This is a genomic window from Nonomuraea sp. CA-141351, from assembly GCF_050944675.1.
Taxonomy (GTDB): domain Bacteria; phylum Actinomycetota; class Actinomycetes; order Streptosporangiales; family Streptosporangiaceae; genus Nonomuraea.
Genome location: NZ_CP191982.1, coordinates 1,842,905 through 2,068,021, shown reverse-complemented (window position 1 = coordinate 2,068,021; position 225,117 = coordinate 1,842,905). Strand labels below are relative to the sequence as shown.

Here is a 225,117-nt window from a genome sequence, read left to right as displayed (position 1 = left end):
GCTGCTGGGCATCTGGGTGGTCTACCCGATCGTCTACTCCATCTTCCGAAGCCTGTTCGACTCGGCGGGCACCGGATTCGTGGGACTGGGCAACTACGCCACGATCTTCTCCGACTCCGGCACGCTCACGACGATCCGCAACAACCTCATCTGGGTCGTCGTCGCGCCGATCGTGGTCACCACGCTGGGCCTGATCTTCGCGGTACTGACCGAGCGGATCAGATGGTCGACGGCGTTCAAGCTGATCGTGTTCATGCCCATGGCCGTCTCGCTGATGGCGGCCGGCGTGATCTTCCGTCTCGTCTACGAGCAGGACCCTGCCAAGGGCCTTGCCAACGCCGTGCTCACCACGGTGCACGACACGTTCTCCTCCTCGCAGGGCTACCCGGAGGCGCGCCCGCGTGAGGGCGACCAGTCGTCGGTCGCCGCCGACGGCGGCGCGGTCGTCACCAAGCAACCCGTCCAGGCGGGCCAGCCGGTGCTGATCCCGATCGTGGGCGTCAAGCCGAACGTGCTGCCGGGCAACGCCCAGCCCGCCAAGGCCCCCGCGGCCGCCGGCGACCTTTCGGGGACCGTCTGGTTCGACTTCACGCCGGGAGGCGGCGGCAAGAACGGCGAGGTCGACGGCTCTGAGAAGGGCCTGCCGGGCATGACCGTCGAGGCCGTTCAGAACGGCAAGGTCGCCGGAACCGCCACGACGGCCGAAGACGGCTCGTTCCGCTTCCAGGGCCTGCCCGCGGGCTCCTATGTCGTACGGCTCCCGCGGTCGAACTTCCAGGCCTCCTACGGCGGCCTGAGCTGGCTGGGCCCGGCGCTCATCACCCCGGCGATCATCGGCGCGTTCGTCTGGGTGTGGGCAGGGTTCGCCATGGTGCTGATCGCGGCCGGGCTCGCGGCGATCCCGCGTGACGCGCTGGAGGCGGCCCGCATCGACGGCGCCACGGAATGGCAGGTGTTCCGCAAGATCACCGTACCGCTGCTGTCGCCGGTGCTGCTCGTCGTGTTCGTGACGATGATCATCAATACGCTGAAGGTGTTCGACCTGGTCTTCATCATCGCGCCAGGCTCGGTCCAGCCGCAGGCGAACGTGATCGCGCTGGAGATGTGGCGCGTGTCGTTCGGCGGCGGGAACAACCAGGGCCTGGGCAGCGCGCTGGCCGTCTTCCTGCTGATTCTGGTCCTTCCCTTCATGATCATGAACATCCGCCGGTTCAGGAGGGGAGACTCGTGACGACCGCGACCGCTACCGCGCCGACAGGGCTGGAGACGGGGGCGCCGCGCAGGGGCGTGCTGGGCAAGATCGTGGACCGGATCGGCGGCGGCGCCGTCCAGGTCGTGATGGTGTTCCTCGGCCTGTTCTGGCTGGTGCCGACGCTGGGCCTGCTGGTCGTCTCGATGCGTACGACACAGGTCAACACCGCGGAGGGCTGGTGGACGGTCTTCACCAAGCCGGCCGAGCTGACCCTCGCGAACTACAAGAACCTGCTGGCCAGCGGCTTCACCTCGTCCTTCTGGAACACCGTGGCGATCACGGTGCCGACCACGATCCTGGTGATCGGCATCGCCGCCATGGCCGCCTACGCGTTCGCCTGGATGGAGTTCCCCGGGCGGGACCTGGGGTTCCTCATCGTGGTCGGGCTGCTGATCGTGCCCATCCAGATCGCGCTGATCCCCGTCGCCTCTTTCTACGGAGGCGTCGGGATCTTCGGCTCGATCCCGGGCGTGGTGCTGTTCCACACGGCATTCGGGTTGCCATTCGCGATCTTCCTGCTCCGCAACTTCTTCGTCGGCATCCCTTCCTCTCTGCTGGAGGCGGCGCGGATGGACGGAGCGCCCGAGTGGAAGATCTTCGTGTCGGTGGTCTTCCCGCTGGGCAAGCCCGCCATCGCATCGCTGGGCATCTTCCAGTTCCTGTGGGTGTGGAACGACATGCTCATCGCGCTGGTCTTCGCCAACACCGACAACCAGCCGATGACCAAGGCCCTGCAGTCTCAGATGCGGCAGTTCGGGTCGAACGTCGACATCCTGTCGTCCGGTGCCTTCCTGTCGCTGATCATTCCGCTGGTCCTGTTCTTCGCGTTCCAGCGGTACTTCGTCCAGGGCATGATGGCCGGATCCGTGAAGTGACACGCTTGCGGGCGCCCGCCGGTTCCGGTGGGCGCCCGCACCGCGGCTCTATGATCCTTCAATGAAGCGTCTTCTCGCTCTCGCCGCAGCAGCCTTCATCTCCCTACCCCTCACCCCCGCCATCGCGCAGGAGGCCCAGCCCGGCGCACCGGGCGCGGGCGACCCGTACTTCCCCGACCAGGGGAACGGCGGTTACGACGCCGGCCACTACGACCTCACGCTGGACTACGACCCGGGCCCTGACCGTCTGGCAGGGGTGGCGCGCATCTCCGCCCGGGCCACGCAGGCGCTGAGCCGCTTCGACCTCGACCTGGTCAGCACACTCTCGGTGCGCTCCGTGACGTTGGACGGCCGGCCCGCCACGTTCTCCCAGAGCGGCTCCGAACTGGTGATCACACCCCCTTCCACGCTGCCCGCCGGGCGGGGCTTCTCCGTCCTCGTCCAGTACGACGGCAAGCCCGAGCACGTCGTCGACCCGGACGGCTCCGTGGACGGCTGGATCAGGACGAACGACGGCGTGTTCAACGCCAACGAGCCCCAGGGCGCGATGACCTGGTATCCCGGCAACCACCACATGACCGACAAGGCCACCTACCGCTTCACGGTGACCGTGCCCAGGAGCCGGGTGGCGGTGGCCAACGGCGACCTGGTGTCGAAGGTGACGAAGGGCGAGCGCACGACGTACGTCTGGAACTCGCGCGAGCCGATGGCGAGCTACCTGGCCACCGTGTCGATCGGGAAGTTCCAGCTCACCGACACCCGGGTCGGCGGCTACCACGTGATCACCGCCGTGGACTCCAAGCTCGCCGACAGCGCGACGAACTTCGCCGAGCGGCACGCTCCCGTGCTCGACTACTTCAGCTCGCTCTTCGGCCCGTACCCGTTCTCCTCCACCGGCGGGATCGCCGACGACGCACCCGAGGTCGGCTACGCCCTGGAGAGCCAGAGCCGGCCCGTCTACCCTCATGTGCCGAGCGAGTCGCTGCTGGCCCACGAGCTGGCACATCAGTGGTTCGGCGACTCGGTGACGCCGACGCTCTGGCGCGACATCTGGCTCAACGAGGGCTTCGCCACGTACGCGCAGTGGCTCTGGGCGGACAAACAGGGCACCCGCACCGTGCAGAGCTCGTTCGACGCGGCCTACGCGCGGGCGGCCGACGACGAGTTCTGGCAGACGCCCCCTGCCGACCCGGGCGGCCCGGCCAACCTCTTCCACGACCCGGTCTACGACCGCGGCGCGATGACGCTGCACGCCCTGCGCAGCACGGTGGGCGACGAGTCGTTCTTCAAGATCCTTCGCACGTGGGCTTCTGAGCACAAGTACGGCAACGCCGACACCGCCGCCTTCATCGCTCTTTCGGAGCGGGTGTCCGGTAAGCAACTCGACGCCCTCTTCGACGCCTGGCTCTTCAAGCCGGGCAAACCGTCGTTGTGATCATTCTGGTACGGCTCGAGCCGACGTTTCGGCAGCAAGCCGTACCAGACCTAGATAAGCTCAACGGCCATGGCCGGTCGTCCACTGAACGAAGTCGTCGAAGCCGGATGGGCCCGTGCGCTCGAGCCCGTCGCCGAGCGGATCTCCGACATGGGTGAGTTCCTGCGTAAGGAAATCGCCGAAGGCAGGCAGTACCTGCCCGCGGGCGCGCACGTGCTGCGTGCTTTCAACCAGCCCTTCGACGAGATCAAGGTCCTGATCGTGGGCCAGGACCCCTACCCCACGCCCGGCCACCCGGTCGGCCTGTCGTTCTCGGTGGCGCCCGACGTGCGGCCGCTGCCCGGCAGCCTGGTCAACATCTACAAGGAGATGGAGACCGACCTCGGCCTCCCCCGCCCCTCCAACGGCGACCTGACGCCATGGGCCGAGCAGGGCGTCCTGCTGCTCAACAGGGTCCTCACCGTGATGCCCGGCAAGCCCGCCTCCCACCGGGGCAAGGGCTGGGAGCAGGTCACCGAGCAGGCCATCCACGCGCTCGTGGCCCGCAACAAGCCGATGGTCGCCATCCTCTGGGGCCGCGACGCGCGCAACCTCGCGCCCATGCTGGGCGACATCCCGCGCATCGAGTCGGCTCACCCCTCCCCGCTCTCGGCCCGCAGCGGCTTCTTCGGCTCGCGTCCGTTCAGCCGGGCCAATGAACTGCTCGTCCAGCAGGGCGCCACCCCTGTCGAGTGGAAGCTGCCCTAAGAGCTCGGGGTAGTCCGGTCGGCGGGTACGTCTGTCCGGCGTGGTCCCTCGGCAAGGGGCTCATCCGGGGTCGGCGCATCGCCGGTTTCGGCACTTCGCCGAGCAGAGCCCAAGGTGGCTGCCGCCGGGCCCGGATCCACGATGGTGGCGGTCGACTCGGGCAGGGCTTCTGGCAGTCCTCGGATCGTGTACGTCTGGATCACGCGTGAAGCTCTTGGGGTCGGCCAGGGTGACGTAGGGGGCCGCCATGGCGCCACCGAGAAGCCACAAGTGCGTGTGCCCCTGCGTCTGGGTGTTTCCCGGCATGCCCCCTACGCAAGCTACGGCAGGTGACGTTCCAGGGACTCGACCTTGGAGGTCATGGCATCCGTGACCCCGGGTCGGATGTCAGCCTTCAACACCAGGCTCACTCGCGGCGCGACCTCGCCCACCGCTTCCGCGGCACGCTTGATCACGTCCATGACCTCGTCCCACTCGCCCTCGATCGTGGTGAACATCGCGTCCGTCCGGTTGGGCAGCCCGCTGTCGCGGACCACCTTGACGGCGCGGGCGACGGGCTCAGCGACCCCTTCGCCGACGCCCAGCGGGGTGATGGAAAATGCGACGATCACTGCCTGCTCCCTTGCGACCTGCCCGTGGAATTCGATCTTAGCGAGCTCCGGAGGCAGCCCCAAAGTGCGAAAAGCCACGACGTCTCAGAACGCCGTGGCCGCCGCCGCACGTCACACGTGGTCGTGCTCTTCTTCCTCGTCCTCGCTCGGCCCTTCCGACGGCTCCACCCCGAGCACCGCCTCGCGCGGTTCGATCTCGGTGATGTGGTCGACGAGCTGCAGCACGTGGTCGGGCTCGATCAGCCACTGCAGCGCCGAGGCGCCGGTCTCGTCGGAGGCGACGAGCTCGGCCTGCTCGGTGCGCTCCTCTTCGGTCAGGTCGGCGTCGGGATGCCTGATCTCGGCCAGCGCCGCCGCCTGTAGCGCGTCCACGTCGAGCACCTCGACAGTCAACTCGACCGTGAGTCGCAGGTATTTCGGTTCATCACTCATGGCGACGATGTTATGGGTTGTCGCCGCCGGAGGCGGCGCCTCGGGGCTCAATCAAGGCAGCAACCTGGATGTCAGGTTGTGCGGCTCGGTGCCGGTTGGGACTGCCGGCCAGTCCTTCATGCCGACGTGGACCGGGGAGAGGCGTGCGCCCTCCAAGTTCGAGATATGTCTTGACTGTTTCTCCAGACGCGACATATCGTGTCGCCTGACCGCAAACGCGATACTACGCGTTCCCGGAGGTGGAGAAGCATGGAACAAGAGCGGGTTCCCGTCCTGGTCGTGGGCGGTGGGTACGCGGGCCTGAGCACGGCGGCACTCCTGGCATGGCGCGACGTACCGGTCATGCTGGTGGAGAAGCATCCGAGCACCTCGGTCCAGCCGAAGGCGTTCGGCGTCGGCCCGCGAGCCGTCGAGCTGCTGCGTCCCGTACCCGGCATAGAGCAGGAACTCAGCGACGTCTGGGCCGGCATCGGCGAGAGCATGCGCATCGCGATCGCCAAGAGCCTCGCCGACCCGAACCCTCACATGATCATGAACGACGAGCGCGAGGACTTTGCCTTCCTGGCCGACATCACGCCCGTCGCGCAGGTGGGGGCACCACAGGCGGAGATCGAGCGGATACTGCGGTTCAAGGCCGAGGAGCTGGGCGCCGACCTGCGGTTCTCGACCGAGCTGATCTCGCTGGAACAGGACGAGGACGACGTGACGGCGCTCATCCGTGACGCGAGCGGGGAGCACCTCGTGCGGGCCGACTACGTGGTGGCCGCCGACGGGTACCGGAGCCCGCTTCGGAACCTCCTGAACGTGCCCACCTCAGGCAAGGGCGAGCTGGGCCGGATGTGCTCGATCATGTTCGACGCCGACCTGACCGGGCTGGTGCGCGAGCGGGAGGTCACGCTCTGGTACCTGCAGAACGACGCCTTCACCGGCGTGATCGTGACCGGCACCGGGGTGGGGGCGCACGTGCTGGGCGTCAACTACGCCGAGGGCGAGAGCGAGGCCGACTTCACCGAGGAGCGCTGCGTAGACCTGGTACGGACAGCGGCCGACCGGCCCGATCTGGACGTCCGAGTGCTGGACAAGGCGTCCTTCGCCATGGCGCATGTGCTGGCTGACACGTACCGCGTGGGCCGGGTCTTCTTCGCCGGGGACGCGGCCCACACCATGCCGCCCACCGGCGGGCAGGGCGGCAGCACGGCGCTCCAGGACGGCTGCGACCTCGCCTGGCGACTCTGGCTGGTCGTCACGGGCCAGGCCGGACCCGCGTTCCTCGACACGTACGACGCCGAACGCCGCCCGATCAGCGTCCTGACGGCCGACGCCCAGCTCGCCAACCTCGGCGTACGCATGCCTCCCGCGGCCCGCGTCGGCTACCCGGAACCCCTCGACGATCCCGTCGGCGCCATCATCGGGTTCCGCTATCACTCCACGGCCATCCTGGACGAACCCGGCGACGACGGCTCGATCCTGGAGGACCCACGCCTACCGAACGGACGTCCCGGCAGCCGCGCCCCTCACGTGACCCTCGACTGGGAGGGGCAGCGCATCTCGACCATCGACCTGTTCGGCTCGGGTTTCGTGCTGCTGGCCGACAAGGAGGCGGGCCAGGTGTGGATGGACGCCGGGCGGGTGGTCAAGGAACGGCTCGGGATCCAGCTCACGCGGGTGATGGTGGATGAGGAACTGATGGACGTGGAGAGGCGCTTCCGGGAGCGGTACGGGGTCGGCGGGGGCGGCGCCGTACTGGTCCGGCCGGACGGCTACGTGGCCTGGCGCTCCACCGGCCTCGCCCCGAACCCGGCAGCGACCCTGGAGCACGTCCTGAGGCAGGTCCTCAGCCGCTGACCCACCGCCCGCCCGCCACGGGACGGTTCCGGCACCGCTTCCGCCTCCGGTGCCGGGGCCCATTACCGCTCGTCCCGCCGTTCTCCGCCGCCGGGCCCAACCCCGGACTCGCCGGCCCGGCCTCCGATGCCAGGCCGACTGGTCCGTCCGCCCTGCTCCGACCGGATTTGAGCGTGACCCTCAGATCAGCAGCCGGATCAGCCGAGGAGCACTTCCTCCCGACGAGTCCGCAGCCGGTGACGCAGTCCCTCCAGCTCGCGGCAGCGCTCCCCCAGCTGATTCACCAGGTCATGGACGGCGCCCACCCCCTCAACGCCGGCCATCATCATGCCGAGGGCCTCCACCTTCCGGACGAACTCGTCCACCACCCCCTCACCACGCAGGACCGCGAACCCGGCCGCCCTGGCACATTCCCAAGCAGGCAGCTCGACGTTCAGCTCGGCCAGCAACCGCCCGATCTCCAGCAGCTCAGCGCCCCGAGGATCGGCAGACGCGGCCAGCCGCCGCTCCTCACGTGCCAGCAGTTCCTCGTAGAGGGCACGCGCCGGACCCACTTCGGCCAGCTCCTGATCCACCTCTGCGAGCACGACCCCGTAAGCCCGCAGCTTCGCCTCCTCGACGGCTGCCTGCTCCTGATCCCACACCTCGATCGCATCCAGCTGCTGCTGGGCCTCGCGCACCAGGGCGGCGATGACCGCGCGGCGCTCGTGCAGCTTCTCCCACCTGTGGGCTCGCTGGCGGGCCGTGCGTAGATCTTCGTCGATCATCTCAAACGGGATCACGTCACTTGGACGGGCAGACGTCCCATTTTGGTTCAGGACAATCAGGACTTTTATTAACAAATCACACCACATTCATCACATCTGCCCCATCCGTTACAGCCCGCCGGCGTCTCAGGACTTGGGTGCGGACAGGCCTCCGATGGGACATCGCCCCCAGTTCAGTGCTCATTGCGCTGTCCGCACTGGCTTGTCGGTGGCTCGGAGGACACCGCCCCACGGGGGTGTCAGGCCGCGATGGCCGGTGGCGACACTCGGGCTGGGGTATGCGGACGGATCGGGTCTGAGGTCTGAGGTTGGGTTGGGCGGTGGGGGGTGATCAGCGTCAGTGGAGAGTGCACGGCTGTCTGGGTGGCGCATAGCCAGTCGTTCAGGGAGCCGGGGAAGCCTGAAGGCGGGCCGACCTTGAGGCAGGTGATCTGGCCTGTGCCGCGAGCCGGGCCGATCTTCAAACGGCGGATCGTGCCTGTGCGGCCCAGTTCGCCCAGCTCCGCGTCGTACGGCGTCAGCTGGACGCCGAAGGGGAGGCCGCCGTCCGGCTGGTCCGAGGCGTGGATTTGGAGGAAGTCGTCGATCTCGCGCTCGGTGGCTCCCGGGTGGGCGGCGACGTGGGCCAGGTGGTCCGCCGCCAGGCGATGGGCCACCGTGCGCAGGAGGTTGGTCGCGCACAGGTTGTGGGCGCAGGCGGCGCCGTCGAGGGTGATCTCCGGGAGGGCGAAGCGGCGGAGGCCCCGGGAGGTGACGCGGAGGCAGTCGCACACGCCCGTGTCCGCCGGGTCCCAGGGCGGGCAGGTCGCGGCGTCGTGGACCTGGACGTCCCAGGACAGCCAGTCGTCGTCGAGGCGGAAGTCCGTGGGCTCGCCCGCGCATCTGCCGCAGGTGAGGACGGTCGAACCCGTCAGTGGGTCGAGCAGCAGGCCGTCGCATTCGCGGGCCAGCGCGCGGGCGGCGGCTCTCGCGGCCTGGACGCTGGCAGGGAGCTTGTGCGCGGGCGCGGTCGCGGAGACCACCACATGTTGTCTGGTACGTCGTAGGCGGCGTCTTTCGTCGTCGGTGAGGTCGGCCGCTGTCGGTTTCCACGGGGTCCGATGATGGGCCACCGTCAGGACTCCGCTGCCCATGGCGCCGATCACGGCTCTCCGGTAGGGGCCGCTGATGCGCCAGGGCAGGAACGACTCGACGTCGAACAGCAACTGCTCCATGGCCACGATGAAGAGGGACGTGAGCGTGCCGGGCAAGGGGAGGACGATCTTCATGGGTGAGTGCTCCAAGGAGGGGAGTCGGTGAGGCACTCAGGATCATCGGTGAACGGGGACCGCTTGGGTGGAGTGGAGCGGGGTTCTGTGGATGGGGCCCGGAGTTGCGATCGTCCCTGTGGACAACGGGATCAGGGGAGGGTGGGCCTGCTGATGGCCATGGACTGAGCCGGGAGGCGCATGTTCTTCCCGTCCGCCACCACCGGCTCGTCCGACGCCAGCAGCACCGTCCCCGGCGGCACCGGCACCGTGACCGACTCCTGTGCGAAGTTCACCGCCACGGCCAGCGACCCCCGCCACATCAGCAGCCACTTCTCCAGCGGATCCACCTCCACCCGAACCCGATCCAGCCGCGGATCCGACAGCTCCGGCAGCGCCTTGCGCAGCGCGATCAGGTCGCGATACCAGCACAGCAGCGACCAGTGCTCCTCTTCCTTGGCCTCGCTCCAGTCCAGCTTCGACCGCAGGAACGTCTCCTCGTCCGAGGGATCGGGCGCGTCCCACACGTACCCGAACCCCTCGAACTCGCGCTCCCTCCGCGCGCCCTCGCTCTCGCGAAGCGCGGGCTCGACGTGATCGGAGAAGAACAGGAACGGCGTGCGCGCCCCCCACTCCTCCCCCATGAACAACATCGGCGTGAACGGGGAGGTCAGCAGCAGACCCGCTCCCAGCTTGAGCGCGGGGACAGGCAGCCGATCGCCCTTGGGGCGGTTGCCGATCTGGTCGTGGTTCTGGACGCAGGCCACCAGCCGGTGCCCGGGCACGCCCGCGAAAGAGCCGCCGTGGGAGCGGCCGCGGAAGGTCGAATAGCCGCCGTCGTGCAGCACGCCCGAGGTCAGCACCTTCGCCAGCGCCGGCAGCGAGGCGAAGTCCGAGTAGTAGGCGTGCGACTCCCCGCTCACCGCGCAGTGCAGGGCATGGTGTACGTCGTCGTCCCACTGAGCGGTCATGCCCAGGCCGCCGGCGTCCAGCGAGCGCACCATGCGCGGGTCGTTCAGGTCGGACTCGGCGATCAGCGACAGAGGGCGGCCGACCGAGCAGACCAGCGCGTCGACCTCCTCCGACAGCTCCGCCAGCAGGTGCCGGGCGCGGCGGTCGTGCAACGCGTGAACGGCGTCCAGCCGCAGCCCGTCGATGTGGTAGTCACGTAGCCACTGAACGGCGTTGCCGACGAAGTACCGCCGCACCTCGTCGGAGTCCGGCCCGTCCAGATTGACGGCATCGCCCCAGTAACTGCCCTTAAATCCGGAAAAATAGGGTCCGAACGGGTGCAGGAAGTTCCCCGACGGCCCGAGGTGGTTGTAGACGACGTCCAGGATGACCCCGATCCCGGCCCGATGACACGCGTCCACGAACGACTTGAGCCCGTCAGGCCCCCCGTACGTCTCGTTGACCGCGTACAGATCCACCCCGTCGTACCCCCAGTTACGCCCTCCGGGCACGGGCGCGACCGGCATGACCTCCACGAAGTCGACGCAGAGCTCCACGAGGTGCGGCAGCTTCTCGACGGCCGCCGAGAACGTCCCCTCCTGCGTGAACGTTCCCACGTGCAGCTCGTAGATCACGCCTCCCCGCAGGTCACGACCCTTCCAGTCGTAGTCGGACCAGGTGAAGCGAGCGTGGTCGTACACCGCGCTGGGCCCGAAGATCCCCTCCGGCTGCCGCCGCGACCTGGGATCCGGGTACGGCCCTTCGCCGTCCACCATGTACGCGTACCGTGTGCCGTGCGAGGCCCCCGCCACCTCGACCGACCACCAGCCCCCCTCCCCGCGCGACATCGCGTGGCGGACATCCCCGACGGACAGTTCGACAGTCGTGGCCTTGGGCGCCCAGACCTCAAAGATCATGTCTCTCCAGAAGTGAGACCGGATACTGACCGAGCAGGTGCGCGAGCGGGATCCGCCCCGTGTGGAGGGCGCCGGTGAGCAGGTCGCGCCAGGTGCCGGCGGGGAGCGTCAGGGACGTGGAGCCCCACCCCGAACGGGCAAGCCGCACAGGTAGCCGGGTGGCGACCGCGACGGCCTGAGGACGATCGCCCCGGGCGAAGGCGATCACGTGTTCCGCGGAGGGCCCCTCCGCCTCCAGCGGCCGGTACGGCGCCGCTCCCCCGAGACGGCGGCGCAGCCGCAGCGCCTGCGTCGTCACCAGCAGCTTGGCGGCGTCCCAGGAGGTCTCCGGTTTGCGGGGGTACGTCACGGGCCGCCGGTTGTCGGGATCGACCAGCGAGAAGTCGGTCGTCTCGTTGCCTTGGTACACATCGGGCACCCCCGGCATCATGAGCTGCACGAGCTTGGCTCCGAGTGAGTTCGACATCGCGAAGGGCTCGATGCGTGCGGTGAACTCGCCCACGGGCAGCCGCACGGCCGCCGCCGCGAACTCCCGCAAGCCTCGCTCATAGGACGGATCAGGATTTATCCAGGAAATGGCGGTCTTGGCCTCCCGCGCCGCCTTGAGCAGGTAGTCCGTGAGCCGCTCGGCCGAGATCGGCCAGGCCGCCATGAGGTTCTGCCAGGCCAGGTAGTCAAGATGGGGATCGAAGCGCACCGAGGACGACCACGACGACACCGCGGCGGCCCACTCCCCGGGCATCTCCGACAGCACCGACAGCCGGGCACGTACGTCCTCGGACCGCTTCGTGTCGTGCGTGGACAGCGTGGTCATCGTGTACGGCCACATCTCGGCGCAGAAGTCGTGGAACTCCTCCACCGGCACCCCGAACGCGTCCGGCTCCCCTCCCACTTCGTTCAGGCACGCCAGCGGATACCACCGGTAGAGCGCCGTGTCCTCCACGCCCTTGGCCATGACCGGGCCGCACGACTGCTGGAAGCGCACGATCGCCTCGGCGGAGCCGTACAGGACCTCGCGGGCGAGCGGCAGCACGGCGGGCGAGCATGCCTCGGCGGCCAGCTCGACGATCTCGACGGACTCGGGCGGCGGCGGCTCGCCCGGCACCACGTACGCGCGATAGACCGGCATCGCGGCGAGCAGTTCGCGCACGGCGGCGGGGTCCTGACCGGCGGCGGCGGCGAGGCGTGCGACCTCGGCGCCGAAGAACAGGTCGAGCACCTCCCGTTTGGCCTGCGCCATCACGGGCCGGTACTCGGAAGGTTGCCCGGTCATGTCCGCAAAAAGCTGGACAAGGGGAGCTTTGCCGGCGGGATCCACGAAGAGGCCGTTGACACGATTGAGCACGTCGTAACCTGTGGTGCCGTCGCAGGCCCAGTCGCCCGGCAGCCGCTCGGGCCCGATGAGGATCTTCTCGACCACGGTCCAGGTCTCGCCCGCCCTGGCGCGCAGCCGTTCGAGGTAGCCCCGCGGGTCGGCCAGCCCGTCGGGGTGATCGACCCGCAGCCCGTCCACCAGCCCCTCGTCGAGGAGCCAGAAGATCACCTCATGGGTGGCGAACAGCACGGACGGATCCTCGACCCGCAGCCCGATTAACGACGACACGTCGAAGAAGCGCCGGTAGCCGGGCCCCTCGCGCCAGTCGACCAGCCGGTAGTGGCCGGGATGGGGATAGGCGTGGTCGTGGTAACGCAGCACGTCGCCGTCCACGTGAGGCTCCGTGTCGTCCCCCAGGACGGGCAGGGCGACCTTCCCCTCGGACCAGTCGATGTCGAACCAGTTCGCGTACGGCGAGGCAGGCCCGTACTTGAGGACCGACCAGAACTGCGCGTTGACCGTGTTCATGTGGTTGGGCACGATGTCCACCACGATGCCCAGGTCATGGGCGGCGAGCTGCTGCGCCATCTCCCTGAACCCCGCCGCCCCGCCGAACTCCTCCCTGATCCTGGAGTGGTCGGTGACGTCGTAGCCGTGCCGCGACTCGGGTGTCGCCTGCAGGACCGGCGACAGGTAGACGTGGCTGACGCCGAGGTCGCGCAGGTAGCCGGCGATCTCGGCTACCTCGGCGAAGCCGAAGTCGGGGGTCAGCTGCACCCGGTAGGTGGAGGAGGGCCTAGACACGGCGCAGCACCCGCACACTACGCCCCGGCACCTCGATGGCCTCGCCGCCGCGGCACATCCGCGCGTCGAGCTTGATCGGCATGGCGGTGTCGATCTCGGTCTGCCACATCTCTCCGTAATCCTTGGGGATCGTGAATTTGATGGTGTCGTGGTGGGCGTTGAACAGCAGCAGGAACGAGTCGTCCCTGATCGGGCGGCCGCGACGGTCCGGCTCGGTGATGGCCTCACCGTTGAGGAACACGGCCAGTGACTTGGCGTATCCGACGTTCCAGTCGCTGTCGGTCATCTCCTCTCCTGTGGGGGTGAGCCACGCGATGTCGTTCTGGCCGCGTACCGGCTTGCCGTAGAAGAAGCGCCTGCGGCGGAAGACCGGATGTCTCTTGCGCAGCGCGGCCAGGCTCTGGGTGAACTCCAGCAGCAGCCAGTTCTCCCGCACGTCCGACCAGTCGACCCAGGTCAGCTCGTTGTCCTGGCAGTAGCCGTTGTTGTTGCCCTTCTGCGTGCGGCCCAGCTCGTCGCCGTGGGAGAGCATCGGCACGCCCTGCGACAGGAAGAGCGTGGTGAGGAAGTTGCGTTTCTGCTGCTCGCGCAGCGACTCCACGGCGTCGCCCGCCGGGCCCTCCTCACCGCAGTTCCAGGACCTGTTGTCGTCGGTGCCGTCGCGGTTGCCCTCCTTGTTCGCCTCGTTGTGCTTGAAGTTGTACGAGACGAGGTCCTGCAAGGTGAAGCCGTCGTGGCAGGTGACGAAGTTGATCGAGGCGGCGGGACGGCGGCTGTCATCCTGGTAGAGGTCGCTCGACCCGGTGAACCTGGAGCCGAACTCGGGCAACGTGGCCGCCTGCCCGCGCCACAGGTCGCGGATCGTGTCGCGGTAGCGCCCGTTCCACTCCGTCCACCGAGACGGGAAGTTTCCGACCTGGTATCCGCCCGGCCCGACGTCCCACGGCTCGGCGATCAGCTTGACCTGCGACAGCACCGGGTCCTGCTGCACCAGGTCGAAGAACGAGCTCAGCCGGTCGACCTCGTGCAGCTCCCTGGCCAGCGTCGAGGCCAGGTCGAAGCGGAACCCGTCGACGTGCATCTCGATGACCCAGTAACGCAAGGAATCCATGATCATCTGCAGGACGTGCGGCGAGCGCATCAGCAGGCTGTTGCCCGTGCCCGTGGTGTCCACGTAATACCGCTTGTCGTTCTCGACCAGCCGGTAGTAGTTGAGGTTGTCGATCCCCCTGAGCCCCAGCGTCGGCCCCAGGTGGTTGCCCTCGGCGGTGTGGTTGTAGACGACGTCGAGGATGACCTCGATGCCGGCCTCGTGCAGCGCCCTGACCATGGCCTTGAACTCCAGCACCTGCCCGCCGCGCTGCCCCTGGCTGGAGTAGCGGTTGTGCGGCGCGAAGAAGCCGATCGAGTTGTAGCCCCAGTAGTTGGACAGGCCGCGCTGCTCCAGGATGTGGTCGGTGACGAACTGGTGCACCGGCATGAGCTCCAGCGCCGTCACGCCGAGCTTGGTGAGGTGGTCGAGGATCTCGGGGTGTCCGAGCGCCGCGTACGTGCCGCGGAGGTGATCGGGGATCTTCGGGTGGCTGATCGTCAGGCCCCGCACGTGGGCCTCGTAGATCACCGTGTCGTGGTACGGCGTCGCGGGCGGCCGGTCGTGCCCCCAGCCGAAGAACGGGTTGATCACGATGGAGCGCGGCACGTACGGGGCCGAGTCCATGTCATTGCGCGTGTCGGGCTGGCCGAACCGGTAGCCGTAGACCGCCTCGTTCCAGTCCACGCCCCCCTCGATGGCCATGGCGTACGGGTCGAGCAGCAGCTTGCCCGCGTTGCACCGCAGGCCGTGGGCCGGGTCGTAGGGCCCGTGGACGCGGTAGCCGTACCGCTGGCCCGGCCCGATCCCCGGCAGGTAGCCGTGCCAGATGAAGCCGTCGACCTCGGTGAGCGGCACCCTCGACTCGACGTTGTCCTCGTCGAACAGGCACAGCTCAACCGCGTCCGCGACCTCGGTGTAGAGCGAGAAGTTCGTGCCCGCGCCGTCATAGGTCGCCCCGAGAGGATAGGGGTCACCCGGCCAGATCTCGATCATCGAGGCTCCCTTGCGGTCTCTCCCATGTTCCGTTCCCTCGCTCTACCCGACAAGCCGCTTTGTTCCTTCCACTGTCGCCACGTCATTACTCCAGCTGAAAAAGGGTGAGCCGTCCCCGACGGCGCGGTATCGGAGGCGGCCCACGCATCCAGCATGGTTTGCCACAGCCGATCCTGGCTACGTGCTGGCCCATGGGCGGCTTCAGAAGGTTCTTACTCCGGGGCAACATCGTCGAGCTCGCGGTGGCGGTGATCGTCGGCGCCACGTTCAGCGGTCTGGTTCAGGCCCTCGTCACCGATCTGATCACCCCGCTGATCGGCGCCATCACGGGCGGCAGGCAGCCGAACTTCTCCGACTACTCCTTCACGATCAACGGCAGCCAGTTCAAGTACGGCGACTTCCTCAACCACCTGCTCAGCTTCCTGGTCGTCTCCGTGGTCATCTACTGGCTGATCGTGGCCCCGATGACCCGGTTGATCAGCCTGTTCGACCGGGACAAGAAGGCCACGACCAAGCAGTGCCCCGAATGCCTCACCGACATCCCGGCAGAGGCCCGCCGGTGCGCCGCCTGCACGGTCGAGCTGGTGCCGGATTCGGAGAAGCCCACGTAGGTTTGCCCAAAGATGGCCCGCGCGGCTTTCCGGCACTTGGGCGCAGTGGTGCGCGGGCAGGGTGCCGGTCCGACAAGATGGACCGATGAGCGTTGAGTTGATGGTGTGGGACGAGCCGGTGCCGATCAGCAGGGACCAGGCCCGCGCCACCTATCTGGCGGTGAAGCGCACTTCCCCCGTGGCCGGAGGAGAGGTGCCCGACGTCGCCAAGGAGCTGCCCGGAGAGGTCACGCTCTATCCGGGCCACGTGCTCGTGTCGATGGACCTGGACACGATGGACGAGACGTCCGCGCAGGTCTTCACGGTCGCCCAGGCACACGGGCTGGTCTGCTACGACCCGCAGCGCGACCTGGTGCACAACGTGGCGCCGCTCGGCGTGTACGAGGGCATGCAGCTCCACACGGGCGACGGCATGATCGTCCACGACCCGGACCTCGGCCTCGTCCACGACGTCCTGGCCACACTGTCAGCGCAGAATCCGTTCGTGGCCCTGGTCAACTTCGGCCGCCACTTCCTACAGGTCTCCCCCGGCTACGAGCTGGAGTACAAGGAGGGCACGCTGATCCGGACCATGGTGCCCGAGCTGGCGGAGGTGCAGGCGGCCTTCAACGAGTACGCCACGGGCGACCGCTCATTCCTGAGCCGCCACGAGTGGACCTAGATCACCTGCCTGAGCAGGGCGGGATCGACGTTCCCCCCGGACAGCACGACCACCGTGCGCCCGGCCGGGACCCTGCCGGACAGGAGCGCCGCCGTGGTGACCGCCCCGCTGGGCTCGGCCACGAGCCGCGCCGACCGCGCCAGGTGGCCCATGGCGGCCCTGATCTCGTCCTCAGACACGGTGACGATCCCGTCGAGCCGCCGGCTGAGGTGCGCGAACGTCAGCTCGGACAGCCCCGTACGCAGCCCGTCGGCCATCGTCTTGAACGTCCGGGCCGCCCCCCACTGCACCAGGTGCCCGGCGGCCAGGCTCTCCGCGGCGTCGGCGGCCAGCTCGGGCTCGACCCCGATCACCTTGGCGTCGGGCCGCAGCGCCTTGACGGCCGTGCTGACCCCGGAGGCCAGCCCGCCGCCGCCCACCGGCACGAGCACCACCTCGACCTCGGGCGAGTCCTCGACGATCTCCAGTCCGACGGTCCCCTGCCCCGCGATCACCAACGGATGGTCGTAGGGCGGCACCAGCGTCAGCCCCCGCTCCTGCGCCAGCTTCTCGGCGACGACCTCCCGCTGATCGGGCGGCACGATGACGGTCTCGGCGCCCCATCCTTCGATGGCGGCCAGCTTCACCTGGGGCGCCCCCTCGGGCACGACCACCACGCACGGCACCCCGAACTCCTTGGCCGCATAGGCCAGGGCCTGCCCGTGATTGCCGGACGAGTGGGTGACGACGCCGTCGGGCCGCAACGAGGCCACGGCGTTGTAGGCTCCCCGGATCTTGAACGCTCCAACGGGTTGCAGGCTCTCCGGCTTCACCAACGCCTCGCCCATCCGCACGAGCGGCGTCCGCACCGCCACTCCCTTGATTCGGCCGGCCGCGGCGCGGATGTCATCAATGGTCACGAGCTCCATGCGATCATCCTACGGACCGGCAATCGAGGCAGGATCGGGGACCATGAGAACGCTGTACCCACCCATCGAACCGTACGAGTCGGGCCTGCTGGATGTGGGCGACGGCAACCAGATCTACTGGGAGGTCTGCGGCAACCCCGGCGGCAAGCCCGCCGTCATGCTGCACGGCGGCCCCGGCGGCGGGTGCACGGCCAAGCACCGGAGCCAGTGGGACCCGGAGCTCTACCGGATCGTCCTGTTCGACCAGCGAAACTGCGGTCGCAGCCTGCCCCACGCCAGCGACCCGGCCACCGACCTCACTGCCAACACCACCTGGAACCTGGTGGCCGACATGGAGAAACTGCGCGAGCACCTCGGCATCGACAGGTGGCAGGTGTTCGGCGGCTCCTGGGGAAGCGCGCTGGCGCTCGCGTACGCGCAGGCGCATCCTGGGCGTACGACCGAGCTGGTCCTGCGGGGGATCTTCATGCTGCGGCCCCACGAGCTGCGCTGGTTCTACCAGGAGGGCGCCTCCTACCTGTTCCCCGACCTGTGGGAGTCGTACGTGGCGCCCATTCCGCCCGAGGAGCGCGGCGATCTCATGGCCGCGTTCCGCAGACGGCTCGAGGGAGACGACGCGGCCGCCAGGCTGGCCGCGGCCAAGGCGTGGACCCAGTGGGAGGGGGGCACGATCTCGCTGCTGCCCGACCCGGACCGGGTCGAGGAGTACGGCGAGGACAAGCATGCCGTCTGCTTCGCCCGCATCGAGAACCACTACTTCCATCACGGCGGCTGGTTCGAGCCCGACCAGCTCATCAGGGACGTGGACAAGATCCGGCACATCCCCGCCGTGATCGTGCAGGGCCGTTACGACGCCTGCACGCCCATGGCCACCGCCTGGGACCTGCACAAGGCCTGGCCGGAGGCCGCCTTCCAGGTCGTCCACGACGCCGGGCACGCCTTCACCGAGCCTGGCATCACGGACCGGCTCATCGCGGCGACAGACGGCTTCTCGCGAGCCGTACCGCCGGAGTGACGGCCCCCACCACCAGCAGCGCGAACAGCGGCGCCAGCGTCAGCCCGACGAGGTAGCCCGCGACCACGTCGTGCGGATAGTGCACGCCCACGAAGACGCGTGAGAACGCCATGACCGCCGCCAGCGGCAGCACCACCCACGCGAGGGCGCGCCAGGCCAAAACGAGCGTGGCCGCGGCGCCGGCCGCGATCACCGAGTGGTTGCTGGGGAAGGACCAGTCGGCGGAGGGCGGGCACGCGGCGATCGTGGTGATCCCGCCCCGGCATGGCCGGTCCTCCCTGACGATGGTCTTGACGACCTCGCTCACGACGTATGCGAACACCACCCCGGCCGGACCCGCGATCACCAGCGCCAGGTCACGGGCCGGACCCCGCCACGCCCGGTGGGCGGCGACAGCGAACAGCGCCACGAACAGGAATAACCCGGCGTCCGTCCCGACTTCGGCGAGCGTGTGCAGCCATCCAGGCGTGGTCATGGCGAAGTCGACGATGTCGCGGTACACGGGTGTCCAATCCGTTAATCAGCAGTGGACACGACCTTACGAACTATCGCCGTCAAATATCTCGACCATTCGGCCAAATACCTCGACCATTTGGTCGAAATATCGGGAGAGGCCTAGAAGAGGAACTGCCGGGTGAGGGCTGCCTGCTGGCTCTCCAGCTCGCCTCTGGTGATGAGTCCCCGGTCGAACGCCTCGGCGGTGGCGTCGCGGGAGGCGACGTAGTAGGCGGCCATGATCTCGCTGCGGAGCGGCGTGAACCCGCGCTCAACGCAGTCGGAGAAGATGGTGACCTTCTGGTCCACGGTGTCCGCGGCCACCGTGCAGGCCAAATCATGCTCCCTGAGCTGCTGAACCGCTTCACGGAGCGTGACCATGACGGACCCGTTGAAGTTGAAGCGGGTATCAAGGGTGATCTTCACTTTTTTACGCCTCCACAGGTTTACAACGTTCCGATCAAGGCCGCGTATTCCCAGCTCAGAGCGGGTAGGAGGGCAGTCGTGATCGGAGAGCACGTGATCGTCGGCTACACCACCGACCAGGGCGGGCGGGATGCGCTGGCCCTCGGCGCGGCGATCACACGCGTCACGGGCGGCGAGCTGACGGTGGCCACGATCTACCCGCCGGGCAGCCCGGGGCTGGCGGTGGAGGCGCAGGCCAACCTGGCGCACGCGGCCGAGGAGCTGGGGCCCACCCCGGCCGAGTACATCACGTACGAGAGCAGGGGCACGGGTCGCGGGCTTTCGGTGCTGGCCAGCCGGATCAGGGCCGACCTGATCGTGGTCGGCTCGGCGGACGGCGGCCAGCGCGGCCGCATCGCGATCGGCTCCACCTCCGACCACCTGCTCCACCTGTCGTCCGAGGCGGTCATGCTGACGCCCGCCCAGTACGTCCCCGTCAACGGGCCGGAGCGCCTCACACTCGCCTACGTGCACCGGCCGCAGTGCGACGAGGCGGTCGAACGCATCGCGCAGGCGGCGCTGCGGCTCGGCATCCCGCTCCGGCTGATCACCCTCGACCTGCGCACGGAGGACCAGGGCAAGCTCAGGGACGACCTCGCGCTGGCGGTGCGGCTGGCGTGGGAGTCCACGGGGATCGAGGCGGAGTCGGAGGTGGCCGAGGGGCACGACGTGGCCGCCGCGCTCGCGGACGTCGAGTGGGCCCCTGGCGAGTTGCTGGTGTGCGCGGCGAGCGAGGACGCGCAACCGCACCGGGTGTTCCTGGGCGAGCTGGCCATGAAGGCGCTGCGGGCCTCGCCCTGCCCGGTCATCGTGCTACCCCGCGGCTTCGCCTGACCCCCTTCGGGAGGGCACGGCACGCCCGATGGAGGTGCGGACGAGGGACCGTTCGAGAGCGGGCAAGGTCAACGGGCTATGACTCGCTCGTACAGCTCCAGGTAGCGCTCCGCCATGACGGACGGCGAGAAGCGGCGCCGGGCCTCCCTGCGGCACTCCTCGGGATCGATCTCGTCCACCCGCAGCACCCACTCCGCCAGCTCCTCCTCGGAGTCGGCCAGGAACCCGGTGCGGCCGTGGTCGATGATCTCGGGCAGGCAGCCGCGGCGCAGGCCGACCGGGGGCACTCCGAGCGCGAGCGCCTCAACGACCGCCGTGCCGCCGGGCTCGTCCCACTGGATCGGGAAGAGCGCGGCCCTGGCCGAGGCGTAGAGGTCGTCTCTGGCCGCGCCGCCCACCGCTCCGACCCACCTGACCAGCTTCCCGTCAAGGTAGCGGGACACCTGGTCGAGGTGGTAGCGGACGTCAGGGTGGCTGTGCAGCGGGTGGTACGGGTTCTGGACGACGACGTCCAGCTCGGCGGCGGTGTCCCGGCCGCTGACCGGCCCCGCGAGCACCAGGGGGAGGCCGAGCTTCTGGCAGATCCTGGCCGCCACGTGCTGGCCCTTGAGCGCGCAGATCCGGCCCATGACCACCAGGTGCTCGCCCTGATCGACCCGCAGGTCGCGGTCGGCGAGCGGGCTGGCCAGGTAGACGGCGCCGAGCGAGGCCGCGCGCAGGGCGCCGGGGGCGCGGGCGAGCTGCGACTGCGAGACGCCGTTCACCGCGATCCCCGGCGGGAAGGCGCCGTAGAAGGCCGGATGCTTGTGCAGGTCCCAGTGAAGGGTGTGCAGGACAGGCGGTCCGGCGAGCGCCGACAGCACCGTGGGCCCGACGACCTCTACGTGGTCGTGGACGAGGTCGATGTCGTCGCGGGCGCGCAGCTCGGCCGCCACCCTGGCCTGGTGTGCGTGCGCGATCCCCATGACCAGGTTGTACGGCTTCTGCAGCTCCGTGAACTGACCGTCGTCGAAGACGCTGATCAGCTCGTCCACTTCGAGCGTGCTGGACCCGACGGAGGCCAGGACGACCTGCACGCCGCGCTCGCGCAGCGCGGGCACCAGCGTGGCCACCACGTTCTCGATCCCCCCGTAGCCGGGGGGCGGGACCGCGAGCCACGGCCCCGCGTTCACCAGGACTTTCATGCCACATCCTCCTCAAGCACGAGGGAGGCGAGCGGGGGTCGCTCCGCCACGGCCATGTCCACCAGGTCAACCCCTTCGAGCCCGAACTGCAGCATCGTGTGCGCTGGAGGTTCGGCCGGCAGTATCCGGCCCTGCCGCTCCAGGCGGGACCAGGCGGTGAGCATGATCTGCCCGGCCATCCGGCCGAGCGCGGCCATCGACTGGTGCGAGTGCGTACGCGTGCCCAGGTCCACCTGGGCCATCGCGTCCAGCCCGATGAGCTGGAAAAGGTCGACGAGGAGCCCGAACTCCACGCCGTACTCGGTGACGAACGGCACCTGTTCCAGCACCTCGCGCCTGGCGGCGTACTCGCCGCCGAGAGGCTGGGCGAACCCGGCCAGCTCCGGCCAGAACATGTTGAGCAGGGGCCTGGCCACCAGCTCGGTCACGCGCCCGCCCGCGCCGCGGCGCACGACCCCGTCGTCGCCCGTGAACGGCCGCTCGTACATCCCCTTGACGAAGTGGATGTCGCTGTTCACCAGCAGCGGCCCCACCAGGCCGGACACGAAGTGCGCCGGGAAGTTGCGCAGGTCCGCGTCCACGAACACGACGATGTCGCCGCTGGAGGCGGCCAGCCCCTTCCACAGCGCCTCGCCCTTGCCTGTCAGCGGCGGCAGGTGCGAGAGCACCTGGTCCTGTGCCACCACGCGGGCGCCCGCTTCGCGCGCCCGTTCGGCGGTGGCGTCGGTGGAGTTGGAGTCGACGACCAGGATCTCGTCGACGAGCGGCAGGCGCTCGACGAGGTCACGGCGGATCACACGGACGATGTCGCCCACCGTGAGTTCTTCGTCACGCGCCGGAAGTACGACGCTTACCGTCGTGGATCCCTTGGCCAGCATTAAGGCACCGACCGGCCACTCGGCTGCTGTGCTCGAGTGCGGACCGTACCACTCCTGGACCCTGGCCAAGGCTAGAAGATCTGTCTCCATGCAGTCAGCCCCGATCTCATGAGGTCACGACTTCTGCCCGATCTATGCGCCTTTGAACCTCATTGTTTGGCCGCGAGTAGACGTGGCATATGCCGGATTGTGTCCCCAATGACTCGCGTCGGCATCATAGGTGCCGGAAATGTCGCAGCTCGCCACGCAGATGTACTATCCGGCTTCCCCGATGTCACGATCGCTGGGATCGCCGACACAGATCCCCACAAGGCCGAGGCTCTGGCCTCAAGGCATGGAACCGCCGCCTTTGGCGGCCATGCCGACCTCCTCAGTGCCGGCGGTCTTGACGCCGTCTACGTATGTGTGCCTCCTTTTGCGCACGGTAACCCGGAACAAGATGTTCTGTCGTGTAATCTGCCGATTTTTGTGGAAAAACCCCTTTCTCTCGACCTCCAAACCGCAGAAATCATCGCGTCCGAAATCGAGCGGAGATCTCTGCCGTCCGCGGTCGGCCACCACTGGCGCTATCTCGACATCCTCCAGCAGGCCCGCGACCTTCTCGCCGAGCGTCCGGTACGGCTCGCCCTGGGCCACTGGCTCGACAAGGTGCCCCCGGTCGCCTGGTGGCTGGACCGGAGCATGTCCGGGGGCCAGATCGTGGAGCAGGCGGTCCACGTACTGGACCTGGCGCGGGTCCTGGTGGGCGAGGTGACGATGGTGCACGCCGTACCCGCGGACAACAAGAGCGACGGCGAGGTGGACCGGGCGACGGCGGCGGTGCTGCGCTTCGCCGACGGCGCGGCCGGGCTGCTGGCGACCTCCTGCCTGCTCGCCCAGAAGCACCGGGTGGGCCTGGAGGTGTGCGCCGAGGGCCTCGCGCTGGAGCTCAGCGAAACGCGGCTGCTCGTGGACGGCGAACGGGTGATCGAGGACGACGGCCTGGCGAAGACGCGGGTGGACCGGGAGTTCATCAACGCCGTGCAGGGTAAGGACGCCGACGTACGCGTGCCGTACGGTGAGGCCCTGCGGACCCATCGCCTGGCGCTGGCGCTCGCACGGTCCGCTGCCGAACGGAGGCCGGTGATGCTCAATGACGGCGCCCCAGCGACCGAGCCGCCTCACGGAGTGAGGCCATGAACGCAGTGCTCAGCATCGAGGGGCCCGGCGAGGTCTGCCTGGTGCAGGAGAAGCTGCCCGAGATCCCCGAGGGCGGGTTCATGGTGGCGACCACCCACAGTGGCGTCTCGGCCGGCACCGAGCTGACCTACGTCAAGGGCACCAACCCCTACCTGTCCTCGAGCTGGGATCCGGCGCTCGGGCTGTTCACGGAGGGCGCGCCGTCGGTGAGCTATCCCGTGCGCGGCATCGGCTACATGCAGGTCGGCCTGGTGGTGGAGACGCGCACGCGGGCGGTGAGCGAAGGCGCGCTGGTCGCGATGTGCTACGGGCACCGCACGGCGTACGTGGCGGACCCGATGAACGACCGGTTCGTGGCGCTGCCGGACGACCTCGACCCGATACTCGGCGTCTACGTCGCCCACATGGGCCCGATCTGCGCCAACGGCCTCCTGCACGCCGCCCATGACCTGCACGGCCCGGCCGTGCAGCAGCTCGGCGACGGCGTGCGCGGGCGGCGGGTCGCGGTCGTGGGCGCCGGCGTGGTCGGGCTGCTGACGGCCTGCTTCGCCATGTCCTGCGACGCGGCCGAGGTCGTGGTCGTGGACGAGACCCCGGCCAGGCTCGCGGTCGCCGAAGCGCTCGGCGCGAACGTCCTGGCGGCCGACAACGATCCGGCGATGGACCTGAAGCGCCGCTGGCGGCACGGCCGCGACGACCGGGGCGCCGACGTGGTGTTCCAGTGCCGCGGCCAGACCAGGGCGCTGGCGCTCGGCCTCAGGATGCTCCGCCCCCAGGGCACGCTGGTGGATCTCGCCTTCTACACCAAGGGCGCGGATGAGGTGCGGCTGGGCGAGGAGTTCCACCACAACGGGCTGACGGTGCGCTGCGCCCAGATCGGCCGGGTGCCGCGCGGCCTGGCACACGCCTGGGACAGGGAGCGGCTCTCGCACGAGACGATCTCCCTGCTCAGGCGGCACGGCACGCGGCTACGCGAGCACGTGATCACTGACCTCGTCGGCTTCGCCGAGGCCCCCCAGTTCCTTTCCGAGCTCGCGTCCAGACGCCGGCAGACCCTTCAGGCCGTGCTCTGCGACCACCTCGAGGATGAGAGCGGCTGACCAGCTGAAGTCGCGGCAGCCGTGGCCGCGCAGCGTGAACGGGTCGAAGTACTCGCGGAACCCGGCGTGCGAGAGCGCGTTGATCATCCCGTCGGCGACCAGACCGGCCAGGTCGGGACGGCGTTCGTTGAGTCCTTGCCACACGAGCCAGGTGAGGTTGATCCAGCTCGGGCCGCGCCAGTAGCGGGCCGGGTCGAACTCGGGCGCCGCCGGGGAGTAGCTGGGCAGCGCCCCGTCCTTGAGCGAGAAGCGGTCGAGCGCGGTCGCGATCAGTGCGTCGGCGACCTCGGCGGGCAGGCCGGGGAGCATGAGCGGGGTCAGCCCCGCGGTGCTGTTCGAGCGGATCAGCTCGCCGGTGCGCACGTCGCGGGCCTGGAAGAGGCCGCCGTCGAAGAGGTGCTCGACCATGGCGGCGGTCATCGCGGCCGCCTCGCGCTCGTGCGGCTCGGGGTCGAGGCCGAGCACGTCCGCGATCTTGGCCAGCGTCGCTTCCGCGACCCCGTACGCGGCGTTGAACAGCGGGCACTCGACGTGGAACTCCCCCGGCCTGCGGTATCCGGAGTCGCGGTAGGCGCGGGCGAGCGAGACGTACCGCTCGTAGTCGCGGTCGGTGGGCCGCTCGTCGGCGCTGACCGTGGCGAGGTCCCTGCGGACGAAGCCCGCGGTGGCGGGCCGCACGGCCTGCAGCGGCAGGTCCCAGGCCGGGCTGTTGTCCATGCCCGACTCCCAGGGGTGCACGATCGAGATCAGCCCTTCAGGCGAGCGCCTGGCCGCGCGCAGGAACTCCTGCTGCGCCACGAGCCGAGGGTAGATCCGGCGCAGGAACGCGGTGTCGGGCTCGGCCAGGTGCGTCTTCCACGCGGCCAGCGCGTGGACCGGCGGCTGGATGATGCCGGAGGTCGCGGACCCGGAGGGAGCGCGGGACTCCCAGAACTCCGGCCCCGGGAAGTAGGCGCCCTCCGGGACCGTGGGGTTGAACACGATGTGCGGCACCCTGCCGTCGCGCCACTGCGCGCCGAACAGGGAGAGCAGCTCCACCCTGGCCCTTCGTGGCGACCACCGGGCGTTCCCGATCGCGATGAAGGCCGAGTCCCAGCTCCACTGATGCGGGTACAGACGGCGGGAGGGAACCGTGTAGCTGCCGTCCCAGTTCGCCACCAGGACACGCACGGCGTCGCGAAGGATCATAGGTATTTCCTGACGAAGGCTGCGGTTTGGGGAAGGACGATCTCGGGCTCACCCCGCAGGCGGCATTCCAGGGCGAGGTAGCCGTCGTAGCCGACGGAGTCCAGCGTGGCCAGCTGCGCGCCCCAGTCGAGGTGGCCGGTGCCCGGCTGGTTCCTGTTGGACTCGCTGATCTGCATGTGGGCGATGTAGGGGGCGGCCTCGGCCAGGGAGCGGCAGGGGTCGTCCTCCTCGATGTTCATGTGGTACGTGTCGCCGACGACCCTGATCGCGTCCATGGAGCAGTAGGAGACGGCCTCGGCCAGGGTGTTGACCATGTGGTTCTCGTACCGGTTGAGCGGCTCCAGCATGATCAGCACGCCGTTGCGCTGCGCGTGCTCGCCCAGGATGCCCAGCGCCTCGGTCAGCACCTCGCGGTCCTCCTCGGGACTGCGCGGCGGCTCGAACGGCGGCAGCCGGCGCGAGAACTGCCCCCAGGAGGCGGGAGTCATGACGCCGATGCCGCCCAGCTCGCCGATCACCGTGAGCTGCGACCTGAGCTGCTGGATGGCGTCCATGCGCTTGGCCGGGTCGAAGTCGCCGATGAAGTGCGGCATGTCCACGCAGACCGTCGGCATGACCACGCCGTCGGCCTTGGCCCGCTTGAGCTCGGTCAGGCGACCCGCGAAGTGGAAGTCTCCCTTGCCGCGCAGTTCGATGGCGTCGAACCCGGCATCGACCGCGAACGCGAACTTCTCCTGCAGCGTGCGGCCGGGCAGAAGCTGCTCCTGTACGGCGAGCTTCACTGTCACTCCTCGAAGGTGAAGACGAGCTGGAGCACCTCGGACTGGTGCTTGTCGATCAGGTCGAAGGCCTCCGCGGCCCTCTCGACGGGGACGACGTGGCTGATCAGATCGCCGACCTCGACCTGGCCCTCGTGCACGAGAGCCATGAACGTGCGCTGCAGGCGCTCGACGTCCCACCGGTGCGCCAGCCACGAGGCGACGCCGCCGATCTGGGAGGAGACGAGCTGCACCTGGTTGTGGTGGAACTCCTCGCCCAGCCGCAGCCCGACGGCGTCGCCCTGGTAGAACCCGGCGGCCACGACCCTGCCGCCCTTGCGGACGGTCCTGATGGCCTCGTGCAGGCCCTGATGGGTGCCGCTCAGCTCGATCACGCTGTCGGCGCCCTCGATGCGCTTGCGCATGTACTCGGCCACGGAGCCCGCGCGCACGTCGATCACCTCTGCCGCGCCGAACTTCCTGGCCAGCTCCAGCCGGTCGGGGATGGCGTCGGCCGCGAGCACCCTGGCGCCGCTCAGCACGGCCAGGCGCGTGGCGAGCAGCCCGATGACGCCCTGCCCGAAGATCGCGATCTGGTCGCCGAGGTGCACGTCGGCCGCGTGCACGGCGTTGAGCGCGATGGCGCCCACGCGCGCGAACACCCCGGTCAGCGGGTCGGCGCCGGGCGGCATCACATGGCCGACGAGCTTCTCGGCCGGGACGACGGCCTCGGCACGATGACCCCAGATGCCCCACACGATGCTGCCGACGGGAGGATCCGCGACGTCGGACGCCGCCTCGACCACCTCGCCGACCTCCTGATAGCCCCAGCCGGTCAGCGGATAGGCGTGCGTCTGACCGTCGACGAAGAGCCGGCGCTCGGTGTCCCAGTGGCGATTGAGATATGGATTTGTGCCGCGATAGGCGGTGAGCTCGGTGCCTGCCGAGACGCCGGAATAGATCGTACGGACTCGTACTGAGCCCGGCACCAGGTCGGCGGGTGACTCCAGGCTGACGCGGACACGGCCTGGCTCTTCAAAGGTGGTGACGCGCATTCCCCATCACTTACGCTTATTGATCAAACAAAAGTCAAAGATTTAGTACTTGTTTGCACACGATAGTTGCGCTCGGAACACTCTTAAGTCTACGACTTCAGCCGGTAAGCGCTGCTGCAATTGGGGTTTCTGCCAGCGTGTCTTCCGGAAAGCGACCTTATCGGCAAAGCTCACCTAGCCTCACACCTGGGGTTTCTAGGGCGTGAGCCGACCTCCGGATGACCGAAATCACATAAAGTAGATCTTTTTGCGGCGAAGATCCCGATCTGTGCGCGTAGGCACGGAGTGAGTACAGACCGGTCTCGTATCGACTACCGCACGTTGCCGGGATCACGGCGAGGGTAAGGGCGGCATATCCCCTACCGGAGGAGCGTGCCATGCCGAAGAAGGTAACCGCCGTCCTCTCCCTCGCGCTGCTGGCAGCCGCTTCGCTGGCGGCGTGCGGCGACGGCGGTGGCGAGTCGTCCGCGAGCAACCAGATCACCGTCTGGACCGAGGAGAACCTCAACGACCGGATGGCCGTACAGAACCAGATCGTCGCCGAGTTCACCAAGAAGACCGGGATCAAGGTCAAGCTGGTCGGCGTGGCCGAGGACCAGTTCAGCCAGACCATGACGGCAGCCGCGGCGGCCGGAGACCTGCCGGACGCGATCGGCGCCCTGCCGCTGTCGGCCGTGCGCGAACTCGAGGCCAACGACCTGCTGGACACCGAGACGCCGGGCAAGGTCGTCGATCAGCTCGGCAGGGACTCGTTCTCGCCGCGGGCCCTGGAGCTCGACAGCTCGGGGGGCAAGCTGCTCGCGGTGCCCAGTGACGGGTGGGCGCAGCTCATCCTGTACCGCAAGGACCTGTTCGAGAAGGCCGGGCTGCAGCCGCCCGACACGTACGAACGGCTGGAGGCGGCCGCCGCCAAGCTCAACACAGGAGGGGCCGCGGGCATCACGCTGGCGATCGCGCCCAAGGACTCGTTCACCGCGCAGAGCTTCGAGCACGTCGCGCTGGCGAACGGCTGCCAGCTGGTCGACAATTCCGGAAATATCACCCTTGACTCGCCGCAGTGCGTGAGGGCCTTCGAGTTCTACGCGAAGCTGGCGAAGGACTACTCCGTCAAGGGCAAGCAGGACGTCGATTCCACCAGGGCCACCTACTTCTCGGGCAAGGCGGCCATGACCATCTGGTCGTCCTTCATCCTGGACGAGCTGGCGGGCCTGCGTAAGGACGCGCTGCCGAGCTGCCAGGAGTGCCGCGCCGACCCGCAGTGGCTGGCCAAGAACACCGGGGTGGTCACGGCGCTGAAGGGGCCCGACGGGAGCGCGCCCGCGCAGTACGGCGAGATCGTCTCGTGGGCGATCACCCGTGACGCCGCCAAGGACTCCGCGGCCAAGTTCGTCGCGTACATGATGAACGAGGGTTACGAGGGCTGGATCGGCATGGCGCCGGAGGGCAAGTTCCCGATCCGCAAGGGCTTCGAGGACAAGTGGAACAAGCTGCCCGCCGGGGTCGACTCCAAGAAGCCGCTGGCCGACATCTACCCGGCCGACGTGCTCGACGCCCTCCGCAAGAGCCCCGACACGTTCGCCCGTTGGGGCATCCCGCAGGGTCAGGGCAAGCTGGTCGGCGCCATCATGGGCGAACTGCCCGTACCCAAGGCGCTGAGCGGGGTCGTGGACGGGTCGCTGACCCCGCAGGCCGCCGCCACGCAGGCCAAGACGGACGTGGAGACGATCAAGCGCGGGATCCGGCAGTGACCCGCACGCTTCGGCAGCAGGAAGGGCGGGCCGGACTCGCACTCATTTCGCCCACGCTCATCATCACGCTGGTCGTGGTGGTGCTGCCGTTGCTGTGGGCGATCATGCTGGCGTTCCAGGACGCGCGGCTGATCAACATCAGGCGGGCGGGCCTCTTCGGGCACTACACGCTGGAGAACTTCTCGTACGTCGTCTCCGAGCCCGGCTTCTGGTCGTCCCTGGTCAACACGCTCGTCTACACCGTCGCCGGGACGGCGTTGTCGATCGCGATCGGGCTGGTGACGGCGCTGGCCCTCCGGGACAGGTTCAAGGGGCGGACCCTGGTCAGGGCCTCGATCCTGATCCCGTACGTGGCGCCCGTCGTGGCCGTGGCGTTCCTGTGGGAGACGATGCTCAACCCCCAGTACGGCATCGTCAACACCTGGCTCCACGAGCCGATCGCGTTCCTCACCCAGGCGAAGGGCGAGTTCCTCGGCGTGCAGGTGCCGGTGGCGCTGTTCACGGTGATCGCCTTCGAGGCGTGGCGGTATTTCCCGTTCGCGTTCCTGTTCATCCTGGCCAGGCTGCAGGCGCTGCCCGCCGAGCTGGACGAGGCGGCGGTGGTGGACGGGGCCACGCCGACCCAGCGGTTCCGTTACGTGATCATGCCGCAGCTCTGGCGGATCATCGCGCTGCTGTCGGTGCTGCGGTTCGTGTTCACGTTCACCAAGTTCGACGACGTCTACCTGCTGACCGGCGGCGGGGCCGGGACCGAGGTGGTCAGCGTGCGGGTCTACAACTTCCTGACCGCACGCGACGACATCGGCGCCTCGGCCGCGCAGGCGATCGTGCTGGCGGTCTTCCTGGTCGTGTTCCTGACCATCTACTTGCGGTTCTTCGGCGGGGGGAACGGTGAGCAGAGATAGATTCGAGCGCTCGCTCTTCCGGGTGCTGAAGCCCCTCGTGATTCTGGCCCTCTTCGTGGCCACCGCGTTCCCGTTCTTCTACATGGTGATGTTGTCCGTACGCGACATCCAGGAGCTCATCCTGGACCCCGGCTCGCTCTGGCCGCGCAGCTTCACCCTCGACACGTACGTGGACGTGCTGACCAAGCAGGGTTTCCTGACCTTCCTCAGGAACAGCGCGATCGTGGCGGTCGCCTCGGTGGCGTTCACGCTGCTGATCTCGATCCCGGGCGCGTACGCGGTCGCGCGGCTGCGTTTCTTCGGGCGGCGGCAGGTGCACTTCCTCTTCCTGGCGGTGTACCTGTTCCCGGCGATCGTGCTGGCCATCCCGCTGTTCGTGCTGTTCACGATGGTGGGACTGAGGGGGTCGCTTTTCGGGCTGATCGCCGTGTATATCGCGCAAACCGTCCCAGTCACGGTATACATGCTCCGCAACTACTTCGAGACCGTGCCACAGAGCGTGGAGGAAGCGGCCGCGATCGACGGGTGCACGAGGCTGTCGACCATCTGGCGCGTGGTGCTGCCGCTGTCCAAGCCCGCGCTGATGGCCACCGGCCTCTATGCGTTCATGATCGCGTGGAACGAGTTCCTGTTCGCCCTGCTCTTCCTCGTGGAGAAGCGGGAGAGCTGGACCGTTTCCCTGGGGCTCTCTCAGCTGGCGGGCAGCATAGAGATCCCCACAACGGTCCTGATGGCAGGATCGGTGGTGCTGACGCTGCCCATCGTGATCGTGTTCTTCGCCAGCGAGCGACTGCTGACGGAGGGCCTCACGGCGGGAGCAGAGAAGGGATAGATCATGCTGACGGCAGGGCAGATCCTCCAGCTCATCCGCAATGGCACCTGCCGTACACGCAAGGAACTCATCGAGTACACCGGGCTGTCCCGATCGACGATCACCGATCGGGTCGACCGGCTCATCGACGCCGGATACATCCATGAGTCCGGCGTCGGCACCTCCGGGGGCGGGCGACCGCCCTCGGTGCTCGACGTGGACGCCACCAGGCGCCTGATGCTGGTGGCCGACCTGGGCGCCACCCATGCCAGGGTGGCGCTCACCGACCTGGCCGCCAGGCCCATGGCCGAGGAGAGCACCGAGATGCGCATCGAGCTCGGGCCCGAGGCCGTCCTGTCGTGGGTGCGGCAGGCGTTCCAGCGGATGCTCGACAGGACCGGACGGCCGGCGAGCGAGGTGTGCGGCATCGGGCTCGACGTGCCCGGCTCCGTGGACCACACCAGCGGGCGGGTGATCAGGTCGTTCCTCATGCCGGGGTGGGACGACTACCCGGTGGGCGGGGCGATCGGGGAGACGTACGACGTGCCCATCCTGGTCGAGAACGACGCCAACGCGATGGCGCTGGGCGAGTGGTGGTCGTCGTGGCGGGACACGGACTCGCTGATCCTCATCAAGGTGTCGACCGGCATCGGCACCGGCATCGTTCTCGATGGGCAGATTTATCGGGGAGTCGAGGACGCCGCCGGAAACATCGGGCATGTACGGTTGCGCGAGACCGACGACCGGGTGTGCACGTGCGGTTCCCGCGGTTGCGTGGCCTCGCTGGCCAGCGGCCACGCCCTCGCCGTCGACCTGGGTCAGGAGTCCAGCCGCGACGTGGTGCGCCTCGTACAGGCGGGCGACCCCGAGGCCATCGCGCGCACTCAGGAGGCGGGCCGCACGCTGGGCATCGTGCTGGCCACCGCGGTCAGCCTGCTCAACCCGGGCGTGCTGGTGCTGGCCGGGGACATGGCGGAGACCAGGGAGCACTACCTGACGGGCATCCGGGAGATCGTCTACCGCCGCAGCCTGCCGTACACGACCAGGAATCTGGAGATCGTCCCCACCTCGTTGGGAGGCCAGGCGGGGATCGTGGGCATGGCAGTGATCGTCATGGAGCACGTGCTCTCCCCCGCCTCCGTGGACGCGGCCCTGGCCGCCCGTACGGACGCGGCGAGCTGACCGGTCAGCCGAGTGCGCGCCGCAGAGCTTCGGCCGCTTGCACGAGCGAGGGGCCGTACCAGGTGAGCAGCCGTCCGCTGACCAGCGCACAGCTGAGCCCGGGGAAGCTCTCCGGGCCGTCCGTGTCCGAGAACGCGTAGGGCTCGTCGGGCAGCACCACCAGGTCTGGCCGGCGCTCGACCAGCTCGGGCAGCGGGATCTTGGGGTAGCGCTCCTCATGGCCCGCGTAGAGGTTGTCCACGCCGAGGTGCCTGAGCACGTCGCCGGTGAACGTGTCGCGCCCCACCACCATCCACGGCCGCCGCCAGATCGGGACGACGGCCGTCCGCCTCGGCCCTTCCACGGGCGCCCGCCACGCCTCCTCCGCCGCCTCCAGCCACGCGGGGCGTCCGGTACGGCACGCCTCCCTGAACATGCGATCCAGCGAGGCGAAGGCCTCCTCGAGGGTCTCGATCCTCGTCACCCAGACCGCGATGCCCGATTCGCGCAGGGCCTCGATGTCGGGCGCGCGGTTCTCCTCGGCGTTGGCCAGGACCACGTCGGGCCTGAGCCGCCTGATCGCGTCGAGGTCCGGGTTCTTGGTGCCCCTCACCCTGGCCACATCGAGTTCGGCGGGGTGCGAGCACCAGTCGGTCGCCCCCACCAGCGCCTCCGGCACGGTCGCGGCCACCGACTCGGTCAGCGAGGGCACCAGGGACACGATCCGCCGCACGGTATCGGGAATCTTCACGGGCACACCGGTGTCGTCCACACCTAGATTCAACCGAATGTCGGTCTGTAACCGTAGAATCCAAGGCGAAGATCGTTAACTCTTGATCGGGGGAATGACGGTTGGAGAGAGAGTCACCAGCCTTCGATCCGCACACGCCCAACGTCGCCCGGCTCTACGACTACTTCCTCGGTGGCAAGGATCATTTCCCGGCCGATCGGGCGGCGGCGGCGAAGATCCTCGAGGTGGCTCCGGAGTTACGCGCGGCGGTCAGGGCCAACCGGGCGTTCATGAGGCGGGCGGTGCGCTTCCTCGCCGAGTCCGGCATCACTCAGTTCCTCGACGTCGGCACGGGGCTGCCGGGCCAGGACAACGTGCACGAGGTGGCCAGGGAGATCACCCCTGGGGCCAAGGTGGTCTACGTCGATCGTGATCCCGTGGTGCTGGTGCACGCCAGGGCGCTGCTGGCAGGCCAGGGCGGGACGACCGCGGTGAGCGGCGACCTCCGCAAGCCCGACGAGATCCTGAAAAATCCTGACGTGACGGAGGCCATCGACTTCAGCCGCCCCGTCGGCGTGCTGCTGACGGCGATCATGCATTACATCAGCGACTCCGACCGGCCGCATGAGATCGTCGCGAGCCTGCGCCACGCCATGGCCCCGGGCAGCTACCTCGTCATGTCCCACGCCACCAGCGACGCCCGCGCTGCGGCAGTGGACACGATCACCGAGGTCTACGAGAGCACCGACGCCCCGCTCACGCTCAGGAGCCGAGAGCGGATCGCGGAGTTGTTCGAGGGGTTCGAGCTGGTCGACCCGGGCCTCGTCTGGCTGCCGCAATGGCGTCCCGACCAGGCCGACACGATCGACTTCGCCGACGGCCCCGAGTCTTCACTGATCTTCGGCGGCGTCGGCAGAAGGGGCTGAGCTGATGGACATCGGGCTGGCCGTTCCCCAGTTCGGCAGGTTCGCCGCGCTGTCCAGCGTGTCGCGGGTGGCGCGGGAGTCCGACTCGATGGGGTTCGCCGGTCTGTGGGCGGGCGACCGGCTGATGACACCGCTGCGGCCGAAAGACCGCTATCCGGAGGGCGACATGCCGGAGGCGCACCGGGTGTTCCTGGATCCGTTCGCGGTGCTGTCGGTGGCCGCCTCGGCGACGTCCTCCGTACGGCTGGGCACGAGCGCGCTGAACGCCTGCTGGTATCCCCCCGTGGTCCTGGCCCGCTCGCTCACCACGATCGACCACCTCAGTGGCGGGCGACTCGTCGCCGGCCTCGGTCTGGGCTGGTCGTCCGACGAGTACGCCGCCGCGGGGGTGCCGTGGCAGGGGCGGGCGGCCCGCTACGACGCCACCCTGGACGCGCTGGAGGTGATCTGGGGCACCGACCCGGTGTCGTTCGAGCACGAGCTGTGGACGATCGCGCCCAGCCACATCGAGCCCAAGCCCGCCCGCCGGCCGCCGCTCTACCTGGCCGGGTTCGCCGAGCCCGCGCTGCGCCGCATCGGCCGCCGGGGCGACGGCTGGCTGACGGCGGCGCTCCCGATCCCCATGCTCACAGCGATGTGGCGGACGGTGTGCCGGAGCGCCGAGGAGGCCGGGCGCGATCCCGCCGCGCTACGCATGGTGCTGCGCGCCAACCCGGTCATCACCGATCAGGGCGCTCCGCCCAGGAGCGGCACGGTCGCCCAGATCTCCGCGTACCTCGCCACCGCGGCGGAGGCCGGGGTCCACGAGATCATCCTGGACCTCCAGCACACCGCCACGAGCGACGAGCATCTGCTGGACCTGGCCGGTGACTTCCAGGCTCGTCTGAGCAGCGGGGCGCGCGGCTTACTCGAGCGCGGTCTACTTTGACGCGGCTTACTTGAGCGCGGACAGCGCGGCCTCGTAGTCGGGCTCCTGCGTGATCTCCGGCACCAGCTCGGAGTAGACCACGTTGTTGTCGCCGTCGAGCACGACCACGGCACGCGCGGCCAGCCCGGCCAGCGGCCCCGACTCCTGCGCCACGCCGTAGTCGGCCAGGAACTCGCGGCCCCGCATGAGCGAGAGCATGGTCACGTTGTCGAGCCCCTCGGCGCCGCAGAACCGCTTCTGCGCGAAGGGCAGGTCGGCGGAGACGCAGAGCACGGCCACGTCGGGGTGGTCGGCGGCCACCTGGTTGAAGCGGCGCACGGAGGCGGCGCAGACACCGGTGTCGACGCTCGGGAAGATGTTGAGCACCTTGGTCTTCTGGCCGAAGTCCTCCAGCGACTGCTCGGCGAGGTCGCCGGCCACCAGCTTGAACGCGGGCGCGCTGTCGCCGGGCTTCGGGAAGGTGCCGCCTACGGCGATGGGGTTGCCCTTGAAAGTGACGTCGGACATGAAAGCCTCCTGGTTAGCGATGTTCCCGCCCTGTGATCCTATCCGCGCCGCCCGCTCGCCCCACTCCCCCGCCCGCGGGTCCCACCGGCACTTCCCACCCGCGTGCCCTCGTCCCCCCGGTTCCTGCGTTCCCCACGTTCCCATGCGCGCACGGTCGCACACCACCAGTACCGGCGCACCCAGGCACACCTTGGTGCGCCCAGTGCTCGAGCACGCCACTCGGCGCAAGGGGTACCCATGCGCGCGCGTTATGTGCGAGGCGCCGTCCAGCGTGGCGTGTGCCAGCGCGCGTCCTGGAAGCGGATGGTGCGTTGAGGGGACACGCGTGGGAAGCGGTGCCTGGAGGCGCGCCGTGCGCTGGTCAGGCCCAGTTGTTGCGGGCGGCGTGCCAGCCGAGCTGTGCGCGGGTGCGCACCCCCGCCAGGTCCATCAGCGCCCGCAGCCGCCGCTGGAGCGTGCGCAGCGACAGGTCGAGCTGCCCGGCCACCGCCTCGTCGGTCAGCCCCGACAGCAGCAGTCCGAGGATCTTCCTGTCCAGCTCCGTGACCGGGGACTCCGGCTGCTCGCCGATCGCCTCCGCGGCGTCCAGGCGCACGGGGTACGCCCGCCGCCACACCGCGTCGAACAAGGCTTCCACGGCGGCCAGCAGCCCGCTGCGGTGCAGGAGCACGGCGGCGGGCTCCCCGCCGGGCTCGGTGGTCAGCGGCACCAGGGCCAGTTCCCCGTCGGCCATCACCAGCTTGATGGGCAGCTTGTCCGCCACCCTGACCTGCACGCCCCTGCGGAGGGAGTCGATCGTCTCGGCCACCGCGCCGGGCCCGGCGAGCAGGTCGCGCTCCACCACCACGAGATACTCCACCCCGCGATCCACGGCCTGGTTCTCGGCGGTGTTGGAGCCCGGGGGCACCGCCACGAAGGGCGCCGTGGAGAACGAGCGCACCTGCTTCCTCGCCGCCGCCTGGATCTGCAGGAAACGCTGCCGTACCGCCTCCACGCCGGTCACCACCTCGATGAGGTCGCCGACGGCGCGGTCGGTCGCGGCCATCCTGTGCTGCTCGGCCAGCGCCACGATGGCCAGCTCCGCCGTGTGGAGCTCTTCCCTGCGCGCGGTGAGCAGGCCGCCGAGCGCGACCGAGGGCGGCGCGGCGACGTACCGGGCGGGCGGGCCCGATAAGCGCGAGACGAGGCCGCGGCCGGCCAGCGCGACGAGGTCCTCATCCACCGAGGCGGGTGGCCGGTCGAGAGCGGCGGCGAGGTCCGGCAGGGCGCGGGGGCCGTCGATGAGGAAGCGGTAGACGGCCTCCTCGCCCACGGTGAGACCCAGCGCCTCAAGCACGGTCTCCGTCTCCCTCTGCTCGCCCGGAACGCCGACCAGTATGGGAGAGAAGGCAGGGCCGAAGGCGACAAAGCCCCCTTCGGCCCCGAATCGTGACGGCACGGTTATTTAGCTCACAACCGCCCGGATGATCTCCTGGCTCACCGTGTTGCCCTTGGCGTCCGCGGCCGTGGCCTTCAGCGACAGCGAGCCGCCACGCACGACGGTGGTCCACCCGCCCTTGCGGTCCGGCACGAGCACGGCGGGCGTCCAGGACTTCCCGTCGTCGTAGGAGACCGACAGCGTGGCCCGCGTGGCCTTGCTCGCCCCGTCCAGCCACTCCTGCGTGGTCCCCGACAGACCGATCTTGACGATCGGCCCGGCCACCTTGACGTCGTAGTCGAGCTGCAGCATCGGGATGTCCGTACGGTACGTGTTGCCGGCCGGGGGCTTCGCCGACGTGAAGCCCCACTCGGTGTGGGTGCGCGTGGACGTGCGCCAGCGCTGGGCGTCCCTGTTCACGTCGAGCGTGACCCGGTAGGGGGACGCCTCGTCGGGCAGTCCGCCGTAGGCGGCCAGGGCACGCCCCTTGGACTGCTTGACCAGCTTGTCTCCCTGGTAGAGGGCGATCGACATGGTGCCGTACTCGTCACCGCCGCCACCGGAGTGCCCCGGCGTGCCGTCACTCAGCGGCGGGATGTTGACCTGAATGCCGCCGGTCTCCCGGAACGGCCCCCAGTACCCGGTGCCCAGCCGGGGCCGCACCACCGGCGCGAACCACTCGTGCGTGACGCGCTGTCCGGCCCGGTAGGTCTGGGGCGTCTGGCGCATCTCCCAGTCGTCGTCCCCGCCGATGGAGTGGTTCTCGTACCAGCTGTAGCCGCTGCCGGTCGTCACCCACTCGGTGCGCTCGGAGGGGAAGTACTCGCGCTCCCTGAACCCGATGGCCGGACCCCAGCCGTCCTGCAGGTTGTAGCGGAAGCCGCCGCCCTCCTGGCCGGTGGTGGCGCCGTGGTAGACGCCGTGCACCTCGGCCAGGTCACGCGGGCGGTAGGTCAGGTCGCGGTCGGGGACGCCGCCCTTGTGCAGGTCGACCAGGTCGTAGAGGTAGGAGGCGTAGCGCTTCTGCGTGACCACGACCGTCTTCGCGATGGCGCTGTCGCGTGGCACGAGCACGACCGGGATGGGCAGCGCGTCGCCGTACGACTCGTAGAGGCGTCCCGGCTCGTCGTTGACCACCACCAGCAGCTTCGCGCCCGCCGCGATGGCCTGCGCGGCCCGCTCCTGCGCGGGCACCTCGGCGCTGCGCGTCACGATGACGGCCTTGCCCTTGGCGTCGATGCCCGCGTAGTCCTGCGCCGCGCCCTTTCCGGCGGCGACCGTTCTGAGCTGGGTACGGCCGTCGGTGAGCGTGCTGCCGCCCTGCACGGTCGTGATCAGCGAGCCGACGGTCAGGCTGGGCTCCCCCATCCGCCACCGGGTGACGTAGTCGAACGAGCCCTTGGTCACCTTCTTGGTCGGGGAGACGTACACGCTGTCGTACCAGATGGGCATGAGATAGCCGAGCCTGATGGAGGCCTTGTCCGGGACCGTCCTGAGGAAGTCGAGCTGCATCTGGCGGCGTTCGCCGGGCTTGGGGGTGGTGGTGCTCACCTGCCTGGCCTTGCCCGCGTCGAGCACGATCTCCGTGTTCCGGTCGAGCGTGATCTCCGGGTTGGTGAGCAGCGCCATGCCGCGCGCGTCGGCCTGCTCGCCCGCCACCTCGAGCAGCGAGAACGCCGTGTAGGTGGAGGGCGGCAGGCGCAGCGTGCGCTCGCCGTCCACCGCGTACGGCATCATGCTGCCGTCGAAGCCGGCCAGCACGACCTGTCCCGAGGCGGGCTCGCCGTCCCTGCCGCGCAGCTTGAGCGTCAGGTCGTACAGCTCGCGCTCCTTGACCGCGCCGAACGCCGTGCGTACCACGGTCTCCCCCGAGGTGGCGGTCACCAGGCCGGATACCGTCGTGCCCGGGGTCAGCTTCGCCGGGTCGATGGTGAGCGTGGCCTCGGCGGCGCCGTGCGCGGGGACGGTGAGCTTCGCCGTGGACAGGGTGGCCGCGTCGGAGCCGTTGACGGCCAGGTCGAGCGCGATCTCGGCGTCGCCGTCGTTGCGGTAGGCGATGGTCCTCGCCGTCTTGGGGTCGTCGGCGGCGTGCGGCCAGTCGTAGAAGGCCGTGGGCAGCGAGCCCGTGGCGGTGACCGTCGTCTTGAGCGCCGCGGCGACGTCGAGCCGCCCGGTCCCCTGCTCGAACGGCGTGTACGGCAGCGCCTTGGCCGAGCCCATCAGAGCGTCCTTGACCTGCTGCCCCGTCCAGTCGGGGTGCCGCTGGACCAGGATGGCCGCCGCGCCCGCGACGTGCGGGGTGGCCATGGACGTGCCGTTCAGCTTCCAGTACGGCCCGCTCGCGTCGTCGTTGTACGACGAGTGCGCCGCGTTGATCCCCACCCCAGGTGCGGAGATGTCCGGCTTGAGCCCGTACGTCCTGTCGAGCGGCCCCATGCTGGAGAAGGCGGCCCGATTGTCGGCCTTGTCCACCGCGCCCACGGTGAGCGCCGAGGCGGCGGAGCCGGGTGCGCCGATCGTGCCCTCGCCGTAGCTGTTGCCCGCCGCGATCACGAACAGCGTGCCGTACTGCTTCGACAGGTTGTCCACCGCCTGGGCCATCGGGTCGGCGCCGCCGTCGGGCACGTTGCTGCCCAGGCTCATGCTGACGACCTTGGCCTTGGCCGCGGCCCACTCCATGCCCGCGATGATCCACGAGTCCTGGCCGAAGCCGTTGTCGGCGAGCACCTTGCCGATGAGCAGGTCCGCGCCGGGGGCGACGCCCTTGTTCGCGCCGTCCGAGGCGGCGCCGGAGCCCGCGACCGTGGAGGCCACGTGGGTGCCGTGGCCGTTGACGTCCTTGACCTCCTCGCCGGGCACGAAGCTCGTGGACTCGGCGATGTGGCCCTGGAGGTCGGGATGGGTGTCGTCGACGCCGGTGTCGAGGACGGCGACCTTGACGCCCTTGCCGTCGTACCCGGCGGCCCACGCCTGCGGGGCGCCGACCTGCGGCACGCTCTCCTTCAGCGAGACCCTGGCCTTGCCGTCGAGCCAGACCTTGGCGATGCCGCCCGACCTGGCCGCGGGGGCGGCGATGGTGTTCCAGAACGGGCGCGGATCCGCGCCCACCTGGAGCGCCGCGCCCTTGACGCTGGGCAGCGGCCTGACGACCTGGGCGCCGGTCAGCGAGCGCGGCGTCGGGCCCGCGTAGGTGACGATCACCGGGGGCGTGCCCCGGTAGCCCATCGCGGCCAGGTCGGTGATGTCGAACAGCCGCCGGTCCAGCCGATCCGCCGCGATCAGCGGCACGGCCTCGTCGGGTAACACGTAGATCTTCCCGTCGGCCTGCAGGACCTGGACGCCGCCCTGGGCGCCGTCCGGCCGGTCCACGGTGACGACCTTCTGATCGACATAGTGGACCCGGTCGCCGGTGATCAGGGTGATCTCCGTCTCTTGGGGTGCGGGCTCCCGCGAGTCCGCGTGCGCGCCCGTGGGTACGGTCAGCGCCGTCGCCGCGAGCGCGGCTGCGGTCAGCGCTCTGGCGGGGAAATTGAGGGGCATGAGGTGGATTTCACCCTTGCGGCCATGCCCCCGGGAAGGTCATCGGCGTGGCGAAAACCCGCCCTGGCGGAAGCCCGTCACCCTCGACGGGATGCCCGGTGCGGATCAGACGTTGCGGCGGTACTGCCCGCCCGCCTCGAACAGCGCCTCCGTGATCTGGCCGAGCGAGCAGTGGCGGGCCGCCTCCATCAGGACCTCGAACGCGTTCCCGTCCGACATCGCCACCTCGCGCAGCCGGGCGAGCTGGACGGGGCCCTCGGAGCGGTTGCGCTCGTGGAAGGCGCGCAGCCGGTCGAGCTGGGAGCCCTTCTCCTCCTCGGTGCCCCTGGCCAGCTCCAGCTTGTGCTTCGGCGGCTGCTCGTCCCCGTTGCGGAACGTGTTCACCCCGATGATGGGCAGCGAGCCGTCGTGCTTGCGCATCTCGTACAGCATGGACTCGTCCTGGATCTTGCCGCGCTGGTAGCCGGTCTCCATGGCTCCCAGCACGCCGCCCCGGTCGGACAGCCGCTCGAACTCACCGAGCACCGCCTCCTCCACCAGATCCGTCAGCTCCTCGATGATGAACGAGCCCTGCAGCGGGTTCTCGTTCTTCGCCAGGCCCCACTCGCGGTTGATGATGAGCTGGATCGCCATGGCCCTGCGCACCGAATCGGCCGACGGGGTGGTCACGGCTTCGTCGAAGGCGTTGGTGTGCAGGCTGTTGCAGTTGTCGTAGATGGCGATCAGGGCCTGGAGGGTGGTGCGGATGTCGTTGAAGTTCATCTCCTGGGCGTGCAGAGATCGGCCTGAGGTCTGGACGTGGTACTTCAGCTTCTGCGAGCGCTCGGCGGCGCCGTACCGCTCCCTCATGGCCACCGCCCAGATGCGGCGGGCCACGCGCCCGAGCACGCTGTACTCGGGGTCCATGCCGTTGGAGAAGAAGAACGACAGGTTCGGGGCGAAGTCGTCGATCTTCATGCCCCTGGCCAGGTAAGCCTCCACGTACGTGAAGCCGTTGGCCAGGGTGAAGGCGAGCTGGCTGATCGGGTTGGCCCCCGCCTCGGCGATGTGGTAGCCGGAGATCGAGACCGAGTAGAAGTTGCGCACGCCGTTCTTGATGAACCACTCCTGGATGTCGGCCATCATCCTGAGCGAGAACTCGGTGGAGAAGATGCAGGTGTTCTGGCCCTGGTCCTCCTTGAGGATGTCGGCCTGGACCGTGCCCCTGACCGTGGCCAGCGTCCTGGCGCGCAGTTCGGCGGCCTCCTCGGCCGAGGGCGCGTGCCCGTGCTCCGCCTGGAAGCGATCGAGGGCCTGGTCGACGGCGGTGTTGAGGTAGAAGGCCAGGATCGTGGGCGCGGGGCCGTTGATCGTCATGGACACGGACGTGTTGGGCGCCGACAGGTCGAACCCGTCGTAGAGCACCTTCATGTCGTCGAGCGTCGCGATGGAGACCCCTGAGGTGCCGACCTTTCCGTAGATGTCGGGCCGGAGGTCCGGGTCGTGGCCGTACAACGTCACCGAGTCGAACGCCGTGGACAGCCTGGTCGCGGGCTGGCCCTCGGACAGCAGCTTGAAGCGCCTGTTGGTGCGGAACGGGTCACCCTCCCCCGCGAACATCCTGGTCGGGTCCTCGTCGTCGCGCTTGAACGGGAACACCCCGGCGGTGAACGGGAACGTCCCCGGGAGGTTCTCACTGCGCAGGAACCTCAGCAGGTCGCCGTGGTCGCTGTAGCGGGGCAGGGCCACGCGCGGGATGCGGTTTCCCGAGAGGGTCTCGCGCCAGAGCGGGGTGTGGATCTCGCGGTCGCGGACCTTCACCACCAGCTCGTCGGCGGTGTAGCGCTCCTTGACGGCCGGCCAGGTGTCGAGCAGGGCCCGGCTCTCGTCGGTGAGCTCCCGGTCCGCCTGAGCCTGCAGTTCCTCGAGCCGCGCGTCGTCCAGGAGGGCGCGCACGGCGGCGAGCTGCTGGCGGCGGCGGGCGACCTCGGCCTGGGCGAGCGTCTCCGCGTGGTACGCGCGCACGGTCTCGGCGATGTCGGCCAGGTAGCGGACCCGGGCGGGCGGGACGATGGCGGCCGACGCCTGCGAGGTGCGCCCGGACACCTGGGGCAGCAGCCCGGGCCCCGAGTCGGCCAGCAGGAGAGGCTTGAGGTGCTGGTAGAGGGCGGTGACCCCGGCGTCGTTGTAGCGGGCGGCGATGGTGCCGAAGACCGGCATGTCCTCAGGCCTTGCGCTGAATGCCTCGCGGTTGCGTACGAGCTGGCGGCGCACGTCACGCAGGGCGTCCTCCGCGCCACGCCGCTCGTACTTGTTGATCACCACGGCCTCGGCGAAGTCCAGCATGTCGATCTTCTCGAGCTGTGAGGCCGCCCCGAACTCGGGCGTCATCACGTAAACAGGCACGTCCACGTGCGGCACGATCCCGGCGTCGCCCTGGCCGATGCCGGGCGTCTCCACGATCACCAGGTCGTAGCCCGCGGCACGGCAGGCGATGATCACCTCGTCGATGCAGGCCGGCACCTCGTTGGCCGCGCCCCTGGTGGCCAGGGAGCGGAAGTAGGTCTGGGGGCTCAGGCTGTTCATCCTGATGCGGTCGCCCAGCAGCGCGCCGCCGCCGCGCCTGCGGGTGGGATCGATGGCGACGACCGCGATGCGCAGCTTGTCGTCGTTGTCGACGCGGAACCTGCGTACGAGCTCGTCAGTCAGTGAGGACTTGCCCGAGCCGCCCGTGCCCGTGATGCCGAGCACGGGGGCGCGCTTCTCCGTACCGGCGGCTTTGAGGCCCTCGACCAGCTCAGCGGGGGCGCGGCCCGACTCGATGAGCGTGATCGCCCGGGACAGCGCCGCCTGGTCGCCCGAGACCACGGCCTCCACCGACGGCGGATCGCCCAGCTCGACGTCACAGTCCTCGATCAGTTTGTTGATCATGCCGGGGAGCCCGTACTTCTGGCCGTCCTCGGGCGAGAAGATGCGGGTGACGCCGCGCGAGTGCAGCAGCTCGATCTCCTCGGGGACGATCACGCCCCCGCCGCCGCCGTACACCTTGACGTGCCCTGCCCCGCGCTCGCGCAGCAACTCCACGAGGTAGGTGAAGAACTCCACGTGCCCGCCCTGATAGGAGCTGATCGCCACCCCCTGGACGTCCTCCTGGATGGCGGCGGTGACGATCTCGTCGACCGAGCGGTTGTGCCCGAGATGGATGACCTCGGCGCCCTGTGACTGGAGGATGCGCCGCATGATGTTGATCGCCGCGTCGTGGCCGTCGAACAGGGCCGCGGCGGTCACGAAGCGCACTGGGTGTTCCGGGACGTGCACGCCTATTCACTCCTTCGTGAGGGCTCTCCTTCGAAAGATACTAGGACGTCCTACTATTTCGATACTAGGACGTCCTACTATTTGCCGTTGCCGGCTGGGGTAGAAGGCTCCAGGGGGTGAGGCCGGATGCGTGCGCTGACATTCGCGCCGGGCAAGAAGGGGACGCTCGCCGTCGAGGAGGTGCCGGATCCCACGCCAGGCAAGGGCGAACTGCTCGTGCAGGGGCTGGCGCTGGGCGTCTGCGGGACCGACAGGGAGCTGACGACGGCCGAGTACGGCTGGCCGCCGCCAGGCAGGGAGCGGATGGTCATCGGGCACGAGTCTCTCGGCCGGGTGCTGGAGGTGCCCGAGGGGTCCGCGTACTCGCCGGGCGACCTGGTGGTGGGCGTGGTGCGAAGGCCTGACCCCGTGCCGTGCGGGGCGTGCGTACGGGGCGAGTTCGACATGTGCCGCAACGACCGCTACACCGAGCGGGGCATCAAGCAGCTCGACGGGTACGGCTCCGAGCGCTGGACGGTCGAGGCCGGTTACGCCGTGCGGCTGGATCGTGCACTGGAGAGCGTCGGCATGCTGGTCGAGCCCGCCTCGGTGGTCGCCAAGGCATGGGAGCAGATCGAGCGGATCGGGTCGCGAACCTGGTTCGAACCCCGGACGCTGCTGGTCACCGGAGCCGGCCCGGTCGGGCTGCTGGCGGCCCTGATGGGGCGTCAGCGAGGGCTGGAGGTGCACGTGCTCAACCGCGCTCCAGCCGGGCTCAAGTCGCGGCTGGTGGAGGAGCTTGGGGCGACCTACCATTCGGGTACGTCGCTGAAGGAGTTCGCCTCCGACAAGCCCGACATCATCATCGAGTGCACAGGGGCTGGGGCGCTCGTCATCGAAGCCATGATCAGCACGGCCGCCGCGGGCATCGTCTGCCTGGCCGGCCTCTCCCCCGGGGGGCGTACGCACCAGGTGGACGCGGGGGTGATCAACCGGGACATCGTGCTGGAGAACGACGTGGTCTTCGGCACCGTGAACGCGAACCTGCGGCACTACAGGGACGCCGCCGTCGCCCTGACCAAGGCCGACATCGGGTGGCTGGAGCAGCTCATCACGCGGCGGGTCCCGCTGTCACACGCCCTGGAGGCCTTCCAGCCGGGCGACGACGTCAAGGTGGTCATCGACCTCACGGGCTGACGGCCTTCGCGGCTTTTCGCGTGCTTGGGGGGCTCGCGTCAGCCGGGCTCGTAGGGCTTGCGTCTCGTGTGCGCGGGATGCCTGTTCGCCGCGCCCGCTGGGACGCGTGTCCTGGTGGGGCGGGCCGAGGGCGTCTGGGTGGGATGCGGCTTGGGTTCCGCGTTTTCGGGGGACGGCGCCTTGCCACGGTCGGGCACCCGTTCGCGAGCGGGCGCCTTCTCACGGGCCTGCCTACGGGCTGAGGCCTTCTGACGCGCCGGGGCCTTCGCTTGGGCTGAGGCAGGCTCGCGGGGCTGCCCCCGTTCTGCTGAGGCGGCTGTGCCGGAGGGTGCTTGGGGGTTGGTTGGTGCGTTCCAGGGCCAGAGAAGGCGGCGGTGGGTGCCGCGGCGGCGGCCGGAGACGCGGAGGGAGAGGAGGACGGTCATCAGCACCATCGCGGTCAACAGCGCGGGCGGCGTGCCTAAGACGTCCAAAGGGGACCCGTGTCCCGGCTGCGAGCGCGGCGCCTGCACGAAGGGCCGTTCGGTCGAGCGGATCTCGCCCAGCTTGTCGGCCCCGGCCTTGACCAGGCGCGGTATGCCGTACCCCACGACCTTGTCGGTCTCCCTGGTCTTGCGCTTGAGCCAGACCCCGTCCACATTCGCCTCGATGGTGTGGATCTTCGAGCCGCTGACACTCTCCACGACTCCCACGTGGTCGATGCCCTTGTAGTTCTTGCCGCCCCGCCAGTCGAAGAAGACCAGCGCTCCCGGTTCGGGCTTCTGGCTCCACGCCCCCTGCCTCATGAACCAGGCGGCATGGGAGGGCGTCCAGGCGAACTCGCCCACATATTGGCTCAGGCCGGCCTTGTCCGCGGCCCAGGCGATGAACATGTCGCACCACGGCGCGTCGCGGTACTGGGTGTCTTGGACGCGATCCGCGTACCACTGGCCGAACTTGGTGAACTGGCCGCTCTTCTCCTTGTAGCCGAGTTCCTGCCGCACCGTCTTCAGCAGCTCGTCCGCGATCGGGTCCAGGGTGACTCCTCGAGAAAACCGACAAATCACGATGGACTGTAGTAGCGCCATCGCGAAATTGCGCGGACCACCCGGAAAGTGTCGTGCTATGAGCCGAAATTTCGGCTTTGTGGCTGGTGAGACAGCTGAGACTGCCTACTATTTTCGCTAGGAGCCGGCGCCCACCCGGAAGACGGCCGCGTCACCCGCGCCCGGCGCGACGACGTCGGCCACGATCACGGTCACGTTGTCCGGCGAGCCACCCTCGTTGGCCAGATCGATCAACCGCTGGACGGCCGCGCCCGGGTCTGCCACCGTGGTCAGCACCTCGTGCAGCACCTCGGGACCGAGCACGGTCGTGAGTCCGTCGGAGCAGAGGAGGTAGCGGTCATCAGACTCGGCTTCGCGCAGCGCCATGTCAGGCTCGGCCCTGCCCTCGCTGCCCAGCACGCGCAGCACCATCGAACGCCGGGGGTGCACGGCGGCCTGATCCTCCGTTATCCGCCCTTCGTCCACCATCGACTGCACAAGTGTGTGATCCTTGGTCATCTGGTAGAGAGCGCCGTCGCGAAGCAGATATCCGCGGGAGTCACCGAGATGAGCCAGGGCGAACCGGTAGCCGTCCCACAGCATGGCGGTCACCGTGGTCCCCATCCCCCTGCGCGCGGGGTCGATGTCGGCCAGCTCGACCAGCCGGCGCGCCGCCTCGTGCACGGCGCCCTCCAGCGCCGCCTCGAGGTCCGCGCCAGTCTCGGGAAGCGTGGCATCCAGCTCTCGCATGACGGCGATCGCCGCCGAGCTCGCCAGCTCGCCCGCGGCGTGTCCACCCATCCCGTCAGCCACCACGAGCAACCGGCCACTCGCATAGCCGGAATCCTCGTTCTGCTCCCTGCGGCGGCCCACGTCTGATCCGGCGGCATAGCGGATGTTGTGCTTCATACCCTGCAGTAAATCATTGGTTGAAAGACTTCACAAGCAGATGCGCTGAAGACTCTTGTGAACTACTGTGGGCTCCATGAGCCACGACCCGACCGTCAACGCCGGTGACATCGCCCGGCTCGCCGGCGTCGGGCGTGCCGCGGTGAGCAACTGGCGCCGTCGCCACGACGACTTTCCTGATCCCATCGGCGGCACGGCCAACCAGCCGCTCTTCTCGCTGCGACAGGTCGAGTCCTGGCTGCGCCGCTATGGGAAGTCCTACCAGGTCTCCCTAGGAGATCGGGTGTGGCAACGCCTGAAAGCCGCGGGCGATTTGCGCCTGGGCGAGCTGGTGGCGCGGGCAGGCGCCCTGCTGACCAGCAGGGCGAACGCTCTGAGCAGCGGTCCGGCCGGCGCCGATCAGCGGGCGGGCGATGGAGTCGTCCCGGGCGTGGCGCGGGCCGGCGCCGAGGGCGAGCCGGGTGAAGGCGCGGAGGCGGCCGGGCAGGACCTCGAACCGGAGGGGCTGGAGCCGGAGCTGGCGGAGCTCGTGCTGGAGCTGGCCGAGCAGCATGGCGCGCTGACCGCGTACGAGTTCCTTTGTGAGCGCTATCTCGAGGCCCACTCCCGGCAACTCTCCGTGACCCGGGAGGACGTGGCCGGGCTCATGATCAGGCTCGTACGCCCGGGCGGCACCACGATCCTCGACCCGGCCTGCGGCGTCGGCACGCTGCTCCTCGCCCCCACTCAGACGCTCGCCCAGGCGGAGCCGGGCGGGTCAGGCGCGGTCAAGGTGCTCGGGCAGGAGCTCAGCGAGACCTCGGCGGCCATCACCGCCTCCAGGCTCCGGCTGCGCGGCATCGAGGCCGAGGTCGTGGCCGGCGACTCGATGCGCCACGACGCGTTCCCCGGCGAGAAGGCCGACGCCGTGGTGTGCGACCCGCCGTTCAACGAGCGGGCCTGGGGTTATGAGGAGCTGACCGGCGACCCGCGCTGGGAGTACGGCCTGCCGCCGCGCGGCGAGCCGGAGCTGGCCTGGGTCCAGCACTGCCTCACCCACGTCAAGCCGCGCGGCCTGGTCGCCATCCTCATGCCGCCGGCCGCCGCCAGCCGCAAGGCGGGCCGCCGCATCCGCGCCAACCTCCTGCGCGCGGGCGCCCTGCGTGCCGTCATCGCGCTGCCAGGGTCGGACCTGTGGCTGCTGCGCCGCCCGGCGGCAGGCGAGCGCCCCCCGTCCGACGTGCTCATCCTCGACGCCACGACCGACCTGGAGAGCGTCGAGCCGGCCTGGCTGGCTTACCTGGAGGACCGTTCCGACCAGACCGTCCGCATCATCGACCTGCTGGCCGACGAGGTCGACATGACGCCGGCCCGCCACCAGCGGCGCGACGACGTCGGCAAGGCGTACGCCGAGGCCCGCGACCGCTTCCTGGCCGCCGCCGCGGCGCCGCCCGACCTGAAGATCCTTGAGCAGCCGCTCGACCAGCCCGCCACCACGCTGGGCGACCTCATCAAGGAGGGCCTGGTGACCACGTCGCAGGCCCCGCCCAAGATGGCCGCGGACGGCGGCGACGTGCCGGTGCTCACCTCCGACGACGTGCTCAACGGCACCCCGCCGTCCGGCTTCACCACCATGCAGCAGGGCCTGATCGCGATCCGCCCGGGTGACGTGGTGGCTTCCTACTCCAGCGTGCGGGTGATGGCCGACGGAGGCGCGATGCTCGGCCCTCATCTGACCCTCTACCGGGTGGACGCGCGCAGGCTGGACCCCGACTTTCTGGCCGGCTTCCTGCGGGCCGCGGGCGGCCGGGTGACCACCGGCTCCAGCAGGTTCGACGTGCGCCGCACCCGGCTGCCGCGTCTGTCGCTGAAGGAGCAGAAGGCGTACGGCGAGGCCTTCCGGCAGCTCGCCGTGCTGGAGGACGCCATCCGCGAGACCTCGACGCTGGGGCAGACGCTGATCAGGCTGGGCCTCGACGGGCTCGCCGACGGCCACCTGCACCCGCCTGCTCATGGCCTCACTCCATGAGGCGGCTCGGTCGCCGGGGAGCCGCCGCCTTCCCTCGTCGCTCCGGTCGCTACGCTCCCGACGCTCCTCAGTCCAGGCGACGGCGCTCTCTCGCCTGACGGTGTAGTTTTTTCCCGAAGGCTGCTGGGAGGGGCGGAATGGTCATCGGTGACCGCTATGAGCTCGACGACCTCCCTCTCGGGCAAGGCGGCATGGGCGCCGTCTACGCGGGCCATGACCGCCACCTCGACCGCCGGGTCGCGGTGAAGCTGCTCAGGCTGCCCAGCGGGCCGGATCACGAGCTGGAGCGCAGGTTCATCCGCGAGGCCCGCATCCTGGCCAGGCTGGAGCATCCGGGCGCCCCGGTCCTCTACGACTTCGGCACGCACGAGCAGCGGCTCTACCAGGTGATGCAGTTCATCGAGGGCGTCACGGTGGCCGACGTGGTCAGCGAGCACGGCCCGCTGCCCGTGTCGTGGGCCGCCGCGATCGCCGCCCAGGCGTGCGCCGTGCTGTCGGCGGCCCACGCACTGGCCATCTGCCACCGCGACCTCAAGCCCACCAACCTCATGCTCTGCCCGGACGGCAGCGTGAAGGTGCTCGACTTCGGGCTGGCCATGCTCCGTGACGCGGACGTCACCACGTTCACGAGGATCGGGCAGATCCTGGGCACTCCGGCGTACATGGCTCCGGAGCAGATCCAGCACGGCGTCGCGGAGCCGCGCAGCGACCTGTACTCGCTGGGCTGCGTCCTGCACGAGATGCTGACCGGCCGCCAGCTCTTCACCGGCCCCACCGACTACGTGGTCTTCGAGCAGCAGGTCAAGGAGCGCCCGCCGGCCATCCCGGGGCTGCCGCGCGAGCTGGACGTGCTGCTGTCGCAGCTGCTGGAGAAGCGGCCGGAAGACCGGCCCGCCGACGCGAACGAGCTGTACGAACGGCTCGACCCGTTCGCAGTGGAGCTGCCCGTGCTGCCCGGCTTCCTCACGAAGGCCCCGAGCCCCGGCCGCATGTACGCCCGCATGGCGGGCCGCGCGCTCAACGCCTGAACACGCTCTCTCGGGTCTCCGGATCGTTATTTAGCCACCGTTGACAGGCTGGCGTGATGGCCGCGACTCTCTGAGAGAGCGCTCTCTCAACCATCCCCCTAGCCCTGATCCAGGAGGGTTTTGCGATGATCCCTCGCATCCGGCGGCTCGGCCTGCCCTTGATCACCGCGTCCGTGCTGGCCCTCGCCACGGCGTGCGGCGGTGGCGGCGGGAGCACCGCGACAGAGGCCGGCCCGAAGCCGGGAGAGAAGATCAAGCTCACCGTCGACCTCTTCGGCGATTTCGGCTTCAAGCCGCTCTACGAGGAGTACAAGAAGACCCACCCCCAAATCGAGGTCGTCGAGAACGTCACGCAGTTCAACGACCACCACAGCAATCTGGTCAAGCGGCTGGCCACGAACGCCGGCGCGGGGGACATCGCCGCGGTCGAGGTCGGCTACATCAGCACGTTCACCGCGCAGCCCGGCAAGTTCGTGGACCTCAAGCAGTACGGGCTGGACAAGCGGCAGTCCGACTACCTCGACTGGAAGTGGCAGCAGGGCCTGAGCAAGGACGGCACGCAACTACTCGGGCTCGGCACCGACGTGGGCGGGCTGGCCATGTGCTACCGCAAGGACCTGTTCAAGAAGGCCGGGCTGCCGACTGACAGAACCGAGGTGGCGGCCCTCTGGCCGACCTGGGAGCAGTACATCGCGACCGGCAAGAAGTTCGCCGCGGCGAACGTGGCGGGGGCCAAGTTCGTGGACTCCCCCGGTGAGATCTTCCGCGCCATGGTCAACCAGGCGCCCGTCGGCCTGTACGACGCCCAGGACAACATCATCGTGGACTCGAACCCGGCCGTGAAGCAGGCCTGGGACCTGTCCAACCAGCTCACGCAGGACGGCCTGACCGCCAAGCTGGCGGCCTTCTCGCCGCCGTGGAACACCGGCTTCGCCAAGGGCTCGTTCGCCACGATCATCTGCCCGGCCTGGATGACCGGCTTCATCCAGGAGCAGGCCAAGAACGCGGCCGGCAAGTGGGACATCGCGACCGTGCCCGGCGGCTCGGGCAACAGCGGCGGCTCACACCTGATGGTGCCCAAGCAGAGCAAGCACCCGAAGGAGGCGGCCGAGCTGATCGACTTCCTGACCTCGAAGGACAACCAGGCCAAGGTGTTCAAGGAGGAGGGAACGTTCCCGTCGATCCCGGCCCTGTACGACGACCCGTCGATCCAGAACTTCACCAAGCCGTTCTTCGGCGACGCCCCCATCGGCAAGATCTACTCCGACGCCGCCAAGGCGCTCAAGCCGCAGCACCTCGGCCCCAAGGAGGCCGACGTCCGGACCGCCGTCGGCAACGGGCTCGGCCGCGTCGAACAGGGCAAGCAGACGCCTGACGAGGCGTGGGCCCAGGTGCTCGAGGACGTCAAGAAGATCAAATGAGCACCCTTCCCCTCGCGGTCTCGCGGCGGCGTAGGCGCGGTGTGCGGCACACCCTCGACATGAGGGTGTCGCCGTACGCCTACGTGGCCCCGTTCTTCCTGCTCTTCTGCGCCTTCGGGCTGTTCCCGCTCATCTACACGGCCTGGGTGAGCCTGCACGAGTGGACGCTGCTGTCCGAGACCCAGACGTTCATCGGCCTGGACAACTACACGACACTGCTCGGCGACGGGTACTTCTGGAACGCCACCTTCAACACCCTGTCCATCGGCGTGCTCTCCACCGTGCCGCAGCTCCTGCTGGCCATCTGGCTGGCGCACCTGCTCAACCGGCGGCTGCGCTTCCAGACGCTGTTCAGGATCGCGCTGCTGCTGCCGAACGTCACGAGCGTGGTGGCGGTCGTGGTCATCTTCAGCCAGCTCTTCGGCCGGGACTTCGGCCTGATCAACTGGGTTCTCTCGTGGTTCGGCGCAGGCGACATCGACTGGGCCGCGGGCACCGCGACCTCGCACATCGCCCTGTCCGTGATGATCATGTGGCGCTGGACCGGCTACAACGCGCTGATCTTCCTGGCCGCCATGCAGGCCGTGCCGCGCGAGCTGTACGAGGCCGCCACCATCGACGGCGCGAGCGGCTTCAGGCAGCTCCGCAAGATCACGATCCCGATGATCCGGCCCACGATCATCTTCGTGGTCATCGTCTCGACGATCGGCGCCATGCAGATCATCGCCGAGCCCCTGCTGTTCGGGCAGAGCAGCGGCGGCGGGGGCGGCATCGCCACCGGCGGGCCAGACCGGCAGTTCCAGACCCTGGCGCTGTTCGTCTACGAGCAGGGCTTCGCGAACTCGACGTTCGACTTCGGCTACGCCTCGGCGGCGTCCTGGCTGATGTTCCTGGCCGTGGTGATCGTCGCGGGGATCAACTTCCTGATCAGCCGCAGGGTGAAGGGCGGGCTGGTATGAGGCTGCGTTACCTGACCCTGATCGCGGTGGCCTTCTTCTCGGCGTTCCCGCTCTACTACAGCGTCGTGGTGGCCTCCAGGCACAACTCGGCGCTGGCCGAGGTGCCACCGCCGCTGATCCCCGGCGGGAACTTCTTCGCCAACGTCTCCCGGGTCTTCGACACCGTCCCCTTCGGGCTCGCGCTGGTCAACTCCGTCATCGTGGCCGGATCCATCTCCATCGCGGTGATGTTCTTCTCGACGCTGGCCGGGTTCGCCTTCGCCAAGCTGAAGTTCAGGGGCAGGAACATCATGCTCGTGATCACCGTGGCCACCATGATGGTCCCGGCGCAGCTCGGCATCATCCCGCTCTACATGCTCATGGTGAAGCTGGAGTGGACCGGCACCACCTACGCGCTGATCGTGCCCGCGCTGGTCAACGCGTTCGGCGTGTTCTTCATGACCCAGTACCTGACGCGCGCCCTGCCCACGGAGCTGCTGGAGGCGGGCCGGGTGGACGGGTGCTCGACGTGGGGGCTGTTCTGGCACGTCGTGCTGCCCGCCGCCCGCCCGGCGGCGGCGGTGCTCGGCATGCTGACGTTCATGTCGGCATGGAACGACTACTTCTGGCCGCTGGTCGTGCTGAACCCCGACAACCCGACGGTCCAGGTGGCCCTCTCGACGCTGGCCAGCGGGTACGTCAACGACTACGTGCTGGGGCTCGCGGGCACGGCGATCGGCACCCTGCCGCTCGTGGCCGTCTTCGCACTGTTCGGCAGGCAGATCATCGGCGGAATCATGCAAGGAGCTGTTAAAGGATGATCTTTCCCGAGGACTTCGTCTGGGGCGCCGCGACGGCCTCCTATCAGATCGAGGGGGCGGTCAAGGAGGACGGGCGAGGCCAGTCGATCTGGGACACCTTCTCCCACACCCCCGGGAACGTGGCGAACGGCGACACCGGAGACGTGGCCTGCGACCACTACCACCGCTACCGCGCCGACGTCGGGCTGATGCGCGAGCTGCGGCTGGCGGCCTACCGCTTCTCGGTCGCGTGGCCACGCATCCAGCCGGACGGCGCGGGCTCGATCAACCCACGCGGGCTGGCGTTCTACGACAAGCTCGTCGATGAGCTGCTCGCCGCCGAAATTTCGCCATTTATCACGCTCTATCACTGGGATCTTCCTCAAGCACTCGAAGACCGTGGTGGTTGGACAAATCGAGATACGGCGTACCGGTTCGCCGACTACGCCCAGGTCGTCCACGACAAGCTCGGGGACCGGGTGGGCAACTGGGCCACGTTGAACGAGCCGTGGGTGGCGGCCTTCCTCGGCTACGGCAACGGCGTGCACGCGCCGGGCCGCCGCGCCCCGGCCGACGCCCTGCGCTCGGCGCACCACCTGCTGCTCGGCCACGGGCTGGCCGCGCGCCGGCTGCGCTCGTCCGGCGCACGGAGCATCATGCTGGTGGTCAACTCCTCTCCGGTGCTCACCCCCGCCCAGGTCAACGACCCCTCGGCGGTGCCCGGCGAGGCGGACGCGGCCGTCGCGGACCGCATCCACGCGCTGCTGACCAGGCAGTTCCTCGATCCGGCCATGCTCGGGACGTACCCGGACGAGGTTCTCGATGCGGCGGCGCGCAACGGCGGTACGGACCACATCCAGGACGGCGACCTCACGCTGATCAACGCGCCGATCGACCTGGTGGGCGTGAACTACTACAACCCGTGCGTGGTGGAGGCGGGTCCCGGGCTGCCCGCCGACGCCGCGTGGCCGGGCTCGGAGGGCGTCAGGTTCGCCACGGCGGACGCGCCGACGACCGCGATGGGCTGGCCGATCGTGCCGGACGGCCTGTCCAGGCTCCTCGTACGGCTGTCGCGGGACTATCCGCAGGTCGGCCTCATGGTCACGGAGAACGGCGCGGCCTTCGAGGACGTCGTGGAGAACGGGCGCGTACACGATGCCGAGCGGGTCGCGTACCTCGACGGCCACCTGCGCGAGGTCCACCGGGCCATCGAGGCGGGCGCGGACCTGCGCGGATATCTGGTCTGGTCGCTGCTCGACAACTTCGAGTGGGCCGAGGGCTACCGGCGCAGGTTCGGCATCGTCCATGTCGACTACGCGACACAAACCAGGGTGCTCAAAGACAGTGCTCTCTGGTACAGAGACGTCATCGGCAGGAACGCCCTGTAGATTTTTTCCGTGCTCTCACACTTGGTGCTGTCATGAGACGCCCGACCCTCGAGGCAGTCGCCGCCCGGGCGGGGGTCTCGCGCGCCACCGCATCCCGGGTCGTCAACGGCCAGACGACGGTGGCGCCTCACATCCGCGACGCCGTGCTGCGCGCGATCGACGAGTTGCGCTACGTGCCCAACCCGGCCGCGCGCAGCCTCGTCACCCAGCGCACCGACTCGATCGCCCTGGTCGTCAGCGAGCCGGGCACCCGGGTCTTCTCCGAGGACCCGATGTTCTCCACGGCGATCAGGTCGGCGTCGATGGAGCTCGAGGCGGTGAACAAACAGGTCGTGCTGCTGCTGGCCTCCTCCGCCAAGAGCCACGCCCGCGTGGAGCGTTACATCGCGGGCGGGCACGTCGACGGCGTCATGCTGATCTCCATGCACGGCGCCGACCCGCTGCCGTCCGCGCTCTCGCGCCTGCGTGTCCCCGTGGTCTCCTACGGGCGGCCCGCCGTCCCGGTGGACATCCCGTACGTCGACAACGACAACGTGGGCGGGGCGGAGACCGGGGTCCGTTACCTGGTGGAGTCGGGGCGGCGGAGGATCGCCACGATCGCGGGCCCGCAGGACATGATCGGCGGCCAGGACCGGCTGGCCGGCTACCGCAACGTGCTGCGCGACTCCGACCTCCGCTCGATCGTCGCGATCGGCGACTTCACGCGGGAGTCGGGCGCGGTCGCGATGCGGCAGCTCCTGCGCGACGATCCCGACCTGGACGCCGTCTTCGTGGCCAACGACCTGATGGCGGTCGGGGCCCTGCAGTCGCTCCGTCAGTCCGGGCGCCGGGTACCCGACGATGTGGCCGTGGTGGGCTTCGACGACATCGAGGCGGCGAAATACACCGAGCCGCCGCTGACGACGCTCAGGCACCCGGTGGCCGAGCAGGCGGCGGCCATGGTGGGGCTCCTGCTCAATCTGTTCGAGGGCGGGCCGACGGATCCGGTGATCATGCCCACGGAGCTCGTGATCCGGGAGTCGGCCTAGATGGTCTCCACCAGCGCCGCACTGGCCGTCGCCGTCTCGCTGGCCGAGGAGCACGGCGTCCAGGTGCGGGACCCGGTGGTACTCAACGACTCGTTCAACCTCCGGATCCATCTGCGGCCTGCGCCGGTCGTGGCGCGGGTGCCGACCGTGACCGCGCTGGGGCGGGCGCGGCCCGCCGACGCGTTGCGGCGGGAGGTCGCCGTCGTGTCCTACCTGCACGGGCAGGGCGTGCCGGTGGTGCCGCCGAGCGACCTGCTGCCCGCCGGGCCGCATCTGCGTGACGGGGTCGCGGTCTCCTTCTGGACGCACGTCGAGCACGATCCCGGCCATCAGATGAGCCCGGAGGTGGCCGGGCGGGCGCTCGCCGCGCTGCACGAGGCGCTCCGGGGTTTCCCCGGCGGGATGCCCTATCTCGGGCCGGTGCTCGACGAGCCGCTGCGGCTGCTGGAGCTGCTCGATGGGGAGGTCCCGCCCGACGTGCTGGCGCGGCTGCGGGACGCGCACGCGGGCCTGGCCGAACGGCTGACGGGCCGGCCGGCGCAGGCGGTCCACGGGGACGCGCATCCCGGCAACCTCCTCGCCACCCCCGCCGGGCTGCTATGGAACGACTTCGAAGAGAGCATGGCCGGGCCCGTCGAATGGGATCTGGCCTGCCTGCTGCGTACGAGGCGGCTCGACGGGCGGGCGGCCGTCCGGGCCTACGGGCATGATCCCGACGATCCAGGGCTGCGGGATCTCCTGGCGGCGCGCGGGCTGCAGGGGACGCTGTGGATGCTCGTCAGGGCGCTGCGGCTGCCCGCCGGGGCCGCCGACGCCCGCGCGGCGCTGGAGGCGTGGCTCCGGGACCCCAGCGGCGCCACCCGCTGAACCGGGACCGCTGCGACCTCTCCCGCCGCCGGGCGCTGGACCGAGCCACGAGGTCCCCAGGCGTTAGACCGGGACCACACCGCCGCGCGGGCCGAGGAAGTAGCCGCCGGTGACGTCCAGGACGTGACCGGTGATCCACCGGGACTCCTCGCTCGCGATCAGCGCCACGGCGTCCGCGATGTCCTCGGGGCGGCCGATGCGGCCCAGCGCGGTGACCTCCGTGACCTGCCGCTCGCCGGTGCCGTCGTCCTCGTGGAGCCAGGCGTTCATGTCCGTCTCCGTGACGCCCGGGGAGACGGTGTTCACGGTGATGCTCCGGTCGCCGAGGATGGGCGCCAGGCTGAAGCTCAGCGTGTCGAGCGCTCCCTTGGTCATCGAGTAGACGAGGTCAGGGAGGGCGATGCGGACGACGGCCGAGGAGATGTTGATGATCCGGCCTCCGTCGTTCAGGAGCGGCAGGGCGCGTTCGATGATGAAGTACGGCGCCCGCACGTTCACGGCGAAGACCCGGTCGAACTGCTCCTCGCTCACCGTGCCCAGCACGCCGGCCAGGATGGCGGCGTTGTTGACCACTATGTCCAGCCGCTCCCCCTGAATGCCTTCGAACAACGCGTCCACGCCGTCCTCGAACGCCGCCTTGACCGCGTACGCCTGCCCGCCCGCGCCCTCGATCGCGGCCACCGTCTCCTTGGCCAGGTCGTCGTTCCTGGCGTAGTGGACGATCACGCGGGCTCCGTCCGCGGCCAGGCGCTCGGCGATGGCCCGTCCGATGCCGCGCGACGCTCCGGTTACCAATGCGGTCTTTCCCGATAGATCTCTCATGCGTTCCATCGTGGGTGGCGGCTCTCCCGCCCGTCCAAGACCGGCTGTTATAGCTTTTTGCTATGGATGCCCATATTCGGGATCTGCGATATTTCGTGGCGGTCGCCGAAGAGCTGAGCTTCACCCGGGCGGCGGCCGAACGGCTGTTCATCTCGCAGCCCTCGTTGAGCAGGCAGATCAGACAACTGGAGCTGTCCCTGCGGGCCAGGCTGTTCGAACGCGACCGCCGTACCGTGACGTTGACGGCGGCGGGGGCGGCGCTGCTGCCTGAGGCCCGGCGGATCGTCGAGCAGTGGGAGGGCGCGCAGCGGGCGGTGGCGGCGGCGCGTGAGGACCGGACGCTGGTCGTCGGGTTCCAGACGCGGATCGGGCGCGGGCTCGTGCCGTCCATCTCGTGTGCGCTGCCCGGCTGGGACCTGCGTTTCCGCCAGGTCGCGTGGAGCGACCCCACCGTCGGGCTGGGCGACGGGCAGGTGGACGTGGCCGTCGCGTGGTTGCCCATGCCCGACCACGGCGAGTACGAGTGGACGGTGGTGAGCACGGAGGAGCGCTGGGTGGCGCTGCCCACGGTCCATCCGCTGGCAACCCGCTCCGAGGTCACGCTCGCCGACCTGGCCGGGGAGCCGTTCGTGGCGCTGCCGGTCTCGGCCGGACCCATGCGGGACTTCTGGCTGGCCAACGACCAGCGCTCGAAGCCGGCAGTCGTGGGGGCGGAGGCGGAGACGGCCGAGGAGGCGTTCGAGCTGGTCGCGTCCGGGCGGGCCGTGGTGCTGGTCTCGGCCGGGAACGCCGAGCTCTACCGCCGGGACGACGTGGTCGGCAGGCCCGTCGCGGGGTTGCCGCCGAGCAGGCTCGCCGTCGTCTGGCGGAGGAGTGATCGGCGGCAGGCCGTGCGGACGCTGGTGGACGCGTTCGTCACGTGCATGTGCGCCGCCTGATCGTCGTATGTTGACACCGTATACCACGGCGCCGCTGCCGGTGCTGCTGCTGCTCGCCGCCCGCCCTGTGGGTGTCGTTCATGTAACTGACCGCGCTGACCAACCCGACCGGCATCATCTGGCCGTTCGCCACATCCGTGGCCGACGTGCCCGTCGTGACCCAGATCGCGCTGGCCGCCGCCGGGCTGGTCGCGCTGCTGTCAGTCCCGCGTGAGCCAGGCCGTGGTGTCGGTGGGCAGGATGCCTTCCTCCAGCGGGCCGCTGGCGAGGAGGAGCCGGCCCGCCGGTAGCGGCACCGGATCAGGGCTCAGGTTGGTGACACAGGTCAGGCCCGAGTCGCGGGTGAAGGCCAGGACCTCGTCGCCCAGCGGGAGCCAGGTCATAGTGCCGTCCCCCAGCAGGTCTCGGCGCAGACCCAGGGCGGTGCGGTAGAGGTTGAGCATCGAGCCCAGGTCCGTGCGCTGTGCTTCGGCCGTCAGCTTGCGCCAGCTCTCCGGCTGCGGCAGCCACGGCGTGCCGGCGCCGAAGCCGAACGGGGGCTCGTCGCCGGACCAGGGCAACGGGATGCGGCAGCCGTCCCTGCCCGGGTTCGTCCCGCCTGACCGGACGTACATCGGGTCCTGGCGGAGCTCGTCCGGGAGGTCTTCCACCTCTGGGAGGCCCAGTTCCTCGCCCTGGTAGACGTACACGGAGCCGGGGAGCGCCATGGCCAGCAGGGCCGCGGCCCTCGCGCGGCGGTAGCCCAGCTCCAGGTCGGACGGGGTGCCGTGGAGGCGGCCTCCGTGTTCGAACGAGGTGTCCTCGCGGCCGTACCGGGTGACCGGGCGGGTCACGTCGTGGTTCGACAGGACCCACGTCGGCGGGGCGCCGATGGGCGTGTGGGTGGCGAGGGTCAGGTCGATGACCCTGCGCAGCTCCGCCGGGTCCCACGGGCAGGACAGGAAGTCGAAGTTGAAGGCCGTGTGGAGCTCGTCGGGGCGGAGGTAACGCGCGAAACGCTCCTGATCGGGGAGCCAGACCTCCCCGATCAGAATGCGCTCGCCGTACTCGTCGGCCACCTCGCGCCACCGACGGTAGACGTCGTGGACCTCGTCGAGGTCTTCGTAACTTGTATCCGACTTGATCAGCAGGGCCGCGGAGTCGATGCGCACGCCGTCCACGCCCCGGTCGAACCAGAAGCGCAGCACGTCCTCGAACTCCTGGTGGACCTCCGGATTGCCCCAGTTGAAATCTGGTTGCCCCGGAGCGAACAGGTGCAGATACCACTGGCCGTCGGGAACCTGGGTCCAGGCCGAGCCACCGAAGATCGACTGCCAGTCGTTGAGCGGCTCGTCGCTGAACCAGAAGCGGTCCCTGGCGGCAGGGTTCTCCAGCGCCTCCTTGAACCAGGCGCTCTCCGTGGAGCTGTGGTTCGGCACCACATCGATGATGACCTTGATGCCGAGCTCGTGCGCCTCCTCGATGAACCGCTCCGCCTCGGACAGCGTGCCGAAGACCGGCTCGATGTCGCGGTAGTCGGCCACGTCGTAGCCGCCGTCGGCCATCGGCGACGGATACCACGGGTTCAGCCAGATGGCGTCGATCCCGAGATCCTTCAGATACGGCAGGCGGGAGCGCAGGCCGGCGAGGTCGCCCACCCCGTCACCGTTCCCGTCGGCGAAGCTACGCAGGTAGACCTGGTAGATCGCGGCCCCCCGCCACCACGTTTGCGACATGCGCTTATCCCTTGATGCTTCCGGCGGTGAGGCCCGCCATGATGTGCCGTTGGAAGATGAAGAAAACGATGATCATCGGGATGCCGGCGATGACCAGACCACCCATGACCTGGTTCTGGGTCACCGCTCCCGCCGTCTGCGACAGGCCCACGCTGATCGTCATCTTGTCGCTGTCGGTCATGACCAGCAGCGGCAGGACGAAGTCCTTGAACGCGGTGACGATCGTGAAGATGGAGACCACGCCCAGGATCGGCCTGGAGACCGGCAGCACGACCGACCACAGCACCCTCAGCGGGCCCGCGCCGTCGATCTGCGCCGCCTCGATCAGCTCCCGTGGGATGGAGTCGAAGAACCGCTTGAGCAGGAAGATGTTGAAGCCGTTCGCCGCCGCGGGGAACCACAGGCCCCAGGCGTTGTTGAGCAGCCCCAGGTCCACGATCGTGACGTAGAGCGGGATGAGGATGACCATCGGCGGGATCATCAGCGTGGCCAGCATCGCGCCGAGGATCATGTTGCCGAACATCGGGCGCAGCTTCGACAGCGCGTACGCCGCCGTGACGTCCACCGCCATGGAGAACAGCCAGGCGCCCAGCGCGTAGTACGCGGTGTTCGCCAGCAGCGTGCCGATGTCGAACAGGTCCCACGCCTCGAAGAACGCGCCCAGCGACGGGTCGGCCGGGACGAGCGTCGGCGGCATCTCGGCGATCTCCTCCGGCGTCTTCATGGCGCCGGTGACCATCCAGTAGAGCGGGAAGACGAAGGCCAGCGTGAAGATGACGATGACGGCGACGAGCACGAGCCAGTAGATCCGCCTGCCCCACCTGCTGTTGAGCTGGTGCGGCGAGATGATCGTGCGGAACTGCACCTGGATCGGCTTCGGCGACCTCCGCCGGTTCCTCGGCCTCGCCCTCCGAGCCGGCTCGGAGACCGGCGCCCGTTTGTGCTGAGTCGCTGTCATGCCTTGTCCTCACGGGTCGTCCTGAGCTGGAGGGCCGCGAAGAGGAGGAGCGCGAGCATGAGCATCATGCCGAGCGCGCCCGCCTGGCCGTAGTTCATCTGCGAGAAGGCGAACTGGTACATCAGGTACGCGACGGAGACCGTGGCGTTCTCCGGGCCGCCGCCGGTCAGCATGTACGGCTCGATGAACACCTGCATGGTCGCCACGATCTGCAGCATCAGCATGAGCAGCAGGATCAGCCGGGTCTGCGGGATCGTGACGTGCCTGATCCGCTTGAAGATCCCGGCCCCGTCGAGCTCGGCGGCCTCGTACAGCTCGGGCGCGATGTTCTGCAGCGCCGCCAGGTAGATGAGCGTCGCGCTGCCCATGTTCATCCAGGTCGAGACGAGGACCAGGGAGATCAGGGCGGTCGACGACGAGTCCAGCCAGGCCAGCGGCGGCAGGTGGAGGAGGTCCAGGATCTGGTTGAACAGCCCGGGCCCCGGATCGTAGAACCACCTGAACAGCAGCACCGCGACGATCGGCGGCAGCATGACCGGCAGGTAGACCACGAACCGCAGGTAGGCCCGGGCGTGACGCAGCTCGTTGAGCACGAGCGCGACGACGAACGGCACGGCATAGCCGCACAGCAGCGCGAGCAGCGTGAACTCCACGGTGTTCAGCCAGGCCTCGCCGAAGGCCGGGTCCTGAACGGCTGCCTTGAAGTTGTCCAGCCCCACCCAGGTGGGCGGGTTGATCAGGTCGGTCTTCTGGAAGCTCAGAATGAACTCCCTGACCATCGGATACCAGGCGAACACCGTGAAGCAGAACAGCGCCGCGCAGAGGAACCCGTAGGCCGTCAGATTGCGCCTCAAGATCCCCATAAGGTCAGCCCTTGGCCGCCAGCATGGAGTTGGCCTTGGTCTCGGCGTCCGCCAGAAGCTGGTCGATGTTGGCGTCCTTGCGGCTCAGCACGCCCGACATGACCACGTCGAGGATGGCGTACAGCTCCTGCGCGTGGACCGGCTCGGCCTTCGGCGGGATGGTCGCGGCGGCCTGGACGTACGGCTCGTAGTTCTGGACCGGCAGCGAGGCGTTCTTCACGCGGTCGGCCTGGATGGCCTTGCCGGTGGCCGAGTCGCCGTAGACGTCGTTGTCGGGCACGCCGACCGGGTTGCCGTTGGCCTTGCCCCGGGCGAAGTCGAAGCGGCCCTTGCCGACGGTGTTGAAGCGGAAGTCGACCCACTCCAGGCCCGCCTTGGCCTCCTCGGGGGTGGCCTTCGGGTTGATCATGAACGCTTCGCCGCCGCTCAGCGACGCCTTGGCCTCGGGGAAGCCGGTGATGCCGTAGTCGGCGACGTTGCCCTTGAACTTGTTGACCACGTCGGTGACCACGTCGGGCGCGCCCAGCATCATGCCGACCTTGCCGCTGCCCATCGCCACCATCAGCGGCTCCCAGCCGACCAGGAGCTTGTTGCCCATGCTGTTGTCGGTCCAGCGCATGTCGTGCAGGTTCTGCAGCACGGCCTTGCCCTCGGGGGAGTTGAACGCGGCCTTCTTGTTGTCGGGGGTCAGGATGTTGCCGCCGCGACCGTAGATGGCCTGGGTGAAGTGCCAGCCGCCGGTGTTGCCGCCGGAGTACTCGCCGTAGCCGACGTAGCCGGCGCCGAGCGCGGCGATCTTCTTGGCCGCGTCACGGACCTCGGCCCACGTCTTGGGCGGGTTGCCGGGGTCGAGCCCGGCCTTGGTGAACAGGGCGCGGTTGTAGACCAGGCCGACGCTGTAGTGGACGTTCGGCACGCCGTACACCTTGCCGTCCTTGGTGACCAGCTCGCGGACGTCGGAGCGCAGGTCGTTCCAGTTCTTGATGCTGCTGGTGTACTGCGAGATGTCGAGTGCCTGGCCCTGGCCGATGACGTCGTTGTAGTTGGTCACGGGCACCACGAAGACGGTCTCCATCTGACCGCCGGCCAGCTTGGGGCCGAACGTCTTGGGGTCGAAGCACGGCTGCTGGTCCGTGCTCTTGACCGTCACGCCGGGGTGCGCCTTCATGAACGTGGCCACGTCGTCGTCCCAGGACTGCCGCTCCTTCGGCGCGGACCTGGCGGGCTGGCACGCCACCGTGATCGTCACGGCCTTGGCGCCGCCCGCCGACGGGGTGGCGGGCTCGCTGGAGCCACAGGCTGTGGCCGAGATGCCGAGCACGGATACGAGCAAGAGTCCGGTGGATCTCCGCATTGATCTGACCCTTCTGATGCGAGGTGCCCACACCATAGGATCGCGGACCGAAGTGCGCAATATTTCGACTTCATATTGCAAGATAACGACTGCATCACACTGGCCCACGTGACGGCCCCGCCCCTCCGTACGGGGCTGGTGTCCCTTTGGGAAAGGGCCGTTGGCCTGGAGGCCCTTACCCAGCGCACAGGCGGGGTCCTGTCGCAAGGGAGGGGCGCGGGGCCAGGGTCGATCGGGGCCGGGAACGGCCGTGGGAGGGGGCGCGGGCCGGTGGCGTCAGGCGTGCGCGCGGGCGACAGGAGGGGACGTGCCCGCGTCGAATGCGCGCGGGCGGTGAGACGGGCGTGGCCGCGGGATCAGGTGCGGGCTCGGGCCGTGGAGGCGCGGACGACCAGTTCCGGCTCGAAGAGGAGCTCGTCCGCCGGCACCACCGCCTTGTCGATCTGCGCGACCAGCAGGTCCACGGCGGCCCGGCCCATGGCGTCGATGGGCTGGCGGACGGTCGTCAGCGGGGGCTCGGTGCAGTTCATGAGCGCGGAGTCGTCGAAGCCGATGACCGAGATGTCCCCGGGCACGGCGAGTCCCGCGCGGCGGGCCGCCCTGACGGTGCCGAGCGCGAGCAGGTCGCTGGCGCAGATCACGCCGGTCACGCCGCGCCTGACCAGCCGGGCGGCGGCCGCGTGGCCGCCCTCCAGCGAGAACATCGTGTGCTCGACCAGCTCGGGGTCACCGCCCTCCGCCTGGAACGTCTCCAGCTTGCGCCGCGACGGCATGTGGTCCTTGGGCCCGAGCACCATGCCGACCCGCTCATGACCGAGCGCGCGCAGGTGGGCCAGGGCCATCTCGGCGGCCACCACGTCGTCACACGAGACCTGCGGGAAGTCGAGGTGCTGGACGGCCGCGTTCACCAGCACGGTGGGCAGCTTGCGCTCGTGCAGCAGCTCGTAGTGCCCGTGCGAGGCGTCGGCCTGGGCATAGAGGCCGCCGGCGAAGACGACGCCGCTGACCTGCTGCTGGAGCAGCAGGTCCACGTAGTCGGCCTCGGAGACGCCGCCGACCGTGCGGGTGCACAGCACAGAGGTGAACCCTTGCTGGGCCAGCGCCCCGCCGACCACTTCCGCGAAGGCGGGGAAGATCGGGTTCTGCAGCTCGGGGAGCACGAGGCCGACCAGCCGGGCCCGATCGCCGCGCAGCTGGGTGGGGCGTTCGTAGCCGAGCACGTCGAGAGCGGTCAGCACGGCCTCGCGGGTCGCGTCGGACACCCCGGGCTTGCCGTTGAGCACACGGCTCACGGTCGCCTCGCTCACCCCGACCTTCTTGGCCACCTCTGCGAGTCGTCGCGTCATGCGCAAACTATACGGCCTTCGACGCAAGCGCTTGCAATGGCTTACGTGGATAAGACGTCCGGCCTTGCACAGCGTCCACGGCGGACTTCCCACGTCCGGGCGCTTCCTGACCAGCGGGGAGTCGCCGCTTCACGCGTCTCTTGTCAGTCAAGTGCTTGCGAAATATCGTCGAAATATTGCGGCTATCTGCTCGGCATCTTATGGTTCGGCCATCCGCCTTACCCGAAGGGCCACCCCCATGAGAGCTCTGTTAGCCGCCCTTTCGTTAGTCATCGGACTCCTGGCCGCACCCGCGTACGCGGCGGCCGACACCAACCTCGCGGCCGGCAAGACCGCCACCGCCAGCAGCTCCACCGACGTCTACGCCGCCGCCAACGTCACCGACGGCAACCAGGCCACCTACTGGGAGTCGGCCAACAACGCCTTCCCGCAATGGGTCCAGGTCGATCTGGGCGTCGGCGCGAGCGTCAACAAGCTCGTGCTCAAGCTGCCCTCCGGCTGGCCGAGCCGTACCCAGACGCTGACCGTCCAGGGCAGCACGAACGGCTCCGGCTTCAGCACGATCGTCGCCTCGGCGACGTACACGTTCAACCCGACCGCGACGATCACCTTCACGGCCACGACCGCCCGCTACGTCCGGCTGCAGATCACCGCGAACACCGGCTGGCCGGCGGGCCAGGTCTCGGAGTTCGAGGTGTGGGGCAGCCCGCCGGACAACCCGCCGCCGGGCGACGGCACCAACCTCGCGCTCGGCAAGCCGATCATCGAGTCCTCGCACACCCACACGTACGTGGCCGCCAACGCCAACGACAACAACCTCCAGACGTACTGGGAAGGCGCCACTTACCCCAACACCCTCACCGTGCAGCTCGGCGCCAACGCCGACCTGACCTCGATCACACTCAAGCTCAACCCCGACCCCGTCTGGGCCAGGCGCACCCAGACCATCCAGGTCCTCGGCCGCGAGCAGAGCGCCACCGGCTTCACCAACCTCGTCTCCTCGGCCACGTACACCTTCGACCCGGCCACGGGGAACTCGGTGACCATCCCGGTGACCGCCAAGGTCGCCGACGTCCGGCTGCAGATCACCGCCAACTCCGGCGCGCCGGGCGGACAGGTGGCCGAGTTCCAGATCTTCGGCGCCGCGTCGGCCAACCCCGACCTGACCGCGAGCAATCTCACGTCGAGCCCGGCAGCGCCGGTCGAGACCGACGCGGTCACGCTGTCCGCCACGGTCAAGAACGCGGGCACCGCGGGCTCCGCCGCCACCTCCGTGAACTTCTACGCGGGCAGCACCAAGGTCGGCAGCGCCAGTGTGGGCGCGCTGGCCGCAGGGGCGTCGACCACCGTGTCCGCGAACATCGGGGCCAGGGACGCCGGGACCTACCAGCTCTCCGCCAAGGTGGACGAGGACGACAAGGTCATCGAGCTGAACGAGGGCAACAACACCGCCACCGGCACACTGACCGTGAAGCCGGTCGACACGGCCGACCTGATCGCCTCCCCCGTCGCCTGGACGCCCGGCAACCCCGCCGCGGGCAACACGGTGACGTTCTCGGTGGCGATCAAGAACCAGGGCACGGTCGCCTCCAGCGGCGGCTCCCACGGCGTCACGCTGACCGTCACGAACGACTCGGGCACGGTCGTCAAGACCCTGACCGGCTCCGCCGGCGGCGCCATCGCCCCGGGCGCCACCACGAGCCCGGTGAACCTGGGGACGTGGACCGCGGCCAACGGCAAGTACACGATCAAGACCGTACTCGCCGACGACCCCAACGAGCTGCCGGTCAAGCGCGCCAACAACACCAGCGAGTTGCCGCTCTTCGTCGGCCGCGGCGCGAACATGCCGTACGACACGTACGAGGCCGAGGACGCCGTGATCGGCGGCGGCGCGGCCCGCGTCGGCCCGAGCAGGGACATCGGCACGATCGCCGGCGAGGCCTCCGGGCGGCGCGCGGTGACGCTCAACCAGACCGGCGCGTACGTCGAGTTCACCACACGGGCGGACACGAACACCCTGGTCACCCGCTTCTCGATGCCCGACGCCGCGGGCGGCGGCGGCCTCAACTCGACCCTGAACGTCTACGTCGACGGCACGTTCCTCAAGGCCGTCAACCTGACCTCCCGCTACGCCTGGCTCTACGGCGCCGAGGCCAGCCCGAACAACTCGCCCGGCTCGGGACCGCCCAGGCACATCTACGACGAGGCGAACCTGCTCCTCGGCACCACCGTGCCCAAGGGCAGCAAGATCAGGCTGCAGAAGGACGCGGCCAACGGCCAGACGTACGCGATCGACTTCGTGGACTTCGAGCAGGCGACCCCGATCGCCAACCCGGACCCGGCGAAGTACGCCGTACCGACGGGATTCGGGCAGCAGGACGTGCAGAACGCTTTGGACAAGGCCCGCATGGACGCCAACCTGGTCGGCGTCTACCTCCCCCAGGGCGACTACCAGACGTCCGGCAAGTTCCAGGTCTACGGCAAGTCCGTCAAGATCGTCGGCGCCGGCCCCTGGTTCACCAGGTTCTACTCCCCGAGCGGGCAGGAGAACACCGACGTGGGCTTCCGCACGGAGGCCTCGGCCAACGGCTCGACGTTCGCGAACTTCGCCTACTTCGGCAACTACACCTCGCGCATCGACGGCCCCGGCAAGGTGTTCGACCTCTCGAACGTGGCCAACATGACGATCGACAACGTCTGGGCCGAGCACCAGATATGCCTGTACTGGGGCTCGAACACGGACAACATCACGATCAAGAACTCGCGGATCCGTAACCTGTTCGCCGACGGCCTCAACATGACCAACGGCAGCACCGGCAACCACGTCACCAACGTCGAGGCCAGGGCCACCGGCGACGACAGCTTCGCGCTGTTCTCGGCGACCGACAACAACCCGGGCGAGCAGACCGGCAACGTCTTCGAGAACCTCACCTCGATGCTCACCTGGCGGGCCGCGGGCGTCGCCGTGTACGGCGGGTACGACAACACGTTCAGGAACATCTACGTCGCGGACACGCTGACGTACCCGGGCGTCACGATCAGCTCGCTGGACTTCGGGATCCCGATGAACGGGTTCGGCGCCAGCCCGCCGACCACCTTCGACAACATCTCGCTGGTCAGAGCCGGCGGGCACTTCTGGGGGCAGCAGACGTTCCCGGCGATGTGGCTGTTCTCCTCGTCGAAGGTGTTCCAGGGCATCCGCGTCAACAACCTGGACATCGTGGACCCGACCTACAGCGGGATCATGTTCCAGACCGGCTACTCCGGCGGCACACCGCTGAACCCGGTCAAGGACACGATCCTGACCAACGTGTCGATCAGCGGGGCGCAGAAGAGCGGCGACGCCTTCGACGCCAAGTCAGGGTTCGGCATCTGGGTCAACGAGATGCCCGAGCCGGGACAGGGCCCGGCCGTCGGGTCGGCCACGATCAACAACCTGAAGTTCGGCAACAACTACCAGAACATCAAGAACACGACCTCGACCTTCACCCTGACCACAAATTAGAGCTCTGACCTGGTGGGCAACCCCTGCCAGTCACTGACGCTGGTCACCGCGGCGGCGCTCAACAGCGCCCCGCGGTGCAGGCGTTCCTGGGGGATGAGGCCGTCGAGGGCGGCGCTGATGTAGCCGGCCGCGAACGCCTCCCCCGCGCCCGCCGTGTCCACGATGGGGACCTGCCAGCCCTGTACGTCGTACCGCATCCTGTCGGCGCGCACGCTCGCGCCCTTCGCGCCGCGGTCCACCACGACCTCGCGCTCGGGCGTGAGCGCGGGCTTGACCAGGTCGAGCTCGTCCTGGCGGAGGAAGAGCAGGTGCGAGGCGCAGGCCAGCTCACCGAGCACCTCCTCGGCCTCGCGTACCGACGGCCACAGCTCGGGGACGTACTCGACCGAGAAGGAGATCATCACCTCGGCGTTCCTCGCGGCGCTCACGGCGGTGCGCACCGCCTCGAGCGCGTCCCTGCCGAGGCCGGCCGTGAGGCCGGTGACGTGGAGCATCTTCGACGCGGCGATCCGGTCGATGGGCACGTTGCCCGGCGTGAGCCGCGAGCCCGCCGAGCCGGTGCGGTACTGCGTCACTCTGAGTTCGCGGCCGACGCGGGTCTCCCTGAGGATGAGCCCGGTACGCAGCCCTTCGGACACACGCATGTCCGCGACGTCCACACCCTCGCCCTTGAGCGCGGTGAGCACCCTGGCGCCCACTTCGTCGTCGCCCACCTTGCCCAGGTATGCACTCCGGTGCCCGAGTCTGGCCAGTGCGATGGCCAGCGTGAACTCGGGTCCGCACACGTCCAGCCGGGCCTCGCTCTCGTGGCGAACCCTTCCGCTGGTGACGACGCCCAGGGGCTCGCCGAGCGTGTAGACGTCGGTCATGGGCCAGACTGTACTGGGTCACGTGGGTACAGGTGGATTTAAAGCCATAACCCCTGGCTAACGCCTTGATCAAATATTTTCTCTAACTTTTGCCAACTTTTCCTCCCTCACATGGCTCAAAGTAGTAAAGGGAGTCGGCCGCCCCGAGCCGGCTCCGAGTCAATACGGGGAGAGGAATCAGCACCCTCATGAGAAAGATCGCACTGGGTATCGCCTCCGCCATTGTGGGCGGAGCCATGCTGCTGTCGGGCGCGGGGGCGGCCGCGGCTGCCACCAAGACCGACACGCAGCTCAAGATCCGGGACATCACGCCCAACCCGGTCGTGGTCAAGGCCGGAGCCGAGACGACCGCCTACTTCGACATCGGGGCCAGCTCCGACGTCAAGAAGGTCGAGCTCAGCGTGGCGCCCGAGGGCGTCCGCACGCTGCGCGCCAAGGACGTCAAGGACCTCGAGGGCTGGCGCTTCGCCGTCGGCTTCACCGAGGGCGACGCCACCGGCAAGTGGAGCGCCACCGCCGTGGCCTTCGACAGCGCCGGCAAGGAGATCGCCAAGGACACGGCGTTCTTCTCGGTCGAGCTCCAGAAGAGCAAGTCCGAGACGCGCATCTCGCGCTTCAGCGCCGACCCTTACAAGATCCGCAAGGGCAAGAAGATCGAGTTCTCCGGCCGTCTTCAGGTGAATGACGAGGGCTGGGAGGGCGTCCGCGGCGAGAAGGTGAACGTCTACTTCCGCGCGAACGGCTCCAGCGGCTGGAAGTGGGTCGCCTCCGCCAAGACCAGGTGGGGCGGCAAGTTCTACGCCGAGACGCGCGCCTACAAGAGCGGCACGTTCAGGGCCGTGTTCAGCGGTGACGACGAGCTCCAGGGCGCCACGAGCCGCACGGACTACGTGCGGGTCTACGGCTCCTGGTGGCGTCGCTAGTCCAACACACCGAGGCCCGGCCCCTCTCGGGGGCCGGGCCTTCGGCTTTCTCCGCCTGGGAACGGCTCCTTCACCACCCCCAGGTTTAGCGATCACCCATCCCGCGCATGGACAGTCGCATTGCGTTGAACGACCCCCGAAGGAGACCTCGCATGCCGCATCCCCTCATGGCCCTCGTCCTGAGCATGACGAGCACGCTGGGAGCGGCCCCCTCATCCGAGCTGTCCGTACGCTACGAGCAGCCGGGCTCACCCCGCGCTGAGCAGGCCAGGAAGCTCCTCAAGGACAGCGACGCGCTGGAGACCGGGATCCGGCTGCCCGCGCCGATCAAGGTGGTCGCACGTGACTGCGACTCGGCGGAGGCCACCTGGGACCAGGATGAGCGCCGGATCACCATCTGCTACCAGCTGGTCGACCAGGCGCGCCGCGTATTGGACGGCATCTCGGAGACCGAGGAGACCGACGCCGGCACCGAGTCCGCCCGCATGGAGGCCACGCTGTCCGTGCTCTTCCACCAGCAGCTCGGCCACGCTCTGACCACGCTCAACGGCCTGCCTGACAGCGACGCGCAGGCCGACCAGTTCGCGGCGCTGACGCTCCCCGCCGACGCGCCCAAGCGCGTGGTGCCGGCGGCCGAGGCCCGCCACCTGCTCGCCGGTCACAGCGGCATCGACGAGCTGTCGGCGACAGCCGAATCCGCCACGTTCTCCTGCCTGCTGTACGGCGCCGACCCCGCCAAATACCACCGCATCGCCCAGGGCGGCTGGGTTGCGCCCGAGCGGGCGCCTTCGTGCGCCGACGAGTACAACCGGGTCAGGTCCGCCATCGGTTCCATGGCCGTGAAAGCAGGCACATAGCGGGTAGCGTCCGGGTATGGCCGAGGATCTGCTCAAAGACTTCAACCCGTTCGACATCTTCGACGCAGAGGCCGCCCGGCTCGACCGGTTCTTCAGCGGGCTCGACGAGCCCGGCTGGCAGCGGCCGTCCCGCTGCGAGGGCTGGTCGGTACGCGACGTGCTGGGTCACCTGGCGGGTGAGGAGCTCTACAACCACGCCTGCCTGGACGGGGACGTGGAGAACCTGCTGACCCGGCTTTCGAAGGCCGGCGTGTCGGGGTTCAACGACTTCAACGAGTGGTCGGTGCGGCAGCGGCGCGGCATGCCCGTGGAGGACGTGCTGGAGGAGTGGCGCACCAAGAACGGCGAGACGCGGCGGCGCATGCGGGAGCTCGGACCGGACGGGCTGCTCGACACGATGGCCGGGCCCTATCCGTGCGGATTGCAGGGCTTCCACTACGACTCCGAGTACGCCACCCACGCCGACGACGTCGGCGCGCCCGTGGCCGAGTCCGAGGCCGACGACAGGACGTTGTGGCGGGTGGCCGTGGGGCGGTTCGTGCTGAAGGAGCAGGAGGCCAAGGTGCAGGTGGAGCAGACGGCCGACGAGATCTGGGCCGCCGTGAACGGAGTCACCGCCTCGCTGTCGTACCCCGAGTTCGTGGAGGCCACGATCGGGCGTCTGCCCGCCTCCCACGGGATCGACCCGCGCGTCGTAGCGGCCCTGAGATGCCTCGCGTGAGCGCCTGTCGCGTGGAAAGGAGATCGATCATGTGGCTGCGTAACCGGGCGGGCACGGAGCCACTGACCGCACGTAGCCCACTGGGCGCCCGGCGGATCCTGTCGCTGGTGGCGCTGGTGCTCGGCGTCGCGGCGGCGGTGTTCTTCGCCCTGCGCGCCGCGAGCACGGGAGCGGAGGTCTGGCGCTGGGAGGCCGCGATCGCCGCCGTGGTGGCCGTCGTCGCCGCCATCGACCTGGCGGTGCTGCGACGACGACCCCGCGGCTCAGGTGGTCAGCACGGCCAGCAGTAGCAGCACGATCATCAGGGCGCCGACCGTGAAGATCATCCACACATGGGCAAGCGCCCACATACGCAGCCGGTCGGTGTACGACTGCGGGAAGATGTTCCCGTCGGACTCGATCCTGTTGATCGCCGCAACGCGCTTGGCCAGCTCGGGGTCGTCTCGCTCAAGAGCCTGCTCGATCTCAGCGAGAATGCGGCGTTCCTTTCCAGAGAGACTCATCTCCATCACCACTGCTCCACGCCGGTGACCACCTTTTACCCACCGGTAGCGAAGGCATGCCCGCCTGGCGCGTCACTTGCTCCCGTAGCGCTGCTTGAAGCGCTCGACGCGCCCGGCGGTGTCGAGGATGCGGCCGCGGCCGGTGTAGAAGGGGTGGCTGGCGGACGACACGTCCACGTCGACGACGGGGTACGTCCTGCCGTCCTCCCACTCGATCGTCCTGTCACTGGTCAGGGTCGAGCGGGTGAGGAAGGCGAACCCGACGCTGGGGTCACGGAAGACGACGGGGCGGTACGCGGGGTGCAGGTTCTTCTTCATGGCCGCTTCAACCGCATGACAACGGTTTTCATTCCCGGGCTTCCGGGTCGAGCCCGAGCACCGTACGACCGCCGTCCACGGGGATGCTGGCGCCGTTGACGAACGCCGCCTCCTCCGAGAGGAGATGCGACACGACGGAGGCCACCTCGGCGGGGGTGGCGACCCGGCCCAGGGGGTGCAGCCTGGCCAGTTGCTCTTCGACGGCCTGCCGCCCTTCAGGGGTTCGTGAGGCCAGGAACGCCTCGTACCGCTCCGTGGCCACCGAACCGGGGGCCACCGCGTTGACCCTGATGCCGTACCTGCCGTACTCCACGGCCAGCGACCTCGTCAGGCCCTCCGTGGCGGCCTTGGCGGTCGCGTACGGGAGGCTGCCGGGCACCGCCCTGGTGGCCTGGTGCGAGGTGATGTTGACGATGGCGCCCGGCGTACCGGCCGCGAGGAAGTGGCGCACGGCGGTGGCGCAGCCCACGACGGCGAGGTCGAGGTTCGCCGCGATCAGGGCCCTGACCTCGGAGATCGGGGAGGAATGCACGGAGGCGTCCCGGAAGACGGCCGCGTTGTTGACCCAGCCGCGCAGCGTGCCCGACTCCTGGGCCAGGTCGGCGGCCCAGGCGGCGACCTCCTCGTCGGCCGCGTCGCCGATCACGGGGACGACCCTCGGGCCGGCCCAGGAGAGGGCGTCGGGGTCGCGTTCGACGGCCACCACGGTGCCCTTCGCGCCGAGTAGCCGTTCGACCACGGCCTTTCCAATTCCACGTCCACCGCCGGTAACCACGTAGGAAAAGCTCATGACACGACGTTATTCCTATTTCACAATCTGTCGTTCTTGGCGCGGTGAAGTGACATTTATCACCGTATTTCCGTTCGGTGAACGGGAATGATGTTGAAGTGATCGACAGCGCCGGATCGAAGTCCCATGTATGGATGATCGGCGCGCTCTCCGTCACGCAGACCGCCGGATACGGCGTGCTTTATTACGCGTTCTCGGTGTTCATCCCGCCGATGTCCCGCGAGCTGCACGCCGGGGTCGCGCAACTCACCGGGGCGATCACGCTGGCCGTGCTGGTGTCGGCGATGGTGGCTCCGGCCATCGGACGCTGGCTGGACCGGCACGGCGGGCGCGGGCTCATGACCGTGGGTTCCGTGCTGGGCGGGCTGGCGGTGCTGGCGTGGTCACAGGTGCGCTCGGTGGCGCAGTTGTACGTGGTGTGCGGGGTGCTCGGCGTGGCGTCGGCGATGGTGCTGTACGAGGCGGCGTTCGCGGTGATCGTGGCCTGGTTCGACGCGACCAGGCGGGCGCGCGCGTTACTGGCGGTGACGGTCGTGGCGGGGTTCGCGTCCAGCATCTTCCTGCCGCTGACGGGCTTCCTCGTCGATCTGTACGGGTGGCGGCAGGCGCTGGTCATCCTGGCCGTGGGATACGCGTTGACCTCCGTGCCGCTGCACGCGCTGGCCGTACGGAGCCGGGCTGCGCCACCGCATGTCGATCGGCGCGAGATCGTCGGGGCGGCGCTGCGCGAGCGGCCCTTCTGGCTGCTGGCGGCGGCCTTCCTGACCCAGACGGGCGCGGTGGGGGTCATGGGGGTGCTGCTGGTCACGTACCTGATCGCCCTCGGGCATCCGCCCGTGTTCGCGGCCGGCGTGGCGGGGCTGCTCGGAGTGCTGTCCGTCACGGGACGGCTCGTCACCACGGGGCTGCAGGGGCGGTGGTCGGTGGCGTTGATCACAGCGGTCATGTTCGGGTTGCAGGGGCTGGCGGCGATGCTGCTGCCGCTGGTGGGCAGGAGCGTGGCCGGGGCCGTGGCTTCTGTCGTGCTGTTCGGGCTGGGGTTCGGGGTGGGGACCATCGCGCGGCCCGCGCTGCTGGCCGACCGGTACGGCACGGGGGCGTACGCGTCCCTGAGCGGGGCGCTCGCGCTGCCCATCACGGTGGCCAAGGCCGTCGCGCCACTGCTGGCGGCGGGGATCGCCCAGTTCGCCGGGTATCCGGCCGTCATGGGGGCGGTGGCGGCGGCGTGCGCGCTCGGCGCCCTCTCCCTGGTGGCCTACGACCGCGGCATCCGCCCCGACACCGCCCCCGCCTGACCCAGCGACACCGCCCCTGTCCGACCCTCTCCGCCCCGACCCCGCTCCCGCCTGACCCCCTCCCCCAGCGAGCATCTGCGGGTGCCCGGCAAGCGTCCGCTTCCTCTCCCACACGGCAGCCGGCCGACCCCCGCACTCATCCACGGGGCACCTTGCGCGCGCCCACGCCCTCGTCCGAGGTGGACGAGCCCCGGCCCCAAGGGACCTCAGCCCCTCGCTCCCCCAAGGCCTCGGTCGCCTTCGCCGAAGCGCGGCGGGGAATGCCTTGGTGTCGTGGTCACCGATCGCGGTCGGGCAGACTGGTGGGACGCCGTCCGGACGCCGAAGGCTGGCCTGATCGCCGTTGGCGGAACTCACGAAACGTTCGCCCCCGAACACGTAAGGTAGCCGCATGGATACCCCCACCCAGGTTCTGCACCGCGTGTTCGGCTACGACTCGTTCAGGGCGGGACAGCAGGAGATCATCGACCATGTCGTGGCCGGCGGCGACGCGCTCGTCCTCATGCCCACCGGCGGCGGCAAATCGCTCTGCTACCAGATCCCCGCGCTGGTGCGCCCTGGCGTGGGGGTGGTCATCTCGCCCCTGATCGCGCTGATGCAGGACCAGGTCGACGCGTTGCGCGCGCTCGGCGTGCGGGCGGGGTTCCTCAACTCGACGCAGGACTTCGACGAGCGGCAGCTGGTCGAGTCCGAGTTCCTGGCCGGTGAGCTCGACCTGCTCTACCTCGCCCCCGAGCGGCTGCGGGTCGATGCCACACTGCGGCTGCTGGCCAAGGGCGAGATCTCGATGTTCGCCATCGACGAGGCCCACTGCGTGGCGCAGTGGGGTCACGACTTCCGCCCCGACTACCTCGAGCTGTCCACGCTGCGCGAGCGCTGGCCGGAGGTGCCGCGCATCGCGCTGACCGCCACCGCCACCCCGGCCACCCACGCCGAGATCTCCTCCAGGCTCGGCCTCGACCAGGCCCGCCACTTCGTCGCGGGCTTCGACCGGCCCAACATCCACTACCGCATCACGCCCAAGAGCGAGCCCAAGCGGCAGCTGCTGGAGTTCCTGCGCACCGAGCATCCCGGCGAGTCCGGCATCGTCTACTGCCTGTCGCGCTCCTCGGTCGAGAAGATCGCCGAGTTCCTGACGGACAACGGCATCGCCGCGGTGCCGTACCACGCGGGTCTCGACGCCCGCACCCGCGCCACCCACCAGGCCCGCTTCCTGCGGGAAGACGGGCTGATCGTGGTGGCCACGATCGCGTTCGGCATGGGCATCGACAAGCCCGACGTGCGCTTCGTCGCCCACCTCGACCTGCCGAAGTCGGTGGAGGGCTACTACCAGGAGACCGGGCGCGCGGGCCGCGACGGTCTGCCCGCCACCGCGTGGATGGCGTACGGGCTCCAGGACGTCGTCCAGCACCGGCGGATGGCCATGGAGGGCGACGAGGCGCACCGACGCCGCCAGGTGCTGCATCTCGACGCCATGCTGGCGCTGTGCGAGACCGTGGGCTGCCGCCGGGTGATGCTGCTCGACTACTTCGGTCAGAAGGGCGCCGAGCCGTGCGGAAACTGCGACACCTGCCAGACGCCGCCGGAGTCGTGGGACGGCACGGTCCCCGCCCAGAAGGTGCTGTCGGCCGTGCTGCGGCTGGCACGGGAGAGACGGCAGAAGTTCGGGGTGGGGCAGGTGGTCGACATCCTGCTCGGCAAGAAGACGGCCAAGGTGCTGCAGCACGGCCACGAGACGCTGTCCGTGTTCGGGGTGGGCACAGACCTGGGCAACGCGGAGTGGCACGGCGTGGTGCGGCAGCTGCTGGCACAGGGACTGCTCGCGGTGGAGTCCGACTACGGCGCGCTGGTGCTGACGGACGACAGCGCGGCGGTGCTGCGGGGACAGCGCGAGGTGCTGCTGCGCCGCGACACCCTGCGCCCCGTCCGGGCCAAGGTGGCCGCCTCGTCCAAGGCCCAGGCGGTGGTCGAGCTGTCCGCCGAGGCCGCCCCGGTCTTCGAACGGCTCCGGTCCTGGCGGGCGGCCACCGCGAAGGAGCAGGGGGTGCCCGCCTATGTCATCTTCCACGACGCGACGTTGAGGGAGATCGCCACCGCCCGTCCGTCCTCTACGGCGGAGCTGAGCGGCGTCAACGGGGTCGGGGAGAACAAGCTGGCGAAATACGGGGAGCAACTGCTGGAGGTCCTCCGCGAGGACACCTGACAGGGCGGCGTGTGGTGGCGACGGCCGCACGAAGAACGGTCGTCGCCACCACGTTGGTCGGCCTGGTCGCGGCGATCAGCTTCGCCGCCCCGCTGACGACCGGCCGGACGCTTGTCGTGCTCGTGAATACGAGTGCCTCTGACTTGCCGTACAGGATGATCGTACGGCGTGTGAGCGGGAAATGTTGCCCGGGGCTGGGTGTTCTGTCCTTGAGGTTGGGGTGGTTGGGCTGGTCAGGGGCTTGCTGGACAGTTCGGATCGCGGCCCAGGTAGGCCAGCAGGCGGTCCTGGGCGGGAGCGTGCGGGGGGACGGTCACCCGGGGGGCAAACCTGTGCGGCCGGTCGCTCCCTGTGACGAACAGCTGGGCGAGGTCCAGCAGTTCCTCGGCCATCAGGGACGGGATCGGGCGCTGCTCGCCGCAGGCTCTGGCCACGTCCCAGCCGTGCACGGCGATCTCGATCGCGCCCGCCGCGGCCACCATCGGGCTCGTCAGATGACGGTCGGCTATGGCGATCATCCCGTTGCCGGTGAGGGTGCCCGACCACAGGCCCAGCACCTCGGTGGCTCCGTCCCGGACGAGGAGTGCCGGGTTACGGCCGGCGCCCCTTGAGACCCCGCCGACCGGTGGAGGGGAGATGCGACCGCCGGCGGTGTCGCAAGCACCCCCTGAAACCCTGTTCTCCCGTGGAGGGGAGATGCGGCCGGTGGCGGCGTCGTTCAGGGTTTGGAGCGAGTCGGCCATGTGGTCGAGCAGGTGCTGGAGGTTCCAGCCCGCGCAGGGCGTCGCCCGGCAGAGGGTCGCCGGTGTGACGATGCGCAGGCTGCCCAGCGCGTAGTCGATCGCCCGTTCCAGCAGCGCCACCCCCGCGAACGTCGCCAATGTCTGCTCGCTCATATCGCCTCCTCCTCAATTCAGACCCGGCTACTCGGGAAAACTCATCGGGGGCGGCCATACGGGTTGGATCTTCCTGGCCGGTGCTCGGCGCTCCATAGCCGGAACCTCTTGCCTTGATCTCGAGTAGAGAGGTCAAGGAGGTTCGATGAAGCGGTTGATGGTGGCGATGCTCTTGCTGGTCGCCGGGTGTTCGGCCGGGGCTCGCGCCCCTGCCCCTGTGGCGAGTGCCCCCGTGGTGAGGTCCGCCGTCCCACCAAGTCCCGGCATCTCGGTCATCACCCCGAGTCCGACGGCTACCAAGGCGGTGTGCAACGGGACGTCGGTGATTCTCGGTGAAGGGTTCCCCGAGGTGCGCGGGACGGCTCAGGACGCGGAGCTGTGGGGGCTGCTGTTCGCGCCCGGCCCGCCCCTGGCCAGTCACAAAGAGATCAAGATCGTGTGGCGGATGACCGGCGAGGGGCCACTGCGGGTCACGGCGACGCTTCCCGACGGCACCTCGGCCAAGCTCGCCTGGGGTCCGGAGCAGCACGACGGGTCGAGCTGGCACCGGCCGGGCGAGGAGTGGGGTACGGGGTTCGTGTTCCCGAAGGGCGGCTGCTGGAAGATCCAGCTCACCCGCACGCGGGGCTCGGGGTACGTGTGGCTTTCCGTCAAATAGCCCGCTCGATGAAGGCCGTCACGTCGTCCAGGACCTCGTCCTTGTTGGACTCGTTGAAGACCTCGTGCCTGGCGCCCTCGTAGATCCGCTCGGTCAGGTCCGTACCCTTGATCGCCTCGATCCCAGGGCGGCTGCCGCTCAGCGGGACGAGCTCGTCGTCGGCCCCGTGCACCCAGAGCGTGGGCAGCGACCCCAGCGTGCCGCCCTTGGCGATCGTGGCCAGCGTCGTGGCGAACGCCTCCAGGGTGGGGCGCTTGAACGGGCCGTGCCAAACCAGCGGGTCGGCGGCGTACGCTTCGCCCACCGAGAGGTCGCGGGAGAGAGCGGCCGGGTCGATGGGGGTGTCCGGCGGCTCCTCGTAGGCCAGCAGGGTCGGGACGATCTCCCATTCGCCGATCACCGGCCCTGACAGCACGAGCGCGGCCAGGCCGTCGCCGTAGCGCTGGGCGTAGCGGGCGGCGATCATGCCGCCCATCGAGTGGCCGATCACCACGACAGGGACGCCCGGGTGGTCGGCCCTGGCGCGCTCCTCTACGGTGTGCACATCCGTGACCACGTCCTCGAAGTCCGCGACGAGCACTCTGTCGCCCGCTGACTTGCCGTGGCCCATGTGGTCGAGGCCGTAGACGGCGGCGCCGTGCCGGACGAGCCGGTCCGCGACGTACTCGTAGCGGCCGATGTGCTCGCCGTATCCGTGGATCAGGACGGCTACGTATCGCGGGCTGTCGTTGGGCCATTCGCGGATGGTGTTGAGGCCCTTGGTGCCGGTGAAGGTGTGCTCTCGCGATTCGGCCATGGTCATTGAGGCTACGCGGATCATCGCCGCGCCGTCCACCGGTGCCGCGGGCACTCCGCGAGCCTCGCCGCACTTCGGCTGGGCCCCTTGGAGAGGCGGGAAGCCGAGCCGGGCGCCGCACCTCGCCTCCCGCCGTACGTCGGCTGAGGTCTTTCGGAGAGAAGGGGAGGGGTGAGGTCCATCCGTGGGAGGAAGGCGGGCAGGGAAAAGGAGGGGTGAGGTCTTCCGGCGGGAAAGAGGCGTGCGATGCAGCCGCGCCGTCGGTCCCGTTCGCGCTTGAGGCGTCTGCGCCTTGGGCTTCGGGGTGGTGCTGCGAGGTCCGAAAACCGCCGACTTTCGCGGGCCCGCCGGTGTTGTAGAAGGTATGGACATCTACACCACGATCGACAGCCCGCTGGGCGAGATCCTGCTCGAAGGCGACGGCTCGGCGTTGACGCGCGTGTCGTTCGACGTGGGCGCGCGAACGGGCCTGAAGCGGGACCCGGCCGCGTTCGCTGAGGTCGAGCGGCAGTTCGCCGAGTACTTCGCGGGCGAGCGGACCTCGTTCGACCTGCCGCTCGCCTCCCACGGGACCCCGTTCCAGGAGCGGGTGTGGGCCGAAGTGGCGGCGCTGACGTACGGGACCACGACGACCTACGGTGCGCTCGCCGCTCGCGTCGGCGCGCCACGTGACCGGATCCGCGCGGTCGGGGCGGCCGTGGGCGCGAACCCGCTGCTCATCGTCCGCCCCTGCCACCGCGTCATCGGCGCGGACGGCATGCTGACCGGGTACGCGGGCGGTGTCGAGCGCAAGCACGAGCTGCTCACGCTCGAAGGCGCCCTCCAGCCGCGGCTCTGGAGCGTGGTGTCATGAACTGGGCGAAGCTGACGGAGGAGGTCAACGCGTACGGGTGCGCGCTCATGCCGCCGCTCCTCACCCCGGAGGAGTGCAAGGAGATCTCCAGCCTGTACGACGACGTGGGGCTGTTCCGGTCCACCATCGACATGGAGCGGTACCGGTTCGGGGCCGGGCAGTACCGGTACTTCGACCGCCCGTTCCCGCCGCTGGTGGAGAAGCTGCGGGCGGAGCTCTACCCGCGGCTGCTGCCGATCGCCCGCGACTGGGCGACCAAGCTGGGATGGCCCGCGCCGTGGCCGGACGACTTCGGCGAGTGGCTCGACATGTGCCACAGAGTCGGGCAGACCAAGCCGACGCCCATCCTGCTGCGGTACGAGCGGGACGACTGGAACGCGCTGCACCGCGACCTCTACGGCGACCTGGTGTTCCCGTTGCAGGTCGTGATCGGGCTCGACCGGCCGGGCGAGGATTACACCGGAGGCGAGTTCCTGCTGGTGGAGCAGCGGCCACGGGCCCAGTCGCGGGGCACGGTGACCTTGTTGCCGCAGGGGCACGGGCTGATCTTCACCACGCGCGACCGGCCCGTACGGTCATCGCGGGGCTGGTCGGCCTCCCCTGTGCGGCACGGAGTGAGCACCGTGCGGTCTGGGCTGCGGCATACGCTGGGGCTCGTCTTCCACGACGCCCGCTGACCAGGAGGGGGTGGCCGAGATGCGGGAGATAGCGCCCGGCGCGGTGCACGTGCCCGGGTGGCTCACGCTGGACGAGCAGCACCACCTCGTCCAGGCGTGCCGCGAGTGGGCCATGGGCCCGGTGCCGATCCGGCACACCGTGCTGCCCAGGGGCGGCGTCATGTCGGTGCAGACCGTGTGCGTGGGCTGGCACTGGCAGCCGTACAGGTACACGCGCATCGCCCACGATGTGAACGGCCGCCAGGTGGCCGATTTCCCCGGCTGGCTCGGCGAGCTGGGCCGCCGCGCGCTGGCCGACGCGTACGGAGAGCCCAGCGACACGTACGAGCCCGACACCGCTTTGATCAACTTCTACGACGGTCAGGCGAAGATGGGCATGCACCAGGACAAGGACGAGAAGTCGGACGCCCCGGTGGTGTCACTTAGCATCGGCGACCGATGCCTGTTCCGCTTCGGCAACACGGAGACGCGCGGCCGGCCGTACACGGACGTCGAGCTCGCCTCGGGCGACCTGTTCGTCTTCGGAGGGCCGTCGCGCTTCGCCTACCACGGCGTGCCGAAGGTCTATCCGGGCACCGGCGATCCCGCCGCCGGGCTGGCCTCCGGCCGTCTCAACATCACGATGCGGGTCACGGGTCTACGATGAGGTAGTCGAAGTCCTCGTCGGTGAGCTTGCGTCGCAAGATCTGCAGGATCCGCTGCGCCTTGTCGTCCGGCCCCTGCACATAGAACGGCTTGCCGTTGCGGCCGAACGTGATCGCCGAGTCGCCTTCCCACTTGCCCAGCAGGTCGGCCAGGGGCGCGAAGTCCTCGTGCGCCTCGAACCCGAGCATGCGGGCGTAGTCGATGGACCCGAACACGATGTCCTTGGCCAGCTCGATCGGCGCCTCCTGCCAGCCGGCGTACTCGCCGAAGAAGTACTGGCGGAAGCGCAGCAGTTCGCGCTCATCGAACACCTCCGGCCCGATGGCGTTCTTCAACCCGAGGCAGTAGACGTCGGCGAGGTAGCCGCAGACCGTCATCTTGTCCCAAGTGTGCCGTCGGGCGACCAGCACGCACACCATGCCGCCCGTGCCCGACTCCGGAGCCTCGTCCACCCACCCGCGGGCGGGATCGACGATGAGCCCCTCGCTCCAGCCGACGTTGACCCAGCACCCGACCACCTCGGGGTCGGCGGCGGGACTCTCCGTGGCAATGGCCCGCACCAGCGGCGCCACCACCGACGGCGACACCTTCAGCGCCCTGGCGATCTCCTTCGGGGAGCGGCCCTGAGATCGCAGCTCACGCACCTGATCCTTCAGTTCCATTGGGGCAGCCTAACCGGGCTGACCACACGCATCGAGCCACCACCAGCCGTCGGCGAGCTCAAATCTCGGACATATCATCATCCCGAATCCGTCGTACGGGCCGCCGGGTGCTCCCGTGAAGTGCGCATAGCCCACGGCGTCGTCCGGAATCCCACCCAGCCCGGTCACCGCGGTGCAGGTCGCGGAGATGAAGCAGGGCTCGCCAGGCAGCCGCGCGCCCTAGGACGTACAGCAGGTAGCCGGCGCTCCGGTAACCGCGCGGCGTGATTGTTCCGCCTGAAAGCGGAACCTCGGCGGTTCGACCCCTCCCCTGACCACCGGCTCTGGACAGCCCGAACGCCCCCGAGCGATCATGCTCCGGGGCGTTCTTCGTCGGGTCTGACGACGGTGGCGGTTGAACCGCCTTACGGCAGCGTGACGAATTGGCCGAGGAATTCCCGGGCGGCGGGAGCGTCGAGCCGGTAGTCGACGTTGGTCGAGCGGCACGCGGTGTCGCCGGTGATCGTCGTCGCGACGAGCAGGTGGGAGGTGGTGTCGCCCAGGAAGTTGGGCCCGCCCGAGTCTCCGTAACAGGTCCCGCCGTCCCCCGTCGAGGGATTCTGGGACAGCCGGAGCCAGGCCTTGGTGAGACTGTTCAAGGAGCCGGACGCACGGTTGCGGGTGTCCGTGTAGGTGTAGGTCTTCCCGCCCGGGCCGTTCACGGGCGCGAGCGAGCCGAACCCCACGGAGGTGAAGGTCGCCGTGGACAGCGTTCTGTCGTCCTTCATCCGATCGAGCAGACCCGCGGCGGGCAACCGTGCCGGCGTGATGCCGGAGATCGCCTTCGGGAAGACCACCACGGCGATGTCGTGCGGGTCGGACTGGCTGGCGTCGTAGCGGGGGTCGGGCACGTAGCGGCCGGTGTAGACCGTGTCTCCGGGCTTGTACTGGCTTGAGAACGACACGCGGGCGGTGGTCTGGCCCGGGTCGCCGCAGTGGGCGGCGGTGACGAAGACGGTCGGCGAGACGAGTGTGCCGCTGCAGTAGGCCCAGGTGCCGTCGGAGTACGCCTGGTCGGCGATCAGGGCTCCGACTTCGGGGTGGGTGTTCCCGTCCGGCGCTCCGTAGGTCACCGCGAGGGCGGGTGAGGCGACGGCGACGGCCAGTGCGGCGACGGTTGCCGCGAGGAGGGTGGTACGCATTCGCATGGGCGCACATTAGTCTCCGTCGATCCGGACAAGAAGAGGCAGCGGCCGGATTACCCCCGCGAGGGACCCGTCCGTCCTCTCGGCGCCCTGCCGCGGCCACGCCCACTTCGGTGAGGGCTTTCGGCATGTCCGGGACGGGACGGACAGGCCCGCCGCCCGGGTCTGGCAGGATACGGCGGGCCGGTGGGGAGAGGGTGATCAGAAGCCGGCGACGTTCAGCAGCTTCTCCTTGATGCCGTCGGGGTCGCCCGCCGCGTTCCAGTCCGTGGTGCCCGCCGCCTGCAGCGCAGACTTGACGGCCGCCGGGCCCGCGCTCGGGTGGGTGGCCTTGTAGAGCGCCGCGCCACCGGTTACGTGCGGAGTCGCCATCGAGGTGCCCGAGATGGTGTTGTAGCCGCCGCCCTTCCAACTCGACAGGATGCACACGCCGGGTGCGATGATGTCGACGTCGGGGCCGAAGTTGGAGAAGTCCGCCAGGGTGTCGTCGACGTCGCTCCTGCAGGTGGAAGCGGCGCCACCGCCGGGAGAGCCGTTGAAGTCGGCCAGCGCGCTGACCGTGATGACCTCGTCGTAAGCGGCCGGCACGTGGTTGGCCGCGTTGTCCGTCTCGTTGCCCGCCGCGACCGCGTACGTGACGCCGGCGGCGACCGACGCGCAGATCGCCCGATGCATCGCGTCGTTGTTCGTGTTGCCGCAGTTGCCGTCGTCGGTGCCCAAACCGCCCAGGCTCATGTTCGCCACCTCGATCTGGGCGGCGTGCGCCGTGACATAGTCGATGCCGCAGATGATCGAGGAGAAGGAGCCGCTGCCGGCGTTGTTGAGTACCCGCACGGGCCATACGCGCGCGCCGGGCGCCATGCCGACGACCCCTGTGGCGTTGTCGAGGGCGCCGATCGTCCCCGCCACGTGGGTACCGTGGCCGTTGCCGTCGTCGGCGCTGTTGCCGGTCGAGCAGTTCTTGGCGCCGGCCGTGTAGACGTTCAGATCGGGATGGTCGAGGTCGATGCCGGTGTCGATGACAGCGACGTCCACGTCCACGCGCTCGTCCGCGCCGTTGATCTTCGCTGTGGTGCTGAGCTCGGCGTCGGCCCGGTTGATCCCGGTCGGCAGGGTCTGGGCGTCGATGTGTACCTCGCCGTCCGGCTGCACAAAGAGAACGCGGGAGTCCTGGGCGACCGCTGCGGCGGCGCCGGGAGTCATCCTCGCGGAGTAACCGCGAAGCGCGTGGCTGTAAACGCGTCCGAGTGCGGCACTGTGGAGGCGGGCCTGCTCGTTCGCGACGGACGTGGGTTCTGCGCCGTCCCGGAGCACCACGATGTAGTCGCGGGCTGGTTCGGCGGTGGCGCTCGCGGCGGGGGTGGATGCCGCGGCGACGGCGCCGGCGAACAGGACGGTGAGGAGGGTCTTAAGCAAGGGGGGTTCCTCCGCTCTACACGGACAGCTGTGCGAAACATGACACGTCCGGTGGCGCTCGCCTAGCCTCGACGAAAATCGTTACATTTAGTTGATTTTTTGGGCAAAGGCGGCCGTAGAGGAGTGAAACGGTGCTCGCCGAATGTGGAGATCCCGTCAAGCTCGTGCACTGTCAGCCCTCCAGTGGAAGTAGGGCCTGCGCGGCTCCTGGCCGGTGAGGCTGCCGATGCAGCGGTAGAAGCGCACGCCCTGCTCGAACTGCGCCTGGGACGGCGGCATGACGTCGGCCTGCCATCTGGCGGCTCCGATGGTCCTGGCCGTGCCGACCCTGCTGGCCAGGAGCATCGTCCGGCTGCAGACCCGCTTCACCGTCGGGTGCCTGGCCGGGTCCTGCTGCACGTACGTGTCGGCGTCGGACGGGATCGGGGCCACCGCGAACGTCTCCCATGAGTGCTTCTCCTCGCACCCGAGCCGTCTGGCCTTCGTGTCGCCCGTGATGATGACCGGGCCGCCCCAGCACTCCTGCTCCCGCACGCAGGCCGCCCCCGCGCCGCGCACCTTGGATGCCGGGCAGTCCTCCGTGTACGTGTCCAGTTTTCCGAACGCGGTCTCGATAATTCGGACACGCGCGGAAGCGTACAGGTTCGGGAGAGGGGGCAAGGTGATCAGCCGACGGCCTGGAGCACCTCGCGGAGGCGGGCCGCGTACGCGCGTGGATGGCTCGTGTTGCCATTGTGGCCGCCCGGGAACTCCACCAGCTCGGTGCCGAGCAGCTTGGCCAGCTCGACCGCGCACCGGTGGTCGAAGACGTGGTGCGGGGTCGTGCGCCCGGCCGCGGGCACGATCCTGGTACGGCAGCCGCTCAGGTCCAGTTCGTCCTCCACGACGGCCGTGAAGTCGTGGAGGATGAAGAAGTCGAAGTTCGCCTGCCGCTGGGCCGTCATGGGCTGCGGGGTCAGGCCGGTCTCGGCGTCCTCGGTGATGCCGAGCACCCGCTTCACCTGGCCGATCGCGGCAGGCAGGCCGCCTTCGGCGTAGAGCGCCTGGAGCTCGGCCAGCTCCGCCCGGTGGCCGGCGCGTTCGGCCTCGGGCAGCAGCCAGGGCGAGACGGGCTCGTGCGCGATGAGCAGGCTGAGCTGGTCGGGGTGTTCGACGGCCAGGTGGAGCCCGATGGAGGCGCCCAGGCTCTGGCCCAGCATGATCACGGGGTGGTCGGTGAGGTGGGTCAGGAGCCGGTGCACGTCATCGGCGTGCTGCCGGACACTCACGCCGGGGCTGTGAATCGTGCTGCGGCTGAGCCCGCGCCGGTCGTACGTGATCACCGTGTACTCGTCCACCAGCCGATCGACCAGGTCGACGCTGCGGCCCGCGTCACCCTCGCCGCTCTGGGAGATCAGGAGCAGTGGGCCTGCGCCGCGCGTCTCGTAGTAGAGATCGGCGTCCGGCACGCGCAAGATGTCTGCGGTCATGCGTGCCACGATAATCCATCAGATTTGATGTATCAAGTTCGATGCATTGTGCCCGGGATCAGTCGCGCGGCCAGCTCCTCGAGAGCCGCCACGGTCTCGTTGACGCGCTGGGCATCGTCCGTGCCCAGCGCGGCGGCCAGTGCGGCGTCGATCGGGGTGTCCCTGACCCTGGTCACCCGATCGGACACCCCGGGGGCCTCGCGGATGATCGTCCGCCGCCGGTCCGCGGGGTCCGTCTCGGCGATCACCGCGCCAGCGGTACGCAGCCGCGCGATGGCCGCCGACACGGCGCTCTGCGGCAGCCCGGTACGGGTGGCGATCTCGCCCACGGTGGTGTCGGGGTGCCCGCGAAGGTCGCTCACCACGATCAGGACCGTACGCACGCTCGTGGAGTGCTCGCCGATGCCCTCGGTCGGCATCGCCTCCTCGCCGATCTTCATCAGCGTCCGGCCCAACAGGAACAGCTCGACCCCATTCACGACCAGCACCATACCGGCGGAGGTCGGTAAGGTCGTTCGACGTGACGACGGAGTTGGAGCGCCTTGCCGTACGCCTGCGCGAGTTCGCCAGGGTCAGGGACTGGGAGCAGTTCCACACGCCGAAGAACCTGGCGATGGCGCTGGCGGGCGAGGTCGGGGAGCTGGTGGCGGAGTTCCAGTGGCTGACGGCCGACGAGTCCAAGAACCCCGATCCCGGCGCGCTCGCCAGGATGCGCACTGAGCTGGGCGACGTGACCCTCTACCTGATCCGGCTGGCCGACGTGCTCGGCGTGGACCTGGTGGAGGCGGCGCAGGCCAAGCTGGAGGACAACGACCGTCGCTACGCCGCCGACCGCTACCGCGGCTCGGCCGAGAAGGCGCCGCCGTCATCGCACGACGCCTGACCCGAACAGCGGACCCACCGCGCCCCGCTCCCCCCACTTACTTCGACGAGGGCCTTTGCGGGAAGCAGGCTGAGGTCCCATTGGGGTGGGCGCCTCCGCGGAGAGGCGTCACCCTCGCGCGGCGGCGGAGGCGCGAGGGCCCGTCGTCGCACGGCGGCCGAGGCGGAGACGCGCGTCGTTGAATCGCGGCGGGTGCGGAGGGCGCACTTCGGAGGTGGTGATCAGGAGCGTCCTGCCGGACCGGGGTCGGCGGTCAGGAGGCGGGCCATGTCGGTGGCCAGCGTTTCGGCGAGGTCGGGCAACCGGGTGCGGTCCTCGAGGAGCAGGAACAGCCAGGCGAAGATCGGCCCCAGCAGCATGGCGTGCACCCGAGCCGGATCCGGCCGGTACGCCAGCTCCCCCCGCCCCACCGCCCGATCCAGCACCTCGGTCACGCAGTCACGCTCGGCCTGGACGAACGTCCCCGCGAACACCGCCGCCATCCCCTCATCCGCATGAACGTCGGCCAGCAGCCCCGGCACCACGCCCGGCGGCGGCCCGGCCAGGCTCGTGACGATGACGCGGGTGACCGCGGCCAGGTCGGCGGCCAGTGAGCCGGCGTCGGGCGGCGTCTCCAGCTCCAGGTCGTGCATGACCGCCGCGAAGATCATCGCCTGCTTGGTGGCGTAGCGGCGGTAGATCGCCGCCTTCCCGACCCCCGCCCTGGACGCCACGGCGTCCACGGTGAGCTGCGCGTACCCCTGCTCGGCCAGCAGCTCGCGGGCCGCCGCGGCGATGGCCCCGTCCACCCGCCCATCCCTGGGACGGCCCACCGGTTGCTTCATGCGGGCGAGTCTATTACGGAACCATCAGATCCGTAATGTGACGTGGCCGACGTTGCACCACAGCCGGTCCAGGGGCATTATTCGGAACCATGAGTTCCGATACTTCCGTTTCCGTAAAGTGGGCGGGCGGAATCCTGGTGTTCCTGGCCTGCGCGCATCTGGTCCTCACCGGGGTGCTGAGCGCCGAGCACATCCCGAGCTGGTTCGACGGCGGAATGTGGTTCTTCCCGCCGGGGCCGGACGACCTGGCGCGGCTCGCGCCGGACGTGGGCGCGTTCTGGCTGGTCTGGGGGAGCTTCGCGGTGCCGCTGGGGCTGATCGGGGCGCTGGTCGTGGGGTTCGGGCGGCGCGGGGAGGTGCCGCCGCCGTACCTCGGGATCGGCGTGGCGCTCTGGGCGCTGGCCGGGGCCGCCGTGTTCGAGCCCTCGCCCTTCGTCCTCGCCGTGGTGCCGGCCGCGATGCTGCTGGCCGCCCGGCGCCGGGCGGCGGCCACGTGAGCGTGACGCCGACGACGGCCCGCCGGGACGCCGTGTCAGGCGTGTGGCGCAAAGACCGGGTCGCCGTGACGCCGTGAACGAGAACGCCGCCGGACCGACTTCGGGGCCGGTCCGGCGATGGCGTCTGGTGGGTCACGTCGTCGGGTTGTGCCGCCTGAGGGCCACGAGTGTGACGGCGGCCAGGCCGAGGAAGGTGATCGCGCTGATCGCCGCCACCGTGTTGAGCCCCGTGGTGAACGCGGCACGCACCAGGTCCAGCAGGTCGGGCAGGTCCTTGGCGGCCGTCACCGCGGCGGTGATGCTCTCGCGTGCCGCCTCCACTGGCAGGTGCTGGGGAAGCTGCCCGCGGTAGATGGCGGTGCCGAGGCTGCCCAGCGCGGCCACGCCCACCGCGACGCCGAACTCACCGCTGGTCTCCGACAGCGACGCCGCGGAGCCGGCCTTCTCCGCGGGCGCGGCCGTCATGATGACGCCGTTGCCCACGCCCATCGGCAGCGCGACGCCCGCGGAGGCGAGCACGAGCCCGGTCACGACCAGCCCGGTGCCCCCGACGCTCGGGACCTGCGTGTGCAGGAACAGCCCGACCGCGCCCACCGCGAACCCGCCGGCCATCACGTACGCGGTGCCGAGGCGCCGGGCGAGGGCCGGGGCGAACGTCAGGGCGACGATCATGGCGAGGTTCTGCGGCACGAGCCAGAGGCCGGCCTCCAGCGGGGACATCGCCTGGACGGTCTGCAGGTACTGGGTGGTCATCAGCGTCGTCCCGGCCATGACGATCCCGGCGAGCAGCATGGTCCCGAGCGTGGTCGCGAAGGCGCGGTTGGCGAACAGCCGCAGGTCCAGCAGCGGGTCGGCGAGACGGCGCTGCCGCCGGACGAACACCAGGCCGAACGCCGCCCCCACCACGATCGCCGCCACTGGCACCGGGTGCCAGCCGCTCCTGGCGATCTCCTTGAGCCCGTACACGACCGGCAGGATGGTCGCCAGCGACAGCGCCACGCTGGCCAGGTCGAGCCGGCCCGCGCCGGGGTCGCGGTACTCGGGCAGCAGCACCGGCGCGGCCACCAGCACCAGCACCATGAACGGCACCCCCATCAGGAACGCCGACCCCCACCAGAAGTGCTCGAGCAGCACCCCGCCGACCAGCGGCCCGGCCGCCATGCCCAGCATGAAGCAGCCGTACCAGAGCCCGATCGCGGTCCCCATCTGCTTGCCGTCCCGGAACATGTTCCTGATCAGCGCCATCGACGACGGCATCAGCGTCGCCCCCGCGATGCCGAGCAGCGCCCGCGCCGCGATCAGCATCTCGGCGCTCACCGAGTACGCGGCCACTATGGAGGCGGCCCCGAACGCGGCCGCCCCGATCATCAGCAGCCTGCGCCGCCCGATCCTGTCGCCCAGCGTCCCCATGGTGACCAGGAACCCGGCCAGCATGAACGAGTACACGTCCATGATCCAGAGCTGCTGCGTCGCGCCGGCGCCGAGGCCGGCGCTGAGGTGCGGAAGCGCCAGGAAGAGCACGCTCACGTCGACGGAGAGCAGCAGGGCCACGGAGGCCAGGACGGCCAGCCCGGTCCATTCCCGGCGGCCCGCGAGTGTGCCAGTGGGTGAGCCAGTGAGTGAGCTGGTGTTCATCTCGTTCCCCTTTCAGTTGGCTCCACAGTCCTGTAAGGGGCTTCCGGTGTTCTTTCCGCGGGCTTAAGGCCGCGCATAAGGTGACGAGCATGCGTTTTGGGGTGCTGGGTCCGCTGGCCGTGTGGACGGACTCCGGGGAGAGCGTCACGATTCCCGGGCTCAAGGTACGCGCGCTCCTCGTGGACCTGCTCGTCCACGAGGGCCATCCGGTGTCCGTGGACCGGCTGGTCGACGACCTGTGGGGTGAGGAACCGCCGGGCAATCCGGCCGGGGCGCTGCAGGTGCGGGTGTCACAGCTGCGCAAGGCGTTCGAGGACGCCGAGCCCGGCGGCAAGAACCTCGTCGTGTCCCGCGCTCCGGGCTACCTGCTCCGTCACGAGGACGGCGCCGTGGACGCGGCCCGCTTCGCCGGGCTGCTGGCCCGGGCCGAGGCCGCCGACAGCCCCCGGACCAGGGCGGGGCTGCTGGCTGACGCGCTGGCGCTGTGGCGGGGGCCCGCGTACGCCGACTTCGCCGACGAGGAGTACACCAGGTCGGCCGTACTCCGCCTGGAGGAGCAGCGGCTGTCGGCGCTGGAGCAGCACGCCGAGGCGCGGCTGGAGCTGGGCGAGCACGGGCTGCTCGTGGGCGAGCTGGGCGACCTGGTGGCCAGGCATCCGCTCAGAGAGCGGCTGCGCGCCGTCCACATGCGTGCCCTCTACCGTGCCGGACGCCAGAGCGAGGCGCTGGCCTCCTACGCCGAGCTGCGGGAACGGCTGGCCGACGAGCTCGGCCTCGACCCCGGGCCCGAGCTGGTCGCGCTCCACCAGGCGATACTCGGGCAGGACCCGGCGCTGAGCGTGCCCGCCGAGCGCCCCGTCACGAACCTGCCAGCCTCCGTCAGCAAGCTCATCGGCAGGGACGAGGCGCTGGCCGAGGTGTGCGCGCTGGTGGGTGACGAACGGCTGGTGACGCTGACCGGCAGCGGCGGGGTGGGCAAGACCCGGCTGGCGCTGGAGGCCGCGAACCGGCTGGTGGACGGGTTCGCGGACGGGGCCTGGCTGGTCGCGCTCGACCAGGCGTCCCGCTCCCCCGCGGAGGCCGTCATGGCCGCCCTGGACATCCGGGAGGACGCCACCGGGACGGCGACGGCCTCCCCCGGCGACGCCGGCCGCGCCCTGGCGGGGCGGCTCGCGACGGCGCTCAGGGCCAGGCGGATGCTCCTGGTGCTGGACAACTGCGAGCACGTGGTGGAGCAGGTCGCCGAGCTGGCCGAGGTGCTCCTGCGGGCCTGCCCTGAGCTGCGGATCCTGGCCACGAGCAGGGAGCCGCTGGCCGTGGCCGGCGAGGTGCTGTGGAGTGTCCCCCCGCTCGACGTGCCCGGCAGCGCCGACCTGGCGGTGATGGCGCGTTCGGACGCGGTCAGGTTGTTCGTGACGAGGGCCGCGGCCTCCGCCCGCGGCTTCGCGCTCGACGCGGGCAACGCGCAGGCCGTCGCGCAGCTCTGCAGGCGGCTGGACGGCATCCCGCTGGCGCTGGAGCTGGCCGCGACCCGGGTGCGGGCGCTGGGCGTCCAGGGCGTGGTGGCCCGGCTGGACGACCGGTTCCGGCTGCTGGCCTCGGGGCAGCGCGGTGCCCCTGCCCGTCAGCAGACGCTCACCGCGGTGATCGACTGGAGCTGGGATCTGCTGTCCGACGAGGAGCGCCGCGTCCTGCGCCGCCTCGCCGTACACGCCGACGGCTGCACCCTGGAGGCTGCCGAGTCCGTCTGCGACGCGCCCGAGCTCGACGTGCTCGACCTGCTGGCCCGCCTGGTCGACCGCTCCCTCGTGGTGGTCGTCGACGCCTCCGCGGGCGTCAGGTACCGGCTGCTCGAATCGGTCTCCGAGTACTGCCTGGAGCGGCTGTCCGACGCGGGCGAGCTCGATCGGGTACGCCTCGCTCACCTGCGCCACTACCTGGCGCTGGCCGTACGGGCCGAGCCGGAGCTGTACGGGCACGAGCAGCGGGACTGGCTGCTGCACTTGGACGCGGAGGCCGCGAACATGCGGGCCGCGCTCGACACGGCGGTCGCCCACGAGGACGCCGGCAGCGCGGCCCGGCTGGTCAACGCGCTGGCCTGGTACTGGTTCCTGCGCGGCAGGCTGGCCGAGGGCAGGCGGTCGATGGCGACCGCGCTGTCCGTCACGGGCGACCCGTCCCCCGTCAGGGCCAGGGCGACTGCATGGGAGGCCGGGTTCGCGCTCATGGTGGGCGAGCAGGTCGAGTGGGAGCCCGTGCTGAAGGCGGTCGAGGACCCGGGCGAAAGGGCCAGGGCCGAGCTGTTCGTGAGCATGCACGTCCAGGACATGCCGACGGCTCAGGAGCTGACGCGCCGGGCGCTGGTGACGTTCAGGGAGATCGGCGATCGGTGGGGCGTCGCGGCGGCGCTCGCCAGACAGGCCAGGGACGCGTTCACGACACGTGACATCGAGGCGCTGGAGCGGATCGGCGAGGAGAGCGCGCGGCTGTTCACCGAGCTGGGCGACCGCTGGGGGCTGCTGCAGGCCACGGCGTGGCTGGCGTCGCTGGCCGAGATGGCGACCGACGCGGAGCGGGCCAACCGGCTGTTCGGCGAGGGGCTGCGGATGGCCGAGGACCTGGGGCTGTGGCCGGAGGTCTCCACGCGCATCGCCTGGCTGGGCTGGATCGCGTTGCAGAGCGGCGAGTACGAGCGCGGCATGGAGTTCTGCGAGCGGGCCATGAAGCTGGCGGAGAGCCAGGGCTACATGGAGGGCACGATCATGGGCCAGATGGGCCTCGCCTTCGCCGCGCGCCGGGCCGGTCGGCTGGACCTGGCCGAGACGCACCTGCGCCGGCTGGTCGAAGGCGTGCCGCGCGGCCCGGACGTGGAGCCCGCCCTGCACCTGCCGGACACGCTCATCGAGCTGGGCTTCCTGCTGGAGCTGCGCGGCGACCCGGAGGCGGCCATGGACCTGCACGTCGAGGCGCTGGCCGCGGCCCACAGGATCGGCGACCCCAGGACGATGGCGTGGGCCGTCGAGGGCGCGGCCTCGGCCGTGGGGCCGACCGAGAAGGCGGCCAGGCTGCTGGGGCTGGCGGCCGCGGCGAGGGAGCGCAACCAGACCCCCGCGGGGGCGGCCGAGCGGGCCGACAACGAGCGGGTGGCGGCGAGGGTACGCGACGCGCTCGGGGAGGATGCCTTCGCGGCCGCGTACCGGGAAGGCACCGCCCTCAAGCTCGAACAGGCCGCGGACCTGCTCTGAGAGCTACGCGAGGTGCTCGGCCAGCCGGTCGAAGAACTCGACCCAGCCCGCTTTGGCCTGCTCGGCGTGCTGGGGGTCGGTGTTGACGCCGTACTGGTGGAAGCGCATCTCCGTCTTGCCGTCCGCCTCGGTGAAGTCGATCGTGACCACCGACTCCGGCCCCTCGCCCGGATTGTCCGGGTCGCCCGTGGTGAACACCAGCCGCTCCGGCTCCGCGACCTCGCGGTAGGTGCCGTCCAGCGTCGCCTCGAACCCCTCATCTCCGACCAGCGTGGCCTGCCAGACGCCGCCGGGCCGGGTGTCCAGGGTGATCCGGCCGACCGGAGTGGTCAGCATCCGGGGGCCGAACCACTGCGAGAAGCGCTCGGGCTCGGTCCAGGCGGCCCACACCAGCTCGCGGGGGGCGTTGAAGAGGCGGATGATCTCGTACTCTGCGGTCTGTGGCGTCATGTCCTCAGAGTGCGGGGACGGGCTTTAGATCCTCTTCTCATGGTCTTAAGGTCGGTGCATGAGGATCATTCGCGCCGCGAAGGTGCTCACCGGACATCCCGGGGAGGTGATCGCGGACGGCGAGATCCTCATCGACGGCTCCAAGATCGTCTCCGTGGGGCCGCGCGGCAGCGGGGGCGACGCCGCCGAGGTCCTTGACCTGCCGGGCCACACGGTGCTGCCGGGGCTGATCGACGCGCACGTGCACCTGGGGTTCGACGCCAAGGTCGATCCGGTGACGCGGCGAAGCCCCGAGAGCGATCACCACCTGCTGTTACGCATGGCCGAGAACGCGCGCAAGCTCGTCTCCGCGGGCGTCACGACCTGCCGTGACCTCGGCTCGCGCGGCTTCCTCGACCTGGCGCTGCGCGACGCCATCGAGGAGGGCCTGGCCGTCGGGCCGCACATCGTGGCCGCCACCAGGCCCATCACGATCACCGGCGGCCACTGCTGGTACATGGGCGGCGAGGCCGACGACGAGCCCGCCATCCGCCGCGTCGCCAGGGAGAACCTCCGGGCGGGCGCCGACTGCCTGAAGGTGATGGCCTCCGGCGGGCTGATGACGCCGGGCGCGCCGCCGAGCTGGGCGCAGCAGTACGGCACCGAACTGCTCAGGGTCGTCGTGGAGGAGGCCGCGTCACGCGGCAAGGGCGTCGCGGCGCACGCCCACGCGCACGCGGCCATCCGCAGCGCCGTCGAGGCGGGCGTCAGGACCGTCGAGCACTGCACGTTCTTCACCCCGTCGGGCCACCAGTACGACGCCGAGCTGGCCGATTTCGTCGCGGACAGCGGCACGTACGTGTGCCCCACCGTGCACGGCGTGCTCTGGCGGATGCGCGAGAGCCATGGGCCCGAGATGCTCGACGCCTGGCTGAACACCGTGGCCGCCATGCGGGAAGCCGGCATCCGGCTCGTCGCGGGGACCGACGCCGGGTTCGCCACGGCCGGCATAGCCAACCGTACCGACGGGTACATCGGCGGCCTGGAGGTGTTCGCGCAGGCCGGTTACGGCAACGCGGAGATCGTCGAGCTGGCCACCGTGCGGGCGGCCGACGCCTGCGGGGTGGGCGAGGTGACCGGCAGCCTGGAGGCGGGCAAGCGGGCCGATCTGATCGCGGTGGCGGGCGACCCGCTCTCCCGCCTGGCCGACCTACGCAACCTCGCACTGGTCCTGGTCTCCGGACGCTCCGTCACGCAGGCGGGCGTGGACACGGTGACCTCATCCGTCGACTGAAAGGATCTCCATGCTGCCCTGGTCCGCCGAGCTGGCCGGTCGCCTCGACCACGAGGTCATCGACAGCGCCCTGCTGCGCGGCAACCCCCTGGGGGACCCGCATGAGCGCCCCGTGCTGGTGTACGTCCCGCCGGGGTACGACGACGAGCCCGGCCGCCGCTACCCCTCGATCTACGTGCTGCTCGGTTACACCGGCCACGTCGCCATGTGGCTGAACCGGGCGTCGTTCCGTCAGCCGTACCCGGAGCTCGCCGACGCCGTGTTCGCGTCCGGAGAGGCGCCGCCCGCGATCGTCGTCTACGTGGACGCCTGGACCGCGCTCGGCGGCAGCCAGTACCTCGACTCGCCCGCCACCGGCCGCTACCACTCCTACCTGCGTGACGAGGTCGTGCCGTGGGTGGACGCCCGCTACCGCACGATCGCCGACCGCGACCACCGGGCGGTGACCGGCAAGTCCAGCGGCGGCTACGGGGCCATGGTGACGGCGATGCTGGCGCCCGACGTCTTCGGGGCGCTTGCCACGCATGCCGGTGACGCGTTGTTCGAGGTCAGCAACCGCAGCTCGTTCCCCGAGCTGGCGCGCAGGCTGCGCGACATGTACGGCGGCTCGTACGACAAGTTCCTCGCCGACTTCCGCGGCCGCCTGGCCGGGACGAAGGAGGGGGATCTGGAGCTGCTGGAGATGTACGCGTACTCGGCGGCCTATTCCGCGGACCCGGACGGGACCGTGCACCTGCCCTTCGACGACACGGGCGCGGTGGTGCCCGAGGTGTGGTCGCGCTGGCTGGCGCGCGATCCCGTGGTGATGGCCCAGGAGCCCCACTACGCGGAGGCGCTCCGCTCGATGCGCGCGATCTGGGTGGACGCCGGGAACAGGGACGAGTACTTCCTGGACTTCGGGGCGGTGGCGTTCCGGCGGGCGCTGGAGGCGGCGGGCGTACCGGACGAGAAGATCTATTTCGAGCTCTTCGACGCCGGCCATGGCGGCATCGAGTACCGCTACCCCCTCGCCCTGGCCTGGCTCTCCCACCGCCTTACTCAATCATTCGGATGACGGTTGTCAATCGAATGGTTGATGGCTTACCGTCTCCTCCATGGCGGTACGGAGAGCGCCGCGCCCTGAGGAGCGCGGCAAGGCTGCGGAGGAGACTCGGGAGCGGATCTTGCGGGCCGCCGTGAGCGAGTTCGGCGAGAAGGGCTACTCCGGCGCGCGCACGGCCGGGATCGCCGCCCGCGCCGGCGTCAACCAGCAGCTGATCTCCTACTACTTCGGCGGCAAGCAGGGCCTGCTGGAGGAGCTGCGGCGTCGTCGGCAGGAGAACGAGGCGTCGATGCCGGCGCGCGACGTCTCCTTCGAGGAATCGATCGGCGCCCAGCTGGCCCGCACGCTGGACGACCCGGACTGGGCGCGGCTGGTGGTGTGGCAGGCGCTGGGCGACTGCCCGTTCGCCGACGCCGACGAGGGGCAGCGGCATGTGGAGGCGCAGCGGTCGAGGATGGTCGCGGCGCTGGAGCGGATGCGCAGCCGGCAGGAGGCCGGGGAGGTCACCGGCCGGGTGGATCCGGCCTTCGCGCTGCTCGTCGCCTACGCGGTGGTGTTCGCGCCGATCACGATGCCGCAGTTCGTACGGGACGTCTTCTGCGACGATCCGCTCTCGCCCGAGGTGCGGCGGCGGCTGCACGGTGAGCTGGTCAGACTGCTCGGCGAGGCCGAGGATCAGGGGAGGTTGTTGTCGCGATGGTGATGGTGGTCTTCGGGGCGCGGGGCAATGTGGGGCGCCATGTCGCCGCGGGCCTGCTGGCGGCCGGTGAGCGGGTCCGGGTGACGAGCAGGGATCCGGGGAAGGGCGGTTTCCCGCCGGGCGTGGAGAGCGTGGCGGCCGACCTGGAGCGTCCCGAGACGTTGCCGGCCGCGATGGAGGGGGCCGACAAGGTGTTCGTGTACGCCAAGCCGGCCGGTGTCGCGGGCTTCGTCGAGGCGGCCAGGTCCGCCGGGGTGCGGCAGGTGGTGCTGCTGTCGTCGGCGGCCGTCGTGGCCGAGGGCGCCGACCGCAATCCGATCGCCCTGCAGCACCGTGCCGTCGAGACGGCTCTGGAGGATTCGGGGCTGGACTGGACATTCATCCGGCCGGGGATGTTCGCGACGAACACGCTGTGGTGGTGGCGGGAGCCGATCCGGGACAAGCGTGCGGTACGCCTGCCGTACCCGGAGTCGCAGACCGCTCCCGTGCACGAGAAGGACCTGGCGGCGCTCGCGGTGACCGCGCTGCTGGAGCCGGGGCACGAGCGGCAGGCCTACACCGTGTACGGACCGGAGTCGCTCACGTTGCGGCGCCAGGTCGAGCTCATCGGGGAGGCGATCGGCCGCGCGGTCACGGTCGAGGTGATCTCGGCCGAGGAAGCGCGCGAGGAGCTGGGCCGTACGATGCCGCCGATCGGCGTCGAGGTGATCATGAAGCAGTGGGCGGACCGCGACGGCATGCCCGCGCAGACATCGGCGGTGGTGGAGAAGGTGACGGGCCGCGCTGCGCGCACGTTCGCCGAGTGGGCGGTCGATCACGCGGGTGACTTTCTGGGGTCCCGTTAGTCGTCCAGGGGGTTTGCCTCTGCGTCAGCGGTTTTCGGGGCTGAGATGCCCAACAGGTGGGTTGCTCGTTCCGTGCGCAGGTGGAGTGCCGTGCGGCCCCTGCGTTGTGTCGACACCAGATCCGCCCCGCGCAATGCGCCCAGGTGTTGCGAAACCGCGCTCGGGGTGATACCCAGGCGGGTGGCCAGGGCGGCGGTCGTCAGAGGTTCGGCCAGGGCGGCGAGGATCTCCGTCCTCGCGTGGCCCAGCACCGGGGCCAGGCCCGTCAGCGCCGACGGAGGCGGCTCCCAGAGCAGGCCGACGCCCAGCGCTGGATAGCGGATCGACGCGGCGGCGACCGGGGACTTGTCGACACCCACGTTCGGCCAGTTGAAGACGCTGGGCAGCAGGACCAGGCCATGCCCGCCGGTGTCCACCGTGTAGACGGAGTGCGGGGTGCGCCGGCCGTGCACCACCAACTGACCGCCGTCCCAGGCGATATCCCGGTGCAGCTCGGCGAACAGCGCCTGCACCCCGCCGTCCACGAGGGTCAGCGCCCGCCGGCCGATGTCGGCCTCCAGCACCGCGCACATCCGGCCCCATTGCGGAGCGATCAGCAGCTCGTAGCAGCGCTGTAGGGCTTCCGCCAGCCGTGGCAGTACCGCCGCCGGCTCGGGGACCTGCTCTTCCGGCATGCTCAGGACGGCGCCGTACTCATGCCGGAAGAAGTCCTCTTTCGTGGCCCGCAGCAGGTCCAGCTCCGTCGCCATCGAAGGCAGCCGCTGCCTCGGCACCGGGAACAGGAACGACGGCAGCGCTCCGGCGATCAGCCCTCGCAGCAGCGGCAGCTCGCGCTCGGCCGCCAGCAGCGGGCGTGCCTGGCGCACCCACGGCTGGTGCACCGCATGCCCGCTCGTGCCCAGCAGGATCCGCAGCGCCAGCACCGTCTCGCCCAGCGGTGAGACGGCGAATCGCACTTTCGCGACCGACGCCGCGGTGAACCTGATCTCGACCGCCATCCGCGCCCTCATCATGTAGCTGTGGCTAAACGATAGCTGAGGTGCGCCATCTCCCCTCAGGCTGCCGGACATGGACTTCTTCACCGCGTACGACGGCACCAAGCTCGCCTGCCACGTGTTCGGCGACGGCCCGCCTGTGGTCTGCCTGCCCGGCGGGCCGATGCAGGCTTCCGCCTACCTTGGCGACCTCGGCGGCCTCTCCACGCACCGGCAGCTGATCATGCTGGATCTGCGGGGCACCGGCCAGTCCGCCGTGCCGAAGGACGCCGCTTCGTACCGCTGCGACCGACTTGTCGATGACGTCGAAGCCCTGCGCGAGCACCTTGGACTCGACCGGATGGACCTGCTCGCCCATTCCGCGGGTACAAATCTGGCCACGCTGTACGCGACCCGCCATCCGGAACACGTCAGCAAACTCGCGCTGATCACTCCGAGCGTCATGGCCGCCGGCATCACGATCACCGAAGACGTCCGGCGGGAGACCGCCCGGCTACGTGAGGACGAGCCATGGTTCTCGACAGCGTTCGCGGCCCTGGAGGCGGTCATGGCCGGCCAGGCCACCGGCGACGCCTTCCAGGCCATTGCGCCGTTCTGGTACGGCCGTTGGGACGAGACGGCTCAGGCCCACAAGGCCGCCGAGGACGAGCAGAGGAACAGCGAGGCCGCGGCCGCCTTCGGCTCCGAAGGTGCTTTCGATCCGGAGGCCACCCGCGCCGCGCTCACCCGCTTCACGTCACCGGTGCTGCTACTCGCCGGTGAGGTCGACCTGAACTCCCCTCCTCCCGCGATGACCGAGCTCACCAGGCTGTTTCCGAACGCCGACCTCGTCGTTCAGGCCCGGGCCGGACACTTCCCGTGGCTCGACGACGCCGGCCAGTTCGTGGCCACCACCGCGGCGTTCTTGCGATAGGCGACACCCCTCGCTCGGCCCCGCCCATCCCCGAGACGGACGAAAGTAGTCGGGGGCTCGCGGCTTCATCTCCCGTCTGACCGGCTTCGCCCGCGACAAGGGCTTCTCCGGCTACATCGTCGGCAGCGGCGAAGCCGGCACCCGGCTCGTCCAGCGGATGCTCGAGATCCGACGGACCGAGCGGGCGACCGGCTCCTCCGCCGGCACATCACCGCCCGGCGCTGGGCCCGCCAGCACGGGCCCCGATAGGAGGGTTCCTTGGGGCTGCGGTCAGACCGATGGCACGGCAAGCGCGGTGAGGCGGTTGCTGAAGCGGGCGAGCATGGCGGTCTGGGACGTTTCGGGGAACAGGCGGCCGATCAGCGGTGGGATGCGCAAGTTGGCGGGATTGCGCTTGGCCAGCCGGGAAACCAGAGAGATGTGCGGGTAGCGGGCCTTTTCGTAGGCGCGCAGCCGTACCGCAGGATCGTCGCCGTCCTTGGCGAGCTCGCGCCCGAGCACCCAAGCGTCCTCGAGCGTCTGGTTGGCGCCCTGCCCCAGGGTGGGTGGCATGGTGTGGGCGGCGTCGCCGACCAGGCTGATGCGGCCTTCTCCCACCACCTGGCGAACCTTGTTCCAGTGGTGGCCGAAGAACTCGAGGTCGTCCTCGGAGGCGGCGGCGAGCACCTCGGGGACGGGCGACGCCCAGTGCCCGAACCGGCGCCTCAGCTCGGCCAGCGGTGCGGCGGGCCGCGGGTCCGCGGGTGACCAGCGCATGTCGAACCACCACTGCAGCAGGCCCTCGCCGGCGGGCATGAGCCCGCACGCGCCCTCTCGCCCCGTGATCATGAGATGGCGGTGCGTGCCGGCGAGATCGATGTCGATCGGGCTGAGGCCCTGCCAGGTGCCGAAGGTCGCCGGCTGGACGGCGCCCTCGCCCCACAGATGGCGCCGTACCACCGAGTGGTGGCCGTCGGCTCCGATGAGCATGTCTCCCGTGTCCGTCGACCCGTCGCTGAAGGTCGCCGTCACCTGGCCATTGTCCTGTGTCACGCTCCGGCAGCCCATGCCGTGGCGGACGAGGTCGTCGGGCAGGCCGTCGGCCAGGCGTTCCAGCAGGTGGCGGCGGGAGATCGCCTTGGTCACGAAGCCGAAACGATCGGCCGCGTGGGCGATGTTCATGCTGGTACGCAGCCGGCCGTCGGAGGTCAGCGCGTCGATCCGGTCGATGCGGGCGCCGGCGCCGTCCAGGCCGACGCCGAGATCGTTCAGTACGGCGTTGCCGTTGCTCCAGATGAGCAGCGCCTTACCGCCATTGCGCCGGCCCGGAGCCTGCTCGTAAACCCGCACCCGGTGCCCGGCGGCCAGTAACCCGCGCGCGACAGCCAGGCCGCCGACCCCGGCGCCGATGACAAGAATGTCCATATCCCCTCCATCTCGGAGTATCTCCAATTCGAAGATACTCCGAGGTGGAGTAGGTTAGGAAAGTGGCCCACAAGCATCCAGAAGAGGCTGTCTTCCGCGAGTTCCTGATCGCGGTCCTCCTGCACAACGAGGCGGTGGCCGACCGGCTCGGCCTGCAACCGGTCGACGTCGCCGCCGCCATCCTGCTGGAGACGCGGGGACCACTCCCCGTAGGGACGATCTCCGAGGAGCTTGGGCTGCCATCCGCCTCGACCACCCGGTTGATCGACCGGCTGGAGAAGGCGGGATACGTGCGACGGGTGCGCGGGGAACGTGATCGGCGTACGGTCACCGTTGAGCTGGTCGAGGGCGGCCTGGACGATTACGACGCCGCCTGTGAGTCGTCCAGGCGGCACCTGGATGCGATCGCCCTGCACTACGGGCCGGAACAGGTGCCGTTGCTGCTGGACATGTTCACCCGAGTGGCCGGGGCCTATCGATCGGCCACCAAGGAACTACGCCAGGACGAGACCTGAACCGCCCGGCGATGACGCCGTCATAGCCGCGTCCGTCCCGGCAGTCATCGGCAGGAGAGTGGCGCATAGGCCCGGGCTCGTTCCTAAGTGGAGCAACTGTGCATGATCCGCCGCACCTGGTTACCGCTTGGCCGATGTCCAGACGGGAAAACCTGGCAGTTTCGACAGAGCCGCCGAGACTGGGTTCCAGCACAGCGACCTGCCCGGCCACCGCTCGTCGCGATAGCCGCAGGTGAATGCCATCAGAACAGGACCACGCGGGTGAGGACGACTTGCTGGTTCTTCCTGTCAATCCAGTACTCGGCGATGCCGTACCCCTCAGGGATCAGGATCTCCCGCCAGTCTGGATCGGCACCAACTTGATCGCTTCGGGCAAGCCATGGATCCTCGCAGATCGCCACCGTAAGTGCGGCTACCGTGGAAACACTTCAGCTGACACTGACGGATCAGCAAGCGTGTCAGCCACTATCTCCGAAGGTATGACTGGCCATAGATCGTCGTCATCACTCACTGGGCAGCGCGCTCCTGCCGACGGCGAAGGATCTCATCCATGCTCGTGGTCGGCAGTCTGCCGGCCTCCGCCGCAGTACGCACGCGGTCGCGGTCAGGGTCGGTGTCGAGCATTGTGCGGCCCCACCAGGCGTTCAGCACGCCATCCAGTTCGGGCCCCTGCTCCGCTTCCAAGAGCTCGGCGAAGAATTGGGCACGGCGGCTCCCACGAAGTGCATGCGAGATACCGCCGATCGTCCTCGGCACTCTTTGATGGTCCGTCATCTCGTCGTGAACGAGCTGAGCGCTCATGACACCGCCTTTGATGCTCTTCAGGGTACGACGAGAACCCAGCTACTCGCAGGATTCCCATGGCACGTGCGAAGTCATCGCGCGCCGCCAGGCTCGGTGAGTAGCCGATACCTGGTTCTCGCTCGGGGCGGGGCTCCAGCAGGCCCACCACCCACATGGGCAACGGGTGGGTGAGCCTTGGCCCACCTACCCGAACCCCTACTCGTAGCGGGCTGTGCTGTCTCGGACGATCAGCTCCGTGGCGAGCTCCACGCGCTTGGTCTCCGGCGCCTCTCCCCGGCCCATCGCCAGCACCGTGCGCGTGGCCAGCGCCGCCATCTCCTGCAGCGGCTGCCGTACCGTCGTCAAAGGCGGCCAGGCCGACTTCGACAGGGGCAGGTCGTCGAAGCCCACCACGCTCAAATCCTCCGGCACACGAAGCCCCCGCTGACGAGCGGCCTCGAACACGCCGAACGCCATCAGGTCGCTGCCCGCGAAAATGGCCGTCGGCGGCTCGTCGAGCGAGAGGAGCGCGTGGCCCTCGTCGTGGCCGGACTCCACCAGGAACGTGCCGCGCCGGATCAGCTCGGGCGCGATCGGCACGCCCGCCGTCTCCAGGGCCGCCCGGTATCCGTCCACCCTGGCCTGGCTGCAGAGCATGTCGCTCGGGCCGCTGATCGTGCCGATCCTGCGGTGGCCGAGCTCCAGCAGGTGGCGGGTCGCGGCCAGGCCGCCGTTCCAGTTGGTGGCCCCGACCGAGACGACGCCAGGGGCGGGCTCGCCCTCCGGGTCCACCACCGCGAACGGCAGGGAGCGCGCGCTGAGCTGGGCCTGGATGCCGGTGGACAGGCGTGAGGCGACGATGACCACGCCGTCTGTCCTGCGGGCGGCCAGGCGCTCGAGCCAGTCACGGCCCGGGCCCGCATGGGTGTGCAGGACGGAGATGACCACGCTGGCCCCGGCCTCGTGGGCCGCGCCCTCCGCGCCGCGCACGATCTCCATGGCCCACGGCGACTCGATCTCGGCGAACACCACGTCGACCAGGCCGGTCGGGGTGTCGTCCTGACTGATGCGCCGCTGGTAACCGTGCTCCTGCAGGAGCCGTTCGACTCGATGGCGGGTCGCCGGAGCGACCTCTGGACGTCCGTTGATGACCTTGGACACCGTCGGGATGGAGACTCCGGCCTCCTCCGCGATCAGTGCGATCGTCACCCGCCGCTTCACTGACACGTTCGGGAGTTTAGCCGAAAGTTTCGGTTTGGGATCGCTCCCACTCGAGGTGTTGACGCTTTACATGCTGTTTACCTACGATCCAGGCAGCGAAATTATCGGGGATATAGCGAAACTTTCTTCCGGTACGACTCACAGTGCCCCATGCGTCACGTAGAGGGTTCTGCGGAGGAGCACCGGGCCACTCTGAGGAAGGGACCCCGGAATGAAACGCAGTCTGGTGTTGATCGCAACCGCAGTGCTCATAGCCGGCTGCGGCAGCGGCGGCGGTGGAGGAAGCAGCACGGCTCCTCAGCAGGGCGGCTCCCCCGGCAAGGTCACGCTCGAATGGTGGCACCTGTCGACCGCCGAGCCGCTCAAGTCGCTCTGGGCGCAGCGGGCCAAGGATTACATGGCCAAGCATCCCAACGTCACCATCAAGGCCACGGTCCTGGAGAACGACGCGTACAAGGCCAAACTCACCACGATCACGCAGTCGGGCAAGGCGCCCGACATCTTCGCGACGTGGGGCGGCGGCGTGCTCAAGCAGCAGATCGACGCGGGGCTGGTCAAGGACATCTCCGCCGACGTCGCCGGCGTCCTGCCCAACTTCACGCCGGCGGCGCTGAGCGCGTACCAGCTCGACGGCAAGACGTACGGTCTGCCGACCGACATCGGCATGGTCGGCTTCTGGTACAACAAGAAACTTTTCGCCAAGGCAGGCGTCACGGAGCCGCCGGCCACGTGGTCGGCGTTCCTCGAGGACGTCAAGAAGATCAAGGCGGCGGGCGTCACCCCGATCGCCCTGGCCGGCAAGGAGAAGTGGCCCGGCCACTACTACTGGGCCTACCTGGCCATGCGCATCGCCGGCCTGGACGCGCTCAAGCAGGCGGCCACCGACCACGACTTCACCAAGCCCGACTTCGTCGCCGCCGGACAGCAGGTCAAGGCGCTGGCGGACCTGCAGCCGTTCCAGAAGGGCTTCCTCGGCGCGGCGTACTCCACCCCCGACGGCCAGGCGGCCACGGTCTCGAACGGCAAGGCCGCCATGGAGCTGATGGGCCAGTGGGCACCCGCCGTGCAGAAGGACTCCGGCAAGGGGCTCGGCGACGATCTGGGCTTCTTCCCCTTCCCCGCGGTGGAGGGCGGCAAGGGCTCGGCCGGTGACGCGTTCGGCGGTGGCGGCGGCCTGGCCGTGGGCGCGGACGCCCCGGCGGAGGCCGTGGACTTCGTGAAGTTCATGACCGAGATGGGCAACCACTCCAAGGCCGTGGAGGCCGGCGGCGTGCTGCCGGTGCTCAAGGGCGAGGAGAGCGCGGTGAAGGACCCCAACCTCAAGCAGGTGGCGACCATGCTGGCCTCGGCCAGCGGTTACCAGCTCTACCTCGACCAGGCCTACCCCCCGGCCGTCGGCCAGCAGGTCAACGACAGCGTGGCCGAGCTCATCGCCGGCACGAAGACGCCGGAGGAAGTGGGCAAGGCGATCACCGAAGTGGCCAAGAGCGAAGGATGACGACTCTCACCAGAGGGCCGGAGGCGGTCAAGCTTCCGGCCCCTGCCCCTGCCGCCAGGCGGCGCGGCCGCTGGGTGACCATCGCCCTGTTCCTGCTGCCCGCTCTGGTCCTCTTCCTGCTCCTGGTCGTCGCGCCCATCGTGGTGGCGTTCTACTCCAGCGTGTTCAAGTGGAACGGGTTCGGCGGCCTGCCGACCAACTTCGTCGGGCTGGACAACTTCACCCGGCTCTTCGGCACCGAGATCTTCGGGCAGGACCTGTGGCACCTGGTGGTCCTCGTGCTGCTGTCGATCTGCATCCAGCTGCCGTTCTCGCTGGCCGTCGCGATGCTGCTGAACCAGCGCATCCGCGGGCGGGCACTCTACCGGGTGGTGTTCTTCGCGCCGTACGTGCTCTCCGAGGTCATCACCGGCGTGCTGTTCTCGCTGATCCTCTCGCCCGAATCGGGCATGGCGAACCAGCTCCTGTCGGTGTTCGGGCTCGACTCGGAGTGGCTGGCCGACCCCGGCACCGTGATGCCGTCGCTCTTCCTCGTCATGACGTGGAAATATTTCGGCTTCCACATGATGATCTATCTCGCCGGGCGGCAGAACATCCCGAACGAGCTCACCGAGGCGGCCCAGATCGACGGCGCCACGAGCTGGAAGACGTTCAGGCACATCACGCTGCCGCTGCTCGGGCCGACGATCCGGATCAGCGTCTTCCTGTCCGTCATCTACAGCATCCAGCTCTTCGACCTGGTCTGGATCCTCACCCAGGGCGGCCCCTCGCACTCCTCCGAGACGATGGCCGTCACCATGATGGACTGGGGCTTCAAGCGCTCCCAGGTCGGTTACGCCAGCGCCATCAGCGTCGTGATGTTCCTGCTCAGCCTCGTCTTCGCCCTCGTCTACCAGCGTTTCGTGATGCGCCGTGACCTGGAGGGCGCGACCACCTCGATGGGAGACCGCCGATGATCCATCGCAAGAAGCGCACGCCGCGGCGCAACACCCTGCCGCTGCACGCCGTCGCGTGGATCGTCGGCGCGTTCGTCATCATCCCGGTGATCTACGCGTTGATCGGCGGCTTCAAGCCCACCAGCGAGCTGTCCACCAACCCGTTCGGGCTGCCCGAAACGTGGGTGACGGCCAACTACACCGACGTGCTCGGCTCGAGCTCGTTCTGGCTGCAGCTGTGGAACAGCACGTTCATCGCGGTGGTCACGACCGTGCTGACCGTCGGGGTGTCGGCGCTGGCGGGATTCGTCTTCGCCAGGTTCGCCTTCCGCGGCAGGGAGCTGTTCTTCACGTTGTTCACCGCCGGGCTGATGTTCCCGTTCGCGGTGGCCATCCTGCCGATCTTCGTGCTGCTGCGCTCGTTCGGCCTGCTGGGCAACCCGTTCGGCGTGATCCTCACGCAGGCGGCCTTCGGGCTGCCGTTGACGATCATCATTCTGCGCGGCTTCTTCCGCAGCATCCCGGGCGAGGTCGAGGAGGCGGCCATCATCGACGGCTGCAGCCCGTTCGGGTTCTTCTGGCGGATCCTGCTGCCGATGGCCAGGCCCGCCATCGCCACCGTCTCGGTCCTCGCCCTCGTGGGCAGCTGGAACCAGTTCATGCTGCCGCTCGTGGTGTTCAGCGAGGAGTCGAGCTGGACGCTGCCGCTGGGCATCCAGCAGTTCCAGGGCCAGTACGCCTCCGACACCGCCCGCATCCTGGCCTATCTCGTCCTGGCCATGCTGCCCGCGCTCGGGTTCTACGCCATTGCGGAACGTCACCTGGTCGGTGGTCTCACCGCGGGTGCGACGAAGGGGTGACCACATGCTGCATGTGTCCGGAGCCCAGCTCGTCACGGACGAAGACACGCCGGTACGGCTACGCGGGGTGGGTCTCGGGGGCTGGATGAACATGGAGAACTTCATCACCGGCTATCCGGCCGACGAGAGCTCCATGCGTTACGCCGTGCGCACCGTGCTGGGCGACGAGCGGGCGGAGCTGTTCTTCGACCGCCTGCTGAGCTCGTTCTTCACCGAGGACGACGCGGCGCTGCTGGCCGGGCTGGGCATGAACTGCGTGCGCATCCCGGTCAACTACCGCCACTGGGAGTCCGACGACCGACCCTTCGAGATCGACCCGCGCGGCTTCCGCCACCTCGACCGGGTGATCGGGCTGCTCGGCGCGCACGGCATCTACAGCGTGATCGATCTGCACGCGCTGCCCGGCTCCCAGAACCAGCACTGGCACTCCGACAACCCCACGCACGTGGCCGCGTTCTGGCAGCACCGCCACTTCCAGGACCGGGTGGTGCACCTGTGGGAGGCCATCGCGGACCGCTACCGCGACAACCCCTGGGTGGCCGGGTACAACCCGGTCAACGAGCCGGGCGACCTCACCGGCAAGGTCATCGGGCCGTTCTACGACCGGCTGGTGAAGGCCGTGCGAGCCGCCGACCCGCACCACGTCCTGTTCCTGGACGGCAACACGTACGCCACCGATTTCTCGATATTTCGGGAGGTGTATGAGAACACGGTCTTCGTCCTCCACGACTATGCCCTGGCGGGCTTCGCCCACGGCGGGCCGTACCCCGGCTACACCCGCGGCGAGTGGTGTGACAGGAACGAGCTGGAGCGGGCCTTCGCCAAGCGCTCCCGCTTCCAGCGCGAGACGGGCACGCCACTGTGGGTGGGCGAGTTCGGCCCCGTCTACACCGGGGATCCGGCCGTGGACCAGCAGCGCTACCAGATCCTGCGCGACCAGCTGGCCATCTACGACGCCCAGGGCGCCGGCTGGTCGCTGTGGACGTACAAGGACGTGGGGTTGCAGGGGCTCGTGCACGCCGCGGGACCGTACCTGAACAGGTTCGGCGGCTTCATCGTCAAGAAGCGGCGGCTCGGCGCGGACCGCTGGGGCTCCACCATGGAGGAGTCCGCGGACCTGCTCGCTCCCCTGCACGCGCTGATCGAGACCGAGACCCCCGGCTGGGACCCGTACCCGTGGGGCGCCCGCTACCAGACCGACGACCTGATCAGGCACATCCTCATCGCCCAGGCGCTGCTGCCCGAGTACGCCGAGCTGTTCCGCGGGCTCGACGACGACGAGCTGACCGCCCTGGCCGACTCGTTCCTTCTGGAGCAGTGCGTACGCCGCCGGCCCCTGCTCGACCTGCTGGCCGGCAATCTCCACGCGTGATCCCTCGCACACTGTCGCTTCCGGCTCTTGCGCTAGGTATGCTTCGCCTGCCCTAATTTAGGTAAGGCTTTCCTCAGCAAATCTTCAGCAAGCGGGAGTGACGGTGTTCGCCAGTTACCTCATCGGACTGCGCGAAGGTCTCGAGGCGACACTCGTCGTCTCAGTCCTGGTCGCCTTCCTGGTCAAGAGTGACCGAAAGGACAGGCTCCCTCAAGTCTGGACGGGAGCGGGTGCGGCCGTCGCGCTGTCCGTGGGGTTCGGGGCACTGCTGACGTTCACCGCGGCGAACCTGGGGCACACGGGGCAGGAGCTGTTCGACGCCATCACCTCGCTGCTCGCCGTCGTGTTCGTCACCTGGATGATCTTCTGGATGCGGCGGGCGGCCCGCGCGCTCTCCGGGGAGCTGCGGGGCAAGCTCTCTGACGCGCTGGAGATGGGCTCGGCCGCGGTGATCGTGATGGCGTTCCTCGCCGTCGCCCGCGAAGGGCTGGAGACGGCGATTCTCTTCTTCGCCTCAGTGCAGGGCGCCACCACGTCGGCGGAGCCGCTGATCGGCATCAGCCTGGGGCTGCTCACCTCCGTGCTCATCGGCTGGGGCCTCTACCGCAGCGCCGTGAAGATCAACCTCACCAAGTTCTTCACCTGGACGGGGCTGCTGCTGATCCTGGTGGCCGCGGGGATCTTCAAGTACGGCGTGCACGACCTGCAGGAGGCCAACATCCTGCCCGGTCTGAGCTCGTACGCCTTCGACATCAGCTCCGCCATCCCCGCCGATTCCTGGTACGGCATGCTGCTGTCGGGCATGCTGAACATCACGCCCCAGCCGAGCATCGCCGAGGTCATCGCCTGGGCGTGTTACGTCGTTCCCACTCTCTTCTTCTTCCTGCGCAGCTCGCGGGTGAAGCCCACGCCGTCACCCGCGTCCTCCGCGGCCTGAACAGGAGCACCATGCGTACCGCAATCAGCCTGTCCTTCGGCGCGCTCGCCCTCACGACGCTGGCCGCCTGTGGCTCCGGCGGCGACACCGCCGCCTCCTCCGGATCCGCCGCCCCCGGGAAGATCACCGTGGCGGCGAGCGACACCGAGTGCAAGGTCGCCACCTCCGAGGCCGCCGCGGGCACCACGACGTTCTCGATCACGAACGGCGGCAGCAAGGTGACCGAGTTCTACGTGTACGCCCCCGGCGACCGGGTCATGGCCGAACTCGAGAACATCGTGCCCGGATTGACCAGGGAGCTCATCGCCGAGCTGCCGGCGGGCGCGTACGAGACGGTGTGCAAGCCCGGCATGGTCGGCAAGGGCATCCGCAACGCGTTCAAGGTGACCGGCGAGCACAAAGCGCTCAACGAGGACGCCAAGCTCGCCGAGGCCGTCGCCGGCTACAAGCGGTACATCAAGGCGCAGAGCGACACGTTGCTGGTCAAGACGCAGGAGTTCGTGGACGCGGTCAAGGCAGGGAAGATCGACAAGGCCAAGGAGCTGTACCCGGTCGCGCGGACATACTGGGAGCGCATCGAGCCGGTGGCGGAGATCTTCGGTGACCTCGACCCCGCCATCGACGCCCGCGAGGCGGATCTGGCCCAGGGCGAGGAGTGGACCGGCTTCCACAGGATCGAGAAGGATCTGTGGATCAAGAAGGACATCAGCAAGGACGGGCCGATCGCCGACAAGCTGATCGCCGACGTCAAGACCATCGTGGACAAGTCGAACGCGGCCGAGCTGACCCCCCTGAACCTGGCCAACGGCGCCAAGGAACTGCTCGACGAGGTGGCCACCGGGAAGATCACCGGCGAGGAGGACATCTGGTCGCACACCGACCTGTGGGACTTCGACGCCAACCTCGAGGGCTCCAAGGCGGCCGTGCAGGCGCTCCGGCCGGTGCTGGAGGAGCGCGCTCCCGATCTGGTCAAGACGCTGGACCAGAAGTTCGCCGCGGCCGAGGCGGCGCTCGACGCGCACCAGAAGGGCGACGGCTGGAAGTTGCACAACGAGCTGTCGAAGGCTGAGCTGAAGACGTTGTCCGACGCGATCAACGCGCTGGCCGAGCCGATTAGCAAGATCGCTCCGGCCATTACGAAGTAGCGGGAGACGGCCATGAGTTTGAGCCGCAGGGGCCTGTTCGGGCTCGGCGCCGCTGGTGCGGCCGTGGTCGGGGCCGGGGTCGTGGCCACGACCACGCTGCTCGACGAGGCACCGGTCGCGCACGCCTCCTCGACCTCCGACCCCTTCCCCTTCTACGGCGAGCACCAGGCGGGCATCGTCACGCCCGCGCAGGACCGGTTGCACTTCGTGTCGTTCGACGTCATCACGAAGAAGCGGGACGAGCTGGTCGAGCTGCTGCAGGAGTGGACGGCCGCGGCGGCGCGGCTGACGCAGGGCAAGGAGGCGGGGTCGTTCGGGGCGGTGGACGGCGCGCCCGAGGCCGCGCCCGACGACACGGGCGAGGCGCTCGGGCTGCCCGCCTCCGGGCTGACGCTGACGATCGGGTTCGGGGCGTCGCTGTTCGACGACCGGTTCGGGCTGGCGGACAAGCGGCCCGCGGCCCTCGCTGACCTGCCGAAATTCCCGGGAGAGCAGCTCGTTCCGGAAATTTCCGGCGGCGACATCTGCGTGCAGGCGTGCGCCCACGACCCCCAGGTCGCCGTGCACGCCATCCGCAACCTGGCCAGGATCGGCTTCGGCAAGGTGTCCGTACGCTGGTCGCAGCTCGGCTTCGGCCGTACGTCGTCCACGTCCCGGGCCCAGGCGACCCCGCGCAACCTGCTGGGCTTCAAGGACGGCACCAACAACCTCAAGTTGGAGGACGCCGACCTGCTGCGTGACCAGCTGTGGGCCTCCACGCAGGACGGCAGCGGCTGGATGGCGGGCGGCACGTACATGGTGACCAGGAAGATCCGCATGGCGATCGAGACCTGGGACCGCACGTCACTCGCCGAGCAGGAGCAGATCTTCGGCAGGGACAAGGGCGAGGGCGCGCCGCTGGGTAAGAAGGCCGAGTTCGACGCGGTGGACTTCGCGGCCAAGGGGGCGGACGGGCAACCGTCCATCAAGGCCGACGCCCACGTGCGGCTGGCTCACCCGAGCTCCAACGACAACGCGCACCTGCTCCGCCGCGGCTACAACTTCGTGGACGGCTCCGACGGGCTCGGCCGGCTGGACGCGGGGCTGTTCTTCATCGCCTACCAGCGGGATCCGCGCAAGCAGTTCGTGCCCGTCCAGATGAGGCTGGCCAAGAACGACGCGCTCAACGAGTACATCAAGCACGTCTCCAGCGGCCTGTTCGCCTGCCCACCCGGCGTCAAGGACGCGGGAGACTACTGGGGCCGCACACTCTTCGAGTAGTAGCCAGTAGGTTGTGCGGCTCATCGCGTCGACGTATCGCGCGTGAAATGTGTGACCGACCCAGATGCGCGTCTCAGAACAGCCAGTGCCGCGATCGGGAGCAGCAGCAGCGTCAGCGCACCGGACAGGACAAGCCCTCCGGTGGTCCCGGCCAGCTCGATCAGTGGTCCGCCAACCATCAGGCCAAGTGGGGCGGCCACCGTAGAGCCGGTCGTCCAGAGCGTGACGACCTGCTGCTGCTCGTCGGGCTTGAGCCCCGACTGCAGGAAGCTGTACGCGACAGGCGTGAACGGCGCCCACACCAGGCCGCCCAGGCCAAAAACGATCAGCGCGAGAGTGAGATCGCCGGCGAACGCAAGAGCGATCGGGCACATCGCCCACAGGCCGATGATCACGATCAGCACATGACGCTGTGGAAGGTTCCGCAACTGATTCACGAGGGCCGCGCCGGCGAATGCGCCGACCCCAAGCGCACCCCACATGAGCCCCAGACCAGACGCGTCGGCGTCCAGCGTCCCGCGCACGTACAGGGGCAGCGCCACCTCGATCGGCATGTAGAAGAAATTGAAGAAGAACTCGACGACCAGCAGTCGCGCGGCAACCGGCCGGCGACGCAGGATCCGCCAGCCCGATTCGCGGGCTCGTGGGCGACGAAGCGCATCACGATCTTCGGTGGCTCGGGGAATGGACACCAGGACGGCGACCAACAAGATCAGCGCACCGCACGCATCGAAGAAGAGCGCGACGCCCGGGCTGGTGGACGCCACGATCATCCCGCCCAGCACCGGCCCGACGATGTAGAGCGCGAACGAGGCATTCAGCCCGAGTAAGCCGTTGACGGCGAACCGCCCGGTCTCGCCCGCGATGGACGTCGCCAGCAGACGCCGGCTGCTTGATCCAGCCATCCGGAACGTCGCGCCGAAGAGGAGACCGACGATCAGCACGGGCAGCGTGAGTTGCTCGGTGACGGCCAGAACCGCCAGGGTGACAAAGGTCAGCGACCGTAACACACAGTCGGCGATCAGGAGGGTGCGCGGCGGCACCCTCACCCGTCCCAATCCGATGGCCAGCGCAAGGATGGTCGACAGGACGAACGGCGCGGCCTCCACCAGCCCGATCGCGATCGCCTTGGGCACGCCGCCGTGGATGGACAGCGTCTGTACGGGCATGGCCACGATGATCACACCCGTACCGACGTTGGCCAGGAGGTCACCCAGCAGGAGGCCAGCCACCTGGCGGTTGCGCAGCACCTCGCGGTAGGACCGGTTGGCCTCATGGGTCGCTCCGGTGGGCATTGGGCCGGCCTCCTTCTGAGAGTCGTCCTTCACGGGCCGGACAACGCCGGCCCCGCTCGCCGACGGCACCAGGTCATGGCTGCGATCGCCAGTGGGCTCAGCGCAGCTCCTGGATGCGGATCAGGTTGCCCGCGGGGTCACGGAAGGCGCAGTCGCGGATGCCGTACGGCTGCTCGGTCGGCTCCTGGACGAGCTCGGCGTCGCCGGCCTGGAGCCGTGTGAACGCGCCGTCGAGGTCGGAGGTGGCCAGGACGATGCGGGCGTAGGTGCCCTTGGCCATCATCTCATCGATCATGCGGCGCTCCTCGTCGGTGATACCGGGTTCGGCGGCCGGCGGATACAGGACGATGGACGTGCCGGGCAGGTCGGCGGGGCCGACCGTGATCCAGCGCATCGTGCCGTTTCCGAAGTCCTTGCGGACCTCGAAACCGAGGGTGTCGCGATAGAAGGCCAGGGATGCTTCAGGGTCGGTGTGCGGGAGGAAGGTCCAGTGAATGCTGATGTCCATGGCGGTCAGGCTAGGTGCGGCTCCGTGACCCGAGCTTCTCGAATCGTGCTCGGTCTGGTGACCCCACCTGACCCGGAGCGGCCGTGACCTCGGAGCGCCGGCGTACGTATGGGTGGATCAGACAATCTGCTTCTATGAAGGTGATGACTGCCACTGAAGCGTCTCGAAGCTTCGCGACCGTGCTCAACGATGGCGGGCGCGGGAGGCGGCGGCGTGGGCGCGGTTGGCGCAGCGGGTCGAGCAGAACTGGCGCTTGCCCGGACGGCTGCGATCCACGAAGGCGTCCTGGCATGGCCGGGCCGCGCACAGGCGTAGCCGCTCCCAGTCGCCCGAAGCGGCGAGGTCGAGTAGCTCGGCGACGGATCGTACGGCCAGCCGTTCGGCCAGGGTGGCTCCTTCAGGCGCCCTGAGCCGCTGCCGCGGCACCCCGTCCGCCTCTTCCACGACGACCCGTATCGGCAGCTCGTCCGCCCACCGGGCCAGGGCGGGCGTCCGCTCCGCCGACTCGCGGGACAGCACCGCGCGCAACCGGTCCCGGACGGCGCGGACCGCCTCCAGGTCGTTCCCGCCCTGGCCGTCGTCACGCGCGCGGGACGGCAGGGGCGGGGTGATGGGCTCGGCCAGTTCCTGGCAGAAGCGGCGCAGTGCTCCCACGTCCGGCAGGCGTTCAGGGTCGTCCAGGTACTCGTCCCACGTGTTGGCCAGATCGAGCGCCGCAAGACCCGTCTCGGCGAACTGGCGCATCGCGTTCTCCCTCTGTTACCGTCACGACTATGACCACAATAACCCCTGACAAGACCATCACGGTCCTCGACGCGCCCTCCAACCTCGGCCTGCGCCCACTCGCCCCCGACACCGTCCCCGGCTGCTACAAAGCCCCCTGGGCACTGCGGAACGCCGGTCTCGTCCAGCGGCTCGGCGCTGCCGACGCGGGGGCGCTGGTCCCGCCCCGCTACGTGGCCACCTGGACGCCGGGAAGCGGCGTGCGCAACGGACCCGCCATCGCCGGCTACGCCCGCAGGCTGGCCGACCGGGTGAGCGCGATCAGGGAGGAGGGCGGGTTCCCTGTCCTGCTCGGCGGGGACTGCTCGATCCTGCTCGGCCCCGCCCTCGCCCTGCGCAGGAGTGGGCGGTACGGGCTGGCGTACCTGGACGCGCACTCCGACTTCCGGCACCTCGGCAACTCCCCGCACGTCGGCGCGGCGGCCGGGGAGGACCTGGCCCTGGTGACCGGGCGCGGTGACGGCTACCTCACGGACATCGACGGGCTGCGGCCGTACGTCAGGGACGAGGACGTGATCGTGCTGGGGGTGCGGGACGGGGAGGATCTCAATGACTTCGCGGAGAGCGGCATCGCCCACATCCCCGGCAGCGACATCTCCCTCGACGACGCGAGCAAGGTGCTCGTGCGTGACGAGCTCGACGGGTTCTGGATCCACGTGGACGTCGACGTGCTCGACCCGTCCGTGCTGTCCGCCGTCGACTCCCCCACCCCGGGTGGGCTCGACGCCGACCAGTTCATCGAGCTGGTCCGCGGGCTGGTGGGCCTGCCGGGGGCCGCGGGACTGGAGGTCACGATCTTCGATCCCGACCTGGACGAGGACGGCAGGCAGGCAGCCCTGCTCGCCGACATCCTCGTGGAGGCGCTCGCCTAGTGGATCACGTAGCCGCTGGAGCTGGACTGGCCGGTCTCGTTCGTGGCCGTGATCGAGGTCCAGGGGCCCGAGGGGACGTACGGGGCCCATGCCGACTCCAGCCGCCCCTTCTCGTACCACTCCTGCTTGACCGCCACCCCCTGCGGGTCGAAGCGGAGCGTGCCGCCGCGCAGGTTGTAGCCCTCGACGAGGATGCCGGGCCGCCCGTTCATCTCCTTACGCGAGGCGCCGACGATGATCGGCTGCCGCCACCCGCTCACGATGTCGTCGGCCAGTGAGGGCGTGTCGTAGCGGGCCTGGCATGTGAAGAAGGGATCCCACCCGTAAGAGATGATTTTTCCGGCATGCGTCCCGGCCGCCATCACCTGCTGGTCGATCCTGCTCTTCGTCGTACGCCCGCGCAACGGCAACGGATCGACCCTCCCGCACTCCCCGTCCACCGGTGTCGGTTCGAACCCCTCGACGTTCACCCACAGCTCCACCCCGGACGGCACCCGCCGCGCCGCCGCCTCGATGTAGTCGCGGGTGGCCCCGTAGTACGCCTGCGCGTTGCTCACGTCCCCGACGACCGGCACCAGGCGCGGCGCGACCTTGGCCTCCGCCTCATGAACCCCGTAGACGGGCACCTTCCCCGTCCCCCGCCCGTCCTGCACGGCGACGGCCATGGGCGCCCCCGCCCGGGTCGCGGCGATGTCGGCGAGTCCCTCCTCCGCCTGCCCGGGCGGGAACCCGCGGCCCTTCCGGGCGTCGATGTACGGGCTGACCAGGATCTTCTTCCCCGGCAGGGTGGCGGCGACGACCGCGTGCTGGGCCGCGTACAGCTCGATGATCGGGTCCTTGGCCGCGCGCGTCCGCATGGCCAGCTCGAACGACTGGTAGACCCCTCCGAACGCGGAAGACCTCCCGAACCGCTCCCGGTAGTCGGCGAGCACCCGCGCGGTGAAGGCGTTCAGTGCGGCGATGTGCGCGAGGTCTGGCTCCCACGGCTTACCCGCTGACTGCGGCGCGGCGGGCAGCCCAGGGAAGACCGTCATCCCGTACGCGGCCGCCTCGGTCATCAGGTTGCCGAGCCCGTCGCCGTCGGTGGAGATGAGCACGACATCCTGTACGGGATCCTGGCATGACCCGGCCAGGGAGACCCGGTAGAAGATCCGGCCCCTGCTCACGATCCGCCGGTCCAGCCCCGGGCACCGCAGCAGCCCCTTCCCGAACTCCTCGCTGGTCACGTAGGTGTAGACATGGCGGACCCCTGGGACCTCGGCGCACGGCCGCCCGTCCACGAGGCAGTCGGCGAAGTCGGGCTCCTCGCGGGCGCTGAACCTCGGGCCGAACGTGATCAGCGTGTCGCCGCCGATCGCGTGGATGGCCTCCACCATGCGCCGCGTCACACACGGATCTGCCCGGGGCATGACCCAGTAGCCGGTGACGGCGTACGGCGCGACGACCCGGGTGTCGCGCGACTGGCACGCCTCGACCTCGGGCTTGTCGGGTGCGGCCAGGCTCACCACGAAGGCGACCGCCACGACCAGCCACAGGATGACCCGGTGCACCCACGCCCCTTCCACGCCACCCCAAGCCTACGCACCCGACCGGCACTCCGGCCTCGCCACGAGTCACGAGGAACTCATTGGGTACTCATGGGAACTCGTGGGGAACTCATGGGGAGCGAGTGCCACCCAGGCGCCGCCTCTCGCATCCCGACCACGGACAATGGCGAGCAGGGGGTAGACATCGTGCGTATCGATCTCAGCGGCAGGACCGCGCTGGTCACCGGGTCGACTCAGGGCATCGGGGCGGCCATCGCCGAAGGGCTGGCGCTGGCGGGGGCCCACGTCGGGATCAACGGCCGCAGCGAGAGTTCCGTCGCGATGGCCATCGAGCAGATAGAAGTCGGCGACCTGATAGCGGCGCCCGGCGACGTGACCACGGACGAGGGCTGCGAGGCGGTGCTGCGCGCGCTGCCCCAGGTCGACATCCTCGTCAACAACCTGGGCATCTTCGAGGCCAAACCCGCGCTCGAGATCACCGACGACGAGTGGCGGCGCTACTTCGACGTCAACGTGCTGGCCGCGGTCCGGCTCACGCGCGCCTACCTGCCCGGCATGGTCGAGCGCGGCTGGGGCCGGATCCAGTACATCGCCAGCGACTCCGCCGTGGTCATCCCCATCGAGATGATCCACTACGGCATGACGAAGACCGCGCTGCTGGCCGTGTCCAGGGGGTTCGCCAAGGAGGCGGCGGGCAGCGGGGTGACGGTCAACTCGGTCATCGCGGGTCCGACGCACACCGGGGGCGTCGAGAAGTTCGTGTACGACCTCATGGGCAAGGACCTGGAGTGGGAGGAGGCGCAGCGGGCGTTCATGCTCCAGCACCGTTCCCAGTCGTTGCTGCAGCGCCTGATCGAGCCCGAGGAGATCGCGAACATGGTCGTCTACCTCAGCTCGCCCTTCGCCTCCGCGACCACGGGCGCCGCGGTGCGGGTCGACGGCGGGTACGTGGACTCCATCATCCCCTGAAGGTGAGCCGCGGGCCCCCCGACAGGGGGATGTGGCCGGGCGGGTCCGCCGCGAGCCTGGGGGCATGATCTTACGAACCCTGCTCACGCTCGGCCTGCTGGCCGCGCCCGCGGTCGCCGAGCGGCCCGCCATCACCTGGCAGGAATGCCCGGCCTACTCCGATGACGTGCTGCGCTGGATGGGCCTCGACGACGATCGGCTCCCCGAGTACAGGGAACTGCTCGGCAGGACGGAGTGCGGCACGCTCACCGTCCCCCAGAACTACGCCGACCCCGGCGGAAAGCAGATCACCATCGCCCTGACCAGGCTCAAGGCCACCGACCAGGAACACCGCCTGGGCAGCCTGGCGGTCAACCCGGGAGGCCCCGGCGGCAGCGGCTACCTGATGCCGCTCGACCTCGCCATGACCGACGCGAAGCTGAACGCCCGCTACGACCTCATCGGCTTCGACCCGCGCGGAGTCGGCTACAGCACGAAGGCCAGGTGCCCCGGTGGCAAGCCGGAGCAGGCGCCGCCGGGTCCCGTCAGCGAGGACCTGGCCAGGAAGGTCTACGACCAGACGGTCACGGACAACCAGGCCTGCGCCCAGTCGGACCCCGGTTTCATCGGTCAGCTCACGACCGCCAACGTGGCCCGCGACATCGATCGGATCCGCTCCGCGCTGGGCGAGTCGGAGATCAGCTTCTTGGGCGTCTCCTGGGGCACCTGGCTCGGCGTGGTCCTGCGCAGCCTGTTCCCTGCCAAGGTGCACCGCATGTGGCTGGACAGCATGGCCCTGCCCACGCCGAGGATGGACGTCTTCACGGAGGTCCGCGCCATGGCCACCGACCGCGACTTCCAGCGGATGGCCGGGTGGATCGCGGAACGGAACGACGTGTACGGGTTCGGCACGACGAAGGACCAGGTGGTGTCGGCGCTGACCGACCTGCGCAAGGCGTACGACGCCAAGCCCCTGACCTTCACCGACATCGACTTCACCGCGGACGGCCGGTTGATCGCGGAGGTGGCGAGCCAGCCGAGCCCCGCCTGGCCGGAGGCCGCCCGGGTGCTGAAGGAACTGGTGGACGCCACCGGCCCCACCGCGCCCCCGACGATCAAGAAGATCTTCGGCAACGGGCCGTCGCGCGCGCCCGCCGGCGCGCCCGAGCGGGGCAACCTGACGGCGAACGTCGCGTTCTTCTGCAACGAGGACCAGGGGGCGCGCACGTTCGACTCGGCCTGGAACGCCTACCGCGAGCGCCTCCAGCGCTACCCGGTGACCGGCGAGGCCACCTCGTTCTCCCCGCCGTGCGCCGGGTGGCCGCTGCCCGTGCAGACCACGCGCCTGCGGCATGGCGGCTCGCTGGTGCTGTCGGGGCACCTGTACGAGAGCCCGTCACCGTACGAGTGGACGCTGCAGACGAGGGCGGCCGTCGGCGGGCATGTGGTGACCGTCGACGACGACGTGCACGGCTCCGCGCTCGGGGTGCCGGGCTGTCTCACGAAGGTGGTCGGCTACTTCGAGACCGGGCGGGTCACCGCCACCTGTCCCGGGGTGCCGATGCCGGACTCGACCGAGCTCCCCGACCGTTCCGAGCTCAGTACGACTGCAATTCGATGAGGTTGCCCTCCGGGTCCCGGAGATGCGCGGTACGCAGGGTCGGCGCCCAGTCGGGACGGTCCTGGGGCGGGGCGGCGACCGTGGCGCCGTGGCGGGCGAGACAGTCTGCCGCCTCGTCGACGTCGTCCACCTTCATGACCAGCATCGCGGTGTCCTGAGCGGCCCGGGGCAGGTCCGCGGTGCCGACGGCCTCCGCGATCCTGTCCCGGGCGAACAGGACCAGCCCGGCCTCCCCCTCGATGTCCCAGTTGGCGTAGCCGGGCAGGACCTTCACCGGCTCGACGCCGTGCAGCTCGCGCAGCACAGCCTGGTAGAACGCGGCGCAGGCCGGGAAGTCGCGCACGAGCAGGCGGGGGTAGAGGACGTCCATCGGCGTCTCCTCCAAATTAGTGGGTATCTACCAATAATTGGTGACAACCTACACTAGGGGACATGGACCTGCCGCCCACCCTGCTCGCGACCACGACCTTCGTGCTGCACAAGGTCGGAGCCGGCAGCCGTCGCACTGTCACGGCCCGGCTGACGGGCGAGACGGGGCTGAGCCTGTGGGAGTTCGCCGTGCTGGCCACGCTGGCCGACTTCGGGCCCGCCGCCCAGCGCGAGATCGGCGGCCGGCTCGGGCTCGATCCGAGCGACATGGTCCGGCTGATGGACGGCCTGATGGACGAGGGGCTGACCGAGCGCGACCGCGACCCGGCCGACCGGCGGCGCTACCGGATCTCGCTGACACCCGCGGGCCGTGACGCGCTGGACCGGGCGCTGGACGTGATCGAGCGCGTGGAGCGGGAGACGCTGGCGCCGCTGACGGCGGACGAGCGGAAACAGCTGCACGAGCTCGTGGCGAAGGTCTTCACCAGCTGAGCAGGACTTCGCAAGCGCGCCGTAATTAACCCAGAGGTCACACTGTTCACTGCCATACCACATGCCCTCTTTGCACACAGTTGCAGATCATGTTAGATGGAGGCGAGCAGAGAGGACCGGCACAGTGACGCTGATTCTCGATGGCGTCTTCGTACGGCGGCGCGGGGAGACGTGGCTTGACGACGTTCGCCTGGAATTATCCAATGGAATGACCACGCTAATCGGCCCGATGACCGCGGGAAAGACGACATTGATGCGCGTCGTCGCCGGATTGTTACCGCCGGACTCGGGCCGGGTCGTGGTCAACGGAAAAGACGTCACCGCCATTTCGGTGCGAAAACGCTCGGTCGCCTTCGTCTACCAGCAATTCACCAATTACCCGTCGCTGACCGTCTACGAGAACATCGCCTCCCCGCTCCGGCTCGACCCGAGATTCCGCCGTGACGGGATCGACCGGCGGGTGCGCGAGGTGGCGGAGCTCATGGGCATCGCGGCGTTCCTCGATCGCAGACCCAGCGAACTGTCGGGCGGCCAGCAGCAGCGCACCGCCATCGCCCGCGCGCTGGCCCGCCCCGTGGACGTGCTGCTCCTCGACGAACCCCTGGCCAACCTGGACTTCAAGCTCCGCGAGCAGTTACGCGCCGACCTGAAGACCATGTTCGCGCACTCCCCCGGCGTGGTCCTCTACTCCACGGCGGACCCGAACGAGGCGCTCACGTTCGCCGCGCCGACAGTGGTCCTGGGCGAGGGCAGGGTCCAGCACATCGGCGACGTGGCCGAGATGTACGCCCACCCGCCCACGCTGGCCGTCGCGGCCACGCTCAGCGACCCGCCGCTCAACCTGCTGCCCGGCGTCGTACGCGACGGCAGGATCGAATGCCTCGGCACCTCCTTCCCCGCGCCCCGCGCGCACGCCTCCGGGCGCAACGTCATGCTCGGCGTCCGGCCCCACCAGGTGAGCATCGAACGCGACGGCCCCGGCTCGCTGGAACTGCCGGCCGAGATCAGGCTGGCCGAGGTGACGGGCAGCGCGACGTTCCTGCACCTGCTCCTGCAGGGGCGGGTCCACCTGGTCGCCCACCTGCCGGGCACCCAGCTCTTCACCCCGGGCGAGACCACGGTCGCGTACGTGAACCCGGCACACGTCTTCGTCTTCGACGAGGACGGCGGCCGCCTGCTCGCCACCAGCGCCGCGGAGGTCGACCTGCATGGCTGACATCCGGCTGGAAGGCGTGGGCCACAGCTACGACGGCGGCCGGACCTGGGCCGTCCAACCGATGACCTGGACCTGGCAGAGCTCCAGGGCGTACGCGCTGCTGGGCCCGAGCGGCTGCGGCAAGACCACACTCCTGAACATCATCTCCGGCCTGATCACGCCCACGGTGGGCCGGATCTTCTTCGACGACCGCGACGTCACCGACGTGCCCACCGCGGGCCGCAACATCGCGCAGGTCTTCCAGTTCCCAGTCCTGTACGAGGAAATGTCGGTATACGACAACCTGGCCTTCCCCCTCCGCAACCGGAAATATCCGGCGAAGGAGATCGACGAGCGCGTCCGCCAGGTCGCCCGGCTCCTCGGCCTGGACGACCTGCTCCGCCGCAGGTCACGCCGCCTGGACCCGGGCCGCCAGCAGATCGTCAGCCTGGGCCGCGGCCTGGTGCGCTCCCAGGTGGCGGCGGTGCTGCTGGACGAGCCGCTCACCGTGGTAGACCCGGCGCTGAAGTGGACGTTGCGCAGCAAGCTCAAGGAGATCCACCGCGACACGGGCCATACGCTGATCTACGTCACGCACGACCAGACCGAGGCGCTGACGTTCGCCGACGAGGTCGTGGTGGTCAACGACGGGGCGATCGTGCAGGCGGGCGAGCCGGCCGAACTGTTCCTGTCGCCGGCGCACGAGTTCGTGGGGCACTTCATCGGCTCTCCGGGCATGAACATGCTGCCCGCCGAGATCGTCGGCGACGTCGTACGCGTCGGGCAGGCGGACGTGGGCCTGGTCACCGGCGACGTGCCGCCCGGTCCGGTCAGGATCGGGGTGCGGCCCGAGTTCGTGCAGATCACCGGCGCCCGCAACTCTCCTGGGGTGGCGGCCCGGGTGGCCGGGATCGACCGCATGGGGGCTTATGACCTGGTGCACGCCCTGGTCGGCGAGCACACCGTGACCGCCAAGACCGAGGCGGGATCGCCCTACGCGCCCGAGTCGGTGGAGTTCCTGCACTTCCCGGCGGACCGCACGTTCCTGTTCCGCGACCAGGTCAGGTGCGGCTCACTCGCGCCGCTGAACGGAAGGGGTACGGCGTGACCGAGGTCCAGGAGGAGCCGCGGGCCGACCTGAAGCGCAAGGACAACCGGGCCTGGTGGCTGGTGCTGCCGGTGGTCGTGTCGGTGGCGTTCACGGCCGTGATCCCGCTGATGACCGTGGTCAACTTCTCCGTGCAGGACGTCTTCAGCCCCAGCGACCGCATCTTCGTCGGCCTGGAGTGGTTCCGTTCGATCTCGCGCGATCCCGAGGTGCGCTCGGCGTTCGTGCGCACGCTGCTGTTCTCGGCGCAGGTGCTGCTGCTGGAGATCCCCCTGGGAGTGGCGCTCGCGGTGTCGATGCCGCGCCGCGGCGTACAGGTGTCGGTGGCGCTGGTGCTGGTGGCGCTGCCGCTGCTCATCCCGTGGAACGTGGTGGGCACGATCTGGCAGATCTTCGCCCGCGGCGACATCGGCCTGGGCGGCTGGACGATCAACAACGTCCTGGGCGTCAACTTCAACTACACACTGGACTCCACGGACGCCTGGATCACGGTCCTGCTCATGGACATCTGGCACTGGACGCCGCTGGTGGCGCTGCTGGCGTACGCGGGGCTGCGCTCGATCCCCGAGCCGTACTTCCGGGCCGCGCAGATCGACGGCGCGTCAGCGTGGGCCACGTTCCGCCACATCCAGTTGCCCAGGCTGCGCGGGGTGCTGACGATCGCGATCCTGCTCAGGTTCATGGACAGCTTCATGATCTACACCGAACCGTTCGTGGTGACGGGTGGCGGGCCGGGGAACGCGACGTCGTTCCTCAGCATCCTGCTGTCGAAGATCGCGGTCGGGCAGTTCGACCTGGGCCCGGCGGGCGCGTTCTCGCTGCTCTACTTCCTGATCGTGCAGATCCTCTGCTACGTCTTCTTCACCGTGCTGACCAGGTCGGGGAGGTGACCCGATGGCCAGGCACACCGGGCGGCGGCTGCCCTGGGCGCGGACGGTCTTCTGGCTTTACGTGGCGACGCTCATGTTGCCGGTGCTGTGGATGTTCCTGATGTCGATCCGGCCGAACGAGGACATCCTCGGCAGCTTCTCGCTCATCCCGCAGCGCGTGACGTTCGACAACTACGCCACTTTCTTCTCCGACTCGGCCTGGTATTCGAGCTATCTGAACTCCATCGTCTACACCTCGATGAACGCCGTGATGTCGCTCGTCGTGGCGTTGCCGGCGGCGTACGCGTTCTCGCGATTCCGTTTCGCCGGGGACAAGCACCTGTTCTTCTGGCTCCTGACGAACCGCATGGCGCCGCCGGCGGTGTTCCTGCTGCCGTTCTTCCAGATTTATCAGAGCGTCGGGCTCTTCGACACGCACCTCGGTGTCGCGATAGCTCACATGCTCTTCAACGTCCCGCTCGCCGTGTGGATACTCGAGGGTTTCATGTCGGGAATCCCGCGGGAAATCGACGAGACGGCCGCGATCGACGGCTATTCACTTCCCCGTTTCTTCATCCGCATATTCCTGCCGATGATCCGCTCCGCGATCGGCGTCACGCTGTTCTTCTGCTTCATGTTCAGCTGGGTCGAGCTGCTGATCGCCAGGACCATCACCTCGGTGAACGCCAAGCCGATCGCCGCGACCATGACCAGGACGGTGAGCGCGGCCGGAGTCGACTGGGGCCTGCTGGCCACGGCGGGGGTGCTCACCATCGTCCCGGGCGCGATCGTCATCTGGTTCGTCCGCAACTACATTGCGAAAGGCTTCACCATGGGGAGGGTTTAGGGATGCTCGAGTGGATGGTCTGGACCGCCCCCACGGCCCTGGTGTTCGCCGGGCTGGCCCTGCTGCTGGTCGTGATGGCGGTCTGGGCCCGCGTCTCCCCTCCCGTGGCCAGGCGGGGCTTCCTGCGCATCGAGACCGATCGTGGCGACCGGCTCTACATCGGCCTGATCAGTGCCGCCGTCGTGCTGGCGGCCTGGATAGCTGTCACCGACCTGTCCATGTGGCTCGCGCTCGGGTGCGCGCTGCTGGTGGCGGTCGTGATCGGGATATGGGGCTAACAGAGGAGGAGCCAAACGATGAGTCATCGGGCAGGCAGGTCCGCGACGGTAGGTCTGGTCGCGCTCGTCCTGATAGCGGCCGGCTGCACGCAGGGCGCGAAGAAGCCCGCGAGCGATTTCAAGGAGTCCGACGGCAAGGCCGCGGCGCAGCGGTGGGTGACGGAGGAGTTCACGCCGAGCACCCTGTCCAAGGACCAGCAGTTGGCGGAGATGGACTGGTTCATCAAGGCCGCGGCGCCGTACCGGGGCATGGAGATCAACGTGGTCTCCGAGACGATCACCACTCACGAGTACGAGTCCCAGACGCTGGCCAAGGCGTTCACCGAGATCACCGGGATCAAGATCAAGCACGATCTGATCCAGGAGGGTGACGTCATCGAGAAGCTCCAGACCCAGATCCAGGGCAACCAGAACATCTACGACGCGTACGTCAACGACTCCGACCTCATCGGCACCCACTCCCGCGGCAACTACGTCTTCCCACTGTCCGACTACATGGCGGGCGAGGGCAAGAACGTCACCTCGCCCACGCTCGACCTGAACGACTTCATCGGCATCAGCTTCACCACCGGCCCGGACAAGAAGATCTACCAGCTGCCCGACCAGCAGTTCGCCAACCTGTACTGGTTCCGCTACGACTGGTTCACCGATCCGGAGATCAAGAAGCAGTTCAAGGCCGCGTACGGGTACGACCTGGGCGTCCCGGTCAACTGGGCGGCTTATGAGGACATCGCCGACTTCTTCACCAACAAGGTCAACGGGAACGGGACCATCGACGGCAAGAAGGTCTACGGCCACATGGACTACGGCAGGAAGGACCCGTCGCTGGGCTGGCGCTTCACCGACGCCTGGCTGTCCATGGCAGGCAATGGCGACCCCGGCATCCCCAACGGCCTGCCAGTGGACGAATGGGGCATCAGGGTCGAGAACTGCCGCCCGGTCGGCTCGTCGGTCACCCGCGGTGGCGACGTCAACGGCCCCGCGGCGGTCTACTCGCTCACCAAGTACGTGGACTGGCTCAAGAAGTACGCGCCCAGAGAGGCCGCGGGCATGAACTTCAGCGAGGCCGGCCCGGTGCCCGCCCAGGGCAACATCGCCCAGCAGGTCTTCTGGTACACCTCGTTCACGGCCGACATGACCAAGCCTGGGCTGCCCGTCGTCAACAGCGACGGCACGCCGAAGTGGCGCATCGCGCCGAGCCCGCACGGCGCCTACTGGAAGCAGGGCAACAAGCTCGGCTACCAGGACGCCGGCTCGTGGACGCTGCTCAGGAACACGCCGCAGGACCGCAGGGCGGCGGCCTGGCTGTACGCGCAGTTCGTCACGTCGAAGTCGGTGTCGTTGAAGAAGTCGATCAAGGGGCTGACGTTCATCCGCGACTCCGACATCAGGAGCGACTACTTCTCGGAGAACTCCAAGAAGTACGGCGGGCTCATCGAGTTCTACGCCTCGCCGGCCCGCAAGCAGTGGACCCCGACCGGGACGAACGTGCCCGACTATCCCAAGCTCGCCCAGCTCTGGTGGCAGAACGTGGCCACCGCGGTGACCGGCGAGACGACGGCCCAGCAGTCCATGGACAACCTGGCCAAACAGCAGGACGAGATCCTCTCCCGGCTGGAACGGCGCGGCTACGGCGGCAACTGCGCGCCGAAGCTGAACCCCGAGCGCCCCGCCCAGTACTGGTTCGACCAGCCGGGCGCACCCGCGCCGAAGCTGGCCGACGAGCGCGGCAAGCCGGAGACGCTCGACTACGACAAGCTCATCGCCACGTGGAAGTCGGGTAACTGAGCCGAAAACGCAGAGTGCCGCCGCCCGGGGCAGGTCCGGGCGGCGGCCGTCTCTCCTATTCCTTCAGGTGCCGGGCCAGCCAGTCGAAGGCCCGCTCCTGCATGGGCAGGTCGAAGCTGTGCGGCACGTCGGCCCACACCGCCTCATAGGCGCCGGGGGCGTCTCGGTAACGCTCCTCGATCATGGCGTGCGCCCGGCGCATGCCGGGCTCGGGGAACAGCTCGTCGCGCAGGGCGTACTGCACCATGAGCGGCTCGGGCGCGCGGGCGGCGACCAGGTCGGGCCAGTCGCCGAGGCGCGGCAGCCCTGGCGGCCAGAGCATCCACGTGTGCTTCTCGACGTACCCGTCGAGCATGTCGCGGTAGGACGAGACCATCGCGGTGACGACCACGGCCCGGATGTCCGGGTCGAACGCGCCCAGGAGCGCGGCTCGCAGCCCGCCTCCGGAGAGCCCGGCGCACCCGACCGGCCCGACGTCGGGCCGTGACCGGAGGTAGGCCGCCGCGGCGAGGTCCTCGCCCGCGGCCACGCCCGCGAAGGACGTGCCCAGCGCGGCGCAGTGCTTCGCGATCACGTGCTCGTGATCCCTGGCCGCCGCGTCGTAAGGGCCGGGCTCGTCGACATCGAGCGGGAAGCGGCGGCTGCCCCAGGTGAGCACGTCGGGGGCCAGCACCACGAAGCCGCGCCGGGCCAACTCGTTAGCGTACGCGCGACCGCTGTAGAGCCGCTCGCGGACCCTCAGCACCTCGGGGGAAGGCGCGGAGGGGCCGTCGGCGATCTTCTCCTTGCCGAACCACTTCATCCCGCCGTGGCAGTGCAGCGCCACCACCCCGGGCAGCGGCCCGGCCGCGTCCCGAGGGCGCAGCAGGTACGCGTGGGTACGCGGCCCGAACCCCACCGACCAGGAGAGCTCCTCCCCCGCGAGGTCGCCGTCCGTCCACGAGCGCTCGACCCGCACATCCTGAGCGGCGAGGTCGAGCACCCCCATGGCGGCACGCGCGGCCGAGCGCAGTTCGGGCCCGGGGAGAGACGGATAGACCCCGAGCTGCACGGCGGTGATGCCGGCCAGCTCAGCGAACACGCGTGCCCTCGTCGACGAGGTGCACGGGCTCGCCGCTCGCGGCCGAGACGTTGGCCGCGTGGCCCGTCAGCACGCTGCGGATCCCGTCGCGGTAGCCGGCCTGCCGCTTCAGCGGGTCGTCGCCCGGCCCGCGGAAGACGTCGTTCAGCAGCAGGCGGTCACCGCCGCCGTGCCCGCCGGCGCCGGTCTCGATCGGCACCTCCTCCGGCTCGCTCCACTGGCGGTGCAGGGTGAGCTTCTCCCACGAGTCGGCCTTGTGCTGCTTGGAGGCGGCGCTCGGGTCGATGGCCGCGTGCGGCGGGGTCCACGCCCGCTCGACCACCTCCAGCTCCAGCCGCCCGGCCGTGCCGTTGAACGCCACCCGGTAGCCCTCGAAGGGCGCGTAGGCGTTGAGCGAGTAGGTCAGCACGGACCCGTTGGTGTAGCGGACCATCACCGACATGGTGTCGTCGATGGTGATCCCGTCGCCGAAGACGTCCTGGTCGCGGATGTAGCCGTCCTCGTGCTCGGCGTCCAGGTAGAGCCGCTTGAGCCGGTCATCCTTGGAGATGTCCAGGATGAACGGGTCCGTACCGAGTCCAGGAGCGCCCTGGCCGCGCGTGGGACGGTCGGACAGGCCGCGCTCGCGCGCGTTCTCCGAGCCGTAGAAGCGCAGGTCGGCCTGGGCGAAGACGGTCTGGGGAGCGGCGGCGAGCCACCAGTTGACCAGGTCGAAGTGGTGGGTGGACTTGTGGACGAGCAGCCCGCCCGAATTGATCCGCTCGCGGTGCCAGCGGCGGAAGTAGTCGGCGCCGTGGATGGTGTCGAGCGTCCACTCGAAGTGCACGGACGTCACCCTGCCGATCGCGCCCTCCTGCAGCAGGCGGCGCACGGCCGAGTTACGGGGCGAGTACCGGTAGTTGAACGTGACGATCAGCTTGCCGGTGCTGCGCTCGGCCGCCTCCGCGATGGCCGCGCAGCTCTCGGCGTCGATGGTGAGCGGCTTCTCCACTATGACGTCGCGCCCCGCGTCGAGCGCCGCGCACACGTACCGGGCGTGCGTGGCGTCGACGGTGGTGACGATGACCGCGTCGGCGAGCTCGAGCACCTTGTCGAACTCATCTGGCGTGAAACGCGGCACCTCGTGACCGATCCGCTCGACGTAATAGTCCATGCGGGTCCGGTTCGTGTCGCACAGGGCGACGATGGTGCCGGCGTCGCGCCACTCCCCGAGCAGCGCGTCGACGTACATCTGTGCGCGGTGCCCGAGCCCGACGAACGCGTACTTCATGTCTCTCCTTTTAACCTGCGATCGAGGCGTTGACCTCGGTGATGAACTTCTGTGCGGCGTCGTCAGGGGTCATCCGGCCGAACATGACCTCCTCCGAGTACCGCGTGAGGATGTCTTCTGTGGCGCTGGAGCCCTTCGGCGGGGCGGCGGGCGGGTCGGCCAGCTCGCCCTTGACCTTGTCGAGGAACGCGAGCGTCTTCTTGTCCGCGTCGGGCAGCTTGTCCTTGACCGCCGCCAGCACCTTGGAGCTGGCCGGCAGGCCGCGGTCGCTGAGGATGATCTGGCCCGCCTCCGGGTCATTGATCATGAAGTCGATGAACTTGGCGGCCTCGGCCGCGTGCTCGGACTTCGACGAGGCGGTGTAGAACATCGCGGGCTGCAGGAACATGCCACCGGTGGTGGCACCCTGGATCTTCGGCATCCGCAGCAGGTCCAGGTCCTTACCCGACGCCTTGGCGGCCGCGCCGAGCTGGTTGCTCCACCACATGCCCATCGCGCCGGTGTTGGTGCCGAGCAGCGACTGGTCGATGCTGGTCGCGCCGATCTCGGAGCTCTTGGCGGCGTCAGGAGCGCCCTTGGTCTTGATCAGGTTCTGCATGATGGCCCACCAGTCCTTGATCGTCTGGGGGGACACGCCGAGCTTGTTGCCCTGGTAGAACGACTCGCCCTTCTGCGCGGCGTAGATCTGGAGGTAGGCGGGGTTCCAGCTCAGCTGCGTCCCGGTGACCTTGCCGCCGCCCTTGGCGGTGATCTTCGACGCCAGGTCGACATAGTCGTCCCAGGTCCACGTGGAGTCGTCGGGCAGCTTCTGCCCGCTGCCCTCGACCAGGGAGGGGTTGACGAGCAGGGAGAAGGCGTTGACACCGGTGGGGATGGCGTACTGCTTGCCGTCGATGGCTCCGGAGGCCAGCACCTTGGCGTCGATGTCGGCGGTGTTGACCTTGCTGGCCAGATCGGCCAGCGTGCCCCGGTCGGCGTACTCGCGCAGGCCGCGGATCTCGAGGGTGATGACGTCGGGCGCGTCGCTGGCCGCGACCTTCGTGGACAGCGTCTCGTAGTAGCTGGCCCAGTCGGAGAACTCGCCCTCGATGTCGATGTTCGGGTTCTTCGCCTCGAACTTCTTGATCGCCTCTTCGGTCATCTTCTGCCGGGCGTCGCTACCCCAGTAGGAGAAGCGCAGCTTGACCTTGCCATCGGCGCTTTCGCCGCCGCTGCCGCTGCCGCAGGCCGCGGTGACCGCCAGCACAGCGGTGGCGAGCAATGCCGCCGACCACATCTTCTTGCCAGAGCTCACGGCTCTACCTCCTAGGGGTCTTCTTTGTCGGGGGGTGGTGGAGGAACTACTTCAGCCCCGTGGTGGCCACACCACGGATGAGGTATTTCTGACCGGCCAGGAAAAAGCCGAAGATCGGACCGAGCGCGATGATCGACATGGCGAACATGGGCCCCCATGACGAGTCACTGCTGGCGTCCAGGAACGTGCGCAGCGCGACCGGGACAGTGAAGTTGTCCGGGTTGTTGAGGTAAAGGAGCTGGCTGAGGAAGTCGTTCCACGTCCAGATGAACGTGAAGATCGCGGTCGTGGCCAGCGCCGGCATGCAGAGCGGTATGACCACCCTGATGAAGATGCGCCAATAGCCCGCTCCGTCGATCTCGGCAGCCTCGTCCAGTTCCCTGGGCAGCGTACGGATGAACTGCACCATAAGGAAGACGAAGAACGCGTCCGTCGCCAGCACCTTGGGCATCACCAGGGGCCAGATCGTGTTGATCAGGTCGAGCTTCGAGAACATGATGTACTGCGGCACGATCACCACGTGGTGCGGCAGCATGATCGTACCCAGCATGATCGCGAACCAGAACTTCTTCAGCGGGAAGTTCAGCCGGGCGAAGGCGTAGGCCGCCAGCGAGCAGGCCACGAGGTTCGCCACCACTGACAGCGCCGTGACCACCGCGGAGTTCCACAGGTAGTAGCCGAAGGGGTGCTTCAGCGCGCTCCAGCCCTGGCTGTAGTTCTCGAACGTGACCTTGCTGGGCCACAGCCCGGGCTCCCGGAAGATCAGCTCCTCCGGCTTGAGCGAGCTGGAGATCATCCACAGCAGCGGATAGAGCATGACCAGGCCGAAGCCGATCAACAGGATGTGCTTGACCACCCGTCCGCCCTTGAGGGGGCGGAACAGCACCGGGACCGGCCTACTTGGTGTCGCCATAGAAGACCCAATACTTGGACGCGAGGAAGTTCACTCCGGTCAGGGCGGCGATGATGAGCAGCAGGACCCACGCCATCGCCGCCGCGTAGCCCATGTCGAAGCTCTTGAACCCCTTCAGATAGAGGTAGAGCGTGTAGAAGAGGGTGGAGTCGGCCGGGCCGCCCTTGCCGCCGCTGACGATGAACGCCTGCGTGAACGACTGGAACGACTTGATGACCTCGAGCACGAGGTTGAAGAAGATGATCGGCGTCAGCAGCGGCAGCGTGATCGAGCGGAACTGGCGCAGGGAGCCGGCGCCGTCCACCGCCGCGGCCTCGTAGTAGCTGCTGGGGATCTGGCGCAACCCGGCGAGGAAGATGATCATCGGGGCGCCGAACGTCCACACGTGCAGGAGGATCAGCGTGCCCAGCGCGGTGTCCGGGTCGCCGATCCAGCCAGGACCCTGGATGCCGAAGATCGACAGCACCGCGTTGACCAGGCCGTCGGCGCCGAAGACCTTGCGCCAGAGGATCGCGATCGCGACGCTGCCGCCCAGCAGGGAGGGAAGGTAGAAGATCGAGCGGTAGAACGACAGGCCGCGCAGCCCCCGGTCGAGCACCAGGGCCAGCGCCAGCGCGAAGGCCAGCTGCAGCGGGACCGAGACGACCACGTAGATCGTGGTCACCTTCAGCGAGGCGAGGAATCTCGGGTCGTCGGTGAACATCTTGACGTAGTTGTCGAAACCGACCCACTTGGCTTCCTGCAGCAAGCTGTAGTCAGTGAACGACAGGTAGAGCGAGGCGAAGATCGGGCCGATCGTGATGACGAGCAGGCCGACGAACCAGGGCGCCAGGAACAGGTAGGCGGCCCTCGCCTCACGGCGGGCACGTAGCGAGCCCCGGGTCTTCACCGCCACCGAGTCACCCATGGCGGAACTCATTCGTCATTCACGGACCTTCCGGCGAGATGTGAATGGATAGCGCTTTCCTATAGCTGGCGGGAAAGTTACGTCAACCCTTTGCAGGCGTTACATAGCCGTTACCGATATATCGTTACGACGTTTGCCCAGCTAGTGCGCTCGCCCGGCGGATAAGTCAGACGAATTTGGTGCTCGAATAGTACAACCGTTTGCAGCAGGCAGGCTATCGTGGTGGTGCGGTGGAATCCCTGATCACCAGGCGCGTATCCAGCGAGGTGGTGGCCGTGACCTCCTGGATGAGGAGGTCCACCGCGAGCCTGCCCGCAGCGGCGGTCGGCATGGCGACCGTGGTGAGCTTGGGGCGGCTCAGCCGTCCAGGGACGATGTCGTCGATCCCCACGACGCTGACGTCCTCGGGCACGCTCAGCCCGAGGTCGCCGAGGCCCTCGATGAGCCCGATCGCCACCAGGTCGTTGTAGGCGAGCACACCGGTCGCCCCGGAGTCCCGGACCTTGCCCGCGGCGGCGAACCCGCCCCGCTCGGTGGGCGCGTTGGGGCCGATGACGAGCAACTCGACGCTGTCCACCTGTTCGGCGGCCGTACGGATCTCCGCGCTCGTCCACGAGCCGGCCGGACCCGACACCAGCGCCACGCGGCGGTGACCGAGCCCGGCCAGGTGCTCGACCGCCATCCTGGCGCCGCTGCCGACGTCCATCAGCACCGTGGCGGCGCCGCGCAGCCGCCGGTTGATCACCACGAACGGCACCCGCTCGGCCAGCCGTTCGAGTGCCTTGTTGGACGACCGGGGGCTGCACAGCACCAGGCCGTCCACCTGTTTGGAGAACGCCTGCACCAACTCCTCCTCGGCGGCCGCCTCCTCGTCGGTGTCGGCCACGAACAGGTGGTAGTCGCGCTGCCTGGCCGCCGCGTGGGCCGCCTTGATCAGCGGAGGGAAGAACGGATTGGCGATGTCGGCCACGATCAGGCCGAGGTTGTGGGTGCGGCCGGTCGTGAGCGCCCTGGCCGCCCGGTTGGGGCGGTATCCCAGCTCCTCGGCCACCGTCAGCACCCTGGTGCGAGTGGCCGCGTTCACCATGTGCGGCGCGGAGAACGTCCTCGACACGGTCGATACATGCACGCCGGAGGCCCGGGCCACATCACGAATCGTCACTGTCACAGTCGCCCACCCTAACGCAACCGCTTGCAGAATCCCTGAGTACGATGAAAGCGCTTGCCGAGCGAGATCGCGGGGAAGAACCCTGCTCGTGCAGGGGCCAGGAAATCACTACTTGACGCCCTGCCCTCGGTGACACAAAGGTTTAGTGCAACTGTTTGCAGTCTTGAAGGAGCCTCCCACGGTGAGCAGAGTCCTCGTCACCGGAAGTGCAGGACGCCTCGGCCGCAGCGTGGTCAGCACGCTCGCGGCGGCCGGGCACGAGGTCGTCGGCGTGGACCGGGCGCCGGGCACGCCGGCCGAGGCCGCGGCCACCCTGCCTGCCGACCTCACGGACACGGGCGAGGCGTTCGAGGTGATCGCCAGATTCCAGCCGGAGTCCGTGATCCATCTCGCCGCCATCGCGACCCCGTTCAGCTATCCGGAGTCCGTGATCTACAAGGTCAACACACAGCTCGCCTTCAACGTCTGCGAAGCGTCCGTGGCGCTGGGCGTGCGAGGCGTGGTGGTGGCCAGCAGCCCGACGGTGATCGGGTACGGCGCCCCGGGCGGCTGGGCGCCTGCCTACCTGCCGATCGACGAAGAGCACCCGGTGCGCCCGTGGAACGCGTACAACCTGTCCAAGGTCGTGGCCGAGCAGACCATGAAGGCGTTCGCGGTGGCCGGGACGACCAAGATGGCCGCGGTGCGGCCGTGCTTCGTCATCCCGCCCGAGGAGTGGGCGGGCGCGCCCACGCAGTCCGGGCACACCGTGCGGGAGCGGTTGGACCGCCCGGAGCTGGGCGGGGTCTCGCTGTTCAACTACATCGACTCCCGCGACGCCGCTGACATGATCGCCGTGCTTGCCGAGGCGCTGCCCGAGCTGCCGAACGGCGAGGTGTTCTTCGCCGGCGCCGCGGACGCGCTGGCCAGGAAGCCGCTCGCCGACCTGCTGCCCCAGGTCGTGCCCGGCACGGAGCCGTTCGCGGCCGGGCTCACCGGCACCACCCCCGCTTTCTCGACGACCAAGGCACAGCGCCTGCTCGGCTGGCAGCCCAGGCGGAGCTGGCGCACTGAACTGAAGGAATCTGAATGAATCTGAGCGGTGTGCTGTTCTTCCCCGTGACCCCCTTCGACGCCGACGGCCGGCTCGCCGAGGAGGTGCTGGCCGAGCACGTCCGGCAGGGCATGGAGCACGGTCCCGGCGGCGTGTTCGTGGCGTGCGGCACCGGCGAGTTCTCCGCGCTGTCGGAGTCGGAGCACGCGCGGGCGGTGCGGGTGGCAGCCGAGGTCGTGGGCGGACGGGTGCCGGTGTTCGCGGGCGCGGGCGGCCCGCTCGGCACGGCGCTGAACCAGGCGCGGGCCGCGCGTGAGGCGGGCGCCGACGGGCTGCTGCTCATGCCGCCGTACCTCGCGCAGGGGCCCGGGCACGGCTTCGCCGCCTACGTGGCGGCGGTGGCCGCGGAGCTGCCGGTGATCGTCTACCAGCGGGGTTCGGTGGTGCTGGAGCCGGAGGCCGTGGTCGAACTCGCCGGGATCCCCGGGGTGATCGGGCTCAAGGACGGCGTGGGCGACATCGACAGGATGCAGCGGATCGTGCTGGCGGTGCGGGAGGCGTACCCGGACTTCCTGTTCTTCAACGGGCTGCCGACGGCCGAGCTGACCATGCCCGCCTACCGGGGCATCGGCGTGGAGCTGTACTCGAGCGCGGTCTTCGCGTTCGCGCCGGAGATCGCGCTGGCCTATCTGAACGGTGACGAGCGGCTGCTCACCGGGTTCTACGCCCCGCTCGTACGGCTGCGCGGCAAGGTCCCCGGCTACCCGGTCGCCCTGGTCAAGGCCGGAGTACGGCTGCGCGGCCTGGACGTGGGCGCCGTCCGCCCGCCGCTGGTCGAGCCGACCGAGGAGCACCTGCAAGAGCTGGAGGCGCTGATCAAGACGGGGCTGGAGCTGGCGGCGTCATGACGATCGCCGACCTACGCACCTCCCTACGCACCGCCCCCCTTCCCCGGCCGTGGGGCGCGGACGTGCCCGCCAACCACGTGGTCGTGTGCGAGGTCACGCTGAAGGACGGGCGGACCGGGACCGGGTTCTCGTGGACGCCGCAGATCGGGGCGCATGCCGTGAAGGCCCTCCTCGACCACGACCTGCGCGAGGCGCTGATCGGTCTGCCCGCGCACCCTGAGGTGGTGTGGGACCGGCTTTTGCGGCACCTGCGCGAGGCGGGGCCCGGCGGGATCACCACGATCGCGCTGGCCGGGATCGACCTGGCGCTGTGGGATCTGCGCTGCGGCGACAGCGGCCTGGCCGACGTGCTGGGGCGGCGGCGCGACGAGGTGCCGGTCTACGGCAGCGGCGTCAACCTGCACTACCCGCTGGAGGAGCTGGTGGAGCAGGCCCGGCGCTGGGTGGCGGCCGGGTACCGGGGCGTCAAGATCAAGGTGGGCCGGCCCGATCTGGCGGAGGACGTGGCCCGGGTGGCCGCCGTTCGCGAGGTGATCGGGCCCGACCGGCTGCTGATGATCGACGCGAACCAGCGGTGGGACCTGCACCGGGCCAGGCGGGCCATTTCCGCGTTGCGGGAGTTCGGGCTGCACTGGATCGAGGAGCCGCTGCCTGCCGACGACGTGGCCGCCCACGTGGAGCTGCGGCGCTCCATCGACGTGCCGGTTGCGGTCGGGGAGAACGTCTACACCACGTACGGGTTCCGCGACCTGCTGGCCGCGGGCGCGTGCGACGTCGTCCAGCCGAACGTGGTGCGGGTCGGGGGGATCACGCCGTTCCTGCGGATCGTGGAGCTGGCCAGGACGTACGACGTGCCGGTCTATCCGCACCTGCTGAGCGACGTGTCCGGGCAGCTCGCGCTGGCTCTGCCGCTGCCGGTCATGGCGGAGGACGTGGAGGACGCGTCGTTCGCGACGCTCGGGCTGCTGGAGGAGCCGTACCCGGTGCAGATTTCCGATGGAGTGCTGCGGGCGGGCGAGCACGCGGGACTGGGGTTGAGGTGGTCGCGGTGAAGGTCGTACTCGCCGGCGCGCACGGGCACGGACGGCACCATCTGGGCAACCTGCGCAGGCTGACGGACCAGGGGCTGATCGAGCTGGCCGGGATCTGCGACGTGCGGCCAGCCGAGGTGGACTTCGCCTCGCCGCTGCAGTCGCCGGACCTGGGCGAGCTCATCGCGAAGACCGGCGCGGAGATCACGATCATCTGCACGCCGATCCACACGCACGCCGACCTCGCGGTGACGGCCCTGCGTGCCGGTTCGAACGTGCTGCTGGAGAAGCCGCCCGCGGCCAGCCCTTCCGAGCACGCCCGGATCGCCGCGGCGGTGGCCGAGACGGGGCTGGCCTGCCAGGTGGGCTTCCAGTCGCTGGGCTCGGCGGCGGTCCCCGCACTGCGCTCGCTGATCGCCGACGGCGCCCTCGGGCGCGTGCGGGGCATCGGCGGCGCGGGGGCCTGGGAGCGGCCCTCGTCGTACTTCACCAGGTCCGCCTGGGCGGGTAAGCGCCGGCTCGACGGCGTGGACGTGGTGGACGGCGCGCTGACGAACCCGTTCGCGCACGCCGTGGCCACCGCGCTGGCCCTGGTGGACGGCCCCATCGCGGAGATCGAGACCGAGCTGTACCACGTCAATCCGATCGAGTCGGACGACACGTCCTGCCTGCGGATCCGGCTCGACGACGGTTTCGTGATCACGATCGCGGTGACGCTCTGCGCCACCGGCAGGAACGAGCCGTACCTGGTCGTGCACGGCGACGCCGGCCGCGCCACGCTCGTCTACACGCAGGACCAGCTCAAGGTCGAGCTGCCGGACGGCTCGGTCACGACGACCGTGTACGAACGCACAGACCTGCTGGCGAACCTCATCGACCACCTCCGCACGGGCGCCGGTCTGCTGGTGCCGCTGTCCGCAACGGAGTCGTTCACGCAGGTGCTGGACGCGGTGCGGCTGGCTCCCGAGCCGCTGCCGATCCCCGAGCGGCACCAGGTCGTCGAGCGGGACTCCGAGTCCGGCGAGGTCACGCACCGGTTCCTGCCGGGCGTCGCCGAGCTGACCGCGCGCAGCGCCGAGGAGCTGGCGCTGTACTCGGAGCTGGATGCGCCGTGGACGGCTGTGGAGCTGCGCGTCGCGGACACGGCGGTGGCCTCCTACGAGTGGCGGCCCGACCTGCCGCCCACCGACTCGCCGCGCCCCTACCTGCATCCGGTGCGTACGCTCGCCGGCGTGGAGGTCACCCAGCTACGCCCCGAGGACCACGTGCACCACCTCGGCGTGGGAGTCGCGATCTCCGACCTGGGCGGCGCCAACTTCTGGGGTGGCCGCACCTACGTCAAGGACCAGGGCCCGGCCTGGCTGGACGATCACGGCGTCCAGCGCCACCAGGCGTTCTCGCGGCTCACCGACGACGGCTTCGTCGAGCAACTGGAGTGGGCAGGCCCCGGCGGACGGCCGATGGCGCGCGAGGAGCGTACGGTGCTCGCCCGGCCCATCGACGGGGCGTGGGCGCTGGAGTTCTCCTTCACGCTGACGAACCTCACCGGAGCGCCCATGGAGATCCACAGCTCGGCCACCAAGGGCCGGGTGGGCGCGGGCTACGGCGGGTTCTTCTGGCGCGCGCCGGGCACCTCCACCGGCCGGGCCACCCTGCCGGGGGACGAGCAGGCCGTGCACGGCAGCCGCTCCCCGTGGGTGGCCATGACGGGCGCCACGCCCGAGGGCCGTGACTGGACGCTCGTCTTCGCCCAGACGGCCGACGATCCGTGGTTCGTGCGGGTGGAGCACTATCCGGGGGTGGGCCAGGCTCTGGCGTGGGACCGGCCGCTGGTGCTGGAGAACACGCTGACGAGGCGGGTCGTCACGGCCGTGATCGACGGGCGACTGGATGCCGCCTCGGCCTCCGCCGTCGCCCGCGACCTGCTCCGCTGACCAGCGGTTGCGGCTCTGTCCGAGCCGCAACCGCCGATGTGGTTCAGCTCCTCGCTTCCCTGCGGGAGCGCGCGGCCGCCGCCAGGACCTCGAGCAAGCGCTCTGTCTCGTCCCAGCCGACGCAGGCGTCGGTGATGCTCTGCCCGTACGTCAGGCCCTCGCGCGGGCCGGGCTCCTGCCGACCGGGGACGAGGAAGCTCTCCACCATCAACCCGGCGATACCTTCCTCGCCCTCGGCGATGCGAGCGGCCACCTCCCGGACCACAACGGCCTGGCGCACGTGGTCCTTGCCGCTGTTGCCGTGGCTGGCGTCCACGATCAACCGCTCCGGCCGCTGTGCCTTCCGCAGCAGGGCGAGGGCGTCGTTCACGGATCCCACGTCGTAATTGGGACCGCCACGACCGCCGCGAAGAATGATGTGGCAGTCCGGATTGCCCTTCGTGCTCACCACCGCGGCCCGCCCCTCATCGTCAATGCCGAAGAAGACCTGCGGGTGAGCCGCGGCGTGCACGCCGTCGATCGCCACCTGCACGTCGCCGTCCGTGGCGTTCTTGAAGCCCACGGGCATGGACAGGCCGGAGGTCAGCTGGCGGTGCACCTGGCTCTCCGGCGTACGCGCGCCGATCGCGCCCCAGGTGACGGCGTCGGCGATGTACTGCGGGCTGGTGGGCTCCAGGAACTCGCAGCCGACGGGCAGCCCCGTGCCGAGCACGTCGAGGAGCACGGTGCGGGCCAGGTGCAGACCTCGCTGCACGTCATGGCCGCCGTCGATGTCCGGGTCGTTGATCAGCCCCTTCCACCCGATGGTCGTTCGCGGCTTCTCGAAGTAGACGCGCATGACCACGCACAGGGCGTCCTCCAGGCCGCGCGTGGCTTCGGCGAGGCGGCGGGCGTAATCGAGTGCCGCCTCCGGGTCGTGCACGGAGCACGGTCCGATGATGAGGAGCAGCCGGTCGTCGTCGCCGGCGAGGATGTCGCGTACGGCACGACGGCTCGCCGCGACGAACGCCTCTTTGTCCTCTCCCAGCGGTAGTTCCCGGCGAAGCTCCGCCGGGGCGGTCAAGGCTTCGAACGAGGTGACGCGTAGATCCCTGGTCACGGTCATGGGGCCTGCTCTCTGCGCTCTACGGCGATACGGCCCATGCCCGAGGGTCCGGAGCCGACCGCCTCAATGACGAAAAGGCAGAGACGAATCGCTCTGCCTTTTGGCTCCGGATGAACAGTTGATCAGCGCATGTGATCCTCGGCCCCACCCGGAGCCTGCACATAGCGCCAAAATCGGCTGTTCAACGACATGCCGCGAACGCTACCAGCGAGACCGGCCACGACTCAAATCGCACGCCCGGGCTTCGGATCGGACATCGGCCCTTCGGTAACCCCTCACTCCCCGTTTCCCAGCGGTTACACCGGCGCGGTCTAGGGTGCGTGATCTGTGAGTGCACCCGCCACTACCCAGCCCATCACCGCCAGGGACCCGTTCTTCGACAACGCCAAATACCTGGCCATCGTGCTGGTCGTGTGCGGTCACCTCATCGAGGACCAGCGGGACGGGGCCATCCCGCACGCGCTCTACTTCTACGTCTATGTCTTCCACATGCCGCTGTTCATCGTGCTGAGCGGCTACCTGTCGCGCCGGTTCACGTTCTCGGCGGGGAAGGCGCGCAAGCTCATCTCGACGCTGGCGGTGCCGTACCTGATCTTCGAGTTCGCGTACTCGCTGCCCAGGCTGATCCTGTACGGGAAGTTCGAGCTGAGCCTGCTGGACCCGTACTACCTGACCTGGTTCCTGCTCTCGCTGTTCCTGTGGCGGCTGTCGACGCCGGTGTGGCAGCAGCTCAGGTGGCCGCTGGCGATCGCGGTCGTCCTGTCGCTGGTGACCGGGATGAGCGCGCTGCCCGACGAGCTGGCCATGAACCGGACGTTCGGCCTGCTGCCCTTCTACGTGCTGGGGCTGATGCTCAAGCCGGAGCACTTCGCGTGGCTGCGCAGGCCGTACATGCGGCTGACCGGAGCGTGTGTGCTCGGGCTTGGGCTGGCGGCGGCGCTGCTCGTGCATGACCAGGTGCCGACGGAGTGGATCAGGTGGCGCCTGTCCAACTCGGCCCTGCACGTGGACGACCTCACCGGGACCGCCGTCCGGCTGGGACTGCTGGTGGCCGGGGCGGTGCTGGTGGCGGCGTTCCTCGCGGTGACGCCGGCGCGGCGCACGTGGTTCAGCGGACTGGGCGCGGCCACCATGTACGCGTACCTGCTGCACGGATTCGTGGTCAAGGTCGCCGAGCGGTTCTCGCTGGGCGTGCCGCTGTCGATCCTGCTCGGCGTGGCCGTCGCCACGCTGCTCTGCACCTCGCCGGTCCGCCGGCTCTTCCACTGGGCGGTCGAGCCGCGCATGGCCTGGGCCTTCACGCCGCTCCGTCGACCGTGACACGGTGTCAGGTATGGCCATCGACTTCACCCTCGCTCCTGAGCACGAGGAGATCCGCAAGCGGGTCCGCGCCTTCATCCAGGGCACCGTCATCCCCGCCATGGAGGAGGTGAAGGAGTCCGACCGGGACGCGTACCTCCGCACGATCTTCCAGCTCCGCTCCCAGGCCAGGGCCGAGGGGCTGTGGCTGCCCCACATGCCGAAGGAGTGGGGCGGCATGGGGCTGGGCCACGTGGAGCTGGCCATGGTGCAGTCGGAGGCGGCCAAGACCCGCATCGGCCCGTGGGTGCTCAACTGCATGGCGCCCGACGAGGGCAACATGCACACCCTCCTGCACTGGGCGACGGACGAGCAGAAGGAGAAGTACCTCCGCCCTCTCGTGGAGGGGGTGCAGATGTCCTGCTTCGCCATGACCGAGCCGGAGGTGGCGGGCTCCGATCCGACCCTGATCCGGACCTCGGCCGTGCGCGACGGCGACGAGTGGCTCATCAACGGCCACAAATGGTTCATCTCCAACGCCCGCCGGGCCAACTTCGCCATCCTCATCGCCCGGACGGAGCACGACGTGCCCGAGGGCTCGCGCGGCGCCAACACCGCCTTCCTCGTGGACCTTCCCGATCCGGGCTGGAACGACGTACGCGAGGTGGAGACGATGCACGGCTCCACGGGCCACAGCGAGATCGTCATCGAGGACCTCCGCCTGCCCGACAGCCAGATCCTCGGCGGGCGCGGCAACGGCCACCGCCTCGGCCAGTACCGCCTCGGCCCGGCCCGCCTCGCCCACTGCATGCGCTGGATCTCGCAGGCGGAGACGGCCCTGGACATGATGGTCGACCGCGCGCTCAACCGCTACAGCCACGGCTCGCTGCTGGCCGAGAAGCAGGGCATCCAGTGGATGATCGCCGATTCGGCCATGGAGCTGTACCAGTGCAAGCTGATGGTCCTCCATGCCGCTTCCAAGATCGACAAGGGCGAGGACTTCCGCACGGAGGTGTCGATGGCCAAGCACTTCGTCGCCGGCAGCCTCAACCGGATCGTGGACCGTGCGATCCAGGTGCACGGGGCGCTGGGCTACTCGACGGACACGCCACTGGCGCACATGTTCCAGCATGCCCGCTGGGCACGCTTCGCCGACGGCGCCGACGAGATCCACCAGATGCGCATCGCCGAACGCACGATCGCCGCCTACCAGGCGACCGGCTCGACCAACTCGGCCACCGGCGGCCTCCCCCTATGACCCCTCAGCCGACCGCGACCCGCAGTGTCGGCACGCGCATTTCCCATCGCAGGTAGGGCGTGACGGGCTGCAATACACTACGCTCGTCCCCTACTGGTAGGCCCGGCCATCACAACCTGCCGAATGGTGAATGAGGCGGAAGCTGCTCTCTCGGGGCCTCATCGCAGGGATCGTCCGGCCATCTGGCGGCGCGGCGCCACCTGGGGAGCATCTGCCGAGTTCACAGGCTCTCCTGTGACGTCTGGTGGAGGGCGGTGAACACCTTCTCCGCGTAGTCCTCGCAGGCCGCTGTGCACTGCTTGAGCCGCTCGGCGGCCTCGGCCGCCCCGAACACGTCCCGGGCTGTCAGGCAAGTTCGACGTCGAACTTGCCGCAGTCGGCCAGGAACTCGGCCCAGTCCGCGGACCGTGCGGCGGTGAACAGCGCGTGCAGGCGGGCGGCGTCGTCGGGGCGGACGTCCGCCGGATCAACCCGGGGCGGTCATGCGGTGAGCGCTCCGGTGCCGAGCAGTGCGAGCAGCAGTGTTCCGATGACGATCCGGTAGATGACGAAGGCGTTGAAGGAGTGCCGGGCCACGTACCTCAGCAGCCAGGCGATGGAGGCGTAGGCGACGACGAAGGACACGGCGGTGCCCACGACGAGCGGCACGGGACCGGCGCCGGCGACCTCGGAGCCGAGGGCGTCCTTGAGTTCGTACAGGCCCGCGCCGGTCAGGGCGGGAATGCCGAGAAAGAAGGACAGGCGGGTCGCCGCCACCCGGTTCAGGTCGAGCATGAGCGCGGTGGACATCGTCGCGCCCGAGCGGGAGAAGCCGGGGAAGAGCAGGGCGAGGATCTGCGAGCAGCCCACCAGCATCGCGTCCTTGAGGGAGGTGTCGTCCTCGCCGCGCTTGTGGCGGCCCATCCGATCGGCCGCCCACATCACGCCGCTGCCGACGATCAGCGAACCCGCCACCACCCAGAGCGAGGCCAGCGGGCCCTCGATCAGCGGCTTGGCGGCAAGCCCCGCGATCACGATCGGGATGGTGGCGTAGATGACCCACCAGGCGAACTTGTAGTCGTGGTGGTAACGCTGCTCGCGGTTGGCCAGCCCGCGGCCCCACGCTGAGACGATGCGCACGATGTCGGCGAAGAAGTAGACCAGCACCGCGGCGATCGCCCCGACCTGGATCACGGCGGTGAAGCCGACCACGGAGGCGTCGTCGACCGGGATGCCCATCAGCCCTTCGACGATCTTGAGGTGGCCGGTGGAGGAGATGGGGAGGAATTCGGTCACCCCCTCCACGATTCCGAGCAGGACGGCCTGGCCGATGGTGATAGCACTCATGGGATCTCTCTGTGGTAGGTGGTCGGGGGTGTCACGGGCGAGACATGGCGGATGCCTTGACGGAAAGGGTGCCAGGAAGGCGGCTGGGTTGCCGGGCAGTCTGGCTTCAAGGCGCGGCGCAATTTTCCGTGCCACCGGGCTTTGTGGCGCTGCCACGGCAGGCCGGACCGTTGGGGAAGCTGACATCGCTGCCGTTCAACGATGCGCCTGTCGTTGGGCCGATCTCGTGGTGGTGCGGGAGCGGCGGCGGGATCGGAGGATCTCCAGAGCCAGTGGCAGGAGGGAGACAGCGACGACCGCACCGACCAGAGGCAGCAGGTAACGGTCGACGCCGGTGATGCTGGACCCCAGGGCATATCCGGTCAGCACCAGGCCGACCGTCCACAGCAGGCCGCCGATGATCTGCCAGAGCGTGAAGGTACGCGCGGGCACCTTCACCGCGCCGGCGAGCGGGTTCAGTACGGTCCGCACCAGGGGGATGAAGCGGGCAAGGACGATGGCTTTGCCGCGCCCGCGCGGCGGCCGATCAGGTAACCGGTCTGGGCACCGAGCAGCGCCCCAGCTACGGCGGCGACCAGGACCCCGGGCAGCGAAAGCTGCACGCCGCCTGCCCCAGTGGTGGTGCACAGCAGTCCGGCAGTGAACAGCAGCGAATCTCCGGGCAGAAAGAACCCGATCAATAAGCCGGTCTCGGCGAACAGCACCACGAACACCCCGACTGTGCCGAACGCCGCCAGCAGCGAGGTGGCGTCCAGGAGGTTGAGCGCGTCAGGCATCCACAGGTCCTCTCCTGCCCTGTACTGTCCTGGCGGCAGGGGCAGTCCGGGCCGCGAGGAGTTCGGTGAACAGGTGCTCCCACTGCGGGCGGATGTGGTCCATGTCGTAGCGGGCAACAGACTGCCGGGCCGCCGTGCCGAGCGACTTTCGCAGCGTGTGGTTGGTGATGAGCGATTCGATCCCGGCGGCGAGGGCCTCGATGTCGGCGGGCGGGACGAGGAGCCCGTCCTGGCCTGGGGTGATGATCTCGGAGGGGCCGTTGGGGCAGTCGAAGCTGACGACGGGCAGGCCGTGGGCCATGGCCTCGGTGAGGACCATGGCGAAGCCTTCGGCCCGGGAGCTGAGGGCGAAGATGGCGCCCTTGGCCAGTTCCTGCTCCAGCGTGGTGGTGCCGCCCATGAGGAAGACGTGGTTGTACAGGTGCAGGCGGTGGATGAGGCTCTGGAGGTCGGCGCGTTCGCTGCCGTCTCCGTAGATGCGCAGGTGCCAGTCGGGGTGGGCGGCGACGACGGTGGCGAATGCCTCGATCAGCAGGTCGAAGCCTTTCTGCCGGGTGAGCCGGCCGGCCGCGACGACAATGTTGCCGTCCAGCGCGGCGGGGGCGCGTTCGGCGGCGGTCAGCGCGTTCGGGATGGTCGCCAGGCGGGGGGCGGAGCCGTTGAGCGCGGCGGCGTAGGCGGCCGCGTCGGCCTCGGTGAGGGTGACCACGGCGTCCAGGCGGGGGTACCAGCGGGCGATCTGGCGGGCCAGAGCCTTCTTGTGGGAGCGCAGGTGCATGTGCTCCTGCGCCACGCGTACCACCCTGGGCGGTGCGAAACGGGCGGCCAGCAGGTTCAGCGCGGGGCGGGTGGTGACCAGCACGCCGTCGTCCAGTGACGTCAGATACCGGACGAGCGTGCGGTCGCTGAGGCGGCTGAAAGTGGCGTAGCGGACTTCTGATCGCGGGATGAGCCTGCTGGGCTGGTGGCGGAGCCAGGCGTTGATGGGGTGGCGCCAGCGGGGTCCGCGCAGGTCGATCAGAGCGCGCAGGCGTACCCGCGGGTCGAGGTGGAACCTGAGGTCGTCGCGGGTGCGGAAGACGCTGATCAGTTCGACGTCGTGGTCGGCGGCCAGGGCGCCTGCCTGGTTGAACACGGTGCGGATGGTGCCGCCGACGCTGTAGGCGTTGGTGAGCAGATAGCGGATCTTCATGCCGATACGGCGCGGCAGATCAGGGACAGGTTCTGGTAGTCGGTGTAGTACGGCTTGACGCTGATCGCACCGGTGTCGGCGTCGCCGTTCTGGGCGGGGAAGGTCATGACCTTCTTCTTGTTGACGATGTCGTCCAGGTGACGGCCCACCCGCAGCGGGTCGGGCAGGCCGGGGACGGCCAGGTGCAGATCCCAGATCTGGCGGTCGGCGGTCGTCGCCGCGGCGACCAGGTCGACGCCGACCGACGCCTCGAACCGCCGGCCGTCGAGTGTGGCGGGGCAGTGCAGCACGGCGCCGGGGCGGTCGCGGTTGGTGAGGGTCAATATGGCTCTTCGTGCTTCGGGGGCGCCGATGGCATAGGTGGTGCCCACGATGTGGCCGATCACAAGGACATGGCCGTCTCTCGGCCACACCTGCTCGATCTCGGCATGTCCGGGATCCATCACGGTCTGCTGTTCTTGGCCCATACGCGATACCCTCTTTCTACTATCCAAATAGTAACTACTACTCCGATAGTAGGTCACGGTGCGGGAGGATGGCTACATGCCCAGCGATGAGGGCCGCGTGGACAGACGGCCCGCGGGGATGCTGGAAGAGGAGGTGCTGGCAGCCCTGTGGGCGGCGCGGTCGCCGTTGAGCCCGGCGGAGGTGCAGGCCGAGCTGGGTACGCTGGCGTACACCACGATCATGACGACGCTGGCCCGGCTGGAGCGCAAGGGCCTGGCCACCCGCCGGCGCGTGGGCCGGGGGTTCGTCTACGCTCCCGCGGTGGACGAGGCGGCCCACACCGCCCAGGCGATGGAGGATCTGCTGGCCCGCAGGAGCGACCGGGCGGCCGTGCTGGCTCAGTTCGTGTCGCGGCTCAGCCCCGACGACGAACAGATTCTGCAGCAGCTACTTCGGGAAGGAGACGACTGACATGCGCATCATCGTCTACCTGCCGTTCGTCATCTCGCTGCTGCTCGGACCGGCCATCCCCCATTTCGGGCGGCGGCTCGCACCGGCCGGCGCGACCCGGCTACTGGTGGCCTCGGGCATAGTGGGCGCGGGTAGCTCCGCCTTCGCGCTGATCTGCCTGGCCTGGACGTATGTCGGTCAGATCCCGGTGGTCGCCGACATAGGCGACTGGTCGGTCCACCTGCTCCAGGCCGACGACCCGGTGCCGACGCCGATCGCCACGCTCGCACTGGCGATCCTCGCCGTCATCAGCGCCTACGCTCTCAAGACCGCGGTAACGCACGGCCTCGCGCTGCGCCGCGCGGCCCGGGCCTGCCGGGACATGACAGGCGGACCGGACGGCCTGGTGGTCGTCGACCACCCCGTGCCCCAGGCATACGCCGTACCCGGCCGTCGCACAGGAGGCGGCCGCATCGTCGTCACCACGGCGATGCTGCGCACCCTGAACGCCGCCGAACGGCGCATCCTGATCGCTCACGAGCGGGCCCACCTGCGCGACCGCCACCACCTCTACCGTGCCGCGGCCGCCGTGACCGCCGCCTTGAACCCGCTGCTCCGGGCGCTGCCGGCGGCCGTGGAATACACCACCGAACGCTGGGCCGACGAACGAGCCGCGGCCGACGCCGGCGACCGCAGGACCACCGCCCGAGCCATCACCCGCGCCGCCCTGGCCGCCACCAACCCAGCGCACTCGGCCGCGCCCACCCTCGGGTTCGGCCACGGCGACGTCCCGAAACGGGTCACCGACCTGCTCGCCGCCCCACCGCGGCGCCGTCCCCTCACCTCCGCGGTGCTCATTGTGACCATGGCCGCCTGCCTGGCCGCCGCCAACGAAGCACGCGCCGACACCGAGTCACTGTTCGAAAAAGCCTACCCACCGGCGGCCACCGCGATGACGACCGCCCCTCATCCACGGGCCAACAGCGGCACATCATGATGACGCCGCTGTCCGCCGTCCTGCCCGCCCTCGCCGCGCTATGGGGGCTGCGCGGCGGATCGGGCTACCTCACCATCGCGATGCTGGTGCTGCTGGAGAGCTTCGGCATCCCAGTGCCCGGCGAGAGCGTCCTCATCGCCGGCGCGGCCTACGCCGGCCATGGCCACCTCAACATCGTGGCCGTCGCCGTCGTGGCGTTCTTCGCCGCAGTGATCGGCGACAACATCGGATACGTCATCGGCCGTTCCGGCGGCCGCCGCCTGATCGCCCGCTACGGCCGCTACCTGCTCTTGCCCCCCGCCCGCTTCGCGCGAGCCGAACAGTTCGTCACCCGGCACGGCCTCAAGATCATCATTGTGGCCCGGTTCATCGAAGGTCTGCGCCAGCTCAACGGCGTCATCGCCGGCACCACCGGCATGCCCTGGCGTCGCTTCCTTACCTACAACGCCCTCGGCGCCGCCCTCTGGGTCACCGTATGGGCAACCCTCGGCTCCTACGCCGGCCGCCACCTGGCCACCATCGAAAACAACCTGCGCCACTACCAGTGGTACGCCATCGCGGCACTCGCCCTGCTCGCCGGCGCTTACGCAGGCCTCCACATCGTCCAGCGACGACGACATGCCCGCCACGACCCCCGGCAGCCCTGACCGCAACCCGCCCATGGGGATCAGCAGCGCCGCCAGACGGATGCAGTCCCCAATTCTGCCGAGCAGGGTCCTAGCGCAGAAATGCGAGCGGCTCAGCCGTTCGGGCTTCTCGGCGACCAGCCGGTAGATCTGGCTCGACGACAGATTCACGCCCCGCTCCAGCAGCAGCGGCCGCAGGTCGGTGGTGGAGAACATGCCGCGGGTCGCCATGACCTCGCGCAGATGCCACCGGTAGTCCAGCTTGGCGGTCATCTTCTCTCCCGCTCCTCGTGGTCGAAGGCTTGGTCCAGGGCCTTGCGCATCATCGTGTTCATGAAGTCCGTGCTCACGCCCGTGTAGATCGCCGTGGTCGAGGCGAACCGGTGGCCTACCTGGTCCTGGACGAACTTCGGATCGACGCCGTCTTCCACCAGATGCGTGACGTAGGCGTGGCGGAGGCAGTGCGGGACCAGGTCCGCATCCATGCCGAGCTCGTCGCGGTAGGCGGTGCCGACCGGGCCAAGGTCGGGAGCCGCTTCGAGCGTTCGAAGACCGCTACAACGCCACGGCGCAGGGGGATCAACCCCCGAGGGACTTCCGGCGCCGGCCGCTAAACGGCGTCGAGCAGGATCTTCAGCAGCTCCTGAGGCGCGTCGCGCATGAGGTTGTGCGCGCTGTCGAGAGCGTGCGTGGTCCATGAAGGGTCCTGACGCAGCCGCTCGTAGACGGGAGTGAACGGCGACTCGCCGTCCCACCCCGCCGCGTACACGTAATCTCTGCGGCGGATGTGCGCGAGGTCGCCGGCGAGCCGGAGCGGCTGGAGCACCGAGGCGAGAGGGTGAGCCGTGGTCCGGGGGTCGAAGAACGGCAGTGGCCGGGTCGCGTAGCCGCTCTCCTCCACGTCCACGTACCACTGCCGTTCCTGGTCAGAGACCAGGCTCCAGCAGGAGTCGCCGTGCCCGGGCACCATGGCGTCCAGGTACACCAGGCCGCGCACCCGCTCGGGCGCGCGGTCTGCGGCTCCGGTGATCACCATCCCGCCGTAGCTGTGGCCGACCAGAACGGTGTCCGTGATGTTCTCAGCCGCCAGCACGCCGGTCACGTCCTGGATGTGCGTGTCGAGGTTCACGCCGCCGTGGAGGAGGTGGCTGCGCTCGCCGACCCCGGTCAGCGTCAGCGGGTACGCACGGTGCCCATGGCTTCGCAGCAACTCGGTGAGCCCGTCGAAGCACCAGCCGCCGTGACACATACCGGGGATCAGGACAAATGTGGCCATGACCCCGGATATTAGCAGTGATCGAACCGATCGGTACTATCTATGCGGATCGATCACGAGCTTGCCGATGGTGCGGCGGCTGCTGAGGTCGTCGTGCGCCCTCCGCACCTCCGACATCGGGTAGTCGCCACCGTGGACCACGCGCAGCTCGCCCGCGGCCACCTGCGCGGACATCTCCATGTACGCCTTGCCGAGGGTCGCCGCGCGGGCGAGGGCGTCCATCAGCCAGAAGCCGCTGACAGTGACGGAACGGCGCTGCAGCGCACGCGGCGACACCGGTCCGCTGTCCTTTGTCCTGACTCCGGGCCAGGCGGGAGACAGCCCGCAGTTCCATGCCGTGCTGGGGCGTATCAAGGCCCGGCTGCCCGTCGGACGTCCGCGCACCCGGCCGGGCGCGGTGGCCGCCGACAAGGCGTAATCCTCCCGCGGCGGCCGCCCGGTCAGCCGTGATCCCGATCTGTACAAGCAGCGCAACACGGCGGAACGGTGCATCAATCGGATCAAGGAGTGGCGTGGGCTGGCCTTCCGCTTCGACAAGACCCCCGACAGCTACCTCGCCGGCCTTCACTCACGCGGAGCCATCTTGTGGATTCGAAGCCTCCAAGCTCCTCTGAAGATCCGAACTCTAGACCGCGGAGACGCGGCGCGCCCTCGGCCGGTCAGCGAGCGAGGGCGCGGGCCAATGCGTGCAGGGTCTCCAGGGGCGTGCCCGGTGGCGGGGAGACGCGGAGCACGGGTTGGCGCAGGTCCAGTGGCGCCCGGGCGGTCGGCACGACGCTGACCAGCAAGGACGCCGCGGCGGCCCGGGCGGCGGCGCTCTCCGCCGTGTCACCGGGCGGGGGTCTGAGCGTGACGAGGGCGGACGGCTCGTCGAGCGGTTCGGCCACGCGCCATCCGCCGGCCCCGTCGAGCACGCCGCGCGCCGTGCGACCGAGGTCGGCCAGGTGCGCGTGGACCGCGGGCGGGCCGAGCGCGTGATGCTCGAGCACGGCCACACCGAGCCCGACCTGTGCCGCGACCGCCGCCTCCGAACTGTCGTACCGCACCGCGCCGGGCACCGGCACCGGATCATCGGCCTGTGACGTCCAGAGGTGGCCGCGCAGGGTCGGGACCGCGGCGTCCATGGCCGGTGTGAGGCCGGGCACGATCAGGAAACCTACGCCGCGCGGCCCGGCGAGCCACTTGCGGGAGGTGCCCACGTAAGCGGTCGCGTCTGCCCCGCGTACCTCCACGTGCCCGAGCGACTGGCAGACGTCGAGCACGAGCGGGACCCCGGCCGCGCGGCACCGCGCACCGATCTCCCCCACTGGCTGCACGACGCCGTGATGTGAGGCGATGTGCGAGACGATCACCAGGTCGAGCCCCGCCCCCAGTTCGGACGGGTCGAGGCGGCCGTCGCCGTCCACCGGCAGCTCGACGGGCTTCCAGCCGCGCTGGGTGGCGAGGCGGTGCAGCAGCATCAGTGTGCTGCCGTACTCGGCGCGGGTGTAGCCGACGCGGCTGCCCGGCTCGAGCCGCCATCCGCCCAGGAGAGCCGCCATCGCCGACGTGCCGCTTTCCAGGAACGCCACATCCCCCGGACCGGCCCCGGCCATCGCGGCCAGGGCCGACTTCGCCGGGGTGAGGTCCGGTACGGCCGCGTAGCCGCCGAGCTCCCGTTCCAGCCGCAGGTGCGCCACGACCGCGTCGAACACCTGGTCGCTGGGCACGTTGCAACCGGCCGCGTCGAGATGCCCTGGCGGCATCACGCTGCGCGCACCCCGCCACGCCCCGGCGATCACGCCTGGGCCAGGACCAGGGTGAAGTCACCTGCCGGGTCGGTGTAGCCGCGGCGGACCTGGAACCCCGCCGTCACCAGCTCCTGCCGCAGCCCCTCCGGCCGGAACTTGGCGCTGATCTCGGTACGCATGTCCTCCCCCTCGGCGAAGTCCACCACCATCCCGAGGCTCTCGATCCGGACCCGCATGTCCCGGCCGGCCCGCAGCCGCATCTCGATCCAGTCGTGCCGCTCGTCGTACAGCGCGACGTGCTCGAACGCCTCCGGCTCGAAGTCCGCCCGCAGCTCGCGGTTGATCACCCGCAGCACGTTCCGGTTGAAGGCGGCCGTCACCCCGGCCGTGTCGTCGTAGGCGGCCACCAGCCGCCCGGTGTCCTTCACCAGGTCGGCCCCGAGCAGGAACGTGTCCCCGCGCCGGAGCGTGGCCCGCAACTCCTTCATGAACACCTTGCGGGCGGCGGGTTCGAGGTTCCCTATCGTGCCGCCGAGGAAGGCCACCATCCGCCGCCCGGTACGCGGCAGCAACCCCAGATGTCGCTCGAAGTCGGCGCACACCGCCCGCACCTCCAGCCCGGCGAAGCGCCCGGCCAGCCGCCGCGCCGCCGCCTCGAGGGTCACGGAGTCCACGTCCACCGGCGTGTACGTGCGCAACGTGCCCGCCGCGGCGAGCGCCTCCAGCAGCAGCTCGGTCTTCTCACTGGTGCCCGACCCCAGCTCCACCAGCGTGTCCGCGCCGGAGGCCGCCACCAGATCGGCGGCCCGCGCCCGCAGGATCGCCAGCTCGCGCCGGGTCGGGTAGTACTCGGGCAACCGCGTGATGCGGGTGAACAAGTCGCTGCCCGCGGCGTCGTAGAACCATTTGGGCGGCAACCACTTGGGCGACGCGGTCAGGCCGGCCCTGACGTCGCGTTCGAGCGCCTGCCGCAGGTAGTCGTGGTCAAGATGGTTGATCACATGCACGATGGACTGACTGACGGCCATGAGGCCTCCTTAGATCACAACGGCTGCAAGCTCACGCGGTCGCGTGTGGCGGTGAACAGGCTGCGCTCGGGAACGGCCTGCCAGCCCGGCAGATCGTCGAGCGGCTCGCTGGCCACCAGTACGCCGTCGTCGTGTTGGCGGTAGAAGAGCGTGTCGCCCCAGACGGTGGCGGCGACGGACGCGCCGTCGCAGGCGAGCAGGTTGAGGCGGGCGCCGGGGTCCTTCTCCCCGGCATGGACGACGACCTCGGCCAGCGCCGCGCCCAGGCCCAGCCCGGTGCGCCTGCGCAAGAACACGGCGGCCGCGACCCAGGCGGCGTCGCACGCGCTCTCCGCGCGATCGGCCAGGTCGTCGGCGAGGTCGCGCAGCGCGTCCCTGCTGACGCGCCCGTTGTGGCTGAGCAGCCAGCCCCCGTCGGTGAACGGCGCGGTGGCGCTCTCCTCGATCGGCATGCCCGTGGTGGCCGAGCGCACGGCCGCGAGCAGGCAGGTCGAGCGGGCGACCTGCGCGAGCCCGGGCAGGTTGGCGTCGGCCCAGATGGGCACGGTACGGCGGTACCGCACGGGCTCGGCCCGGACGGAGTCGTACCAGCCCATGCCGTAGCCGTCGGCGTTGATCAGGCCCTGGCGCTGGCGGCGGGGCGCGTACGACTGTTTGAGCAGCCCGTGCTCGGGCTCGTCGATGAGCCAGGTGAGCGGGCGGGCGGCGCCCAGCCAGGCGGCGTGCCTGCACACCTCAGACCAGCTCCGAACGTGCGCACCGGAACCCGGTGAAGATCTGCCGGCGGATCGGATAATCCCAGTTCCTGAACGTGGTGCGCACCGCCGCCGGGTCGGCCGCCCAGGAGCCGCCGCGCAGCACCCGGTATTCCTGGCCGAAGAACACCTCGCTGTACTCCTTGTACGGGAAGCTGCGGAATCCGGGATAGGGCTGGAACCAGGAGTCCGTCCACTCCCAGACGTCTCCCACCATCTGCTCGGCCCCGTACGCGCTGGCCCCGCCCGGATAGGCGCCCAGCGGCGCCGGGTGGGCGGCGCGGTGGCCGAGGTTCGTCCGGTCGGGGCCCGGGTCCTCCTCGCCCCACGGGTATCGGCGGGCCCGCCGGGCCTCCGGGTCCCAGCCGCAGGCCTTCTCCCACTCGGCCTCGGTGGGCAGCCGCTTGCCCGCCCAGCGGGCGTAGGCGTCGGCTTCGTACCAGCTCACATGCTGGACCGGCTCGTCCATCGGGAGGGGCTCGGTCCGGCCGAAGCGGGTGCGCCACCAGGCGTGGCCGTCCGTGACCCAGAACAGAGGAGCGACGACACCTCTGCGCTGGCGCCACTGCCAGCCCTCCGCGGTCCACCAGCGCGGGTCTTCGTAGCCGCCGTCCTCGATGAACGCGACGTAGGCGCGGTTGCCGACGGGGAGCCGGTCGATCCAGTAGGCGGCGAGTTCGACCCGGTGGGCAGGGCGCTCGTTGTCGTAGGCCCAGGGCAGCGTGTCGGTGCCCATGGAGAAGGGGCCGGCGGGCACGTACACCTCCTCTGGGCCGCCACTCCGTCCTGCCGGGAGCTCGCCGTCGCGCACCAGGCCGGGCTGCCCGGACAGCTGCAGGGTGGCCAGCATGGTCTCGTCGTGCTGGTGCTCGTGCTGGATCACCAGGCCGAACACGAAGCCGTCGCGGTGCAGCGGCGTGGGGCCGTCGAGGTCGATCGCATCGAGGACGTCGAGCACACGCCCGCGCACGCCCTCGATGTAGCGGCGGGCCTCGGCCGGACCCAGGAGGGGCAGGGTGGGGCGGTCTTTGCGCGGGTGTTTGAACGCGTCGTAGATGTCGTCGATCTCGGGGCGGAGCGGGTCGATGCCACCGGCCTCGCGCAGCACCCAGAGCTCCTCGTAGTTGCCCACGTGAGCGAGGTCCCACACCAGCGGCGACATCAGCGGCGAGTGCTGGCGCACCAGCAGGTCGTCGTCCGCCGCCGTATAGGCGAGCGACCGGTCGCGCACGGCGAGGAGCTCGGCCGCGATGCGTTCCTTGTTCATTGCTGTCCTTCCCCGTTGAGCCAGGCCGGGATGCGCCGTCCCGGCCCCGCATCCATCAGGTCGGCCGCCGGCGAGCGGCCCGGTGTCACGTGCCTGTCGGCGAACGCCGCCACCTCGCCCACCAGGCCGGGGCCCGCGCCGAGGCGGGGCAGCGCCTCCAGAGCGGCCCGGAAGCACACCTCGGCGGCCCGGCTCAGGCGCGGGTCGGCCAGCCCGCACCGCGCCGCCACCTCCCACCACTTCCGGTACGGCTCCACGGCCGCGAGCGCGGCGTCGGCGGCCCGGTCGTCGGTGACGAGGGCGTGGGTCACGGCCGCGCACACCGGCCAGTCCGCCGCGTGCTGGGCGTCGAGGTAGCGGATCTCCAGCCAGCCCCGGGGCCGCACCGGAGGGAAGAGCGTCGTGGCGTGGTAGGCCAGGTCGTCGTTGGTGGGCCGGCGCTCACCGCCGCCGCCCAGCCAGTCGCGGAACGTCGAGCCGTCGCGCACCGGGCGGCAATGCTCGTCGCCGTCGCGTACCAGCATGAGGCGGGCATCCAGCAGGTATTCGGCCCAGTCGGCGGCGGGGTCGTCCGAGGCGGCCACGGGTGAGGTGCGGGTGCGGTCAAGGCGACCCCACACGGCCTGGCGGCCCGACATCCAGCCGCACGGGCGGCCGCCGCTCAGCGGCGAGTTGGCGAAGGCCGCCATCAGCACGGGGCCGAGCGCGTGCGCCCGATCCCAGCGCGTCACCGGCCGCTCCCCCAGGTCCAGGTTGACCTGGACGGACGCGGTCGAGCACATCATCAGCGCCCCGTACGGCTCGCCGAGGAACTCGGCCATGGCCTCGTACCGGGGCAGGCGCAGCTGGCGGCGGGGCGGTCGCACCGGGTCGAGGCCCACTCCGGCCAGGACCAGCCCCTCCTCGTGCAGGGCGGCGCGCACGGCGGCCACGTCGGCGGCCAGGTGGGCGAGCGCGTCCGGCAGCGGGGCCGCCGGGCCGGACAGTTCGAGCTGGCCACCCGGCTCGAACGTCACCCGGCTGCCGCCCGGCAGCGCGGGGATGGCGCGTTCGACCCTGGCCAGCGGGACGTACGCGGCCTCGGCCGCACGGTCGAAAACCAGGAACTCCAGCTCGACGCCCACCCGGTCCGCGGCATCCAGGCCCGGCTCGAAGCAGCGGCGCGCGAAGTCCGCCACCTCGGAGGCGTCCCGCAGCGGCGTGCCCTCGGACGTCAGGCCGATCATCGTCTACCCTTCGCGTGGCGCACAGGTCTACAGACCCGCGAGACTCGCCAGCGTTACAGGTAATTTTTGGGCAATTGACCGGCCGGGCTCACCGGCCTCCGGTCATAACCGCCGCCGCTCGCGGAAGGCCGACATGAGCCGCGCGCGCACATCGGTGGGCAGTTCCTCAGGAGGCGGGTCACCGAGGACACCGATGGTCGCCTGGAACTGCTCGAAGTAGCGCTCACACCCTTCGCAGCAGGCCAGATGCGCCTGCACGCCGTCGCGTGCCGGCCGGTCGAGGGCGTCTTCAAGGTAGGCGGTGATGAGTCCCGCCAGTTCGTCGCAGGTGAACCGCTTCACGACGTCGACCGCCCTTTTCTCTGGATATGAACCGCTTCACTAATTGTGCCGCCACATCGGCCAGAAGGAGCCTGCGAACTATTCTGACTGCTTCACGGACTCGAAGTAGTCGGCCAGCCAGTCACGCACGGCCGTGCGGGCGCGATGCAGCAGCACCCGTTGGTTGGCCGCGGAGATCTCCAGGATCTCGCACACCTCCTCCGAAGTGCACCCCTCAACGTCGCGCAAGGTGATCACGGTCCGCTGCCGGGGAGGCAGCTTGGACAGCCCCTCGGCGATCAGCCCGCGCACCTCCGAGGCGAGCGCCTCACTCTCGGGCGTCGGCCAGACCGCCGGGAGCTCCTTCCAGCCATCCGGCAGCACCGCGTCGAGGCCCTTGTCCGCCACCCCGTCCTGCTCGAAGGAGCTCCACGGCAGCGTGCGGCTCTCACGGGCGCCCCGCTTCTTCGCGGTGTTGACCAGGATGCGGTAGACCCACGTCTTGACCGACGAGCGGCTCTCGAAGGCGTCGATCCCGCCGATCACCGCCAGCCACGTGTCCTGGACGACCTCCTCAGCTGAGTGGTCGGTCGACACGTAAGACCTGGCCACCCGCAACATGCCCCCGGACCACGTGTCGAGCAGCGCCGCGAACATCGCCTCATCTCCGGCTCGCAGGGCCGTGACGACGACGTCATCCGGGGGCAGCCCACCGCCCGCGAAAGACCCCACGATCGCCCCCTCCGGTCGAACGCTGAGACATGGCGTGGGACCGAACCTCGGCCCCACGCCTGGGACTAACCCGCCCCACGCTAATCATTCCCACTGACGTTCTTCCGTCCCGGCGGTGTCTTCACGTTGAAGACGCCGCCGGGCCTTCGGGCACGGGCGTGCCGGTCAAGGAACGGATCAGTTGCTTGGCGAAGTCCTCGGGAGCGTCGGTGAAACCGCTGTGCGCGCCCGGGAACTCGACCAGCTCGGTCCCGAGCCGCTCTGCCAGCACGGCGGCGGGCCGGGACGGCAGATGCCCCTTGGTCTCACGCCCGGCCGCGAGGACCACCCGGTCGGAGACCCGGCCAAGAGCGGCCAGGTCGGGCACGTAAGAGGTGAATTGCCGCAACTCGTGCTCCATCATGATCGGAGCGTTACGCATCAGCCGGGTCATCATCTCAGCGGCGCGAGGAGGCAACGAGGCAGGGTCCGGCATGGCCTTCATGGTGCCGCCTATGCCCTCCACGAACCGAGCGGACGCGGCCGCGAGCCCTTGCGTGCGAAAGAGCTGGTACACCTCCTCGACGAAGGCCAGCTGCGCAGCGGCGTCGGGCAGCAGGGCGAAGCACGGCGGCTCATGGGCGACCAGGCGACGTACCCGGGAAGGATGGCCGGCGAGCAGGTCGAGACCGACGATGGCGCCGCTGCTGCCACCGAAGACGTAGGCGGGCTGGTCGGGACTCACCACGTCGAGCAGCCGGCAGGCGTCGTCGCTCTGCACGTCGACCCGCTGATCCACGGGGACCGGGCTGTCAAGGCGGCTGTGCGAGTACCCGCGTGGGTCGAGGGTGACAAGGGTGAAGTGCTCGCCGAGCGGACCGGCCACCACGTCGAAGACGGCCGCGTCACCGCCGCCGCCCGGCAGCATGAGGAGCACCGGCCCGCTGCCGCTGACCTCGTAATAGAGGCTGGCACCGGGTACGGACAGAATAGCCATTCTTTTCCTTTCCTCGCGCGCGGCGCAAGTACGGCGCATTCCGCTAACTAGGAAGACTAGCTCATTTCCTAGGATCCCTAGGTTCAGTGAGAACGCGCCTGCCCCGGCGCGAGCGGCCAGGGCATCGCCTGAGGCAGCGGGGTCAGGGGATGAGGGGGTGGGCAGGCCGCGCACGCCCACCCCCTCATCGCCTGAGGCAGCGGGGGTCAGGGCATCCAGCGCATGGCCAGGAGCAGGGTGTCGTCGCTGTGCAGCACCTTGCGGTGCATCACCCGTACGAGCGTGTCGGTCAGCTCGTCCACCGGCAGCTCCCGGTGGCGCCAGGTCAGTTCGGCCAGCTCGTCCAGCCCCGCGTTGAGATCGCGCCGGGCCTCCACCAGCCCGTCGGTGTAGAACAGCACCAGCGTGCCGGGCTCCAGCCCTCGCTCGGCCACGTGGTCGCTGCCCGGCTCCGGATAGCCGAGGCCGCGCCCCCACACCTCCAGGTACGCGGCCGGCTCGCCCGGCGCGGCGATCAGCGGCGGCGGGTGACTGCCCGTGGCCACCCGGAGCATCCCGGTACGCGGGTCGAAGCGGGCCACCAGCACGGTCCCCGTCAGGTCCGGGTAGACCGGCTGCAGGATGGCCGCGGCTCGCTCCACCACGCTCTCCAGCGGCAGCCCGGCCAGGGAGAGCACGCGTACGGCGTGGATGATGTTGAGCGCGGCACGGGTGCTGGCCACGCCGTGGCCGGCCGCGTCCACCACGACGATGTGCAGCTCCCCACTCGGCATGACGACCACGTCGTAGAGGTCGCCGCCGGTCGGCGCGTCGTCCTCGGCGGAGGAGTAGTACACCGCGAGCCGCACCTGCTCCACCTGCGGGATCGGCGGGCGCAGGGCGTCCTCGAGCTCGCGGAAGATCGTCCGGTGGGCCCGCCGGAGCTGCTCGTCACGCTCCTCCTGCTCCACGACGATGGCCAGCACGCCCTGGTTGGTGCTGGCCATCTCGTCCTGGAGCTTGGCCAGTTCCTCCTCCAGCCTCCTGATCCGCTGCCGCAGCGCCTCCTCGGAGGCTCATCACGCTCCCCTCTCCCTGAGCGCCACTACGGTCGCGTCGTCGCGGAGGCGCCGGTGATCGCGGGCCAGCAGACCCACCAGCAGCGGAGGCGCCTGGGTGAACATCCAGTCGCTCGCGGTACGCAGCCAGCTCTGGGCGATCCCGTCGCTGTGCACGACCACCGTGGCCCCGGCAGGCAGCGGCACGGTCTGGAGACGTGGCGGCGGGATGCGCAGGCCGAGCGTTCCCGGTTGCGGGGTCAGGAGCTTCGGCGGGCTGCCGCCGTAGAGGATCGCCGCGCTCACGCTGCCCACTCCGCAGAACTCCGCCTCGGCGGCGCCTCGGGGCAGCCGGACCAGCGCCGCGACGGCGCCTCTGGAGTGCCGGAGTGCGTCGTGGATCGCCGCCATGGCCAGCGGCAGGGGGCGCTCGGGGTCACTCAGGAACGAGCCGGTGGCTGCCCGGCTGGCGCGGGCGGCGTCCGCGCCCCGGCCGAGGCCGTCCACCACGAGCGCCACCGTGGCGTCCGCGGTCTCGGTCAGGACGAACGCGTCGCCGCTGCTGTCCTGCCCCAGCGCGGGCAGTCGCAGCGTGCCCGCCCGCGCCGGGGCGGGAGCCTCGCGGAACCTCGCGAAGATCGCGGTCCCGCGCCGCGGGTGGGAGAAGATTCCGAACGTGGTCGCCAGGCGGCGTACCGCGCCGAGTCCGCTGCCCAGCGTGCCGGCGCTGCTGTAGCCGTCGGTCAGACAGCGGGCGACGTCGTCCATGCCGGGGCCGTGGTCGACTGCCAGCAGCTCGAGGCCGCCCGCCGGCTCCGGCTGCACCAGGAGCGCGCCGCCGTGCGTGTGCTTGGCGATGTTGCTGGCGAGCTCGGAGGCCGCCACGGCCGCCCGTTCGGTCAGCAGGGACGCCAGGCCGAGCGCGTGTGCGGCCTGGCGGGTCACCGAGACCGCATGGGCGACGGCGCTCTCGTGGTCGACGCGTACCTCCGTGGTGATCAATGGTCGCCCACCCAGCGCGTGATCACCACCGTCGTGCCCCTGCCTGGTCCGGTCTCCAGGTGGAACTCGTCCACCAGCCGCTTGGCGCCGCCGAGCCCGTGCCCCAGCCCGGGGCCGGTGGAGTAGCCGTCGACCAGGGCCGCGTCCGGGTCCGCGATGCCAGGCCCGTCGTCGGAGATGGTGAGCCGGAGGCCGGCCCGCGGCGGCGGGACGAGATGCTCGATCACCAACTCCCCTCCGCCTCCGTGCACGTAGCAGTTGCGGACCAGCTCGCTCGCAGCCGTGACCAGCTTGGTCTGGGCGACGAGGCCGAAGCCGGCCTCCAGCGCGGCGGCCCGTACCGCGTGCCGCGCGGCGAGCAGATCGTCCTCGGCGCGGATCGGGAGCGATCGCACCTGCCCGGCCGTCGTGACTTCCCTATCCGTCACGCGACCCTCCCGGCTGGGAGAGCATGTTCACGGCGTGCTCGACCGACAGCGCCGTCTCCACGCCGGGCAGGCTCAGCCCCAGCTCCACCAGGGTGATCGCGACTGAGTAGCGCATCCCGGCCACCACCACGCGCGCGCCCAGCAGCCGGGCCATCGTGGCGATCTCCACCAGGATCCGGGCCGCGAACGAGTCGACGACCTCCAGCTTGGTGATGTCGAGCACCACCGCCTCCGCCCCGACATCGCTGACCTGCCGGCTGAGCTCGTCGGCGAAGAGCACGGCCGTCTTGTCGTCCAGCTCTCTGAGCAGGCCGGCCAGAAGGATCTTGCCGAGACGCAGGATCGGGATCTGTGAAGTGCTCATGAAACGTTCGAGAGAGTGCTTTCGCCGGGCTTCTCCTCGGCCGGCCAGACCTCGTCGACCATGCGCATCGCCATGGTCAGCGCGTCTGCCAGGGACGAGCGCGTGACGATCTCGGAGAGGTCGATCCCGAGCCGTGCGATCAGCTGGGCGATCTGGGGACGGATGCCGCTGAGTATGCAGTCGGCGCCCATGAGCCGGGTGGCCGCCACGGTCTGCATGAGGTGCTGGGCGACCGCGGTGTCCACGGTGGGCACGCCGGTGATGTCGATGATCGCGACGGCGGCCTCGTTCTCCTGGATGGCCTGCAGGAGGCTCTCCATGACGATCTGGGCCCGGCCGCTGTCGAGGGTGCCGATGAGCGGCACCGCGAGCACCTTGCGCCAGAGCCGTACGACCGGGGTGGAGGTCTCCAGCAGCTGCCGGTTCTGGCGCTGGATGATCTCCTCGCGACTGTCGACGTACGTCTGGAATGTCAGCAGCCCGGCGCCGTCGAGCAGCCGGTGCGTCAGCTCGACGGCGTCGAGCCTGAGCTCCAGGTCGGAGATCTCCTCGGTGAGCACCCCCACACAGGTGTCCTTGAGCACGAAAACCGCGCCGGCGATGGCCGCGGCCGAGACGCCGAGCCTGGCCCAGCGGTGCGACAGGTCGATCACCGCGTTCCTGAGCGGCGGGAACCGCGTGACGACCTGGTCGAGAGGCGTGGCCCCGGCCAGCCCCTCGTAGAGGCATGAGACGATCACCTCTGCCTCCTCGCGGAGCTCGTCGCCGTCCACGGCGGCGGCCGATGCTAGCGTGCTCTCCTGCGTACGGACCCAAGTGGCCACGATCCGATCCCGGTGCTCGTCCACCACACGAGCGATCTCCTCCCTCGTGCGCTGCCTGTCACCCAGCATGGACACCCTCTCCATACCATTCCGTTAGTTGTCGCATGGCAAATATATACGATCTTGAGACTCTTCACCCCAGAGTTATTTGCTACTGTGCAAATTGTTGATGATCCGCGTTACGACGCGCGGGAGAAGAGGTCATCCCTTGGGCAGCATCCCCGAAGGCGTTTACGCAGTGCAGCAGGCCATGCACGCGGCCCCGCCTTATGCGGTCGTCGAGGCGCTGCGCGACGCGGTGACCCTGCACTTCGCCGTGGAGCACGTGGAGGTGCAGCTGGCCGACTACGCGCTGATCACGCTCCGTCCGGTGCTCGAGCAGCTGGCGCCGGGCGTGCCCGGCACCCTCATCGACGGCACGGCGGCGGGCCGCGCCTTCGCCGCCCAGGAGCCCCAGCGCGACGGGCGGCTGCTCCATCTGCCCGTCACCGCGTGCGGCGAACGCGTCGGCGTGCTCAGCCTCCGCCTCGCGGACCCACTCCTCGGCGCCCCTGCCGTGGAGGACCTCCAGCAGATCGCCACCGCCCTGGGCCACGACCTCCGCGGCGCCGACCGGATCACCGACCGCTACCAGCGGGTACGCCGCATGGCCCGGCTCACGCTCGCCGCCGAGATGCAGTGGGAGCTGCTGCCCGGCTCCTGCCACCAGGGCGACGGATACCGGCTGGCCGGGCAGCTGGAGCCCGCGTACGCGGTCTACGGCGACAACTTCGACTGGACGTGCGGACCGCGCTGGCTGGTGCTGTCCGTCACCGACGGCATGGGCGCGGGCGTGGAGGCCGCCCTGCTCACCACGCTGGCCATCACGGCTCTGCGCAACGCCCGCCGCTCCGGCGCCGGCCTCGAAGAGCAGGCGGGGCTGGCCGACGAGGCGATCTACGGCCAGTACGGCGGCCGCCTGCACGTCTCGACGCTGCTCCTGCACTTCGACGCCACGACCGGCGAGGTCTCCATGGTCGACGCCGGATCGCCTCGAGTCCTGCTGATGCGCAACGGCAAAGTACGTTCGGTCGAGCTGGAGCAGCAGCTCCCGCTCGGCATGTTCGGCAACACCGCCTACACCGAGCAGCGTTTCGGCCTGGAGCCTGGCGACCGGCTCGTCATCGCCAGTGACGGCGTCTACTCCTCCCGATCGAGCGGCGGCGCCGAGTTCGGCGGATCGCCGCTGGAGGCCCTGGTGAAGTCGACCCGCATGCAACCCGCCGACGAGGCGGTCCGTACGATGATTCGCGGCCTCCTGGACTTCCGGCGGGGCACGGAGGTGCTGGATGATGCCGTGGTGGTGTGTTTCGACTGGATCCCCGGCCCGGACGGCACCGTCCATGACTCACTGAGTGGATAGCGTGAAAGACGAGCCCGTTCCATCCGACCCCTTCGTCGGCCACCTGCCGCCGACGGAGTGGGCCGTCATCGAAAGGGAGGCGGCGGCCCTGGTGGCCGTGTGGGGACGTTCGCGGGAGGCGTTCGCCACCAAGGTGTCCTCCATCCAGCTTCAGGCCCTCCTCACCATCGAACAGCACGAGACCATCAATCTGGGCAGGCTGGCCGCGGCCCTGGGCGCGGTGCCCTCGTCCGCCAGCCGCCTCTGCGACCGCCTGGAGGCAGCCGGGCTGGTCAGGCGCTCACACTGCCAGGAGGACAAGCGCGAGCTGACGCTCTCGCTCACGCCGTCGGGCCGCTCTCTGGTCGAGGAGCTGGAGCAGCGCAGGCGCGCGGACCTCGCGCGCGTGCTGGCCGAGATGCCGCCGGCCGGCCGCATCGCGCTGCTGCGCGGCCTGCAGGCCTTCGCCGGGGCGGCCGACCGCATCATGGAACGCCAGGCCGAGGAGCCCGAGGACGACTGGACGACGATCGCCGCCCGCCTCCTCGCCTGAACCGTCTCCCCACCGCCTGTCACACTGCCAGGACGATCTTGCCCGTCGTACGGCCCTTGGCGACCAGATCGTGGGCGGCGGCCACCTCGGCAAGCGGGAGCTCCCGCTCCACATGCACGGCGATCCGGCCTCACGGTAGAGATCGCTCTGCGCGGCCGGCCCCGACGCGTCCGGTTCGACGAGGAAGGGCGTGGCACGCACGCCCAGTTCGGTCATGCCCGGCGTCCACGCTCCCTGCCCGCTGATCACGAGTTCCGGGAACCGGGCGATGGTCAGCGGGGGCCGGTGAGGCGAACGTCGCCCTTCGTGGACAGGACGAATACCTGCCAGTTGTAGTACGCGTAGAAGCTCCGGGCATCGCGCTTGATCTGGCGAGCGTGCGCCAGGACGGCATCTACGTACCGGTTGTCGTGGTTGTAGGCGAACACAGCACGCCGGTAGTCGCGAGGCGCCCCCGACGCCTTGAGGTAGTTGGCCGCACCAAGCACCGCGTCGCGTGCGTCGTGAACATCGCCGCCGAGCCCGTACTGCTGCCACGTGCCCGGCATGAACTGCATCGGCCCCTGCGCGCCGCTGGAGCTCGCCGACCTGACCCGCCCGAACTTCGTCTCCACGAGCATGATCGCCGCGAGCACCTCCCACTCGACGCCGAACCGCTTCTCGGCGCGGAGCATGTAGCCGCGCAACTGCTCGGCAGGCACCGGCTCGGCCAGTCGCATCCGCTTGCGCTGTGCCGCGCTGATGGGACGAGCCATCGACAGCAGCTTCCCGACAGCCGTGACGTTGTCGCGGGCCTCCGCTGCCAGCGCTTTGGGCAACCGCCCGATGGTCTGCCGGGCCAGCGGCGTATCACGGGCCAGTGTGCGGTAGATGCGCTGCTGATGCAGGGCTTGCAGCACCACGTCCTGCGGCGATGGGGCCTGCGATCCCTTGGCCGTCCAGCCGTCGATCGCCTCGTTCAGCGCGGTGGTCGTCTTCTCCAGGTCGTCGGCCAACGCGACGGAATCGGCGGCGATGGGGGCATCAGGGGCGGGCACATCCGCGGCCCCGGCCGACAGAGAAGGTGTCTGGGCGGCGTTCGGGGCGAGCCGCTCGGTTGTCGCTGCTCCGCCCGCCACATCGCCACAGCTCGTGAGGACGACTACGGTGGATGTCGCGATCATGACGTGGGCCAGTCTCATGACGATCTACCGTAGCGCCAGGATCGCCCGTCCGCCCTGAACGGCTGGCGGGTAGCGAACCGTGGGGCTGGGGTGATGCCGAGGATCAGCAGGTCGTGTTCTTGGGTGGGAGGACCTTGTCGGTGAAGTAGCGGTTGATGTGGTCGCGAGCGCAGGTGTTCACGCCGTAGAGGGTGTGGCCGGGGCCGTCATGGGCGAACGTGACGCTGCCCGCGACCTGGCCGATCGCTCTGGCGACGGCGTCCGATTCGCCCCAGGCGCCTGCGCCGAGCAGAGGCGGAAGTGTCTTGGGGAGCGGGGCGGGCGGGTTGGTGACAGATGCCGGCCAGCCGATGCATTGCAGAACGCCGGTCGCTATGGTGCTGGCCGCGCCCGCGTCAGGAGCGATCTTCCGGAGACGGGTGATCGTCGCGTTGAGCTCCTTCCGATCGGCGGCGCGAGGCCAGTCGGTGCACTCCGTCACGCCGGTGGCCTGGTCGGGGTAGCGGGCGCCACTGGCGGGGACGAAGGCGGAGGCGTCGCCGTCGTGGGCCTTGCGGATGGCCTCGGCCAGGGCCGGCCAGGCCGTCTTGCCCTGTTTGGCCGACGCGATGGCGAAGGTTTGCAGGTCACGGCCTGTATAGGCGACATTCTTCGCAGCGGGGACGGGAGTGCGATCGGCTCTGGCTACGAGAGCTCGCCAGGTGCTCGGGATGTCCTTGCAGCCGTTGGTGGCGCACCAATCGAAGAAGCGGGTCAGGAACTGCTCGTTGCTCTTGGCCATCTCCTCCAGCTCACTGTTCCAGTCGGCCGGGCTGTGGTTCCAGGTGCCGTCGAGGACCATCGTGCGTACCTGGTCCGGGAAGAGCCGGGCGTAGGCCTGGCCGTAGAAGCCGGCGTAGGAGGCGCCGTAGTAGTTGAGCTTGGCGCCGCCGAGGGCCTTCCTGATGGCTTCCATGTCGCGCGCGTGGTCGGCGGAGCTCATGTTGGCGAAGAGCACGGGATCAGCCTGGCGACAGACCTCCGCTTGACCGCGGTTGGTGTCGGACAGCCGGCCGAGGTCGGCGTCGTTCCGCGGGAACTCCGGGATCGGGATGCGGGTCCACAGGCAGGGCAGGCCGCTGCTGAGGCCGCGGAACTGCGCGCCGTAGCCGCGGGTGTCCCAGGTGACGATGTCCATCCGCTTGCGCAGGTCCGTCCACCAGCCGGACAGCGATTGGGTGAGGGCGATGCCAGGCCCGCCCGGGCCACCGTAGGCGATCAGGGCGACACCCTCCGAGGTGCCGGTGGAGGCGAGACGGCCCAGCTTGAGCGTGATCCTACGGCCGCCGGGGTCCTGCCAGTCGACGGGAACCTGGAGGTCGGCGCACTGCATGCCGACCTTGTCGTTGGGGCACAGACTCCAGTCGAGAGCGTCCGCCGTGTGCTGCGCGCGCATCCCGCCCCCGGCGCTCATCAGGACCAATGCCATCGCGATTGACTTCAGCATGCCGATCACGATGCTTGAAGGGGCGGGTGTGGCGCGTCGGACCACGGTCTGATTTCTCGGAGCTTGAGTCAGACCTGGGGTTGTCATCCCGGGCGCTTCCAGGCCGTTTGCCTCGCCGCGGCATCAGGGCTTGGCGCCTGCGCGAGAACCTCCAAGCCTCAAGCGGTCCAGGGCTTCTTCCCTCTTTCCTGCACGGGTGCCCCATGTAACCTCCCGAGGAGAACGGGAGCGCGGCGGAGATCCGCCCGCATCAGACGGTAGGGCCGACGCGTGCGGCGCACGCACCCCCAGGAGCACCCCACAAGCGCCACGACGGTCAAAGCCGCCAGCCTGACGAGGTCGTCGCGCCCGAAGGCCAGTTCTCCTTCGGTGTGCGCGAGGAAGCCCGTGGCGAAGCACCAGGCCATCACGCCTGTCGCCAGTGCGGCGAGGTAGCGCCTCGCCCAGGCCCCGAACACGCCGACGGCCACGCCCACCAAGGCGACACGAGCCGTGGTCTCGGAGAAGGCCAGCGAGGCAAGGGCGCAGGTGCCGACCGTGCACCCGAATCCGGCCGGAACCAGTACTTCCAGAGGACGCCTGCGCATCGACCGTTCCTTTCAGCGGGAGCCATTCATATGAAACCGGCTCCGGCCTCCGGGAGCGACATTTTCTACGCCATTTCTACGCACCCGATACGACCGCTAACGCCTTATTTGCGCGCCCAAGACACGTCAAATCCCTTGCCCACCGATTTGCGGCATGGACATAGTGAGGCCATCGTCCGCGGAAAGGAGGGGGAAATGACCGTGCAAGCCTGCCGCAGCGTTGCCCGCCCGGCCTGGCTGCGCAACTGGAATGATCACGCCGAGAGCCGGAATCAAGCCGGTCGAGCGCGGGTCAGGCCGATCACTCGGACTTGGCGGCATGGATGGCGAGCCCGGTGCGGTCCCGCGATGCCGGCCCTGCGCCCGACAGCCCCAGCAACAACGTGGTCGCCTCACGCTTCAGGCGTCTCGCCGGGTGGTCAGCTGACATCGAGTGTTCCCGAACCGGCGCGGCGCTGCCTTACGCGTGGCGGTCAAATCCGTTAACTTCCTCCGTCGCCCGTTCCCCTGAAGGCCAAAGGTGGTCACCATGATCGGTGACACGCGCGTCTCTGGAGGTCCCGTTGACCGTATTCCTACGTGTTCTCCTCGCTTCCATGGCGGCACTTGCCGCGTCGCCGGCCGTGCCGGCCTCCGCGGCCACAGCGGCGCCGGCCGGCATGTACAGATTCGTGGTCGCGATCGGCGGCTTGAAGACCACCTCGCGCGAGAACTGGGTGCGCCTTGCGACCTACTCCCTCACCGCCGACGGCAAGGCCTACGACTCCCACTTCCACTGGTCACAGCGCCTGCGCGTGACCCGCAGCTACACCGGCGTCACCGGCGCCGGGTGCGGCGTGCGTGCCTGCCAGGTGCAGACGGCCAACGGCTTCCCCGCCACCAGCTTTCCCGAGCACCTCAGTGGGACCTACACGGTGACCGGTTCGGTGCTGCGCATCGCCTGGACCGGCAACGGATGGGAGGAATGGACGGTCAGCGAGCCGATCGCCGGGCAACTGGCCAAGCTGACCTACCGGGGCAGTTCGTTCGGCGCGACGCACGGGTACGGCTACGGCAGCAACGCCACGTGGAGCGAGCGCGCGACGATGGCGGAGATCGCCGCCTTCGACCACACCCGGCTCAAGCACGACTACCACCTGTGGAAGACCGACGCGGGCACGCCGTACCTTGACGAGGGCGCGGGCAGTCCGTTCTGGATGACCGGGTGGCGCCAGTGCTCGAGCGGCCGATGCCTGGGCGGCGCCACGACCGCCACCGACTACTACCTGTCCACGGCGAACGCCACCTCGACCGACCGCAGAGACACCATCTGGCACTGGCGGCGCGAACTGGCCGACGCGCGCGGCGAGACCTGCTACACCGGCAACTCGCACGTCAAGCCCATGCTGCAGATCATCGACAACGCGGGTGGCTTCCACGGGTGGGTCGCCGTGGAGGCGTCGCTCAACCAGTCTTCCCCGAGCCAGGGCACGTCGGCCGACGACATCGGCGTCTTCGAGCTCAGCGAGTTCTAGGCACGGCGCCAGAAGATCACATCACCCCGTACTGCCGGCCCGCCGACGTGTTCCGCTGGCCCACCGACAGGTGCTAGTCGTCCAGGTGCCCGCGAGCACCACGTAAATCGCCGACCGTCATCACCAGATCAGTCCGAAGTCGCGAAAATTATTCATAAATAGCATAGCTATAGGCGTTGGAGTGGTTTTCCTGCGCCTTAGCACTATAAAAATGCAACACAAGCACTATGGACGATTTCAGCGCCATTTATTACCCCCTACGCTGTCTCCGTTCCACTGACGGCGAGGAGGTCACGTGCTCGGAATCGACACCTGCCTGGCGGAGGTCATGTCCATACCGGGGGCGCTGGACGCCATGCTGGTCGACCACACCAGCGGCATGGCGGTGGCCTGCAGCAGCACCTCGGTTGTGGACACCGACCGCTCGGCCGTCGCACTGACGCAGGCGCTGCGGGCCACGACCGATGGCCTTGCCCGCGCCTGCCCGGGCGAGGTCGTACGCATCGATGACATGCTCGTCACCACAGACAAGGGTCATCACTTGTTCAGGCCGCTGGAGACGGTCTTCGAGGGGCCGCTTGTGATCTATGTGCATCTTGACCTGGAACGATCTAACCTCGCCCTCGCCCGGCATCGTCTGCGGTCCATCTCCAGCCAGCTGACAACGTGAACCATGACCAGGCTCGACGCACTCCTTGCCGGGCTGGCGCGCGAGCGCTCCACGGGGCGCTGCGGCTCGGCAGGAACGGCACGATCTTCCTCTCTGACGGGCGCGTGACGTACATGGAGTGTGCGCAGACCCCGAACGTCGAGCCGTTCCTGGAGGTGCCGAACTTGGTCACCCATGTGCACGGCGCCTGCATCCAGACGGCCGGTCTGCCGCCCCTCGCGGACACGGCGAGCATCGCCGCAGGCGCTCCCGAAGAGGTGGCCTTCACACGAGCCGGCGTGCTGGTGGGCGCCGTCGCGATGATCGCACCGCGTTGAGGCGCGAGCGCGGGGTCAGGAGGTAGGTGCGAGGGTCTGGTCGCCGCGGTCGATGTGGTCGGCGTGGTAGAGGCCCTGGGTGAGCAGGCGGCGCACGTGCTCGTCGGCGGCGGTGTAGTAAACGAAGGTGCCCTCGCGGCGGCCCTTGACCAGCCCGGCCAGGCGGAGCTTGGCCAGGTGCTGGCTGACGGCGGTGGGGGCCGCGTCGGCGAGCTCGGCCAGGCAGGCCACCGACGACTCACCCTGCAGCAATGCCCACAAGATCTTGATGCGCGTGGGGTCGGACAGCAGCCGGAACGACTCGGCTGCCAGATGCACCTGTTCCTCGTTCGGCATGTCGAAATCAGGCAAAGAGGTGTGCATGCAGCCAGCATATCCTCGAACCTCACTACTTGCATATCTGCGTGAGTGCGCATATACGATGCTTCGGTGACAACCGAACTGAGGCACTCCCCCGTGGCCCCACCCCCGGCAGCGATGTCCCGTGCCGCAAGGTGGTGGCACAGCGGGGCCGGATCCCTGATGGAGGTGCGCTGGGCGGCCGCGGCCACCGTGCTGTTCACAGCCGGCGGCCTGGCCCAGCTGGCCGGGACGCCGCCCTGGCTGTGGTGGGTCCTGTACCTGGCCTGCTACGCCGCCGGAGGCTGGGAACCGGGCCTGGCCGGGCTGAAGGCGCTGCGCGAGCGGACGCTCGACGTCGATCTGCTCATGGTCGCCGCGGCGATCGGCGCGGCCGCGATCGGGCAGGTCTTCGACGGCGCGCTGCTGATCGTCATCTTCGCCACCTCCGGCGCGCTGGAAGCGGTGGCGACCAAACGCACCGAGGACTCGGTGCGCGGCCTGCTGGATCTGGCTCCCGAGCAGGCGAGCCGCGTGGACGAGTCCGGACTGGAGGACGTGGTCCCGGCCGCCGAGTTGCGGGTCGGCGACGTCATCGTGGTCCGGCCAGGTGAGCGGATCGGCGCCGACGGCCAGGTGCTGGCCGGGGTCAGCGACGTCGACCAGGCCTCCATCACCGGCGAGAGCCTGCCCGTGGACAAACAGGCCGGTGACGATGTGTTCGCCGGCACGCTGAACGGCACGGGCGTGCTGCGTGTCCGGGTATCACGGCCGGCCGGGCAGAGCGTGATCGCGCGGATCGTGGCCCTGGTGGAACAGGCCGGCGCCACCAAGGCACGAAGCCAGCTGTTCATCGAGAAGGTCGAGCAGCGCTACTCGATCGTCATGGTCGCCGCCACCATCGCCTTGTTCACATTGCCCCTGCTGTGGGGGACACCGGTGCAAGACAGCCTGCTGAGGGCCATGACCTTCATGATCGTCGCCTCGCCCTGCGCGGTGGTGCTGGCCACCATGCCACCACTGCTGGCCGCCATCGCCACCGCCGGACGCCACGGCGTGCTGGTCAAGTCCGCGGTGGTGATGGAACAGCTGGCCGATGTCACACAGGTGGCCTTCGACAAGACCGGCACACTGACCGAGGGCCGCCCGCATCTCGCGCAGATCCACCCCCTGCCTGACCCCAGCCCCCGCGCCGCGACCGGGCAAGACGACATCAACCGGCTCCTGGCGGTGGCCGCCGCCGCGGAGGAAGGCTCGGAGCATCCGCTGGGCCGTGCCGTCGTCGCCGCGGCCCGCGAGCAGAGCCTGACCCTGCCCACGGCCACCCAGTTCGCAGCCGTGCCCGGACGTGGAGTACGGGCCCGCGTCGCCAGGCGGCAGGTCGACATCGGCAGCCCCGCCCACCTGCTGGATGGCCGTACCGACGAGGCCGCCGACGCGGCCCGGCAGCTGGCAGCTGGCCTCGAGGACGGCGGGCACACCGCCGTGGTGATGCTGGTGGACGGCCGGCCCGCCGCCATGCTGGCCCTGGCCGACAGCATCCGCCCGGCTGCTGCCGACACCGTGGCCCGCCTGAACGCGCTGACCGGCGCCCGGCCGGTGCTGCTGACCGGCGACAACCCGCGCGCGGCCGCCCGGCTGGCGACCCAGGCCGGCATCACCGACGTCCGTGCCGGTCTGCTGCCCGAAGACAAGGTGGGCGCGGTGCGCGAGCTGCAGCAGCAGGGCGTACGGGTGGCGCTGGTCGGCGACGGGGTCAACGATGCCCCCGCTCTGGCGACCGCGCACACCGGGATCGCCATGGGTCGCACCGGCTCCGATCTCGCCCTGGACACGGCAGATGCGGTCGTCACCCGCGATGAGCTGTCCACCATTCCGGCCGTGATCGCGCTGGCCCGCCGCGCCCGCCGCCTGGTAGCCGCCAACCTCGCCATCGCCGCCACCTTCATCGCCGTGCTGGTGGCCTGGGACCTGCTCGGCGACCTGCCCCTGCCGCTCGGCGTGGCCGGACACGAGGGCTCCACCGTCATCGTCGGCCTCAACGGACTGCGCCTGCTGCGCAACGCCGCCTGGCGACGCGCCACCACCACCCCCATCACCGCGGAAAGGCCCTGATGGCCACTGACAGAGATGATGTAGGTGAGCACCTCCCGCCAGGGTCTGACCCAGCCTCTGACTGACTTCGAGTCTTCAACGGGATCTGTCGGCTTGGGGCGGGAGGTGCTCGCCGGCACTCACTGGACGTGGCGTTGTGACCTCATAGGAGCCTGGCCAGAGGCCCCTTCTCTGTCTTGTCCGCGTTGCCCGGCTGGTGCGTGCCGCCCTGCCCACCGGTCAAGAGCACAGGACGACGATGCCCTCCATTACACCCCAGGCCGTGACGAGTAGCGAAGTCGCCGGCGGCGTCGACACCCATCAAGACACCCACACCGCAGCCGTGATCGACATGGTCGGCCGGGTCCTGGGCAGCGAGCAGTTCCCCACCGGCACCGCCGGATACGCCGCGCTGCTGACCTGGCTGCAATCGTTCGGCACCGTGAAAATCATCGGAGTCGAGGGAACCGGCGCCTACGGTGCCGGACTGACCCGTTACCTGCGTGAGCAGGGGATGGAGCTGGCCGAAGTCGACCGGCCCGATCGCAAGACCCGCCGTTTCCAGGGCAAGTCCGACCCGATCGACGCGATCCAGGCGGCCAAGGCGGCGCTCGCCGCAGACCACACCGGCACCCCCAAACAGCGCGACGGCCGCGTAGAAGCCCTGCGCTGCCTGCGCATCGCCCGCCGCTCGGCCGTCGACCAGCGCGCCGACGCACAGCGCCAGATGAAGGCCCTGATCGTCACCGCCCCCGACGACCTGCGCGCCCAGCTCCGCGCCCTGCCCGTCAAGAAACTCATCACGACCTGCGCCGCCCTACGCCCCGACCACGCCCACGCCCACGACCCGGCCACCGCGACGACGATCGCGCTGCGTTCCCTGGCTCGCCGCCACCAGCAGCTCACCGCCGAGATCAACGACCTCGACGAACTCCTGCACCCCCTCGTGGCCGCCATCAACCCCGCCCTACTCGCCGTCCACGGCCTCGGACCCGACACCGCCGGCCAACTCCTGGTCACCGCCGGGGAAAACCACGACCGGCTCGGCTCCGAAGCCGCCTTCGCCATGCTCTGCGGGGTCGCCCCAATCCCCGCATCATCCGGCAAAACCCACCGGCACCGCCTCAACCGCGGCGGCGACCGCCAAGCCAACGCAGCCCTCTGGCGCATCGCCCTCGTCCGCCTGCGCTGGGACCCCCGCACCCGCGACTACATGGAACGACGCACCCAAGACGGCCTGTCCAAGAAAGAGATCATCCGCTGCCTCAAACGCTACATCGCCCGCGAGCTCTACCAGATCATCACCAAAAACGATCATGATCCCACCGCTTGACATCAATAGGAGCATCCCAGTCCTGACCCCCGCGCGGTACGGCTGATGATCGGCTACGCCTGCGACACGCGGCTGCTGCTGCGCATCCCAGCCGGTAATCTCGCCGGCGCAGCCGCGGGTTCCAGCTCACCGGCGCCGAGCCCGTCACCCGCGAGGCTGCCCGCGACCCGCTGCTGACCCGGCGCCACGCTCCTTCCGTCACTCCGTGACGACGAACGGCTACGGCGAAACGGGCTCTGACCGGCCCTCGATACGACAGCCGAGCCACGCCGGCCAGGCGCGCGACGGCGAGCATGGCGAACCCAGGCGCTCCCCAGCTGTGCGCGACCTTTGCCTGCGAAAGGTGATCGTACGAATGTGGCCGAAGGCGGTGATCGCCTTCGGCCACAGGGGACGGTTTCTTACGTGAAGCGGCGCAGCCGCAGGCTGTTGCTGACCACGAAGACGCTGGAGAACGCCATCGCGGCTCCGGCGATCATCGGGTTGAGCAGCCCGAGCGCGGCCAGTGGCAGGGCGGCCACGTTGTAGGCGAACGCCCAGAACAGGTTGCCCTTGATCGTCGACAGCGTACGGCGGGACAGCCGCAGCGCATCGGCGGCCACCCGCAGATCGCCCCTGACCAGGGTGAGGTCGGAGGCTTCGATGGCGGCGTCGGTGCCGGTGCCCATCGCCAGCCCGAGGTCGGCCTGGGCCAGCGCGGCGGCGTCGTTGACCCCGTCGCCCACCATGGCCACGACCTTGCCCTCGGCCTGCAGCTTCTTGACCACCTCGACCTTGTCGGCGGGCAGCACCTCGGCGATCACTTCGTCGATGCCCACCTCGGCGGCGACGGTCTTCGCCACCGCCTCGTTGTCGCCGGTCAGCAGCACCGGGGTCAGGCCCAGCGCCCGCAACTCGGAGATGGCCTGCTTGCTGGTCGGCTTGACCACGTCGGCCACTACCAGCACCGCCCGCGCCTGGCCGTCCCAGCCGACCGCCACCGCGGTGCGGCCCGCCGCCTGCTCGCCGGCCAGCTTGCGTTCGAGATCGGCGGGCAGGTGCTGGGACCATTCGGCCAGCAGCCGGGGCCGTCCGACCAGGACCGCGTGGCCGTCCACGATGCCCTGCACGCCGAGCCCTTCGACGTTGGCGAAGTCCTCCACGGTGGCCTCGGAGCCGGCTGCGCGGGCGATGGCCTGGGCGATCGGGTGCTCGGAGGCGTGCTCAAGCGCGCCGGCCAGCCGGAGCACCTCCTCGCGGGTCTCCCCCTCGGCCAGATGCACGCCGACCAGGGTCATCTTGCCTTCGGTGACCGTACCGGTCTTGTCCAGCACGATCGTGTCGACCCTGCGGGTGGACTCCAGCACCTCCGGCCCCTTGATCAGGATGCCCAGCTGGGCGCCCCGGCCGGTGCCGACCAGCAGGGCCGTCGGCGTGGCCAGGCCCAGCGCGCACGGGCAGGCGATGATCAGCACGGCGACCGCGGCGGTGAAGGCCGCCGCCGTGCCGTTGCCGGTGCCGAGCCAGAACCCGAGCGTCCCGACCGCCAGCGCGATCACGATCGGCACGAAGATGCCCGAGATGCGATCGGCCAGCCGCTGCACGGCCGCCTTGCCGGTCTGCGCCTCCTCCACCAGCTTGGCCATCTGAGCCAGCTGCGTGTCGGCCCCGACCCTCGTGGCCTTGACGATGAGGCGGCCGCCCGCGTTCACGGTGGCTCCCGTGACCGCGTCGCCGGGGCGGACCTCCACAGGCACGGACTCGCCGGTCAGCATCGAGGCGTCCACCGCTGAGGAGCCCTCGACGATCACACCATCGGTGGCGATCTTCTCACCAGGCCGCACCACGAAGGTGTCGCCCACCTCGAGCTGGTCGGTGGGGACGCGGCGACCGTCGGCCAGCTCCACGTCCTTGGCGCCCAGCTCCAGCAGCGCCCGCAGGGCCGCGCCGGCCCGCCGCTTGGAGCGGGACTCGAAGTAGCGGCCGGCCAGGATGAACGCGGTCACCGCCGCCGCGGTCTCGAGGTAGATGTTGCCGGAGCCGTCGGTGCGCTCGATGGTGAAGGCGAACGGGTGGGTCATCCCGGGTGTGCCCGCGGTGCCGAAGAACAGCGCCCACAGCGACCAGCCGAAGGCGGCCAGCGTGCCGACCGAGATCAGCGTGTCCATCGTGGCGGCGCCGTGCCGCAGGTTCGTCCAGGCCGCCTTGTGGAACGGCCACCCCGCATACACCACCACCGGAGCTGCCAGCACCAGCGACAACCACTGCCAGTTGGTGAACTGCAACGCCGGAACCATCGCCATCGCCACCACCGGCACGCTCAGCACGACGGCGGTGACCAACCGCTCGCGCAGCGGTTTGAGCTCGTCCTGCGGCTCCTGCTGCGCTTGGGTCTCGGGCGGGGCCGGCAGCTCGGCGGTGTAACCCGCCTTCTCCACCTCGGCGATCAACCGCTGCGGGTCCACACCCTCGGGGAAGGTGACCTTCGCCTTCTCCGTCGCGTAGTTGACGGTCGCGCTCACGCCCTCGAGCTTGTTCAGCTTGCGCTCGATCCGGTTCGCGCAGGACGCGCAGGTCATGCCGCCGATCGACAGCTCGACAGCCCTGCCTTCAGTCAGGGAGGACATCACGTCTCCTTTCTTCGCGTCCTGCGATCAATGCGTGTGATCGCCGTGAGAAGGGCCGGCGCTCGGCTCTGCCGTGGGCTTGGGCTGCCCGGCCCCGGCCTGGGCGGTGAAGGCCGCGGTACGGACCTTCCCCTCGTGCTGGAAGTCCAGGAACAGCCCGTAGTCGCCGCCGCTGGGCACCTCGGCGTAGAAAGTGATCTCCGGCCCCGCCGCCGTCTTGCCGTCGCCCGGCTCGCCGTCCGGATGCACGTGCAGATAGGCCAGGTCACCGGCCCGCAAGGCGACCAGATGTCCGTACGCTCCCAGATACGGCTGCAGATCCGTCACCGGTTCACCGTTCTTGCTCACCCTCAGCGTGAGCTTACTGGCCTGGCCGGGCACCAGGTCACCGGCCAGCGAGACGGTGTAGCCGTCCACTGTCGCCGTACGACTGACCTCGGTCAGGGGCCGCGGCTTGTAGTCACCCGCCACCAGGAGGTCCGCGCCGAGAGTCAGGCCACTCCCGCCGGTGGGGGCGAAGTCGGCGAAGGCCCGGTAGGCGCCCGGGTCGTCCAGCGTCAGCTTCACCGACCACACACCGTCGGCGGCCATGTCCGGATGCACGTGCTGGAACGTCCCCAGATCCCGCGACACCACGATGAAGTGCAGCTTCTTGTCGTGCTGAACCTGGTAGCCGGTCACCGGCTTGCCGTCGGGCCCCGTCACGGTGAACCGGAAATCAGTGGGCACGCCGGCCTTGATGGTGGTCAATGGGTTGAGGGTGTAGCCGTTCTGAGACACCTGGAGCCCCCCGGGGGTATCGTCCTGCGCTGTCGCGGTGGTCTCCTCATGGCCGCCATGACCGTCCCCCGCGGGAGTCGCGTGGGCCGCCCCATGCCGCGGCTCGGCCGGCGCCGGGCCGACCTGGCCCACCGCACTTCCGACGCCCAGGGCGCCGCCGAAGACGACGGCCAGCCCCAGGACGTAGGCACCAAGTTTCGCTGCTGCGTTCATGCCGGATTCGCCACCTCGTAGCCCGCCTCCTCCACGGCCGCGACGATCGCCGCCGTGTCCAGGGGGCTGTCACTCTCGACGGTCAGCAGGCCGCCGGCCAGGTCCACCTCCACCGAGGTGACACCGGCAACCTCACTGACCTCCTCCTTCACCGAGCTCACGCAGTGGCCGCAGGTCATGCCCTTGACGGTGTAGGTAGCGGTAGCCATGTCGATCAACCCTTCGTGGTGTCATCAGGAACGGACGAGCCGCGCGATCGCGTCGGAAGCCTCTTTGACCTTGGCCTGCGCCTCGGGGCCCCCCTTTGCGGTGGCCTCGGCCACGCAGTGGGCCAGATGATCCTCGAGCAGAGAGATGGCGACCGACTGCAGGGCGCTGGTGGCCGCCGACACCTGCGTCAGGACGTCGATGCAGTATTTGTCGTCCTCGACCATCCGCTGCAACCCGCGCACCTGACCCTCGATCCGGCGCAGCCGACGCAGCTGGTCCTGCTTGTGGTCGCTGTATCCAACCATGTCTCCCCCTTCCGACCTCTTGAACGTACCATACCCCCCTACCGTATTCCAAGCCGAAGAATTCGCCCGTGAACGCCAAGGACTTGATCGACACGGCACACTGACGCCACCCCGGACGGTCACAGCCTCGATCGCCTCGCCATGACAACGCAAAACTTCTCGGGCGGGGTGTCGTATCGGTCGAGCGGCCAATCGTCTACCTGGTGAAGGACGTGTACGTCCGCTGAGGCCGCCGGTCCGACACGGCCCGATGACAAAGCAACCGATCCAGGGATGGAGCTGGTCATGAATCCCACGCTGAACACGATCGACATCGTGGTGTCCGACATGGACGCGACGATCGCCTTCTACGCCCACCTGGGCCTGGAGTTCAAGCTCGACCCCCACACGCCCGAGCACGCAGGCTGCGACCTGCCCGGCGGGCTGCACGTGATGCTGGACACAGAGCCGTTCCGCACGCCGTTCCTGCCCGGCTGGAGCGCCCCGACCGGCGGGCCGCGCACCCTGCTGTGCTTCGAGTTCGACTCCCCCTCCGGGGTGGATGCCAAGTATGCCGAGCTGGTCGAGGCGGGCTACCGCGGGATCAAGGAGCCGTTCGACGCGTTCTGGGGCATGCGCTACGCCACGGTGGCCGACCCGGACGGCAACGGCGTCGACCTGTACGCCACGCTCCCGGCAAGCTGAGAGCGGGCAGGTAACGTCTCAGCGGAGGTCGAGAGAGTGAAGTACGTGCTGATGTTCGTGGAGACCGAGGAGTTCGCCAAGGAGCTGGAGGCGATGGGCGAGCTGGAACGTGCCGCCGCCTATGAGGCGGTGGGCCGCTGGTTCGCCGCGCACGCCGACAAGATCACTCACCATACGCACCTGCACCCGGTGCGCACCGCCACCACGATGCGCCTGGACCAGGGGGAGCCGGTCGTCACCGACGGGCCGTTCGTGGAGGGCAAGGAGGTGGTCAGCGGGTTCGCGGAGGTGGAGGTGGCGGATCTGGACGAGGCGCTGGAGGTGGCCCGCACCTGGCCTGCCTGCCCGGTCGTGGAGATCCGTCCGGCGTGGTGAACGAGCAGGCGAGCGCGGCGGTCCTGGCCCGGATGGTACGCGAGCACGCGGGCCGGCTCGCCGCGTCCATGGTGTCGTTGCTGGGCGACTTCTCCGCCGCCGAGGACCTGGTGCAGGACGCGGTCGAGACGGCGCTGCGCCGCTGGCCGGTCGAAGGCGTTCCGGAGCGGCCGGACGCCTGGCTGTTCACCGTGGCGCGACGGCGCGGCCTGGACGTACTGCGCCGCGAGTCGAACTACCGCGCCAAACTCGCCCAGCTCAGCTGGCCGGACCCCGCACCGCAGGACGATCGGCTGCGGCTGATCTTCACCTGCTGCCACCCGGCGCTGTCACGTTCGGCGCAGATCGCGCTGACGCTCCGGGTGGTGTGCGGGCTGAGCACGGCCCAGATCGCCGCGGCGTTCCTGGTGCCCGAGGCCACGGTGGCGCAGCGGATCACCCGCGCGAAGCGCAAGATCGGCGAGGCCGGAATCCCGTACCGCATCCCGGCGGACGAGGAGCTGCCGCAACGGCTGGGCGAGGTGCTGGCGGTCATCTACCTGCTGTTCAACGAGGGCTACCTGTCCAGCACGCCCGAACGCACGCACGCCCGCGACCTGATGGACGACGCCGAATGGCTGGCCGCGCTCCTCGCCAACCTCATGCCGAAGGAGCCGGAGGCGTCCGGGCTGCTCGCGCTGATCCGGCTGCACCGGGCACGCGGGGCGGCCCGCTTCGACGCAGAAAGCCGCCTGGTGCTCCTGGCCGACCAGGACCGCTCGTTGTGGGACCGGCAGGCCATCGAGGAGGCGACCGCGCTGCTGACCCGTACGGCACGCACCTACCACCGGCCAGGGCCCTACCAGGTGCAGGCGGCGATCGTGGCCTGCCACGCCGAGGCCGAGCGCTTCGCCGACACCGACTGGCCGCAGATCCTGGTGCTCTACGACATGCTGCTGTACCTGGCGCCGTCGCCCGTCGCTCGGCTGCACCGGGCCATCGCGCTGCACTATGCGCAGGGGGCGGAAGCGGCCCTCGCGGAGTTGAAGGAGCTCGGCCAGACGCTGGAGCGCTACCCCTTGTTCCACGCCACCCTGGCGGAGCTGCTGCGCGACCTGGGGCGCCGCGACGAAGCGCGCCGGGCTGATGAGCGGGCCCTGGAGCTGACCGCCAACCCGGCCCAGCAGGCGCTGCTGGAGGAACGACTCAGCTGGACGTGAGCCGGTGAGCTCGACCGAGCAGGTGTGAGAGGGCGGGAATCAGTGGTTGCGGCGAGAAGGCGAACCGCTCCACCTCGTCCACCACGAACCCGGCCTCCTGGATGGCGGCGAGGGTGTCGCGGTTGGGGTGGCAACCTCCCGCCGCGCGCCGCCACAACGGCGTGATCGCGTCCTCCAGCAGGCCGATCAGCGGGTTCGCCGATCGGACGTGTTCGTAGAAGCGCAGCTTCCCGTCCGGCTTCAGCACCCGAGCGATCTCGGTCAGCGCCGCCCGCTGCGAGGGCACGCTGCACAGCACGAGCGAGACCACCGCGGCGTCGAAGGCGCCGGCCTCGCCGGGCAGGGCCTCGGCATGCCCGGCCACGACCGTGACCGGTACCGGTGCCGAGGCCGCCTCGGTCACGGCGAATCGGCGCAGGATGTCCTCAGGTTCGACCGCGACGACTTCGGTGACGGTCTTGGGGTAGTGGGCGAAGTTGCCGCCGTTGCCGGCACCGATCTCGATCACACGTCCCTCGAGCCCGGTCAGGAGCCGTACCCGATGCTCCCGGGCGCCTCGCCGGTCGGCGATGGGTGCGGTGTCGACATACATGCGCGCGAAACGCGGATGCTGGAACTCGGATAGATCGTCCATGCTTGATCACCTCTGCCGACGGGGCCTGCCTTCCAGACTGACGCATCACGCGGCAACGCGCCGATCCTGATCCCCAGCCTCACCGTCGAGGCCGCCTTCGCGTGGCTGGACACCGGCCAACCGGAATGTCCATGAAAGACAGGGCTTGCATTCGGTACCTGGGTACAGGCTTAGCGTCGAGGTATGACACAACACGTCGCCCCGGAATGGGTGCCGTCGGCGTGCACACTGCCCACCGTGGAGCAGCCGCTACGGCTGGCGGAGTTCGATGCGCTGTTCGCCCGCGCCGTGCAGGCCGTGCAACGTCCGGAGCGGACGCGCCTGCGCCTGGAACTGGCCTTCAGCCCGCAGAACGCCGCTCAAGCCGCCGAGCTGACGGCACGCGAGACCAGCTGCTGCTCCTTCTTCGCCTTCACCCTCGGCATCGCCGAAGGCACGCTGACCCTGGACGTACGGGTCCCCCAGCGGCAGACCGCGGTGCTGGACGCCCTGCAGGCGCGGGTGGGGCTGGTGTGATGCCAGGCGAATACGAGCAAAGTGTGGCGTACGATATCGAGGGACCGTACCTGCGCACCGGCCAGGTGGCCGCGCGAGCCGGGGTGAACATCCAGACCCTGCGCTACTACGAACGACGCGGCCTGATCGCAGAACCGCGGCGCAGCTCCGGCGGGCACCGCACCTACCCACCGGAGACGGTCACCCTGCTCAAAGTGATCAAGGCTGCGCAGGGACTCGGCTTCACCCTGGAAGAAGTGGCCGAGCTGCTGGAGACCGGACGGCGCGGCCACCCCACACCGGACCTGCAGGAACGGGCCAAGGCCAAGCTGGCCGAAATCGACCGCAAGATCACCGACCTGAACACCATGCGTGACGCACTGGGCCGGGTAGTGGCCGCCCGCTGCACAAGCCTGACCCACTGCGTCTGCCCCGACTGCCCGCTACCGTACGCGGAACTCGCCGGGGAAAGCACTCGATGACGCCACACAGACGGGGCCTGCCGCAATGGCTGTCTCCGACGATCGTCCGTCGACTCCCGCAGCAGCCCCATGAACGCGCCGACCACGCAGACCACCAGCGGGTCGAGCGAGGCCGAAGTCCTTGCGCACCAGTCAGTCCCGGCACGAGCACGAGCACGGGCCCGCATCCGACTCGTTTTCTACGAGCCCTCGTGGTCAGGGTGTGACTCGGCCGGGCCCGGCGCGTCAATCATTTTCGTGAGCAGCGTTCGTAGCTCCACGTCGCCAAGCTCACCCAGCGTGGCGACCACCTCCTGCTGGTTCGCGTCCATCGCCTGTCGCGCCTCGGCGAGGGTCGCCGCGCCTTTGCCGGTGATCGTCAGCGCGTACCGGCGGCGGTCATGTCTGTCCCGGCCGCGCTCGGCCAACCCGGCCGTCTCCAGCTCGTCGACGATCTGCACCATGGCCGGTTCGGTCAGCGCGAGCATGCGGGCCAGCTCCTGCTGGGCAACGGGCCCGGCCTCCGCGAGGGCGGCCAGCGCGGTGAAGTGCCGCATCTGGATGCCCAGCACCCCGAGCGCCGCATCGTTGAACTGGCGCAGCCGCCGGTCAGCGGCGTTGAGCAGGTAACCGATGTGGCCGCGGAACCCCTCAGGCAGACCGGTCGCGACCTCTGGCATCAACTGGCGCAGCAGCACGGTGAGCCGTTCCCGCTCCCTGCCGGACAGTGGCTGAGTGAGCGACTGCTCGGCTCGGGAGAAAGCCGGCGCCGCCTCCGCCAGAGCGCGTCTGCCTGCCGGAGTCACCGACAGCGCGTACGAACGCCGGTCCTGCGGGTTGCGCCGCCGGACCACGTACCCGGCATCCTCCAGCTTGTCGACGACCTTGACCATCATCGTCCGATTGATCTTCAGCTTCTCCGCCAGGTCATGCTGAGACGTGGCATCACGCTCGGCGAGTGCACCGAGGATCGCGAAGTCGCGCGGCTGAAACCCGACGGGCAACACGGCGTGCGCGGTCTGAACCGCCCGGCCATAGATGCGGCGCAGCAGATGCCCCGTATAGCCGGCCAGCGGCGCCCCGTCACCGGCCCGGCCAGCCTCGGTATCCACACCAATCCTCCGGGGCCACACTATCAGCCCCACATGGTACGCGCCGGTGACGGTTATCGATGTTGATGGTCGCGCCTGACGCGGCTACGCGGAAGGGGCGGCGGGTCAGTGCTTGGTCAGGCTGCCCACGCTGAGCAGGAACGTCCCGCCGCGTTCGTCGACACCGGCCATGACCGATGCCTGATGCGTGCCGTCACTCGCTATCGACCAGAACGTGACCGTAACGGTCCCCAGCGAGGTCTCGCAGGTCTGGCGTGCGGGTTCGAGCTCGGCGGTGTTCCCGCGTGCGCGGAACGTCCAGTCGCAGCCGTCGGCGGTCCGGGCCGTCATGGTGTTCTTGCGGCTGCTCGTGAACGTGACGAGACCCTGTACGGCGGTGGTCTTCGGGTCGGAGCCGGTGTACCGGGTGGTGAGAATGTTCACGCGGGACTGCTGATTCGATGCGTCGTACTGCCAGGTTCCCGGGAAGACCTTCCGCGCCTGTGCCCAGGCGTGCCCCGCCACCTTGGTGCGGCTGCCCTTCTCCAGGACGAAGGCGTAGTCACCGATCGGTTGGTGGCTGACGGCCTCGATAGTCTCCTGCTCACGGTTCCCCGAGATGGTCACCGACCATTTCGTGATGGTGTACGCCGAGCCGATGACATGGTTGAAGCAGTACTGAGACGGGGAATCCAGTTCCAGCGAGGCGGAGCGCACCGCGAAGGTCCACGTACAGCCCTGATCCGTGTGCCCCACGATCCCACCGTCGGCTGCCTTCGAGAACACGATGTCACCGATCTGGGGAACCTCGAGCGCCGGGCCTGGAGTACAGCCTGCACCGGCGTCCGGGCAACTGATGACCGCGATGTTCCGCATGCTCTCGCGATCAGGCTGATCGTAGTTCCACGATCCCAGGTAGTCGTGTAAGCGCGGGTTCTTCGTCTGCGCCTGAGCTTGCTGCGGTCCTGCGACGCCGATGGCGACCCAGGCCGCCAAGGTCAACGACAGAGCGATGATCATCGGCGCCAGGCGCGATGACAGGTGTCGGCGCCGGTGTGTGAAACGGGTGTCATGCATGGATCTCTCCTGTGAACCGCATCTGGGATGGATGCCGCCGGAGCGTTCTGCCCCGGCAGCCGATTCGTCGTAAGCCGCCTGTCGGTTCGCGGTACGCAGGGGGTGCGACTGAGCCCAAACGACTCTCGAACGATAGCGTCACACCTAGAAACTATCAATTCCCATAACTATATTTGCCAATAACTATCCCGTGGAAGGTGTGTCCGGCGAGGAGTCTTCCATCGGCCGGTGTTGGCCAGGCCGCCGTCCTGAGCAGGGAAAAGACTCCATCGGACCGGCCGGAGCGCGGGCGGCACCCTGCAGGGATCAAGATCGTCCGGGGCCGAGATCGACGCCGGACATCGGCCCGGCACCACGACCGGGGATGCCCAACGGATCGCCGAATGGGAGTGCGAGGCGTGCGAGCTGCGCCTGGCCTGCCGGACTCCCGATCAACTCCGCGGAGCGCCCTTGGCCGGACTGGCGCGACGGCGATGAGGAGGAACTTCGCGTCCATGTGGAATGGCACGTACGCGAGGTGCTGCACGATGTGGAGCGCGGCGCTCGGCCGAAGTCATGGGGAGCCCGCCCTGAGGCCAACGCGAAGGCGTCACGGATCGCACGGGGCTACTGCGGTGACGACCCGATCGTGGTCGTGGTGCAGCAGCATGGAGCGCCACCGCAGCGCATCAAGCGAGTCCTGCAGGATGGGCCGCAAACCATCCCCGTCCCGTCACCAGGTGAGCCTCAGGGACTTCAATCCGAATATGGCGTTGAAGGCCCGGAACTCGATCTGCTCGAACGGGTCGGCCAGTGCGAGGTGGGGGAAGCGTCGTAGCAGGGCCGGGAAGGCGATGCTCATCTCCGCTCGGGCCAGCGGAGCCCCGAGACAGTGGTGCACGCCGTGGCCGAAGGCGAGGTGTCCGAGGGCTCCGCGAGTGATGTCGAGACTGTCGGGATCGTCGATGAAGGCGCGGTCGCGGTTGGCGGCGGAAAGCGAGGCGATCACCAGTGAGCCCGCGGGGATGGCGTGCCCGGCGATGTCCACGTCGGTCGTGGTGATGCGCGGTGGCAGCGAGTGCACGATGGACAGCCAGCGCAACAGCTCCTCGATGGCCGGCTCGATCCGAGCGGGATCGTCGCGGACCATGGCGAGCTGGTCGGGGTGTCGCAGCAGGGCCAGGGTGCCCAGGCCGAGCATGTTCGAGGTCGTCTCATGTCCCGCGATCAACAGCAGTCCCGCGATGCCGACGAGCTCGTCGGTGCTCAGATCGTCGCCGTGCTCGTGCACCAGCATGCCCAGCATGTCCTCGCCCGGTTCCGCCTGCGCGCGGGCGACCAGGCCGGCCATGTAGTCGCGGTTCTCCCGTCCTACCGTGATCCGCTGCTCCATCGGCAACGACACGTCCAGCAGGCGCGCGGAGCGCTCCTGGAACTCGGCACGGTCGGAATAGGGCACACCCAGCAGTTCGCAGATCACCATGGACGGCACCGGCAGTGCGAAGTGCGAGACCAGGTCGGCCGGCTTGCCGGCCCGCTCCAGATCGTCCAGGGCCGCCTCGACGATCTCCACGATTCGTGGTTCGAGCCGGCGCATCCTGCGCATCGTGAACTCCGGGGTGAGCATCCGGCGCAGCCGCGTGTGCTCTGGCGGGTCGAATCCGATCAGATTGCCGGCCCTCATCCGAGCCAGCTCGTCCTCGCCGACATCGCCTCCGACGGGCAGTGCGAACGGTGCGGGGCGGACGCTGCTGAAGCGGGCCGGGTCCGACAACATCTGGCGAATGTCCTCGAAGCGGCAGACCAGATAGGCGGGCACGCCGAACGGCGTCATCGTCCGTACGACGCCTTCGCCGTCTCGGGCCTGGGTCAACTCCTCGACGGGGTCGAACCCGTCGCGTCGCATCTGGATCGGCAGTTGCGGAGCTTGTGTCATTGTCTGCTCCTTGCGTGGTCGTCACGGAATTTCTTCGTTGGAGGGGCTCGTCTCAAACCCCCTGCCCGCTGACAGTGGCTGAGGGCGTGGCGACGGCGTACAGGAACGCCTCGGCGAACACCGCGCAGGTCTCCTCCACGCTGGGCAGGTCCAGGTCGGGGACCTGTTCGATGGCAGGGCGCAGCACGAAGTGCATCACTGCCGGGGCGATCATCTGCTGGATCAGCAGCGGTAGCGGCAGGGTGCGGATGCGCCCGGCGGCCATCTCGTCGGCCAGCCATTGGCCCAGCCCGGCGAGCTTGCGGGGGGTGAAGTGTTGCAGCAGGCGTTGCAGGTCGGGCTCGCCCGGGCGGGCCAGCGCTTCGGCGAGCATGGCCGGCAGCACCCGGGGCTCGAGGGTGAGCGCCTCGGCCAGCAGCCGGTAGATCCTGTTCACGGTCTCGTCCAGGTCGGCGTGCGGGCCGGCGATCACCTCCTCCACGTTCAGGAGCGGGAGGTGGCGTTCGAAGATGGCGCGCAGCAGTTCGTCCCGGCCGCCGAAGGCGGCATACAGGCTGGGCACCGAGCATCGGGCGGCGGTGGCGACCGCCTCCAGGGTGAGCGCGGCCAGCCCGTGCTCACCGATCAGGTGCGCGCCTGCCTCGATCGCGCGTTCGCGCACCGGACGCTGTCCGCCGGGATCCACGCCGGCGGCGCGCACGGCCGCGTCCAGGGCCTGGCGGGAGCCGCCGATGCGGCGCAGCAAGGTGCTGCGGGAGACGCCGGCCTCCTGGGCGATCGCCTGGACGGGCACGTCGGCCACGTCCTTGCCCAGCCGTTCGGCGGCCCGCAGGGCGGCCTGCACCACGTCGACGGAAATGCGGCGGCTGGTGTCCGGCACGTCACGGCTTGACATACGAATAACAGTAGCATCAAATGATGTTTCACACTCTGGTGAGTATTGCGGAGGACTGGGCGGGCGGCGGTGAGGGCGGCGTACCAGTCGCGTGCGGAAAGAACCGGCAGGAGAATCGCGTGACCGAGATACGGATGAAGGTGAACGGCGACGTCGCCTCGCTCGACGTGGAGCCGTGGGTCAGCCTGCTCGACGCGCTGCGCGAGCGGTTGGGGGTGACCGGCCCGAAGAAGGGCTGCGACCAGGGCGCCTGCGGTGCCTGCACGGTGCTGGCCGATGGCATGCGGATCAACTCCTGCCTGGCTCTGGCGGTTCAGTACGACGGCTGCGAGATCACCACGATCGAGGGTGTGGCCCACCCGTTGCAGGAGGCGTTCATCCGTCACGACGGGTTCCAGTGCGGCTATTGCACCTCGGGTCAGATCTGCTCGGCGATCGGCATGCTGGCCGAGCACGCCGCCGGGATGCCCAGCGCGGTGGGCGAGCCGGGCGGGTTGAGCGAGGCCGAGGTAAGGGAGCGGATGAGCGGCAACCTGTGCCGCTGCGGTGCCTACAACGGGATCGTGGACGCGATCATGGACGTGGCCGGGAAGGACGCGCGATGAGGCCGTTCGCCTACGTCAAGCCCGCCGACGTCGAAGCCGCCGTTCACGCGGCCACCACCGAGCCGGGCGCGAAGTTCCTCGGCGGCGGCACCAACCTGGTCGACCTGATGCGCGAGGGCATCGAGCGGCCGGACACCGTCGTGGACGTCACCGGGCTGCCGTTCGACACGGTGGACGAGCTGCCGGACGGCGGACTGCGGATCGGCGCGCTGGTGCGCAACAGCGCACTGGCCGCCGACCGGCGGGTGCGCACCCGCTACCCGATGTTGTCCCAGGCGCTGCTGTCGGGAGCCTCGGGCCAGTTGCGCAACATGGCCACCGTGGGCGGCAACCTGCTCCAGCGCACCCGCTGCCCCTACTTCTACGACGCCGCCTCCGCCTGCAACAAGCGCGAGCCGGGCAGCGGCTGCGACGCGCTCGACGGCTTCAACCGGAGCTGCGCGGTCCTGGGCGTGAGCGAGAGCTGCATCGCCGCCCACCCCTCCGACATGGCGGTGGCACTGGCCGCCCTGGACGCCGCCATCGAGGTCCGCGGCGTGAGCGGCACGCGCCGCGTCCCGCTGGCCGCTTTCCACCGGCTGCCCGGCGACACGCCGCACATCGAGACCACGCTGAACGCCGGTGACCTGGTCACGGCGGTCGAGCTGCCGCCCGCGCCGGTCGCGGCCACCTCCCGCTACCGCAAGGTCCGAGACCGGGCCTCCTACGCCTTCGCCCTCGTCTCGGTCGCGGCGGCGCTGGAGGTCAGGGACGGAACGGTCACCGCTGTGCGCCTGGCGCTGGGCGGTGTGGCCCCCAAGCCGTGGCGGGCGGCGGAGGCCGAGCGGCTCCTGCTCGGCGGCCCGGCCGACGAGGCGGCCTTCCGCCGCGCGGCTGAGGCCGAGCTGGCCTCTGCGGCCGTCCGGGAGGGCAACGCGTTCAAGACGAGGCTCGCCGTGGCCACGATCGTGGCCACGCTGCGCGAGCTCAGCACAGAAGGGGCTCTGTGATGAGCATCAAGTACGCCGAGACCGAGCCCGCGACCGGTACGACCAAGTACGTCGGCCAGGGCATCGACCGGCTCGACGGCCTGGCCAAGACGACCGGCCAGGCCCGGTTCGCCGCCGAGTTCCCGTATCCGGACCTTGCCTACGCGGCGCTCGTGCACGCCACGATCGCGCGCGGCCGTATCACCGCCCTCGACACGGCGGCGGCGCGGGCGGTGGGCGGTGTGATCGACGTACTCACTCATGAGAACGCGCCGGCGATGAAGCCGCCGCCCAAGATGAGCTTCCTCGACCTCAGCTCGATCGCCTCGGGCACGTCGGTCAACTACCTGGCCACCGACGAGGTGCACTGGAACGGCCAGCCGATCGCGGTCGTGGTCGCCGAGACCCCGGAGACGGCACGGTACGCGGCCTCGCTGGTGCGGCCGGCCTACCAGGAGCTGCCCGCCACGGTGGACTTCGCGGCCGAAGAGCCGAACGCCGTCCCCGAAAAAGGCAATCCGATCACGGAGAGCGGAGCCGACAAAGGAGACGCGCACGCCGCGCTGTCCGCCGCGCCCGTCTCGGTTGACCTGCGCTTCAGTACGCCGCCGTACAACCACAACGCCATCGAACCGCACGCCACGACCGCCGTGTGGGACGGCGACCACCTGACCCTTCACGAGGGCGCGCAGAACATCCCCTGGCTGCGCAAACACCTGGCGCAGCGATTCGGGGTGCCGGAGAAGTCGATCAGGGTGCTGTCCCCGTTCGTCGGCGGCGCCTTCGGCGGCAAGTCACGGGCCTGGGCGGGCACCCTGCTCGCCGCGCTGGCCGCCCGGGCGACCGGCCGTGCCGTGCGGCTGGCGCTCACCCGCGCGGGCGTCTACCACACCGTCGGCGGGCGCACCCCCAGCACGCAGCGGGTCGCGCTCGGCGCCGACGCCCAGGGGCGGCTGAGCGCGCTCATCCACACCAGTGTCTCCAGGACAGCCCATGTGGGGGGCATGCCCGAGCCGATCACCGCGGCCTCCCACCACCTGTACGCCGCCCCGAACATCCACCTGGCCCAGAACGTCGTCCAGCTCGACCTGCTGCCCAACACCTTCATGCGGGCCCCCGGCGAGTCCATCGGCACCTTCGCCCTGGAATCGGCCATGGACGAGCTGGCCTGGGAGCTGGGCATCGACCCGATCGAGCTGCGCATGCGTAACGAGCCCGAGCGCAGCCCGGTGGGCGGCCAGCGGTTCACCCACCGGATGCTGCGGGAGGCGTACGCGCTGGGCGCCGAGCGGTTCGGCTGGCGCGAGCGCGACCCGCGCCCCGGCGTCATGCGCGACGGCCGCTGGCTGGTCGGCATGGGCGTGGCCACCGCCTTCCACCCGTCGATGCGCATGCCCGCGCACGTCACCGTCCGGCTGGGCTCCGACGGCACGCTCGTTGTGCGCAGCGGCATGCACGAGATGGGCATGGGCACCGCGACCGTGCAGGCGCAGATCGCCGCCGACGAGATGGGCGTGCCGCTTGAGTCCGTACGCGTGGAGTACGGCGACTCCGACCTGCCGCCAGGACCCGGCGCGATCGGCTCGGTCCAGACCGCGAGCGCGGCGGCGGGCGTGATCGACGCCTGCGCCAAGCTGAAGAAGTCCATGCTCGCCCTGGCCCGCCGCGCACCCGGCTCACCCCTGCACGGGCGCAAGCTGGAGGAGCTGGAGGCCCGCGACGGCGGCCTTTACCACGGCAGCGCCGGCCAGACCTACGCCGAGATCCTGACCACGGCCGGCCGCGACCACGTGGAGGCCGAATCCAAGTCGGGCATGCTGGGCTTCGTCGCCCGGACCGTGCTCGATCGTCGGCGGAGGGTGAAGGCGGCCACCGGGGCGCAGTTCTGCGAGGTCCGGGTGGATCCCGTCACCATGGAGGTACGCGTCTCGCGCTGGCTGGGCGTGTTCGACGTCGGCACGGTGATCAACGCCAAGACGGCGGTGAGCCAGCTGCGCGGCGGCATCGTGATGGGCATCGGCATGGCGCTGTCGGAGCAGACCCTGATCGACGGTCGCGACGGCCGGATCGTGAACCCGAGTCTGTCCGAATACCACGTGCCGGTGCACGCCGACATCCCCCGCATCGACGTGCACTACTTCGATGAGCCCGATCCCACCACGCCGCTGGGCCTGCTCGGGATCGGTGAGGTGGGCATCACAGGGGTCGCCGCGGCGGTGGCCAACGCCGTGCGCCATGCCACCGGCAAGCGCGTCCTCGACCTGCCCATCACGCTCGACAAGCTGCTGTGAATCAGTGGGATGTACAGGCTGGTCGGCTTGGCACCCAACCGAACCACGATCAGACCAGTACGGGAGGACCCGGTCGAAGAGTTGGCGCCCTGGAAATGAGGCCTCGCCGTTCCCCACCAGGTACGGGGAACGACGCGGCTTCGAGGTTGTCAGCGCCGCGTGAGGATCTGCGCGAGCACGTCGTGAACGTAGGTGTTGGGGTGCTTGCCCGGTGAACTGCTCCGAGAGAGGCCCGTCGGCGGTGACGGGAACGTCGGCACCGGTGTGGCCGGAGGTGGTCCAGTCCATGACGAACTGAAGGTTGCTTCTAAGCGGCGATGAATACAGGGCTGCCTTTTGGCGAAGGGCTCAGGCGGCCGGTGTTCACGGTTCTGACTGCGAAGATCCGGCGCGCCCTTCTGTCTCGCGACCACCCCTCGCTGCGTACAGCTGGCTTGCTGGACGAAGGCGCTTCACCACGCACGAGGTGACGCAGCTCAAGGCCATGCTCGCGACCGGCTACCGACCCTTCCAGCCTGGAACTTCATGATTCACAGATCTTGACGATTGCCCGCAGACGTACCTCACACTGTGGGTGATGTCAGCTCATCTCCTTGCGCCGTCCACAGCCTCGCTCCTTGGCCTGGCTCTCGGCGACGCCTTCGGTTCCCAATTCTTCGTTCCAACGAATCGTCACGCCCTCTCCTCTCGCCTTCTTCCACCCGGCCCATGGCAATGGACGGATGACACCGAGATGGCGTGCTCCATCTATCGCGTCCTGGCCGACCACGGCACCATCGACCAAGACAAGCTCGCCGCGAGTTTCGCAACCCATCATGACTTCGACCGCGGATACGGCCCGGCGACGAACCGGATGCTCCGGCTGGTCCGTGAAGGAGGCGACTGGCGGACGCTTTCGGCGGAGCTTTTCGAAGGCAAGGGCTCGTGGGGCAACGGTGCCGCGATGCGTGTGGCACCGCTGGGCGCCTGGTTCGCCGGCGACCTGGCACAGGTCGTCCGACAGGCCGCCCTGTCGGCACAGGTGACCCACACACATCCCGAGGCGGTGGCCGGCGCCATAGCCGTTGCCGTGGCCACAGCCGTAACAGTCAGAGAACCAGACCTCCCTCCTGGGCATTTCCTCGATCGGATCCGAGAACACCTGCCCACGAGCATGGTCCACGACGGCATCACCGAGGCGCGGCAGCTCCTCACCATCAGCGACCCCGCACTCGCCGCCCGGATGCTCGGGAATGGGCGACAGGTCTCCGCTCACGACACGGTCCCCTTCACGCTCTGGGTGGCAGCTCGCGAACGCCATGACTTCGAAGCCGCCATGTGGACCACCGTGGCCGCCGGCGGGGACGTCGACACCACGTGCGCCATCGTCGGCGGCATCGTCGCGGTCGCCGAGAACGCTCATCTGCCGCTGGAGTGGAGCAGAAGATGCGAACCGCTGCCGGACTGGGCAGGTGCCCCGCCGCTCGACCGCGAGTCCACCCCTAGGTGAATCCTTTTACCAAGGTTCCCTTCGGGGCTACCGGCCGGTAGCGCCCCGATCGGACCCATGAGGCGATCGCGTCCCCCTTCGTCGGCTCCCGGCGCACCTGCGTGCCCTCCGGGCCGACGAACCTCCCGTACCGGCCCTGCGAGTGGATCAGCCCCTCCTCGCGCGGCTCCCGCAGCGCGGCCCGGATCACCGGCGACGACAGGCCGTACGTGGCCATCAGCTCCGACCCCGCCGCATAAAAGAGGCACCGGCCCCAAAGCTCGCGAAAGGCCCAGGACTCGCTTCTGTCCGCCTGGCGTGCATCCCTCCGCCTCTGCCCCGATCCCGTTCACTGAGGGTGCACCGGCCGCTCGACGGCCGCGCGGATGGTCGCGAAGTACTCGCGAGCCCGAGCTGTCGTCGAAGGTCGCGCATTGAAGAGCACCACTCCGAAGGACGTGCGATCAGCCCACACGCAGTAGTACCCGCCGGTGAGCCAGCACATGGACTGTCCCTCATACGGCCAGGGATCGAGTGTGTGCGCCTCCCGCGCCGTCCGCCCGAACGATGGCATCAGCCAGTCCGCGAAGATGGTGTCCGGCTCCAGGCGCGGGGACTCGGCCACGAACAAGGTCACGATCGAATTCAGCGGATCGCCATCGGAGGAGGGGCGGAGCGGAACGTATAACCCGTCGGCCGACTTCGTAATCCGGAAATCGCGGCCGCGCAGGCCGCGGAGGAAGAGCTGGCCGAAGTCGTCGGCGACGTCCTGATCGCGCAGGGTGAGCCCGGCGACCTCGCGGGGCAGCGACACGGTGGTGGCGCCGCGCACGGCAGGCAGGCTCCTACGGGGTTCACTCGACGTGGGCGCCGATATCGTGGCCGCCGGCTGCGAGCCGCGGTCGGCCGCCGACCGCGACGAGCCCACCACGTAGCCTCCCGCCACACCTGCCACGAGCACTACCATGCCAGCGGCCGTCAGCCGCCACCAGCCGACGCGAGGAGGCGATCCGCCGTCCGTCTCCAGCACCTCCGCGCGATCTATAGACATGCGGCGCTCCAATCGTGGGGAGCGAAAGCGTAGCCCATATGATCATCCGCCGCCGCAGCGGAACAAGGAGCGGAAGAGTACGAGATGAGTGGGCCTGCCAGCCGGGGTACGTCCACGCACGTGGTCCATGAATCGATCTTCGCTTGATCCTCTTTCTGCAGGTGAAGCGGTCGGTGTCTGCGGGCGTGGGTCCGGGACCGGTGCGGCGCCGGATCTCCTTCCACACGCTGCGCCAGGCACCGCTTCCGCTCCTCGACGCGCTGACGCTCCCGCGCCTCGGCCTCACAGGCGGCGTCCGCGCGCTGCGATCGCGACGGCAGGACCTGACCGTCCTCATCCAGCCAGGCCGCAAGGCTGTACCACACCCAGCCGGGGATGTGCCGCGGCTCGTGCATGCTCTGCCACGTATACGCGCGGGGGTGTCGGCGAATCCGGCGAACGTGCCGGCCGCGTTGGAGCCGCCGCCGACGCGCGCGACCACGTAGTCCGGCACGCAGGTCCGCAGCTCGGCGGCGCACTGCCCGCGGGCCTCGTCGCCGATGATCCGCGGGAACTCCCCGACCATCCATGGGTACGGATCCGGCCCGGCACCGAGCCGATGCAGCACCCAGTGCCGCATGGCCTCGCTGGTCGCGTCCTTGAGGGTACGGCGGTAGCCCGACCAAAGAGCCGCAACCGCAAAAGCCCAGGTCAGGCACTCGCCGAGAACGAGCTCCACCCTTTGCCGAATCAGCGCCGTGCGTCGACGAGTCGCGACACCAGGGTGAGGAACTGACGCCGCTGGACGGCCGTCAGGCGCGAGAAACTCGTCCTGGATGCCGTCGATGACTCTGTCGAGCTCGAGAAGCTGTTCGACGCCTTCCGCTGTGATCGTGACGATGTTTCGACGCTTGTGCTCAGGATCGACTGAGCGCTCGACCAGGTTGCGCGACTCGAGCTCGGTCAGGACAGCAGTCACATCGCTGCGATCGATCCTGGTCTTCCGGCCGAGCTCGGCCTGACTCGCGGGCCCCCACTCCTCCAGCGCGGCGAAGCGACTTCCCCAGGTCAGCCAGGTCACGACGAGCAGCGATGACCGGTAACGCGAACCCGGGAGGACCCCAGCTCTCGCCCGGAATCGCAGGGATGGCGTCTCGCGGAGATGCAGGCCCGTGCGCTATTTCGAGGTTTCGGGCATCTGAACAAGGACACGACGCTGTCCCGGCAGCCGAAGAGGAGGACCCCGTAGAAGGCGAGGCCGGTGATGGCGGACGATCACCGATGAGAGGGCCACCAAGGCCGCTCACGTGATCTACGTCACAATTTCCGAGATCGCATCACACTTTCGAGCCCGCATTCCTCGTATAGGTGAGCCAGTGCCTGCCCATCCATGGGCCGGGGGTGGTGTGTGAGGGAAGGAAGACACAAGTGTTCGTGGATTCCGGTCCGCGGGGCTGGCGCGCGCTCGCCGCCGCGGTCGTGGTGAGTGGCTTGTTAGGGGCGGCCCTGCCCTCCATCGCAGCGTCGGCGGATGTGGGCAGGGCCGAGTCCGCCGCCCGGCTCACCGCGTGGCAGCGGGCGCAGAGCCAGGCGGCCGAGGACGGGGAACCTGTCGAGGTGACCGAGGCCAGCACCGAGTTCACCACCACCTACGCCAATCCCGACGGCGCCTCGTTCCGTCTGGAGCAGTCGACGGTGCCCGTACGCGTCAAGGGCGCGGACGGCGCGTGGGCCGCGCCCGATGCCACGCTTGAGCGGCGCGCCGACGGCAGCGTGGGGCCGGTGGCCGCCGCCGTGCGGATCGGTTTCTCCGGGGGCGGTGATACCGAGTTGGTGACGATGACGCGTGACGGCCGGACCCTCGCACTGGGATGGCCGGGGCCCCTGCCCGCGCCGGTGCTGGACGGGCCGAACGCCACCTACCCCGAGGTGCTGCCGGACGTCGACCTCAGGATGACCGCGACGACCGAGGGCTTCCGCCAGGTTCTGGTCGTCAAGACCCCCGAGGCCGCAGACAACCCGGCACTGCGCAACCTTGAGTACGCGATCAGCTCGTCCGGGCTGAAGGTGGCGGAAACCGAGGACGGAGGCATGTCCGCGACCGACGGCAACGCCACCGAGGTCTTCTCCTCGCCGCCTGCCGCCATGTGGGACTCCACCGGTGACACCACCGCAGGCCAGGTCAGCACCATGAAAGAGCTCGCCCCGCCACGCGCCGCCACCGCCGCCGACGGGCCGGCTCCCGGGGCGCGGCACGCCGAACTGCCCATCCGGGTGAGAAACGGCAAGCTCACCCTCGTTCCCGACGTCAAACTGCTCAAGCAGAAGGACAAGGCGGCCTACCCGATCTACATCGACCCGACTGTCACCTGGGGCGAGAGCGACAGGATGCTGCTGCGCTCGGACGGCTACACGTCGTACAACTGGGGCAACGGCAGCGACAACCGGGGCATGGGCGACGGCCACTGCGGCAGCTGGAACGGCTACTACTGCGGGCCCGGCTACACCCAGCGCCTGTACTTCCAGTTCTCGCCCGCCAGCCTCAAGGGCAAGTACGTGCTGGACGCCACGTTCCGCGTCACCGAGCCGTGGGCGTTCCAGTGCTCTCCCCGGTGGGTCGACCTCGTGCGAACGAACAACCTCACCTCCGCCACGACCTGGTCGGGCCGGCCCAAGGAGCTCGACTGGATGGTCGACCGCTACGTGTCGGCGGGTCGTGGCTCGGCCTGCGATCCGGACGAGCCGGCGGCGCCGATCGACTTCAACGACAATCCCGACGAGCCCAACGAGAACCTGACCCCGACGGTACGGGATTTCGCCGCGGGCAAGTTCTCCAAGCTCACGCTGGAGTTGCGGGCGCACGACGAGGGCGACACGTCGGCCTGGAAGCGGTTCAGGAACGACGCGGTGCTGGCCGTGGACTATGTGGGGGTGCCGGCGGCGCCGACGGGTATCGGCGTCGTCACCGGTTCGGGCGCGGTGTGCGAGCCGAACGCGGCGGCGCCCGCCGTCGTCTCCGACCCCACGCCCCTGCTGGCGTCCATCCCGCAGACCGCCCCGGGCGGCGAGTCGGGGGCGCTGCTGCGGGCCGAGATGTACGTCGAGAAGAAGAACGCCGACGGGACCTGGCCGGCGGCCTTCGCCACGATGGAGTCGCCGAGCACCGGACACGTCGCCGACAACGTCAGGGTCACCGCCTCCACGCCGACGCTGTCGGAAGGAGTGCTGTACCGCTACAAGTCGTGGACGCGTTCTTACTACAGCAACTACACCAAGTGGTTGTCCGGGCCCGCCAACGACGCCACGTACGGATGGTGCTACTTCAAGGTCGACCCGACCGCGCCGAAGGCGCCGGTGGTCACGGTCGGCGCCCCGTACAGCGCGTGCACCACCACCAGCTGCGCGCTGGGCGGCGGTCCCGGGCAGAGCGCGACCTTCACGTTCGCGCCCGCGTCCGGCGACACCAACAACGTCTCGTACGAGTACCGCCAGGCCACCGGCACCGCCAAGGTCATCACGGGCTCCACGGCCAAGCCCGTGATCACGCCCCAGACCTCCGGCACCTACAGCCTGTACGTACGCGCCAAGGACAACCTGGGCCGGTTCGGCGCCACCACCGTCGTCGACTTCCTGGTGTCCCCGGGCGCGGGACCGGTCGCCAGGTGGCACTTCGACGAGGGCTCCGGCACCGCCACCGACTCCTCGGCCACGGCGAGCCACCCCGCCACTCTCTCCAGCGGCGCCGTACGGGATGACCTGGGACGACGCGGCGAGCTGTGGTACGACGACGGCGGCCAACCGCTGGACGTCCCGGTAACCGACAAGGGCCTGCATCTGAACGGCGCATCGGGATACGCGGCGACCTCGGGGCCGGTGCTTGAGACGCGCTCCCCCTACTCGCTGGCGGCCTGGGTGCGGCTGGACAAGACGAACGCGGCCGGCATCGTCTTGTCGCAGGACGGATCCGGCGGTTACACGCCCTTCGCCCTCTGGTACGACAAGGACCGCGTGTCCTGGTGCTTCGGCGTCAAGGAGAAGGACGAGGCGACGGGCAAGGCGTATTTCGCGGTCTGCGCGAAGAACAACGTGGCCCAGGTGAACGCCTGGACCCATCTGGCGGGCAGCTACGACCCGGCGACGCAGAAGCTGAGCTTCTACGTCAACGGCGTGTCGCAGGGCACCACCACAGCGCCCGGCGCGTGGTCCGCCACCGGTCCGTTCGAGATCGGTCGCTACAAGTGGGCCAACGTCTTCCAGTACTACTTCCCCGGCTCCATCGACGAGGTGGCCGCCTGGCAGCGCGTCCTGACCCCGGAGGAGATCGCGTCGGAGGCGCGCTCGGAGTCCCCCGTGTCCGGGCGCAACGATGTGGAGCTGGTGGCCGACTGGAACCCGTCGGGCGTCACCGGTCCGGCGCTGCCCGACTCGCTGTCCGGGTACGGCCGGTCGCTGACGATGGCCGGCGGCGCGTCGCTGGACGGTGAGGGCCTGGTCCTGGACGGCGTGGACGACGCGGCCACCACTCCTGGCCCGGTCGTCGACGACACCGGCTCGTTCACGGTCACCACGAAGGTCGAGCTCGACCGGGACAAGGTGCTCGCGATGCCGACCGGTTCGATCGGCCAGGTGGCCGGGCAGCGCACGGCTGACGGCTCGTCGTGGGGGATCTGGTTCGAGCTGACCGGGAAGGAGACGCAGCTCGATGACGACGGGAACGAGATCACCGTACCGGTCGGCTTCTGGCGCTTCGGCCGGGTCAACAAGGACGGCACGAAGAGCTGGGTGAGCTCCGACACCGCGGCGAGCATGGAGACCGCGGTCCGGCTGACCGGCGTCTACGACGCGCTGGCGGCGGACGGGCCCGTCGTACGGCTCTACGTCGGCCACGACCAGAACGACCTCGACAGGGCCTACACCGCCGCGGCCGGGTCGGGTGACTTCGCGGTCGGCAAGGGCTTCAGCACGACGTCGTGGGACCACTTCCTGCCCGCCAAGATCACTGATCTGCGTTTGTGGGCGGGCGCCGTGTCCGACTCCGACCTGATCGACGCCGTCATCGGTGACTGACGGCGAGTGCGGGGGCCGGCACCCCGGTCCCCGCACCTCTCGCTTCCCCGGTTGATCACCGGGTTCCTTTTGTCCTCTAAGGAGGTTGGGTCATGCGTCGGCCTGGATTACGTGCTGCCCTGGCGACCGCCATAGCGGTGGTGGCGGCGATGTTCCTGTCGGTGGGGTTGACGACCTCGGCCACCGCGGCGCAGGGGCAGCCTGGTGCCCCTCCCGTGCAGAAACAACGATCGAGCAAGGTCAGGGCCATGAACGCGGCCGGGGCGAAGGAGGCGCGCGAGCGGGTCGAGGCGTCCAGGGCCCGCAACGACGCCTGGGCCGGTCGGGCCGACAAGGAACGCGAGGCCGCCCGGTGGCCGGCGGGCGGTGCCGCGGACGTTCCGCTCGGTGGCACCGCGAGCGTCACCGTGGGCGGACTCCCCATCACCCTGACCCCCGCGGCCCCGGCCCAAACGCCAGCAATCCCAGCTCCCGCCAAGGTGGCCGGTTCGCAGGCGGCGCGCGTCCAGGTGTTCGACCGGGCCGCCGCCGAGGCCGCCGGAGTGGACGGCGTGCTGCTGACCGCTTCGGCGCAGACCCAGGGCGGCGCGAACCTGAGCATCGGCTATGCCGCTTTCGCCTCCACATACGGCGGCGGATGGAGCGGCCGTCTGCGTCTCGTGCAACTGCCTGCCTGCGCGCTCACCACACCACACCTGGAGGAGTGCCGCACCCAGACCTCGCTGGAGTCCGTCAACTCCGCCACCGCGCAGACCCTGTCCGCGCCGGTCACCCTGGGAGCCGCACCCGCCGTGCTGGCCGCGACCGCCCTGGCCACCGGCACAGGCGGCGAGGCGCCCGACGGCAGCGGCAACTACTCGGCCACCCCGCTGGCCTCGTCGTCCACCTGGGCGGCGGGCGGCAACTCCGGCTCCTTCACCTGGTCGTACCCGATGGCCCCGGTGGAGCCCGCGGCGGGGCCCGCGCCCGCACTCGACCTGTCCTACGACTCGGGCAGCGTGGACGGGCGCACCGCCACCAGCAACAACCAGGGCACCTCGGTGGGCGAGGGATTCGAGACGGCGGCGACCTCCTACATCGACCGCCAGTACGGCTCCTGCGACGATGACGGCCACGACAAGCAGTACGACCAGTGCTGGAAGTACGACAACGCCTCGCTCGTCCTGAACGGCAAGTCCACCGAACTCGTCAAGGACGACACCAGCGGCAAGTGGCGGATGAAGAACGACCAGGCCGCCACCGTCACCCACTCCACGGGAGCCGCGAACGGCGACGACGACGGCGAATACTGGACCGTCATCACCGGCGACGGCACCAAGTACGTCTTCGGCCTGAACAAGCTGACCGACGCGGGCACCCAGCGCACCAACTCGGTGTGGACGGCCCCGGTGTACGGCGACGACTCCGGCGAGCCCGGCTACGACAAGGGCGACACCTTCGCCGACCGCGCCGTCGTCCAGGCGTGGCGGTGGAACCTCGACTACGTCGAGGACACCCACGGCAACGCCATGTCGTACTGGTACACGGCCGAGACCAACTACTACCGCAAGAACAAGGCCGACACCGCGAGCACCCTCTACACGCGCGGCGGCTACCTTGACAAGATCCTCTACGGGCAGCGTTCCGACACGCTGTTCACCGTGACCGCCCCGGACCAGGTGACCTTCTCCTACGCCGAGCGCTGCACGCTCGCCGACTGCGGCAGCCTTACCAAGGACACCGCGGAGAACTGGCCCGACGTACCCTTCGACGCCGTCTGCACCAAGGACGAGTCCAAGGACGACTGCCACTCGGAAAGCCCCGCCTTCTTCAGCCGCAAGCGGCTGGTGAAGATCGAGACCTCGGTCCTGTCCGGTACCGCCTACAAGCCGGTCGATCAGTGGGCGTTCACCCAGAAATACCTGGACGGCGGCGACATCGGCACCTCGGCCGACCAGACGCTGTCGCTGATGTCGATCGTGCACACCGGGTACACCGGCACTCCGCTGCCCCTGGATCCGGTCTCGTTCACGTACGCGATGCGGCCCAACCGGGTGGCCGGAGGCACCCAGCCGGGCGGCGGCAACATCCTGCCGCTGACCAGGCCGCGCATCGAGACGATCACCTCGGAGACCGGCGCGATCACCACGGTCAGCTACAACGAACCGGAATGCGTGCGCGGCTCGCTGATGCCGAAGGCCGAGGACGACGACTCCCTGTCCTGCTATCCGCAGTTCTGGCACGTCAACGGCGCGACCGACGCCTCCATCGACTGGTTCAACAAGTACCGGGTGCTGGCGGTGAACACCGCCGACCCCGCCGGGGACAACCCGCTCACCGAATACTCCTACGACTACGAGAAGCCTGGCTGGCACTACAACGACAGCCCGTTCACCCCGGCCGGCGAGCGCACCTGGTCGATCTGGCGCGGGTACCAGAAGGTCACCACCTACGTCGGCGACACCCGCAACACCCGTTCCAAGAGCGTTTCCGTCTACCTTCAGGGCATGAACGGCGACCGGCTGCTCAAGTCCGCCGACCCAAGGACCGTCGACCCCGACAAGCGGCGCGCGGCCTCCGTGCCCGGACTCGACTTCTCCGGACTCGACGTGCCCGACCTGACGGACTCCGAGCAGTTCGCGGGCTTCACCCGCGAGGAGATCACCTTCAACGGCGCCGACCCGGTCGACGTGACGGTCAGCGACCCCTGGTCGGCCAGGACCGCGACCCAGCACAAGTCGTACGCCGACACCGAGGCGTATTACGTGCGCACCGGGAAGACCTCGGAGCACACCTACCTCACCGTCCCCAAGACCTGGCGAACCCTCACCACCGCCACCACGTACGACGAGTACGGCATGGCGGTCAGGCAGGACAGCACGGGCGACACCGCCAAGAGCGGCGACGAGACCTGTACCCGCACCTGGTACGCGCGCGACGACGCCAAGGGCGTCAACGCGCTCGTCTCCCGTACCCGCGTGACCGGCCGCCCCTGCTCGGTCAAGGAGGCCGACCTGTCACTGCCGACCGGCGGCGCCACCGCCGGGGACGTGCTGTCCGACACGGCCACCGTCTACGACAACGCCGCCGCCACCGGATGGTCGGCAGGCCAGAAGCCGGTCAAGGGAGAGGAGACCTGGACGGGCCGTGCCACTGGCTACCCGGCGGCCGTCACGGGCGACGACCGTCCCCCGACGGGCTGGCAGCGTACGGCCACGACCACCTTCGACGCGCTCGGCAGGCCGCTGACCAGCACCGACGCGGGCGGCAACCCCACCACCACCACGTACACGCCGAGCGGTGCGGGCGTGCCCACCAAGACCGTGGTCGTCAACGCCAAGCAGCACAAGACCACCACGTTCCTCGACGGGACGCGCGGCCTGCCTGAACGCACCTACGACGCGAACAACGCCAAGACCGAGCAGACCTACGACGGCCTGGGCAGGCTCATCGGCGTGTGGCTGCCCGACCGGAGCAAGGACGGCGGCCAGACACCCAGCATCGCCTACTCCTACGTCTACGAACGAGGAAAGGCCCCTTCGATCGGCACCGGGACCGTCAAGTCGTCCAGCACGGCGAGCTGGTCGTACCAGATCTTCGACTCGCTGCTGCGCCCCATGCAGACGCAGCGGCCCACGCCGCTCGGCGGCCGCCTGCTGACCGACACCCGCTACGACTCGCGCGGCCTGGCCTACGAGACCTACAGCGACATCTTCGACTCCAAGCAGACGCCCAACGCCACCTACACCCGGGAGGAGTACGGCGAGGCGCCCAAGCAGTCGAACATCGTCTTCGACGGCGCGGGCCGCGCGATCAGCAGCGCGTTCCTCACCTATGGCGTGCAGAAGTGGACGACCACCACCACCTACACCGGAGACTCCACCGCGGTCAGCGCGCTGACCGGCGGCAAGGCGACCCGGACCATCACCGACGCGCTGGGACGCACCGTCGAGAGCCGCGAGTACGACTCGCCCTCCCCCGCCGACACCCAGTACGGCGCCGCGACGGCCGGCGGCCACACCTCCACCTCCTTCACCTACCGGCCCGACGGCAAGCAGGCGACCGTCACCGGCCCCGACGGCTCCCGATGGTCCTACACCTATGACCTGTTCGGGCGGCAGAGCGGCATCAGCGACCCCGACAAGGGCGCGAGCACCATCGGCTACACGACGCTCGACCAGACCGACAAGATCACCGGCGCGAACGGCTCGGTGCTGCTGTACGGCTACGACGAACTCGGCCGCAAGACCGGGCTGTGGTCCGGGTCGCGCACGGACGCGAACAAGCTCGCCGCCTGGACGTACGACACGGTGGCCCAGGGCGCGCTGACCTCCGCGACCAGCTACGACTCGGGGAAGGCTTACACCAAGAAGGTCCTCACCTACGACGCGCAGTACCGCCCGACCAGCACCGAGATCGACATCGACCCCAACGACCCGATGGTCACCTCCAAAGCGGCGAAGGCGAGCTACACCCTCACGCGCTCCTACAACCTCGACGGCACTCCGAAGAACGTCACCGAGCCCGCGGCCGGAGGTCTCGCCGAGGAGACCGTCAACCTGACCTACACCCCGACCGGGCAGGTCATCGGGGTCACCGGAACCCAGGACTACCTGCAGACGGCCGACTATAACGCCATCGGCCAGCTCCAGCAGCTCAGCCTCGCACTGTCGGGATCCAACGACGCGAAGCGCACCTACGTCAACAACACCTATGAGGAAGGGACAGACCGGCTCACGAGATCCTTCGTGACCACTCAGTCCACCCCCGTCAAACCGCTGGACCTGACCTACCGCTACGACGACGCGGGCAATGTCACCGAGATCGCCGACACCCCCACCCAGGACGGCGCGGGCAAGAGCGACATCCAGTGCTTCACCTACGACGGCCGGCGCCGCCTGACCGAGGCATGGACTCCGGCCACCGACGACTGCACCAGCAAGACCGTGGGCGGCGCGGCCCCGTACCGTACCGGCTACACCTACAACGACTCGGGCCTGCGAGCCACGCAGACGGACTACAACGGCTCCACCAGCACCTACTGCTACGGCGACACCGTCAAACGGCACGCCCTGACCACGGTCACGACCGGCTCCTGCACGGGCGTGACCGCCACCTACTCCTACGACAAGTCCGGCAACACCACCGCGCGCCCAGGCCAGACCCTCACCTGGGACGCGCAGGGCCGCATCGCCACCCTGACCCAGGGCACGCAGAAGACCGCCTACCTGTACGACGCCGACGGCACGCTGCTGCTCCGCCGCGCGATGGGCGACGGCGAAAGCGTGCTCTACCTGGGCGCCACCGAGATCCACTCGAAGAAGACAGGGACCGACGTCAAGAACTGGGCCACCCGCTCCTACACCGCGAACGCCCAGGTGATCGCGGTGCGCACCACGGAGACGGGGACGAACGCGGTCTTCTTCCCCGCCGGCGACGCGCACGGCACGTCCTCGCTGGCGGTCGACGCGAGCAGCCAGGCCGTCACCAAGCGCTACACGACCCCGTTCGGCGCGGTACGCGGGACGACGATCGGCGGCTGGCCCGACGACAAGGGATTCCTCGGCAAACCCGCCGACGACGCCACCGGGCTCACCTCCGTCGGGGCCCGCATGTACGACCCGCTCACCGGCAGGTTCCTGAGCGTGGACCCCGTGCTCTCCACCGACCAGGGCCAGTCGCTCAACGGCTACTCGTACGGGAACAACAACCCCGCCACCTTCAGCGACCCGACGGGCGAGGAGATCGGCTCCAAGCCCAACTCCTGCCAGTACGATCTGAGGTACTGCTCCAAGGACGTGCAGGAGGAAGTCGGCTACGACCCGAAGACCGACACCGTCACCCCGCCGTCGCAGAAGAAAAAGAAGAAGCCCCGGACGACACCGAGCCCGACCCCGAACGCACCGCCGAAGCCGCCGCCCGGCGGATGCTACTGCCACGGGGACGGCACGGTCTACCTGCCGACGGCGCTGGCCTTGCACCCGTTCCACTGGCTCAACAACGCCAACGGCGCGAACGAGCTGGCCTTGGTCTACGACGCGACGCCGGGCTGGAGCGGCAACTCCTGCGAACGCCGTTCCCGCCAGTACGTCTGCTACGGCGGCTCACCCGGCGGCGACCAGCCGATGACGATCGGGGACGTCCTGTTCTACCCGTACTCCAAGCAGCACTTCCTGAACCGGCTGCGGGAGGAGAAGGAACGCAGGGAGGACATCGCCAGGACCGCCGGCCGTAAGACGGCTGACCAGTACGGGCCTGACCTCGAAAGACACGAGGCGGTGCACTCCAAGCAGTGGACGCACATGGACGCGGCCTCCTTCCCCACCGACTACGCCGCCGAGTCCGCGAAGTCCATGCAGGAAACCGGCACCCCCTGGGCCACCAACCACTTCGAAGTGGACGCCAACCTGTGGTGGGGCGGCTACCTGGACTGGCACCCGCTGCAATACGGGCCGATCCCGTAGAAGAGAGAGGACGACACGAGGATGAATCACAGGAGAAGGCCGGGGCTCAGGCGCGCGGCCGTCGCGTTGACGGCTCTGGCCTTCTTCGGTACGGGGTGCACACCCACGCACGAAGGCGTACTCGCCGTCGAACGGGTCCAGGACGGTGGGGTCAGGTTGTTGCTGGCCCACTGTCCCGGCTATGTCGCGCGGGACTTCTCCGTCATCGCCGACACCGGTGACGACGGCGAGCTGGCCGGCTGGAGCGTGCACAACCGCAGTTGGACCGCGTCGGCCCAAGACATACGCGTCTTCCAGGACCCGCCCGAGGGCTGGCTGACCACGAGCGGCGAACTCACCGCCCTGCGGAGGGGCGTCCTGTATATCGCGAACGTCGACGGCAGCATCGGCGACAGGGGCGTGCGGGGACAGGTGCCGTTCACGGTCGAGGACCTGGAGGGTCTCAAGAGCGGCGAAGTGCTGACGTGGGACGGAGGGAACAAGAACACGAAGACAGGCAGGAAGGACTTCCTGGACGGCGACCCGGCCCGTTGCAAGCCTTGACAGTGCAGACCCTGACCGTCGTAGGCCCTGACCGTCGCGACGCGGCCTTGAAGCCGGCCCGGTTAGTCAGCACCTGCAGGCGATGACGCCTGGCCGTGCCGGATGAGCACGTCAGGGGCATGGTCGGCCTCCCCACCGGCCGTGGTGGCCGGTGGGATGGCGAAGTCGCGGTTGAAGACGTTGTCCCGGCTCGTGGACGCGAAAACGCGTTGCCGTAGATGCTTCTCCAAACGTATGGTTTTGCGCTCGTGATTACAGTGGTGGAGCGAGTCCTGCCGGCCCGGCTGGGGACAGGATTCCGGTGGTTGCTGGCCTCGAGCTGGCTGACAAATCTCGGTGACGGCGTCGCGGCCGCGGCCGGCCCACTGCTGATCGCTACGTTGACTCGCGACCCGCTGATGATTTCGCTGTCGGCCCTGGTGGGCTGGGCGCCTCCGCTGCTGTTCAGCCTGTATGCGGGCGTGCTGTCGGATCGGTACAACCGGCGCAGGATCGTGCTCGTCGCGAACGCGATGCGGGCCGTGGTGCTGGCGGCGCTCGTCGCGCTCATGGTGACCGGCACCGTGACCGTGGCGACGGCGCTGGTGGCGCTCACGCTCCGGTCCATCGCCGAGGTCTTCGCCGACAACGCGACGGCCACGCTGACTCCCATGATGGTCAGCAAGGACGATCTCGTCATCGCCAACGCCCGCTTGGGTACGGGGTTCATCACGCTCAACCAGCTCGCCGGGCCGCCGATCGGCGCGGCACTGTTCGGCCTGGGCTTGACCTGGCCGTTCGCGAGCCAGCTGCTCCTGGTGGTGGCGGGGATCGTCCTGGTCTCCCGGATCACGTTGCCGCCGCACGGCCGACAGGCCGACACCCCCAAGCCCGGCACCGTACGGGAACTCATCGCCGGGTTCAGCTGGACGATCCAGCACGCGGCGGTCCGCACGCTGGCGCTCACCATCCTGATCTTCAACTTCACGTTCGGCGCGGCCTGGTCGGTTCTCGTCCTCTACACCCAGGAGCAGCTCGGCCTCGGCGCCATAGGCTTCGGCCTCATGACCACCATCGGCGGGATCGGCGGCTTGATCGGCACCGGCCTGTACGGAGCCATCACCCGCAGGGTGAGCCTCGGCGCCCTGATGCGGATCGGACTCATCATCGAAACGTTCACCCACCTGGGCCTGGCCCTGACCCATTCGCCGTGGGTCGCCGGGGGCATCTTTCTGGCCTTCGGCGCGCACGCGTTCATCTGGGGCACGACCTCGGTCACCGTCCGCCAGCGCGCGGTCCCGCGCGAACTGCAGGGCCGAGTGGGCAGCGTCAACACCGTCTGCGTCTACGCCGGTCTGGTGGTCGGCTCGTTGATCGGCGGTGTCCTGGCCACCCGCCTCGGTGTCGCAGCGCCCTTCTGGTTCGCCTTCGCTGGTTCCGCGGTGTTCGTGGTGCTGCTGTGGCGGCAACTCATGCTCATCGCCCACGACGACTGACATATCCCCTGCTCATAGCCCCGAATCCGCCCGCCCGGATTGATCCCGCCGCTGCCGTCCGCCCTCGCGGGCCCGCGGCATGGCCGCTCTGCGGTCAGTCCACCTGGCCGCTGCTCCAGGCCCAAGCGGCGATGCCCACCCGATTGGCGGCCCCCACCTTGCGCCGCACCGCCTGCGGCCTGGCCCAGCGCGCCGGCCCGTGCCGACCCCGCCCGCACGTCATGCACCTGGCCGCCGTGCGCCACTGGTAAGCCAGCGCCGTCAGCGTCCACAGCAGCCCGCCCTCGGGTTCATCCTGAAGGCCCACGATGCAGGTGCTCGAGCCGCCCGAAACCCTGGGACTCCTGGTCTGAGGGCATCGGTGCCCCTGACTGTCGGCAAAAGTAAGGCGATCGATAGGGTGCCAAGTCACGACCGCACCCTGTTGCGATCCACGGGGCCAGCCATGAGCTCTGCGGCTTGGGGCACCTCCACGGCTGCCTTGCGATGCCTGCCCTCTTGGGGGCGAGGAGGCGATCTCGACTACGGGGCAGTCAGGTCCCGGTCGACGAGTCAGGAGGAATGAGTGGCACAGATTATCGCCGAGGTCTCACGGACGTTCAACGAATATCTGCTCTTGCCGAACCGGACCCGCACCGACTGCTCGCCTGCGGCGGTTGACCTGCGCACGCCCTTGGTGCGGCACTTCGGAGGCGAAGTATCGGCGCTCGAGCTGCACGTCCCGTTCACCTCCGCGATCATGCAGGCCGTGGGCACACCGGATCTCGCGATTGCACTCGCGCGCAACGGCGGTCTCTGCTTCCTCCACCACAACCAACCGGTCCTGGACCAGGCCGCAGCGGTCCGGCAGGTGAAAAACTTCAAGGCCGGTTTCGTCACCAGCGACACGAACGTCCGCCCCGACGACAGCCTGAGCCTCCTGGCAGACGTCATGCGCCGCACCGGCCACAGCACCGCTGCGGTCACCCACGACGGGACCGCCACCGGCCGCCTCCTCGGACTGGTGACGTCCCGCGACTTCCACCCCCAACGCCACGACCTCGACGGACCGGTCAGCGGCCGGATGACCGCCCTCGCCGACCTTCCCCATGCCGGCCCCGACATCACGCTCTCTGAGGCCAACGCCCGGTTGTGGGACGAACGCCTGGACTGCCTTCCGGTGCTGGATGCTGAGGGCCACCTGCTGCATCTGGTGTTCCGATCCGACTACACCGACAACAAGCGCTTCCCGAACCAGATCGTGGATGCCGCCAAGCGCCTGCGCGTGGGCGCGGGCGTCAACACTCATGACTACCAAGAGCGCGTCCCGGCCCTGCTGGAAGCAGGCGCGGACGTGCTGTGCTTCGACTCCTCCGACGGCTACAGCGACTGGCAGGCACAGGCACTGACCTGGGTGAAGAAGCACTATCCGGAGATCCCGGTCGGCGGCGGCAACGTGGTCGACGGTGAGGCGTTCACCTTCCTCGCCGAGGCCGGTGCCGACTTCGTCAAGGTCGGCGTGGGTGGCGGCTCCATCTGCATCACCCGCGACCAGAAGGGCATCGGCCGCGGCCAGGCCAGCGCGGTTCTCGACGTCGCTGCGGCTCGGGACGCCTTCCGTGAGCGCACCGGCGAGTACGTGCCGATCTGCTCCGACGGCGGGCTCGTGCACGACTACCACGTGGCCCTGGCTCTGGCGATGGGAGCCGACTTCGTCATGATGGGCCGTTACTTCGCGCGCTTCGACCAGGCAGCCGGCGCGAAGCTGCCCACCCGTGACGGCTTCGTCAAGGAGTACTGGGGCGAAGGGTCGAACCGCGCCCGCAACTGGCAGCGCTACGGTCAGGGAGGCCAAGGGCTGGTCTTCGAGGAAGGGGTCGACGGCTACGTCCCCTACGCCGGCGACCTCAACGAAGGGCTCGCCCTGACGATCGCCAAGCTCAAGACCACGATGGTCTCCTGCGGCTCCGTCACGCTGCCAGAATTCCAGTCCACCGCCCGGCTCACTCTTGTCTCGGACCAGAGCTTCCAGGAGAACCACGCCAGCGTCACCCTGCGCGACGCCCCGCCAACACTGACCTGAGAAGCTGCCAGCCGACTCGGTCGGCCGTCTGGCCGTGCTCACCTGCTGTGGCCTGGGACGATTCTCTACTTCGGGGCTCATCGCACGAACTGGAGCGGTGGGCAACCCAGACAGGGGTCGCCCACACTCGCCCGAGGCTTTCTTCGGCGGTTACTCCGCGTAGGGCTGGTCCTCGCCCTGGGCGCTGTAACCGAGGCTCCAGATGTAGCCGTCCGGGTCCGCGAAAGAACCGCCGTATCCGCCCCACGGCAGAGGGCCGGCGGGCTTGAGGATCGTAGCGCCGGCCTTCTCGGCCTCCGCGATGATCTCGTCGACCCGCGCCTCGCTGCGGACTACGTAGGTGAGGACCAGCCCGCTGAAACCACTGCCCTGCGGGCTCGTGCCCACCTGGTCTGCCAGGCCTTCGCGACCGTAGAAGCCGACGGGCGAGCCGCCGTCCGGTTCGAAGAACACCGAGACGCCGTAATCGTGCTGGACCTTCCAGCCGAGACCCTCTGTGTAGAACCGCTTGGACGCCTCCATGTCCCGGACGCCGAGGAGGATCGAGCTCACGTGCGCTTTCATGCCTTGTCTCCTTTGTACGTAAGGGGCGATGCACATGAGCCTCACGCTACGGAGGCCGGGCAACCATCGCTTCTTCAATCCTGATCGGTTTGGCGAGCTCGAGTTGGAGGTCGCCGAGCATGGACACGGGGCCCCTGATCACAAGGGCCCCGTGCCGGCTGCTCGCCCGCCTACGGGCGGACGAGGAAGACGTTGCCGAGCGAACGCTGGCCCGTCGCGTCAGAGGGCCGGTTCACAATGCCGGCGCCCGAGGTCACCATGACGCTGGAGCCGCCGCCGTCGAGGTTCATGGCCTCACGCGCGCCGAGCAGCTTCATGAGCTCACCGGTCTGCGCGATCCCGAGCCCTTCGCTGTAGCCGTCCTGCCGCCCGTCGATGACGACCAGCATGAGGCGCCCCTGGCGGTCCATGCCGATCATCGACCGCGGGTTGGCGCGTACGGCCCAGTTGTAGGTGAAGGTCTGATCCGTGCCCTCGCGGATGAGCCCGTCGGCCGCGGCGTTCACCGACACCTTCCCGTCCCTGACGAGGGTGGGGCCGACTTGGAGGATCGTGGTGTCGGGGGTGAGCGCCACGTGCCGGCCCCTGCTGTCCTCGACCCGCTCGCTCACACGCAGCCGCTCGCCCACCTTCGCGTGCTCGAGCAGCCAGGCGGCGCTGTCGCCGATGGCCTGCACGGTGGACCCGCCGGTGGGGACGCCCGCGCCGCGCGAGGTGTTCACCGCTGTGACCTTGCCGCCGGCGTCCAGTACGACCTCGGCTCCCGCGCCGGCGGGCGGCGTGCCCCATTCGGGAGTGAACAGCACCAGCTCACTGCTGTCGGTGCACTTCAGGTCGTGCTGCGGCTTCTCCGTCGGCTGGTCGCCGCCCACGCCGCCGCAGTTCCAGATCTCGCCCGGCACCCGGTTGACGCCGTCGATCTCGACACTCTCCCGGCCGGCCCGCAGGCTCACGTGGGCGGTGTACGCGTCCACGTCCACCGACCGCCCACCTCTGGTGATCTTGATTCCGGCGCGCCCCTGCGTGGCCGAGCCGATCAGCTTGCCGTCCTTGACGTACATGCCGCCGGGCGAGTTGTTGTAGAACCACTGCGCGTTGATCCCGGCCACCGCGCCCGTCGCGGCGGCGAGGTCGGTCAGCTTCTCCGTGCCGTTCAACGCCGGCCCGAATTCGGTGCCGACCGTGCCGCCGAACTCGCGGAAGTCCACGCGGAGCACGTGCACCTTCTGGGGCGCCCCCGGGTCGGTGCCGTCCTGCGCGGTGTAGCGCGTGCCTCCGGCGAACCCGGCCGCCCTGATCTTGGTGAGCGCGGCCGACGCCTCGGCGCTGGTGGCGTATCGCCCGACCCGGACGATCCAGCCGAGCGTACCCGCCGGATGATCGGCGTACGCGGGTGAGGAGACCTCCTCGACCCCCGGCTCGAACCCCTTCTCCCGCACCGCCCCGGCCACGCGGTCGGCGATCTCCTTCGCTCCCAGGGCGGTGTTGGCGGTGTTGAGCGGCCCGTCGATCGTGCCGGGCAGGTACACCTGAACCGTCCAGTAGTCGCCGCTGTCCTTGGCCCCGAGCGACATCGAGGTCAGGGTCACGCCGGGCGCCACGGTGGTGCTCACGGGCGGCGCGCTCAGCGGCAGCCTCCCGCCGAAGAAGGAGTCCTCCGGTGTGGCCGACGCGGCGGGCGCGTTCACGGCCAGCACGGTCACGACCGCCGCGAGGGCCGAAAGGGTGCTCCGGCGCATGTACGTCCTCATTTCACGAGCGAATATGTGCGTCAGGCAGTCAAGGGCTCGCGGATGACCCGGAACCGAACGCGAGAGGTTTCCCGCAGAGCACCCTGATGAACAACTTCGCCTTCCGCGCCCACCGTCGAACAGACGCCCGGACACCGTCACTCTCCCCGAGTGACTGGCTCCGCACAGCGGAGGATGTTCCGCTCCTCCGAGCGGCGGTCAGCGGCGGATGACGCCCTTTGTCAGCAGGAAGCATCCGTACGCCCGGGTCTCGCCCGTGGCGACGACGACGGAGGCCCGGCGGGCTTCGGCGTAGAAGTCGCGCCGGTCCACGACCCGCACGCGGACCTGCCGTCCCTCGACCCGCTCCACGACGTCGCCGACCTCGCGCGCGACCGGAGGGACGGCGTCCGGATCGCCGACCACGGCCATCCGCGCGACGGGCTCCGGCTCGAAGTCGTCGATCGGCAGCAGGGTCAGGATGGCGTCGACCGCGGTGACGACGTCGACGCCGTCGAGCCGGACGACGGGGACGCCCGACGCGTAAGCGGGATAGTTGGCGTCGACGACGGCGAGCGTGTCGCCGTGCCCCATCCGGGCGAGCGCCGCGAGGAGCTCCGGGCCGATGAGCGGGTGGATGTGCTTGAGCATGTCGTCCTCTCAGTCGCCGATCGACGCGCACACGAGCCGGGGCGGCCGGGTGATGCCCGAGCGGCTCGAGGAGCGCCCGCGCAACGGGGATCCACGGTAGTAGCGGTCCGCGGCGCTCGGCGCCACGGCGATCTCGAGCCGTACCTCCCGGCCGGCGAACCGGCCGAGGGCGAAGCGGTACGGCGGCCACGCGGCCCGCCCGACGGGCTCGCCGTCGGCGAACACCTCGACGGCGTCCTGCACGCCGTCGAGCACGAGCTCCCATTCCCCCGGCGGGAGCCGCACCTGCCGGACGTAGGTGACCGCACCGTCCAGTGGCTCGGGGAGCTGCTCCTCCAGCGGCGTCTCCACGCTCACGGGCACCCCTTCACGGCCGGTGAGCGCGAGCATCCATCCGTCCGTCAGAGGGATCTCGTCCTCGGGCACGCGCGCCGCGCTGACACAGACGATTTCCTGGGCTTCGACGCGCAGCACGGACGAGCGGCCGGCGTCGCGGGTTTCGACCTGGCCGGTCGAGGGCGTCCAACGGGAGACGCGCCATCTCCCCTCCGGGAGCTCCACGACCAGATGGGCCGGCGTGTCCGCGTCGTTGAAGGCGGCCGCGTACAAGGTCGCGTCCCGGTCACGGCCGGTCCGCGTCCAGAGGGTCCTCCCATCCACCGGCGTGATCGCGATCGCGTCGCCCCCGCGCACGTCGTGGAGGAGCTCGAGCACCTTCTCGGGAGCAGGGGGACGGGCCGGCGCGCCGACACCGGCGCCTGGTGTCGGCCCGGACGTCACGACCCGCACCCCGGCCGCGCGGGCGCCGGCGAGGGCTTCCCCGAGGCCTTCGGCCGGCGTCAGCTGCACGCCCGGGAGGACAACGCAGCGGTAGTCGGCGTCGCCGATGCGGACGCGCCCGCTGTCGCTGCGCGAGCCGGCGACGGCCCTCTCGTCCACGATCCGGTACGGCACGCCGTGACGCGCCATGGTCTCCGCCCACACGGCGAAGTGCGCGCCGGCGGGGTGTGCCGGGCCGAGCCCGGCAATCGTGCTCAGCGGATAGACGAGAGCGACGTCCGTGTCGGGCTCGAACTCGTCGAGGAACTGCGACAGCGCCGCGGACTCGTCAGCGAACGCGCGATGATGTCCGAACCAGGGCTCGAAGTTCATCCCGGGCGGGAAGTCGAAGCGCGGGTTGACGAACAGCGCTTCGCGGCCGTCCCGCTCGTCGCCGTCCGTGAGCCAGAACGCGTGCTCGAGGAACTGGCGCGCCCCGAGCAGGTGGTGCCGGATCGCCTGCGCGCGCATGTCCGACAGCCGCAGCTCCCACTGCCCCGCCCCGAAGTGCGTGCCCGGCTCGACCCGCGCGTAGTACTGCTCGACGATGCACCCGCTGCGCCCGTGGGCGCGCGCCACCGAGTCGCCGAACTTGGCGCTCAGCTGGGCGTCGTTGTTCCGCGCGTCCACGGCGGTCACGTCCCGGAACGCGTCGATCGCGAAGTAGTCCATGCCGAAGTTGGAGCGCACGTCGTCGGCGATCACGACGTCGGTAATGTCCCACGACCCGACGTGGGCGAGTACCTCGTGCCCGGAGAGGAGGAGCCCGTGCTCGTGGCACCAGTCGGCAACGGTGCCGAGGAATGCGTCCGTCGCCGTCGCGGCGTAGAGGGAGAAGAAGCGCGCCCGTACCTCCGCCTGTCCGGCATCGTCGGAGAGGAGCGGGGGCAGGATCCCGCGCCACCCGCCGTCGAGCTCCCGGTCGGCGGCCTCGCGGAGCGTTGTCGAGTACATGAGCGAGGACCCGAGCGTCCCTGTCCGCTCCGTCCAGTCCCAGAAGCAGGAGTGCGGCTGGTCGAAGAACACGTACACCACGGTGTCGCCGATGTGGTCGCTCAGGGCGTCCACGTACGGCTGGAGCCCGACCTCCGTGAACCGGCGCGCCGCAGCCGGCTCCAGATAGTCGATCATGCGGGAGGTCGCGCAGCGCGCCGACAGCGCGGCGGCCACGCGCGCGCCGGCGGGGGCACCGGGCAGCTCCACGGCGACCGTCGCCCCATCAGGGCCACTGCGGGAGATGGTGGCGCGATCGGTCACGTCCCGGTCCTCGCCGTCGTCCGAGCGCAGGAAGACGCCCTGCAGCTCCCAGTCCGCCCAGCGTGGAGACCCGCCGTCGAAGACCCACTCCGCGCCCTGCTCCAGCAGCCAGTCGACGTCGGTGGCATGGATGCCGCTGACGGTCAGCTCCGCGCGGCCGTCGACGACCGTCGACGCTGTCCAGAAAAGGTGGCTCTCGCGGAAGGAGTCGTGCCCGGCGACGGTCTTCCCTCCCGCGTGACCGGAGAGCCAGTTGTAGTCGTCGTAGATGCCCATGCGGAGCCCGAGTCGCCGGGCCGTGTCCGCGGTGGTCCTGACCGCCGCGAGGTGCTCGCTTGACAGGTACTCCCGCAGTGGCCAGGAGAGGCGCACCGCCACCTGGAACGAGCCGTAGCCGGCCTGCCGCATCGTCGTGAGCTGCTCGAGGATCTCGTCCTCGGTCGGGATGCGGTGCCAGAACCAGTAGTTGGCGGGGCGATGCCAGAAGTCCGGGTCGCGGAAGCGCTCGAGCTTCTCGTCGGCGGGCCCGATCGTCACTGCTCGACCGCCTGCGGCTCCGGCTGCCCCGCCGGCACACGCGAGTAGTCGGGCTTCGGGTCGAGCTTGAAGCCGAACGTCAGCAGCGCGTACAGCCCGGCGCCCACGGCCATCGCGATCACGACGCCGATGTTGCTCGCGCCGAACACGCCGCCCTTGGCCTCGTCGGTCAGGAAGAAGCCGGTGACATAGGCGAAGTTCGGGTCCGCGCTTGTCACCAGGCCCAGACCGACGACGGTGCCTACGCCGAGGCTGACCAGCGCCGTCCACCGGCCGTCGCGTCCGCCGGAGCCGAAGGGCTTGGCCATGTCGGTGTTCCAGCCGAGGCCGCGCTGGCGGATGAAGTCGATCATCTGGATGCCGCCCGTCGTCCCCATCATGACGGCGATGAGGGAGAGGAACGACTGGAACGTCGCGAGGAACGAGGTCGAGACGAACAGCAGGTAGAAGGCGCCGGCGGCGATGATGAGAGCGTTGATCGCCGTGGTGGTCGAGCGGCGCAGCGGGACGCCGATGGCCAGGAGCGCGAGGCCGGACGAGTAGATGCCGGTGATCGCGGCCGAGACGAGCGAGATCACGATGACGATCGAGAACGGGATGAAGAACCACAGCGGGAGCAGGTCGGTCAGCGCGCTGATCGGGTCCGCTGCCGCCGCCTCGCCGAGCTTCGGCGCGCTCCCGGCGAGCAGCACGCCGACCACGAGCAGGATCACGGTCGGCACGGAGAGACCGGAGATCGTCCAGCCGATGACGCCCGCGGCCGGGGTCTTGCGCGGCAGGTAACGGGCGAAGTCGCCGCCGTAGTTGAGGAAGCCGATGCCGACGAGGGTCATGGCCATGATGGTCCCGCCGACGACGGCGAGCGGACCGCCGGCCGGGGCGTCGCCGAGGCGCGCCCAGTCGATATGGGGGATGATCAGCGCAAGGAAGATCACCGTCATCAGGCCGGTCACCCAGGAGATCCAGACCTCCACCTTCATGATGAGCTCGTGGCCGAGGACGGAGACCGTCATCGTCACGGCGAGCACGAGCACGAACCAGAGCACGATGGTGAAGGTCGAGCTGCTGCCGTCGGAGTTGGCGAAGACGGCCGGCCACAGCTTGGAGAAGAGGTTGGCGCCGGTCGTGGACGCGAGCGTGATGATCGTGACCTTCCACCCCATGTTCGACAGGTAGGCGAAGAAGGCGGGCACGCGGTTGCCCACGAATCCGAAGGCGAACCGGGTCTGCGTCAGGGTCGGCAGGCCCGTGCGCGGACCTCCGACAGCGAGGATGCCGACGAACGCCGACGAGACAAGGTAGCCGATCGTGCCGGCGATGATCGCCTGGGGCACGCTCAGCCCGAGGCTGAAGACGTAGATGCCGTAGCTGATGCCGAGGATGGAGATGTTCCAGGCGAACCAGATCGCGAAGAGACCGCGCGGGCTGCCGCGCCGTTCGTTGTCAGGGACGGGGTTCACACCGTTGGTCTCGACGAGGGACTTCTTCTGAGCCGGGGTGTCGGGGGTCACGAGGGTCTTCACTTCCGATCGGATTTGCGCGCGCGTCGTTGCGGGTGGTGCGGTTCGAGGTCAAGGCTGCATGACGGCGTCGTTCATCGAGGCCGGCAGCGATCCGACGGAGAAGCGGTTGAGGTCGCGAGGTGGCTGTTCACACCCGGCGTGACGACGATCGCGTTGTCGTCGCCCGTGATGAGCGGCACCGCGCGTCCGCTGGGTACCCCCGGCACCTCGACGAGATGCCGCAGGTCGACGCCGGCGTCACGGAGGGGCTCGAGCGCGGAGGCCGCATCCGAACCGACGCGGCGAGGAGGCCGACGCGCCCGTCCAGGCGGGCCGCGGCCAAGGCCTGGTTGGCGCCCTTCCCGTCCGACCCTTCGAACGTGCTCGTCGCCGCGATCGTCTGGCCCGCGCTCGGGAGCCGGTCGATCCGGAGCCCGAGGTCGACGTCGACCGATCCGATGACGAGCATGTCGAGCCGATCGGAGTTACCACGCCCTGGGAAAAGCATTTCCAGAGACAAGCACAGACGTCCGTCCCCTGTCAATCCGCGCTACGATGCCGGGGAAATGGTTCATGGAGACACGAAGCGCACCAGCCTCAAAGAGGTCGCGCGGCTGGCCGACGTCTCCGTGCCCACGGCGAGCCGCGTTCTCGCCGGCGTCGATCGCAACGTCGACGCCGTGCTCGCCGAACGCGTCCGCCAGGCCGCCGACACGCTCGGATACCGGGTGAACGCCGCCGCGCGAGCGCTGCGACGCCAGTCGACGGACACGCTGGCGCTCCTCGTGCCCGGCATCGCCAACCCGTACTTCGCCGAGCTCGTCGCGGCGTTCTCCCAGCGCCTGGCGGCGGAGGGACGCAGCCTCATCACGGTCGACACGAACGACGACGTCGAGGTCGAGTCGATCCAGCTCCGCTCGATCGACCGCGTCCTCGTCGACGCCCTGATGGTGGTGCCCGTCTCGCGCGAGCGCAGCGGTGAGGCCATCCGCCAGGTCATGCGCACCCGGCGCGTCGTCCAGGTTGACAGGACGGCCGCGGACGTGGACGCGATCTCCGTCGGGCTGGACAACGCCGCGGGAGTGGCCGTGCTGGTCGACCATCTGCGCTCGATCGGCCGCGACCGGATCGTGTTCGTCGACGCCCGGTCGACGAGCTCGGCCGGGCGCGAGCGGCTCAACAGCTTCCTCAGCCTGGCCGGACCGTCCGACTGGCTGATCGACATGCCGACCTTCTCCGTGCGCAGCGGTGTCGAGGCGGCCCGGCGTCTCCTCGACGATCCCCGCGCCGCCGACGCGGTGATCTGCGCCGCCGACGTGCTCGCCGTCGGGATGCTCACCACCCTGCAGCATGCCGGCGTGAGGGTGCCGGACGACATCGCCCTCACCGGCTTCGATGGCACGAGCCTGGCCGAGATCGTCGAACCGGGCCTGACCACGATCGCGTCGCGCACCGAAGCGATCGTCGACGCCACGCTCGCCGCGGTCGCTGGAGCCGACGCGGACGTCGAGATCGCCCCCTCCCTGGACGTGCGCGGCTCGACGGTGCGGAACGCGCCCGCGTGCTAGAGGACGTGTCTTGCAAGTGGATTGCCCGTTGGCCTGGGATCGTGTCCGGGTGTTGACGGATGCCCAGGCCCGCGTCCCGCGTAATTCAGCGGCCTGAGAAGTGGCGGGGCCTGGCGCATGGCCAAGCCCCGGTCACCCCGTTTACAGCGGGCCGAGGCTGTTGTCGTCGGGATTCAGTGTGCTGACGCCGCCCGTGCTCAGGTCGTAGTACCAGCCGTGCAGGCGGAGCCGGCCCTGGGCCAGGCGGCGCTTGATGGCGGGGTAGCTGCGGAGCTTGTCGAGTTGGGCATGGAGGTGGGACACCTCCGATGGTGTGGCCGGTGGCGGAGCCGGCCGAGCGCGGCCCTTGGTGCGGGTCAGCCACCACCAGGTGTCGAAGGTCGCGGTGGTAAGCCCGCCTCGCCGCATGATGCCGACCGCGGCGCAGTGTGAGTGCCCGCACACGACGATGTCGGTGACGGCGAGTACTCCCAGCGCGTAGCTGAGTGTCGCTGCCTCGCTGCAGCACCGGCCTGGCCGGTACGGTGGCACGACGTTTCCGACGGTGCGCAATTCCAGGATCTGGCCGGGGCGGGCCCCGGTCAGCAGGGCGGGCGATACCCTGGCGTCACTACAGGCGATGAACATCGCCTCCGGCCGGTGTGGCTCCACCTGGGCGACGGGACGAGGCCGCTGGCGCGGCAGGGTACGGGCATAGTTGATCAACGAGTCCATGACAGGTTCGTTCTCCAGGTCGCGGGTCGACGAATGGACGGCGGCCCTCGCGCCCGCTGGTGACGTGCGGCGCGAAGGGACACGCCCGTCAGCATCGAAGAATCTGCGTACCCGGCAGCGGCAGCGAGGGGGTGCGCCCGCCTCCAGCCAGCAGCACCGAGTTCCGGAGGGCGTGTGCGGCGGGTGCGGAGAACATGTCCGGCGCGGCGGCGAGCATCTGCCTGGTCAGTGTGAGTCCGTGGGCGAGGACTCTTGCCTGATGACGCGCCCCGGGCACGTGCGCGGGCGTGTGCGACGGCCCGGGCATCGGCGTGGACTCCAGGCCGGCGGCCTGTTCGCCGCCGGCCTGTGACCCAGCAGGCGTGGTCGGTGGTCGTCCAGGATCGTGAACGGCGCACGGGAAGCTCACGGTGGCGTGCAGGACCAGCGACAAGGCCAGCATCAACGCGTACACCGAGGCGGACAGGCTGTTGCTCCCCGCATCACCCGCCATCGCTCACCTCGCAACGAAAAAGCCCGCCGCTCCATCAGTTACCCAGCATAGATTGTTGATAACTTTCTGTAACCACTGGGGCGGGATTCGCGCTCCACGACATGGACGCGCAGATCGCCAACGTGCTCCTCGTCGGCGCGAGCGTTCTGGATGACAACGCCCAGGCGCGTGGTTGCGCTCCCCGGAGGAAGCCAGGACGACGTCGGCTGGGTAGGAGGAGGGCATTGACCTCGGCAAACACGTGGACGGGAGATGCCGGGTTCGTGCGCTACCTCGACAGGATCGCATCGCGCTCCTGGCGCCGCCGGTTCTCTCTCGTGTTTCTCGCTGTTGATGTGGGAGATCACCCGACTGCAAATCGGTGATCTAGTGCATCGGGTCGCAGGGGCCGCGGCTTGTCATCTCGTCGAGAAGACTGTTGAGGAGATCCACTCGGCGTTCGGTGTGATCGCTGATCGCGACCCCGGTGGCAGTCGAGTACTGCGCACTTTGTGGCCAGTGTCTTCCTCATGGGCGGCTATTAAGCGTGGCGGGCGGGTTGATTCTTGAGGCCCTAGTGTTTAGCGGCTGTGTTGTGCCTGAGGGCCGGTCGTCGCTGAGGAGGCGGCGGTGAAGCTGGCCAGGAGGTGGAGAGAGGCTGTGGCGTCTGAACCGTTGGGGGCGCTGTAGATCATCATGGTCAGGTCGGGGTCGTCGGGGGCCCGCATGGCGACGTAGTCGAGGGCGAGTTCGCCGAGTTGGGGGTGGGCGAAGCGTTTGCGGCCGTGGGTCTTGCCGCGGACGCCGTGGTCGGCCCATAGGCGGCGGAAGTCGGCACTGTGCAGGGACAGTTCTCCGACCAGGGTGGCCAGTTGGGGGTCGTCGGGGTGGCGGCCGGCGTCGAAGCGGAGGTTGGCGACGGTGTCGCGGGCCTTGGCTTCCCAGTCGGGATAGAGATCGTGGGCCGCCTCGTCGAGGAAAACCAGGCGGGCCATGTTCCGTTCGGCGGCGGGTAGCGCAGGGAAGTCGGCGATCAAGAGCCGGGCCAGTTCGTTCCAGGCCAGGACATCCAGGCGGCGTCCAATGATGTAAGCGGGGACGGTGGACAGGGCCTCCAGGGCCTGACACATCTCGGGACGGACCTGTTGGGGACGACTGGGGCGTTTGCGGGTGGTGCTGGGCTTGGCCAGGTTGTGCAGGTAGGCGCGTTCGTCGACGTCGAGGCGGAGCGCGCTGGCGACGGCGTCCAGGACGTCGGCGGAGACGTTGCGGGCACGGCCCTGTTCCAGGCGGGTGTAGTAGTCGACGCTCACCCCGGCCAGCAGCGCCAGTTCCTCCCTGCGCAGGCCCGGCACACGCCGCTGGCCGCCGAAGTGGCCCACACCGGTCTCATCCGGGCTCAGACGGGCGCGTCGAGTCTTGAGGAACTCGCTGAGCTGCTGTCCACGATCCATGACCCCCAGTATCGGTGACGTCCGGTCTGTTCTGCCTGGTCCTGGCAGGCCCAGGCAGGACGGACCCCGGCTGAAGGGAGCTCTGGGTGGCCAGAGGCCGGGACCGCAGGATGGACATCGTTCGCCAGCGAACACAGCACCACGTTCGCCAGCGAACACAGCACCACCAAGATCGACCAATGAAGATCAGGAGATTCCGCCGTGTCGAACACCCTCACCATCGTTGCCGGTTTCATCGCCAAGCCCGGACAGGAACAGCGGCTGCGGGACGAGCTGAACGCGATGATCGCGCCGTCCCTGGCCGAGGAGGGCTGCCTGGGCTACCAGCCCTATGCCGACCCGAACCGCCCCGACCGCATGATCATTGTTGAGGAGTGGGCCGACAGCGCCGCGCTCGACTTCCACTTCTCGCTGCCGCACTTCAAGCACGTCGCCCAGGCCTTGGAGGAAATCCTCGCCGAGCCGTTCACCCTGCGTCGTCTGACCGACATCCCTGCCTGAACCTGCTCCGGCAGGCAAGCCACGAGGCCGCTCCCGTGATCGTTGTGGGGGTGGCCTCACGCACTGAGTGCCTGTCAAGGGCCGCTGAGAGGGACGATCGAAGACGATCAGCTGCCGTTGAGGCATCACATCATCACGTGCCAACGGCCTCATGACACAGAATCGAACGTGAGTACGATGGACTCATGTATCTGCCGCCGGAGTGGCCGCCCGAGGTCCGTCCGCCCAGCGTCCCCGACTGGGAGACGTCGGCCGTGGCCTGGCTGCTCGACGCAGTGCCCCCGGACTACAGGCGAGTTCACGAATGTGGTTGAGCAGCGATGATGACGCCCTGGCGAAGATTGCTTCCCGAGATGCGTGTGATCGTTTCCCATCTGAGCGCTCAGGGGTTCAGTGTGCCCGCCGTGCATGCGGACCGTCCTGTACGGGTGTGGTTCTGTCCATCACGCGTAAGGAACTTAACCGCCCGTACTGGGACGGGTCGGTCGGGTCGGTGTGTTGCAGGACAGGCTTGTACCGCAAGCTGTGGCCGATCAAGTTCTGCGCGAGATGACCATGATGTATTCGCAGGGAGCGTCCGTTCGGTTGGCGAAGCCGTGGTCCGCGTCGGCCTGGAAGAACAGGGAGTCGCCTGTGTGCAGGGTCTCGTTGATCCCGCCGATCGCGACGGTGAGGGCGCCTTCGAGCACCACGACTTGTTTCTCCGTACCCGGCGGATACGCGGGCAGCAGCCCGGTGGAGACCTGCGCGGGGAGGTAGTGGACGACCATCTCGGCTCCTCCCGCGCCCGGGGCGGCCGACACCATGTGCCGCTCGAAGCCGGTTTCCGGGTCACGGAAGACGGGGCGATCGTTCTTGCGCATGACGACGGCCACACCAGACGCGGCAGCAGCCGGCGCACCGATCAGGTCCGAGAGTGACGCGTCGAGCGCGTGGGCGATCCTGGACGCGACGCCGATCGTCGGGCTCTTCTCACCGCGTTCAACCTTCGACAGCATCGCCCGGCTGACCGACGACTGTGTGGACAGTTGCTCCAGCGTCAGGCCCGCCTCTTCGCGGCGTCGCCGCACGTTGCCGCCGAACGCGCCGGCCAGGTCATCACCGTGCTGCGGTTCGGCCGCGTTGCCATCTTGCTCGACCACCGTGCTCCTCGATCGTTGGGTACCCCATAGTGCAGGGGTTTCTCCTATAGAAGATATGCTCTTCTATAGGAGACATGACGGAGGATCCCATGCGTTTGATCTCAAGTGGCCGGCTCCATGCCACGTTCGAATTCGGCGATCTGCAGGTGGTCTCGTTGCGAGACGGGTACATCGACATGCCGCCGACACGGCTCCGCGACGAGGACGGGCGCACGCTCGATGAGCTGCCGGCCGCCGTCCCGCTGGCCGGCGACAACTTGCGGCTGTCGGTCAACGCCTTCTTCGTCACCGACGGCACGCGGTCGCTTCTCATCGACACCGGCGCGTCCAACGTCTGGCACGACCCCACCATGGGATTGATCTACGACGCGCTCGACGAAGCGGGTGTCGACCGCGCGCATGTCACCGACGTGGCCATCACCCACAACCACGAAGACCACGTGAGCGGCCTGATCATGCCGGACGGTTCAGAGGCGTTCAGCAAACTTGAGCGCGTGTGGATCGGCGTGGGCGACACCTCGGTGTTCACGGGGCGGCTCGAGCCGATCCGCGACCGGGTGGTACCCGTTTCGGAGAAGGTCGCGATCAACGACTGGGCCACCGCGATGCCGACACCAGGCCACACACCCGGTCACACCGTCTACGACGTCAGGAGCGGCACCGGCCACCTTCTCGTCTGGGGCGACACCGTTCACGTTCCCACGCTCCAGTTCGACCAGCCGAACGTGTCCTGGGAGCTCGACGGCGACCAGTCCCAGGCCCGCGCCGCGCGAGCGGCCCTCCTCCGACAACTGACCCAACCGCACCACTTCGTAGCCGGCGCCCACCTCGACTCACCCGGCATCGCCCGGGTGACCCCCTCCGGCGAGGGTTATGCGCTGGAATACATCGCACCACCGATCGGCTGATCGAGCCTGTCGGCTACACCTCTTCGGCTCCTCGTGAAGGGCCCGATACTTCCGCCGACACGGGCCGAAGTGATGATCTTTGCAGAAGGAGGTCTAACCGTGATCACAGCATGCCGGACGAGTCCCACACGCTGGTCACTGACCTGATCCACGGCCGTCGGCACGCCCGGAAGGCCATGGGGCGGCTCGGGCCTGAACTTGCAAATGGCTGTGACTTCGTTGCGGAAGTTGCAGCTGGAAAGCAAGGAAGATCTTGTGATGTGTCTGCACTCGCGTGGCTTTCGCGCCTACAGTGTGGAGTTGCAACTATTCGGTGCGTGAGTACGCCGGAGTACTGCAAAGACACTGGGGTCATCGAGCCCGAGGGGGCGATGGTGCCACCACGGTTCGAGCAGATGAGTGTCGCTCAGCTTGTCGAGCGGCTGGATGATGAGGAAGCTCAGGCGCGGCAAGAGGTCGTGGCGTGGCGCGAGAAGATCGCCGAGGCCGAGGAACGGCTGGAGCAACTGGCGGCGGTCCGGCGCACCTTGGCCAGATTGCAGGCCAAAGACGAGATGTTGGGCCGGAACCCCGTGGAGGATCTCCCGGCGGAGGACGCGGCGAGCGACGGGTGCGATCCGGTTGACGTGCTCGATCACCACGCCCGGGGTTCGCACGAGCCGGTCACCGATGAGGCTGACCGTCAAGATCCGGCTGAGTCTCCTCACTTTCAACCGGTGCCGCCCGCAGGGGCTTTCGGCGGCGTTGCTTCCGGGTGGCCTTCGTTGACCGGCGTTAACCGGCAGGTCGTCATCATGCTGGCCTCAGCGGGTCGGGCGATGCGCGCCGACGGCAAAGAGGGTGCCGCCGAGAGTCCAGCTCGGCGGCACCCGGGTTGCGTGAGCGCCCTACAGGTCTAACTGACGGTGGCTCGCGCGCTCCCGAGCGCACCGCGCGATGCGGGCGCTCGGGAGGCCCAATGACCGAAACGCCCGCACAGCTCGGCGACCTCATCGGCCCCGTCATCCGGGACCTGGCCCGCCGCTCCAACCACGACGTCACCCGCTGGCTACGCCAGGTCGACCGACTCCGCGGCTGCACCGACCCGATCCGCCTGACCGGCGGGTCCGCCATCCTGAACGGCACTACGGGCGAAGTCCTGAACGCCTACACCACCCGCGACGAACCACAAACCGGACGGCTTGCGCGGCAACGGTGCCGTGGCCGCAGCCGGACAGTTCTGCCGTGGCGGTGAAGAAGCGGACCGGCCGGCCACCGTCCGGCGTCCGCCCCGGGCCGAGGAACGCCGCGTGCGAGGTGCCGGCCGCGGCAGCGACCGCACGCCGGTCGGCGTCCGTCGCGGCCGGGTCGTCGTCGGTGACGGCCGTGGGGCTGCCGCCCCGGCCGTCGCGCCGCACGCACGCGTCAACCACCGTGACATCCGGCCAGGTCATCGGCCCTCCCTTGACGCTCGACAAACCGGCACCCGCGAACGGCGCCCGCCGACAGCCGGGCTTGGCCGCGGCGGCCGACCGAACGTGTCCCGGAGCGTACCGTCCTGCCTCAGCCGGTGCTGTCCTGCACCGGATAGTGGATGACGACCGCACCGCCGGTGGCGTAGTTGGCGACATCGGCGGTCAGCCGCCGGCCTTGCGGTGACGACTGCGCCGCGGCCATGGCGGCGGCGTCCGCGAATTCGGCTTCGAAGACCGCGAAATACGGCTTTTCTCCCCTGGTCGCCGCCACGTCGAAGCTGTAGCGCCACGCAAGCAGACCGGGCCATTCCATGACCAGTGGAAGGTGCTTGGTCACGTAGTAGTCGCGGAAGTGGTCAGGGTCGGCGGGCTCGGGATACAGGACCAGCAACTTATGCATGACGACCTCCGTCCAGAGCCGCGAGGGCGGACTCGAAGTCGGCGGTGTGCGTGGGTGCGACGTGCCGTATTGCGGTCAGTTCTATCGTCATATGCGCAGGTTAGGGCTTGATGTGCGGTCAAGGGAAAGATCGGTACGGGATAGACTCAGAACGGATCGTTATCAATGGCAGGGAGGCCAAGTGGCGCCGGATACGGTGAGCCTGCGGTACTTCCTGGTGCTGGCGCAGGAGTTGAACTTCACTCGCGCGGCCGCACGGATCGGTATCGCACAGCCCGCACTCAGCGCCCGGATGCGCCGGCTGGAGGCCGAACTCGGTACGGCCCTGCTGGTCCGCAACACGCGTAGCGTCGTACTGACCACGGCCGGTGCGGCTTTGGCGGAGTCCGCGCCGCCCGCGCTGGCGGCGCTGGACCGGGCATGGGACACCGCCCGGAGCGCGGCGGCCGGTGAACTGGGCACGCTGCGCATCGGATACAGCCTCAGCGCCGGGGCCGAGACGGCACCGGCCCTGGTGGACAGGCTGATCCGCGACAACAGCGGACTTGAGGTCAGCGCGGTCCCGATGGCGACACCGGAGATCTCCCCGGCGGTCGCCGACGGCCGCATCGATGCCGGGATCACCCGCGGTGAACAGCCGGGCCGTGGTGTGCGACGGTTCCCGCTGCGGCGTCAGCGCATCGGGGTCCAGCTGGCGCAGCACCATCCGCTGGCCGAACACCCGGAGATCGAGATCGCCGACGCGGCCGCGTATCCGCTGCGACTCCCGGACCGTGCGGCCAACCCCGTGATCCACGATCAGCTGTCCGCACTGTTCCGAGACACCCGCCCCCACCCCCGGTTCCACACGCCCGCAGTCTCTTTCGACATGTCTCAGCGCGACCTGCGCGACGGGCTCACCCTCGCCCCGGCCGGAGAAGCCGCGGTCGCGGCATCACCGGCCGACATCACCTGGCGACCGCTGCGGGGCGCCCCCAGCCTGACGATCCACCTGGTCCTCCCACGCGACCCGTCGCCACTGCACCGCCGCGTCCATGCCGTCGCCAGAACCCTGGCGCACGAGCTGCACTGGCTGCCGGACTGACGCGTAAGAGACCAAGCGAGACAGACGTCCGGTGGCGAGGCCGAAGCCCTTGCGCCCGGCGGACTTCCCCTGCGCCATGTTCGGTGTCAGCCGGAAGCTGCTCCAGGTGACGGTGTCCTGGCACACCCATCCAAGCGATGATCATGGGTCACTGGCCTGTCGGGAAGCCTTCTGGACTGCGAAGATCAGCCGAGCGTGAACGTCCTGGCGCGGATGCGGCGCCGGCTGGGAGGGTGGACCTCATGATGGAGGACTTGCGGGACGCCGAGCGCCGGCTCCAGGCCGCGCAGCTCGCTGGAGATGTCGAGGCGCTGGATCGGCTGCTGGATGATCGGCTGATCTTCACCTTCGGCGCGAACACTGCGACCAAGGCGGACGACCTGGAGCTGCACCGCACTCGGACACAGGTGATGACAAGGGTGGCCGAGGAGGATTTGACCGTGCTCGCCGATGGGCGCACCGGCGTGACGTGGTTTCTCGGCACCGTCGAAGGGACCGTCTCCGGTACGCCGTTCGCGGCCAGGATGCGCTACACCCGTACTTGGATATACGACGAGACGCACGGCTGGCGAATCATCGCCGCGCACGCCAGCACGACCGATTGACCTAGCGATCTTTGGTCTCGCGTTTCTGGACGTTTGTGTCAAGTTTCACGACGCCCGAGGGAGTCGAGCTTGGGTGGCGTAGTCGTCGACGTGCCGGGTGATGGTCTTGAGCGCAACTCGGAGTTCGGGTGGCGCTTGGGCTTGATCGGCGGCGGTCAGCGGGATGAGTAAACGGTTGTAGACCTTGGTGTAGAAGACGGCGATGCGCACGCCGTCGTCGGTCAGGACGTAACGGTTGGAGCGGGGTAGGCGGCGGATCAGCCCGTTGAGGCGCAGCCTGCGCAGGTCGTAGGTCATCTGGCCCGTGCTGTAGCTGGTGGTGCCGAGCAGTCCGGTCATCAAGACGCGAAGGTTCTTGTTGGTGAAGCCGGTGGCGGCGAGCAGCGTCTGGCACAGGGCGCCGGCCAGGGCCATGACCCGAGGATCGCCGAAGCGTAGCGCCGGGGTCCTGCGCCCCACATCATCTATGGTGGGGTGGGCGATCCGCTCAAAGGCTGGACTCACCAGGACGCGGCCCTGGCCGGCACGTTCGACTTCCAGTATGCGCCGGTTGGCGCCGCGGGCCTTGGCCTGAAGCTCTTCCAAGTTGTGCAGGCGGGCCTGGCAGCCCAGATCACGAGGGGCGTTGACGACCGTTTCGATCCGCACCGTGCCCGGGGACCCAAGGCCGTGATCGCTGGCTCGCTCTGTCGCCCGTCCGGCTCGTCGATCACCAGTCGGCCGCCGCGCTGGGCCAGAACCTGTCGTCTGTGAAGGATCCGCGCGTAGCTGCCCTCCTGTTGAGCTCGCCGCACCGCCTTGGCGCGGGCGCCTTCGATGTAGGACAGCACGCCCGTCAGCGCGATCCGGGGCAACCAGTACTTGTGCCCGTACCCGCCCTTGGCACAAGCGTCCGCCAGATAGCACGTGGTGTAGGCGCACGACGGGACATCCTCAGGCAACTCCGCAAGAAGGACGCTCGCCCACTCCGTCAGCCGTAACCCGCTGCCGTAGAGCCCATCGGTGAACGCTGCATCGCGCTGCTCGTTGCGTCCCCGCCATGCGGGATCCTCCCTGCCCTCCCGGTCCAGCCCGCGCAAGCCCAGATCCCGCCAGCGGCGGTAGCCAGCTGGGTCCAGCCACTTCACATCCCGCTCTCGGACGCCCCGTGGAGCGAGGTCAAAGTCGTCGCAGGCAGCCACGGGGTCAAGCACGCCGTGATGCCGACTGGCCCAACTGTAAAACTGCCGCAGTGCCGCAAGATTCGACCGGAAGGTGATCGTGGCGACCGGCCGCGGGTTAGCCTCGTCCGTCAGACGCCACTCCTTGAAGTACTCGGCGTCCTCAGGGGTGGCCTCCCACCAGTTCCGCCCCAAGATGAGCATGAAGTTCAACCACAAGCCCAACGCCTCGGCGTACTTCTTCCACGTCGAAGGCGACAGCACCAGGATCCGACGCGAGGCGAAGAAGGCGTTCACCCGCACATCTGGCCGACCGTCAGGCCCGATAAGGAACGCTTGCCCGTGCCGTCGCCCACGGGACGCGGCTTGTTGATGGAGCTCAGCATGCCTGGCCGCCAGCGGATCACCGTTGTGGAGGATCTCGCGTTCGAGGTTGTACCGGAAGACCAGCCATCGCCCTGTGCAGTACGTGGCTCACACATCACAGAAGGTACACACGGAACCATCAACAACAGTTGATTCGCTAGAGACCGCACGCCACCACGGCGATGCTGCTGCCGTGGCGCGACGCTCTTCCCAACACCAGCGTCTCTCTCGTCCTGGTCGTGATCGTGGTCGCGGTGGCCGCCATGGGTAACCGGCCGGCCGGCGCGCTGGCCGCGATTCTGCTGCTCATCGTTGGCCTGGCGGTCTCACAACTGGCCGCCCGCGCCCGGCAGTTGAAGGTGATCGCCATCACCGACGCCGACCACCTGGCCCGGATCCGCGACACGGCCACTCTGGCCCAGAACGCCAAGGAACCCAACGTGGTGGTCGACCGCGTCACGGCCCAGCTCACCGACCTGTTGCACCTGCGGGGCTGCCGCTTCGAGTACGGCACCCTGATCGGCCATCCCCCTCGACTGGACCAGGACGGCACCGTGACCTGGGGTCGCAAACGCTGGAACGTCGACCGGCGAGGGCTGCCCGACACGGAGGTCGAGCTGCGGACGTTCGGAAACGGCCGCTTCCTCGGCCGGTTCATGCTGGATCCCACACCGGGAGCCAAACCGAGCCTGCAGGCCCGCCTGGTCGCGGTCACACTGGCGGACCAGGCAGGCGCCGCGATCGACACCGCCGGCACC

General features: G+C 69.3%; 213 protein-coding genes and 4 pseudogenes (2 of these 217 only partly in view). 103 read left to right on the top strand and 114 right to left on the bottom strand.

The features are described 5' to 3' along the window. The 4 genes from ACQPWU_RS10270 to ACQPWU_RS10255 form a co-directional block, all read left to right on the top strand. Positions 1-1,231, top strand: the 3' portion of a protein-coding gene (locus ACQPWU_RS10270; RefSeq protein ID WP_433438602.1) for an ABC transporter permease subunit. 146 nt of this gene lie to the left of the window's left edge; 1,231 of the gene's 1,377 nt are visible here — the last part of the coding sequence; the start codon falls outside the window, past its left edge; its stop codon occupies positions 1,229-1,231. Then, complete coding sequence (locus ACQPWU_RS10265; RefSeq protein ID WP_433438601.1) at positions 1,228-2,127, top strand: carbohydrate ABC transporter permease; 900 nt, start codon at positions 1,228-1,230, stop codon at positions 2,125-2,127. Before ACQPWU_RS10270 ends, ACQPWU_RS10265 begins: the two co-directional genes overlap by 4 nt. A 61-nt stretch (positions 2,128-2,188) precedes the next feature. Beyond that, on the top strand, positions 2,189-3,562 hold the full coding sequence (locus tag ACQPWU_RS10260) for a M1 family metallopeptidase (RefSeq protein ID WP_433438600.1): 1,374 nt from the start codon (positions 2,189-2,191) through the stop codon (positions 3,560-3,562). Between the two features lie 69 nt (positions 3,563-3,631). Continuing rightward, the gene (locus ACQPWU_RS10255; protein ID WP_433438599.1) at positions 3,632-4,309 is read left to right on the top strand and encodes a uracil-DNA glycosylase; all 678 of its coding nucleotides are present in this window, start codon (positions 3,632-3,634) and stop codon (positions 4,307-4,309) included. Between the two features lie 320 nt (positions 4,310-4,629). Here ACQPWU_RS10255 and ACQPWU_RS10250 read toward each other — a convergent pair whose 3' ends face one another. Both ACQPWU_RS10250 and ACQPWU_RS10245 read right to left on the bottom strand, forming a co-directional pair. Next, entirely contained in the window at positions 4,630-4,920 is a 291-nt protein-coding gene (locus ACQPWU_RS10250) for an MTH1187 family thiamine-binding protein (RefSeq protein ID WP_433438598.1), read from the bottom strand. A gap of 111 nt (positions 4,921-5,031) precedes the next feature. Continuing rightward, on the bottom strand, positions 5,032-5,352 hold the full coding sequence (locus ACQPWU_RS10245; protein ID WP_360686811.1) for a hypothetical protein: 321 nt from the start codon (positions 5,350-5,352) through the stop codon (positions 5,032-5,034). 249 nt (positions 5,353-5,601) lie between these two features. Between ACQPWU_RS10245 and ACQPWU_RS10240 the strand changes: the two genes are divergently transcribed. After that, complete coding sequence (locus ACQPWU_RS10240) at positions 5,602-7,197, top strand: FAD-dependent monooxygenase (protein WP_433438597.1); 1,596 nt, start codon at positions 5,602-5,604, stop codon at positions 7,195-7,197. Between the two features lie 197 nt (positions 7,198-7,394). On the opposite strand, the gene ACQPWU_RS10235 is transcribed toward ACQPWU_RS10240, so the two are convergent. From ACQPWU_RS10235 to glgX, 5 genes are all read right to left on the bottom strand, one after another. Continuing rightward, positions 7,395-7,964 carry a hypothetical protein gene (locus ACQPWU_RS10235; RefSeq protein WP_433438596.1) on the bottom strand — a complete coding sequence of 190 codons (570 nt, stop codon included), beginning with the start codon at positions 7,962-7,964 and terminating at the stop codon, positions 7,395-7,397. Between the two features lie 239 nt (positions 7,965-8,203). After that, entirely contained in the window at positions 8,204-9,232 is a 1,029-nt protein-coding gene (locus ACQPWU_RS10230) for a hypothetical protein (RefSeq protein ID WP_433438595.1), read from the bottom strand. 131 nt (positions 9,233-9,363) lie between these two features. Next, positions 9,364-11,079, bottom strand: coding sequence for a malto-oligosyltrehalose trehalohydrolase (gene treZ, locus ACQPWU_RS10225; RefSeq protein ID WP_433438594.1), 1,716 nt, complete (start codon positions 11,077-11,079; stop codon positions 9,364-9,366). Further along, positions 11,069-13,198, bottom strand: a complete 2,130-nt coding sequence (gene treY / locus ACQPWU_RS10220) for a malto-oligosyltrehalose synthase (RefSeq protein WP_433438593.1) — start codon at positions 13,196-13,198, stop codon at positions 11,069-11,071. Before treY ends, treZ begins: the two co-directional genes overlap by 11 nt. Then, the gene (glgX, locus tag ACQPWU_RS10215) at positions 13,191-15,284 is read right to left on the bottom strand and encodes a glycogen debranching protein GlgX (RefSeq protein WP_433438592.1); all 2,094 of its coding nucleotides are present in this window, start codon (positions 15,282-15,284) and stop codon (positions 13,191-13,193) included. Before glgX ends, treY begins: the two co-directional genes overlap by 8 nt. A 191-nt stretch (positions 15,285-15,475) precedes the next feature. On the opposite strand from glgX, the gene mscL reads away from it, so the two are divergent. Continuing rightward, positions 15,476-15,895: a large conductance mechanosensitive channel protein MscL gene (gene mscL, locus ACQPWU_RS10210; RefSeq protein WP_433438591.1), complete on the top strand. Its 420-nt coding sequence runs from the start codon at positions 15,476-15,478 to the stop codon at positions 15,893-15,895. Positions 15,896-15,980: 85 nt separating this feature from the next. Then, entirely contained in the window at positions 15,981-16,556 is a 576-nt protein-coding gene (locus tag ACQPWU_RS10205; protein ID WP_433438590.1) for a hypothetical protein, read from the top strand. Here the strand turns inward: ACQPWU_RS10205 and ACQPWU_RS10200 are convergent. Further along, a complete protein-coding gene (locus tag ACQPWU_RS10200) occupies positions 16,553-17,464 on the bottom strand; it encodes a threonine ammonia-lyase (protein ID WP_433438589.1) in 912 nt (303 codons plus the stop codon). The genes ACQPWU_RS10205 and ACQPWU_RS10200 overlap by 4 nt on opposite strands. Before the next feature lie 43 nt (positions 17,465-17,507). Here ACQPWU_RS10200 and pip point away from each other — a divergent pair, with 43 nt between their 5' ends. Continuing rightward, positions 17,508-18,479 carry a prolyl aminopeptidase gene (gene pip / locus ACQPWU_RS10195; RefSeq protein WP_433438588.1) on the top strand — a complete coding sequence of 324 codons (972 nt, stop codon included), beginning with the start codon at positions 17,508-17,510 and terminating at the stop codon, positions 18,477-18,479. On the opposite strand, the gene ACQPWU_RS10190 is transcribed toward pip, so the two are convergent. Together ACQPWU_RS10190 and ACQPWU_RS10185 are read right to left on the bottom strand one after the other, a co-directional pair. Further along, positions 18,433-18,981 carry a phosphatase PAP2 family protein gene (locus tag ACQPWU_RS10190; RefSeq protein WP_433438587.1) on the bottom strand — a complete coding sequence of 183 codons (549 nt, stop codon included), beginning with the start codon at positions 18,979-18,981 and terminating at the stop codon, positions 18,433-18,435. The two genes, pip and ACQPWU_RS10190, sit on opposite strands and share 47 nt — an antisense overlap. Positions 18,982-19,094: 113 nt before the next feature. Next, a complete protein-coding gene (locus ACQPWU_RS10185; protein ID WP_433438586.1) occupies positions 19,095-19,400 on the bottom strand; it encodes a hypothetical protein in 306 nt (101 codons plus the stop codon). 78 nt (positions 19,401-19,478) lie between these two features. On the opposite strand from ACQPWU_RS10185, the gene ACQPWU_RS10180 reads away from it, so the two are divergent. Next, positions 19,479-20,273: a universal stress protein gene (locus ACQPWU_RS10180; protein WP_360686774.1), complete on the top strand. Its 795-nt coding sequence runs from the start codon at positions 19,479-19,481 to the stop codon at positions 20,271-20,273. A 68-nt stretch (positions 20,274-20,341) separates the two neighbouring features. Here the strand turns inward: ACQPWU_RS10180 and ACQPWU_RS10175 are convergent, their stop codons facing one another. Continuing rightward, complete coding sequence (locus tag ACQPWU_RS10175) at positions 20,342-21,457, bottom strand: glycosyltransferase (protein ID WP_433438585.1); 1,116 nt, start codon at positions 21,455-21,457, stop codon at positions 20,342-20,344. Then, complete coding sequence (locus ACQPWU_RS10170) at positions 21,454-22,425, bottom strand: glucosyl-3-phosphoglycerate synthase (protein WP_433438584.1); 972 nt, start codon at positions 22,423-22,425, stop codon at positions 21,454-21,456. The genes ACQPWU_RS10175 and ACQPWU_RS10170 overlap by 4 nt, the downstream gene beginning before the upstream one ends. Positions 22,426-22,443: 18 nt before the next feature. On the opposite strand from ACQPWU_RS10170, the gene ACQPWU_RS10165 reads away from it, so the two are divergent. Continuing rightward, a complete protein-coding gene (locus ACQPWU_RS10165) occupies positions 22,444-23,514 on the top strand; it encodes a Gfo/Idh/MocA family protein (RefSeq protein WP_433438583.1) in 1,071 nt (356 codons plus the stop codon). Further along, on the top strand, positions 23,511-24,614 hold the full coding sequence (locus ACQPWU_RS10160; RefSeq protein WP_433438582.1) for a zinc-dependent alcohol dehydrogenase: 1,104 nt from the start codon (positions 23,511-23,513) through the stop codon (positions 24,612-24,614). The genes ACQPWU_RS10165 and ACQPWU_RS10160 overlap by 4 nt, the downstream gene beginning before the upstream one ends. A gap of 9 nt (positions 24,615-24,623) precedes the next feature. On the opposite strand, the pseudogene ACQPWU_RS10155 reads toward ACQPWU_RS10160, so the two are convergent. From ACQPWU_RS10155 to ACQPWU_RS10145, 3 genes and pseudogenes are all read right to left on the bottom strand, one after another. Continuing rightward, positions 24,624-25,802, bottom strand: a pseudogene (locus ACQPWU_RS10155) (MGH1-like glycoside hydrolase domain-containing protein); the annotation flags it as partial. After that, positions 25,799-26,584, bottom strand: coding sequence for a sugar phosphate isomerase/epimerase family protein (locus tag ACQPWU_RS10150; protein ID WP_433438581.1), 786 nt, complete (start codon positions 26,582-26,584; stop codon positions 25,799-25,801). The pseudogene ACQPWU_RS10155 and the gene ACQPWU_RS10150, both read right to left, overlap by 4 nt. 2 nt (positions 26,585-26,586) lie before the next feature. Further along, complete coding sequence (locus tag ACQPWU_RS10145) at positions 26,587-27,615, bottom strand: zinc-dependent alcohol dehydrogenase (RefSeq protein ID WP_433438580.1); 1,029 nt, start codon at positions 27,613-27,615, stop codon at positions 26,587-26,589. 377 nt (positions 27,616-27,992) lie between these two features. Here ACQPWU_RS10145 and ACQPWU_RS10140 point away from each other — a divergent pair, with 377 nt between their 5' ends. From ACQPWU_RS10140 to ACQPWU_RS10125, 4 genes are read left to right on the top strand one after another with little or no spacing between them, the layout of a single operon-like run. Continuing rightward, complete coding sequence (locus ACQPWU_RS10140; protein WP_433438579.1) at positions 27,993-29,363, top strand: ABC transporter substrate-binding protein; 1,371 nt, start codon at positions 27,993-27,995, stop codon at positions 29,361-29,363. Beyond that, on the top strand, positions 29,360-30,268 hold the full coding sequence (locus tag ACQPWU_RS10135) for a carbohydrate ABC transporter permease (protein ID WP_433438578.1): 909 nt from the start codon (positions 29,360-29,362) through the stop codon (positions 30,266-30,268). Before ACQPWU_RS10140 ends, ACQPWU_RS10135 begins: the two co-directional genes overlap by 4 nt. Further along, the gene (locus ACQPWU_RS10130) at positions 30,255-31,100 is read left to right on the top strand and encodes a carbohydrate ABC transporter permease (protein ID WP_433438577.1); all 846 of its coding nucleotides are present in this window, start codon (positions 30,255-30,257) and stop codon (positions 31,098-31,100) included. Before ACQPWU_RS10135 ends, ACQPWU_RS10130 begins: the two co-directional genes overlap by 14 nt. Before the next feature lie 3 nt (positions 31,101-31,103). Beyond that, on the top strand, positions 31,104-32,261 hold the full coding sequence (locus ACQPWU_RS10125) for an ROK family transcriptional regulator (RefSeq protein ID WP_433438576.1): 1,158 nt from the start codon (positions 31,104-31,106) through the stop codon (positions 32,259-32,261). 4 nt (positions 32,262-32,265) lie between these two features. On the opposite strand, the gene ACQPWU_RS10120 is transcribed toward ACQPWU_RS10125, so the two are convergent. Beyond that, the gene (locus ACQPWU_RS10120) at positions 32,266-32,991 is read right to left on the bottom strand and encodes a helical backbone metal receptor (protein ID WP_433438575.1); all 726 of its coding nucleotides are present in this window, start codon (positions 32,989-32,991) and stop codon (positions 32,266-32,268) included. A 101-nt stretch (positions 32,992-33,092) separates the two neighbouring features. Here ACQPWU_RS10120 and ACQPWU_RS10115 point away from each other — a divergent pair, with 101 nt between their 5' ends. Together ACQPWU_RS10115 and ACQPWU_RS10110 are read left to right on the top strand one after the other, a co-directional pair. After that, the gene (locus ACQPWU_RS10115; protein ID WP_433438574.1) at positions 33,093-33,896 is read left to right on the top strand and encodes an SAM-dependent methyltransferase; all 804 of its coding nucleotides are present in this window, start codon (positions 33,093-33,095) and stop codon (positions 33,894-33,896) included. Between the two features lie 4 nt (positions 33,897-33,900). Continuing rightward, positions 33,901-34,824 carry a TIGR03619 family F420-dependent LLM class oxidoreductase gene (locus ACQPWU_RS10110; protein WP_433438573.1) on the top strand — a complete coding sequence of 308 codons (924 nt, stop codon included), beginning with the start codon at positions 33,901-33,903 and terminating at the stop codon, positions 34,822-34,824. 6 nt (positions 34,825-34,830) lie between these two features. Here the strand turns inward: ACQPWU_RS10110 and tpx are convergent, their stop codons facing one another. The 4 genes from tpx to icmF form a co-directional block, all read right to left on the bottom strand. Then, positions 34,831-35,331, bottom strand: a complete 501-nt coding sequence (tpx, locus tag ACQPWU_RS10105; RefSeq protein WP_433438572.1) for a thiol peroxidase — start codon at positions 35,329-35,331, stop codon at positions 34,831-34,833. A gap of 361 nt (positions 35,332-35,692) precedes the next feature. After that, positions 35,693-36,667, bottom strand: a complete 975-nt coding sequence (locus tag ACQPWU_RS10100) for a helix-turn-helix domain-containing protein (protein WP_433438571.1) — start codon at positions 36,665-36,667, stop codon at positions 35,693-35,695. Positions 36,668-36,775: 108 nt separating this feature from the next. Beyond that, complete coding sequence (locus ACQPWU_RS10095) at positions 36,776-40,288, bottom strand: S8 family peptidase (protein ID WP_433438570.1); 3,513 nt, start codon at positions 40,286-40,288, stop codon at positions 36,776-36,778. A gap of 105 nt (positions 40,289-40,393) precedes the next feature. Continuing rightward, on the bottom strand, positions 40,394-43,585 hold the full coding sequence (gene icmF, locus ACQPWU_RS10090) for a fused isobutyryl-CoA mutase/GTPase IcmF (RefSeq protein WP_433438569.1): 3,192 nt from the start codon (positions 43,583-43,585) through the stop codon (positions 40,394-40,396). A gap of 126 nt (positions 43,586-43,711) precedes the next feature. On the opposite strand from icmF, the gene ACQPWU_RS10085 reads away from it, so the two are divergent. Beyond that, the gene (locus tag ACQPWU_RS10085) at positions 43,712-44,761 is read left to right on the top strand and encodes a glucose 1-dehydrogenase (protein WP_433438568.1); all 1,050 of its coding nucleotides are present in this window, start codon (positions 43,712-43,714) and stop codon (positions 44,759-44,761) included. A 38-nt stretch (positions 44,762-44,799) separates the two neighbouring features. On the opposite strand, the gene ACQPWU_RS10080 is transcribed toward ACQPWU_RS10085, so the two are convergent. Next, entirely contained in the window at positions 44,800-45,828 is a 1,029-nt protein-coding gene (locus ACQPWU_RS10080) for a CHAP domain-containing protein (protein ID WP_433438567.1), read from the bottom strand. Positions 45,829-45,924: 96 nt separating this feature from the next. Further along, positions 45,925-46,695 carry a PP2C family protein-serine/threonine phosphatase gene (locus tag ACQPWU_RS10075; RefSeq protein ID WP_433438566.1) on the bottom strand — a complete coding sequence of 257 codons (771 nt, stop codon included), beginning with the start codon at positions 46,693-46,695 and terminating at the stop codon, positions 45,925-45,927. 76 nt (positions 46,696-46,771) lie between these two features. Between ACQPWU_RS10075 and ACQPWU_RS10070 the strand changes: the two genes are divergently transcribed. From ACQPWU_RS10070 to ACQPWU_RS10035, 8 genes are all read left to right on the top strand, one after another. Continuing rightward, positions 46,772-48,703 carry an HsdM family class I SAM-dependent methyltransferase gene (locus ACQPWU_RS10070; protein WP_433438565.1) on the top strand — a complete coding sequence of 644 codons (1,932 nt, stop codon included), beginning with the start codon at positions 46,772-46,774 and terminating at the stop codon, positions 48,701-48,703. Positions 48,704-48,840: 137 nt separating this feature from the next. Next, positions 48,841-49,731 (top strand): serine/threonine-protein kinase, encoded by an 891-nt coding sequence (locus ACQPWU_RS10065; protein WP_433438564.1) that lies wholly within the window; start codon positions 48,841-48,843, stop codon positions 49,729-49,731. Between the two features lie 125 nt (positions 49,732-49,856). Continuing rightward, positions 49,857-51,152, top strand: coding sequence for an ABC transporter substrate-binding protein (locus ACQPWU_RS10060; RefSeq protein ID WP_433438563.1), 1,296 nt, complete (start codon positions 49,857-49,859; stop codon positions 51,150-51,152). After that, on the top strand, positions 51,149-52,111 hold the full coding sequence (locus ACQPWU_RS10055) for a carbohydrate ABC transporter permease (RefSeq protein WP_433438562.1): 963 nt from the start codon (positions 51,149-51,151) through the stop codon (positions 52,109-52,111). Before ACQPWU_RS10060 ends, ACQPWU_RS10055 begins: the two co-directional genes overlap by 4 nt. Continuing rightward, positions 52,108-52,911 (top strand): carbohydrate ABC transporter permease, encoded by an 804-nt coding sequence (locus ACQPWU_RS10050; protein ID WP_433438561.1) that lies wholly within the window; start codon positions 52,108-52,110, stop codon positions 52,909-52,911. The genes ACQPWU_RS10055 and ACQPWU_RS10050 overlap by 4 nt, the downstream gene beginning before the upstream one ends. Continuing rightward, positions 52,908-54,278 carry a GH1 family beta-glucosidase gene (locus ACQPWU_RS10045; RefSeq protein ID WP_433438560.1) on the top strand — a complete coding sequence of 457 codons (1,371 nt, stop codon included), beginning with the start codon at positions 52,908-52,910 and terminating at the stop codon, positions 54,276-54,278. The genes ACQPWU_RS10050 and ACQPWU_RS10045 overlap by 4 nt, the downstream gene beginning before the upstream one ends. Positions 54,279-54,310: 32 nt before the next feature. Continuing rightward, the gene (locus ACQPWU_RS10040; protein ID WP_433438559.1) at positions 54,311-55,306 is read left to right on the top strand and encodes a LacI family DNA-binding transcriptional regulator; all 996 of its coding nucleotides are present in this window, start codon (positions 54,311-54,313) and stop codon (positions 55,304-55,306) included. Further along, complete coding sequence (locus ACQPWU_RS10035; protein WP_433438558.1) at positions 55,307-56,173, top strand: phosphotransferase; 867 nt, start codon at positions 55,307-55,309, stop codon at positions 56,171-56,173. Between the two features lie 63 nt (positions 56,174-56,236). On the opposite strand, the gene ACQPWU_RS10030 is transcribed toward ACQPWU_RS10035, so the two are convergent. Beyond that, positions 56,237-56,995 carry an SDR family NAD(P)-dependent oxidoreductase gene (locus ACQPWU_RS10030; protein WP_433438557.1) on the bottom strand — a complete coding sequence of 253 codons (759 nt, stop codon included), beginning with the start codon at positions 56,993-56,995 and terminating at the stop codon, positions 56,237-56,239. A 62-nt stretch (positions 56,996-57,057) separates the two neighbouring features. Between ACQPWU_RS10030 and ACQPWU_RS10025 the strand changes: the two genes are divergently transcribed. Continuing rightward, positions 57,058-57,933: a LysR family transcriptional regulator gene (locus ACQPWU_RS10025; protein ID WP_433438556.1), complete on the top strand. Its 876-nt coding sequence runs from the start codon at positions 57,058-57,060 to the stop codon at positions 57,931-57,933. A gap of 200 nt (positions 57,934-58,133) precedes the next feature. On the opposite strand, the gene ACQPWU_RS10020 is transcribed toward ACQPWU_RS10025, so the two are convergent. The 5 genes from ACQPWU_RS10020 to ACQPWU_RS10000 all read right to left on the bottom strand — a co-directional run bounded on the left by ACQPWU_RS10020 (position 58,134) and on the right by ACQPWU_RS10000 (position 64,169). Further along, complete coding sequence (locus ACQPWU_RS10020) at positions 58,134-59,648, bottom strand: glycoside hydrolase family 13 protein (protein WP_433438555.1); 1,515 nt, start codon at positions 59,646-59,648, stop codon at positions 58,134-58,136. 4 nt (positions 59,649-59,652) lie between these two features. Beyond that, positions 59,653-60,606, bottom strand: coding sequence for a carbohydrate ABC transporter permease (locus tag ACQPWU_RS10015; protein ID WP_433438554.1), 954 nt, complete (start codon positions 60,604-60,606; stop codon positions 59,653-59,655). Next, on the bottom strand, positions 60,603-61,469 hold the full coding sequence (locus ACQPWU_RS10010; RefSeq protein WP_433438553.1) for a carbohydrate ABC transporter permease: 867 nt from the start codon (positions 61,467-61,469) through the stop codon (positions 60,603-60,605). The genes ACQPWU_RS10015 and ACQPWU_RS10010 overlap by 4 nt, the downstream gene beginning before the upstream one ends. 4 nt (positions 61,470-61,473) lie before the next feature. Continuing rightward, positions 61,474-62,823 carry an ABC transporter substrate-binding protein gene (locus ACQPWU_RS10005; RefSeq protein ID WP_433438552.1) on the bottom strand — a complete coding sequence of 450 codons (1,350 nt, stop codon included), beginning with the start codon at positions 62,821-62,823 and terminating at the stop codon, positions 61,474-61,476. A 356-nt stretch (positions 62,824-63,179) separates the two neighbouring features. Next, positions 63,180-64,169 carry a LacI family DNA-binding transcriptional regulator gene (locus ACQPWU_RS10000; RefSeq protein WP_433438551.1) on the bottom strand — a complete coding sequence of 330 codons (990 nt, stop codon included), beginning with the start codon at positions 64,167-64,169 and terminating at the stop codon, positions 63,180-63,182. Positions 64,170-64,407: 238 nt separating this feature from the next. Here ACQPWU_RS10000 and ACQPWU_RS09995 point away from each other — a divergent pair, with 238 nt between their 5' ends. Next, on the top strand, positions 64,408-67,674 hold the full coding sequence (locus tag ACQPWU_RS09995; RefSeq protein ID WP_433438550.1) for a discoidin domain-containing protein: 3,267 nt from the start codon (positions 64,408-64,410) through the stop codon (positions 67,672-67,674). Here ACQPWU_RS09995 and ACQPWU_RS09990 read toward each other — a convergent pair. Next, entirely contained in the window at positions 67,671-68,543 is an 873-nt protein-coding gene (locus ACQPWU_RS09990; RefSeq protein ID WP_433438549.1) for a sugar kinase, read from the bottom strand. The genes ACQPWU_RS09995 and ACQPWU_RS09990 overlap by 4 nt on opposite strands. A 188-nt stretch (positions 68,544-68,731) precedes the next feature. On the opposite strand from ACQPWU_RS09990, the gene ACQPWU_RS09985 reads away from it, so the two are divergent. From ACQPWU_RS09985 to ACQPWU_RS09970, 4 genes are all read left to right on the top strand, one after another. Beyond that, positions 68,732-69,466: a hypothetical protein gene (locus ACQPWU_RS09985; protein WP_433438548.1), complete on the top strand. Its 735-nt coding sequence runs from the start codon at positions 68,732-68,734 to the stop codon at positions 69,464-69,466. A 152-nt stretch (positions 69,467-69,618) separates the two neighbouring features. Further along, the gene (locus ACQPWU_RS09980) at positions 69,619-70,323 is read left to right on the top strand and encodes a DUF4344 domain-containing metallopeptidase (RefSeq protein ID WP_433438547.1); all 705 of its coding nucleotides are present in this window, start codon (positions 69,619-69,621) and stop codon (positions 70,321-70,323) included. A 16-nt stretch (positions 70,324-70,339) separates the two neighbouring features. After that, positions 70,340-71,044 carry a maleylpyruvate isomerase family mycothiol-dependent enzyme gene (locus tag ACQPWU_RS09975; RefSeq protein ID WP_433438546.1) on the top strand — a complete coding sequence of 235 codons (705 nt, stop codon included), beginning with the start codon at positions 70,340-70,342 and terminating at the stop codon, positions 71,042-71,044. A gap of 29 nt (positions 71,045-71,073) precedes the next feature. Continuing rightward, positions 71,074-71,334: a DUF6343 family protein gene (locus tag ACQPWU_RS09970; protein WP_433438545.1), complete on the top strand. Its 261-nt coding sequence runs from the start codon at positions 71,074-71,076 to the stop codon at positions 71,332-71,334. Here the strand turns inward: ACQPWU_RS09970 and ACQPWU_RS09965 are convergent. From ACQPWU_RS09965 to ACQPWU_RS09955, 3 genes are all read right to left on the bottom strand, one after another. Further along, positions 71,308-71,547 (bottom strand): DUF3040 domain-containing protein, encoded by a 240-nt coding sequence (locus ACQPWU_RS09965; RefSeq protein ID WP_360713020.1) that lies wholly within the window; start codon positions 71,545-71,547, stop codon positions 71,308-71,310. The genes ACQPWU_RS09970 and ACQPWU_RS09965 overlap by 27 nt on opposite strands. Positions 71,548-71,619: 72 nt before the next feature. Next, positions 71,620-71,865, bottom strand: coding sequence for a type B 50S ribosomal protein L31 (locus tag ACQPWU_RS09960; RefSeq protein ID WP_433438544.1), 246 nt, complete (start codon positions 71,863-71,865; stop codon positions 71,620-71,622). Between the two features lie 28 nt (positions 71,866-71,893). Then, positions 71,894-72,655: an SDR family NAD(P)-dependent oxidoreductase gene (locus ACQPWU_RS09955; protein ID WP_433438543.1), complete on the bottom strand. Its 762-nt coding sequence runs from the start codon at positions 72,653-72,655 to the stop codon at positions 71,894-71,896. A 98-nt stretch (positions 72,656-72,753) separates the two neighbouring features. On the opposite strand from ACQPWU_RS09955, the gene ACQPWU_RS09950 reads away from it, so the two are divergent. Further along, positions 72,754-73,950, top strand: coding sequence for an MFS transporter (locus tag ACQPWU_RS09950; RefSeq protein WP_433438542.1), 1,197 nt, complete (start codon positions 72,754-72,756; stop codon positions 73,948-73,950). A 391-nt stretch (positions 73,951-74,341) separates the two neighbouring features. Next, a complete protein-coding gene (gene recQ, locus ACQPWU_RS09945; protein ID WP_433438541.1) occupies positions 74,342-76,153 on the top strand; it encodes a DNA helicase RecQ in 1,812 nt (603 codons plus the stop codon). Between the two features lie 233 nt (positions 76,154-76,386). Here the strand turns inward: recQ and ACQPWU_RS09940 are convergent, their stop codons facing one another. Next, positions 76,387-77,049 carry a maleylpyruvate isomerase family mycothiol-dependent enzyme gene (locus ACQPWU_RS09940; RefSeq protein WP_433438540.1) on the bottom strand — a complete coding sequence of 221 codons (663 nt, stop codon included), beginning with the start codon at positions 77,047-77,049 and terminating at the stop codon, positions 76,387-76,389. A 145-nt stretch (positions 77,050-77,194) separates the two neighbouring features. On the opposite strand from ACQPWU_RS09940, the gene ACQPWU_RS09935 reads away from it, so the two are divergent. After that, entirely contained in the window at positions 77,195-77,707 is a 513-nt protein-coding gene (locus tag ACQPWU_RS09935; RefSeq protein ID WP_433438539.1) for a hypothetical protein, read from the top strand. Here ACQPWU_RS09935 and ACQPWU_RS09930 read toward each other — a convergent pair. Continuing rightward, on the bottom strand, positions 77,700-78,503 hold the full coding sequence (locus ACQPWU_RS09930) for an alpha/beta hydrolase (RefSeq protein WP_433438538.1): 804 nt from the start codon (positions 78,501-78,503) through the stop codon (positions 77,700-77,702). The two genes, ACQPWU_RS09935 and ACQPWU_RS09930, sit on opposite strands and share 8 nt — an antisense overlap. 364 nt (positions 78,504-78,867) lie before the next feature. On the opposite strand from ACQPWU_RS09930, the gene ACQPWU_RS09925 reads away from it, so the two are divergent. The 3 genes from ACQPWU_RS09925 to ACQPWU_RS09915 are packed head-to-tail and all read left to right on the top strand — an operon-like array spanning position 78,868 to position 80,679. After that, a complete protein-coding gene (locus ACQPWU_RS09925; protein WP_433438537.1) occupies positions 78,868-79,356 on the top strand; it encodes a methylated-DNA--[protein]-cysteine S-methyltransferase in 489 nt (162 codons plus the stop codon). Further along, complete coding sequence (locus ACQPWU_RS09920) at positions 79,353-80,033, top strand: 2OG-Fe(II) oxygenase (RefSeq protein ID WP_433438536.1); 681 nt, start codon at positions 79,353-79,355, stop codon at positions 80,031-80,033. Before ACQPWU_RS09925 ends, ACQPWU_RS09920 begins: the two co-directional genes overlap by 4 nt. A gap of 19 nt (positions 80,034-80,052) precedes the next feature. Then, entirely contained in the window at positions 80,053-80,679 is a 627-nt protein-coding gene (locus ACQPWU_RS09915; RefSeq protein ID WP_433438535.1) for an alpha-ketoglutarate-dependent dioxygenase AlkB family protein, read from the top strand. Here ACQPWU_RS09915 and ACQPWU_RS09910 read toward each other — a convergent pair. The 6 genes from ACQPWU_RS09910 to ACQPWU_RS09885 all read right to left on the bottom strand — a co-directional run bounded on the left by ACQPWU_RS09910 (position 80,663) and on the right by ACQPWU_RS09885 (position 85,888). Beyond that, on the bottom strand, positions 80,663-81,340 hold the full coding sequence (locus ACQPWU_RS09910; RefSeq protein ID WP_433438534.1) for a helix-turn-helix domain-containing protein: 678 nt from the start codon (positions 81,338-81,340) through the stop codon (positions 80,663-80,665). The two genes, ACQPWU_RS09915 and ACQPWU_RS09910, sit on opposite strands and share 17 nt — an antisense overlap. A gap of 404 nt (positions 81,341-81,744) precedes the next feature. Next, complete coding sequence (locus ACQPWU_RS09905; RefSeq protein WP_433438533.1) at positions 81,745-82,527, bottom strand: trypsin-like serine protease; 783 nt, start codon at positions 82,525-82,527, stop codon at positions 81,745-81,747. A gap of 198 nt (positions 82,528-82,725) precedes the next feature. Continuing rightward, positions 82,726-83,940: a S8 family serine peptidase gene (locus tag ACQPWU_RS09900; protein WP_433438532.1), complete on the bottom strand. Its 1,215-nt coding sequence runs from the start codon at positions 83,938-83,940 to the stop codon at positions 82,726-82,728. Between the two features lie 156 nt (positions 83,941-84,096). Further along, positions 84,097-84,600, bottom strand: a complete 504-nt coding sequence (locus ACQPWU_RS09895; RefSeq protein WP_433438531.1) for a hypothetical protein — start codon at positions 84,598-84,600, stop codon at positions 84,097-84,099. A gap of 5 nt (positions 84,601-84,605) precedes the next feature. Next, positions 84,606-85,409 carry an alpha/beta fold hydrolase gene (locus ACQPWU_RS09890; protein ID WP_433438530.1) on the bottom strand — a complete coding sequence of 268 codons (804 nt, stop codon included), beginning with the start codon at positions 85,407-85,409 and terminating at the stop codon, positions 84,606-84,608. Between the two features lie 32 nt (positions 85,410-85,441). After that, complete coding sequence (locus ACQPWU_RS09885; RefSeq protein WP_433438529.1) at positions 85,442-85,888, bottom strand: MarR family transcriptional regulator; 447 nt, start codon at positions 85,886-85,888, stop codon at positions 85,442-85,444. 41 nt (positions 85,889-85,929) lie between these two features. Here ACQPWU_RS09885 and ACQPWU_RS09880 point away from each other — a divergent pair, with 41 nt between their 5' ends. Beyond that, positions 85,930-86,292, top strand: coding sequence for a nucleotide pyrophosphohydrolase (locus ACQPWU_RS09880; protein WP_433438528.1), 363 nt, complete (start codon positions 85,930-85,932; stop codon positions 86,290-86,292). 221 nt (positions 86,293-86,513) lie between these two features. Here ACQPWU_RS09880 and ACQPWU_RS09875 read toward each other — a convergent pair whose 3' ends face one another. Then, a complete protein-coding gene (locus ACQPWU_RS09875) occupies positions 86,514-87,116 on the bottom strand; it encodes a TetR/AcrR family transcriptional regulator (RefSeq protein ID WP_433438527.1) in 603 nt (200 codons plus the stop codon). A gap of 89 nt (positions 87,117-87,205) precedes the next feature. Between ACQPWU_RS09875 and ACQPWU_RS09870 the strand changes: the two genes are divergently transcribed. Beyond that, positions 87,206-87,613 carry a hypothetical protein gene (locus tag ACQPWU_RS09870; protein WP_433438526.1) on the top strand — a complete coding sequence of 136 codons (408 nt, stop codon included), beginning with the start codon at positions 87,206-87,208 and terminating at the stop codon, positions 87,611-87,613. 132 nt (positions 87,614-87,745) lie between these two features. Here ACQPWU_RS09870 and ACQPWU_RS09865 read toward each other — a convergent pair whose 3' ends face one another. Continuing rightward, positions 87,746-89,248 (bottom strand): MFS transporter, encoded by a 1,503-nt coding sequence (locus tag ACQPWU_RS09865; protein WP_433438525.1) that lies wholly within the window; start codon positions 89,246-89,248, stop codon positions 87,746-87,748. A gap of 89 nt (positions 89,249-89,337) precedes the next feature. Between ACQPWU_RS09865 and ACQPWU_RS09860 the strand changes: the two genes are divergently transcribed. Continuing rightward, positions 89,338-92,493, top strand: coding sequence for a BTAD domain-containing putative transcriptional regulator (locus tag ACQPWU_RS09860; protein ID WP_433438524.1), 3,156 nt, complete (start codon positions 89,338-89,340; stop codon positions 92,491-92,493). A 3-nt stretch (positions 92,494-92,496) separates the two neighbouring features. On the opposite strand, the gene ACQPWU_RS09855 is transcribed toward ACQPWU_RS09860, so the two are convergent. Then, entirely contained in the window at positions 92,497-92,943 is a 447-nt protein-coding gene (locus tag ACQPWU_RS09855) for an SRPBCC family protein (RefSeq protein WP_433438523.1), read from the bottom strand. Between the two features lie 58 nt (positions 92,944-93,001). On the opposite strand from ACQPWU_RS09855, the gene ACQPWU_RS09850 reads away from it, so the two are divergent. Genes ACQPWU_RS09850 through ACQPWU_RS09835 form a run of 4 tightly spaced genes read left to right on the top strand, consistent with a single transcriptional unit; the run spans position 93,002 to position 96,803 of the window. Further along, positions 93,002-94,216, top strand: a complete 1,215-nt coding sequence (locus ACQPWU_RS09850; RefSeq protein WP_433438522.1) for an amidohydrolase family protein — start codon at positions 93,002-93,004, stop codon at positions 94,214-94,216. A gap of 10 nt (positions 94,217-94,226) precedes the next feature. Continuing rightward, a complete protein-coding gene (locus tag ACQPWU_RS09845; protein WP_433438521.1) occupies positions 94,227-95,270 on the top strand; it encodes an alpha/beta hydrolase-fold protein in 1,044 nt (347 codons plus the stop codon). 40 nt (positions 95,271-95,310) lie between these two features. After that, complete coding sequence (locus ACQPWU_RS09840) at positions 95,311-95,961, top strand: TetR family transcriptional regulator (protein WP_433438520.1); 651 nt, start codon at positions 95,311-95,313, stop codon at positions 95,959-95,961. Next, positions 95,955-96,803 (top strand): NAD(P)H-binding protein, encoded by an 849-nt coding sequence (locus ACQPWU_RS09835; protein ID WP_433438519.1) that lies wholly within the window; start codon positions 95,955-95,957, stop codon positions 96,801-96,803. Before ACQPWU_RS09840 ends, ACQPWU_RS09835 begins: the two co-directional genes overlap by 7 nt. On the opposite strand, the gene ACQPWU_RS09830 is transcribed toward ACQPWU_RS09835, so the two are convergent. Beyond that, positions 96,800-97,816 (bottom strand): DUF5937 family protein, encoded by a 1,017-nt coding sequence (locus ACQPWU_RS09830; RefSeq protein ID WP_433438518.1) that lies wholly within the window; start codon positions 97,814-97,816, stop codon positions 96,800-96,802. The two genes, ACQPWU_RS09835 and ACQPWU_RS09830, sit on opposite strands and share 4 nt — an antisense overlap. A 55-nt stretch (positions 97,817-97,871) precedes the next feature. On the opposite strand from ACQPWU_RS09830, the gene ACQPWU_RS09825 reads away from it, so the two are divergent. Next, positions 97,872-98,711 (top strand): alpha/beta fold hydrolase, encoded by an 840-nt coding sequence (locus ACQPWU_RS09825; RefSeq protein WP_433438517.1) that lies wholly within the window; start codon positions 97,872-97,874, stop codon positions 98,709-98,711. Positions 98,712-98,981: 270 nt separating this feature from the next. Here the strand turns inward: ACQPWU_RS09825 and ACQPWU_RS09820 are convergent, their stop codons facing one another. Then, complete coding sequence (locus ACQPWU_RS09820) at positions 98,982-100,115, bottom strand: FAD-dependent monooxygenase (RefSeq protein WP_433438516.1); 1,134 nt, start codon at positions 100,113-100,115, stop codon at positions 98,982-98,984. A 62-nt stretch (positions 100,116-100,177) separates the two neighbouring features. Here ACQPWU_RS09820 and ACQPWU_RS09815 point away from each other — a divergent pair, with 62 nt between their 5' ends. After that, on the top strand, positions 100,178-100,630 hold the full coding sequence (locus tag ACQPWU_RS09815; protein ID WP_433438515.1) for a MarR family winged helix-turn-helix transcriptional regulator: 453 nt from the start codon (positions 100,178-100,180) through the stop codon (positions 100,628-100,630). A gap of 242 nt (positions 100,631-100,872) precedes the next feature. Here the strand turns inward: ACQPWU_RS09815 and ACQPWU_RS09810 are convergent, their stop codons facing one another. The 3 genes from ACQPWU_RS09810 to ACQPWU_RS09800 form a co-directional block, all read right to left on the bottom strand. Next, positions 100,873-101,031 carry a hypothetical protein gene (locus tag ACQPWU_RS09810; RefSeq protein ID WP_433438514.1) on the bottom strand — a complete coding sequence of 53 codons (159 nt, stop codon included), beginning with the start codon at positions 101,029-101,031 and terminating at the stop codon, positions 100,873-100,875. 106 nt (positions 101,032-101,137) lie between these two features. Continuing rightward, on the bottom strand, positions 101,138-101,431 hold the full coding sequence (locus ACQPWU_RS09805; RefSeq protein WP_433438513.1) for a hypothetical protein: 294 nt from the start codon (positions 101,429-101,431) through the stop codon (positions 101,138-101,140). A 198-nt stretch (positions 101,432-101,629) separates the two neighbouring features. After that, positions 101,630-102,640 carry a LacI family DNA-binding transcriptional regulator gene (locus ACQPWU_RS09800; RefSeq protein ID WP_433438512.1) on the bottom strand — a complete coding sequence of 337 codons (1,011 nt, stop codon included), beginning with the start codon at positions 102,638-102,640 and terminating at the stop codon, positions 101,630-101,632. A 205-nt stretch (positions 102,641-102,845) separates the two neighbouring features. Here ACQPWU_RS09800 and ACQPWU_RS09795 point away from each other — a divergent pair, with 205 nt between their 5' ends. The 7 genes from ACQPWU_RS09795 to efeB all read left to right on the top strand — a co-directional run bounded on the left by ACQPWU_RS09795 (position 102,846) and on the right by efeB (position 110,641). Continuing rightward, the gene (locus ACQPWU_RS09795) at positions 102,846-104,132 is read left to right on the top strand and encodes an extracellular solute-binding protein (protein ID WP_433438511.1); all 1,287 of its coding nucleotides are present in this window, start codon (positions 102,846-102,848) and stop codon (positions 104,130-104,132) included. Beyond that, complete coding sequence (locus ACQPWU_RS09790; protein ID WP_433438510.1) at positions 104,129-105,088, top strand: carbohydrate ABC transporter permease; 960 nt, start codon at positions 104,129-104,131, stop codon at positions 105,086-105,088. Before ACQPWU_RS09795 ends, ACQPWU_RS09790 begins: the two co-directional genes overlap by 4 nt. After that, positions 105,085-105,927: a carbohydrate ABC transporter permease gene (locus tag ACQPWU_RS09785; protein ID WP_433438509.1), complete on the top strand. Its 843-nt coding sequence runs from the start codon at positions 105,085-105,087 to the stop codon at positions 105,925-105,927. The genes ACQPWU_RS09790 and ACQPWU_RS09785 overlap by 4 nt, the downstream gene beginning before the upstream one ends. A gap of 4 nt (positions 105,928-105,931) precedes the next feature. Then, positions 105,932-107,299 (top strand): glycoside hydrolase family 5 protein, encoded by a 1,368-nt coding sequence (locus ACQPWU_RS09780; protein WP_433438508.1) that lies wholly within the window; start codon positions 105,932-105,934, stop codon positions 107,297-107,299. A 103-nt stretch (positions 107,300-107,402) separates the two neighbouring features. Further along, a complete protein-coding gene (gene efeU / locus ACQPWU_RS09775; RefSeq protein WP_433438507.1) occupies positions 107,403-108,236 on the top strand; it encodes an iron uptake transporter permease EfeU in 834 nt (277 codons plus the stop codon). 11 nt (positions 108,237-108,247) lie between these two features. Continuing rightward, positions 108,248-109,381, top strand: a complete 1,134-nt coding sequence (gene efeO / locus ACQPWU_RS09770; protein WP_433438506.1) for an iron uptake system protein EfeO — start codon at positions 108,248-108,250, stop codon at positions 109,379-109,381. A 12-nt stretch (positions 109,382-109,393) separates the two neighbouring features. Next, the gene (efeB, locus tag ACQPWU_RS09765; RefSeq protein ID WP_433438505.1) at positions 109,394-110,641 is read left to right on the top strand and encodes an iron uptake transporter deferrochelatase/peroxidase subunit; all 1,248 of its coding nucleotides are present in this window, start codon (positions 109,394-109,396) and stop codon (positions 110,639-110,641) included. Between the two features lie 20 nt (positions 110,642-110,661). Here efeB and ACQPWU_RS09760 read toward each other — a convergent pair whose 3' ends face one another. The 3 genes from ACQPWU_RS09760 to ACQPWU_RS09750 all read right to left on the bottom strand — a co-directional run bounded on the left by ACQPWU_RS09760 (position 110,662) and on the right by ACQPWU_RS09750 (position 113,188). After that, complete coding sequence (locus ACQPWU_RS09760) at positions 110,662-111,936, bottom strand: MFS transporter (RefSeq protein ID WP_433438504.1); 1,275 nt, start codon at positions 111,934-111,936, stop codon at positions 110,662-110,664. Between the two features lie 97 nt (positions 111,937-112,033). After that, positions 112,034-112,444, bottom strand: a complete 411-nt coding sequence (locus ACQPWU_RS09755) for a VOC family protein (RefSeq protein ID WP_433438503.1) — start codon at positions 112,442-112,444, stop codon at positions 112,034-112,036. A 183-nt stretch (positions 112,445-112,627) separates the two neighbouring features. Beyond that, the gene (locus ACQPWU_RS09750) at positions 112,628-113,188 is read right to left on the bottom strand and encodes a CGNR zinc finger domain-containing protein (RefSeq protein WP_433438502.1); all 561 of its coding nucleotides are present in this window, start codon (positions 113,186-113,188) and stop codon (positions 112,628-112,630) included. A 29-nt stretch (positions 113,189-113,217) separates the two neighbouring features. On the opposite strand from ACQPWU_RS09750, the gene ACQPWU_RS09745 reads away from it, so the two are divergent. Further along, positions 113,218-114,099, top strand: coding sequence for an arginase family protein (locus ACQPWU_RS09745; protein ID WP_433438501.1), 882 nt, complete (start codon positions 113,218-113,220; stop codon positions 114,097-114,099). Here the strand turns inward: ACQPWU_RS09745 and ACQPWU_RS09740 are convergent. Then, positions 114,096-115,649 (bottom strand): DUF4434 domain-containing protein, encoded by a 1,554-nt coding sequence (locus tag ACQPWU_RS09740; protein ID WP_433438500.1) that lies wholly within the window; start codon positions 115,647-115,649, stop codon positions 114,096-114,098. The genes ACQPWU_RS09745 and ACQPWU_RS09740 overlap by 4 nt on opposite strands. A 183-nt stretch (positions 115,650-115,832) precedes the next feature. Between ACQPWU_RS09740 and ACQPWU_RS09735 the strand changes: the two genes are divergently transcribed. Further along, positions 115,833-116,615, top strand: a complete 783-nt coding sequence (locus ACQPWU_RS09735) for an SDR family NAD(P)-dependent oxidoreductase (protein WP_433438499.1) — start codon at positions 115,833-115,835, stop codon at positions 116,613-116,615. A 64-nt stretch (positions 116,616-116,679) separates the two neighbouring features. After that, a complete protein-coding gene (locus ACQPWU_RS09730) occupies positions 116,680-118,215 on the top strand; it encodes an alpha/beta fold hydrolase (RefSeq protein ID WP_433438498.1) in 1,536 nt (511 codons plus the stop codon). Here ACQPWU_RS09730 and ACQPWU_RS09725 read toward each other — a convergent pair. Next, complete coding sequence (locus ACQPWU_RS09725; protein WP_433438497.1) at positions 118,193-118,585, bottom strand: VOC family protein; 393 nt, start codon at positions 118,583-118,585, stop codon at positions 118,193-118,195. The two genes, ACQPWU_RS09730 and ACQPWU_RS09725, sit on opposite strands and share 23 nt — an antisense overlap. Positions 118,586-118,647: 62 nt before the next feature. Between ACQPWU_RS09725 and ACQPWU_RS09720 the strand changes: the two genes are divergently transcribed. The 7 genes from ACQPWU_RS09720 (at position 118,648) to ACQPWU_RS09690 (ending at position 125,161) form a co-directional block, all read left to right on the top strand. Then, a complete protein-coding gene (locus ACQPWU_RS09720; RefSeq protein ID WP_433438496.1) occupies positions 118,648-119,076 on the top strand; it encodes a MarR family winged helix-turn-helix transcriptional regulator in 429 nt (142 codons plus the stop codon). A gap of 61 nt (positions 119,077-119,137) precedes the next feature. Further along, positions 119,138-120,292 (top strand): ABC transporter ATP-binding protein, encoded by a 1,155-nt coding sequence (locus ACQPWU_RS09715; protein ID WP_433438495.1) that lies wholly within the window; start codon positions 119,138-119,140, stop codon positions 120,290-120,292. Then, positions 120,285-121,379 carry an ABC transporter ATP-binding protein gene (locus ACQPWU_RS09710; protein ID WP_433438494.1) on the top strand — a complete coding sequence of 365 codons (1,095 nt, stop codon included), beginning with the start codon at positions 120,285-120,287 and terminating at the stop codon, positions 121,377-121,379. The genes ACQPWU_RS09715 and ACQPWU_RS09710 overlap by 8 nt, the downstream gene beginning before the upstream one ends. Continuing rightward, positions 121,376-122,269, top strand: coding sequence for a carbohydrate ABC transporter permease (locus tag ACQPWU_RS09705; protein ID WP_433438493.1), 894 nt, complete (start codon positions 121,376-121,378; stop codon positions 122,267-122,269). The genes ACQPWU_RS09710 and ACQPWU_RS09705 overlap by 4 nt, the downstream gene beginning before the upstream one ends. A gap of 4 nt (positions 122,270-122,273) precedes the next feature. Further along, positions 122,274-123,095 (top strand): carbohydrate ABC transporter permease, encoded by an 822-nt coding sequence (locus ACQPWU_RS09700; protein ID WP_360688867.1) that lies wholly within the window; start codon positions 122,274-122,276, stop codon positions 123,093-123,095. A 2-nt stretch (positions 123,096-123,097) separates the two neighbouring features. Continuing rightward, positions 123,098-123,373 (top strand): DUF2160 domain-containing protein, encoded by a 276-nt coding sequence (locus ACQPWU_RS09695; RefSeq protein WP_360688865.1) that lies wholly within the window; start codon positions 123,098-123,100, stop codon positions 123,371-123,373. A gap of 18 nt (positions 123,374-123,391) precedes the next feature. Next, complete coding sequence (locus tag ACQPWU_RS09690) at positions 123,392-125,161, top strand: ABC transporter substrate-binding protein (RefSeq protein WP_433438492.1); 1,770 nt, start codon at positions 123,392-123,394, stop codon at positions 125,159-125,161. Positions 125,162-125,216: 55 nt separating this feature from the next. Here the strand turns inward: ACQPWU_RS09690 and ACQPWU_RS09685 are convergent, their stop codons facing one another. The 6 genes from ACQPWU_RS09685 to ACQPWU_RS09660 all read right to left on the bottom strand — a co-directional run bounded on the left by ACQPWU_RS09685 (position 125,217) and on the right by ACQPWU_RS09660 (position 131,794). After that, the gene (locus ACQPWU_RS09685) at positions 125,217-126,242 is read right to left on the bottom strand and encodes a dienelactone hydrolase family protein (RefSeq protein ID WP_433438491.1); all 1,026 of its coding nucleotides are present in this window, start codon (positions 126,240-126,242) and stop codon (positions 125,217-125,219) included. Then, on the bottom strand, positions 126,232-127,512 hold the full coding sequence (locus ACQPWU_RS09680; RefSeq protein WP_433438490.1) for a Gfo/Idh/MocA family protein: 1,281 nt from the start codon (positions 127,510-127,512) through the stop codon (positions 126,232-126,234). Before ACQPWU_RS09680 ends, ACQPWU_RS09685 begins: the two co-directional genes overlap by 11 nt. A gap of 10 nt (positions 127,513-127,522) precedes the next feature. Then, the gene (locus tag ACQPWU_RS09675) at positions 127,523-128,806 is read right to left on the bottom strand and encodes an ABC transporter substrate-binding protein (protein WP_433438489.1); all 1,284 of its coding nucleotides are present in this window, start codon (positions 128,804-128,806) and stop codon (positions 127,523-127,525) included. Positions 128,807-128,852: 46 nt separating this feature from the next. Then, on the bottom strand, positions 128,853-129,719 hold the full coding sequence (locus ACQPWU_RS09670; protein ID WP_360688855.1) for a carbohydrate ABC transporter permease: 867 nt from the start codon (positions 129,717-129,719) through the stop codon (positions 128,853-128,855). Then, entirely contained in the window at positions 129,703-130,626 is a 924-nt protein-coding gene (locus ACQPWU_RS09665; protein WP_433438488.1) for a carbohydrate ABC transporter permease, read from the bottom strand. Before ACQPWU_RS09665 ends, ACQPWU_RS09670 begins: the two co-directional genes overlap by 17 nt. A 214-nt stretch (positions 130,627-130,840) precedes the next feature. Further along, entirely contained in the window at positions 130,841-131,794 is a 954-nt protein-coding gene (locus ACQPWU_RS09660) for a LacI family DNA-binding transcriptional regulator (protein ID WP_433438487.1), read from the bottom strand. A 181-nt stretch (positions 131,795-131,975) separates the two neighbouring features. On the opposite strand from ACQPWU_RS09660, the gene ACQPWU_RS09655 reads away from it, so the two are divergent. From ACQPWU_RS09655 to ACQPWU_RS09640, 4 genes are read left to right on the top strand one after another with little or no spacing between them, the layout of a single operon-like run. Continuing rightward, positions 131,976-132,866 carry an NAD-dependent epimerase/dehydratase family protein gene (locus tag ACQPWU_RS09655; RefSeq protein WP_433438486.1) on the top strand — a complete coding sequence of 297 codons (891 nt, stop codon included), beginning with the start codon at positions 131,976-131,978 and terminating at the stop codon, positions 132,864-132,866. Continuing rightward, positions 132,863-133,735, top strand: a complete 873-nt coding sequence (locus tag ACQPWU_RS09650; RefSeq protein ID WP_433438485.1) for a 5-dehydro-4-deoxyglucarate dehydratase — start codon at positions 132,863-132,865, stop codon at positions 133,733-133,735. Before ACQPWU_RS09655 ends, ACQPWU_RS09650 begins: the two co-directional genes overlap by 4 nt. Further along, positions 133,732-134,787, top strand: a complete 1,056-nt coding sequence (locus ACQPWU_RS09645) for a mandelate racemase/muconate lactonizing enzyme family protein (RefSeq protein ID WP_433438484.1) — start codon at positions 133,732-133,734, stop codon at positions 134,785-134,787. Before ACQPWU_RS09650 ends, ACQPWU_RS09645 begins: the two co-directional genes overlap by 4 nt. Further along, complete coding sequence (locus ACQPWU_RS09640; RefSeq protein WP_433438483.1) at positions 134,784-136,700, top strand: DUF6807 family protein; 1,917 nt, start codon at positions 134,784-134,786, stop codon at positions 136,698-136,700. The genes ACQPWU_RS09645 and ACQPWU_RS09640 overlap by 4 nt, the downstream gene beginning before the upstream one ends. A 43-nt stretch (positions 136,701-136,743) precedes the next feature. On the opposite strand, the gene ACQPWU_RS09635 is transcribed toward ACQPWU_RS09640, so the two are convergent. After that, complete coding sequence (locus ACQPWU_RS09635; RefSeq protein WP_433438482.1) at positions 136,744-137,805, bottom strand: 3-deoxy-7-phosphoheptulonate synthase; 1,062 nt, start codon at positions 137,803-137,805, stop codon at positions 136,744-136,746. Positions 137,806-138,132: 327 nt separating this feature from the next. Between ACQPWU_RS09635 and ACQPWU_RS09630 the strand changes: the two genes are divergently transcribed. Both ACQPWU_RS09630 and ACQPWU_RS09625 read left to right on the top strand, forming a co-directional pair. Next, positions 138,133-139,125, top strand: coding sequence for an acyltransferase family protein (locus ACQPWU_RS09630; RefSeq protein WP_433438481.1), 993 nt, complete (start codon positions 138,133-138,135; stop codon positions 139,123-139,125). Between the two features lie 13 nt (positions 139,126-139,138). Continuing rightward, on the top strand, positions 139,139-140,362 hold the full coding sequence (locus ACQPWU_RS09625) for an acyl-CoA dehydrogenase family protein (protein ID WP_433438480.1): 1,224 nt from the start codon (positions 139,139-139,141) through the stop codon (positions 140,360-140,362). A 220-nt stretch (positions 140,363-140,582) separates the two neighbouring features. Here ACQPWU_RS09625 and ACQPWU_RS09620 read toward each other — a convergent pair. The 6 genes and pseudogenes from ACQPWU_RS09620 to ACQPWU_RS09595 all read right to left on the bottom strand — a co-directional run bounded on the left by ACQPWU_RS09620 (position 140,583) and on the right by ACQPWU_RS09595 (position 144,123). Continuing rightward, positions 140,583-140,785 (bottom strand): annotated as a pseudogene (locus ACQPWU_RS09620) (Chromate resistance protein ChrB). Between the two features lie 57 nt (positions 140,786-140,842). Further along, entirely contained in the window at positions 140,843-141,688 is an 846-nt protein-coding gene (locus tag ACQPWU_RS09615) for an undecaprenyl-diphosphate phosphatase (RefSeq protein ID WP_433438479.1), read from the bottom strand. 195 nt (positions 141,689-141,883) lie between these two features. Continuing rightward, complete coding sequence (locus ACQPWU_RS09610) at positions 141,884-142,159, bottom strand: DedA family protein (RefSeq protein WP_433438478.1); 276 nt, start codon at positions 142,157-142,159, stop codon at positions 141,884-141,886. Beyond that, entirely contained in the window at positions 142,144-142,464 is a 321-nt protein-coding gene (locus ACQPWU_RS09605) for a DedA family protein (protein WP_433438477.1), read from the bottom strand. Before ACQPWU_RS09605 ends, ACQPWU_RS09610 begins: the two co-directional genes overlap by 16 nt. After that, positions 142,457-143,656, bottom strand: a complete 1,200-nt coding sequence (locus tag ACQPWU_RS09600; RefSeq protein ID WP_433438476.1) for a glycosyltransferase family 4 protein — start codon at positions 143,654-143,656, stop codon at positions 142,457-142,459. The genes ACQPWU_RS09605 and ACQPWU_RS09600 overlap by 8 nt, the downstream gene beginning before the upstream one ends. Then, positions 143,653-144,123 carry a hypothetical protein gene (locus tag ACQPWU_RS09595; RefSeq protein ID WP_433438475.1) on the bottom strand — a complete coding sequence of 157 codons (471 nt, stop codon included), beginning with the start codon at positions 144,121-144,123 and terminating at the stop codon, positions 143,653-143,655. Before ACQPWU_RS09595 ends, ACQPWU_RS09600 begins: the two co-directional genes overlap by 4 nt. Positions 144,124-144,199: 76 nt before the next feature. Here ACQPWU_RS09595 and ACQPWU_RS09590 point away from each other — a divergent pair, with 76 nt between their 5' ends. The 3 genes from ACQPWU_RS09590 to ACQPWU_RS09580 are packed head-to-tail and all read left to right on the top strand — an operon-like array spanning position 144,200 to position 146,197. Beyond that, positions 144,200-144,574: a BlaI/MecI/CopY family transcriptional regulator gene (locus ACQPWU_RS09590; protein WP_433438474.1), complete on the top strand. Its 375-nt coding sequence runs from the start codon at positions 144,200-144,202 to the stop codon at positions 144,572-144,574. Between the two features lies 1 nt (position 144,575). Beyond that, positions 144,576-145,550, top strand: a complete 975-nt coding sequence (locus ACQPWU_RS09585; RefSeq protein ID WP_433438473.1) for a M56 family metallopeptidase — start codon at positions 144,576-144,578, stop codon at positions 145,548-145,550. Continuing rightward, positions 145,547-146,197: a DedA family protein gene (locus ACQPWU_RS09580; protein ID WP_433438472.1), complete on the top strand. Its 651-nt coding sequence runs from the start codon at positions 145,547-145,549 to the stop codon at positions 146,195-146,197. The genes ACQPWU_RS09585 and ACQPWU_RS09580 overlap by 4 nt, the downstream gene beginning before the upstream one ends. A 93-nt stretch (positions 146,198-146,290) precedes the next feature. Here ACQPWU_RS09580 and ACQPWU_RS09575 read toward each other — a convergent pair. The 17 genes and pseudogenes from ACQPWU_RS09575 to ACQPWU_RS09495 form a co-directional block, all read right to left on the bottom strand. Then, a pseudogene (locus tag ACQPWU_RS09575) lies at positions 146,291-146,449 on the bottom strand (helix-turn-helix domain-containing protein); the annotation flags it as partial. Further along, complete coding sequence (locus ACQPWU_RS09570) at positions 146,446-146,874, bottom strand: tyrosine-type recombinase/integrase (RefSeq protein WP_433438471.1); 429 nt, start codon at positions 146,872-146,874, stop codon at positions 146,446-146,448. The pseudogene ACQPWU_RS09575 and the gene ACQPWU_RS09570, both read right to left, overlap by 4 nt. Then, a complete protein-coding gene (locus ACQPWU_RS09565; protein WP_433438470.1) occupies positions 146,787-147,452 on the bottom strand; it encodes an alpha/beta fold hydrolase in 666 nt (221 codons plus the stop codon). Before ACQPWU_RS09565 ends, ACQPWU_RS09570 begins: the two co-directional genes overlap by 88 nt. Before the next feature lie 36 nt (positions 147,453-147,488). Then, a complete protein-coding gene (locus ACQPWU_RS09560; protein WP_433438469.1) occupies positions 147,489-147,728 on the bottom strand; it encodes a zinc-binding dehydrogenase in 240 nt (79 codons plus the stop codon). A gap of 383 nt (positions 147,729-148,111) precedes the next feature. Further along, entirely contained in the window at positions 148,112-149,197 is a 1,086-nt protein-coding gene (locus ACQPWU_RS09555; RefSeq protein WP_433445179.1) for an aminotransferase class V-fold PLP-dependent enzyme, read from the bottom strand. Positions 149,198-149,229: 32 nt separating this feature from the next. Continuing rightward, on the bottom strand, positions 149,230-150,210 hold the full coding sequence (gene egtD / locus ACQPWU_RS09550) for an L-histidine N(alpha)-methyltransferase (protein WP_433438468.1): 981 nt from the start codon (positions 150,208-150,210) through the stop codon (positions 149,230-149,232). Positions 150,211-150,224: 14 nt separating this feature from the next. Continuing rightward, positions 150,225-150,944: an ergothioneine biosynthesis protein EgtC gene (gene egtC, locus ACQPWU_RS09545; protein ID WP_433438467.1), complete on the bottom strand. Its 720-nt coding sequence runs from the start codon at positions 150,942-150,944 to the stop codon at positions 150,225-150,227. Between the two features lies 1 nt (position 150,945). Continuing rightward, the gene (egtB, locus tag ACQPWU_RS09540) at positions 150,946-152,232 is read right to left on the bottom strand and encodes an ergothioneine biosynthesis protein EgtB (protein WP_433438466.1); all 1,287 of its coding nucleotides are present in this window, start codon (positions 152,230-152,232) and stop codon (positions 150,946-150,948) included. Further along, positions 152,229-153,458 carry an ergothioneine biosynthesis glutamate--cysteine ligase EgtA gene (gene egtA, locus ACQPWU_RS09535; RefSeq protein WP_433438465.1) on the bottom strand — a complete coding sequence of 410 codons (1,230 nt, stop codon included), beginning with the start codon at positions 153,456-153,458 and terminating at the stop codon, positions 152,229-152,231. The genes egtB and egtA overlap by 4 nt, the downstream gene beginning before the upstream one ends. A gap of 102 nt (positions 153,459-153,560) precedes the next feature. Further along, positions 153,561-153,800, bottom strand: a complete 240-nt coding sequence (locus tag ACQPWU_RS09530) for an anti-sigma factor family protein (protein ID WP_360697406.1) — start codon at positions 153,798-153,800, stop codon at positions 153,561-153,563. 78 nt (positions 153,801-153,878) lie between these two features. After that, positions 153,879-154,511, bottom strand: a complete 633-nt coding sequence (locus tag ACQPWU_RS09525; RefSeq protein WP_433438464.1) for an RNA polymerase sigma factor — start codon at positions 154,509-154,511, stop codon at positions 153,879-153,881. Positions 154,512-154,632: 121 nt separating this feature from the next. Beyond that, positions 154,633-155,487 carry an alpha/beta fold hydrolase gene (locus ACQPWU_RS09520; protein WP_433438463.1) on the bottom strand — a complete coding sequence of 285 codons (855 nt, stop codon included), beginning with the start codon at positions 155,485-155,487 and terminating at the stop codon, positions 154,633-154,635. A 206-nt stretch (positions 155,488-155,693) separates the two neighbouring features. Continuing rightward, on the bottom strand, positions 155,694-156,473 hold the full coding sequence (locus tag ACQPWU_RS09515; protein WP_433438462.1) for a PP2C family protein-serine/threonine phosphatase: 780 nt from the start codon (positions 156,471-156,473) through the stop codon (positions 155,694-155,696). 72 nt (positions 156,474-156,545) lie between these two features. Then, positions 156,546-157,526, bottom strand: coding sequence for a SpoIIE family protein phosphatase (locus tag ACQPWU_RS09510; RefSeq protein WP_433438461.1), 981 nt, complete (start codon positions 157,524-157,526; stop codon positions 156,546-156,548). Beyond that, positions 157,523-157,954, bottom strand: coding sequence for an ATP-binding protein (locus ACQPWU_RS09505; protein ID WP_433438460.1), 432 nt, complete (start codon positions 157,952-157,954; stop codon positions 157,523-157,525). The genes ACQPWU_RS09510 and ACQPWU_RS09505 overlap by 4 nt, the downstream gene beginning before the upstream one ends. Next, the gene (locus tag ACQPWU_RS09500; protein WP_433438459.1) at positions 157,944-158,318 is read right to left on the bottom strand and encodes an STAS domain-containing protein; all 375 of its coding nucleotides are present in this window, start codon (positions 158,316-158,318) and stop codon (positions 157,944-157,946) included. The genes ACQPWU_RS09505 and ACQPWU_RS09500 overlap by 11 nt, the downstream gene beginning before the upstream one ends. Further along, positions 158,315-159,211 (bottom strand): STAS domain-containing protein, encoded by an 897-nt coding sequence (locus ACQPWU_RS09495; RefSeq protein WP_433438458.1) that lies wholly within the window; start codon positions 159,209-159,211, stop codon positions 158,315-158,317. Before ACQPWU_RS09495 ends, ACQPWU_RS09500 begins: the two co-directional genes overlap by 4 nt. 139 nt (positions 159,212-159,350) lie before the next feature. On the opposite strand from ACQPWU_RS09495, the gene ACQPWU_RS09490 reads away from it, so the two are divergent. Beyond that, positions 159,351-160,544 (top strand): PP2C family protein-serine/threonine phosphatase, encoded by a 1,194-nt coding sequence (locus tag ACQPWU_RS09490; protein WP_433438457.1) that lies wholly within the window; start codon positions 159,351-159,353, stop codon positions 160,542-160,544. Further along, a complete protein-coding gene (locus tag ACQPWU_RS09485; protein WP_433438456.1) occupies positions 160,537-161,076 on the top strand; it encodes a MarR family winged helix-turn-helix transcriptional regulator in 540 nt (179 codons plus the stop codon). Before ACQPWU_RS09490 ends, ACQPWU_RS09485 begins: the two co-directional genes overlap by 8 nt. A gap of 19 nt (positions 161,077-161,095) precedes the next feature. Here the strand turns inward: ACQPWU_RS09485 and ACQPWU_RS09480 are convergent, their stop codons facing one another. From ACQPWU_RS09480 to ACQPWU_RS09465, 4 genes are all read right to left on the bottom strand, one after another. Then, positions 161,096-161,194: a zinc-binding dehydrogenase gene (locus ACQPWU_RS09480; RefSeq protein ID WP_433438455.1), complete on the bottom strand. Its 99-nt coding sequence runs from the start codon at positions 161,192-161,194 to the stop codon at positions 161,096-161,098. Between the two features lie 154 nt (positions 161,195-161,348). After that, positions 161,349-162,257, bottom strand: a complete 909-nt coding sequence (locus tag ACQPWU_RS09475) for a transglycosylase SLT domain-containing protein (RefSeq protein ID WP_433438454.1) — start codon at positions 162,255-162,257, stop codon at positions 161,349-161,351. A gap of 85 nt (positions 162,258-162,342) precedes the next feature. Then, positions 162,343-163,725, bottom strand: a complete 1,383-nt coding sequence (locus ACQPWU_RS09470) for an alpha/beta fold hydrolase (RefSeq protein ID WP_433438453.1) — start codon at positions 163,723-163,725, stop codon at positions 162,343-162,345. Between the two features lie 158 nt (positions 163,726-163,883). Continuing rightward, positions 163,884-164,312, bottom strand: a complete 429-nt coding sequence (locus tag ACQPWU_RS09465; RefSeq protein WP_433438452.1) for a hypothetical protein — start codon at positions 164,310-164,312, stop codon at positions 163,884-163,886. Positions 164,313-164,908: 596 nt separating this feature from the next. Here ACQPWU_RS09465 and ACQPWU_RS09460 point away from each other — a divergent pair. The 3 genes from ACQPWU_RS09460 to ACQPWU_RS09450 all read left to right on the top strand — a co-directional run bounded on the left by ACQPWU_RS09460 (position 164,909) and on the right by ACQPWU_RS09450 (position 166,813). Further along, positions 164,909-165,826 (top strand): hypothetical protein, encoded by a 918-nt coding sequence (locus ACQPWU_RS09460; RefSeq protein WP_433438451.1) that lies wholly within the window; start codon positions 164,909-164,911, stop codon positions 165,824-165,826. 295 nt (positions 165,827-166,121) lie between these two features. Beyond that, a complete protein-coding gene (locus tag ACQPWU_RS09455) occupies positions 166,122-166,496 on the top strand; it encodes a roadblock/LC7 domain-containing protein (protein ID WP_433438450.1) in 375 nt (124 codons plus the stop codon). Continuing rightward, a complete protein-coding gene (locus ACQPWU_RS09450) occupies positions 166,493-166,813 on the top strand; it encodes a hypothetical protein (RefSeq protein WP_433438449.1) in 321 nt (106 codons plus the stop codon). Before ACQPWU_RS09455 ends, ACQPWU_RS09450 begins: the two co-directional genes overlap by 4 nt. A 15-nt stretch (positions 166,814-166,828) precedes the next feature. Here the strand turns inward: ACQPWU_RS09450 and ACQPWU_RS09445 are convergent, their stop codons facing one another. Continuing rightward, on the bottom strand, positions 166,829-167,176 hold the full coding sequence (locus ACQPWU_RS09445) for an ArsR/SmtB family transcription factor (RefSeq protein WP_433438448.1): 348 nt from the start codon (positions 167,174-167,176) through the stop codon (positions 166,829-166,831). Positions 167,177-167,242: 66 nt separating this feature from the next. Between ACQPWU_RS09445 and ACQPWU_RS09440 the strand changes: the two genes are divergently transcribed. Together ACQPWU_RS09440 and ACQPWU_RS09435 are read left to right on the top strand one after the other, a co-directional pair. Further along, entirely contained in the window at positions 167,243-169,267 is a 2,025-nt protein-coding gene (locus ACQPWU_RS09440) for a heavy metal translocating P-type ATPase (protein ID WP_433438447.1), read from the top strand. Between the two features lie 247 nt (positions 169,268-169,514). Further along, entirely contained in the window at positions 169,515-170,579 is a 1,065-nt protein-coding gene (locus ACQPWU_RS09435) for an IS110 family transposase (RefSeq protein ID WP_433445178.1), read from the top strand. A gap of 401 nt (positions 170,580-170,980) precedes the next feature. Here the strand turns inward: ACQPWU_RS09435 and ACQPWU_RS09430 are convergent, their stop codons facing one another. Genes ACQPWU_RS09430 through ACQPWU_RS09415 form a run of 4 tightly spaced genes read right to left on the bottom strand, consistent with a single transcriptional unit; the run spans position 170,981 to position 174,693 of the window. Continuing rightward, positions 170,981-173,185: a heavy metal translocating P-type ATPase gene (locus tag ACQPWU_RS09430; protein ID WP_433438446.1), complete on the bottom strand. Its 2,205-nt coding sequence runs from the start codon at positions 173,183-173,185 to the stop codon at positions 170,981-170,983. Between the two features lie 27 nt (positions 173,186-173,212). Continuing rightward, the gene (locus tag ACQPWU_RS09425; RefSeq protein ID WP_433438445.1) at positions 173,213-174,178 is read right to left on the bottom strand and encodes a hypothetical protein; all 966 of its coding nucleotides are present in this window, start codon (positions 174,176-174,178) and stop codon (positions 173,213-173,215) included. Beyond that, the gene (locus ACQPWU_RS09420; protein WP_433438444.1) at positions 174,175-174,387 is read right to left on the bottom strand and encodes a heavy-metal-associated domain-containing protein; all 213 of its coding nucleotides are present in this window, start codon (positions 174,385-174,387) and stop codon (positions 174,175-174,177) included. The genes ACQPWU_RS09425 and ACQPWU_RS09420 overlap by 4 nt, the downstream gene beginning before the upstream one ends. 24 nt (positions 174,388-174,411) lie before the next feature. Beyond that, positions 174,412-174,693: a metal-sensitive transcriptional regulator gene (locus ACQPWU_RS09415; protein WP_433438443.1), complete on the bottom strand. Its 282-nt coding sequence runs from the start codon at positions 174,691-174,693 to the stop codon at positions 174,412-174,414. Positions 174,694-174,978: 285 nt separating this feature from the next. On the opposite strand from ACQPWU_RS09415, the gene ACQPWU_RS09410 reads away from it, so the two are divergent. From ACQPWU_RS09410 to ACQPWU_RS09400, 3 genes are read left to right on the top strand one after another with little or no spacing between them, the layout of a single operon-like run. After that, positions 174,979-175,377 carry a VOC family protein gene (locus tag ACQPWU_RS09410; RefSeq protein WP_433438442.1) on the top strand — a complete coding sequence of 133 codons (399 nt, stop codon included), beginning with the start codon at positions 174,979-174,981 and terminating at the stop codon, positions 175,375-175,377. Positions 175,378-175,413: 36 nt separating this feature from the next. Next, the gene (locus tag ACQPWU_RS09405) at positions 175,414-175,752 is read left to right on the top strand and encodes a YciI family protein (protein ID WP_433438441.1); all 339 of its coding nucleotides are present in this window, start codon (positions 175,414-175,416) and stop codon (positions 175,750-175,752) included. Next, positions 175,746-176,951, top strand: coding sequence for an RNA polymerase sigma factor (locus tag ACQPWU_RS09400; protein WP_433438440.1), 1,206 nt, complete (start codon positions 175,746-175,748; stop codon positions 176,949-176,951). The genes ACQPWU_RS09405 and ACQPWU_RS09400 overlap by 7 nt, the downstream gene beginning before the upstream one ends. Here ACQPWU_RS09400 and ACQPWU_RS09395 read toward each other — a convergent pair. Then, positions 176,938-177,585 carry a class I SAM-dependent methyltransferase gene (locus ACQPWU_RS09395; protein ID WP_433438439.1) on the bottom strand — a complete coding sequence of 216 codons (648 nt, stop codon included), beginning with the start codon at positions 177,583-177,585 and terminating at the stop codon, positions 176,938-176,940. The two genes, ACQPWU_RS09400 and ACQPWU_RS09395, sit on opposite strands and share 14 nt — an antisense overlap. 183 nt (positions 177,586-177,768) lie before the next feature. Here ACQPWU_RS09395 and ACQPWU_RS09390 point away from each other — a divergent pair, with 183 nt between their 5' ends. After that, positions 177,769-178,101, top strand: a complete 333-nt coding sequence (locus ACQPWU_RS09390; RefSeq protein ID WP_433438438.1) for a hypothetical protein — start codon at positions 177,769-177,771, stop codon at positions 178,099-178,101. Positions 178,102-178,124: 23 nt separating this feature from the next. Beyond that, positions 178,125-178,562 carry a MerR family transcriptional regulator gene (locus tag ACQPWU_RS09385; protein WP_433438437.1) on the top strand — a complete coding sequence of 146 codons (438 nt, stop codon included), beginning with the start codon at positions 178,125-178,127 and terminating at the stop codon, positions 178,560-178,562. Positions 178,563-178,741: 179 nt separating this feature from the next. Here the strand turns inward: ACQPWU_RS09385 and ACQPWU_RS09380 are convergent, their stop codons facing one another. The 4 genes from ACQPWU_RS09380 to ACQPWU_RS09365 form a co-directional block, all read right to left on the bottom strand. After that, complete coding sequence (locus ACQPWU_RS09380) at positions 178,742-179,653, bottom strand: MarR family winged helix-turn-helix transcriptional regulator (RefSeq protein ID WP_433438436.1); 912 nt, start codon at positions 179,651-179,653, stop codon at positions 178,742-178,744. Between the two features lie 105 nt (positions 179,654-179,758). Next, positions 179,759-180,709, bottom strand: a complete 951-nt coding sequence (locus ACQPWU_RS09375; RefSeq protein ID WP_433438435.1) for a hypothetical protein — start codon at positions 180,707-180,709, stop codon at positions 179,759-179,761. Between the two features lie 712 nt (positions 180,710-181,421). Next, entirely contained in the window at positions 181,422-182,624 is a 1,203-nt protein-coding gene (locus tag ACQPWU_RS09370; RefSeq protein ID WP_433438434.1) for a cytochrome P450, read from the bottom strand. A gap of 52 nt (positions 182,625-182,676) precedes the next feature. Then, positions 182,677-183,519, bottom strand: a complete 843-nt coding sequence (locus ACQPWU_RS09365; protein WP_433438433.1) for a TetR/AcrR family transcriptional regulator — start codon at positions 183,517-183,519, stop codon at positions 182,677-182,679. Between the two features lie 134 nt (positions 183,520-183,653). On the opposite strand from ACQPWU_RS09365, the gene ACQPWU_RS09360 reads away from it, so the two are divergent. The 4 genes from ACQPWU_RS09360 (at position 183,654) to ACQPWU_RS09345 (ending at position 188,872) form a co-directional block, all read left to right on the top strand. Further along, positions 183,654-184,124, top strand: coding sequence for a (2Fe-2S)-binding protein (locus tag ACQPWU_RS09360; RefSeq protein ID WP_433445177.1), 471 nt, complete (start codon positions 183,654-183,656; stop codon positions 184,122-184,124). After that, positions 184,121-185,113, top strand: a complete 993-nt coding sequence (locus ACQPWU_RS09355) for an FAD binding domain-containing protein (RefSeq protein WP_433438432.1) — start codon at positions 184,121-184,123, stop codon at positions 185,111-185,113. The genes ACQPWU_RS09360 and ACQPWU_RS09355 overlap by 4 nt, the downstream gene beginning before the upstream one ends. Then, the gene (locus tag ACQPWU_RS09350; protein ID WP_433438431.1) at positions 185,113-187,383 is read left to right on the top strand and encodes a xanthine dehydrogenase family protein molybdopterin-binding subunit; all 2,271 of its coding nucleotides are present in this window, start codon (positions 185,113-185,115) and stop codon (positions 187,381-187,383) included. Before ACQPWU_RS09355 ends, ACQPWU_RS09350 begins: the two co-directional genes overlap by 1 nt. Before the next feature lie 577 nt (positions 187,384-187,960). Further along, positions 187,961-188,872: an ADP-ribosylglycohydrolase family protein gene (locus ACQPWU_RS09345; protein ID WP_433438430.1), complete on the top strand. Its 912-nt coding sequence runs from the start codon at positions 187,961-187,963 to the stop codon at positions 188,870-188,872. Here the strand turns inward: ACQPWU_RS09345 and ACQPWU_RS09340 are convergent. The 3 genes and pseudogenes from ACQPWU_RS09340 to ACQPWU_RS09330 form a co-directional block, all read right to left on the bottom strand. After that, positions 188,865-189,089 carry a hypothetical protein gene (locus ACQPWU_RS09340; RefSeq protein ID WP_433438429.1) on the bottom strand — a complete coding sequence of 75 codons (225 nt, stop codon included), beginning with the start codon at positions 189,087-189,089 and terminating at the stop codon, positions 188,865-188,867. The two genes, ACQPWU_RS09345 and ACQPWU_RS09340, sit on opposite strands and share 8 nt — an antisense overlap. Before the next feature lie 111 nt (positions 189,090-189,200). Continuing rightward, positions 189,201-189,902, bottom strand: a complete 702-nt coding sequence (locus ACQPWU_RS09335; RefSeq protein ID WP_433445610.1) for a hypothetical protein — start codon at positions 189,900-189,902, stop codon at positions 189,201-189,203. Positions 189,903-190,845: 943 nt separating this feature from the next. Then, positions 190,846-190,962, bottom strand: a pseudogene (locus ACQPWU_RS09330) (hypothetical protein); the annotation flags it as partial. Positions 190,963-191,309: 347 nt separating this feature from the next. Here ACQPWU_RS09330 and ACQPWU_RS09325 point away from each other — a divergent pair. The 4 genes from ACQPWU_RS09325 (at position 191,310) to ACQPWU_RS09310 (ending at position 203,409) form a co-directional block, all read left to right on the top strand. Then, complete coding sequence (locus ACQPWU_RS09325; protein WP_433438428.1) at positions 191,310-194,948, top strand: LamG domain-containing protein; 3,639 nt, start codon at positions 191,310-191,312, stop codon at positions 194,946-194,948. Positions 194,949-195,040: 92 nt separating this feature from the next. After that, on the top strand, positions 195,041-201,391 hold the full coding sequence (locus tag ACQPWU_RS09320) for an RHS repeat-associated core domain-containing protein (protein WP_433438427.1): 6,351 nt from the start codon (positions 195,041-195,043) through the stop codon (positions 201,389-201,391). Positions 201,392-201,412: 21 nt separating this feature from the next. Then, entirely contained in the window at positions 201,413-201,934 is a 522-nt protein-coding gene (locus ACQPWU_RS09315; RefSeq protein WP_433438426.1) for a hypothetical protein, read from the top strand. Between the two features lie 248 nt (positions 201,935-202,182). Continuing rightward, positions 202,183-203,409, top strand: coding sequence for an MFS transporter (locus tag ACQPWU_RS09310; protein ID WP_433438425.1), 1,227 nt, complete (start codon positions 202,183-202,185; stop codon positions 203,407-203,409). A gap of 94 nt (positions 203,410-203,503) precedes the next feature. On the opposite strand, the gene ACQPWU_RS09305 is transcribed toward ACQPWU_RS09310, so the two are convergent. Then, complete coding sequence (locus ACQPWU_RS09305; protein WP_433438424.1) at positions 203,504-203,716, bottom strand: hypothetical protein; 213 nt, start codon at positions 203,714-203,716, stop codon at positions 203,504-203,506. A gap of 258 nt (positions 203,717-203,974) precedes the next feature. Between ACQPWU_RS09305 and ACQPWU_RS09300 the strand changes: the two genes are divergently transcribed. After that, the gene (locus ACQPWU_RS09300) at positions 203,975-205,471 is read left to right on the top strand and encodes an IMP dehydrogenase (RefSeq protein ID WP_433438423.1); all 1,497 of its coding nucleotides are present in this window, start codon (positions 203,975-203,977) and stop codon (positions 205,469-205,471) included. 150 nt (positions 205,472-205,621) lie between these two features. Here the strand turns inward: ACQPWU_RS09300 and ACQPWU_RS09295 are convergent, their stop codons facing one another. The 5 genes from ACQPWU_RS09295 to ACQPWU_RS09275 all read right to left on the bottom strand — a co-directional run bounded on the left by ACQPWU_RS09295 (position 205,622) and on the right by ACQPWU_RS09275 (position 212,552). Continuing rightward, positions 205,622-206,035, bottom strand: coding sequence for a VOC family protein (locus tag ACQPWU_RS09295; RefSeq protein WP_433438422.1), 414 nt, complete (start codon positions 206,033-206,035; stop codon positions 205,622-205,624). Between the two features lie 170 nt (positions 206,036-206,205). Continuing rightward, complete coding sequence (locus tag ACQPWU_RS09290) at positions 206,206-207,774, bottom strand: phosphodiester glycosidase family protein (RefSeq protein WP_433438421.1); 1,569 nt, start codon at positions 207,772-207,774, stop codon at positions 206,206-206,208. Positions 207,775-207,984: 210 nt separating this feature from the next. Continuing rightward, complete coding sequence (locus ACQPWU_RS09285; RefSeq protein WP_433438420.1) at positions 207,985-208,416, bottom strand: RbsD/FucU family protein; 432 nt, start codon at positions 208,414-208,416, stop codon at positions 207,985-207,987. Between the two features lie 9 nt (positions 208,417-208,425). Further along, the gene (locus ACQPWU_RS09280; protein ID WP_433438419.1) at positions 208,426-211,029 is read right to left on the bottom strand and encodes a hypothetical protein; all 2,604 of its coding nucleotides are present in this window, start codon (positions 211,027-211,029) and stop codon (positions 208,426-208,428) included. Further along, on the bottom strand, positions 211,026-212,552 hold the full coding sequence (locus ACQPWU_RS09275; protein WP_433438418.1) for a purine-cytosine permease family protein: 1,527 nt from the start codon (positions 212,550-212,552) through the stop codon (positions 211,026-211,028). The genes ACQPWU_RS09280 and ACQPWU_RS09275 overlap by 4 nt, the downstream gene beginning before the upstream one ends. A 545-nt stretch (positions 212,553-213,097) precedes the next feature. Here ACQPWU_RS09275 and ACQPWU_RS09270 point away from each other — a divergent pair. Further along, entirely contained in the window at positions 213,098-214,099 is a 1,002-nt protein-coding gene (locus ACQPWU_RS09270; protein WP_433438417.1) for a LacI family DNA-binding transcriptional regulator, read from the top strand. A gap of 141 nt (positions 214,100-214,240) precedes the next feature. On the opposite strand, the gene ACQPWU_RS09265 is transcribed toward ACQPWU_RS09270, so the two are convergent. The 3 genes from ACQPWU_RS09265 to ACQPWU_RS09255 all read right to left on the bottom strand — a co-directional run bounded on the left by ACQPWU_RS09265 (position 214,241) and on the right by ACQPWU_RS09255 (position 216,739). Then, positions 214,241-214,813: a carbonic anhydrase gene (locus tag ACQPWU_RS09265; RefSeq protein WP_433438416.1), complete on the bottom strand. Its 573-nt coding sequence runs from the start codon at positions 214,811-214,813 to the stop codon at positions 214,241-214,243. Between the two features lie 88 nt (positions 214,814-214,901). Then, positions 214,902-215,306 carry a hypothetical protein gene (locus tag ACQPWU_RS09260; protein WP_433438415.1) on the bottom strand — a complete coding sequence of 135 codons (405 nt, stop codon included), beginning with the start codon at positions 215,304-215,306 and terminating at the stop codon, positions 214,902-214,904. Between the two features lie 560 nt (positions 215,307-215,866). After that, complete coding sequence (locus ACQPWU_RS09255) at positions 215,867-216,739, bottom strand: helix-turn-helix domain-containing protein (RefSeq protein ID WP_433438414.1); 873 nt, start codon at positions 216,737-216,739, stop codon at positions 215,867-215,869. A 201-nt stretch (positions 216,740-216,940) separates the two neighbouring features. Here ACQPWU_RS09255 and ACQPWU_RS09250 point away from each other — a divergent pair, with 201 nt between their 5' ends. Together ACQPWU_RS09250 and ACQPWU_RS09245 are read left to right on the top strand one after the other, a co-directional pair. Beyond that, positions 216,941-217,240 (top strand): putative quinol monooxygenase, encoded by a 300-nt coding sequence (locus tag ACQPWU_RS09250; protein ID WP_433438413.1) that lies wholly within the window; start codon positions 216,941-216,943, stop codon positions 217,238-217,240. 185 nt (positions 217,241-217,425) lie between these two features. Continuing rightward, positions 217,426-217,554: a hypothetical protein gene (locus ACQPWU_RS09245; protein WP_433438412.1), complete on the top strand. Its 129-nt coding sequence runs from the start codon at positions 217,426-217,428 to the stop codon at positions 217,552-217,554. Positions 217,555-217,773: 219 nt separating this feature from the next. Here the strand turns inward: ACQPWU_RS09245 and ACQPWU_RS09240 are convergent, their stop codons facing one another. After that, entirely contained in the window at positions 217,774-218,382 is a 609-nt protein-coding gene (locus tag ACQPWU_RS09240; RefSeq protein WP_433438411.1) for a helix-turn-helix domain-containing protein, read from the bottom strand. Between the two features lie 89 nt (positions 218,383-218,471). On the opposite strand from ACQPWU_RS09240, the gene ACQPWU_RS09235 reads away from it, so the two are divergent. The 3 genes from ACQPWU_RS09235 to ACQPWU_RS09225 all read left to right on the top strand — a co-directional run bounded on the left by ACQPWU_RS09235 (position 218,472) and on the right by ACQPWU_RS09225 (position 220,524). Next, on the top strand, positions 218,472-219,290 hold the full coding sequence (locus ACQPWU_RS09235; protein WP_433438410.1) for an MBL fold metallo-hydrolase: 819 nt from the start codon (positions 218,472-218,474) through the stop codon (positions 219,288-219,290). Between the two features lie 317 nt (positions 219,291-219,607). Beyond that, positions 219,608-220,189, top strand: coding sequence for a hypothetical protein (locus tag ACQPWU_RS09230; protein WP_433438409.1), 582 nt, complete (start codon positions 219,608-219,610; stop codon positions 220,187-220,189). Positions 220,190-220,248: 59 nt separating this feature from the next. Beyond that, a complete protein-coding gene (locus ACQPWU_RS09225; protein ID WP_433438408.1) occupies positions 220,249-220,524 on the top strand; it encodes a replication initiator in 276 nt (91 codons plus the stop codon). On the opposite strand, the gene ACQPWU_RS09220 is transcribed toward ACQPWU_RS09225, so the two are convergent. Both ACQPWU_RS09220 and ACQPWU_RS09215 read right to left on the bottom strand, forming a co-directional pair. After that, positions 220,415-220,723, bottom strand: a complete 309-nt coding sequence (locus ACQPWU_RS09220; protein WP_433438407.1) for a PhzF family phenazine biosynthesis protein — start codon at positions 220,721-220,723, stop codon at positions 220,415-220,417. The two genes, ACQPWU_RS09225 and ACQPWU_RS09220, sit on opposite strands and share 110 nt — an antisense overlap. A gap of 109 nt (positions 220,724-220,832) precedes the next feature. Then, positions 220,833-221,144 (bottom strand): EthD family reductase, encoded by a 312-nt coding sequence (locus tag ACQPWU_RS09215; protein WP_433438406.1) that lies wholly within the window; start codon positions 221,142-221,144, stop codon positions 220,833-220,835. A gap of 181 nt (positions 221,145-221,325) precedes the next feature. On the opposite strand from ACQPWU_RS09215, the gene ACQPWU_RS09210 reads away from it, so the two are divergent. Together ACQPWU_RS09210 and ACQPWU_RS09205 are read left to right on the top strand one after the other, a co-directional pair. Next, positions 221,326-222,228 (top strand): LysR family transcriptional regulator, encoded by a 903-nt coding sequence (locus tag ACQPWU_RS09210; RefSeq protein WP_433438405.1) that lies wholly within the window; start codon positions 221,326-221,328, stop codon positions 222,226-222,228. A 242-nt stretch (positions 222,229-222,470) separates the two neighbouring features. After that, positions 222,471-222,833, top strand: a complete 363-nt coding sequence (locus ACQPWU_RS09205) for a nuclear transport factor 2 family protein (RefSeq protein ID WP_433438404.1) — start codon at positions 222,471-222,473, stop codon at positions 222,831-222,833. Positions 222,834-222,878: 45 nt separating this feature from the next. Here ACQPWU_RS09205 and ACQPWU_RS09200 read toward each other — a convergent pair whose 3' ends face one another. Both ACQPWU_RS09200 and ACQPWU_RS09195 read right to left on the bottom strand, forming a co-directional pair. Further along, complete coding sequence (locus ACQPWU_RS09200; protein ID WP_433438403.1) at positions 222,879-223,292, bottom strand: hypothetical protein; 414 nt, start codon at positions 223,290-223,292, stop codon at positions 222,879-222,881. Positions 223,293-223,333: 41 nt separating this feature from the next. Continuing rightward, positions 223,334-224,290, bottom strand: a complete 957-nt coding sequence (locus ACQPWU_RS09195) for a site-specific integrase (protein ID WP_433438402.1) — start codon at positions 224,288-224,290, stop codon at positions 223,334-223,336. Positions 224,291-224,541: 251 nt separating this feature from the next. Between ACQPWU_RS09195 and ACQPWU_RS09190 the strand changes: the two genes are divergently transcribed. Then, positions 224,542-225,117: the 5' portion of a DUF4118 domain-containing protein gene (locus ACQPWU_RS09190; protein WP_433438401.1), read on the top strand. The gene runs 12 nt beyond the window's last position; only the first 576 of its 588 coding nucleotides appear in the window; the start codon lies at positions 224,542-224,544; its stop codon lies off the right edge, out of view.

Excerpts from the sequence above, each read along its gene's own strand:
- ACQPWU_RS09720 (WP_433438496.1), top strand. The coding sequence starts at position 118,648 with ATGGACCTGCCGCCCACCCTGCTCGCGACCACGACCTTCGTGCTGCAC.
- pip (WP_433438588.1), top strand. The coding sequence starts at position 17,508 with ATGAGAACGCTGTACCCACCCATCGAACCGTACGAGTCGGGCCTGCTG.
- ACQPWU_RS09500 (WP_433438459.1), bottom strand. The coding sequence starts at position 158,318 with ATGAGCACTTCACAGATCCCGATCCTGCGTCTCGGCAAGATCCTTCTG.
- ACQPWU_RS10080 (WP_433438567.1), bottom strand. The coding sequence starts at position 45,828 with ATGGCGCTACTACAGTCCATCGTGATTTGTCGGTTTTCTCGAGGAGTC.
- ACQPWU_RS09835 (WP_433438519.1), top strand. The coding sequence starts at position 95,955 with ATGGTGATGGTGGTCTTCGGGGCGCGGGGCAATGTGGGGCGCCATGTC.
- ACQPWU_RS09725 (WP_433438497.1), bottom strand. The coding sequence starts at position 118,585 with ATGGACGTCCTCTACCCCCGCCTGCTCGTGCGCGACTTCCCGGCCTGC.
- ACQPWU_RS09290 (WP_433438421.1), bottom strand. The coding sequence starts at position 207,774 with ATGCGCCGGAGCACCCTTTCGGCCCTCGCGGCGGTCGTGACCGTGCTG.
- ACQPWU_RS09830 (WP_433438518.1), bottom strand. The coding sequence starts at position 97,816 with ATGATGAGGGCGCGGATGGCGGTCGAGATCAGGTTCACCGCGGCGTCG.
- ACQPWU_RS09420 (WP_433438444.1), bottom strand. The coding sequence starts at position 174,387 with ATGGCTACCGCTACCTACACCGTCAAGGGCATGACCTGCGGCCACTGC.
- ACQPWU_RS09355 (WP_433438432.1), top strand. The coding sequence starts at position 184,121 with ATGAGGCCGTTCGCCTACGTCAAGCCCGCCGACGTCGAAGCCGCCGTT.
- ACQPWU_RS09345 (WP_433438430.1), top strand. The coding sequence starts at position 187,961 with ATGTCAGCTCATCTCCTTGCGCCGTCCACAGCCTCGCTCCTTGGCCTG.
- ACQPWU_RS10255 (WP_433438599.1), top strand. The coding sequence starts at position 3,632 with ATGGCCGGTCGTCCACTGAACGAAGTCGTCGAAGCCGGATGGGCCCGT.
- ACQPWU_RS09680 (WP_433438490.1), bottom strand. The coding sequence starts at position 127,512 with ATGAAGTACGCGTTCGTCGGGCTCGGGCACCGCGCACAGATGTACGTC.
- recQ (WP_433438541.1), top strand. The coding sequence starts at position 74,342 with ATGGATACCCCCACCCAGGTTCTGCACCGCGTGTTCGGCTACGACTCG.
- ACQPWU_RS09870 (WP_433438526.1), top strand. The coding sequence starts at position 87,206 with ATGAGTTCCGATACTTCCGTTTCCGTAAAGTGGGCGGGCGGAATCCTG.
- ACQPWU_RS09935 (WP_433438539.1), top strand. The coding sequence starts at position 77,195 with ATGAAGCGGTTGATGGTGGCGATGCTCTTGCTGGTCGCCGGGTGTTCG.
- ACQPWU_RS10240 (WP_433438597.1), top strand. The coding sequence starts at position 5,602 with ATGGAACAAGAGCGGGTTCCCGTCCTGGTCGTGGGCGGTGGGTACGCG.
- ACQPWU_RS09855 (WP_433438523.1), bottom strand. The coding sequence starts at position 92,943 with ATGACGCCACAGACCGCAGAGTACGAGATCATCCGCCTCTTCAACGCC.
- ACQPWU_RS10160 (WP_433438582.1), top strand. The coding sequence starts at position 23,511 with ATGAACGCAGTGCTCAGCATCGAGGGGCCCGGCGAGGTCTGCCTGGTG.
- ACQPWU_RS09270 (WP_433438417.1), top strand. The coding sequence starts at position 213,098 with ATGGTTCATGGAGACACGAAGCGCACCAGCCTCAAAGAGGTCGCGCGG.
- ACQPWU_RS09595 (WP_433438475.1), bottom strand. The coding sequence starts at position 144,123 with ATGGGCCAAGAACAGCAGACCGTGATGGATCCCGGACATGCCGAGATC.
- efeO (WP_433438506.1), top strand. The coding sequence starts at position 108,248 with ATGCGTACCGCAATCAGCCTGTCCTTCGGCGCGCTCGCCCTCACGACG.
- ACQPWU_RS09220 (WP_433438407.1), bottom strand. The coding sequence starts at position 220,723 with ATGACCTGGCCGGATGTCACGGTGGTTGACGCGTGCGTGCGGCGCGAC.
- ACQPWU_RS10145 (WP_433438580.1), bottom strand. The coding sequence starts at position 27,615 with ATGCGCGTCACCACCTTTGAAGAGCCAGGCCGTGTCCGCGTCAGCCTG.
- ACQPWU_RS09750 (WP_433438502.1), bottom strand. The coding sequence starts at position 113,188 with ATGCGCCAGTTCGCCGAGACGGGTCTTGCGGCGCTCGATCTGGCCAAC.
- ACQPWU_RS09520 (WP_433438463.1), bottom strand. The coding sequence starts at position 155,487 with ATGGCTATTCTGTCCGTACCCGGTGCCAGCCTCTATTACGAGGTCAGC.
- ACQPWU_RS09920 (WP_433438536.1), top strand. The coding sequence starts at position 79,353 with ATGAACTGGGCGAAGCTGACGGAGGAGGTCAACGCGTACGGGTGCGCG.
- ACQPWU_RS09460 (WP_433438451.1), top strand. The coding sequence starts at position 164,909 with ATGGCGGCACTTGCCGCGTCGCCGGCCGTGCCGGCCTCCGCGGCCACA.
- ACQPWU_RS09395 (WP_433438439.1), bottom strand. The coding sequence starts at position 177,585 with ATGGACGATCTATCCGAGTTCCAGCATCCGCGTTTCGCGCGCATGTAT.
- ACQPWU_RS09295 (WP_433438422.1), bottom strand. The coding sequence starts at position 206,035 with ATGAAAGCGCACGTGAGCTCGATCCTCCTCGGCGTCCGGGACATGGAG.
- ACQPWU_RS09865 (WP_433438525.1), bottom strand. The coding sequence starts at position 89,248 with ATGAACACCAGCTCACTCACTGGCTCACCCACTGGCACACTCGCGGGC.
- ACQPWU_RS09225 (WP_433438408.1), top strand. The coding sequence starts at position 220,249 with ATGACCGAAACGCCCGCACAGCTCGGCGACCTCATCGGCCCCGTCATC.
- ACQPWU_RS09390 (WP_433438438.1), top strand. The coding sequence starts at position 177,769 with ATGACACAACACGTCGCCCCGGAATGGGTGCCGTCGGCGTGCACACTG.
- ACQPWU_RS09785 (WP_433438509.1), top strand. The coding sequence starts at position 105,085 with ATGATCCATCGCAAGAAGCGCACGCCGCGGCGCAACACCCTGCCGCTG.
- tpx (WP_433438572.1), bottom strand. The coding sequence starts at position 35,331 with ATGTCCGACGTCACTTTCAAGGGCAACCCCATCGCCGTAGGCGGCACC.
- ACQPWU_RS10060 (WP_433438563.1), top strand. The coding sequence starts at position 49,857 with ATGATCCCTCGCATCCGGCGGCTCGGCCTGCCCTTGATCACCGCGTCC.
- ACQPWU_RS09910 (WP_433438534.1), bottom strand. The coding sequence starts at position 81,340 with ATGGAACTGAAGGATCAGGTGCGTGAGCTGCGATCTCAGGGCCGCTCC.
- ACQPWU_RS10000 (WP_433438551.1), bottom strand. The coding sequence starts at position 64,169 with ATGACGCGACGACTCGCAGAGGTGGCCAAGAAGGTCGGGGTGAGCGAG.
- ACQPWU_RS09495 (WP_433438458.1), bottom strand. The coding sequence starts at position 159,211 with ATGCTGGGTGACAGGCAGCGCACGAGGGAGGAGATCGCTCGTGTGGTG.
- mscL (WP_433438591.1), top strand. The coding sequence starts at position 15,476 with ATGGGCGGCTTCAGAAGGTTCTTACTCCGGGGCAACATCGTCGAGCTC.
- ACQPWU_RS10050 (WP_433438561.1), top strand. The coding sequence starts at position 52,108 with ATGAGGCTGCGTTACCTGACCCTGATCGCGGTGGCCTTCTTCTCGGCG.
- ACQPWU_RS10005 (WP_433438552.1), bottom strand. The coding sequence starts at position 62,823 with ATGCGGAGATCCACCGGACTCTTGCTCGTATCCGTGCTCGGCATCTCG.
- ACQPWU_RS10070 (WP_433438565.1), top strand. The coding sequence starts at position 46,772 with ATGAGCCACGACCCGACCGTCAACGCCGGTGACATCGCCCGGCTCGCC.
- ACQPWU_RS10170 (WP_433438584.1), bottom strand. The coding sequence starts at position 22,425 with ATGGAGACAGATCTTCTAGCCTTGGCCAGGGTCCAGGAGTGGTACGGT.
- ACQPWU_RS10110 (WP_433438573.1), top strand. The coding sequence starts at position 33,901 with ATGGACATCGGGCTGGCCGTTCCCCAGTTCGGCAGGTTCGCCGCGCTG.
- ACQPWU_RS09470 (WP_433438453.1), bottom strand. The coding sequence starts at position 163,725 with ATGCTGAAGTCAATCGCGATGGCATTGGTCCTGATGAGCGCCGGGGGC.
- ACQPWU_RS09755 (WP_433438503.1), bottom strand. The coding sequence starts at position 112,444 with ATGGACATCAGCATTCACTGGACCTTCCTCCCGCACACCGACCCTGAA.
- ACQPWU_RS10125 (WP_433438576.1), top strand. The coding sequence starts at position 31,104 with ATGCTGACGGCAGGGCAGATCCTCCAGCTCATCCGCAATGGCACCTGC.
- ACQPWU_RS10030 (WP_433438557.1), bottom strand. The coding sequence starts at position 56,995 with ATGAGAGATCTATCGGGAAAGACCGCATTGGTAACCGGAGCGTCGCGC.
- ACQPWU_RS09930 (WP_433438538.1), bottom strand. The coding sequence starts at position 78,503 with ATGGCCGAATCGCGAGAGCACACCTTCACCGGCACCAAGGGCCTCAAC.
- ACQPWU_RS09650 (WP_433438485.1), top strand. The coding sequence starts at position 132,863 with ATGAATCTGAGCGGTGTGCTGTTCTTCCCCGTGACCCCCTTCGACGCC.
- ACQPWU_RS09645 (WP_433438484.1), top strand. The coding sequence starts at position 133,732 with ATGACGATCGCCGACCTACGCACCTCCCTACGCACCGCCCCCCTTCCC.
- ACQPWU_RS09410 (WP_433438442.1), top strand. The coding sequence starts at position 174,979 with ATGAATCCCACGCTGAACACGATCGACATCGTGGTGTCCGACATGGAC.
- treZ (WP_433438594.1), bottom strand. The coding sequence starts at position 11,079 with ATGATCTTTGAGGTCTGGGCGCCCAAGGCCACGACTGTCGAACTGTCC.
- ACQPWU_RS09690 (WP_433438492.1), top strand. The coding sequence starts at position 123,392 with ATGAGTCATCGGGCAGGCAGGTCCGCGACGGTAGGTCTGGTCGCGCTC.
- ACQPWU_RS09985 (WP_433438548.1), top strand. The coding sequence starts at position 68,732 with ATGAGAAAGATCGCACTGGGTATCGCCTCCGCCATTGTGGGCGGAGCC.
- ACQPWU_RS09760 (WP_433438504.1), bottom strand. The coding sequence starts at position 111,936 with ATGCCCACCGGAGCGACCCATGAGGCCAACCGGTCCTACCGCGAGGTG.
- ACQPWU_RS09340 (WP_433438429.1), bottom strand. The coding sequence starts at position 189,089 with ATGGCCACGTACGGCCTGTCGTCGCCGGTGATCCGGGCCGCGCTGCGG.
- ACQPWU_RS10055 (WP_433438562.1), top strand. The coding sequence starts at position 51,149 with ATGAGCACCCTTCCCCTCGCGGTCTCGCGGCGGCGTAGGCGCGGTGTG.
- ACQPWU_RS10235 (WP_433438596.1), bottom strand. The coding sequence starts at position 7,964 with ATGATCGACGAAGATCTACGCACGGCCCGCCAGCGAGCCCACAGGTGG.
- ACQPWU_RS10065 (WP_433438564.1), top strand. The coding sequence starts at position 48,841 with ATGGTCATCGGTGACCGCTATGAGCTCGACGACCTCCCTCTCGGGCAA.
- ACQPWU_RS09245 (WP_433438412.1), top strand. The coding sequence starts at position 217,426 with ATGTATCTGCCGCCGGAGTGGCCGCCCGAGGTCCGTCCGCCCAGCGTC.
- ACQPWU_RS09955 (WP_433438543.1), bottom strand. The coding sequence starts at position 72,655 with ATGAGCTTTTCCTACGTGGTTACCGGCGGTGGACGTGGAATTGGAAAG.
- ACQPWU_RS09565 (WP_433438470.1), bottom strand. The coding sequence starts at position 147,452 with ATGGCCACATTTGTCCTGATCCCCGGTATGTGTCACGGCGGCTGGTGC.
- efeB (WP_433438505.1), top strand. The coding sequence starts at position 109,394 with ATGAGTTTGAGCCGCAGGGGCCTGTTCGGGCTCGGCGCCGCTGGTGCG.
- ACQPWU_RS09370 (WP_433438434.1), bottom strand. The coding sequence starts at position 182,624 with ATGACACAAGCTCCGCAACTGCCGATCCAGATGCGACGCGACGGGTTC.
- ACQPWU_RS10095 (WP_433438570.1), bottom strand. The coding sequence starts at position 40,288 with ATGCCCCTCAATTTCCCCGCCAGAGCGCTGACCGCAGCCGCGCTCGCG.
- ACQPWU_RS10020 (WP_433438555.1), bottom strand. The coding sequence starts at position 59,648 with ATGTCGCAAACGTGGTGGCGGGGGGCCGCGATCTACCAGGTCTACCTG.
- ACQPWU_RS09600 (WP_433438476.1), bottom strand. The coding sequence starts at position 143,656 with ATGAAGATCCGCTATCTGCTCACCAACGCCTACAGCGTCGGCGGCACC.
- glgX (WP_433438592.1), bottom strand. The coding sequence starts at position 15,284 with ATGATCGAGATCTGGCCGGGTGACCCCTATCCTCTCGGGGCGACCTAT.
- ACQPWU_RS09695 (WP_360688865.1), top strand. The coding sequence starts at position 123,098 with ATGCTCGAGTGGATGGTCTGGACCGCCCCCACGGCCCTGGTGTTCGCC.
- ACQPWU_RS09665 (WP_433438488.1), bottom strand. The coding sequence starts at position 130,626 with ATGGGTGACTCGGTGGCGGTGAAGACCCGGGGCTCGCTACGTGCCCGC.
- ACQPWU_RS09605 (WP_433438477.1), bottom strand. The coding sequence starts at position 142,464 with ATGCCTGACGCGCTCAACCTCCTGGACGCCACCTCGCTGCTGGCGGCG.
- egtB (WP_433438466.1), bottom strand. The coding sequence starts at position 152,232 with ATGAACAAGGAACGCATCGCGGCCGAGCTCCTCGCCGTGCGCGACCGG.
- ACQPWU_RS09360 (WP_433445177.1), top strand. The coding sequence starts at position 183,654 with ATGAAGGTGAACGGCGACGTCGCCTCGCTCGACGTGGAGCCGTGGGTC.
- ACQPWU_RS09715 (WP_433438495.1), top strand. The coding sequence starts at position 119,138 with ATGCCCTCTTTGCACACAGTTGCAGATCATGTTAGATGGAGGCGAGCA.
- ACQPWU_RS09475 (WP_433438454.1), bottom strand. The coding sequence starts at position 162,257 with ATGAGACTGGCCCACGTCATGATCGCGACATCCACCGTAGTCGTCCTC.
- egtD (WP_433438468.1), bottom strand. The coding sequence starts at position 150,210 with ATGGCCGTCAGTCAGTCCATCGTGCATGTGATCAACCATCTTGACCAC.
- ACQPWU_RS09780 (WP_433438508.1), top strand. The coding sequence starts at position 105,932 with ATGCTGCATGTGTCCGGAGCCCAGCTCGTCACGGACGAAGACACGCCG.
- ACQPWU_RS10085 (WP_433438568.1), top strand. The coding sequence starts at position 43,712 with ATGCGTGCGCTGACATTCGCGCCGGGCAAGAAGGGGACGCTCGCCGTC.
- ACQPWU_RS09980 (WP_433438547.1), top strand. The coding sequence starts at position 69,619 with ATGCCGCATCCCCTCATGGCCCTCGTCCTGAGCATGACGAGCACGCTG.
- ACQPWU_RS09415 (WP_433438443.1), bottom strand. The coding sequence starts at position 174,693 with ATGGTTGGATACAGCGACCACAAGCAGGACCAGCTGCGTCGGCTGCGC.
- ACQPWU_RS09615 (WP_433438479.1), bottom strand. The coding sequence starts at position 141,688 with ATGAGTGCTATCACCATCGGCCAGGCCGTCCTGCTCGGAATCGTGGAG.
- ACQPWU_RS09710 (WP_433438494.1), top strand. The coding sequence starts at position 120,285 with ATGGCTGACATCCGGCTGGAAGGCGTGGGCCACAGCTACGACGGCGGC.
- ACQPWU_RS10035 (WP_433438558.1), top strand. The coding sequence starts at position 55,307 with ATGGTCTCCACCAGCGCCGCACTGGCCGTCGCCGTCTCGCTGGCCGAG.
- ACQPWU_RS09790 (WP_433438510.1), top strand. The coding sequence starts at position 104,129 with ATGACGACTCTCACCAGAGGGCCGGAGGCGGTCAAGCTTCCGGCCCCT.
- ACQPWU_RS09925 (WP_433438537.1), top strand. The coding sequence starts at position 78,868 with ATGGACATCTACACCACGATCGACAGCCCGCTGGGCGAGATCCTGCTC.
- ACQPWU_RS09960 (WP_433438544.1), bottom strand. The coding sequence starts at position 71,865 with ATGAAGAAGAACCTGCACCCCGCGTACCGCCCCGTCGTCTTCCGTGAC.
- ACQPWU_RS10165 (WP_433438583.1), top strand. The coding sequence starts at position 22,444 with ATGAGGTCACGACTTCTGCCCGATCTATGCGCCTTTGAACCTCATTGT.
- ACQPWU_RS09730 (WP_433438498.1), top strand. The coding sequence starts at position 116,680 with ATGATCTTACGAACCCTGCTCACGCTCGGCCTGCTGGCCGCGCCCGCG.
- ACQPWU_RS10075 (WP_433438566.1), bottom strand. The coding sequence starts at position 46,695 with ATGAAGCACAACATCCGCTATGCCGCCGGATCAGACGTGGGCCGCCGC.
- ACQPWU_RS09335 (WP_433445610.1), bottom strand. The coding sequence starts at position 189,902 with ATGTCTATAGATCGCGCGGAGGTGCTGGAGACGGACGGCGGATCGCCT.
- ACQPWU_RS09795 (WP_433438511.1), top strand. The coding sequence starts at position 102,846 with ATGAAACGCAGTCTGGTGTTGATCGCAACCGCAGTGCTCATAGCCGGC.
- ACQPWU_RS09570 (WP_433438471.1), bottom strand. The coding sequence starts at position 146,874 with ATGGACCACGCACGCTCTCGACAGCGCGCACAACCTCATGCGCGACGC.
- ACQPWU_RS09890 (WP_433438530.1), bottom strand. The coding sequence starts at position 85,409 with ATGACCGCAGACATCTTGCGCGTGCCGGACGCCGATCTCTACTACGAG.
- ACQPWU_RS10260 (WP_433438600.1), top strand. The coding sequence starts at position 2,189 with ATGAAGCGTCTTCTCGCTCTCGCCGCAGCAGCCTTCATCTCCCTACCC.
- ACQPWU_RS09465 (WP_433438452.1), bottom strand. The coding sequence starts at position 164,312 with ATGCGCAGGCGTCCTCTGGAAGTACTGGTTCCGGCCGGATTCGGGTGC.
- ACQPWU_RS10015 (WP_433438554.1), bottom strand. The coding sequence starts at position 60,606 with ATGACAGCGACTCAGCACAAACGGGCGCCGGTCTCCGAGCCGGCTCGG.
- ACQPWU_RS10010 (WP_433438553.1), bottom strand. The coding sequence starts at position 61,469 with ATGGGGATCTTGAGGCGCAATCTGACGGCCTACGGGTTCCTCTGCGCG.
- ACQPWU_RS09590 (WP_433438474.1), top strand. The coding sequence starts at position 144,200 with ATGCCCAGCGATGAGGGCCGCGTGGACAGACGGCCCGCGGGGATGCTG.
- egtA (WP_433438465.1), bottom strand. The coding sequence starts at position 153,458 with ATGATCGGCCTGACGTCCGAGGGCACGCCGCTGCGGGACGCCTCCGAG.
- ACQPWU_RS10200 (WP_433438589.1), bottom strand. The coding sequence starts at position 17,464 with ATGGAGCTCGTGACCATTGATGACATCCGCGCCGCGGCCGGCCGAATC.
- ACQPWU_RS09905 (WP_433438533.1), bottom strand. The coding sequence starts at position 82,527 with ATGCGAATGCGTACCACCCTCCTCGCGGCAACCGTCGCCGCACTGGCC.
- ACQPWU_RS09265 (WP_433438416.1), bottom strand. The coding sequence starts at position 214,813 with ATGGACTCGTTGATCAACTATGCCCGTACCCTGCCGCGCCAGCGGCCT.
- ACQPWU_RS09745 (WP_433438501.1), top strand. The coding sequence starts at position 113,218 with ATGACCACAATAACCCCTGACAAGACCATCACGGTCCTCGACGCGCCC.
- ACQPWU_RS09965 (WP_360713020.1), bottom strand. The coding sequence starts at position 71,547 with ATGAGTCTCTCTGGAAAGGAACGCCGCATTCTCGCTGAGATCGAGCAG.
- ACQPWU_RS10025 (WP_433438556.1), top strand. The coding sequence starts at position 57,058 with ATGGATGCCCATATTCGGGATCTGCGATATTTCGTGGCGGTCGCCGAA.
- ACQPWU_RS09430 (WP_433438446.1), bottom strand. The coding sequence starts at position 173,185 with ATGTCCTCCCTGACTGAAGGCAGGGCTGTCGAGCTGTCGATCGGCGGC.
- ACQPWU_RS09820 (WP_433438516.1), bottom strand. The coding sequence starts at position 100,115 with ATGGACATTCTTGTCATCGGCGCCGGGGTCGGCGGCCTGGCTGTCGCG.
- ACQPWU_RS09365 (WP_433438433.1), bottom strand. The coding sequence starts at position 183,519 with ATGTCAAGCCGTGACGTGCCGGACACCAGCCGCCGCATTTCCGTCGAC.
- ACQPWU_RS09580 (WP_433438472.1), top strand. The coding sequence starts at position 145,547 with ATGATGACGCCGCTGTCCGCCGTCCTGCCCGCCCTCGCCGCGCTATGG.
- ACQPWU_RS09235 (WP_433438410.1), top strand. The coding sequence starts at position 218,472 with ATGCGTTTGATCTCAAGTGGCCGGCTCCATGCCACGTTCGAATTCGGC.
- ACQPWU_RS09850 (WP_433438522.1), top strand. The coding sequence starts at position 93,002 with ATGAGGATCATTCGCGCCGCGAAGGTGCTCACCGGACATCCCGGGGAG.
- ACQPWU_RS10040 (WP_433438559.1), top strand. The coding sequence starts at position 54,311 with ATGAGACGCCCGACCCTCGAGGCAGTCGCCGCCCGGGCGGGGGTCTCG.
- ACQPWU_RS09205 (WP_433438404.1), top strand. The coding sequence starts at position 222,471 with ATGATGGAGGACTTGCGGGACGCCGAGCGCCGGCTCCAGGCCGCGCAG.
- ACQPWU_RS09260 (WP_433438415.1), bottom strand. The coding sequence starts at position 215,306 with ATGGCGGGTGATGCGGGGAGCAACAGCCTGTCCGCCTCGGTGTACGCG.
- ACQPWU_RS09515 (WP_433438462.1), bottom strand. The coding sequence starts at position 156,473 with ATGGCCAGCACCAACCAGGGCGTGCTGGCCATCGTCGTGGAGCAGGAG.
- ACQPWU_RS09350 (WP_433438431.1), top strand. The coding sequence starts at position 185,113 with ATGAGCATCAAGTACGCCGAGACCGAGCCCGCGACCGGTACGACCAAG.
- ACQPWU_RS09840 (WP_433438520.1), top strand. The coding sequence starts at position 95,311 with ATGGCGGTACGGAGAGCGCCGCGCCCTGAGGAGCGCGGCAAGGCTGCG.
- ACQPWU_RS09555 (WP_433445179.1), bottom strand. The coding sequence starts at position 149,197 with ATGCCGCCAGGGCATCTCGACGCGGCCGGTTGCAACGTGCCCAGCGAC.
- ACQPWU_RS09635 (WP_433438482.1), bottom strand. The coding sequence starts at position 137,805 with ATGACCGTGACCAGGGATCTACGCGTCACCTCGTTCGAAGCCTTGACC.
- ACQPWU_RS10205 (WP_433438590.1), top strand. The coding sequence starts at position 15,981 with ATGAGCGTTGAGTTGATGGTGTGGGACGAGCCGGTGCCGATCAGCAGG.
- ACQPWU_RS10045 (WP_433438560.1), top strand. The coding sequence starts at position 52,908 with ATGATCTTTCCCGAGGACTTCGTCTGGGGCGCCGCGACGGCCTCCTAT.
- ACQPWU_RS09915 (WP_433438535.1), top strand. The coding sequence starts at position 80,053 with ATGCGGGAGATAGCGCCCGGCGCGGTGCACGTGCCCGGGTGGCTCACG.
- ACQPWU_RS10230 (WP_433438595.1), bottom strand. The coding sequence starts at position 9,232 with ATGAAGATCGTCCTCCCCTTGCCCGGCACGCTCACGTCCCTCTTCATC.
- ACQPWU_RS09700 (WP_360688867.1), top strand. The coding sequence starts at position 122,274 with ATGGCCAGGCACACCGGGCGGCGGCTGCCCTGGGCGCGGACGGTCTTC.
- ACQPWU_RS09860 (WP_433438524.1), top strand. The coding sequence starts at position 89,338 with ATGCGTTTTGGGGTGCTGGGTCCGCTGGCCGTGTGGACGGACTCCGGG.
- ACQPWU_RS09255 (WP_433438414.1), bottom strand. The coding sequence starts at position 216,739 with ATGGATCGTGGACAGCAGCTCAGCGAGTTCCTCAAGACTCGACGCGCC.
- ACQPWU_RS10245 (WP_360686811.1), bottom strand. The coding sequence starts at position 5,352 with ATGAGTGATGAACCGAAATACCTGCGACTCACGGTCGAGTTGACTGTC.
- ACQPWU_RS09425 (WP_433438445.1), bottom strand. The coding sequence starts at position 174,178 with ATGAACGCAGCAGCGAAACTTGGTGCCTACGTCCTGGGGCTGGCCGTC.
- ACQPWU_RS09975 (WP_433438546.1), top strand. The coding sequence starts at position 70,340 with ATGGCCGAGGATCTGCTCAAAGACTTCAACCCGTTCGACATCTTCGAC.
- ACQPWU_RS09375 (WP_433438435.1), bottom strand. The coding sequence starts at position 180,709 with ATGCATGACACCCGTTTCACACACCGGCGCCGACACCTGTCATCGCGC.
- ACQPWU_RS09585 (WP_433438473.1), top strand. The coding sequence starts at position 144,576 with ATGCGCATCATCGTCTACCTGCCGTTCGTCATCTCGCTGCTGCTCGGA.
- ACQPWU_RS09670 (WP_360688855.1), bottom strand. The coding sequence starts at position 129,719 with ATGGCGACACCAAGTAGGCCGGTCCCGGTGCTGTTCCGCCCCCTCAAG.
- ACQPWU_RS09940 (WP_433438540.1), bottom strand. The coding sequence starts at position 77,049 with ATGAGCGAGCAGACATTGGCGACGTTCGCGGGGGTGGCGCTGCTGGAA.
- ACQPWU_RS09445 (WP_433438448.1), bottom strand. The coding sequence starts at position 167,176 with ATGCACACCTCTTTGCCTGATTTCGACATGCCGAACGAGGAACAGGTG.
- ACQPWU_RS09215 (WP_433438406.1), bottom strand. The coding sequence starts at position 221,144 with ATGCATAAGTTGCTGGTCCTGTATCCCGAGCCCGCCGACCCTGACCAC.
- ACQPWU_RS09285 (WP_433438420.1), bottom strand. The coding sequence starts at position 208,416 with ATGCTCAAGCACATCCACCCGCTCATCGGCCCGGAGCTCCTCGCGGCG.
- ACQPWU_RS09805 (WP_433438513.1), bottom strand. The coding sequence starts at position 101,431 with ATGAGCGCTCAGCTCGTTCACGACGAGATGACGGACCATCAAAGAGTG.
- ACQPWU_RS10175 (WP_433438585.1), bottom strand. The coding sequence starts at position 21,457 with ATGAAAGTCCTGGTGAACGCGGGGCCGTGGCTCGCGGTCCCGCCCCCC.
- ACQPWU_RS09845 (WP_433438521.1), top strand. The coding sequence starts at position 94,227 with ATGCTGCCCTGGTCCGCCGAGCTGGCCGGTCGCCTCGACCACGAGGTC.
- ACQPWU_RS09825 (WP_433438517.1), top strand. The coding sequence starts at position 97,872 with ATGGACTTCTTCACCGCGTACGACGGCACCAAGCTCGCCTGCCACGTG.
- ACQPWU_RS09625 (WP_433438480.1), top strand. The coding sequence starts at position 139,139 with ATGGCCATCGACTTCACCCTCGCTCCTGAGCACGAGGAGATCCGCAAG.
- ACQPWU_RS09875 (WP_433438527.1), bottom strand. The coding sequence starts at position 87,116 with ATGAAGCAACCGGTGGGCCGTCCCAGGGATGGGCGGGTGGACGGGGCC.
- ACQPWU_RS09970 (WP_433438545.1), top strand. The coding sequence starts at position 71,074 with ATGTGGCTGCGTAACCGGGCGGGCACGGAGCCACTGACCGCACGTAGC.
- ACQPWU_RS09315 (WP_433438426.1), top strand. The coding sequence starts at position 201,413 with ATGAATCACAGGAGAAGGCCGGGGCTCAGGCGCGCGGCCGTCGCGTTG.
- ACQPWU_RS09990 (WP_433438549.1), bottom strand. The coding sequence starts at position 68,543 with ATGACCGACGTCTACACGCTCGGCGAGCCCCTGGGCGTCGTCACCAGC.
- ACQPWU_RS09320 (WP_433438427.1), top strand. The coding sequence starts at position 195,041 with ATGCGTCGGCCTGGATTACGTGCTGCCCTGGCGACCGCCATAGCGGTG.
- ACQPWU_RS09995 (WP_433438550.1), top strand. The coding sequence starts at position 64,408 with ATGAGAGCTCTGTTAGCCGCCCTTTCGTTAGTCATCGGACTCCTGGCC.
- ACQPWU_RS10140 (WP_433438579.1), top strand. The coding sequence starts at position 27,993 with ATGCCGAAGAAGGTAACCGCCGTCCTCTCCCTCGCGCTGCTGGCAGCC.